The sequence below is a fragment of the Gemmobacter lutimaris genome (assembly GCF_003570715.1).
Lineage (GTDB): Bacteria > Pseudomonadota > Alphaproteobacteria > Rhodobacterales > Rhodobacteraceae > Gemmobacter > Gemmobacter lutimaris.
Window position 1 is genome coordinate 395,566 of record NZ_QXXQ01000001.1, and the last position, 224,297, is coordinate 619,862.

At 64.9% G+C, this 224,297-nt stretch carries 225 protein-coding genes, 5 tRNA genes and 1 riboswitch (2 of these 231 only partly in view); of the genes, 115 read left to right on the plus strand and 115 right to left on the minus strand.

The features are described from left to right. On the plus strand, nt 1-4 hold the 3' portion of the coding sequence (arsC, locus tag D2N39_RS01795; RefSeq protein ID WP_119133074.1) for an arsenate reductase (glutaredoxin). Its footprint begins 356 nt before the window's first position; the window shows 4 of its 360 coding nt (coding positions 357-360); the start codon falls outside the window, past its left edge; the stop codon is at nt 2-4. A gap of 3 nt (nt 5-7) precedes the next feature. Here the strand turns inward: arsC and D2N39_RS01800 are convergent, their stop codons facing one another. From D2N39_RS01800 to D2N39_RS22770, 6 genes are all read right to left on the minus strand, one after another. After that, a complete protein-coding gene (locus tag D2N39_RS01800) occupies nt 8-556 on the minus strand; it encodes a prolyl-tRNA synthetase associated domain-containing protein (protein ID WP_119133075.1) in 549 nt (182 codons plus the stop codon). A gap of 60 nt (nt 557-616) precedes the next feature. Continuing rightward, the gene (gene tdh, locus D2N39_RS01805) at nt 617-1,642 is read right to left on the minus strand and encodes an L-threonine 3-dehydrogenase (RefSeq protein ID WP_119133334.1); all 1,026 of its coding nucleotides are present in this window, start codon (nt 1,640-1,642) and stop codon (nt 617-619) included. Nucleotides 1,643-1,650: 8 nt separating this feature from the next. Further along, on the minus strand, nt 1,651-2,850 hold the full coding sequence (locus D2N39_RS01810) for a glycine C-acetyltransferase (protein WP_119133076.1): 1,200 nt from the start codon (nt 2,848-2,850) through the stop codon (nt 1,651-1,653). A 111-nt stretch (nt 2,851-2,961) separates the two neighbouring features. Next, entirely contained in the window at nt 2,962-3,519 is a 558-nt protein-coding gene (locus D2N39_RS01815; RefSeq protein ID WP_119133077.1) for a helix-turn-helix domain-containing protein, read from the minus strand. A 51-nt stretch (nt 3,520-3,570) separates the two neighbouring features. Further along, nucleotides 3,571-5,037: a protein adenylyltransferase SelO gene (locus D2N39_RS01820; RefSeq protein ID WP_119133078.1), complete on the minus strand. Its 1,467-nt coding sequence runs from the start codon at nt 5,035-5,037 to the stop codon at nt 3,571-3,573. Nucleotides 5,038-5,097: 60 nt separating this feature from the next. After that, nucleotides 5,098-5,820, minus strand: coding sequence for a hypothetical protein (locus D2N39_RS22770; protein ID WP_158589758.1), 723 nt, complete (start codon nt 5,818-5,820; stop codon nt 5,098-5,100). Between the two features lie 48 nt (nt 5,821-5,868). Here D2N39_RS22770 and D2N39_RS01835 point away from each other — a divergent pair, with 48 nt between their 5' ends. The 8 genes from D2N39_RS01835 to D2N39_RS01870 all read left to right on the plus strand — a co-directional run bounded on the left by D2N39_RS01835 (nt 5,869) and on the right by D2N39_RS01870 (nt 13,777). Beyond that, nucleotides 5,869-7,215, plus strand: coding sequence for a calcium-binding protein (locus tag D2N39_RS01835; RefSeq protein ID WP_158589759.1), 1,347 nt, complete (start codon nt 5,869-5,871; stop codon nt 7,213-7,215). Between the two features lie 190 nt (nt 7,216-7,405). Continuing rightward, nucleotides 7,406-8,290, plus strand: a complete 885-nt coding sequence (locus tag D2N39_RS01840; protein WP_119133081.1) for an SPOR domain-containing protein — start codon at nt 7,406-7,408, stop codon at nt 8,288-8,290. 59 nt (nt 8,291-8,349) lie between these two features. After that, nucleotides 8,350-9,501, plus strand: a complete 1,152-nt coding sequence (locus tag D2N39_RS01845; RefSeq protein WP_119133082.1) for a D-alanyl-D-alanine carboxypeptidase family protein — start codon at nt 8,350-8,352, stop codon at nt 9,499-9,501. Continuing rightward, complete coding sequence (tmk, locus tag D2N39_RS01850; RefSeq protein WP_119133083.1) at nt 9,501-10,115, plus strand: dTMP kinase; 615 nt, start codon at nt 9,501-9,503, stop codon at nt 10,113-10,115. Before D2N39_RS01845 ends, tmk begins: the two co-directional genes overlap by 1 nt. A gap of 1 nt (nt 10,116) precedes the next feature. Continuing rightward, a complete protein-coding gene (locus tag D2N39_RS01855; protein WP_119133084.1) occupies nt 10,117-11,247 on the plus strand; it encodes a DNA polymerase III subunit delta' in 1,131 nt (376 codons plus the stop codon). A 3-nt stretch (nt 11,248-11,250) separates the two neighbouring features. Continuing rightward, entirely contained in the window at nt 11,251-12,051 is an 801-nt protein-coding gene (locus D2N39_RS01860; protein WP_119133085.1) for a TatD family hydrolase, read from the plus strand. After that, nucleotides 12,051-12,845, plus strand: a complete 795-nt coding sequence (locus D2N39_RS01865; RefSeq protein ID WP_119133086.1) for an MBL fold metallo-hydrolase — start codon at nt 12,051-12,053, stop codon at nt 12,843-12,845. The genes D2N39_RS01860 and D2N39_RS01865 overlap by 1 nt, the downstream gene beginning before the upstream one ends. Then, a complete protein-coding gene (locus D2N39_RS01870) occupies nt 12,842-13,777 on the plus strand; it encodes an AEC family transporter (protein ID WP_119133087.1) in 936 nt (311 codons plus the stop codon). Before D2N39_RS01865 ends, D2N39_RS01870 begins: the two co-directional genes overlap by 4 nt. 65 nt (nt 13,778-13,842) lie before the next feature. Here the strand turns inward: D2N39_RS01870 and D2N39_RS01875 are convergent, their stop codons facing one another. The 6 genes from D2N39_RS01875 to D2N39_RS01900 all read right to left on the minus strand — a co-directional run bounded on the left by D2N39_RS01875 (nt 13,843) and on the right by D2N39_RS01900 (nt 20,733). Then, the gene (locus D2N39_RS01875; RefSeq protein ID WP_119133088.1) at nt 13,843-14,781 is read right to left on the minus strand and encodes an ABC transporter permease; all 939 of its coding nucleotides are present in this window, start codon (nt 14,779-14,781) and stop codon (nt 13,843-13,845) included. 88 nt (nt 14,782-14,869) lie between these two features. Next, complete coding sequence (locus D2N39_RS01880; RefSeq protein WP_119133089.1) at nt 14,870-16,117, minus strand: ABC transporter permease; 1,248 nt, start codon at nt 16,115-16,117, stop codon at nt 14,870-14,872. 86 nt (nt 16,118-16,203) lie between these two features. After that, nucleotides 16,204-17,274, minus strand: coding sequence for an ABC transporter substrate-binding protein (locus D2N39_RS01885; RefSeq protein ID WP_119133090.1), 1,071 nt, complete (start codon nt 17,272-17,274; stop codon nt 16,204-16,206). 221 nt (nt 17,275-17,495) lie between these two features. Next, the gene (locus D2N39_RS01890) at nt 17,496-18,599 is read right to left on the minus strand and encodes an ABC transporter ATP-binding protein (protein WP_119133335.1); all 1,104 of its coding nucleotides are present in this window, start codon (nt 18,597-18,599) and stop codon (nt 17,496-17,498) included. A gap of 416 nt (nt 18,600-19,015) precedes the next feature. Beyond that, nucleotides 19,016-19,102: transfer RNA gene (locus D2N39_RS01895), tRNA-Leu, on the minus strand. Nucleotides 19,103-19,224: 122 nt separating this feature from the next. Continuing rightward, nucleotides 19,225-20,733, minus strand: a complete 1,509-nt coding sequence (locus D2N39_RS01900) for a peptidoglycan-binding domain-containing protein (RefSeq protein ID WP_119133091.1) — start codon at nt 20,731-20,733, stop codon at nt 19,225-19,227. A 51-nt stretch (nt 20,734-20,784) separates the two neighbouring features. On the opposite strand from D2N39_RS01900, the gene lipB reads away from it, so the two are divergent. The 4 genes from lipB to D2N39_RS01920 all read left to right on the plus strand — a co-directional run bounded on the left by lipB (nt 20,785) and on the right by D2N39_RS01920 (nt 24,511). Beyond that, a complete protein-coding gene (gene lipB / locus D2N39_RS01905) occupies nt 20,785-21,492 on the plus strand; it encodes a lipoyl(octanoyl) transferase LipB (RefSeq protein WP_267899564.1) in 708 nt (235 codons plus the stop codon). A 138-nt stretch (nt 21,493-21,630) separates the two neighbouring features. After that, on the plus strand, nt 21,631-22,062 hold the full coding sequence (locus D2N39_RS01910) for a c-type cytochrome (RefSeq protein WP_119133093.1): 432 nt from the start codon (nt 21,631-21,633) through the stop codon (nt 22,060-22,062). Nucleotides 22,063-22,204: 142 nt separating this feature from the next. After that, the gene (locus D2N39_RS01915) at nt 22,205-23,875 is read left to right on the plus strand and encodes a cytochrome c oxidase subunit I (protein ID WP_119133094.1); all 1,671 of its coding nucleotides are present in this window, start codon (nt 22,205-22,207) and stop codon (nt 23,873-23,875) included. A gap of 150 nt (nt 23,876-24,025) precedes the next feature. Beyond that, nucleotides 24,026-24,511, plus strand: coding sequence for a DUF2244 domain-containing protein (locus D2N39_RS01920; RefSeq protein ID WP_119133095.1), 486 nt, complete (start codon nt 24,026-24,028; stop codon nt 24,509-24,511). A gap of 56 nt (nt 24,512-24,567) precedes the next feature. Here D2N39_RS01920 and D2N39_RS01925 read toward each other — a convergent pair whose 3' ends face one another. Then, complete coding sequence (locus D2N39_RS01925) at nt 24,568-25,026, minus strand: GatB/YqeY domain-containing protein (protein WP_119133096.1); 459 nt, start codon at nt 25,024-25,026, stop codon at nt 24,568-24,570. Between the two features lie 187 nt (nt 25,027-25,213). On the opposite strand from D2N39_RS01925, the gene carA reads away from it, so the two are divergent. Both carA and D2N39_RS01935 read left to right on the plus strand, forming a co-directional pair. Continuing rightward, nucleotides 25,214-26,368, plus strand: a complete 1,155-nt coding sequence (gene carA, locus D2N39_RS01930) for a glutamine-hydrolyzing carbamoyl-phosphate synthase small subunit (RefSeq protein WP_119133097.1) — start codon at nt 25,214-25,216, stop codon at nt 26,366-26,368. 73 nt (nt 26,369-26,441) lie between these two features. Next, complete coding sequence (locus D2N39_RS01935) at nt 26,442-28,295, plus strand: glycosyltransferase (protein WP_119133098.1); 1,854 nt, start codon at nt 26,442-26,444, stop codon at nt 28,293-28,295. Nucleotides 28,296-28,298: 3 nt separating this feature from the next. Here D2N39_RS01935 and D2N39_RS01940 read toward each other — a convergent pair whose 3' ends face one another. Then, nucleotides 28,299-28,934: a GntR family transcriptional regulator gene (locus tag D2N39_RS01940; protein ID WP_119133099.1), complete on the minus strand. Its 636-nt coding sequence runs from the start codon at nt 28,932-28,934 to the stop codon at nt 28,299-28,301. Between the two features lie 95 nt (nt 28,935-29,029). Between D2N39_RS01940 and D2N39_RS01945 the strand changes: the two genes are divergently transcribed. From D2N39_RS01945 to D2N39_RS01955, 3 genes are all read left to right on the plus strand, one after another. Next, a complete protein-coding gene (locus D2N39_RS01945) occupies nt 29,030-29,677 on the plus strand; it encodes a pyrimidine 5'-nucleotidase (protein ID WP_119133100.1) in 648 nt (215 codons plus the stop codon). Between the two features lie 91 nt (nt 29,678-29,768). After that, a complete protein-coding gene (locus tag D2N39_RS01950; protein ID WP_119133101.1) occupies nt 29,769-29,990 on the plus strand; it encodes a hypothetical protein in 222 nt (73 codons plus the stop codon). A 63-nt stretch (nt 29,991-30,053) separates the two neighbouring features. Then, a complete protein-coding gene (locus tag D2N39_RS01955; RefSeq protein WP_119133102.1) occupies nt 30,054-31,250 on the plus strand; it encodes a UbiH/UbiF family hydroxylase in 1,197 nt (398 codons plus the stop codon). A gap of 67 nt (nt 31,251-31,317) precedes the next feature. Here D2N39_RS01955 and D2N39_RS01960 read toward each other — a convergent pair whose 3' ends face one another. Then, entirely contained in the window at nt 31,318-32,442 is a 1,125-nt protein-coding gene (locus tag D2N39_RS01960; RefSeq protein WP_119133336.1) for an aminotransferase class V-fold PLP-dependent enzyme, read from the minus strand. Between the two features lie 143 nt (nt 32,443-32,585). Here D2N39_RS01960 and D2N39_RS01965 point away from each other — a divergent pair, with 143 nt between their 5' ends. Further along, a complete protein-coding gene (locus D2N39_RS01965; protein WP_119133103.1) occupies nt 32,586-33,689 on the plus strand; it encodes a hypothetical protein in 1,104 nt (367 codons plus the stop codon). On the opposite strand, the gene D2N39_RS01970 is transcribed toward D2N39_RS01965, so the two are convergent. Both D2N39_RS01970 and D2N39_RS01975 read right to left on the minus strand, forming a co-directional pair. After that, entirely contained in the window at nt 33,686-34,144 is a 459-nt protein-coding gene (locus D2N39_RS01970; protein ID WP_119133104.1) for an Lrp/AsnC family transcriptional regulator, read from the minus strand. The two genes, D2N39_RS01965 and D2N39_RS01970, sit on opposite strands and share 4 nt — an antisense overlap. Continuing rightward, the gene (locus D2N39_RS01975; protein ID WP_119133105.1) at nt 34,141-34,596 is read right to left on the minus strand and encodes an Lrp/AsnC family transcriptional regulator; all 456 of its coding nucleotides are present in this window, start codon (nt 34,594-34,596) and stop codon (nt 34,141-34,143) included. Before D2N39_RS01975 ends, D2N39_RS01970 begins: the two co-directional genes overlap by 4 nt. A gap of 218 nt (nt 34,597-34,814) precedes the next feature. On the opposite strand from D2N39_RS01975, the gene D2N39_RS01980 reads away from it, so the two are divergent. Both D2N39_RS01980 and ilvC read left to right on the plus strand, forming a co-directional pair. Then, on the plus strand, nt 34,815-35,978 hold the full coding sequence (locus D2N39_RS01980) for a Hint domain-containing protein (protein ID WP_158589760.1): 1,164 nt from the start codon (nt 34,815-34,817) through the stop codon (nt 35,976-35,978). A 135-nt stretch (nt 35,979-36,113) separates the two neighbouring features. Further along, a complete protein-coding gene (gene ilvC, locus D2N39_RS01985; protein ID WP_119133107.1) occupies nt 36,114-37,136 on the plus strand; it encodes a ketol-acid reductoisomerase in 1,023 nt (340 codons plus the stop codon). Nucleotides 37,137-37,204: 68 nt separating this feature from the next. Here the strand turns inward: ilvC and D2N39_RS23235 are convergent, their stop codons facing one another. The 9 genes from D2N39_RS23235 to D2N39_RS02030 all read right to left on the minus strand — a co-directional run bounded on the left by D2N39_RS23235 (nt 37,205) and on the right by D2N39_RS02030 (nt 48,633). Then, nucleotides 37,205-37,813: an HNH endonuclease gene (locus tag D2N39_RS23235; protein ID WP_119133108.1), complete on the minus strand. Its 609-nt coding sequence runs from the start codon at nt 37,811-37,813 to the stop codon at nt 37,205-37,207. A gap of 3 nt (nt 37,814-37,816) precedes the next feature. Then, nucleotides 37,817-39,160 (minus strand): phosphoglucosamine mutase, encoded by a 1,344-nt coding sequence (gene glmM / locus D2N39_RS01995; protein ID WP_119133109.1) that lies wholly within the window; start codon nt 39,158-39,160, stop codon nt 37,817-37,819. Continuing rightward, complete coding sequence (gene folP, locus D2N39_RS02000) at nt 39,157-40,170, minus strand: dihydropteroate synthase (protein ID WP_119133110.1); 1,014 nt, start codon at nt 40,168-40,170, stop codon at nt 39,157-39,159. The genes glmM and folP overlap by 4 nt, the downstream gene beginning before the upstream one ends. A gap of 42 nt (nt 40,171-40,212) precedes the next feature. Beyond that, entirely contained in the window at nt 40,213-41,121 is a 909-nt protein-coding gene (locus D2N39_RS02005) for a dihydroneopterin aldolase (protein ID WP_119133111.1), read from the minus strand. A gap of 106 nt (nt 41,122-41,227) precedes the next feature. Beyond that, nucleotides 41,228-41,917 (minus strand): cell wall hydrolase, encoded by a 690-nt coding sequence (locus D2N39_RS02010; protein WP_119133112.1) that lies wholly within the window; start codon nt 41,915-41,917, stop codon nt 41,228-41,230. Between the two features lie 227 nt (nt 41,918-42,144). Continuing rightward, complete coding sequence (locus D2N39_RS02015; RefSeq protein WP_119133113.1) at nt 42,145-44,685, minus strand: putative PEP-binding protein; 2,541 nt, start codon at nt 44,683-44,685, stop codon at nt 42,145-42,147. Nucleotides 44,686-44,824: 139 nt separating this feature from the next. Beyond that, a complete protein-coding gene (gene glyS / locus D2N39_RS02020) occupies nt 44,825-47,056 on the minus strand; it encodes a glycine--tRNA ligase subunit beta (protein ID WP_119133114.1) in 2,232 nt (743 codons plus the stop codon). 147 nt (nt 47,057-47,203) lie between these two features. Then, complete coding sequence (locus tag D2N39_RS02025; RefSeq protein ID WP_119133115.1) at nt 47,204-47,701, minus strand: DUF6446 family protein; 498 nt, start codon at nt 47,699-47,701, stop codon at nt 47,204-47,206. After that, nucleotides 47,698-48,633 (minus strand): glycine--tRNA ligase subunit alpha, encoded by a 936-nt coding sequence (locus D2N39_RS02030; RefSeq protein WP_119133116.1) that lies wholly within the window; start codon nt 48,631-48,633, stop codon nt 47,698-47,700. Before D2N39_RS02030 ends, D2N39_RS02025 begins: the two co-directional genes overlap by 4 nt. A 201-nt stretch (nt 48,634-48,834) precedes the next feature. Here D2N39_RS02030 and D2N39_RS02035 point away from each other — a divergent pair, with 201 nt between their 5' ends. Next, complete coding sequence (locus D2N39_RS02035) at nt 48,835-50,643, plus strand: trypsin-like peptidase domain-containing protein (protein ID WP_119133117.1); 1,809 nt, start codon at nt 48,835-48,837, stop codon at nt 50,641-50,643. Nucleotides 50,644-50,694: 51 nt separating this feature from the next. On the opposite strand, the gene D2N39_RS02040 is transcribed toward D2N39_RS02035, so the two are convergent. The 4 genes from D2N39_RS02040 to metZ all read right to left on the minus strand — a co-directional run bounded on the left by D2N39_RS02040 (nt 50,695) and on the right by metZ (nt 56,179). After that, the gene (locus D2N39_RS02040; protein ID WP_119133118.1) at nt 50,695-52,167 is read right to left on the minus strand and encodes a TrkH family potassium uptake protein; all 1,473 of its coding nucleotides are present in this window, start codon (nt 52,165-52,167) and stop codon (nt 50,695-50,697) included. 31 nt (nt 52,168-52,198) lie between these two features. Beyond that, nucleotides 52,199-53,647 (minus strand): TrkH family potassium uptake protein, encoded by a 1,449-nt coding sequence (locus D2N39_RS02045; protein WP_119133119.1) that lies wholly within the window; start codon nt 53,645-53,647, stop codon nt 52,199-52,201. Between the two features lie 52 nt (nt 53,648-53,699). After that, nucleotides 53,700-54,788 carry a GTP cyclohydrolase FolE2 gene (gene folE2 / locus D2N39_RS02050; RefSeq protein WP_119133120.1) on the minus strand — a complete coding sequence of 363 codons (1,089 nt, stop codon included), beginning with the start codon at nt 54,786-54,788 and terminating at the stop codon, nt 53,700-53,702. 206 nt (nt 54,789-54,994) lie between these two features. Beyond that, nucleotides 54,995-56,179 carry an O-succinylhomoserine sulfhydrylase gene (gene metZ / locus D2N39_RS02055; RefSeq protein WP_119133121.1) on the minus strand — a complete coding sequence of 395 codons (1,185 nt, stop codon included), beginning with the start codon at nt 56,177-56,179 and terminating at the stop codon, nt 54,995-54,997. A gap of 44 nt (nt 56,180-56,223) precedes the next feature. Beyond that, nucleotides 56,224-56,300, minus strand: a riboswitch (SAM riboswitch). Between the two features lie 89 nt (nt 56,301-56,389). Here metZ and D2N39_RS02060 point away from each other — a divergent pair. Beyond that, on the plus strand, nt 56,390-57,082 hold the full coding sequence (locus D2N39_RS02060; protein WP_119133122.1) for a glutathione S-transferase N-terminal domain-containing protein: 693 nt from the start codon (nt 56,390-56,392) through the stop codon (nt 57,080-57,082). Here D2N39_RS02060 and D2N39_RS02065 read toward each other — a convergent pair. Genes D2N39_RS02065 through D2N39_RS02080 form a run of 4 tightly spaced genes read right to left on the minus strand, consistent with a single transcriptional unit; the run spans nt 57,072 to nt 60,110 of the window. Next, nucleotides 57,072-57,491 carry a secondary thiamine-phosphate synthase enzyme YjbQ gene (locus D2N39_RS02065; RefSeq protein WP_119133123.1) on the minus strand — a complete coding sequence of 140 codons (420 nt, stop codon included), beginning with the start codon at nt 57,489-57,491 and terminating at the stop codon, nt 57,072-57,074. The two genes, D2N39_RS02060 and D2N39_RS02065, sit on opposite strands and share 11 nt — an antisense overlap. Next, complete coding sequence (locus tag D2N39_RS02070) at nt 57,488-58,012, minus strand: DUF4166 domain-containing protein (RefSeq protein ID WP_119133124.1); 525 nt, start codon at nt 58,010-58,012, stop codon at nt 57,488-57,490. Before D2N39_RS02070 ends, D2N39_RS02065 begins: the two co-directional genes overlap by 4 nt. Next, nucleotides 58,009-58,476: a thiol-disulfide oxidoreductase DCC family protein gene (locus D2N39_RS02075; RefSeq protein WP_119133125.1), complete on the minus strand. Its 468-nt coding sequence runs from the start codon at nt 58,474-58,476 to the stop codon at nt 58,009-58,011. Before D2N39_RS02075 ends, D2N39_RS02070 begins: the two co-directional genes overlap by 4 nt. Nucleotides 58,477-58,517: 41 nt before the next feature. Further along, nucleotides 58,518-60,110, minus strand: coding sequence for an NAD(P)H-hydrate dehydratase (locus D2N39_RS02080; protein WP_119133337.1), 1,593 nt, complete (start codon nt 60,108-60,110; stop codon nt 58,518-58,520). A 176-nt stretch (nt 60,111-60,286) separates the two neighbouring features. Here D2N39_RS02080 and D2N39_RS02085 point away from each other — a divergent pair, with 176 nt between their 5' ends. The 4 genes from D2N39_RS02085 (at nt 60,287) to D2N39_RS02100 (ending at nt 63,750) form a co-directional block, all read left to right on the plus strand. Further along, the gene (locus D2N39_RS02085; RefSeq protein ID WP_119133126.1) at nt 60,287-60,625 is read left to right on the plus strand and encodes a P-II family nitrogen regulator; all 339 of its coding nucleotides are present in this window, start codon (nt 60,287-60,289) and stop codon (nt 60,623-60,625) included. Nucleotides 60,626-60,712: 87 nt separating this feature from the next. After that, a complete protein-coding gene (glnA, locus tag D2N39_RS02090; RefSeq protein ID WP_119133127.1) occupies nt 60,713-62,122 on the plus strand; it encodes a type I glutamate--ammonia ligase in 1,410 nt (469 codons plus the stop codon). Nucleotides 62,123-62,307: 185 nt separating this feature from the next. Beyond that, a complete protein-coding gene (locus D2N39_RS02095) occupies nt 62,308-63,132 on the plus strand; it encodes a hypothetical protein (RefSeq protein WP_119133128.1) in 825 nt (274 codons plus the stop codon). 183 nt (nt 63,133-63,315) lie between these two features. Next, a complete protein-coding gene (locus D2N39_RS02100) occupies nt 63,316-63,750 on the plus strand; it encodes a glyoxalase superfamily protein (protein WP_119133338.1) in 435 nt (144 codons plus the stop codon). On the opposite strand, the gene D2N39_RS02105 is transcribed toward D2N39_RS02100, so the two are convergent. Further along, entirely contained in the window at nt 63,732-64,346 is a 615-nt protein-coding gene (locus tag D2N39_RS02105) for an NAD(P)H-dependent oxidoreductase (protein WP_233557028.1), read from the minus strand. The two genes, D2N39_RS02100 and D2N39_RS02105, sit on opposite strands and share 19 nt — an antisense overlap. Continuing rightward, a complete protein-coding gene (locus tag D2N39_RS02110) occupies nt 64,343-65,125 on the minus strand; it encodes a heme-dependent oxidative N-demethylase family protein (protein ID WP_119133129.1) in 783 nt (260 codons plus the stop codon). Before D2N39_RS02110 ends, D2N39_RS02105 begins: the two co-directional genes overlap by 4 nt. A gap of 181 nt (nt 65,126-65,306) precedes the next feature. On the opposite strand from D2N39_RS02110, the gene D2N39_RS02115 reads away from it, so the two are divergent. The 3 genes from D2N39_RS02115 to D2N39_RS23240 all read left to right on the plus strand — a co-directional run bounded on the left by D2N39_RS02115 (nt 65,307) and on the right by D2N39_RS23240 (nt 68,618). Further along, nucleotides 65,307-66,917 carry a phosphoethanolamine transferase gene (locus D2N39_RS02115; RefSeq protein ID WP_119133130.1) on the plus strand — a complete coding sequence of 537 codons (1,611 nt, stop codon included), beginning with the start codon at nt 65,307-65,309 and terminating at the stop codon, nt 66,915-66,917. Between the two features lie 86 nt (nt 66,918-67,003). After that, nucleotides 67,004-68,347, plus strand: coding sequence for a dimethylsulfonioproprionate lyase DddP (dddP, locus tag D2N39_RS02120; protein WP_119133131.1), 1,344 nt, complete (start codon nt 67,004-67,006; stop codon nt 68,345-68,347). Between the two features lie 121 nt (nt 68,348-68,468). Next, nucleotides 68,469-68,618 (plus strand): putative hemolysin, encoded by a 150-nt coding sequence (locus tag D2N39_RS23240; RefSeq protein WP_152968327.1) that lies wholly within the window; start codon nt 68,469-68,471, stop codon nt 68,616-68,618. Between the two features lie 4 nt (nt 68,619-68,622). Here the strand turns inward: D2N39_RS23240 and D2N39_RS02130 are convergent, their stop codons facing one another. Beyond that, nucleotides 68,623-69,195 carry a TetR/AcrR family transcriptional regulator gene (locus D2N39_RS02130; protein ID WP_119133133.1) on the minus strand — a complete coding sequence of 191 codons (573 nt, stop codon included), beginning with the start codon at nt 69,193-69,195 and terminating at the stop codon, nt 68,623-68,625. 78 nt (nt 69,196-69,273) lie between these two features. On the opposite strand from D2N39_RS02130, the gene D2N39_RS02135 reads away from it, so the two are divergent. The 7 genes from D2N39_RS02135 to D2N39_RS02160 all read left to right on the plus strand — a co-directional run bounded on the left by D2N39_RS02135 (nt 69,274) and on the right by D2N39_RS02160 (nt 75,062). Then, entirely contained in the window at nt 69,274-69,858 is a 585-nt protein-coding gene (locus tag D2N39_RS02135; protein ID WP_147373428.1) for a hypothetical protein, read from the plus strand. Between the two features lie 81 nt (nt 69,859-69,939). After that, on the plus strand, nt 69,940-71,244 hold the full coding sequence (gene purB, locus D2N39_RS02140; RefSeq protein WP_119133135.1) for an adenylosuccinate lyase: 1,305 nt from the start codon (nt 69,940-69,942) through the stop codon (nt 71,242-71,244). Nucleotides 71,245-71,428: 184 nt separating this feature from the next. Continuing rightward, nucleotides 71,429-71,953: a tetratricopeptide repeat protein gene (locus tag D2N39_RS02145; RefSeq protein WP_119133136.1), complete on the plus strand. Its 525-nt coding sequence runs from the start codon at nt 71,429-71,431 to the stop codon at nt 71,951-71,953. A 10-nt stretch (nt 71,954-71,963) separates the two neighbouring features. Then, the gene (locus D2N39_RS22775; protein WP_158589761.1) at nt 71,964-72,110 is read left to right on the plus strand and encodes a hypothetical protein; all 147 of its coding nucleotides are present in this window, start codon (nt 71,964-71,966) and stop codon (nt 72,108-72,110) included. A gap of 55 nt (nt 72,111-72,165) precedes the next feature. Beyond that, nucleotides 72,166-73,236: a flagellar motor switch protein FliG gene (locus tag D2N39_RS02150; RefSeq protein WP_119133137.1), complete on the plus strand. Its 1,071-nt coding sequence runs from the start codon at nt 72,166-72,168 to the stop codon at nt 73,234-73,236. A gap of 72 nt (nt 73,237-73,308) precedes the next feature. Then, entirely contained in the window at nt 73,309-74,187 is an 879-nt protein-coding gene (locus D2N39_RS02155; protein ID WP_119133138.1) for a DMT family transporter, read from the plus strand. Further along, entirely contained in the window at nt 74,184-75,062 is an 879-nt protein-coding gene (locus tag D2N39_RS02160; RefSeq protein ID WP_119133139.1) for a lysophospholipid acyltransferase family protein, read from the plus strand. The genes D2N39_RS02155 and D2N39_RS02160 overlap by 4 nt, the downstream gene beginning before the upstream one ends. On the opposite strand, the gene D2N39_RS02165 is transcribed toward D2N39_RS02160, so the two are convergent. Continuing rightward, the gene (locus D2N39_RS02165; RefSeq protein WP_119133340.1) at nt 75,059-75,766 is read right to left on the minus strand and encodes a DUF1223 domain-containing protein; all 708 of its coding nucleotides are present in this window, start codon (nt 75,764-75,766) and stop codon (nt 75,059-75,061) included. The genes D2N39_RS02160 and D2N39_RS02165 overlap by 4 nt on opposite strands. Before the next feature lie 278 nt (nt 75,767-76,044). Here D2N39_RS02165 and acnA point away from each other — a divergent pair, with 278 nt between their 5' ends. Both acnA and D2N39_RS02175 read left to right on the plus strand, forming a co-directional pair. Beyond that, on the plus strand, nt 76,045-78,798 hold the full coding sequence (gene acnA / locus D2N39_RS02170) for an aconitate hydratase AcnA (RefSeq protein ID WP_119133140.1): 2,754 nt from the start codon (nt 76,045-76,047) through the stop codon (nt 78,796-78,798). A gap of 210 nt (nt 78,799-79,008) precedes the next feature. After that, nucleotides 79,009-80,376 (plus strand): divergent polysaccharide deacetylase family protein, encoded by a 1,368-nt coding sequence (locus D2N39_RS02175; RefSeq protein WP_233557029.1) that lies wholly within the window; start codon nt 79,009-79,011, stop codon nt 80,374-80,376. Here the strand turns inward: D2N39_RS02175 and D2N39_RS02180 are convergent. After that, the gene (locus D2N39_RS02180; RefSeq protein WP_119133141.1) at nt 80,262-80,966 is read right to left on the minus strand and encodes a class I SAM-dependent methyltransferase; all 705 of its coding nucleotides are present in this window, start codon (nt 80,964-80,966) and stop codon (nt 80,262-80,264) included. The genes D2N39_RS02175 and D2N39_RS02180 overlap by 115 nt on opposite strands. A gap of 9 nt (nt 80,967-80,975) precedes the next feature. Beyond that, on the minus strand, nt 80,976-81,848 hold the full coding sequence (locus tag D2N39_RS02185) for a hypothetical protein (protein ID WP_119133142.1): 873 nt from the start codon (nt 81,846-81,848) through the stop codon (nt 80,976-80,978). Between the two features lie 91 nt (nt 81,849-81,939). On the opposite strand from D2N39_RS02185, the gene D2N39_RS02190 reads away from it, so the two are divergent. The 8 genes from D2N39_RS02190 (at nt 81,940) to D2N39_RS02225 (ending at nt 89,007) form a co-directional block, all read left to right on the plus strand. Next, complete coding sequence (locus D2N39_RS02190) at nt 81,940-83,595, plus strand: ABC transporter permease (RefSeq protein WP_199725180.1); 1,656 nt, start codon at nt 81,940-81,942, stop codon at nt 83,593-83,595. An 82-nt stretch (nt 83,596-83,677) separates the two neighbouring features. Further along, nucleotides 83,678-84,313, plus strand: a complete 636-nt coding sequence (gene ccmA / locus D2N39_RS02195; RefSeq protein ID WP_119133144.1) for a heme ABC exporter ATP-binding protein CcmA — start codon at nt 83,678-83,680, stop codon at nt 84,311-84,313. Further along, entirely contained in the window at nt 84,310-84,966 is a 657-nt protein-coding gene (gene ccmB / locus D2N39_RS02200; protein ID WP_119133145.1) for a heme exporter protein CcmB, read from the plus strand. Before ccmA ends, ccmB begins: the two co-directional genes overlap by 4 nt. A 51-nt stretch (nt 84,967-85,017) precedes the next feature. Then, nucleotides 85,018-85,749 (plus strand): heme ABC transporter permease, encoded by a 732-nt coding sequence (locus tag D2N39_RS02205; RefSeq protein WP_119133146.1) that lies wholly within the window; start codon nt 85,018-85,020, stop codon nt 85,747-85,749. Further along, nucleotides 85,749-85,901, plus strand: a complete 153-nt coding sequence (ccmD, locus tag D2N39_RS02210; protein ID WP_407645510.1) for a heme exporter protein CcmD — start codon at nt 85,749-85,751, stop codon at nt 85,899-85,901. The genes D2N39_RS02205 and ccmD overlap by 1 nt, the downstream gene beginning before the upstream one ends. 1 nt (nt 85,902) lies before the next feature. Then, nucleotides 85,903-86,430: a DsbE family thiol:disulfide interchange protein gene (locus D2N39_RS02215; protein WP_119133147.1), complete on the plus strand. Its 528-nt coding sequence runs from the start codon at nt 85,903-85,905 to the stop codon at nt 86,428-86,430. Nucleotides 86,431-86,451: 21 nt separating this feature from the next. Next, nucleotides 86,452-88,416: a calcium-binding protein gene (locus tag D2N39_RS02220; RefSeq protein ID WP_119133148.1), complete on the plus strand. Its 1,965-nt coding sequence runs from the start codon at nt 86,452-86,454 to the stop codon at nt 88,414-88,416. A 174-nt stretch (nt 88,417-88,590) separates the two neighbouring features. Continuing rightward, entirely contained in the window at nt 88,591-89,007 is a 417-nt protein-coding gene (locus D2N39_RS02225) for a VOC family protein (RefSeq protein WP_119133149.1), read from the plus strand. Nucleotides 89,008-89,136: 129 nt separating this feature from the next. Here the strand turns inward: D2N39_RS02225 and D2N39_RS02230 are convergent. Continuing rightward, nucleotides 89,137-89,213: transfer RNA gene (locus D2N39_RS02230), tRNA-His, on the minus strand. A 211-nt stretch (nt 89,214-89,424) separates the two neighbouring features. Between D2N39_RS02230 and D2N39_RS02235 the strand changes: the two genes are divergently transcribed. Next, complete coding sequence (locus tag D2N39_RS02235; protein ID WP_119133150.1) at nt 89,425-89,640, plus strand: DUF6324 family protein; 216 nt, start codon at nt 89,425-89,427, stop codon at nt 89,638-89,640. Here D2N39_RS02235 and D2N39_RS02240 read toward each other — a convergent pair. Further along, nucleotides 89,621-90,094 (minus strand): MmcB family DNA repair protein, encoded by a 474-nt coding sequence (locus D2N39_RS02240; protein WP_119133151.1) that lies wholly within the window; start codon nt 90,092-90,094, stop codon nt 89,621-89,623. The genes D2N39_RS02235 and D2N39_RS02240 overlap by 20 nt on opposite strands. A 464-nt stretch (nt 90,095-90,558) precedes the next feature. Here D2N39_RS02240 and D2N39_RS02245 point away from each other — a divergent pair, with 464 nt between their 5' ends. Next, a complete protein-coding gene (locus D2N39_RS02245) occupies nt 90,559-91,509 on the plus strand; it encodes a DMT family transporter (protein ID WP_119133152.1) in 951 nt (316 codons plus the stop codon). A gap of 57 nt (nt 91,510-91,566) precedes the next feature. Here D2N39_RS02245 and tig read toward each other — a convergent pair whose 3' ends face one another. After that, nucleotides 91,567-92,901 (minus strand): trigger factor, encoded by a 1,335-nt coding sequence (gene tig, locus D2N39_RS02250; protein WP_119133153.1) that lies wholly within the window; start codon nt 92,899-92,901, stop codon nt 91,567-91,569. 26 nt (nt 92,902-92,927) lie between these two features. Further along, a tRNA-Leu gene (locus D2N39_RS02255) sits at nt 92,928-93,012 on the minus strand. Between the two features lie 233 nt (nt 93,013-93,245). On the opposite strand from D2N39_RS02255, the gene D2N39_RS02260 reads away from it, so the two are divergent. After that, entirely contained in the window at nt 93,246-93,728 is a 483-nt protein-coding gene (locus tag D2N39_RS02260; RefSeq protein WP_119133154.1) for a Hint domain-containing protein, read from the plus strand. 63 nt (nt 93,729-93,791) lie between these two features. Here D2N39_RS02260 and rpoD read toward each other — a convergent pair whose 3' ends face one another. From rpoD to D2N39_RS02300, 8 genes are all read right to left on the minus strand, one after another. Further along, a complete protein-coding gene (gene rpoD / locus D2N39_RS02265) occupies nt 93,792-95,786 on the minus strand; it encodes an RNA polymerase sigma factor RpoD (protein WP_119133155.1) in 1,995 nt (664 codons plus the stop codon). A 126-nt stretch (nt 95,787-95,912) separates the two neighbouring features. Next, complete coding sequence (dnaG, locus tag D2N39_RS02270; protein ID WP_119133156.1) at nt 95,913-97,904, minus strand: DNA primase; 1,992 nt, start codon at nt 97,902-97,904, stop codon at nt 95,913-95,915. A 51-nt stretch (nt 97,905-97,955) separates the two neighbouring features. Then, complete coding sequence (locus tag D2N39_RS02275; protein WP_119133157.1) at nt 97,956-99,098, minus strand: amidohydrolase; 1,143 nt, start codon at nt 99,096-99,098, stop codon at nt 97,956-97,958. Continuing rightward, entirely contained in the window at nt 99,095-99,571 is a 477-nt protein-coding gene (locus D2N39_RS02280; protein WP_233557043.1) for a sarcosine oxidase subunit gamma, read from the minus strand. Before D2N39_RS02280 ends, D2N39_RS02275 begins: the two co-directional genes overlap by 4 nt. A 52-nt stretch (nt 99,572-99,623) precedes the next feature. Beyond that, nucleotides 99,624-102,557, minus strand: a complete 2,934-nt coding sequence (locus D2N39_RS02285; protein WP_119133159.1) for a sarcosine oxidase subunit alpha family protein — start codon at nt 102,555-102,557, stop codon at nt 99,624-99,626. After that, the gene (locus D2N39_RS02290) at nt 102,554-102,832 is read right to left on the minus strand and encodes a sarcosine oxidase subunit delta (RefSeq protein WP_054301086.1); all 279 of its coding nucleotides are present in this window, start codon (nt 102,830-102,832) and stop codon (nt 102,554-102,556) included. Before D2N39_RS02290 ends, D2N39_RS02285 begins: the two co-directional genes overlap by 4 nt. A gap of 175 nt (nt 102,833-103,007) precedes the next feature. Then, nucleotides 103,008-104,258: a sarcosine oxidase subunit beta family protein gene (locus D2N39_RS02295; RefSeq protein WP_119133160.1), complete on the minus strand. Its 1,251-nt coding sequence runs from the start codon at nt 104,256-104,258 to the stop codon at nt 103,008-103,010. Nucleotides 104,259-104,374: 116 nt separating this feature from the next. After that, the gene (locus D2N39_RS02300; RefSeq protein ID WP_119133161.1) at nt 104,375-104,797 is read right to left on the minus strand and encodes a MerR family transcriptional regulator; all 423 of its coding nucleotides are present in this window, start codon (nt 104,795-104,797) and stop codon (nt 104,375-104,377) included. Nucleotides 104,798-104,859: 62 nt separating this feature from the next. Between D2N39_RS02300 and D2N39_RS02305 the strand changes: the two genes are divergently transcribed. After that, nucleotides 104,860-105,492 (plus strand): cation transporter, encoded by a 633-nt coding sequence (locus D2N39_RS02305; protein WP_119133162.1) that lies wholly within the window; start codon nt 104,860-104,862, stop codon nt 105,490-105,492. Here D2N39_RS02305 and D2N39_RS02310 read toward each other — a convergent pair. Next, on the minus strand, nt 105,489-105,899 hold the full coding sequence (locus tag D2N39_RS02310) for a hypothetical protein (RefSeq protein ID WP_119133163.1): 411 nt from the start codon (nt 105,897-105,899) through the stop codon (nt 105,489-105,491). The two genes, D2N39_RS02305 and D2N39_RS02310, sit on opposite strands and share 4 nt — an antisense overlap. Nucleotides 105,900-105,995: 96 nt before the next feature. After that, nucleotides 105,996-107,426 (minus strand): Glu/Leu/Phe/Val family dehydrogenase, encoded by a 1,431-nt coding sequence (locus D2N39_RS02315; RefSeq protein ID WP_119133164.1) that lies wholly within the window; start codon nt 107,424-107,426, stop codon nt 105,996-105,998. A gap of 385 nt (nt 107,427-107,811) precedes the next feature. On the opposite strand from D2N39_RS02315, the gene D2N39_RS02320 reads away from it, so the two are divergent. The 3 genes from D2N39_RS02320 to D2N39_RS02330 are packed head-to-tail and all read left to right on the plus strand — an operon-like array spanning nt 107,812 to nt 110,530. Beyond that, on the plus strand, nt 107,812-109,365 hold the full coding sequence (locus tag D2N39_RS02320; protein ID WP_119133165.1) for a pilus assembly protein TadG-related protein: 1,554 nt from the start codon (nt 107,812-107,814) through the stop codon (nt 109,363-109,365). Then, nucleotides 109,362-109,910, plus strand: coding sequence for a TadE/TadG family type IV pilus assembly protein (locus tag D2N39_RS02325; protein WP_119133166.1), 549 nt, complete (start codon nt 109,362-109,364; stop codon nt 109,908-109,910). Before D2N39_RS02320 ends, D2N39_RS02325 begins: the two co-directional genes overlap by 4 nt. 29 nt (nt 109,911-109,939) lie before the next feature. Next, a complete protein-coding gene (locus D2N39_RS02330) occupies nt 109,940-110,530 on the plus strand; it encodes a TadE/TadG family type IV pilus assembly protein (protein WP_147373430.1) in 591 nt (196 codons plus the stop codon). A 5-nt stretch (nt 110,531-110,535) separates the two neighbouring features. Here the strand turns inward: D2N39_RS02330 and D2N39_RS02335 are convergent, their stop codons facing one another. Both D2N39_RS02335 and D2N39_RS02340 read right to left on the minus strand, forming a co-directional pair. Beyond that, nucleotides 110,536-110,799: a DUF167 domain-containing protein gene (locus D2N39_RS02335; protein WP_119133168.1), complete on the minus strand. Its 264-nt coding sequence runs from the start codon at nt 110,797-110,799 to the stop codon at nt 110,536-110,538. Next, nucleotides 110,799-111,263, minus strand: a complete 465-nt coding sequence (locus D2N39_RS02340; RefSeq protein ID WP_119133169.1) for a lytic transglycosylase domain-containing protein — start codon at nt 111,261-111,263, stop codon at nt 110,799-110,801. The genes D2N39_RS02335 and D2N39_RS02340 overlap by 1 nt, the downstream gene beginning before the upstream one ends. 143 nt (nt 111,264-111,406) lie before the next feature. Here D2N39_RS02340 and D2N39_RS02345 point away from each other — a divergent pair, with 143 nt between their 5' ends. Together D2N39_RS02345 and D2N39_RS02350 are read left to right on the plus strand one after the other, a co-directional pair. Continuing rightward, the gene (locus D2N39_RS02345; RefSeq protein ID WP_119133170.1) at nt 111,407-111,982 is read left to right on the plus strand and encodes a nitroreductase family protein; all 576 of its coding nucleotides are present in this window, start codon (nt 111,407-111,409) and stop codon (nt 111,980-111,982) included. After that, nucleotides 111,982-112,671, plus strand: coding sequence for an EI24 domain-containing protein (locus tag D2N39_RS02350; protein WP_119133343.1), 690 nt, complete (start codon nt 111,982-111,984; stop codon nt 112,669-112,671). Before D2N39_RS02345 ends, D2N39_RS02350 begins: the two co-directional genes overlap by 1 nt. A gap of 92 nt (nt 112,672-112,763) precedes the next feature. On the opposite strand, the gene D2N39_RS02355 is transcribed toward D2N39_RS02350, so the two are convergent. The 3 genes from D2N39_RS02355 to D2N39_RS02365 all read right to left on the minus strand — a co-directional run bounded on the left by D2N39_RS02355 (nt 112,764) and on the right by D2N39_RS02365 (nt 114,177). Continuing rightward, nucleotides 112,764-113,066, minus strand: coding sequence for a DUF1467 family protein (locus D2N39_RS02355; protein WP_119133171.1), 303 nt, complete (start codon nt 113,064-113,066; stop codon nt 112,764-112,766). 3 nt (nt 113,067-113,069) lie between these two features. Beyond that, complete coding sequence (gene mce, locus D2N39_RS02360; RefSeq protein ID WP_119133172.1) at nt 113,070-113,474, minus strand: methylmalonyl-CoA epimerase; 405 nt, start codon at nt 113,472-113,474, stop codon at nt 113,070-113,072. Between the two features lie 121 nt (nt 113,475-113,595). Next, nucleotides 113,596-114,177 (minus strand): YdeI/OmpD-associated family protein, encoded by a 582-nt coding sequence (locus D2N39_RS02365; RefSeq protein ID WP_119133173.1) that lies wholly within the window; start codon nt 114,175-114,177, stop codon nt 113,596-113,598. Nucleotides 114,178-114,274: 97 nt separating this feature from the next. On the opposite strand from D2N39_RS02365, the gene D2N39_RS02370 reads away from it, so the two are divergent. Further along, entirely contained in the window at nt 114,275-115,018 is a 744-nt protein-coding gene (locus D2N39_RS02370) for a response regulator (RefSeq protein ID WP_119133174.1), read from the plus strand. Here D2N39_RS02370 and D2N39_RS02375 read toward each other — a convergent pair. The 8 genes from D2N39_RS02375 to D2N39_RS02410 all read right to left on the minus strand — a co-directional run bounded on the left by D2N39_RS02375 (nt 114,994) and on the right by D2N39_RS02410 (nt 123,044). Beyond that, nucleotides 114,994-115,320 carry an MliC family protein gene (locus tag D2N39_RS02375; RefSeq protein ID WP_119133175.1) on the minus strand — a complete coding sequence of 109 codons (327 nt, stop codon included), beginning with the start codon at nt 115,318-115,320 and terminating at the stop codon, nt 114,994-114,996. The two genes, D2N39_RS02370 and D2N39_RS02375, sit on opposite strands and share 25 nt — an antisense overlap. Before the next feature lie 25 nt (nt 115,321-115,345). Then, nucleotides 115,346-116,050: a GNAT family N-acetyltransferase gene (locus D2N39_RS02380; protein ID WP_119133176.1), complete on the minus strand. Its 705-nt coding sequence runs from the start codon at nt 116,048-116,050 to the stop codon at nt 115,346-115,348. A gap of 59 nt (nt 116,051-116,109) precedes the next feature. Continuing rightward, nucleotides 116,110-117,309 (minus strand): DUF1501 domain-containing protein, encoded by a 1,200-nt coding sequence (locus D2N39_RS02385; RefSeq protein WP_119133177.1) that lies wholly within the window; start codon nt 117,307-117,309, stop codon nt 116,110-116,112. Nucleotides 117,310-117,319: 10 nt separating this feature from the next. Next, nucleotides 117,320-118,678, minus strand: coding sequence for a DUF1800 domain-containing protein (locus D2N39_RS02390; RefSeq protein ID WP_119133178.1), 1,359 nt, complete (start codon nt 118,676-118,678; stop codon nt 117,320-117,322). A 101-nt stretch (nt 118,679-118,779) separates the two neighbouring features. Beyond that, nucleotides 118,780-119,283, minus strand: a complete 504-nt coding sequence (locus tag D2N39_RS02395) for a DUF1993 family protein (protein WP_147373432.1) — start codon at nt 119,281-119,283, stop codon at nt 118,780-118,782. 93 nt (nt 119,284-119,376) lie between these two features. Beyond that, entirely contained in the window at nt 119,377-121,158 is a 1,782-nt protein-coding gene (gene aspS / locus D2N39_RS02400) for an aspartate--tRNA ligase (protein ID WP_119133344.1), read from the minus strand. Between the two features lie 171 nt (nt 121,159-121,329). Continuing rightward, nucleotides 121,330-121,917, minus strand: coding sequence for an aminotransferase class IV family protein (locus D2N39_RS02405; RefSeq protein WP_233557030.1), 588 nt, complete (start codon nt 121,915-121,917; stop codon nt 121,330-121,332). Continuing rightward, nucleotides 121,914-123,044 carry an aminodeoxychorismate synthase component I gene (locus D2N39_RS02410; protein ID WP_119133180.1) on the minus strand — a complete coding sequence of 377 codons (1,131 nt, stop codon included), beginning with the start codon at nt 123,042-123,044 and terminating at the stop codon, nt 121,914-121,916. The genes D2N39_RS02405 and D2N39_RS02410 overlap by 4 nt, the downstream gene beginning before the upstream one ends. 204 nt (nt 123,045-123,248) lie before the next feature. On the opposite strand from D2N39_RS02410, the gene carB reads away from it, so the two are divergent. Then, nucleotides 123,249-126,575 (plus strand): carbamoyl-phosphate synthase large subunit, encoded by a 3,327-nt coding sequence (gene carB, locus D2N39_RS02415; protein ID WP_119133181.1) that lies wholly within the window; start codon nt 123,249-123,251, stop codon nt 126,573-126,575. 45 nt (nt 126,576-126,620) lie between these two features. Here the strand turns inward: carB and D2N39_RS02420 are convergent, their stop codons facing one another. Then, nucleotides 126,621-127,043: a c-type cytochrome gene (locus tag D2N39_RS02420; protein WP_119133182.1), complete on the minus strand. Its 423-nt coding sequence runs from the start codon at nt 127,041-127,043 to the stop codon at nt 126,621-126,623. A gap of 138 nt (nt 127,044-127,181) precedes the next feature. Here D2N39_RS02420 and D2N39_RS02425 point away from each other — a divergent pair, with 138 nt between their 5' ends. Then, on the plus strand, nt 127,182-127,916 hold the full coding sequence (locus D2N39_RS02425; protein ID WP_119133183.1) for a hypothetical protein: 735 nt from the start codon (nt 127,182-127,184) through the stop codon (nt 127,914-127,916). A gap of 4 nt (nt 127,917-127,920) precedes the next feature. Here D2N39_RS02425 and D2N39_RS02430 read toward each other — a convergent pair whose 3' ends face one another. The 5 genes from D2N39_RS02430 to proS form a co-directional block, all read right to left on the minus strand. After that, nucleotides 127,921-128,595 carry an ABC transporter ATP-binding protein gene (locus D2N39_RS02430; RefSeq protein ID WP_119133184.1) on the minus strand — a complete coding sequence of 225 codons (675 nt, stop codon included), beginning with the start codon at nt 128,593-128,595 and terminating at the stop codon, nt 127,921-127,923. Beyond that, nucleotides 128,588-129,874 (minus strand): lipoprotein-releasing ABC transporter permease subunit, encoded by a 1,287-nt coding sequence (locus D2N39_RS02435; protein ID WP_119133185.1) that lies wholly within the window; start codon nt 129,872-129,874, stop codon nt 128,588-128,590. The genes D2N39_RS02430 and D2N39_RS02435 overlap by 8 nt, the downstream gene beginning before the upstream one ends. A gap of 128 nt (nt 129,875-130,002) precedes the next feature. Continuing rightward, complete coding sequence (locus tag D2N39_RS02440; RefSeq protein WP_119133186.1) at nt 130,003-130,926, minus strand: class I SAM-dependent methyltransferase; 924 nt, start codon at nt 130,924-130,926, stop codon at nt 130,003-130,005. Between the two features lie 62 nt (nt 130,927-130,988). After that, entirely contained in the window at nt 130,989-131,918 is a 930-nt protein-coding gene (locus D2N39_RS02445) for a hypothetical protein (RefSeq protein WP_119133187.1), read from the minus strand. 177 nt (nt 131,919-132,095) lie between these two features. After that, the gene (gene proS / locus D2N39_RS02450; protein WP_119133188.1) at nt 132,096-133,433 is read right to left on the minus strand and encodes a proline--tRNA ligase; all 1,338 of its coding nucleotides are present in this window, start codon (nt 133,431-133,433) and stop codon (nt 132,096-132,098) included. A gap of 124 nt (nt 133,434-133,557) precedes the next feature. Here proS and D2N39_RS02455 point away from each other — a divergent pair, with 124 nt between their 5' ends. Together D2N39_RS02455 and D2N39_RS02460 are read left to right on the plus strand one after the other, a co-directional pair. Further along, a complete protein-coding gene (locus tag D2N39_RS02455; protein ID WP_119133189.1) occupies nt 133,558-134,046 on the plus strand; it encodes a hypothetical protein in 489 nt (162 codons plus the stop codon). Beyond that, nucleotides 134,046-134,411 carry a hypothetical protein gene (locus tag D2N39_RS02460; protein ID WP_158589762.1) on the plus strand — a complete coding sequence of 122 codons (366 nt, stop codon included), beginning with the start codon at nt 134,046-134,048 and terminating at the stop codon, nt 134,409-134,411. The genes D2N39_RS02455 and D2N39_RS02460 overlap by 1 nt, the downstream gene beginning before the upstream one ends. Nucleotides 134,412-134,414: 3 nt before the next feature. Here the strand turns inward: D2N39_RS02460 and D2N39_RS02465 are convergent, their stop codons facing one another. Further along, nucleotides 134,415-134,711 (minus strand): zinc ribbon domain-containing protein YjdM, encoded by a 297-nt coding sequence (locus tag D2N39_RS02465; protein WP_119133346.1) that lies wholly within the window; start codon nt 134,709-134,711, stop codon nt 134,415-134,417. A gap of 140 nt (nt 134,712-134,851) precedes the next feature. On the opposite strand from D2N39_RS02465, the gene D2N39_RS02470 reads away from it, so the two are divergent. The 9 genes from D2N39_RS02470 (at nt 134,852) to D2N39_RS02510 (ending at nt 143,654) form a co-directional block, all read left to right on the plus strand. Further along, nucleotides 134,852-135,934 (plus strand): AI-2E family transporter, encoded by a 1,083-nt coding sequence (locus D2N39_RS02470; RefSeq protein ID WP_119133347.1) that lies wholly within the window; start codon nt 134,852-134,854, stop codon nt 135,932-135,934. Beyond that, the gene (locus D2N39_RS02475) at nt 135,931-136,596 is read left to right on the plus strand and encodes an AAA family ATPase (RefSeq protein ID WP_119133191.1); all 666 of its coding nucleotides are present in this window, start codon (nt 135,931-135,933) and stop codon (nt 136,594-136,596) included. The genes D2N39_RS02470 and D2N39_RS02475 overlap by 4 nt, the downstream gene beginning before the upstream one ends. A 54-nt stretch (nt 136,597-136,650) precedes the next feature. Beyond that, nucleotides 136,651-138,837, plus strand: a complete 2,187-nt coding sequence (locus D2N39_RS02480) for an RNA degradosome polyphosphate kinase (protein WP_119133192.1) — start codon at nt 136,651-136,653, stop codon at nt 138,835-138,837. A 72-nt stretch (nt 138,838-138,909) separates the two neighbouring features. Continuing rightward, nucleotides 138,910-140,457, plus strand: a complete 1,548-nt coding sequence (locus tag D2N39_RS02485) for a Ppx/GppA family phosphatase (RefSeq protein WP_233557031.1) — start codon at nt 138,910-138,912, stop codon at nt 140,455-140,457. Nucleotides 140,458-140,460: 3 nt separating this feature from the next. Further along, the gene (locus D2N39_RS02490) at nt 140,461-141,072 is read left to right on the plus strand and encodes a VOC family protein (RefSeq protein WP_119133193.1); all 612 of its coding nucleotides are present in this window, start codon (nt 140,461-140,463) and stop codon (nt 141,070-141,072) included. After that, nucleotides 141,069-141,557: a GNAT family N-acetyltransferase gene (locus D2N39_RS02495; protein WP_119133194.1), complete on the plus strand. Its 489-nt coding sequence runs from the start codon at nt 141,069-141,071 to the stop codon at nt 141,555-141,557. The genes D2N39_RS02490 and D2N39_RS02495 overlap by 4 nt, the downstream gene beginning before the upstream one ends. A 31-nt stretch (nt 141,558-141,588) precedes the next feature. Continuing rightward, a complete protein-coding gene (locus tag D2N39_RS02500) occupies nt 141,589-142,284 on the plus strand; it encodes a molecular chaperone DjiA (protein ID WP_119133349.1) in 696 nt (231 codons plus the stop codon). After that, nucleotides 142,281-143,294 carry an endonuclease/exonuclease/phosphatase family protein gene (locus D2N39_RS02505; protein ID WP_119133195.1) on the plus strand — a complete coding sequence of 338 codons (1,014 nt, stop codon included), beginning with the start codon at nt 142,281-142,283 and terminating at the stop codon, nt 143,292-143,294. Before D2N39_RS02500 ends, D2N39_RS02505 begins: the two co-directional genes overlap by 4 nt. 30 nt (nt 143,295-143,324) lie before the next feature. Then, complete coding sequence (locus D2N39_RS02510) at nt 143,325-143,654, plus strand: AAA+ family ATPase (RefSeq protein ID WP_119133196.1); 330 nt, start codon at nt 143,325-143,327, stop codon at nt 143,652-143,654. An 83-nt stretch (nt 143,655-143,737) separates the two neighbouring features. Here D2N39_RS02510 and scpA read toward each other — a convergent pair whose 3' ends face one another. From scpA to D2N39_RS02555, 9 genes are all read right to left on the minus strand, one after another. Further along, nucleotides 143,738-145,867, minus strand: coding sequence for a methylmalonyl-CoA mutase (gene scpA, locus D2N39_RS02515; protein WP_119133197.1), 2,130 nt, complete (start codon nt 145,865-145,867; stop codon nt 143,738-143,740). A gap of 99 nt (nt 145,868-145,966) precedes the next feature. Beyond that, nucleotides 145,967-147,190, minus strand: coding sequence for a Y-family DNA polymerase (locus D2N39_RS02520; protein ID WP_119133198.1), 1,224 nt, complete (start codon nt 147,188-147,190; stop codon nt 145,967-145,969). Between the two features lie 98 nt (nt 147,191-147,288). Beyond that, nucleotides 147,289-149,292 (minus strand): acetyl-CoA carboxylase biotin carboxylase subunit, encoded by a 2,004-nt coding sequence (locus D2N39_RS02525; RefSeq protein ID WP_119133199.1) that lies wholly within the window; start codon nt 149,290-149,292, stop codon nt 147,289-147,291. Nucleotides 149,293-149,418: 126 nt separating this feature from the next. Beyond that, complete coding sequence (locus D2N39_RS02530) at nt 149,419-149,676, minus strand: hypothetical protein (protein WP_119133200.1); 258 nt, start codon at nt 149,674-149,676, stop codon at nt 149,419-149,421. 337 nt (nt 149,677-150,013) lie between these two features. Continuing rightward, nucleotides 150,014-150,409, minus strand: a complete 396-nt coding sequence (locus tag D2N39_RS02535) for a hypothetical protein (protein WP_119133201.1) — start codon at nt 150,407-150,409, stop codon at nt 150,014-150,016. A gap of 63 nt (nt 150,410-150,472) precedes the next feature. Next, a complete protein-coding gene (locus D2N39_RS02540; protein ID WP_119133350.1) occupies nt 150,473-150,613 on the minus strand; it encodes a hypothetical protein in 141 nt (46 codons plus the stop codon). A gap of 211 nt (nt 150,614-150,824) precedes the next feature. Further along, on the minus strand, nt 150,825-151,232 hold the full coding sequence (locus D2N39_RS02545; protein ID WP_233557032.1) for a DUF6497 family protein: 408 nt from the start codon (nt 151,230-151,232) through the stop codon (nt 150,825-150,827). Continuing rightward, nucleotides 151,229-151,990, minus strand: a complete 762-nt coding sequence (locus D2N39_RS02550; protein ID WP_199725181.1) for a class I SAM-dependent methyltransferase — start codon at nt 151,988-151,990, stop codon at nt 151,229-151,231. Before D2N39_RS02550 ends, D2N39_RS02545 begins: the two co-directional genes overlap by 4 nt. 19 nt (nt 151,991-152,009) lie before the next feature. Next, entirely contained in the window at nt 152,010-153,542 is a 1,533-nt protein-coding gene (locus D2N39_RS02555) for an acyl-CoA carboxylase subunit beta (protein ID WP_119133202.1), read from the minus strand. Between the two features lie 179 nt (nt 153,543-153,721). Here D2N39_RS02555 and D2N39_RS02560 point away from each other — a divergent pair, with 179 nt between their 5' ends. The 3 genes from D2N39_RS02560 (at nt 153,722) to D2N39_RS02570 (ending at nt 156,829) form a co-directional block, all read left to right on the plus strand. Then, nucleotides 153,722-154,072: a DMT family protein gene (locus D2N39_RS02560; RefSeq protein WP_119133203.1), complete on the plus strand. Its 351-nt coding sequence runs from the start codon at nt 153,722-153,724 to the stop codon at nt 154,070-154,072. A 71-nt stretch (nt 154,073-154,143) separates the two neighbouring features. Continuing rightward, nucleotides 154,144-155,361, plus strand: a complete 1,218-nt coding sequence (locus D2N39_RS02565) for a multidrug effflux MFS transporter (RefSeq protein ID WP_119133204.1) — start codon at nt 154,144-154,146, stop codon at nt 155,359-155,361. 70 nt (nt 155,362-155,431) lie between these two features. After that, on the plus strand, nt 155,432-156,829 hold the full coding sequence (locus D2N39_RS02570) for a helix-turn-helix domain-containing protein (protein WP_119133205.1): 1,398 nt from the start codon (nt 155,432-155,434) through the stop codon (nt 156,827-156,829). A 60-nt stretch (nt 156,830-156,889) separates the two neighbouring features. Here the strand turns inward: D2N39_RS02570 and D2N39_RS02575 are convergent, their stop codons facing one another. The 4 genes from D2N39_RS02575 to betI form a co-directional block, all read right to left on the minus strand. Then, nucleotides 156,890-157,126 (minus strand): YdcH family protein, encoded by a 237-nt coding sequence (locus tag D2N39_RS02575; protein WP_119133206.1) that lies wholly within the window; start codon nt 157,124-157,126, stop codon nt 156,890-156,892. A gap of 96 nt (nt 157,127-157,222) precedes the next feature. Further along, a complete protein-coding gene (gene betA, locus D2N39_RS02580) occupies nt 157,223-158,875 on the minus strand; it encodes a choline dehydrogenase (RefSeq protein WP_119133207.1) in 1,653 nt (550 codons plus the stop codon). A gap of 7 nt (nt 158,876-158,882) precedes the next feature. Further along, nucleotides 158,883-160,337 (minus strand): betaine-aldehyde dehydrogenase, encoded by a 1,455-nt coding sequence (betB, locus tag D2N39_RS02585; protein ID WP_119133352.1) that lies wholly within the window; start codon nt 160,335-160,337, stop codon nt 158,883-158,885. A 15-nt stretch (nt 160,338-160,352) separates the two neighbouring features. Continuing rightward, nucleotides 160,353-160,919 (minus strand): choline-binding transcriptional repressor BetI, encoded by a 567-nt coding sequence (gene betI, locus D2N39_RS02590; RefSeq protein WP_199725182.1) that lies wholly within the window; start codon nt 160,917-160,919, stop codon nt 160,353-160,355. Between the two features lie 115 nt (nt 160,920-161,034). Here betI and D2N39_RS02595 point away from each other — a divergent pair, with 115 nt between their 5' ends. The 3 genes from D2N39_RS02595 to choV all read left to right on the plus strand — a co-directional run bounded on the left by D2N39_RS02595 (nt 161,035) and on the right by choV (nt 163,944). After that, a complete protein-coding gene (locus D2N39_RS02595) occupies nt 161,035-161,970 on the plus strand; it encodes a choline ABC transporter substrate-binding protein (RefSeq protein ID WP_119133208.1) in 936 nt (311 codons plus the stop codon). A 79-nt stretch (nt 161,971-162,049) separates the two neighbouring features. Continuing rightward, nucleotides 162,050-162,886, plus strand: coding sequence for a choline ABC transporter permease subunit (gene choW, locus D2N39_RS02600; protein WP_456071328.1), 837 nt, complete (start codon nt 162,050-162,052; stop codon nt 162,884-162,886). After that, nucleotides 162,883-163,944, plus strand: a complete 1,062-nt coding sequence (gene choV, locus D2N39_RS02605) for a choline ABC transporter ATP-binding protein (protein WP_119133209.1) — start codon at nt 162,883-162,885, stop codon at nt 163,942-163,944. The genes choW and choV overlap by 4 nt, the downstream gene beginning before the upstream one ends. On the opposite strand, the gene D2N39_RS02610 is transcribed toward choV, so the two are convergent. Together D2N39_RS02610 and topA are read right to left on the minus strand one after the other, a co-directional pair. Further along, nucleotides 163,941-164,588 carry a hypothetical protein gene (locus tag D2N39_RS02610; protein WP_119133210.1) on the minus strand — a complete coding sequence of 216 codons (648 nt, stop codon included), beginning with the start codon at nt 164,586-164,588 and terminating at the stop codon, nt 163,941-163,943. The genes choV and D2N39_RS02610 overlap by 4 nt on opposite strands. A gap of 70 nt (nt 164,589-164,658) precedes the next feature. Further along, nucleotides 164,659-167,385 (minus strand): type I DNA topoisomerase, encoded by a 2,727-nt coding sequence (topA, locus tag D2N39_RS02615; RefSeq protein ID WP_119133211.1) that lies wholly within the window; start codon nt 167,383-167,385, stop codon nt 164,659-164,661. A gap of 161 nt (nt 167,386-167,546) precedes the next feature. Between topA and D2N39_RS02620 the strand changes: the two genes are divergently transcribed. After that, complete coding sequence (locus D2N39_RS02620) at nt 167,547-167,975, plus strand: hypothetical protein (RefSeq protein WP_147373434.1); 429 nt, start codon at nt 167,547-167,549, stop codon at nt 167,973-167,975. 7 nt (nt 167,976-167,982) lie between these two features. Here D2N39_RS02620 and dprA read toward each other — a convergent pair whose 3' ends face one another. Next, nucleotides 167,983-169,134 carry a DNA-processing protein DprA gene (gene dprA, locus D2N39_RS02625; RefSeq protein WP_119133213.1) on the minus strand — a complete coding sequence of 384 codons (1,152 nt, stop codon included), beginning with the start codon at nt 169,132-169,134 and terminating at the stop codon, nt 167,983-167,985. A gap of 107 nt (nt 169,135-169,241) precedes the next feature. Here dprA and D2N39_RS02630 point away from each other — a divergent pair, with 107 nt between their 5' ends. Further along, nucleotides 169,242-170,264: a GlxA family transcriptional regulator gene (locus D2N39_RS02630; protein ID WP_119133214.1), complete on the plus strand. Its 1,023-nt coding sequence runs from the start codon at nt 169,242-169,244 to the stop codon at nt 170,262-170,264. A gap of 6 nt (nt 170,265-170,270) precedes the next feature. On the opposite strand, the gene D2N39_RS02635 is transcribed toward D2N39_RS02630, so the two are convergent. Continuing rightward, on the minus strand, nt 170,271-171,248 hold the full coding sequence (locus D2N39_RS02635) for a formylglycine-generating enzyme family protein (protein ID WP_119133215.1): 978 nt from the start codon (nt 171,246-171,248) through the stop codon (nt 170,271-170,273). A 147-nt stretch (nt 171,249-171,395) separates the two neighbouring features. Here D2N39_RS02635 and D2N39_RS02640 point away from each other — a divergent pair, with 147 nt between their 5' ends. The 4 genes from D2N39_RS02640 to D2N39_RS02655 all read left to right on the plus strand — a co-directional run bounded on the left by D2N39_RS02640 (nt 171,396) and on the right by D2N39_RS02655 (nt 174,665). Then, entirely contained in the window at nt 171,396-172,673 is a 1,278-nt protein-coding gene (locus tag D2N39_RS02640; protein WP_119133216.1) for a 4-aminobutyrate--2-oxoglutarate transaminase, read from the plus strand. 145 nt (nt 172,674-172,818) lie between these two features. After that, entirely contained in the window at nt 172,819-173,538 is a 720-nt protein-coding gene (locus D2N39_RS02645; RefSeq protein ID WP_119133355.1) for an energy-coupling factor ABC transporter ATP-binding protein, read from the plus strand. Next, nucleotides 173,513-174,109, plus strand: a complete 597-nt coding sequence (locus D2N39_RS02650) for an energy-coupling factor transporter transmembrane component T (RefSeq protein ID WP_119133217.1) — start codon at nt 173,513-173,515, stop codon at nt 174,107-174,109. The genes D2N39_RS02645 and D2N39_RS02650 overlap by 26 nt, the downstream gene beginning before the upstream one ends. 13 nt (nt 174,110-174,122) lie before the next feature. Further along, nucleotides 174,123-174,665: a biotin transporter BioY gene (locus tag D2N39_RS02655; RefSeq protein ID WP_119133218.1), complete on the plus strand. Its 543-nt coding sequence runs from the start codon at nt 174,123-174,125 to the stop codon at nt 174,663-174,665. Between the two features lie 138 nt (nt 174,666-174,803). Here the strand turns inward: D2N39_RS02655 and D2N39_RS02660 are convergent, their stop codons facing one another. Genes D2N39_RS02660 through aroQ form a run of 3 tightly spaced genes read right to left on the minus strand, consistent with a single transcriptional unit; the run spans nt 174,804 to nt 177,482 of the window. After that, a complete protein-coding gene (locus D2N39_RS02660) occupies nt 174,804-175,889 on the minus strand; it encodes a thiolase family protein (RefSeq protein WP_119133219.1) in 1,086 nt (361 codons plus the stop codon). Next, complete coding sequence (locus D2N39_RS02665) at nt 175,882-177,036, minus strand: AMP-binding protein (RefSeq protein ID WP_119133220.1); 1,155 nt, start codon at nt 177,034-177,036, stop codon at nt 175,882-175,884. The genes D2N39_RS02660 and D2N39_RS02665 overlap by 8 nt, the downstream gene beginning before the upstream one ends. A gap of 5 nt (nt 177,037-177,041) precedes the next feature. Then, a complete protein-coding gene (gene aroQ, locus D2N39_RS02670; protein WP_119133221.1) occupies nt 177,042-177,482 on the minus strand; it encodes a type II 3-dehydroquinate dehydratase in 441 nt (146 codons plus the stop codon). Nucleotides 177,483-177,592: 110 nt separating this feature from the next. On the opposite strand from aroQ, the gene D2N39_RS02675 reads away from it, so the two are divergent. The 3 genes from D2N39_RS02675 to msrQ are packed head-to-tail and all read left to right on the plus strand — an operon-like array spanning nt 177,593 to nt 180,060. After that, on the plus strand, nt 177,593-178,477 hold the full coding sequence (locus D2N39_RS02675) for an asparaginase domain-containing protein (RefSeq protein ID WP_119133222.1): 885 nt from the start codon (nt 177,593-177,595) through the stop codon (nt 178,475-178,477). A 60-nt stretch (nt 178,478-178,537) separates the two neighbouring features. Next, nucleotides 178,538-179,446, plus strand: a complete 909-nt coding sequence (gene msrP, locus D2N39_RS02680; protein WP_119133223.1) for a protein-methionine-sulfoxide reductase catalytic subunit MsrP — start codon at nt 178,538-178,540, stop codon at nt 179,444-179,446. Continuing rightward, the gene (gene msrQ / locus D2N39_RS02685) at nt 179,446-180,060 is read left to right on the plus strand and encodes a protein-methionine-sulfoxide reductase heme-binding subunit MsrQ (protein WP_119133224.1); all 615 of its coding nucleotides are present in this window, start codon (nt 179,446-179,448) and stop codon (nt 180,058-180,060) included. Before msrP ends, msrQ begins: the two co-directional genes overlap by 1 nt. A gap of 52 nt (nt 180,061-180,112) precedes the next feature. On the opposite strand, the gene metF is transcribed toward msrQ, so the two are convergent. Further along, on the minus strand, nt 180,113-180,979 hold the full coding sequence (gene metF / locus D2N39_RS02690) for a methylenetetrahydrofolate reductase [NAD(P)H] (protein ID WP_119133356.1): 867 nt from the start codon (nt 180,977-180,979) through the stop codon (nt 180,113-180,115). Nucleotides 180,980-181,070: 91 nt separating this feature from the next. Between metF and D2N39_RS02695 the strand changes: the two genes are divergently transcribed. Together D2N39_RS02695 and D2N39_RS02700 are read left to right on the plus strand one after the other, a co-directional pair. Further along, on the plus strand, nt 181,071-181,973 hold the full coding sequence (locus D2N39_RS02695; RefSeq protein WP_119133225.1) for a LysR family transcriptional regulator: 903 nt from the start codon (nt 181,071-181,073) through the stop codon (nt 181,971-181,973). Nucleotides 181,974-182,046: 73 nt separating this feature from the next. Next, nucleotides 182,047-182,988 (plus strand): calcium-binding protein, encoded by a 942-nt coding sequence (locus tag D2N39_RS02700; protein WP_158589763.1) that lies wholly within the window; start codon nt 182,047-182,049, stop codon nt 182,986-182,988. A 3-nt stretch (nt 182,989-182,991) separates the two neighbouring features. Here D2N39_RS02700 and ppk2 read toward each other — a convergent pair whose 3' ends face one another. Further along, a complete protein-coding gene (gene ppk2, locus D2N39_RS02705) occupies nt 182,992-183,909 on the minus strand; it encodes a polyphosphate kinase 2 (protein WP_119133227.1) in 918 nt (305 codons plus the stop codon). A gap of 200 nt (nt 183,910-184,109) precedes the next feature. Here ppk2 and D2N39_RS02710 point away from each other — a divergent pair, with 200 nt between their 5' ends. After that, the gene (locus D2N39_RS02710; protein ID WP_119133228.1) at nt 184,110-184,898 is read left to right on the plus strand and encodes an inositol monophosphatase family protein; all 789 of its coding nucleotides are present in this window, start codon (nt 184,110-184,112) and stop codon (nt 184,896-184,898) included. Here the strand turns inward: D2N39_RS02710 and D2N39_RS02715 are convergent, their stop codons facing one another. Continuing rightward, on the minus strand, nt 184,899-185,648 hold the full coding sequence (locus D2N39_RS02715) for a rhomboid family intramembrane serine protease (RefSeq protein WP_119133357.1): 750 nt from the start codon (nt 185,646-185,648) through the stop codon (nt 184,899-184,901). Nucleotides 185,649-185,936: 288 nt separating this feature from the next. Here D2N39_RS02715 and D2N39_RS02720 point away from each other — a divergent pair, with 288 nt between their 5' ends. The 3 genes from D2N39_RS02720 (at nt 185,937) to D2N39_RS23085 (ending at nt 186,747) form a co-directional block, all read left to right on the plus strand. Then, nucleotides 185,937-186,143, plus strand: coding sequence for a cold-shock protein (locus D2N39_RS02720; protein ID WP_119133229.1), 207 nt, complete (start codon nt 185,937-185,939; stop codon nt 186,141-186,143). Further along, nucleotides 186,143-186,382: a hypothetical protein gene (locus tag D2N39_RS02725; protein WP_119133230.1), complete on the plus strand. Its 240-nt coding sequence runs from the start codon at nt 186,143-186,145 to the stop codon at nt 186,380-186,382. Before D2N39_RS02720 ends, D2N39_RS02725 begins: the two co-directional genes overlap by 1 nt. Nucleotides 186,383-186,576: 194 nt before the next feature. Continuing rightward, nucleotides 186,577-186,747: a hypothetical protein gene (locus D2N39_RS23085; protein WP_233557033.1), complete on the plus strand. Its 171-nt coding sequence runs from the start codon at nt 186,577-186,579 to the stop codon at nt 186,745-186,747. 166 nt (nt 186,748-186,913) lie between these two features. Here D2N39_RS23085 and D2N39_RS02730 read toward each other — a convergent pair. The 4 genes from D2N39_RS02730 to pdxH form a co-directional block, all read right to left on the minus strand. Continuing rightward, a tRNA-Pro gene (locus D2N39_RS02730) sits at nt 186,914-186,990 on the minus strand. A gap of 41 nt (nt 186,991-187,031) precedes the next feature. Beyond that, nucleotides 187,032-187,526: a DUF192 domain-containing protein gene (locus D2N39_RS02735; protein WP_119133231.1), complete on the minus strand. Its 495-nt coding sequence runs from the start codon at nt 187,524-187,526 to the stop codon at nt 187,032-187,034. Next, nucleotides 187,493-188,032, minus strand: coding sequence for a cold-shock protein (locus tag D2N39_RS02740; RefSeq protein WP_119133232.1), 540 nt, complete (start codon nt 188,030-188,032; stop codon nt 187,493-187,495). The genes D2N39_RS02735 and D2N39_RS02740 overlap by 34 nt, the downstream gene beginning before the upstream one ends. 113 nt (nt 188,033-188,145) lie before the next feature. Continuing rightward, nucleotides 188,146-188,760, minus strand: a complete 615-nt coding sequence (gene pdxH, locus D2N39_RS02745; RefSeq protein ID WP_119133358.1) for a pyridoxamine 5'-phosphate oxidase — start codon at nt 188,758-188,760, stop codon at nt 188,146-188,148. Nucleotides 188,761-188,921: 161 nt separating this feature from the next. On the opposite strand from pdxH, the gene fabI reads away from it, so the two are divergent. The 5 genes from fabI to trpE all read left to right on the plus strand — a co-directional run bounded on the left by fabI (nt 188,922) and on the right by trpE (nt 195,108). Continuing rightward, a complete protein-coding gene (gene fabI / locus D2N39_RS02750; RefSeq protein ID WP_119133233.1) occupies nt 188,922-189,743 on the plus strand; it encodes an enoyl-ACP reductase FabI in 822 nt (273 codons plus the stop codon). 34 nt (nt 189,744-189,777) lie between these two features. Continuing rightward, nucleotides 189,778-190,284 (plus strand): xanthine phosphoribosyltransferase, encoded by a 507-nt coding sequence (gene gpt / locus D2N39_RS02755; RefSeq protein ID WP_119133234.1) that lies wholly within the window; start codon nt 189,778-189,780, stop codon nt 190,282-190,284. 173 nt (nt 190,285-190,457) lie between these two features. Further along, nucleotides 190,458-191,651 carry an aminotransferase gene (locus tag D2N39_RS02760; RefSeq protein WP_119133235.1) on the plus strand — a complete coding sequence of 398 codons (1,194 nt, stop codon included), beginning with the start codon at nt 190,458-190,460 and terminating at the stop codon, nt 191,649-191,651. 75 nt (nt 191,652-191,726) lie between these two features. Continuing rightward, complete coding sequence (locus D2N39_RS02765; RefSeq protein ID WP_119133236.1) at nt 191,727-193,592, plus strand: peptidyl-prolyl cis-trans isomerase; 1,866 nt, start codon at nt 191,727-191,729, stop codon at nt 193,590-193,592. Between the two features lie 7 nt (nt 193,593-193,599). Further along, nucleotides 193,600-195,108 (plus strand): anthranilate synthase component I, encoded by a 1,509-nt coding sequence (gene trpE / locus D2N39_RS02770; protein ID WP_119133237.1) that lies wholly within the window; start codon nt 193,600-193,602, stop codon nt 195,106-195,108. Nucleotides 195,109-195,159: 51 nt separating this feature from the next. On the opposite strand, the gene D2N39_RS02775 is transcribed toward trpE, so the two are convergent. Continuing rightward, nucleotides 195,160-195,235 (minus strand) — tRNA-Thr (locus D2N39_RS02775). 239 nt (nt 195,236-195,474) lie between these two features. Between D2N39_RS02775 and D2N39_RS02780 the strand changes: the two genes are divergently transcribed. The 11 genes from D2N39_RS02780 to D2N39_RS02830 all read left to right on the plus strand — a co-directional run bounded on the left by D2N39_RS02780 (nt 195,475) and on the right by D2N39_RS02830 (nt 203,923). Then, a complete protein-coding gene (locus D2N39_RS02780) occupies nt 195,475-196,317 on the plus strand; it encodes an urease accessory protein UreD (RefSeq protein ID WP_119133238.1) in 843 nt (280 codons plus the stop codon). Further along, nucleotides 196,314-196,616 (plus strand): urease subunit gamma, encoded by a 303-nt coding sequence (locus tag D2N39_RS02785; protein WP_119133239.1) that lies wholly within the window; start codon nt 196,314-196,316, stop codon nt 196,614-196,616. The genes D2N39_RS02780 and D2N39_RS02785 overlap by 4 nt, the downstream gene beginning before the upstream one ends. 23 nt (nt 196,617-196,639) lie before the next feature. Continuing rightward, nucleotides 196,640-197,212, plus strand: a complete 573-nt coding sequence (locus D2N39_RS02790) for a HupE/UreJ family protein (protein ID WP_119133240.1) — start codon at nt 196,640-196,642, stop codon at nt 197,210-197,212. Between the two features lie 4 nt (nt 197,213-197,216). After that, the gene (locus tag D2N39_RS02795; protein ID WP_119133241.1) at nt 197,217-197,522 is read left to right on the plus strand and encodes an urease subunit beta; all 306 of its coding nucleotides are present in this window, start codon (nt 197,217-197,219) and stop codon (nt 197,520-197,522) included. After that, on the plus strand, nt 197,523-199,229 hold the full coding sequence (gene ureC, locus D2N39_RS02800) for an urease subunit alpha (protein ID WP_119133242.1): 1,707 nt from the start codon (nt 197,523-197,525) through the stop codon (nt 199,227-199,229). 60 nt (nt 199,230-199,289) lie between these two features. Continuing rightward, nucleotides 199,290-199,799: an urease accessory protein UreE gene (locus D2N39_RS02805; RefSeq protein ID WP_119133243.1), complete on the plus strand. Its 510-nt coding sequence runs from the start codon at nt 199,290-199,292 to the stop codon at nt 199,797-199,799. Continuing rightward, nucleotides 199,792-200,433: an urease accessory protein UreF gene (locus D2N39_RS02810; protein ID WP_119133244.1), complete on the plus strand. Its 642-nt coding sequence runs from the start codon at nt 199,792-199,794 to the stop codon at nt 200,431-200,433. The genes D2N39_RS02805 and D2N39_RS02810 overlap by 8 nt, the downstream gene beginning before the upstream one ends. Beyond that, nucleotides 200,430-201,050, plus strand: a complete 621-nt coding sequence (ureG, locus tag D2N39_RS02815; RefSeq protein WP_119133245.1) for an urease accessory protein UreG — start codon at nt 200,430-200,432, stop codon at nt 201,048-201,050. The genes D2N39_RS02810 and ureG overlap by 4 nt, the downstream gene beginning before the upstream one ends. 105 nt (nt 201,051-201,155) lie before the next feature. Continuing rightward, on the plus strand, nt 201,156-201,944 hold the full coding sequence (gene surE, locus D2N39_RS02820) for a 5'/3'-nucleotidase SurE (protein WP_119133246.1): 789 nt from the start codon (nt 201,156-201,158) through the stop codon (nt 201,942-201,944). Then, nucleotides 201,941-202,606, plus strand: a complete 666-nt coding sequence (locus D2N39_RS02825) for a protein-L-isoaspartate(D-aspartate) O-methyltransferase (RefSeq protein WP_119133247.1) — start codon at nt 201,941-201,943, stop codon at nt 202,604-202,606. The genes surE and D2N39_RS02825 overlap by 4 nt, the downstream gene beginning before the upstream one ends. A 69-nt stretch (nt 202,607-202,675) precedes the next feature. Beyond that, the gene (locus tag D2N39_RS02830; RefSeq protein ID WP_119133248.1) at nt 202,676-203,923 is read left to right on the plus strand and encodes a M23 family metallopeptidase; all 1,248 of its coding nucleotides are present in this window, start codon (nt 202,676-202,678) and stop codon (nt 203,921-203,923) included. A 189-nt stretch (nt 203,924-204,112) separates the two neighbouring features. On the opposite strand, the gene D2N39_RS02835 is transcribed toward D2N39_RS02830, so the two are convergent. Genes D2N39_RS02835 through tatA form a run of 4 tightly spaced genes read right to left on the minus strand, consistent with a single transcriptional unit; the run spans nt 204,113 to nt 206,558 of the window. Further along, on the minus strand, nt 204,113-204,952 hold the full coding sequence (locus D2N39_RS02835; RefSeq protein ID WP_119133249.1) for an ATP-binding protein: 840 nt from the start codon (nt 204,950-204,952) through the stop codon (nt 204,113-204,115). Then, the gene (gene tatC, locus D2N39_RS02840) at nt 204,949-205,815 is read right to left on the minus strand and encodes a twin-arginine translocase subunit TatC (protein ID WP_119133250.1); all 867 of its coding nucleotides are present in this window, start codon (nt 205,813-205,815) and stop codon (nt 204,949-204,951) included. Before tatC ends, D2N39_RS02835 begins: the two co-directional genes overlap by 4 nt. After that, entirely contained in the window at nt 205,812-206,297 is a 486-nt protein-coding gene (tatB, locus tag D2N39_RS02845; RefSeq protein ID WP_119133251.1) for a Sec-independent protein translocase protein TatB, read from the minus strand. The genes tatC and tatB overlap by 4 nt, the downstream gene beginning before the upstream one ends. A gap of 39 nt (nt 206,298-206,336) precedes the next feature. After that, nucleotides 206,337-206,558 carry a twin-arginine translocase TatA/TatE family subunit gene (gene tatA / locus D2N39_RS02850; protein ID WP_119133252.1) on the minus strand — a complete coding sequence of 74 codons (222 nt, stop codon included), beginning with the start codon at nt 206,556-206,558 and terminating at the stop codon, nt 206,337-206,339. A 156-nt stretch (nt 206,559-206,714) separates the two neighbouring features. Here tatA and D2N39_RS02855 point away from each other — a divergent pair, with 156 nt between their 5' ends. Next, nucleotides 206,715-207,041 (plus strand): hypothetical protein, encoded by a 327-nt coding sequence (locus tag D2N39_RS02855; protein ID WP_119133253.1) that lies wholly within the window; start codon nt 206,715-206,717, stop codon nt 207,039-207,041. A gap of 33 nt (nt 207,042-207,074) precedes the next feature. Then, entirely contained in the window at nt 207,075-207,800 is a 726-nt protein-coding gene (locus D2N39_RS02860) for a helix-turn-helix transcriptional regulator (RefSeq protein WP_119133254.1), read from the plus strand. On the opposite strand, the gene D2N39_RS02865 is transcribed toward D2N39_RS02860, so the two are convergent. Then, complete coding sequence (locus D2N39_RS02865; protein WP_199725184.1) at nt 207,748-208,839, minus strand: ABC transporter ATP-binding protein; 1,092 nt, start codon at nt 208,837-208,839, stop codon at nt 207,748-207,750. The genes D2N39_RS02860 and D2N39_RS02865 overlap by 53 nt on opposite strands. A gap of 117 nt (nt 208,840-208,956) precedes the next feature. Next, complete coding sequence (locus tag D2N39_RS02870) at nt 208,957-209,736, minus strand: SDR family oxidoreductase (RefSeq protein ID WP_119133255.1); 780 nt, start codon at nt 209,734-209,736, stop codon at nt 208,957-208,959. Between the two features lie 183 nt (nt 209,737-209,919). Between D2N39_RS02870 and D2N39_RS02875 the strand changes: the two genes are divergently transcribed. After that, complete coding sequence (locus tag D2N39_RS02875; RefSeq protein WP_233557035.1) at nt 209,920-210,924, plus strand: Hint domain-containing protein; 1,005 nt, start codon at nt 209,920-209,922, stop codon at nt 210,922-210,924. A 77-nt stretch (nt 210,925-211,001) separates the two neighbouring features. Next, complete coding sequence (locus D2N39_RS02880; protein ID WP_119133256.1) at nt 211,002-211,424, plus strand: hypothetical protein; 423 nt, start codon at nt 211,002-211,004, stop codon at nt 211,422-211,424. Between the two features lie 15 nt (nt 211,425-211,439). Here the strand turns inward: D2N39_RS02880 and D2N39_RS02885 are convergent, their stop codons facing one another. Next, nucleotides 211,440-212,798 carry an esterase-like activity of phytase family protein gene (locus D2N39_RS02885; RefSeq protein ID WP_119133257.1) on the minus strand — a complete coding sequence of 453 codons (1,359 nt, stop codon included), beginning with the start codon at nt 212,796-212,798 and terminating at the stop codon, nt 211,440-211,442. A 146-nt stretch (nt 212,799-212,944) separates the two neighbouring features. Between D2N39_RS02885 and D2N39_RS02890 the strand changes: the two genes are divergently transcribed. The 4 genes from D2N39_RS02890 (at nt 212,945) to D2N39_RS02905 (ending at nt 217,895) form a co-directional block, all read left to right on the plus strand. Next, a complete protein-coding gene (locus D2N39_RS02890) occupies nt 212,945-214,543 on the plus strand; it encodes a peptide chain release factor 3 (RefSeq protein WP_119133258.1) in 1,599 nt (532 codons plus the stop codon). Beyond that, entirely contained in the window at nt 214,540-215,157 is a 618-nt protein-coding gene (locus D2N39_RS02895; RefSeq protein ID WP_119133259.1) for a hypothetical protein, read from the plus strand. Before D2N39_RS02890 ends, D2N39_RS02895 begins: the two co-directional genes overlap by 4 nt. Before the next feature lie 64 nt (nt 215,158-215,221). Next, the gene (locus D2N39_RS02900) at nt 215,222-216,250 is read left to right on the plus strand and encodes a glycosyltransferase family 2 protein (protein ID WP_119133260.1); all 1,029 of its coding nucleotides are present in this window, start codon (nt 215,222-215,224) and stop codon (nt 216,248-216,250) included. 118 nt (nt 216,251-216,368) lie between these two features. Next, nucleotides 216,369-217,895, plus strand: coding sequence for a DEAD/DEAH box helicase (locus D2N39_RS02905; RefSeq protein WP_119133261.1), 1,527 nt, complete (start codon nt 216,369-216,371; stop codon nt 217,893-217,895). Between the two features lie 99 nt (nt 217,896-217,994). On the opposite strand, the gene D2N39_RS02910 is transcribed toward D2N39_RS02905, so the two are convergent. The 6 genes in view from D2N39_RS02910 to nuoL are tightly spaced (at most 25 nt apart) and all read right to left on the minus strand, a layout consistent with a single transcriptional unit that may run on beyond the window. Continuing rightward, nucleotides 217,995-219,674 carry a ribonuclease J gene (locus tag D2N39_RS02910; RefSeq protein ID WP_119133262.1) on the minus strand — a complete coding sequence of 560 codons (1,680 nt, stop codon included), beginning with the start codon at nt 219,672-219,674 and terminating at the stop codon, nt 217,995-217,997. Further along, on the minus strand, nt 219,671-220,450 hold the full coding sequence (locus tag D2N39_RS02915) for a type III pantothenate kinase (protein ID WP_119133263.1): 780 nt from the start codon (nt 220,448-220,450) through the stop codon (nt 219,671-219,673). The genes D2N39_RS02910 and D2N39_RS02915 overlap by 4 nt, the downstream gene beginning before the upstream one ends. Nucleotides 220,451-220,462: 12 nt before the next feature. Continuing rightward, nucleotides 220,463-221,191 carry a biotin--[acetyl-CoA-carboxylase] ligase gene (locus D2N39_RS02920; RefSeq protein WP_407645518.1) on the minus strand — a complete coding sequence of 243 codons (729 nt, stop codon included), beginning with the start codon at nt 221,189-221,191 and terminating at the stop codon, nt 220,463-220,465. A gap of 25 nt (nt 221,192-221,216) precedes the next feature. Further along, on the minus strand, nt 221,217-222,653 hold the full coding sequence (gene nuoN / locus D2N39_RS02925; protein ID WP_119133265.1) for an NADH-quinone oxidoreductase subunit NuoN: 1,437 nt from the start codon (nt 222,651-222,653) through the stop codon (nt 221,217-221,219). A gap of 10 nt (nt 222,654-222,663) precedes the next feature. Continuing rightward, nucleotides 222,664-224,205, minus strand: a complete 1,542-nt coding sequence (locus D2N39_RS02930) for an NADH-quinone oxidoreductase subunit M (RefSeq protein WP_119133266.1) — start codon at nt 224,203-224,205, stop codon at nt 222,664-222,666. Then, nucleotides 224,205-224,297, minus strand: partial view of an NADH-quinone oxidoreductase subunit L gene (gene nuoL, locus D2N39_RS02935; RefSeq protein WP_119133267.1) — the final stretch only. Its footprint extends 2,037 nt past the window's final position; the window shows 93 of its 2,130 coding nt (coding positions 2,038-2,130); its start codon lies off the right edge, out of view; the stop codon is at nt 224,205-224,207. Before nuoL ends, D2N39_RS02930 begins: the two co-directional genes overlap by 1 nt.

Below are 224,297 nucleotides of genomic sequence, written 5' to 3' on the forward strand. Positions count from 1 at the left end.
CTGAGGCTCAGTCGATCCAGACCGGCGTGACGCCAAGGCTTTCCAGCCAGCGCAGCAGATCGGCCGGGGCCATCGCTACTGTGCGGTCATTCACCAGCGGATGCATATGCACCTGCCGCGCCTGCATCAGCGCGCGTTCCAGCACCAACACCACCCCGGTTTCCGCCCCCGTCACCATGGCCAGCGGGCTGACCGCGCCGGGGCGGATGCCCAGATGCTCCATCAGCCGGTCGGCCGAACCGAAAGACGGGTTCTGCGCCCCGATCGCCGCGCCCAGCGCCTTCAGATCCACTGCGCGATCCTGCTCGACCGTCACCAGATAGTTCCGCTTCTTGCGGTCGCGCAGATAGAGGTTCTTGATGTGATAGCCACCCGCATCGCTGCTCAGCATGGCGTGCTGCACCTGCTTGGCATCCTCGACCGTGCGCAGCGGCGCGTGGACATAGCTTTCAAAGGCAATTCCCGCCGCACGCAGCGCCGCGATCAGCGCGTCCGAACTGACCGGCAGCTCGTGCTGCGCGGCGGAACTGGCATCGGGGGCAAGCGTCTGGTCCATGGGGGCACTCCTTTGCACCCATGAACCGCAGGACGCCCGGCGCCGCAAGGCAGGATGCGGCTATTCCCAGTCCAGAACGACCTTGCCCGACAGGCCGGAGCGCATGACCTCGAACCCTTCGGCGAAATCCGCCACCTTGAAGCGGTGGGTGATGACGCGGCGGATGTCGAGCCCGTTTTCCAGCATGGCGATCATCTTGTACCAGGTCTCGAATATCTCGCGGCCATAGACGCCCTTGATCGTGATGGCCTTGAAGACGATGCGCGACCAGTCCACCGGGCTTTTGCCCGGCGGAATGCCCAGCATGGCGATGCGCCCGCCCATCACCAGTTGTTCGACCATCTGGTCCAGCGCGGCCTGATTGCCGCTCATCTCCATCCCCACGTCAAAGCCTTGCGTCATCTTCAGCCGCGCCTGCACGGCTTTCAGATCCTCGGTCGCCACATTGACCGGCACCACATCGGCCACCTGCCCCGCCAGCTCCAGCCGCGCGGGGTTTACATCGGTAATCACAACATGCCGCGCGCCGACATGCCGCGCCACCGCCGCCGCCATGATGCCGATGGGTCCGGCGCCGGTGATCAGCACATCCTCGCCCACCAGATCGAAGCTGAGCGCTGTATGCACGGCATTGCCCAGCGGGTCCAGAATGGCGCCGATCTCGTCATCAATCGAGTCGGGCAGCGGCACCACGTTGAAGGCGGGCAGTTTCAGATAGGTGGCGAAGGCGCCGTTTTCATTCACCCCGATGCCGCGCGTGGCAGGGTCCAGATGGAACTTGCCCGCACGCGACTGGCGCGAGTGGCGGCCGATCAGATGCCCCTCGCCCGAGCAGCGCTGGCCGATGGCCAGATCGGTGACATTGCGGCCCAGTTCGACAATCTCGCCCGCGAATTCATGCCCGGTGATCAGACCCACCGGCACGGTGCGCGCAGCCCATTCATCCCAGTTCCAGATATGGATGTCGGTGCCGCAGATCCCGGTCTTGCGGATGCGGATCAAAACGTCATCCGGCCCGATTTCCGGCACAGGGCGCGTTTCCGCCCAAAGCCCGACTTCGGGTTTCGCCTTCACCAGCGCTTTCATCTGATTGGTCATGCCAGTGCCCCCACCGCCTTGCCCGCTGCCCGGAAGGCATCAAGCGCGAAATCCAGATCATCCCGCGTCAGCCGCGCATTCATCTGCGTGCGGATGCGCGCCTGCCCCTTCGGCACCACCGGGAAGAAGAAACCGGCCACATAAACCCCGCGATCATACAAGGCCGAGGCCATGTTCTGCGCCAACACCGCATCGCCCAGCATCACCGGCACGATAGGGTGTTCGCCAGGCAGCAGGCGAAAGCCCGCATCCTCCAGCCCCGCGCGCCAGTAGCGGGCGTTTTCGAACAGTTGCGCCCGCAGGTCGTCGGCGGTTTCCACGATGTCCAGCGCCGCGAGACCGGCCGCCACCACGGCCGGCGGCAGGGCGTTGGAGAACAGATAGGGCCGCGCCCGTTGCCGCAGCAGGTCGATCACTGGCTGCGGCCCGGCGATATAGCCGCCCAGCGCGCCGCCCAACGCCTTGCCCAGCGTGCCGGTCAGAATATCGACCGAAACCCCGGCATGGGCAGGCGTGCCGCGCCCCTGCGGCCCCATGAAGCCGGTGGCGTGGCAGTCATCCACCATCACCATCGCCCCGTAACGGTCTGCCAGCGCCCGGATTTCCCCCAGCTTCGCCAGATAACCATCCATCGAGAACACGCCATCCGTCGCCACCAGAATGAACCGCGCGCCATCGGCGCGGGCGGCCTGCAACTGCGCCTCCAGATCCGCCATATCGGAATTGGCGTAGCGATAGCGCTTCGCCTTGCACAGGCGGATGCCGTCAATGATGCTGGCATGGTTCAGGCTGTCGGAAATCACCGCATCCTCCGGCCCCAGCAGCGGCTCGAACAGCCCGCCATTGGCATCGAAACAGGCGGCGAAGAGGATGGAATCCTCCATCCCCAGAAAGCCCGCGATCCGCGCCTCCAGCGCCCGGTGCATGTTCTGCGTGCCGCAGATGAAGCGGACCGAGGCCATGCCATAGCCCTGCCCCGCCATGGCCGCGCTGGCCGCGGTGATCAGACGCGGGTCATCCGCCAGCCCGAGGTAATTGTTGGCACAAAGGTTCAAAAGCCTGCGCCCCGCCACCTCGACATGCGCGCCCTGCGGGCCATGGATCAGCCGCTCGCGCTTCATCAGCCCCTCGGCCTCGATCCCCGCCAGCACCTCGCCCAGATGCGCCAGAAACGCCGCCTTTCCCGAATCCGTCATCGCAGAACATCCTCCGTTATGGCGGACAAATTGCCGCAAAACCGGAAATCCGTCAAGATAGCGGAATCATATCCGCCAAAACGGATTCCCCTTCCTGCCCGTGCCGCCGCCCTAGCTGTCCTGCACGATCAGGATGGCCCGCGCCCCGGCTTCGGCCCGGATGGCATGGGCGCGATCCGCCGCATAGCGCGCGGTATCGCCAACGGCCAAAGCCTGTTCCTCCTCACCGCTTTGCACCGAAAGCGCGCCTTCGATCACCGTCAGATGTTCGCGGCAGCCGGGGCTGTGCGGGTCAGAGACCAGCGCGCCGCCGGGCTGGAAGATCAGTTCGTAAACCTCGTGTTCCCCCACCGCCTCGGCAGGGGAAAGGATGCGGATGCGCACACCACTGCCCCGACCGGCTATGACTGGGGCGGCACCAGCGCGGATCACTTCGATCCCGCCGGAGGGGCGACCTTCCAGAAGCCCCGCGAAATCGACCTGAAGCGCCTGTGTCAGGTTCCACAGCGTCGCCACGGTGGGCGAGCTTTCGCCACGTTCGATCTGGCTGACCATCGACCGGCTGACGCCCGACAGCTTGGCCACCGCATCAAGGCTCAGCCCGCGCGCCTTGCGGGCCTCGCGCAGTGACGCGGCCAGCCGGTCATGGATGTCGGATCTTGCGTTCATGGCCCATAGTCCCCGGCGGCACTGCGCAGCGCAACTGGAATTTTTGCGGCATCAGGTGCCGCAGAAGGTGCGGAAGCCGCGCGCGAATTCCTGTGGCGCGGGCAGCGCGTAGCCTTCCAGTCCCGGCCTTTCGCCGAAGGGCTGCGTCACCACCGCCAGCAGCGCGTGGAACGGCGCCATATCACCGACCTCCGCCGCCGCCAGCGCCTCTTCCACCCGCAAATTGCGCGGGATGTAGACCGGATTGGCCGCCGCCATCCGCACCGCGAAATCCGGCGCGCGCCGTGCCTGCCAGCGCGGCCACCATGCCGCCAGCGCAGCGGGATCGGCAAACAGACCGGCCAAGGCCGCCGCATCCGCTGCCCCGGCCAGCCGGTGAAAGCCCAGCGTCCAGTCGGTGCCTTCCAGCGCTTTCAGGAAATCGCCGATCAGCGCACCATCGCCGTCCTCCTCCTTGCCCGCCAGCCCCAGCTTCGCCCGCATGACCGCCAGCCATTCGGCGCGGAACTGCCCGGCAATCGTCTCCAGCCGCGCATTGGCCAAATCCACGGCGCGATCTTCGTCGGCATCGAACAGCGGCAGCAGCGTCTCGGCCAGCCGCGCGAGGTTCCAGCCAAGGATCTGCGGCTGGTTGCCATAGGCATAGCGCCCCTGCCGGTCGATCGAGGAATAGACCGTGCCCGGCGCATAGCCTTCCATGAAGGCGCAGGGGCCATAGTCGATGGTTTCGCCCGAAATGGTCATGTTGTCGGTGTTCATCACGCCATGAATGAAGCCAAGCCCCATCCAGCGCGCCACAAGCCGAGCCTGCGCCGCCGTCACCGCCTCGAACAGCCCGAGATAGGGGTTTTCGGCGTTCAACGCCTGCGGATGGTGCCGAGCGATGGCGTAATCGGCCAGCCGTTTCACCATGTCGCCCTGCCCGCGCGCGGCGAAGAACTGGAAGGTGCCGATACGCAGATGGCTTGCGGCAACGCGGGTCAGCACCGCGCCGGGCAGCGGACGTTCGCGCAGCACCTGCGCACCGGTCGCCACGGCCGCGAGCGCCCGGCTGGTCGGCACGCCCAAAGCCGCCATCGCCTCGCCCATCAGATATTCGCGCAGGACCGGCCCCACCGCCGCGAAGCCGTCGCCGCCGCGCGAAAAGGCGGTGGGGCCAGAGCCTTTCAGCGCGATGTCGCGGCGATTGCCCTTTCGGTCGATCACCTCGCCCAGCAAGAGCGCCCGCCCGTCGCCCAGTTGCGGGGAAAAGCCACCGAACTGGTGGCCGGCATAGGCCTGCGCGACGGGTTCAGCGCCGTCGGGCAGCAGATTGCCGGAAAACACCTCGGCGGCGCGGGCCTCCAGCGCTTCAGGTTCCGCACCAAGCTCCTCTGCCAAAGCCTTGTTGAACATCAGAAGTTTCGGCATTGGCACCCGGCGCGGCGCCTGTTCCAGCCAGGCCCCTGGCAGATCGCGCACATAGCTGTTGTCGAAGCGCAGCCCGAAGCTACCCGCCGCCTGTTCCGCCTGTGCCATGATCCGCCCTTTCCTGTCGCGCCCTTTCGATATGGACCTCGCGCGCCGGGGCGGCAAGGTTCAGCGTGGCAGTGTCAGCCGCATCTCGGCCCCGATCTCGGCCGAACGCCCCTCGTAAACCCGCGCCTCCCCGGACAGCGTGACAGGACCGCGCGAAAGCTCTGCCCCCAGCCGCGCATAGGGGCGCCGCGTCACCACGGTTTCCGAAACGTCCAGCAGAGCCGAGCGCACGGTGACATGGCTGCGTGCCGCCTGCACCCCCAGCCCCAGCACGGCCTTCCCCTCCAGCGGACCCAGACCCACCGGCCGCGTCAGCGCCAGTTCCGGCGTGACAGAAAGGCTGCGAAAACCAATCTCCACCGGATCGGTCAGGATGCCCATCCCCTGCGGCAGCCGGTAGCGGCTTTCGCCGATGCCGGTCAGCAGCGAAGCCTCCAGCCCGAAGCCCGCACCCAGATCGGTCTCGCGCGACAGCCGCACCCCGATCATGCGGTCGCGCACCAGATCATGCGGCGTGTCGCTGTCGGGCCCAAGAACCTCGGGGTCGATCATCAGCCGCAAGGCGGGCGGGCCTGACTTCGCTGGCGCTGCGACGAAACGGTCGGCCGTCACATGCAGCGCCGGTTCAACATGCCCCCGCCGATCCTGACCCAGCACAATCTCGCTGCGGCAGTCCATGCACGCCGCGCCGCAACCCGAGACAAGCGTGCCGACCGCAAGGCCCGCGACAAGGCAGCGCAGCCGCCGCGCGCGCGCCCGCCCCGGCAACGATTGCACTTGCATCGACAACATCCCCCGCCCAAAATCACCGCAATTTCAGAGGAGGTATCCGTGTCCACGCTTCGCATCAACACATCGCTTGTCGATGTCATTCAGAAAACCTTCCTTCAGATCAGCGCGAAGCCAGGTCTTTACCTGCCCAGCCTCAAATATGCGGACCGGCTGGAGATGTTCGGCGATGTCGTCGATTCCGTTGACCCGCGCGTGACCGAACTGTCGTCGAGCAAGATCACGCTGGCCTTCAGTGCCGGGTCGAACTGGACGCTCAGCCTCGCGGGCAAGGGGATCAGCCCGGTTGGCAGCATTCAGGATCTGGTAACCGCCGTGCAGGAAGGCGTTGCCAAGGGCGAATTCGACAGCCTGACCCTGAAACAGGGCAAGACCACGCTGCTGACCGTCGATTTCTCGCCCACCGGCTATACGCTGAAGACCGGCACCGACACTCTGACCGTGACCGGCAGCCTGCCGGATTCGATGGATGACATCTATGCCGTGGTCGGCCTGCTGGACCAGATCGACAGCCTTGACGAGATGACGGCAAGCCAGCGCGAGCAACTGGCCGAGGCGCTGTCGGATTACGGCATCACCGGCATCACCCTGTCGAATGCAACACGCGACGTGTTCTCGTTCAGTCTGAGCGATGACAGCCTGTCGCTGAAGCTCATGGGTTATACACTGGAAATCGATGGCGTCTTCCCTACCAATTTCGGCCAGATGCTGAATGTGGGATGGGAGTTGCTGGCGCAAAGCGGTGAAGACCCGGATCTTTCGGTCATCGACGGGCTTGAACTTGAGGGGCTGAAGCTGACCGCGCCGACGGGCAAGACGCTGCTGAGCGTGACCGGCCCGATCGACAATTCCGATCTGGGCCATATCGACCGCGTTCTGGTGGACGGCAAACGCTCGCCGGTCGAGACCATGATCATGTTCGACCCGATGGCACAGGGCGATGGCGAGAACGAGTTGATCATGGGCACATGGGGCCGCGATGTCATGTCCGGCAACGGCGGACGCGACCATCTGATGGGTTACAAGGGCAACGACATCCTGTCGGGCGGTGTTGGCAGCGATACGGTGGTTGGCGGTCTGGGCAACGACCGGCTGAACGGCGGCACACAGGGCGACACGCTGGAAGGCGGCGCAGGGCGCGACACCCTGACTGGCGGCGGTGGATCGGATCGCTTCGTCTTCAAGAACGGGTCTGGGCGCGACACGGTCACCGATTACCGCGACGGCTCTGACAAGATCGTGATCGGCTGGAGCCGTGCCGACAGTTTCGATGATCTTTCGATCTCCGACACCACGGCGGGCGCGCGCATCTCTGACGGCAAAAATATCGTCATTCTGCACGATGTTGAGGCGTCAGCGCTGGATTTCCGCGATTTCATCTTCGTCTGAGGCGGCGACAGGATATGGCCCCTTGCGCGGGGCCATATCACCTCTTGGCGATTTCCGCCAATTCCGGCCTCGGGCCTTTTCTCGCCTCCATCCTGCGTCTATGCTATTGCCATCCCGGCGGCAGGGCAGTCGCCGCCACGAGCGAACGAAGCGCAGCCCGGCAGAAGGCGCGCCACCATGAGGGTTAGGAATGGCACGAGCAGCGGTCGGACATCTGGTCATGGCGGTGGTTTCCGCCGGTCTTCTGACAGCCTGTGAAGCAGGCAAGAATCCCTTCGCCCCGAAACCGAAACCCGAGATCGCGGCCGCCGGCACCGGCGAAAGCCCGGCAGCCACTTCGGTCAAGCTTGTTGACCGTGACGTCGAGGCGCCCGAGATCTTCCAGACCACCGATATGGCCCTGTGGGACGGCCGCCCCTCGCTGGGCGGCGTCTGGGTCGCCTCGCCCGATGCGAAAGACCCGGAGCGGGTGATCCTGCGCAACCCTGCGAACGGCAAGTTCGTCATCGGGGCCTTGTTCCGCCGCGAACGCGACAATCCGGGCCCGAAGCTGCAAATCTCGTCCGATGCCGCCGCCGCGCTGGGGTTGCTGGCAGGCCAGCCCGGCAAGGTCAATGTGACCGCCCTGCGCCGTGACGAGGCCCCAACCCAGACGGATGCGACAAAGCCCATCCTCGACGCGGCCGAGACGGTGGCCAATGAACATCCGGCTGCCCCGGCCCCGGTGGCCGGTGCGAAGCCCATCGCAGGCGCACCCATTGCCGCGCAGACGCTGGACAAACCGGCCGCCGCCAAACCCGCAGCGCCTGCCCCTGCAAAACCGGCAGCCCCCGCGAAACCCGCCGTTACAGGCAAGACCACGACACTCCAGATCGGGATCTTCTCGGTCGAGGCCAATGCCAAACGCGCCGCCGATGCGTTGGGCAAGGCCGGGATTTCCGCTGCCATCAAACCGGGCCAGACGCAGGGCAAGGCGCATTGGTCGGTCACCGCCTCGGGCAGTGGCGACCGCGCCGTCCTTCTGAACAAGGTCAAGGGACTGGGCTTCGCCGATGCCTATGTCCTGTCGAAATGACCGCCTGACACCATAGCGGCGCCCCTTGCCGGGCGCCCCCAGACCACGGGATCACCGCCATGATCAAACCGCTTCGCCTCGCCCTTGCGCTTCTTCTGCTTTCGGCACCCGCGCAGGCGTTCGAAACCCAGGCCCGCGCGGCATGGGTCTATGACATGACGACCCAGACCGTTCTGATGGACAAGGACGCGGACGAGCCGCTTCCCCCGGCCTCGATGTCGAAGCTCATGACCATCAACATGCTGTTCGAGGCGCTGCGCGATGGCCGCGTGCAGCTTTCGACACCCTTCGCCGTCTCGTCACGCGCCAAGGCGATGCAGGGCTCGACCATGTTCCTCAACGAACGCGACCGCCCCACGGTCGAGGAACTGATCCATGGCATGATCATCAATTCGGGCAATGATGCCTGCGTGGTGGTGGCTGAAGGACTGGCGGGCACCGAAGAAGCCTTCGCCCGCCAGATGACCGAACGCGCCGCCGCGCTGGGGATGGAAAATTCGCATTTCGCAAATTCAAGCGGCTGGCCCGATCCGAACCAGCGCATGAGCATGGAGGATCTGGGCATCCTCGCCGTGCGGCTGATCAGTGAATTCCCGGAATATTACCCGATCTTCGCCCAGACCGAATTCGACTATCAGGACCGTTCGCCCGCCAACCGCTTCAACCGCAACCCGCTGCTGAAACTGAACATCGGCGCGGACGGGCTGAAGACCGGACATACATCTGAAGCGGGTTTCGGCCTTGTCGGTTCAGCCAGGCAGGGCGACCGCCGCATTGTCTTCACCATCACCGGGCTGCCCAGCGACAAGGCCCGCGCCGAAGAGGCGGAGCGGATCGTGAACTGGGCCTTCCGGCAGTTTTCCATGAAAACCGTGGTGAAATCTGGCGTGCATATCGCGGATGCCGAGGTCTGGATGGGTGAACAGGATCGCGTCGGTCTGGTTGCCGCCGAGGATGTCACCCGTCTGGTGCCCGCGCTGGCACAGGACACCATGACGGCCGAGGTGGTCTATTCCGGCCCGGTCAAGGCGCCGGTCAAGGCCGGGCAGAAGGTGGCCGATCTGGTGATCCACATCCCTGACCTCCCGGATGCCCGCATCCCGCTGGTGGCCGAAACCGATGTGGCAAACGCAGGCTTTACCCGCCGCATGCTGGGCGCCGCGCGGGCGCTGATCTCGCGCGCACTGCCCGCCGACAGCCCTGCGAGCTGATGCAAGGCCGCTTCATCAGCTTCGAGGGCATCGACGGCTCGGGTAAAAGCACGCAGGCGCGTCTGCTGGCAGAGGCGCTGCGCGGGCGCGGGCAGACGGTGGTGCTGACGCGAGAGCCGGGCGGCAGCCCCGGCGCCGAGGAAATCCGCCGTCTGGTGCTGGAAGGTGACCCCGACCGCTGGTCGGCGGAAACCGAACTTCTGCTGTTCACCGCCGCCCGGCGCGACCATCTGGAAAAGACCATCCGCCCGGCGCTGGCGCGCGGCGAGACCGTCATCACCGACCGTTTCGCCGACAGCACCCGGATGTATCAGGGCATTTCGCGCGGCGATCTGGCAGCGGCGGTGGATCAGCTTCACCGGCTGATGATCGGGGTCGAACCCGATCTGACGCTGCTGATCGACATTGACCCAGAGGTCGGCCTGTCCCGCGCCGTGGCACGTCAGGGCGCCGAACAACGGTTCGAGGATATGGGGCTGGATCTGCAACGCCGGATGCGCGCCGGGTTCCTTGCGCTGGCGGCGGCCCATCCGGGCCGCTTCCGCGTGATCGACGGCGCCCGCGACCCGCAGGCAGTGGCCGCCGATGTGCTGGCCGCCGTGACGGGGCACTGACATGCCCTCGGTCTTTCTGGACGACTTCCCCGAACCCGACCGGATCGAGGGCGCCCCCCACCCGCGCGAGACCGCGCATCTTTACGGCCATGCGGCGGCACAGGCAGAATTCCTGGCCTCTTACAACGCCGGGCGGCTGCATCATGCCTGGCTGATCACCGGACCGCGCGGGTTGGGGAAAGCCACGCTGGCGTGGAAGCTCGCGCGGTTTCTGCTGGCCACGCCCGCCGATGACGGCGGCATGTTCGCCCCGCCCCCGCCCGAAACGCTGGACATACCCGCCGACCACCCGGTCGCCCGGCGCATGGCGGCGCTGTCGGAGCCCCGGCTTTACCTGCTGCGGCGGGGCCTGAACGAAAGCGAAAAGGCGGTGGCGCAGGATATTCTGGTGAAGGAAGTCCGGCTGCTGAAGGAATATTTCGCGCTTTCCGCCGCCGATGGCGGCCGCCGCGTCGCCATCGTGGACAGCGCCGACGAGATGAACGTCTCTGCCGCCAATGCGCTGCTGAAGCTCTTGGAAGAGCCGCCGGGCAATGTGACCTTCTTCCTGATCTCGCATCAGCCCTCGCGGCTCTTGCCCACCATCCGCTCGCGCTGCCGCGAATTGCGGCTGTCCCCACTGGATGCCGGCGACATGGCCGCCGCGCTGGATCAGGCGGGCACCGCCATCGAGGATGCGCAGGCGATGGCGGAACTCGCTGGCGGCTCGGTCGGCGAGGCGCTGCGGATGATCCATCTCGACGGGCTGGAGCTTTACGGCAAGCTCGTCGCCCTGCTGGGCGCCCTGCCCCGGATGGACCGGCCGCGCCTTCTGGCGCTGGCTGAAACCGGCACAGGCAAGGGCAACGAGGCGAAGTTTGACCTGATGGTGACGCTGATCGACCTCATGCTCGCGCGGCTGGCGCGGGCGGGCACGCTGGGCATGGCCCCGCCCGAGGCCGCACAAGGCGAGGCCGCGCTGCTGGCCCGCCTGTCGCCCGACCCTTGGGCCGCGCGGGCATGGGCCGACCTTGCGCAAAGCCTGTCGACGCGGGCGCGGCGTGGCAAGGCGGTCAACCTTGACCCTGCCGCGCTTCTCATGGATATGTTCCTTCAGATCGAACAGACGGCGGCCATGCTCGCCGCAAGGTGACGCATGACCCTGCCCGAAATCGTAGACAGCCATTGTCACCTCGACTTCCCGGACTTCGAGGGTGAATTGCCGCGCATCATCGACGCGGCCCGCGCCGCCGGTGTGCGCCGCATGGTGACAATCTGCACCCGGCTGAAGAACGAGCCCCGCGTCCGCGCCATTGCCGAGGCGCATGACGGCGTGTTCTATGCCGCAGGCACCCATCCGATGAGCGCGGCGGAAGAACCGATGGCAACGCTGGACGGGTTGATCGCGCTGGCCGCGCATCCGAAATTCGTGGGCATCGGCGAGACGGGCCTTGATTACCATTACACCGCCGACAGCGCCGAGGTGCAGAAGACGTCGCTGCGCATCCATATCCGAGCGGCGCAGGAAAGCGGGCTGCCGCTCATCATCCATTCCCGCGCGGCGGATGACGACATGGCGCAGATCCTGACCGAAGGCTTCCGCGAAAAGCCCTATGCCTGCGTCATGCATTGCTTTTCCTCCAGTGCGGAACTGGCGCGGGCGACGCTGGATCTGGGCTTCTACCTGTCGATGTCGGGCATCGCCACCTTCCCCAAGAGCCAGGAGCTGCGCGACATCTTCGCCGCCGCCCCGCTGGACCGCATCTTGCTGGAAACCGACAGCCCCTATCTGGCGCCGGTGCCCTATCGCGGCAAGCGCAACGAGCCGGCCTATACCGCCTTCACCGCAAAGACCGGCGCGCAACTGTTTGGCCTGACCGAAGCCGAGTTTGCCGCCGCCACGACCGCCAATTTCGACCGGCTGTTCCGCAAGGCCCGTGTGAGCGAGGCTGCCTGATGCACCGCTTCACCATCCTTGGCTGCGGATCGTCGGGCGGCGTGCCGCGCATCGGGGGCGACTGGGGCGACTGTGATCCGATGAACCCGAAGAACCGCCGCCGCCGCTGTTCCATGCTGGTGGAACGGATCGGGCCGGAGGGCACGACACGGGTGCTGATCGACACCTCGCCCGACATGCGCGAACAACTGCTGGATGCGGGCGTCGGCACGCTGGATGCGGTGGTCTTTACCCATTCGCATGCCGACCATGTGCATGGCATCGACGACCTGCGCCAGATCGTGTTCAACCTGCGCCGCCGCCTGCCGGTCTGGGCCGACGGTCCAACGCAGGGCGCACTGATCGACCGTTTCGGCTATGCCTTCGTGCAGCCCGCAGGCTCACCCTATCCGCCGATCCTTGACCTGAACACCATCGACGGCGATTTCACCATTGACGGCGCGGGCGGGCCGATTGTGCTGACCCCCTTCCTCGCCGATCACGGTTCCATCGACGCGCTGGGGTTCCGCATTGTGGGACTGGCCTATCTGCCCGACGCGGTGGCGATCCCCGAGACAAGCTGGCCCGCGCTGGAAGGGCTGGAGGTCTGGGTGCTGGACGCGCTGCGCCGCAAGCCGCACCCCACCCATGCCCATCTGGCGCTGGCGCTGGAATGGATGACCCGTGCCGCGCCCCGGCGCGGCGTGCTGACCAACATGCATCTCGACCTTGATTACGAAACGCTGGCGGCCGAGTTACCGCCCCATATCGAGCCGGCCTTCGACGGCATGGTTCTGGAGCTTCCTGACATATGAGCGCCCTTCTCGACGTCATCATGCCGGTCTTTCTGGTCATCGGGGGGGGCTGGCTGGCGGCGCGGGCGAAGCTGTTCAGCGATGCGGCCGTTGACGGGCTGATGCGGTTTGCGCAGACTTTCGCGGTGCCGGTGCTGCTGTTCCTGTCAATCTCGCGGCTGGACCTGTCGGCGGCCTATGACATCGGCCTGTTCGTCAGCTTCTATGCCGGGGCCTTTGCGGCCTTCGGACTTGGCATTCTTGGCGCGCGGCTGCTGGGGCGCCCCGGCACCGATGCGGTGGCCATCGGCTTTGCCTGTCTGTTCTCCAACTCGCTGCTGCTGGGCCTGCCGATCACAGAACGCGCCTATGGCGCCGATGCCCTGTCGGCGAATTATGCCATCATCTCGATCCACTCGCCGTTGCTTTACGCAACCGGCATCACGGTGATGGAACTGACGCGGAGCCACGGGCAGGGCCTGCCCGCCGGGCGGCTGGCGCGGCAGGTGCTGCGCGCGATCTTTACGCAACCCATGGTGCTGGGCATCTGCGCCGGGTTTTTCGTCAATCTGACCGGACTGCCGCTGCCCGATTTCGCGTGGTCGGCGCTGAAGATGATCGGCGGCGCGGCGATCCCGACGGCGCTGTTCGGGCTGGGCGGCGTTCTTTATCGCTATCGCCCCGAGGGCGACGGTCGCGCCATCGCACTGGTCATGGGGCTGTCGCTGCTGCTGCATCCGGCGATCACCTGGCTTCTGGGCAGCAAGGTCTTTGGCCTTTCGGTGGATCAACTGCGCTCGGCCGTCGTGACCAGTTCAATGGCGCCGGGGGTGAATGCCTATCTGTTCGCCCATCTCTACGGCGTGGCGAAACGGGTAAATGCCTCTGCCGTGCTGCTGGCCACCGCAGCCTCTATCGGCACAATCTGGATGTGGCTGCATATCCTGCCGTAAACCTGACAAACCGGAATGAAAAAGGGGGCCGCGCGGCCCCCTTTTTTGCATTGCTGACACCCGATTTACTGCGGGGTCACGCCCCGGATCCGTTCCGACCGCCGGCGCAGCAGTTCCACCGTGGCCAGCAGGGCAATCGAGATCAGCACGAGGATCGTGGCGACCGACAGGATCGCCGGGCTGATCGCCTCGCGGATACCGTTCCACATCTGGCGCGGAATGGTCTGCTGGTCGGGACCGGCGATGAACAGCACCGCAACGACTTCGTCGAAAGAGGTAACAAAGGCAAACAGCGCACCCGAGATCACACCCGGAAGGATCAGCGGCAGCACGATCTTGAAGAAGGTCCGCGAGGGCGATGCACCCAGCGAGGCGGCGGCGCGGCTCAGCGACTGGTCGAAGCCGATCAGCGTCGCGGTCACGGTGATGATGACGAAGGGAATGCCCAGCGTGGCATGGGCCAGCACGACGCCGGTATAGGTGGAGGTCAGGCGTCCGCATTCGAAGCCGAACATCGCACAGGGGTTCGAGTAGAAGAAGAACAGCCCGGTGGCGATGATGATGATTGGCACGATCATCGGCGAGATCAGGATCGCCATGATCAACCGGCGATAGGGCATTTCCGCCCGTGACAGGCCAAGGGCGGCCAGCGTGCCCAGCACAGTGGCGACAATGGTGGACCAAAAGCCGATGATGACCGAGTTCTTGGCGGCCTTTACCCATGCGGCATTGGCCCACACGTCCTCCCACCAGCTTGCGTCACGCGGCGCATCCGGCGTCACCATGCCATGCGTCAGAAGCAGATCATACCAGCGCAGGCTGTAACCCTCGGGATCGAAGGTCACCATTTTCTGCGTAAAGGTGAAATAGGGCTCGGCGTTGAAGCTGAGCGGCATGATGATCAGGATGGGCGAGATCAGGAAGACGAAGATCGCCACGCAGATGACGTGGTAGGTGTAATACCACAGGCGTTCCAGCGGATCGGCATAGACGGGAAGAGCCATGGGGTTCTCCTTGGCCGGATCGCCGGGGGCTCTGCCCCCGGACCCCCGGGATATTTGGACCAAAGTAAAAGGGGGGCGCGGGGGCGCCTCAGCCCAGTTTCAGCTTGTCGATGCCGACGAGGCGGTCATAGAGCCAGTAGAGCACCAGAACCCCGGCCAGCAGCATCGCCGAAAGTGCGGCAGCCAGCGACCAGTTGGATTTGCTCATGTGGAACTGGATCAGGTTCGAGATCAGCTGGCCATCGGCACCGCCGACCAGCGCGGGGGTGATGTAGTAGCCGACCGCGAGGATGAAGACGAGCAGGGCACCGGCGCCGATCCCTGGCAGGGTCTGCGGCAGATAGATGCGGCGGAAGGTCGTCCAGCTTGTCGCGCCAAGGCTGCGGGCGGCACGGGCATAGGAGGGCTTGATCGTCCGCATCACCGAATAAAGCGGCAGCACCATGAAAGGCAGCAGGATATGCGTCATCACGATGATGGTGCCGGTCTGGTTGTAGATCATGGTGATCCGGCCATCGTCACCGATCACGCCCAGCGAGACGAGGATGTTGTTCACCACCCCCTGCCCCTGCAACAGCACGATCCAGCTTGTCGTCCGCACCAGAAGCGAGGTCCAGAACGGCAGCAGAACGAGGATCATCAAGAGGTTCGATTTTGCCATAGGCAGCGTTGCCAGAAGATGCGCGATCGGAAATGCGAGGATCAGGCAAAGGAAGGTGATCACCGCCGACAGCACGAAAGTCTTGCCGAAAAGCCAGAGGTAGATGCGTTCGTTTTCCGGCACCTGCTCGACCCCGCCATCCGCCGTGCGCTGGCGGTCGGTGGCGATCAGGTAGAAATCCGATGTCCAGGGGCTGGACGCCTGACGCATCGCCTGCCAGACCAGCGGCTCGCCCCATTTGGCATCGAGCGCCAGCAGCGCTTCCTTGTAGGGCGGCTCCAGCTTGTCGGCGCCGCGGGCCGAGGAGGTGAACAGAGAGCGCGTGCCGGGGATCGTGTAGTTGATCCTTGTGCCAGCCTCGCCCGCCGTCTTGTCTTTTTTCATCTGCGCCAGATCGGTTGCCAGCGCCGCATAGGCGCTTTCATCCAGTTCGCTGCCATCGGGGTTGTTGGCAAACCATTCGCCCAGCGCCGGGGCGGAATTGGAAAATCCGTCGTGATAGACCGAGCGTTGCAGCATCTGGCCGATCGGCAGAATGAAGGTCACCACCACGAAAAGCAGGAGTGGCGCCACCAGAAGGAAGGCACGGCGGCGCGCACGCGATTGGGCGGCAGCCAGCGCGGCCTTGAGCGGGCGGCCGTCGGCGGTAGTCAGTTGCGAGGATGCATCGGTCATCGTCAGTCCTTGAACAAGGCTGAAGCAGGTCAGTCCGGGGAACGGGAAGCCGGGCCGGGGTCATCTGCCCCGGCCCGGATCTGCCATCAGTTGGCGGCGAGCCAGGCGTTGAAACGCTCATTCAGCTCGGAATCGCGATCGACCCAGAACTCGTAGGACGACGGCAGCGCATTGGTCAGGTTTTCGGCGGCGGTGGGCATATGCGGGCCCATCTCGGTCTTGCCGTCCTGATAAAGGCCAACCAGTGCGCCCGAGGATTTGCGGGCCGGGCCATAGCTGATCCACTTGGCCTGATCGGCAAGGCGCTGGGTGTCGGTGGCATAGGCCACGAACTTCTTCGCCTCTTCCAGGTTCGGGGCACCTTTCGGAATGACGAAGAGGTCGTATTCATAGACCTGACCGTCCCAGACCACCTGGAAGGGTTTGCCTTCCGACACGGCGGCGGCGAAGATCCGGCCGTTATAGGCGGTGGTCATCGCCACTTCGCCATCGGCGAGCAGTTGCGGCGGCTGGGCGCCGGCTTCCCACCAGATCGTGTCCTTCTTGATCTTGTCGAGCATCGCAAAGGCGCGATCCACCCCTTCCGGGGTTTCCAGCGTGGCATAAACGTCCGCCGCCGGAACGCCATCAGCCATCAGCGCCATTTCAAGGTTGGCCTTGGCGCCCTTGCGCATCGCGCGCTTGCCGGGGAATTTCTCCAGATCGAAGAAGTCGTGGATCGAGGTCGGGCCTTCGGGGAATTTCGACGAGTCGTACGCGAAGACGGTCGAGAACACGATGGTCGAGACGGCGCAATCGGTCAGCGCACCCGGCAGGAAATCCTCGGTTGCCGGGGTTCCATCAGGGGCCGGCGGCAGCATGGCCGGGTCGATCTCTTCCAGCATGCCTTCGTCGCACAGCCGGATCGCGTCGGCATATTCCACGTCGGCCACATCGACGGTCACGTTATTGGCTTCGACCATCGCCTTCACCGGGGTCGCCGGGTTGTCAGCATCCACCATGGTGACCTTCACGCCGGTTTCGGCGGTGTAAGGCTTGATATAGGCTTCGACCTGGCTGGTGCCGTAGGCGCCACCCCAGGACATGACCGTCACATCGGCCACGGCCGGAAGGGCCATGCCGGTCAGGGCGGTCGAAAGGACGAGAAGTTTCTTCATGTTTTGTTGCTCCCGGTTGGATTTTGGTTTTGTTATCCGCCGCTCGCGCGCCGGCGTGGTGTTTTCATGATCGCGGCGAGGAAAACGGCTGTCAATCCAATGACCCCTATTCCTTCCGCCCTGACATTTGGACCCAGTTCAATGACTCCGGTCCGAATGATCTCGTGCAGAACCTGCATCATGTCTCCTTCATCCACCCCTCCGGGGGTGGAGGGGACAAATCACATCGGATCAAGCGCGCGGGCATCCGCCGGGTGCCAGCCGACCTTGATCTGCTGGCCGGGGGACAGCTTGGTCTGACCCAGCGTATTGCGCATCTTCATCACGAAATCGTCGCTGCCGGCCACGCGCAGGCGGGCGCGCAGGATGTCACCCATATAGATGACCTCCAGCACGGTCGCCTCGATCATATGGGCGCCGGGCGGCATCATTTCGGGCTTGAACTCCACCCGTTCCGGGCGGATCGACACCAGCGTCTTCTGCCCCTTCGCCGTCACGTTGACCGGCGTCGCGTCGATCACCTCGCCGGTTTCCAGACGCACCAACGCCTTGTCGCCCGAAAGCTCCTCGATGGTGCCCGGCAGCTTGTTGTTCTCGCCGATGAACTGCGCGACAAAGCTGTTGTCGGGGCGTTCATACAGATCGGCGGGGGGCGCAAGCTGCTGGATCTTGCCATCGTTGAACACGGCAACGCGGTCTGACATGGTCAGCGCCTCGCCCTGGTCATGGGTCACATAGACCACGGTGATCCCGAGGCTTTCATGCAGATGCTTGATTTCAAACTGCATGTGTTCACGCAGCTGCTTGTCCAGCGCGCCCAGCGGTTCATCCATCAGCACCAGCGCCGGGTCGAATACCAGCGCACGAGCCAGCGCGATCCGCTGCTGCTGGCCACCTGAAAGCTGAGCCGGGCGGCGGTTGATGAAGCTGCCCATCTGCACCATGTCGAGGGCGCGCTTCACCTTGGCCTCGCGTTCGTCCTTGCCCATGCCGCGCACTTCAAGCGGGAAGGACAGGTTTTCGCCCACTGTCATGTGCGGGAACAGCGCATAGTTCTGAAACACCATGCCAATGCCACGCTTGTGCGGCGGCACAAGGTTGATGTTGCGCCCGTCCAGCCGGATCTCACCATTGGTGGCGGTCTCGAACCCCGCGAGCATCATCAGGCAGGTGGTCTTGCCCGACCCCGACGGCCCGAGCATCGTCAGAAACTCGCCCTTGCCAATGTTCAGGTTGAGGTCTTTGACCACCAGAGAAACGCCATCATAGCTTTTCTGCACATGATCGAAGACGACGAAATCGTCGTTGCGGGCTTCTGTCGTCACCCTGATCTCCCCGTATATCGGCAGGTCGTCCTGCACTTTCTCTTGATCCGACTAAAGCGGATGCGTCGCTGCATTGCAACGCTGTTCTGGTGCCGGGCAGTGTCGTTGCGTCACCTTGCGGATACCGGCAATAAAACGACACTTGCCCGCACCGCAGCGGCGAGAATGGAAAAGGTCAGCCCCGACGAAGCTGATTTGGGGGCATTTCAGGTTCACAACCGGCAAGACAGAGTCGATTCGCGGCATAAGTGGCAGAATCACCCGGATCGCTGACGCGGGCCGATGTATGCAACGGCACACAAAAACGACATGGCACCGGCGGCACCCGGTGTCGTTTTCCTTCATGCTGCAACTGCAAGATGATCTGCGGGAATGACAAAAGCGCCGCGGCTTTCGCCCGGCGCTTCAGTCAGTCATGGTGCGGTTGAAAGGACTCGAACCTTCACGGGAGTTACCCCACAGCGACCTCAACGCTGCGCGTCTACCAATTCCGCCACAACCGCGTGTTCTGGCTTGGTGACGCGCTGTTTAGCGAAGCACCTTCCCGAAGGAAAGGGGGATTTCGCCGCCCGCCGGAAAAATTTTATGCGGCGAGCAGCGCCCCATAATTCCTTCCCTTGATGGCTTACTGCCCCAGCATCAGGCGCGGCAGCGCGGTCATCACCGAAACCGCACGCGCCGCCGCCGGGGTGGCGACGGTCGCGGGCTGCGGCGCCGCCTGCGCCACGGATTCGGCCGGGGCGAGCGGGATCATGGCTGGCGCGGCCTGAACCACCACTTCCGGCGCAGACGGGGCCGGAGCCAGGACCGGCAGCGCCGTCGCGGGCTGGGTCGGCGCATCGCTGCGGCCGTTCAGCATGAACACCGCCTTGCGCACCAGATCGCCCTGCCCCGCCGGGGTTCCGGGCAGGCCGGGGGCGCCCGCGGGTGTCAGTTCGAACCAGCCCATCGCCAGATCGGGCCGCCGCGTCGCACCGATGCCATCGGCCAAGTGATAGCCCGGCAGAGCGGCGTAGCCACTTTCCCCCAGCGCCGTCAGAACCAGCGCGGACCCCAGCGCCACGTCAACGTCATCCATGGCATAGCCGACGCCAAGGCAGATCTTCGACGTGCCGGAAAGCTGCGCGGGCGACATGCCCGACCCGGTGATGAACTGCGTCACCCCGGCCAGCACCTCGGGCGCGGGCTTCAGCGACACGGCGGTCACCTGATCCTTCAGCACCGGGCCAAAGGCCTTGCACTGATCGGCCACCTGCTGCGGCGTCACCCCCGGCACGGCGCGCGACAGCGCCTCGCCCTGCTGGATCGCGGCGGCACGGCTGAGGCAGAACTGTTCCGACAGCGCCTGCGTCGGGTCGATCAGGTTGGCAACCGTCATGTAGCCGCCATTGGCATTGGTCTTCAGCGCGACCGTATTGCAATGCGAACTGAGAGAGACCAGCGTGCCCCCGAAGGACGGCAAGGCGGGCGCCGCCGGGGCGGGCGTGGGTTCGGCGACCAGCGCGGGAAGCGCAGGTGCCGCCGGCTGCACCGGCTGGGCGGCCATCATCGCCCCCGCACCAGCCATCGCCCCGGCAACCGCCATGCCCTGTCCCGGCAACTGGCCCGGCATCTGCGCAGGCAGGCCCGCCATCTCGTCCCGTTGCAGCAGCAACATACCCTTGATGCCCATGGGATGCGTGCCCATCACCTGCATGACCTGCGGGCCACCGGCGATGGCGCGGTGATAGGCGGTCACCAGCAGCGTGCGCTCGTAGTCGGTCAATTGCCCGGTGGGCGGATAGCCCAGTGTTGCCTGATAGGACGAGATCGCGGCCCGGCTTTTCGGCCCAAGCGCACCATCAGGCGTGCCGACCGGATAGCCGAAGTGATTGAGCGCGGTCTGCACCTCGCGGTTCTGGTCGCGCTGCGCAGCCGAGATGCCGCTGGATTTCGTCGATTTCGTGCTGGTCGAACGCTTGGTGGTCGTCGTCTGCTTGCGGCGCTGCTGATCCTTGGCAATGGCATGGCCGATGATGCCGCCGATCAGCGCCCCGGCAATCGCATCGCCTGCATCGGCCCGGACGGGGCTGGCGGGCGACAGCGCCATGGCAGCCGCCACGGCACAGGTGGTTGCAACTGTCCTGACTTTCATCGAAAGACTCCTGAAGAAAGGCGAAAGCTATCCATTCAGCCTAGCACGCCGATGTTACAATGCGAGAGAAAACCGCGTCGAAGGAGGATGCCGATGGTCGAATGGCGCCATATGCCGGGCCTCAGCCCCTATGCCGAAACCCTGACCGCGATGGAGGCCCGCGCGGCGGCCATCGCCGCAGGCGAGGCGGAGGAGGCGATCTGGCTGCTGGAACATCCGCCGCTTTACACCGCCGGAACTTCGGCCCGGCCTGAGGATCTGGTGGAGCCGGACCGCTTTCCGGTTCATGCCGTCGGGCGCGGCGGGCAGTATACCTATCACGGCCCCGGCCAGCGCATCGTCTATGTCATGCTGGATGTGAAGAAGCGCGGCGGTGACGTGCGCTGCTTCGTGCGCCATCTGGAAAACTGGGTCATCGCCGCGCTGGCCGAATTCAACGTGAAAGGTGAAATCCGCCCCGGCCGTGTCGGCGTCTGGGTCGAACGCCCCGACAGGCCGCGCAATTCCGATGGCTCGGTCGCCGAGGACAAGATCGCCGCCCTTGGCATCAAGATCCGCAAATGGGTCAGCTTCCACGGCATCTCGATCAACGTGGAACCGGACCTGAGCCACTTCGACGGCATCGTCCCCTGCGGCATCCGCGACCATGGCGTGACCAGCCTCGTCGATCTGGGGTTGCCCGTCACCATGGCGGATCTGGATGCCGCGCTGATGGCCACCTTCGATGCAGCGATGCAGGCGCCCTCCTGCCAAGCCTAGACATTTTGACAATTGTCAAAGCGCGACAAGCCGCCTCATGGTAAAGCCTCGTGGCACGGCATTATCCATCCGCCGAAGCCCTAGCCACCGGACGCGCCCGCCGCGCGCCGGGCCTGACGCCAGACAAGGACGATCACGATGAAACTGACACTCACCGCCGCCCTCGCCACCCTTGCGCTCGCCGCTCCGGCCTTTGCCGGAGACGCCGCCAAGGGCGAGGCAGATTTCAAGAAATGCAAGGCCTGCCACATGATCGTCGCCCCCGACGGGACCGAAATCCAGAAAGGTGGCAAGACTGGCCCGAACCTCTATGGCGTCGTGGGCCGTCCGGCAGCCTCTGCCGAAGGGTTCAAATACTCCAACGCGCTGATCAAACTGGGCGAGGCGGGCGAGGTCTGGACGGAAGAAGACATCGCGCACTATGTGGCCGACCCGAACAAATACGTCGATGAAAAGACCGGCGACAAGACGCTGAAGACCAAGATGACCTTCAAGCTGACCAAGGGCGGCGAGGACATGGCAGCCTATCTCGCCTCGGTCGCCCCGGCGCCCGAAGGTGCGTCGAACTGACGCAGCATCTTGCGGAGTTTGCGCGGCTTTTCTTGATCTGCGTCAAAGTCTGCGATTGCCCGTCGGGCAGTGCCGCTCTAGTAATGTCTCATAATGCGGCCGGGATTCCCTTCCCGGCCGCTGGGACATAAGGGAGCAACGTATGGCAGACGCAGCCATCCATGGTCATGACCATGATACCCGCGGGTTCTTCACCCGCTGGTTCATGTCGACCAACCACAAGGACATCGGGATCCTCTACCTGTTCACCGCCGGCCTCGCCGGGCTGATCTCGGTGGGTTTCACCGTTTTCATGCGGCTCGAACTGATGGAGCCGGGCGTTCAGTACATGTGCCTCGAAGGCACCCGGCTTTTCGCGGATGCCACCCGCGAATGCACCCCGAACGGCCACCTCTGGAACGTGTCGATCACCGCGCACGGCATCCTGATGATGTTCTTCGTGGTCATTCCGGCGCTGTTCGGCGGCTTCGGCAACTACTTCATGCCGCTTCAGATCGGTGCGCCGGACATGGCGTTCCCGCGCATGAACAACCTGTCCTACTGGCTCTATGTCGCGGGCACCTCGCTCGCCGTGGCCTCGGTCTTCTCGCCGGGCGGCAATGACCAGCTGGGTTCCGGCATCGGCTGGGTGCTGTATCCGCCGCTCTCGACCTCGGAAGGCGGTTATTCGACCGACCTCGCCATTTTCGCCGTGCACCTCTCGGGCGCCTCGTCGATCCTCGGCGCGATCAACATCATCACCACCTTCCTGAACATGCGTGCCCCCGGCATGACCATGCACAAGGTGCCGCTGTTCGCCTGGTCGGTCTTCGTCACCGCCTGGCTGATCCTGCTGTCGCTGCCCGTGCTGGCCGGCGCCATCACCATGCTGCTGACCGACCGGAATTTCGGCACCACCTTCTTCCAGCCCTCGGGCGGCGGTGACCCGATCCTGTATCAGCACATCCTGTGGTTCTTCGGCCACCCGGAAGTGTATATCGTGATCGTGCCGGGCTTCGGCATCGCGTCGCAGGTGATCGCCACCTTCTCGCGCAAGCCGATCTTCGGCTATCTGCCGATGGTCTATGCGATGGTCGCCATCGGCGTGCTGGGCTTCGTCGTCTGGGCGCACCACATGTACACCGTCGGCATGTCGCTGACCCAGCAATCCTACTTCATGATGGCGACCATGGTGATCGCGGTGCCGACCGGCATCAAGATCTTCTCGTGGATCGCGACGATGTGGGGCGGCTCGATCGAGTTCAAGACGCCGATGCTGTTTGCGCTCGGCTTCCTGTTCCTGTTCACCATCGGCGGCGTGACCGGCATCGTTCTGAGCCAGGCCGGTGTGGACCGCGCCTATCATGACACCTACTACGTCGTGGCGCACTTCCACTACACCATGTCGCTGGGCGCCGCCTTCTGCATCTTCGCCGGGATCTACTTCTGGTTCGGCAAGATGTCGGGCCGGCAATACCCGGAATGGGCAGGCAAGCTGCACTTCTTCATGTTCTTTGTCGGTGCGAACCTGACCTTCTTCCCGCAGCACTTCCTCGGCCGTCAGGGGATGCCGCGCCGCTACATCGACTATCCCGTGGAATTCGCCTACTGGAACCACGTCTCGTCGATCGGCGCCTTCATCTCCTTCGCCTCGTTCCTGTTCTTCATCGGCATCGTGTTCTACACGCTCTTCGCGGGCAAGCGCGTGACCGAGAACAACTACTGGAACGAATACGCCGACACGCTGGAATGGACGCTGCCCTCGCCGCCGCCGGAACACACCTTCGAGCAACTGCCGAAGCGTGAGGACTGGGACAAAGGCCACGCCCACTAAGCGCAGAAACCACAGGAGGCCCCGGCACCGCGCCGGGGCCTTTTGCATTGCCGCCCGGCATTTTCATCTTGGCCGAAATATCCTCGGGGGTGAATTGCCGCAGGCAAGAGGGGGCAGACAGCCCCCTTCCCTCAACCAGGCCGAACCTCCATGCCCTATGAATGGCTCCCCCCCTCACCCGAAGGCGAAAGGCTGCATCTCTGGCCCTATCGCTCGTTGCCGCGCCGCGGTTTCGTGTGGTTTGTCGGCGCCACCGCCGCGCTGATCGCCGTGCCGCTGATCGGGGTCATCGGCTCGCCGGTGCTCTGGGCGCTGCTGCCCTTCCTGATCGCCGCCATCGCCGCGATCTGGTGGGCGCTGGAACGCTCGTATCGTGACGCCGAGATCGTCGAGGATCTGATGCTCGCCGCCGACCGCATGACGCTGACACGCCATGGCCCACGGGGCCGTCACCAAAGCTGGGAGGCGAATCCGCATTGGGTGCGCGTGGAACGTCACGAAACCGGCGGGCCGGTGCCGCAATATCTTACGCTCCGGGGCGGCCCGCGCCCGGTCGAGATCGGCGCCTTCCTGACACCCGAGGAACGCCTGACGCTGGAGCATGAGCTGCGCCAGCACCTGCGCGCCCTGCGGTAAAGACAAGGGCCGCCGGTGATCCCGACGGCCCCTGTGCAATCCTCTCTGGCCCGTTATCAGGCCAGCTTGTCCTTCACCATCGGGCCGACCGCGCCAAAATCCATCTGGCCGGTGTATTTGCCCTTCAGCACGGCCATGACCTTGCCCATGTCGCGGATGCTGGTGGCGCCCGCCTCGGCAATGGCGGCCCCGATGGCGGCTGCAACTTCCGCTTCGGTCAGCTGCTTGGGCAGGAATTCGGAAATCACCGTGATTTCCGCCAGTTCCTTCTCGGCCAATTCCAGCCGCCCGCCCTCTTCATAGGCGCGGGCGCTTTCCTGGCGCTGCTTCACCATGCGGCCCAGAATGGCCAGAATGGCGCCATCATCGACCACGGCGCCGTCGCTTTCGCCCCGCACCGCAATCTCGCGGTCCTTGATCGCGGCGTTGATCAACCGCAGCGTGGACAGCCGGTCGGCCTCCTTCGCCTTCATCGCGTCTTTCAGCGCGGCTTGAAGCCGGTCACGCAAGCTCATGAAACACCCATCCCCAGGTTGCTCGAAGCCGCAAGTCTAACCGTTCACGGCCTGTAACACAACACGCCCAGAAATAAGCAAGGCATTGAAAATAATACATAAAAATTTTCACGCTTCGTAAGGATCATCGGCCTTGACCCCGCCGCCCATGGCCCTTAGGTTCCCCCCGTTTATCCGGAGAGTCGCCATGCCCCAGACGCAAGTCCCCACCGCCTGCCTCGCACTTGCAGACGGAACGATCTTCTACGGCAAAGGTTTCGGCACGCCCGGCGAAACGGTGGCCGAACTGGTGTTCAACACCGCGATGACCGGCTATCAGGAAATCATGACCGATCCCTCCTATGCCGGGCAGATCGTCACCTTCACCTTCCCGCATATCGGCAATACCGGCGTCACCGTCGAGGATGACGAGACGGCCGAGCCTGTGGCAGCGGGCATGGTGGTGAAATGGGACCCGACGGAGCCGTCGAACTGGCGTGCCACCTCCGATCTGCAAGCGTGGATGGCGGCGAAGGGCCGTATCGGGATCGGCGGCATCGACACCCGCCGCCTGACCCGCGCAATCCGGCAGCAAGGCGCGCCGCATGTGGCGCTGGCCTTTGATCCCGAAGGCAAATTCGACCTTGAGGCGCTGGTCGCCAAGGCCCGCGCTTGGCAAGGGCTGGTGGGCCTCGACCTCGCGAAAGATGTGACCTGCGCGCAAAGCTACCGCTGGGACGAGATGCGTTGGGCCTGGCCGGAGGGCTACAGCCGCCGCGAAGGCCCCGGCCTGCGCGTGGTCGCCGTGGATTACGGCGCCAAGCGCAACATCCTGCGCTGCCTCGCCTCTGCGGGTTGCGAAGTGACCGTGCTGCCTGCCACCGCCACTGCGGAAGAGGTGCTGGCGCATGACCCGGAAGGTGTGTTCCTGTCGAACGGCCCCGGCGACCCGGCCGCGACCGGCGCCTATGCGGTGCCGATGATCCAGGAGGTGCTGAAGCACGACCTGCCGGTGTTCGGGATCTGCCTTGGCCATCAGATGCTGGCGCTGGCGCTTGGGGCGCAGACGGTCAAGATGGGCCACGGCCATCACGGCGCCAACCATCCGGTGAAAGAAGTGGGCACCGGCAAGGTGGAAATCACTTCGATGAACCACGGCTTCACCGTGGATGCGCAGACGCTGCCGGCGGGTGTGGTGGAAACCCATGTCTCGCTGTTTGACGGCACCAATTGCGGTATCGCGGTTGAAGGCAAGCCGGTCTTCTCGGTCCAGCATCACCCCGAAGCCAGCCCCGGCCCGCAGGACAGCTTCTATCTGTTCGACCGTTTTGCCGAGGCGATGCGCGCGCGCCGCGCCGGGTAAACCAGCTTCACGGCCGTTAACCGGCCGTTAACGCCTTCGCGCCGATCCTGCCGCAAGCTTGCACAGGATCGGCATGACAGCGCCCAGACAAGAGATCCGGCCGATATCGACCGCCCCAGCCCCGACGGGCGACCCTCTCGGCGTCGCCATGCTGCGCGAGGGGCTTGTGCCGCCGCACCGCCTTGTCACCGCCCTTGCCGGCGGCTGGGTTGCCGGGAATGACATTGCTGCGGCGTTGCGCTGTGACCAGCGCGGGCCATCTGCGCTTTATGACCGCATCGCCCGGCATTACCGGGCCGAGCGTGCCGATCTGCGTCACCTGCCGCCCGATCCGCGGCTGATCGACCGGATGGGCACAGCCGCCTGCCTGCGGGACAACATCCTGCCCTGGCGCAAGACAGGGGCGCTGACCGTCATCGTCGTTCCGCATCCCGACGTGTTTCAGCGCCTGTGCAAGCGGCTTGAGGCGATTTTCGGCCCGGTCGGCATGGCCATCGCCCCGCCCGAAGAAATTGAGGCCGCGCTGATTGCCCTGCGCGGACCACAGATGGACCGGGCGGCCCGGTTTCGGGTGACGGCGCGGGAAAGTTGCCGCGACTGGGGCGGCCAGCGTCATGCCTCCGTCGCCCGGCTTGCATTCGTGATCGTCGTTTTGTCACTGGCGCTTGCCCCGGTCGGTTTTGCCGGGGTTCTGGCGTTCTGGGCGCTGCTGACACTGCTGTTTGCCACGCTGATGAAGGCCGCCGCCATCCTTGCCGCGCTGCGCAAGCCCCCGCCCGAACCACCCCTGCCGCATATCGCGCGGCTGCCCGTCATCTCGATCATGGTGGCCCTATACCGTGAAGCCGACATTGCCCCGCGACTGGTGCGGCGGCTGGGGCGGCTGGATTACCCGCGTGACGCGCTGGAAATCCTGCTGGTGGTGGAGGAAGAAGACAGCCTGACCCGCGCCGCGCTGGCCCGCGCCCGTCTGCCTGACTGGATGCGCATTGTCGTGGTGCCCGACGGGCCGCTGAAGACCAAGCCGCGCGCGCTCAACCATGGGCTGAATGCTTGCCGCGGCAGCATCATCGGGGTCTATGATGCCGAGGATGCGCCAGATCCTGACCAGCTGCGCCGCGTGGTCGATCGTTTCCATCGCCGCGGCCCCGAGGTCGCCTGCCTGCAAGGTGTGCTGGATTTCTACAATCCGCAGACAAACTGGCTCAGCCGCTGTTTCACCATGGAATATGCCACATGGTTCCGCATTATCCTGCCGGGGCTGGAGCGGTTGCGTCTGGCCATCCCGCTGGGTGGCACCACGCTGTTTTTCCGCCGCGACGCGCTGGAGCGGCTGGGCGGCTGGGACGCCTATAACGTGACCGAGGATGCCGATCTGGGCATCCGTCTTGCCCGACACGGCTTTCGCACCGAACTGCTGCCCACGACCACCTTTGAAGAAGCAAACTGCCGTGCCCTCCCGTGGATCAGGCAGCGTTCGCGCTGGCTGAAGGGCTATATGATGACTTACGCGGTGCATATGCGGTCCCCCCGCCTGCTGCTGCGGCAGTTGGGATGGTGGAAATTCGCGGGCTTTCAAGTGTTCTTCCTGACCACATTGTCGCAATTCCTGCTGGCGCCGGTGATGTGGTCATTCTGGCTTGTGCCGCTGGGCGTGCCGCACCCGCTGGTGACCGCGATGCCCGGCTGGCTTTACGCACTGACCGCCGGCATCTTCCTGTTTACCGAGGTGATGCTTCTGGTGCTGACACTGGTGTCGCTTCGGCTGACGCCGAACCGGATCAACCCGCTCTGGGCGCCGGTGCTGCATTTCTATTTTCCACTGGGGGCGCTGGCCTCTTACAAAGCCGCTTGGGAACTGGTGACGCGCCCGTTCTGGTGGGACAAGACGCATCACGGCCTGTTTGACCCGCTGACCGACGGCTGACGTTCAGCGCAGCCGCAATTCCCCGGCATCGACCCGCAGCCGGGTTTCAAACGCCTTGGAAATATGCGCCTTCAGTGCCGTATAGGCGGCATCACCATCGCGCGCGGCAATCGCCTGCACGATCTGGTCATGCTCGCTGATCGCAACCTCGTCGCGCCCTTCGGCCGCGAAGGAGGTATTGGCCATCAGCGCCATCGACCGATGCACGAGGTCAAGCTGCTGCACAAGAAAACGGTTGTGCGAAGCAAGGTGGATCTGCTTGTGGAACCGCTTGTTCGCCCGGCTCAGCGCGCGGGGATCGCCGCCAAGAAGCGCGCGATCCTCGGTCACCATGGATTTCAGGACACGGATTTCCTCGTCCGTCGCATGGCGGGCGGCCAGCCGCGCGGCCAGCCCCTCCAGTTCCGTCCGCACGGTATAAAGCTCGGCCAACTGGTTGTGATCCAGTGTCGCCACGATCAGGCTGCGGCCATCGCGCGTCAGCATCGACTGGGTTTCCAGACGCTGCAACGCCTCGCGCACCGGGGTGCGGGATACGCCCAACCGCTCGGCCAGTTCGGATTCGACCAGCCGCGAACCGGGCTTGTAATCCCCCGCCTCGATCGCTTCGAGGATCAGCGTATAGGCGTCTTTCTGCAAGGGGCACTCCTTTCGCATCCGGCGACACTAAGCCGGGCGTGGCGCCGGGTGCAAGCGACATTGCCGCAGCGGCCCGGTTGCGCTAGCTGTGGCACATGGTAGCGCAATCCTTCTCGCATGTCCGGCACTGGGTCTTTGACCTCGACAATACGCTTTACCCGCCCGAGGCGCGGCTGTTCGACCAGATCGAGCGCCGCATGACCGCCTGGGTGATGCAGGAATTGCAGGTGGACCAGCCCGAGGCCGACCGGCTGCGCCGCCACTACTGGCAGCTTTACGGGACCACCCTTGCCGGGCTGATGGCGGAACACGGCATCGACCCGCATGGCTACATGCACGAGGTCCATGACATCGACTTCACGGTGCTGACGCCGGATTCCGGTCTGGCCGCACGCATCCGCGACCTGCCGGGGCGGCGCATCGTCTATACCAACGGCAGCGCGCCTTATGCGGAAAAAGTGCTGGCAGCACGGGGGCTTGCCGGGGTGTTTGACGCGATCTACGGGGTGGAGCATGCCGATTTCCGCCCCAAGCCCGAACGCGCGGCCTTCGAGACGGTCTTTGGCCGCGACGGCATCGTGCCGGAAACCGGCGCCATGTTCGAGGATGATCCCCGCAACCTCGCCGCCCCGCATGACATGGGGATGCGCACGGTGCATGTGGCCCCCACCCCTGCCCCGGCGCCGCATATCCACCACCATACCAACGATCTGAGCGGTTTCCTCGCACGCCTGTTGCCCTGAGCACCTGCGACAGCCTGCCGCGCGTCAAGTTGTATTCTGGAATCACCTTTTCGGTGGCGCCATAACAGCGCCACGCAAACAGGAGTGTTCCATGACCGCGCTTCCCGCCACCGGCCTTGGCCGTCTGCCGCTGATCGGCTTCATTGCCCGCGACATTGCCCGCGATATCAACGTCATCTTCTACATGCTGACCATTGTGGTGACCCTTGTCACGCTGGCAGTGATGCAATGGGGCGTGGTCGCGCTGGCCATGGTGGCGCTGGCCATGGTGCCGGTGATGTTCTGCATCCTCATCGCCATCACGCGGGGCTGACGCTTCGTCGCGTGGACGGCCCGTGCCTTCTGGTCTATCTGACAGGGAAATGGAGGGCTGCCCATGCGTGAGACGACCGACATCCTGATTTCCGGCGGTGGTGTGGCGGGGCTGGCGGCGGCCTGCGCCTTCGGCAGTGCGGGTTTTTCGGTGATCTGCGTGGAGCCGAACCCGCCGGTGACCGAGGCGGAGGCAGAAGGCGCGGACCTGCGCACCACCGCTTTCCTGCATCCGTCGATCCCGGTGCTGGAGGCGGCGGGGCTGTGGCAGCGGCTGGAACCCCATGCCGCCGCGCTTCAGATCATGCGCATCGTCGATGCGGGCGGCGAAAAACCCGAGCCGCGCGTCATCAAGGATTTCGACGCCGCCGACCTGTCGGACAAGCCCTTTGGCTGGAACCTGCCCAACTGGCTTTTGCGACGCGAAATGCTGGCACGGATCGGGGAATTGCCCAATGTGCGCTTCCTGCCCGGCGTCGGCACCGCCAGCGTGCTGACCCGCGAAACCGAGGCGCTTGTCGGCCTCAGCGATGGACGGCGCATCGCGGCGCGGTTGCTGATCGGCGCCGACGGGCGCAACAGCACGGTCCGGCAGGCGCTGGACATCCCGGTGAAAACCCTGCGCTACGGCCAGAAGGCGCTGGCCTTCGCCGTCAGCCACCCGATCCCGCATGGCAATATCTCGACCGAGATCCACCGTTCGGGCGGTCCCTTCACCTTCGTCCCCCTGCCCGACCGCGGGGGCCAGCCGCGTTCCGCCGTGGTCTGGATGGACCGCGCCGCCGAAATCGACCGCCGTATGGCGCTGCCGGTGGCAGATTTCGAGGCCGAGATGATGGAGCGGTCCTGCGGGCTGCTGGGGCCGCTGACGCTGGTCAGCCGCCTGACAAGCTGGCCGATCATCGCCCAGATCGCCGCCCGCATGTCGGGCGAGCGCGTGGCGCTGATGGCCGAGGCCGCGCATGTGATGCCACCCATCGGTGCGCAGGGCCTGAACATGAGCCTCGCCGACCTGACCGCGCTACTGGAACTGGCGGAGGCCGATCCCGCACATCTGGGCGATGCCGCGATGCTGGACGCCTATCACCGCAAGCGGCATCTGGATGTGGAAGCACGGGTGCGCGGCATCGACCTGTTGAACCGCGCCTCGCAGATCGGGGCGCAGCCACTGCGTGATCTGCGGGCGGCAACGCTGGATGCGCTTTACTCCGTGGCGCCCGTGCGGCGCGGGCTGATGCGGGCGGGCATCGGGGTGCGGTGAGGCACGGCAGAACCGGGGGTTACCCCCGGTTCTTCTCCCGATTTTCAGCAGGCAAGTGCTCTGCCAGTCAAAGCAATTTGTCGAGCACCGCTTTCAAGCGGGCCACGGTGCCCTCGACATCCTTCAGCTTGTCGAGGCCGAACAGGCCAAGGCGGAAGGTGCGGAACTCCGGCCCTTCCCCCACCTGCAAGGGCACGCCCGCCGCGATTTGCATGCCTTCGGCAAGGAACTTCTTGCCATTCTGGATGTCGGGGTCATCGGTATAGCTGACCACCACACCCGGCGCACCAAAGCCTTCGGCCGCCACCGACTGCACGCCCTTTTCCGCCAGCAGCGCACGAACGGCGCGGCCCAGTTGCCACTGCGCGGCCTTCGCCGCCTCGAACCCCAGCGCGCGGGTTTCGGCCATGGCATCCCGGAAGCCGATCAGCGCGTCAGTCGGCATGGTGGCGTGGTAGGCATGGCCGCCGCCCTCATAGGCCGCCATGATCGCGCGCCATTTCTTCAGGTCCAGCGCGAAGCTGCTGGAAGTGGTCGCCTCCAGCCGTTCCACCGCGCGCGGCGACAACATCACCAGACCGGCCGAGGGCGAGGCCGACCAGCCCTTTTGCGGCGCCGAGATCAGCACATCGACGCCGGTTGCCGCCATATCGACCCAGATGGTGCCCGAGGCGATACAGTCGAGCACCATCAGCGCGCCAACCTCATGCGCGGCCTCTGCCATGGCACGGATGTAATCGTCGGGCAGGATCAGCCCGGCCGCGGTTTCCACATGCGGCGCAAAGACCACATCGGGGCGGGTATCACGGATCTTGGCCACCACCGCGTCAATCGGCGGCGGCGCAAAGGGCGCACGGGCGCCATTGCCGGATTGCCGCGCCATGACGACCGTCGTATCCCCGGCAAAGCCGCCCGCCTCGAAAATCTGGCTCCAGCGGTAGGAGAACCAGCCGTTGCGCACGATCAGCGCATGGGCGCCGCTGGCGAACTGGCGCGCGACGGCCTCCATCGCATAGGTGCCGCCACCCGGTACCAGCGCCACGGCCTCGGCGCCATAAACCTCGCGCAGCAGCCCGGATATGTCGCGCATCGCCTGTTGAAAGCGCTGCGACATATGGTTCAGCGAGCGGTCGGTGAAGACGACCGAAAATTCCTGCAAACCGCCCGGATCCACCGAAGATGTTGATGTCATGTCGCGCCTCCCGAAGTCGATGTTCTGCCCTACCAGCCACAGAGCGGTGGCCAAGTAAACCCGCATCCCCGCCGGAATGTTGATCATCCCCGCCGGATTGGCCTAGGGTCGGCAGACCATCCCAGACCGCGCCGGAGAGAATATTGCAGAAAATCTATGCCCTTGGCCTGCACAAGACCGGCTCGACCAGTTTGCAGATGTTCCTGCTTCGCAACCAGCGCGCATTGATGGAGACGGGGATTCTGTATCCGCCGGTCACGCCGCAGGGCATCACGCGGCTGATGGCCGAGATGGCCGGGCGTGTGCCCGCGACCCGGCCATCTCGGCTGAACGAATATATGGGGCATAATGCGCTGGCCTACCGGATGATCGCCGAGGCGGTGCCGGGCTATCAGTTTCCCAAGGGGCATAACCCGATGTTCGCGGGCGCCATGGCACTGGGGCTGGTGAAGGACATGGCGCAGCAGATGGCGGCGCGCGCACTGGTCTTCTGTTCCGAGGATCTGGCCCGCGCAGCGCTGCTGGCGCCTGCCGTTCCGGGCCGCTTTGCTGCGGCTTTCGGAACAGAGGAGACCACGCTGATGGCGGTGATCCGTCGCCCGGACGAGGCCATCGCCTCATGGCAGACGCAGCTACTGCGCTTTCGCATGCCGGTTCCGGCGCTGACGCCCAAGGTGCTGCGCGGCTATTTCGACAGTGTGCATGTGGCTTACCGACGTGCGCTGTCGCCGTGGTGCGAGGCTTTTCCCGCCGCCCGGCTTGCCATCGCGGATTATGCGACCGTGCGGCGGCAGGGTGGTTCGGTCGGTTTTTTCAGGGCGTATTGCGGGCTGGATCTGCCGGATACCCTTTCCGATGCCGAAGATCGCAACCCCGGCCTGCACCCGGCCCTGTTCGAAATCGCGCGGCAGGCAACGCATGGGCTGGAGGCGGCGGAATTCGCCGCGCTGAGGGACCTGCTGTTCGCCCTGCCCCCCGAGGGCCTGCCCGACGCGCGCGAGGTCGATTTTCTGGATGCCGGGACACGCCGCGCACTTCTGGCGCATTTCACCCCGATCCACGACTGGCTGGCGGGGCTGACCGGCAGCACTGCATTCTTCGACGATCTGGATGACATCGCCCGCCCGCGGCGCCTGTCGCATCTGGAGGCGGCGCGCATCGCCCTGCCCCTTGTGCGCGCAGCGGCAGAGCGTGCGGGAAATGACGGGCTTTGCAGCTTCCTGCGCGGGCTGGAAATCGCCGCCTAACCCAGCGGGCCGGGCCGCGCCTCTTCCGAAAGCACCACATTCGCCTCCACCTGCCCCACGCCGGGCAGCGTCATGATCCGCCGCCGCAGCACACGCTCGAAATCCGAGATGTCGCGGGCGACCACGCGCAGGCGGTAATCGAACAGGCCAAGCACATGCTGCACCACCTGCACCTCGGGAATGGCGGTCACGGCGCGTTCAAAGTCTTCAAGACTGACACGACCCTTGGTGGCCAGCTTCACCCCCAGAAACACTGTGACACCGAACCCCAGTGCCGCCCGGTCCACCAGCACACGCTGGCCCTTCAGCACACCGGCATCGGTCAGCCGCTTCACCCGGCGCCATGCGGCGGGCTGGCTGAGCCCATGACGGCGCCCCAGCTCGCCCGCCGACAACGTGCCGTCGCGGGCTAGGTCACGCAGAAGCGCACGGTCCGTATCGTCAAGGTCGATCACAGCGGCAACCCCGCGCTGTCCTTGATGGTGGCAATCAACATCAGCGCCTCGATGTCATTGATATGCGGCAGGGTCAGGATACGCTCGCGGTAGATCTGCTGATAATGCGGCAAGTCCCGGGCAATGACGTTCAGCCGCACATCGACCCGGCCCAGAAAGGTTTCCACCCCGATCACCTCGGGCACCTCGCGCGCGGCGGCCAGAAATTCGTCGAAGGCGCGCGGGTGGGTTTTATCCAGCGTGAAGCGCAGCGAAACCTCGACCTCATACCCCAGGGCCCGCCAGTTCACCACCGCCTGCCGCGCCTGAATGACACCGCTGTCTGCCAGACGCTCCAGCCTGCGCCAACAGGTTGCGGTGGTCAGGCCGGCGCGTTCAGCCAAAGCAGCGGTCGGCAGCCCCGGTTCGGCCAGCAGATGCCGCAAAAGCCGCCTGTCGCTGTCGTCCAGCATGACATTTCCATATTTTGACTATTTTTCGCATGTTCTTTTCGCAGATGTCGCATACTGCGTCAAACACCTTCACCACGCTTTATTTGCCACACAGCGCTGCGATCTGCGCGCCACAGGCAATTTTGCACCACATTTTCGCCGCAGCGCGGCTAGACTTGGGCAAAGCAGTCACGGCCCCGCAACGACGGGTGCCAGAGAACAACCGGCAGGCAACAGGCATGACCGAGCGGACAATCTATGTCCTCCCCAAAAGCGGGGTGTCGATCACGCGCATCAATGGCGCACCAACCAACCAGAATGACATCGTCGGCAACGCGCTAAACGGCGACGCCTTCAGTTGGGAGGTGCCCTATGACCTTGCACTGACATTCTCCGGGCCGACGACGGCGATCCATTTCGACGACAGCGACGGCAACCTGACCGACGATCCGTTCTATGGCGCGACCGTGATGGACCAGAGGCTCACACAGTCACTGAGCATCAACGGCACCACCTACACCCCGACGGACGAGACAATCCGCTGGAAATTCCCGCCGCCGGTGGGGGTGGAAAACGAATATGAAGTCACGCTTTACGATGCGGCGGGGCACAGCTATCGCATGGTCGGCGTGTCGATCACACAGGGCTACACCACGCAGGTCGTGGGCGTCATGTTCGAAGGCACCCCGCCCCCGCCCGGCACAACGCTTTACTATCTTCAGCGCATCTCCAGCTATTCGGGCTATGGCCAGTCAACCCCGATCGTCGATCCGGTGGTCTGCTTTCTCGCCGGCACCGAAATCGAGACCAACCATGGCCCCTGCCCCGTGGAACGCCTGCGCGCGGGCGATACGCTGCGCACATTGCATCACGGGTTGCAACCGCTGCGCTGGATCGGTCGCAGCACGGTGCGCGGCGTCGGGCTGAATGCGCCTGTGCGCTTCGAGCCGGGCGCGCTTGGCAATGCGCGGGCGCTCAGCTTGTCGCCCAATCATCGCATCCTGCTGCGCTGTCCCGAGGCGGAGTTGTTCTTCGGCTGTCCCGAGGTGCTGGTGCCCGCGAAATTCCTGATCGACGGGCTGCGTATCCACAGCGCCCCGGCACATCGGGCGGATTACCTGCATCTGCTGCTGGACCGGCACGAGACGATCTTCTCGGGCGCCGTCGCCACGGAAAGCCTGTTCGCGGGCCACGTGGCGCTGGACGTTCTGGATACGGCGGCAGTGGAGGATCTGCGCCGCGTGTTGCCGCAACTGGACGTGACCCATAAGCGGCTGAGCCATCGCAGCCTGAACCGGGCCGAGGCGGCCCTGCTGCTGGGACGATTGAAAGCGCAGGGGGCGGGGCGGTCACTGCCCGGTGTGGCGCTGACCGCCGCACCGCTGGTGCAGAATGCCGCCTGACGCATGAATAATCTCCTACCATCAAAAATGGCGCATGAAATTCACATCGACCGAAAACATTAAGAGAATTTTGCACAGAACCGCGCGGGGATATCCCTATCCTGCCCATCATCAAGGCAAGGAAAGGACCGCCTCATGCGCGTGTATTACGACCGGGATTGCGACATCAATCTGATCAAGGACAAGAAAGTGGCCATCCTGGGCTATGGCTCGCAAGGCCATGCCCACGCGCTGAACCTGCGCGACTCGGGCGCCAAGAACGTGGTCGTCGCGCTGCGCGCCGGTTCGGCCTCGGCCAAGAAAGCCGAAGGCGAGGGCCTGAAGGTCATGGAGATCGCGGAAGCCGCCGCATGGTGCGACGTGATCATGTTCACCATGCCCGACGAACTGCAAGCCGAGACCTACAAGAAATACGTCCGTGACAATCTCAAGCCCGGCTCGGCCATCGCCTTCGCCCACGGCCTGAACGTGCATTTCGGCCTGATCGAAGCGCCGGAAGGCGTGGACGTCATCATGATGGCGCCGAAAGGCCCGGGCCACACCGTGCGCGGTGAATATGTCAAGGGCGGCGGTGTGCCCTGCCTCGTGGCCGTCCATCAGGACGCAACTGGCAAGGCGCTGGAAATCGGCCTGAGCTATTGCTCGGCCATCGGTGGCGGCCGCTCGGGCATCATCGAGACCAACTTCCGCGAAGAATGCGAAACCGACCTGTTCGGTGAACAGGCCGTGCTGTGCGGCGGTCTGGTCGAGCTGATCCGCATGGGCTTTGAAACTCTGGTCGAAGCCGGCTACGCCCCGGAAATGGCCTATTTCGAGTGCCTGCACGAAGTGAAGCTGATCGTGGACCTGATCTACGAAGGCGGCATCGCCAACATGAACTACTCGATCTCGAACACCGCCGAATATGGCGAATATGTCTCGGGCCCGCGCATCCTGCCGTATGAGCAGACCAAGAAAGCCATGAAGGAAGTCCTGACCGACATCCAGACCGGCAAGTTCGTGCGCGACTTCATGCAGGAAAACGCCGTGGGTCAGCCGTTCTTCAAGGGCACCCGCCGTCTGAACGACGAACACCAGATCGAGCAGGTCGGCGCCAAGCTGCGCGCGATGATGCCCTGGATCTCCAAAGGCAAGATGGTCGACCGTTCGCGCAACTGAGCCGCGACCATTCGCATCAGAGGGGGCGCCTTGCGGGGCGCCCCTTTTTTATTCAGGCATCCAGCGCCTCAGTTATAACAATCCCGCCAGTCGTAAATCAGGTTTTCCAGCGCCGGGTATTTTTCGGGCAAAGCTACAGGATCAAAAGGCAATCCCCTCCTGATGGCCTCATCGACCTCGACATCCATCAAGTCCATCGACGTTGCATATTTGAAGCAGATCTTCAGATACTGACGCATCAGCACGAGGCAAGGGAAACTCTGGTTCTTGCGATACCAGTGCATCAGGTCGGTATTCCCGCGAGAACTGTTACACTTTGCGCAGCATGTGATAATATTCTCGGCGTCCCCGTCGCCGCCGCGCGAACGAGGGATAAGATGGTCCTTGGTCAATCGTTCGATAGACCCACAGTGTAGGCAACACGGTCCCGACAGCATTGATTGAAACAAGTCCCGTTCGAGTGAACGGATCGTCTTTTCTCCCCTGCAGAGCCGATAGAAATCAGGAACGGCGATGTGGTTCCGTTTTCTGGCGCCCGGCGGAAGCTGTTTTTCTTGCACAATCCGGGTCGCAATCAACCACGCGTAAGACCAGAAAATCCGGTCCGAGACTGTCCGTTTCCTGCGCTTCCAGTTGCTATCCGGCCAGTCCCAATCTGAACCTGCGGGAATGGTCATACTTCACACCGCCGCCTCCACCGCGGCAACGATGCCTTCGACCTCGGCGCGCAACAGCGCCTCATCCTCGCATTCGGCCATGACGCGGATCAGCGGTTCGGTGCCTGACTTGCGGATCAGAACACGCCCCCGGCCGGTCATGCGCGCCTCTGCCTCGGCGATGCGGGCTTTCACGGATGCATCAGAAAGCGGTTGTTTTCCAGCCTCATAGCGCACGTTCTGCAAAAGCTGCGGCACGGTTTCAAACGTGTGCAGCAGCTCGGACGCCGGGCGTTCGGTGCGCGCCATTTCGGCAAGGAATTGAAGGCCCGCCACCAGCCCGTCGCCAGTGGTCGCATAATCGGTCATCACGATATGGCCGGATTGCTCGCCGCCAAGGTTGAAGCCGCCGCGCCGCATCGCCTCCACCACATAGCGGTCGCCCACGGCGGTCCGTTCCAGCCGCAGCCCGCGCCCATGCAGGAAGCGTTCAAGCCCGAGGTTCGACATCACGGTTGCGACCAGTGTGCCGCCACGCAGCCGCCCCTCCTCGGCCCAGCGGGCAGCGAGAAGCGCCATGATCTGATCGCCGTCGGCCGTGCGGCCGTGCTGATCAAGGATCATCACCCGGTCCGCATCGCCGTCCAGCGCGATACCGACATGGGCACCATGCGCCACAACGGCCTCGGCCGCGGTCTGGGTATGGGTCGAGCCGCAATTTTCATTGATATTGGTGCCGTTCGGGGCCACGCCCACCGGAATGACCTCAGCCCCCAGTTCCCACAGCACCTCGGGCGCGGCTTTGTAGGCGGCGCCATTGGCACAGTCGATCACCACTTTCAGCCCGTCGAGCCGCAGCCCCGCCGGGAAAGTGGTCTTGACGAATTCCTGATAGCGCCCGCGCCCGTCCTCGATCCGCTTCGCCCGGCCGATGTTCTGCGGCTGGGCGGGCGCAATATCATCCGCAAGGATCGCCTCGATCTCGGCCTCGGCCTCGTCGGACAGCTTGAAACCGTCAGGGCCAAAGAACTTGATGCCATTGTCCTGATGTGGGTTATGGCTGGCCGAGATCATCACGCCCAGATCGGCGCGCATGCTGCGGGTCAGGAACCCCACGGCAGGCGTGGGCACCGGCCCCAGAAGCAGCACATTCATGCCGGTCGAGGTCAGCCCCGCCGTCAGCGCGTTTTCCAGCATGTAGCCCGAAAGCCGGGTATCCTTGCCGATCACCACGCGATGCGCCGAACCGCCATCGCGGCGAAAGAAACGACCGGCGGCGGCGCCAAGGCGCAGCGCCATCTCGGCGGTCATCGGATAGGTATTGGCGCGGCCCCGAACCCCGTCGGTGCCGAAAAGCTTGCGGCTCATGCCACATCTCCTGTCGTGACGGAGCGCCACAGGGTCAGGGCCTGCCGCGTCTCCCATACATCATGGACACGCAGGACCTGAGCGCCCTGCGCCACCCCGGCCAGCGCCACGGCAACCGAACCGGGCGCGCGGCGCGCGGCTTCGGCCTCGCCACCCAGCGTGCCGATGAATTTCTTGCGGCTGACGCCCAAGAGGATCGGGCAGCCAAGGCCGTGAAACAGGCTCAGGCCCCTGATCAGGGTCAGGTTATGGTCCAGCGTCTTGCCAAAACCGATGCCGGGATCGACCATGATCCGGTCGCGCGGGATGCCCGCGGCCTCCGCCTCGGCCACCTTGTCAGTCAGGAAGTCATAGACATCCAGCAACACGTCATCATAACGCGGGTCCAGTTGCATGGTCTGCGGTGTGCCCTGCGCATGCATCAGGCAGATCGGCACGGCGGCGTCCGCGGTGATCTGCTTCAGCGTCGCGTCATAGGTGAAAGCGGAAACATCGTTGACGAAGCTTGCCCCCGCCGCCAGTGCCGCCGCCGCGACAGCGCCCTTGCGGGTGTCGATGGAAATGGCAGCCTCGATCCCGCCCGCGCGCAAGGCGGCAATCACCGGGGCGGTGCGGGCGGTTTCCTCAGCCACCGGCACCTCGGGCGCACCTGGGCGCGTGCTTTCGCCGCCGATGTCGATGATATCCGCCCCCGCCCCGGCCATCATCTGGCCCTGGCTCAGCGCCGCTTCCGGGGCAAGGAACTGCCCGCCATCGGAAAAGCTGTCAGGCGTCACGTTCAGGATGCCCATGAGGCGCGGACGATCCATCGACAGCCCCGCGAAATCGGCGCGCGCTGCGGTCAGACGCCCGCGCACCTCCTCGGGAAGGTCGGTTGCCGCAATCAGGCGCGGGGCACAGCCACGCTCCAGCACTTCTACCCGGTCGAACCAGAGCCAGCCTCCGGCCAGCGTCAGGGCGCCGTCGGTGCGGCAGGGATCAGAGGACGGAACAGGTCTGTAATAGCGCATGATTTCGGATAGGCCCTTGCCGCAGCGCAGGCAAGCCCGTCGTCAGGCGTATTCCAAACGCACGCGGCTTCCCGCCGGGACTGTTACATCGCCGTGAACGACCAGCGCCTCTGCCGCCGTCAGTTCGGCAAGCCACAGCGCAAGCGCCTCGGGCGCGCGGGAATGCGGGCCGTCCACGGCATCCAGCACCAGTTTCGACGGCGCCCAGACAATCGTTTGTCCGTGTTTCATCGCCCAGTCGATTTCGGTGCGGGTGGCGACGACGACGCAACGGTCGTCCCGCGCGGCCAACGTCCATGCATTTTGCTCGATGGCCAACAGGTCGATTCGTCGCTGGGTCGGCTTGTGGCCAGTCACCGGACGCGGGAAATCGGGCAGCCCGACAGTCAGGATCAGCGGAAGGCCCCGCGCCTGCCAGGCATCAAGCCGCTGCGGCAGATCGGGCGCCGCAATGGCGGCATTGTCGAGATGGATCACCAGCGGATGCAGCGCCTGCATCGCACCTTCACTGTCCACCGCCTGCACCGGCGCCTCGGCCCGGCTGCGCACGATTTCCACCCCCAGCGCGCCGGGGCCACGATCCAGCTTTTCGACCCGCACGAAAACCCGCATCGCCTGCGGCTCGGCCAGCACCCGTTCCGCCACCTTTTCGGCCAGCGTTTCAAGCAGGTTCAGCCGCTCTTCCGCAAGCTCGGCTGCGATTGCCTCGGTGATCCGGTCATAGGAAAGGATGCGATCGACATCATCTTCCAGCGGCGCGGGATGCGGGCGCACCTCTACGACCACATTGAAGCGCAGGCGCTGCTTGTGGCCACGTTCCTGCTGGAACGCACCTATATCGGCCTCGACCACATGGTCGCGCAGGGAAATGCGGTCGCGGGGCGCCGCCCCGGCGGAGGCAAGGCTGCGTTCCTCCGGGTGGGCGAAGGCGAGACGGGTATCGCTGGTCATGTCGCCCTCCGGCGTTCGGGTCGTTCTGCGGGCAGTCTATCCGCCCGCGATGGCTATGCCCTGCCCGCCTGCGGCAGGCAAGGCCCAAGACCCGACATCGCGGCGGTTACTGGCGGTAGAACAGATGGGCGCCAATCGCGGCCGTGCGCTCGAACCGGCGCGACCAGGAGGGACGGATGTTGACGGTATGGAAATGCGTGGCGCCTGCGGTCAGGGCGCGCGGTGCGCCATCCAGCATCAGACGCGCGATCTTGCCAGCGCGGATCCAAGCACCCTTTTCCTTGGCCCGGTCGGATTTGCCATCGCAGGTATAGGAAAACTGGCACCCCTGGTTGACCACGCCGCAGATAGAGCGCGGATAGGCCGGGCTGTCGGCGCGGTTCAGGATCACTTCGGCTACGGCAAACTGCCCCCGGACAGACTCGCCCCGCGCTTCGTGATACAGCGCCGTCGTCAGGCACTGCCATTGTTCGTCGCCCGAAGTCGCCGGCAGCGCGTCAAGGAAGCTGTTATCATAACGAATGAGGTTCGGCGTGGAAATCTCTGGCAAGCCAGCTTTTTTCGCCTCACGCTTCGCAGACGGGCGTTTGATCTGCACCCCGTCGGCCAAGGCTGCGAGCCGTGCGGGTGCCACCTGGCCCATCGCTGTCCGTTCCATCCCCAGCAGCGACGTCATCTGGCCCCCCAGCGTGATCGCGGGGTCATTCGACTGGCTCACCGTCACATCGGCGAAGGCCGCTCCACTGAGGGCGACGGTAGCCGCGAGGGCCGTCGTCCAACCTTGTAGCAAGCGCATTAACTCTGTTCCCGGTCTTGTTCCAGCGCCGCGCGAAGGTGAAAAATCCAGTTTCGACGTGCGACAAGGGGCGCCCTTACCCCAGGACCGGACTGCGAGTCTACCCTAGTGGCAAAAAAACCACAGAGAATCGGCCATTTTTGCGCGATTTGTTGCCGAAGCCCTTTTGAAAAGCGCAAGCGAAATTACGGTAACACGACCGGGTTCCGCTTGTTTTTCCACAGTTTTCAGGGCTTCGGATCGGTCAGCGCCAGATGTGCTGCCGCAAGCCGCGCCAAAGGCACGCGATAAGGCGAACAGCTGACATAATCGAAGCCCGCACGGCGGCAGAAGGCGATTGATTCGGGGTTTCCGCCATGTTCGCCGCAGATCGACAACGTCAGATTCGACCGTGTCTGACGCCCACGCTCCGCACCGATCAGCAGCAGTTCCCCAACTCCGTCCACATCAAGGATATGGAACGGATCTTCAGGAAACACCCCTTCCTGCACATAGGTATTCATGAAGCGCCCGGCGTCGTCGCGGCTAAGCCCGTAGGTCATCTGCGTCAGGTCATTGGTGCCGAAGGACAGGAAAGCCGCGTGCTGGGCGATCTCGCCCGCCCGCAATGCCGCGCGCGGGGTTTCCACCATGACGCCCAGCCGGTAGTCGAAGCTGACCCCGGTTTTCGTGCGCACCAGTGCCGCCACCGCGTCGATCCGGGTTTTCACCAGCTCGACCTCACGCCGCGCCGAAACCAGCGGGATCATGATTTCCGGCACCACCGGCTCTCCCGCCCGGACAGTTTCCACCGTCGCCTCGAAAATGGCACGCGCCTGCATGTCATAGATCTCGGGCAGCACCACACCCAGCCGCACGCCCCGCATGCCCAGCATCGGGTTGAATTCTGCCAGTGCCTCGGCGCGGCGCGTGACCTCCGACAAGGGACGGTCCAGTGCCTCTGCCAGCTCACGCATCCCCTCGCGCGAATGCGGCAGGAATTCATGCAAGGGCGGGTCGAACAGGCGAATGCAGACCGGAAGACCCTTCATGATTTCAAAGAGTTGCACAAAGTCCGCCCGCTGCATCGGCAAAAGCCGCGCCAGCGCCGCCGCCCGGTCGGGGGCGGTATCAGCAAAGATCATTTCGCGCATGGCGACCAGCCGCGCCTCTTCGAAGAACATGTGTTCGGTGCGGCACAGCCCGATGCCCTGCGCCATGAAATCGCGGGCAGTCTGCGCATCCGACGGCGTATCGGCATTGGCCCGGATGCCGATGTCGCGCAGTTCGTCCGCCCAAGAAAGCAATTGCCGGAAAGACTCGCCTTGCGCCGAGGGCAGCATGTCCGCCGCCCCCACCAACGCCTCGCCCGAGGTGCCGTCGATGGTGATGATGTCGCCTTCACGGAACACGCGACCATCCCGCGCGGTCAGCTTGCGGTCACGGGTATCCAGCCGGATGTCGGAGGCGCCGACGATACAAGGCAGACCAAGGCCGCGCCCGATCACCGCTGCGTGGCTGGTCATGCCGCCGCGTTCCGTCAGCACGGCCGCCGCCGAATGCATGCCGCGAATGTCTTCCGGCGCGGTTTCCCGGCGCACGAGGATACAGGCCTCGCCTCGCGCCGCACTGGCCTGCGCCGCCTGCGAGGAAAACACGATGCGGCCGGTTGCGGCACCGGGGCTGGCGGCGATGCCACGGGCGAAAACGTCGCGCGGCCCGCGCGGATCAACCTGCGGATGCAGCAATTCCGACAGCGCGCGGGGCTCCACCCGCAGCACCGCCTCGGCGGGTGTGATCACCCCGTCGCGCGCCAGCGCCACCGCGACCTTCAGCCCTGCACGGGCCGACCGCTGCACCTTCACCGCATCCAGCACCGCCAGCTTGCCATCCTCGATGGTGAATTCGATCTGCATTTCCTCGCGCAGACGCTGACGGCAGATCGCCCCCTCTCGGATCAGTTCGGCGAAGATTTCAGGCGCCAGTTCTTCCAGCGAGGGGCCGCGCGGGTCGCGGGTCAGATACAGCGCCTCGCCTTTGGTCAGCGCGTCGCGGCCCTGACTTTGCCCCAGATAACGGCCGATCACCTTGGGATTTCCGGTCACCGGATCGACGAACTGGATCACACCGGAGCCCGAGACCCCCTGTCCGATCCCCTGCGCCATCTGCTGCACCACCAACCCCAGCGCCGCCTCGGCGGGCGCGCCCTTGGCCTGACGCAACAGCCGGGCGGTCGTTCCCTCCCATGCGCGGGCCATGGACCGCAACACATCGGCCAGTTGCCGGGCCGGGTCTTCGGGGAAGGGTTCGTCCATCTCCATCTCATAGGCGCGCAGCGCGTCGCTCAGCCCGCGTGCGCCGGGTTCCAGCCCCTCGAACATATCGGGGTCAAGGCGTGCAACATGCACCGCAAACCCCTGCACGAAGCGCAGATACAGCGCATCGGCCGCCGCCTGCCCGTGGCTTTCCACCAGAAGATCGTGGCGCGCCGCATTGAACCCAATATTGAGGATGGTGGCAGGCCCGCCCCAATCGGGGTTTTCCGGGCTGGGGCGCACAGAAATCAGCGGGCTGTCGCCGAAATGGCCCAGCACCGCCGGGCAATCCAGCATCTGCCCGGCGGCAATGGCGCGCACGGTCGAGGCGGGCAATGTGACCGTCTTGGGGACCGGTAGTTCCAGCCGTATCAGCCGTTGCAGGCATTTCGCCCGCCAGCCATGGCGCGGGGTCGAGACCTCGGCCGAGGGGGTGATAACGGTGAAATCGGTAAGAAGTTCGGTTTTCTGCACTGCGGCGCCCTTTCGGTTCGCGGGCAGAATACGCCGTTCGGGCCGTGGCGCAAGCGGCGCTGGCAAAAGGGGGGCTTTCCGCCCCCCTCGCCCGTTCCGGGCTCACCCCCCGGAGGATATTTTTACCAAGATGAAGGCGTCAGCCTTCGACCTTGGTGAAGTCGGCGACCTGCGCCACCAGTGCGCGAATGCGGTGGAGGAGGTTCAGACGGTTGCGCCGCACAATGGCGTTTTCGGTATTGATCTGAACCGCGGTGAAGAAGGCGTCGATAGGCGCGCGCAGTTTGGCCATGGCGGCCATGGCGGCGGCGAAATCTTCCTGCGCCATGGCGGGTTTAATCGCCGCTTCGCCCGCGTCGAGCGCGGCGAACAGGGCGCGTTCCTCGTCGGTTTCGGCGAATTTGGGATCGGCGCCGAAGCTGTATTCCACCCCGTCCTTCTGTTCAGCCTGGGTCAGGATGTTGTTCGCCCGCTTGAAGCCTTGCAGCAGGTTGGTGCCATCGTCAGAGCCGAGGAAAGCTTGCAGGGCTTCCGCGCGTTTCACCAAGAGTGTGAGGTCGTCGTTCCCCGGCATGGCGAGGCAGGCGTCGATCACATCGTGGCGGATGCCCTGATCGCGGAGGAAGACCTTGAGGCGGTCGTGGAAGAAGGAGAGGAGGTCGGCAACTTTTGGCAGTGTAGCGGGCGGTTCATCTGCAATACCTGCAGCGTTCTGACGGAAGACTTTTTCCCGAATAGGGCCCAAAAGCTCTGCAATATTTCCGCCATTTTCAGCGCCATCTGCAGCTTCGCCAATTGTTATGCTCTCAAGAGATTTGGCAATAATCTTCCCAGTTTCCACGAAGCAGCGGTTCATCCCAGTTCTTGCGACCGAAGATAGCGTAACCCGCACCCCATTCCCCAGCACCAGCCGGATCACGCCCAAAGCCGCCCGGCGGAGGGCGAAGGGGTCTTTGCTGCCCGTGGGTTTCTCGTCAATCGCCCAGAAGCCGGTCAGCGTGTCGATCTTGTCGGCCAGCGCCACGGCGACAGACACCGGCTCGCTCGGCACTGCGTCAGACGGGCCAAGGGGCGAGTAATGGTCGCGCGCCGCATTGGCGATGGCTTCGGGTTCCCCCGCCTCCAGCGCGTAATAGCGGCCCATGGTGCCTTGCAGTTCGGGGAATTCGCCGACCATGGCAGAGCGCAGGTCGAGTTTCGCCAGCCCGGCGGCACGTTCGGCCTGATCCGGGTCGGCCCCCACCAGCGGCGCGATCTCGCGCGCCAGTGCGGCGATACGGGCGATGCGGTCGGCCTGACTGCCCAGCTTGTTGTGGAAGGTCACGGCCTTCAGTCCTTCGGCCCAGTCGCCCATACCGGCCTTGGCGACGCGCAGGTCGTTTTCCCAGAAGAAGCGGGCGTCGGACAGGCGGGCGGACAGCACCTTCAGATTGCCCTTCAGGATGGTCGCGCCATTGTCGGCGGTTTCGCGGTTGGCGACGGTGACGAAGCCCTCGATCCGGCCCGATTTCGGGTTTCTGACCGAGAAGAATTTCTGATGCTCGCGCATCGAGGTTTGCAGCACTTCGGGCGGCAGGTGCAGGAATTCGGCGCCGATGGCGCCCATCAGCACCACGGGCCATTCCACCAGCCCCGCCACCTCGGTCAGCAGCCCCGCATCCGGGACAAGTTCAAGACCGCGCGCAAAGGCCTGATTTTGCGCATCATTCCAGATATGCGCCTCACGCTCGGCGCTGTCGAGCATCACGAAGGCGCGGCGCAGTTTGGCGGTATAATCGTCAAAGGACGAAACCGCGAACCGCGCGGGTGCCATGAAACGGTGGCCGCCGGTCGTATTGCCCGCGACGATCCCGTCAACCGACATCGGCACAACCTCGGCCCCGCCCTCGTCGCCCAGAAGGCAGAGGATGGAATGCAGCGGTCGCACCCAGCGCAGGCTGCCCGAGCCCCAGCGCATCGACTTCGGCCAGGGGAAAGTGCGGATGGTGCGTTCCAGCACCTCGGCGATGATTTCGGCGGCCTTGCGGCCGGGTTTCTCGATGACGGCGAAAAAGACCTCGGCCTTCTTGTCGGCGCGCTTTTCCAGCTGCTCCAGCGTCAACCCGGTGGAGCGCAGGAATCCGTCAAGCGCGGCCTGCGGCGCGTCGGTGCGCGGGCCCTTGCGTTCCTCGCGCACGGGTTTGCTTTCGGGCGTCAGCCCCTGCACCGTCAGCACCAGACGGCGCGGCGTGGAAAAGGCCCCGGCGCTTTCATAGGTCAGACCCACCTCGACCAGACCGTCAGTCACCAGCTTCTTCAGGTTCTCGCGCGCGGCGGCTTGCATCCGCGCCGGGATTTCCTCGGAAAACAGTTCGATCAGCAGGTCGGACATGGAGATCTTCTTTCAGCTTCGCGGATCATCCGGGCGCGGCCGCGCCCTGCCTGCGGCATACAGGCCCGCCCGTCGCCACGCAAGCGGACCGGGGCGATTTTGCGGCACATCCCGAGGGCGAAACGGCGCCGCCCCCTGCCCTGCCGCTTACTTCAGGATGCCCTTGGTCGGGTCTTCCTTCAGCTTGTCGTTCAGCTGGTGCCAGGCATAGGCATTGCCGTTCGGAAAGACCGCGACAACCCGATCCACCCCCGGCACGATGTCATGGACCGACAGGAAGGCGATGGCCTCGCCGGTTTCCAGCGCCTCGCCGATCTTTTCGGCGTTGAAGCAATCGAACCACGGCGGGCCGACCAGCGGTTCGGCCTGATCATAGACCCGGTAGGTCTCGGTCAGCATGGCTTGGCTCATCGGGGTGTGGAAACAGGCCCGGAAGCGCAGCGGCGAGGAGGTGGCGTCGATACCCTCTACATTCTCGGCCAGAATCGCCTCGGGCGCTTCACCGAGAATCGGGGTCAACTGGATTTCCGCCCCCGGCTGGAAGGTGGCGGGTTCGTAGAAAGCGTAGATCTGCAACCAGTAGATTGCGATTCCTGCGATTGCGGCGATCAAGACGATTCCCCCCGCGATGAGCTTGCCACTCACGCCGCCGCCCCCACCGAGGCGCCCGCCTCGGTCTGGACGAAGGCATCGGCGCATTTCTTCGCCAGCGCGCGCACCCGGCCGATATAGGCCTGCCGTTCGGTGACCGAGATCACGCCGCGCGCGTCGAGCAGGTTGAACAGGTGGCTGGCCTTGATGCACTGGTCATAGGCGGGATGCGCCATGATGATGCGCTTGCCGCTGTTCGGGTCTTCAGGGTCAAAGGCCAGCAGGCGTTCGCACTCTGCCTCGGCATCCTCGAAATGGCGCAGCAGCATCTCGGTCGTGGCGCCGTCGAAATTGTGGCGGCTGTATTCCTCTTCCGTCTGGCGGAAGATGTCGCCGTATTTCAGCGGGATCGGGCTGTCTGGATCGTTGAAGGGCATGTCCATGACATGATCAATGCCCAGCACATACATCGCCAGACGTTCCAGACCATAGGTCAGCTCGCCCGAGACCGGCTTGCAGTCATGCCCGCCGACCTGCTGGAAATAGGTGAACTGGCTGACTTCCATGCCGTCGCACCAGACTTCCCAGCCCAGCCCCCAGGCGCCCAGTGTCGGGCTTTCCCAGTCATCTTCCACAAAGCGGATGTCATGCAGGCTGGTGTCGATGCCGATGGCGTTCAGGCTGCCCAGATACAGGTCTTGCAGATCGGGCGGCGAGGGTTTGATCAGCACCTGATATTGATAGTAGTGCTGAAGCCGGTTCGGATTCTCGCCATAGCGGCCGTCGGTCGGGCGGCGCGAGGGCTGCACATAGGCCGCGGCCCAGGGTTTGTTGCCAAGGCTGCGCAGCGTGGTCGCCGGGTGGAAGGTGCCCGCACCCACCTCCATGTCATAGGGTTGCAGAACGGCACAGCCCTTTGCGCCCCAATAGGTCATCAGGCGCAGGATGATTTCCTGAAAGCTGCGGGGCGTGGTGCTGACGGGCATGGCGGACCTCATGGACGGACGGGCCGGGATTTCCCGTCTGCATAGGCAGAAGGCGCGCGAGGGTCAATGGCAGGACAGGGGCGCACGCGGCGGGCCGCCTGCTCGCGCAACTGTCAGTTTCCAAAGGCGCACAGCGTTTGCATGCAGGCGCGGGCGCGTGTAACGCTCGGGCGACTTGGACGTGACGGGATTTCTGTAGGAATGAAACATATTCTTCATCTGCTTGGCCTTGTGATCCTGCTGGCTCTGCCGCAGGGCGCGCGGGCGCAGGCGCAATACTGGCTTCAGATCGAGGCGCAGCCGACGCTGCGCGAAGCCGAGGACCGCGCGCGCGCCTGGTCGGCACTGTTTCCCGATGTGGCGGGCTTCGGCCTTGGCGCGGGCTGGTATGCGCTGACGCTTGGCCCGCATCTCGACCGCGACGCCGCGCAAGAACGGCTTGTGCAACTGAAACGCGAAGGGCTGATCCCGCGCGACAGCTATGTCACCGACAATCGCGCGCTGCGGGATCCGTTCTGGCCGGTTGGGCTTGGCCTGACGCAGCCCGAAACGGCAGCGCCCGAAGCACAACCCGTCACGGTGCCCGAAGTGCAGACCGAGGTTCTGCCGGATGCACAGCCCGAACCGGAAGCCGAAGCGGCGGCGCAACCCGCGCCGGATGTGGTTCCCGAACCCGCTGTCATAGAGGAAACGCTCGCAGAAGCCCGTGCCGCCGAGGCGCGTCTGGACCGCGATCAGCGGATGGAACTGCAAACTGCGTTGCAGTGGTTCGGCTTCTACAATGCCCGGATCGACGGCGCCTTCGGCGCTGGCACCCGCAAGAGCATGGCCGACTGGCAGACCGCCAACGGGCTGGAACCGACGGGCGTGCTGACCACGATGCAGCGCGAAACGCTGGTGGCCGCGCATCAGCAGGCGCAGGCCGAACTGGGCCTGCAAACCGTTACCGAAGAAGAGGCGGGGATCGAGATCACCCTGCCGACCGCATTGGTCGAATTCGACCATTACGAACCGCCCTTCGCGCATTTCCGTGAAAAGAATGGCTCGGGCGTGCGGGTCATCCTGATTTCGGAACCGGGCGACCAGTCCACGCTCTACGGGCTTTACGACGTTCTGCAAACGCTTGAGGTCGTGCCGCTGTCGGGCGAACGCAGCCGGGCTGAACGCAGCTTCACCATCGACGGACGCAACGGCAAGGTAGCAAGCCACACCTATGCCGAACTGTCGAAGGGGCTGATCAAGGGCTACATGCTGATCTGGGATCCGGCGAAGGATCAACAGATGGGCCGCGTGCTGGCGGCGATGCAGGCGAGCTTCCGTTCGGTCGGGGACAAGGCGCTTGACCCCGGCCTTGTGCCACTGTCCGACGACAGCCGTCGCAGCCTGATGGCGGGGCTGGAAGTGCGCCGTCCGGAACTGTCGCGCACCGGCTTCTATGTCGATGGCAGCGGCGCCGTGCTGACCACGCGCGAGGCGGTGGAGGGCTGCAACCGCATCACGCTGGACCTGCGCAGCGATGCAACCGTGGTCTTCTCGGATGCCGCAACCGGGCTTGCACTGTTGAAACCGGCAAAGCCGCTGTCGCCGCCGGCGGTGGCGGAACTGCTGACCGGACCGGCCCGGCCGGGTCAGGAAGTCGCGGTTTCCGGCTACAGCTATGAAGACACCCTGCCCGCCCCGACGCTGACCTTCGGCTCTCTGGAGGATATGAAGGGGCTGGACGGCGAGGCGGGCATCGCGCGCCTCTCGCTTCCGGCCCTGCCCGGCGATGCGGGCGGCCCGGTGCTGGATGGTGCGGGCACCGTCATCGGCATGTTGCTGCCGCGCGATACCGCAGGCAGCCGCAGGCTGCCTGACAGCGTGACCTATGCCGCGCAGGCCGCCACGATTGCCGCACGCCTGACCGAGGCGGGGGTCACGCCGCATGCCTCGGCCCGCAGCGGCGCGCTGGCGCCGGAAGATCTGAACCGGATGGCGCGGGGCATGACGGTTCTGGTATCCTGCTGGTAAGGACAAACCATGCAGACAAAGGGGGCCGTCACGCGCGGCCCCCTTTGCATGTCAGTCACGCCAGAACCGCGCCATGAACAGCACATAGACCGACAGAAGCTCCAGCCGGCCAAGGATCATCCCGGCGATCAGCAGCCATTTGGAGGCGACAGGAAAGCTGTCCACCGCGCCGGTGCGCCCGACCTCCGGCCCCCAGACCGGCCCGATATTGGCGAGAGACGTCCATGCCCCGGTCAGCGCCGCGCTGTCCGACAGGCCGCTGAGCGACAGCGCCACAACCAGAAGGCCGAAGGTCAGAACGAACAGCGTGAAGAACATGATGACCGAATCCAGCACGTCATCGCTGACCGGATGCCCGCCATAGCGCATCTGAACCGCCGCACTGGGATGACGCAGGCGGCGCAACTGCACCTTCACCGCCTCGATCAGGATCAGATAGCGGAACACCTTCACCGAACAGACGGTCGAGGAGGTGCAGCCGCCGATCAGCCCGACAGTCAGCAGCACGGTAAAGGCGAACGCCCCCCAGAGCGTCACATCGGCCGAACCATAGCCGGTGCCGGTGAACACGGTCACCACGTTGAAAAGCACATCGGTGGCGATGCGGTCCGGCGCAATCTCGTGCTGCCACCAGGCGAAGAACAGGATCAGCCCGACCGCAACCGCATTCCAGCGCAGGAAGGCGCGCACCTGAATATCGCGGAACAAGGGCGCCACATCGCCGCGCATCACCTGCACATAGCGGATGAAGGGCAGCGAGGCCATCAGCATGAACAACACCGCCACCAGTTGCGGCGCGCCTGAGAAGGCGCCGAAGCTGGCGTCGCGGGTCGAAAAGCCGCCGGTGGACACACAGGTCAGCGCGTGCATCACCGCCTCGAACCCCGACATGCCCATGGCCTTGAAGGCCAGTGCACAGGCCACGGTAATCAGCGCGTAGATCTGGATCAGCCCGACCGAGATCTCAAACGCCCGCGGCAGGATCTTGCCCAGCGTGTCAAACCCTTCCGAGCGGAAGAACTGCATCCCGCCCACCTTCATCACCGGCAGGAAGATCAGCGCCACGATGACGATGCCAAGGCCACCCAGCCATTGCAGCATGCCGCGCCAGAGGTTCGTGCCCATCGGCAGCAGATCCAGCCCCGGCGCGCCGGTATGCGTATCCGGCCCGATAATGGTGGTGCCCGTGGTCGTCATGCCGGAAACTGCCTCGAAATAGGCATCCGTCACGCCAAGGCCCGGCTCACCCAGCATGAAAGGGACCGCCCCGAAAGCGGGCAGGATCGTCCAGACCGCCGTGGTCAGCACGAAAGCCTGTTTCACCGTCAGGCCCTGCCGGTTCGCATTGGCGCAGGTCAGCGCCATCACCGCGCCCGTCACGGTGGTAATGGTCGCCGCCGACAGGAAGGCAAGCCAGTTGCCATGCCCGGTGATCCGGTCCAGCGCCAGCGGCAGCAGCATCAGCCCGCCGAGAACGACCAGCAGCAGGCCAAGGATATAGGCGATCGGTCGCAGATCAATCATGCACAGAACCTCGCCCCGCAGCCACCGGCTGTCAATCGCGCCAGAAGCGCGGCATCAGCACCACAAGGAAAGCCAGAAGCGACAGCCGCCCCAGCAACATCGCGGCAATCAGGATCCATTTCGCCGCTGTCGGGAATTCGATGAAGGTGCCGGTACCCGCGACCAGCGGGCCGATGCCGTAGCCAATATTGCCGATCGACGTCCAGACCGCGAAAAGCGCGCTTTCCATATCGACGCCGGTGAAAGTCAGCGCCGCACTCAGCACACCGATGATCAGGATGTAGGAGGTGACGAACATCATCACGCCGTTCATCGTTTCGGTATCCACGGGGCGCCCGTCATAGCGCACATGTTCCACCCGGTTCGGCATGTCGATCTGACGCAACTGGGCGCGCACGGCGCGGACCGAAAGCTGAACCCGGAACACGGTTAGAGCACCGGAGCTTGACCCCGAACAGCCGCCGATCATGCCCAGCGTGAAGGCCGACACCAGAACGAAGCCGCCCCAGCCCGTGAAAGTGCCGGACCCGAAGCCCGTGCCCGTCATGATCGAAGTGGCATTGAACAGCACTTCGCGGAAGATCGGTTCGATGGCGCCGCCTTCGGTCAGCGCCCGCCACAGCGTCAGGATCAGCACCGCGACCGCCAGCCAGACCACAAAGCTGCGGGCCTGTGCATCGCGCCACAGGGCCGTGTGTCGGCCGGTCACCATCTGGACGTACCGGATGTAGGGCAGTGCCGCCAATATCATGAACAGCGCCCCCGCATACTCCGGCAGGCCGCGATAGGCCCCGAAAGAGGCGTCCTGCGGCGAAAATCCCCCCGTGGCGATGGTGGCGAAGGCATGGACAACCGCATCCAGCGGCGCCATGCCCACGCCCAGATAGACCACCAGACAGGCCAGCGTCAGCCCGGCATAAACCCCCAGCAGCGACAGCGCGATGTCGCTGGCGCGCGGCAGCACCTTGCCCAGCGTATCGAACCCCTCGGTCTTGAAGAACTGCATGCCACCCACCCGCATCACCGGCAGGAAGATCATGGCGATGAAGGCGATCCCGAGCCCCCCCAGCCAGTTCAACATGCCGCGCCAAAGGTGCATCCCCTGCGGTTTGTCCGCCAATCCGGTGATCACCGTCGATCCTGTGGTGGTGATGCCCGACACGGCCTCGAAATACCCGTCTGTAAAGCTCAGCCCCGGCGCCCCGATGATGAAGGGCAGCGATGCGAACAGCGGCAGGAACAACCAGATGCCAAGGGTCAGCAGAAAGGCGGTGCGGCTGTCGAAGCCGCGCTCCAGCCCGGCGCGTGTCGCCATAGCCACCAGAAGCCCGGTGCCTGCCGTCACAATCGACGCTTCGACGAAGGCCCCGCCGTTGCCATTGGCCAGCGCCGCATCCAGCAGGGCCGGAATCAGCATCAGGCTGCCAAGGATGAACAGCAGGCGGCCCAGAATACTGGCGGCGGGGGTGAGGTCGATCATGATGCGCAAGACCTCAACCGCCCGCTTGCGTTTGTCAAGCGCGGGTCTGACGTCACCCGACGTGGAACAGCGTCCCGAACAGCCGCGGATCAAGGCTCGGCTGCGCGAAGGTCGGCCCTTCGGTCAGCACGCTGACGGCATCATGGCTGTGCAGGCTTTCCTGATGGCTGGCCACGATGCGGAAATCGCCCACCCGCGGATCGGCCTGCAACTGCGCGCAGAACAGCCGCGCCGCATCTTCCACGAAAATCGGATTGGCCGCATTCAGTTCCGCAAAAGCCTGTTCATCCTCGCGCTTCACCATCACCTGCGTTTCGGTCGGCACGGCGCGGCGGCACAGTTCGATCAGATCCTCGAACCACAGCGCGGGACCCGGATTGGCCACGACCGAGATGCGCGCCACCGACCGCTGCGAATGCGGCGTCGCCAGTTGCCCGCGCGTGCGGCGGGCATGTTCGCTGAGTTCCAGCGAGCACGGGCAGGTCGAGGAGTAAACATAGTCGAGGTGCATGATCTTCAGCCGCTCGCCCGCGCGGTCCACCAGTTCCAGCGCGATGTCATAATATTGCCAGCCCGACAGACCGGACCGCAGCGACGGCACCTTCAAGGGGAAGGAAAACCGCATCTGGATACGCGCATCGAAGCTTTCCAGATCGCGTTTGTAGTCGCTCAGCGCGTGTTCGATGACATCGAAGCTGAAATCCCGCTCGGCATGGGTATAGAAGGACCGCATGATGCGGCTCATGTTGATGCCCTTCTTTTCCGCCTCAAGGCTTACCGTTCCGGTGACGCTGGTTTCCAGCAGCACCTCGCCCGCATCGCGGGTGCGGTAACGGATGGGCAGGCGGAAATTGGAAATCCCGACATGCTGGATCTGCGTCTTCGCCCCACGGATCAGGCTGGCCGGGCCGTTCTGCAAATCGGGCAGCGTCGCCTTGTAGGCGGCATCGGCACGAAATTCGGCCGGATAGCTGGTGGACAGCTCGGGATAGCCGTCGCCGATCAGCGCCCGCGCGGCGGGATCCAGCGCCAGCATTTCCGCGTCTGACGCCTTGGAGGCCCATTGACGCAACAGTGCCAGCGCCGCCTCCACCTCTTCATGGCCGGGCTTGCGATCCAGTTCGGGGGTGCGAATGTTCATCGGCGGTCCTTTCGGTTCCGGCGGGGTCAGGCAGGTTTTCTTGCCCGCGCCTTCAATGTCAGCAGGATATACGAAGGGCCGTGCCCCCCGGATCACTCACGCCCCGGTCTCCCGGAGCGCAGGGTCAAGATAGGCATGACCGGAGGTGATTGTAAGGCCGGAGGCGACGCGAAAACGGGCATTTGCGCCGCCTGCCGGTGCCGGGATCAGACTGCCGCCAGCGCGTTCTTCAGGTCGGCCACCAGATCACCCGCATCTTCCAGACCGACCGAGAACCGGATCAGGCCGGGCGTGATGCCCAGCAGGTCTTTCTGATCCTGCGGCAGCCGCTGGTGCGTCGTGGTCGCCGGATGGGTGGCGATGGATTTCGCATCGCCCAGATTGTTGGAAATCTTGATGATCTCCAGCGCATTCATGAAGCGGAACGCCGCCTCTTTCCCGCCCTTGATGTCGAAGGCGACCATGGTGCCGCCCGACCCCATCTGCTCCATCGCCAGCGCATGTTGCGGATGGCTGGCAAGGCCGGGGAAGATCACTCGCGACAGCCGCGCATCACCCTCCAGCGCCTGCGCCACCGTCAGCGCGCTGTCCGCCATGGCGCGACAGCGCAGGTCCAGCGTCGCCATGCCGTTCAGCATGATCCAGGCGGTGAAGGGGCTCATCGAGCCGCCGGTATGCTTCATGTAGGGTTCAACCGTCTTGCGGATGAACTCGGTCGTGCCGCAGATCACCCCGCCCAGCGCGCGGCCCTGCCCGTCGATGTGCTTGGTGGTCGAATAGATCACCGCATCGGCGCCCAGATCCACCGCCCGGCTGAAGATCGGGGTCGAGAACACATTGTCCACGATGACCAGCGCGCCCGCCGCATGGGCGATATCCGCCACGCCCCTGATGTCCACCAGTTCCAGCGTCGGGTTCGACATGCTTTCGAAGAACACGGCCTTCGTCACACCCGGACGCACCGCCGCGCGCCATTGGTCCAGATCCGCGCCATCGACGAAGGTCACCTCCACCCCGTAGCGGCCCAGCACCTCTTCAAGGATGTAAAGGCACGAGCCGAACAGCGCCCGCGCCGACACCACATGATCGCCCGCGCGCAGCGCCGACACCAGTGCCCCGTTCACGGCCGCCATGCCACTGGCGGTGGCAAAGGCATCTTCCGTGCCTTCCAGCGCCGCGATGCGTTCCTCGAACATCCGCGTCGTCGGATTCCCGTAGCGGGCATAGATGAACTCGTCGCCCTCGATTTTCAGGAACCGCGCCTCGGCGGCCTCGGCCGTCGGATAGGCAAAGCCCTGTGTGAGGAAGATCGCCTCGGCCATCTCGCCATATTGGCTGCGGCGGCTACCTTCATGCACCAGCGTGGTGCGGGTTTTCCAGTCTTTGCTCATCTCTGCCTCCGGCAAAACAAAACCCCGAAGACCGTCCGGCTTCGGGGTCAGAGCCCTTCACCTTTTAGCGGTTTGTTTAACGTGGCCCGCAATCCGGTCACAAAGCGCCACAAGGCCCGCCATACGCCCCGTGCACGAAAAGGTCAACGCCACGCGGCTTGCGCGCCCCGCCGCTTTGCGTTTTTGTGAGCGCAAACAGGAGATGCCGCCATGACCATCGCGCTTTACTACTGGCCCACGCCGAACGGCCACAAGATCACCATCGCGCTTGAAGAACTGGGCCTGCCCTATGAGGTGAAGCTGGTGAACATCGGCAAGGGTGACCAGTTCGCCCCCGATTTCCTGAAGATCGCGCCGAACAACCGGATGCCCGCCATCGTCGATCCCGACGGGCCGGATGGTGCGCCGATCTCGATCTTCGAAAGCGGCGCGATCCTGCAATACCTCGCCCGCAAGTCTGGCAAGCTCTACGGCCGGACCGAGCGGGAGCGCGTGGCCGTGGATCAGTGGCTGATGTGGCAGATGGGCGGTGTCGGGCCGATGGCGGGTCAGGCGCATCACTTCCTGAAATACGCCCCGCAGATGGACCCGCCGCAGGTGCTGCCCTATGCGCAGGAGCGCTACAGGAAAGAGGTTGGTCGGCTTTACGGCGTGCTGGACCGGCAGTTGCAGGGGCGCGAATTCGTGGCCGGCGACAGCCTGAGCATCGCCGATATTGCCATCTGGCCCTGGGCGATGGGCTGGGAGGGACAGCAGCAAAGCCTCGACGACAAGCCCGATTTCGCCCGCTGGCTGAAGGCGCTTGGCGCGCGCCCCGCCTTTCAGAAAGGCCGCGCCATCGCCGCCGAGGCGCGCCAGCCCTCGATGGACAAGCAGGCGATGGAGACGCTTTTCAAACGCTGAGCAGCGCCGCGACCTCGCGCCGGTGCGGGCGCTGGCGGTGTTCCATCACATAGACCCCCTGCCAGCGCCCCAGCGCCAGCCGCCCGCCGATCAGCGGGATGGTCAGGCTGACAGGCAGCAGCGCCGCCTTGATATGGGCAGGCATGTCATCCGGCCCCTCATAGGTATGGGTCAGCCAGCGCATTGAGGGATGATCGGCCGACGGCACCAGCCGGTCCATCCAGCCGGTCAGATCGCCCTGCACCTCCGGGTCGGCATTTTCCTGAATCAGCAGACTGGCCGAGGTATGGCGGATGAACAGCGTCACCACCCCTTCGGTACGCCCTGCGCCTTCGGCCCAGTTGCGCAACTCCCGCGTGAATTCATAAAGGCCGGGGCCATGGGTAGAGATGGTGAAGAGCGTGTTCATGGGGCCTCCGGGGTCAGGGTGCCATGATAGCGGATCAGAAGCGCGCCCCATGGCAACCGGGCGGTCACGTCGAAGGCCACACCTTCGGATGTTCCGGTCTCGGCCACCTCGGCCCGTGGCAAACAGAAGCGCGGCACCGGAAGGCCCAGAACGCGCCCGCCGATGACATGCAGGCAAAATCCGCCGGGAATAGGCTCGGGGCGCATGATCAGCGCGAAGGGGCCGAAGTGCTCCACCACCCTGCCCGCCCGGAAGCTGAGCACGGAAGGCGTGCACCTGCCACCAAAGTCGCGGAGCCAATGCACCATTGCGCCTTCGCGCTGTGTGGTCAGGTGCAGGTCAACCGTGCCCGCTGCGGGAAACCGGCCCAGCCACAGCAACAGCCCGACAACGACGCCGCTGCCGCGTGCTACCCGGCACGGGCCGGACCAGCGCCGGGGTTCCACGGTCGGGCTGTGCAAGGCGCGCAGGCCAACCGGCAGATCAACGGCCCCCAGCGCTTGCAGGAACGGGTCGCTCATCCCCCGAAACCGCCGGGCAGAAAGCGGCCGCGCACCTCCGGCCCCGGCATCAGACAGGTCCCGCTCCGCCCGAACAGGCGATAGCGGTTGCGCGCGATCAGGTGATAGGCCGGGTCCTTGATCACGCCCGGCAGAAAGCGCAACAGTCCCAAAGGCGCCCAGATGCCCCCCAGACGCTGCATCGCCGCCGAAAAGGCATCGAGCCGCTGGTGAATCTGACCATCCACAACCACCAGATTGGTCTCGAACCCTGTCAAAGGCAGGTTCAGCGCGGCATAGAGCGCCTGCCCCAGCGGGCTTTGCGCGGTGGCAAAGCTGAAATGACCCTGCCGATCCCTGCGCAGCATGAAGCGGAAAAACCCCGAACACAGCACACAGACCCCGTCAAACACGATCAGGTTGCGGCCCGACAGACGGGCTTGCAGATCAGGGGGCAGGCTGGAAACCGGAACAGAAACGGGCATGGTCCGGGTGTAGGCCGCTGGCCCGCACGGGTCAATGCAGGCTAAAGACGCAGCCCGCGAAACACTTTGGGCAGTTCCTCGGGCAGATCCTCGGCGATCAGGCCGGGGCCGAAACTGCGCGCGGCCTCCACATGCAGCCAGGCGCCTGTGCAGGCGGCCTCAAATGCCCCGAAATCGCGCGCCAGCAGGCCGGTGATCATCCCCGCCAGCACATCGCCCGACCCGGCGGTGGCAAGCCAGGGCACGGCACGGTCATAGACCGCAGCATTGATCCGACAGGCGCCGGAGGGTGCCGCGATCACCGTATCCGGCCCCTTGAAAAGCACCACACAGCCCGCCCGCGCCGCCGCCGCGCGCGCGGCATCGACCTTGGAAAAGGCCGGGCCACCAAGCGCTGGCTTCGCCAGTCGCGCGGTGATGTCGGGGAACAGACGGGTGAACTCGCCCGCATGCGGCGTCAGCACGCAATCCGCGTGCAGCATCGCAAACAGCCCCGCATCCCGCGCAAGCAGTGTCAGCGCGTCGGCATCCAGCACCAGCGCGCGGCCGCTGTCCAGCGCCTCCGCCACATGCCGCGCCTGCAAGGCCCCCAGACCGAACCCCGGCCCAAGGCACAGCGCATTGATCCGCCGGTCCGCCAATACCTGCGCCAGTCCCTCGCCACCGACCTGCCGCAGCATGATGGCATCCAGCCGCGCCGCATTTTCGGCCATTGCATCAGGCGGACAGCCCAGTGTCACCAGCCCAGCGCCCACCCTCAGCGCCGCACGGGCCGACAGCCGCGCCGCCCCGCCGCGCCCCGGCCCGCCCGACAGGATCAGTGCATGGCCATGGTCGAACTTGTGCGCATGCGGGTCCTTGAACAACTGACCCGTCCCTTCTTCCAGCCTGACAATCGCGTGCGCGTTTCTATCGGCTCGGTCCTGCGGTCCCAGCCCAATATCGACCAGCCGCAGCACGCCGCACCGAAACGGCCCCTCTGCCAGCACATGACCCAGCTTCGGCGCATGGAAGGTCACGGTCAGCGTGGCACAAACCGCCGCCGCCCCCAGCACACGGCCGCTGTCCATGCACAGACCCGAAGGCGCATCGACGGCGACCCGCCGCCCGGCAGGAAGCGCCGTCATCACCGCCGCAACCTCGGGCGGCAGCGGCCGGGTCAAGCCGGTCCCGAAAACTGCGTCCACAATCACATCCGGCGCCATCGTTTCCGCCTGCCCGAGGATGGACGCAGCCGCCCACCGCGAAACGTCTCCCATCCCGCGCCAGCGGTCATGGTTCGCCCGCGCATTCGGCGGCAGCTTTGCTGCATCCCCGTAAAGGTGAACCCGCACCTCCCAGCCACGCGCGCGCAACAGACGCGCCACCACGAACCCGTCACCACCGTTATTGCCCGGCCCGCACAGCACCAGCGCCCGGCGCCCTGCATTTTCTGTCCGAAAATATCCCGGGGTCCGGGGCAGAGCCCCGGTCGACGCCTGCCGCCCCTCGGCCAGTTCCGGCCATTCCGCGAGGATTGCCTTCACCACCCCCGCCCCCGCACGCTCCATCAGCGCCAGGCCCGTCACGGTGCCAGAGGCGATTGCCGCCTGTTCGATGGCGCGCATTTGGGCAGCAGTCAGCAATTCGGTCATCTTTGAGGCTCTGATCGATTCAAATCCGCTGGCAAACGGGGCAATATGCATAAATTTTGTGCACTACCTTCAATTTTGCCAGTTCATATCCGACACCCGAAGCCTAGCCGATTGTTCCCTTCGCCGGGAAGTGGTCACTGACCGTCAAGACGCAATTGCCAGCGGGGAGTCGGCCCATGAAGAAGATCGAGGCGATCATCAAGCCCTTCAAGCTCGACGAGGTGAAAGAAGCGCTTCAGGAAGCGGGGATTCAGGGCCTGTCGGTCACCGAGGTCAAGGGCTTCGGCCGCCAGAAGGGCCATACCGAACTCTATCGGGGCGCCGAATATGTGGTCGATTTCCTGCCCAAGGTGAAAATCGAGGTCATCCTCTCTGATGACATGGTGGATACCGCGGTCGAGGCCATCGTGTCCGCCGCCCGCACGGACAAGATCGGCGACGGCAAGATCTTTATCTCGCCGGTGGAACAGGCCATCCGCATCCGCACAGGCGAAACCGGCGACGACGCCGTGTAACGCCCTTCCGGCCCCTGTCCGGGGCCCGGTCCCGCCCATTCGCGGCCGCAAGGCCCGATCCCGCAAACCCAACCGAAAGGCAGACTCATGAGCGCAGTCGCTAAGGCTCTGAAACTGATCAAGGATGAAGAGGTCGAATATGTTGACGTCCGCTTCACCGATCCGAAAGGCAAACTCCAGCACGTCACGCTGATCGTTGACCTGATCGACGAAGACTTCTTCGAAGAAGGCTTCATGTTCGACGGCTCGTCCATCGCGGGCTGGAAGTCGATCGACCAGTCGGACATGAAGCTGATCCCCGATGCGACCTCTGTCTACATCGACCCCTTCTATGCCGAAAAGACGCTCTGCGTGCATTGCGACGTGGTCGAGCCGGACACCGGCGAAGCCTATGACCGCTGTCCGCGCCAGATCGCCAAGAAGGCCGAGGCCTACATGAAGTCCTCGGGCATCGGCGACACCGCCTATTTCGGCCCGGAAGCCGAATTCTTCATCTTCGACGACGTGCGCTATTCGGTCACGCCCCAGAAGGTTGCTTTCCAGATCGACGCGGAAGCCGCTGCCTGGAACACCGATGCAGCCATCGAAGGCGGCAACCTTGCCCACCGCGCCGGCCACAAGGGCGGCTACTTCCCGGTCAACCCGATCGACGAAGCGCAGGATCTGCGCGGCGAGATGCTTTCGACCATGAAGCGCATGGGCATGAAAGTTGACAAGCACCACCACGAGGTCGCCACCTGCCAGCACGAGCTGGGCATGATCTTCGGTGGTCTGGTCGAACAAGCCGACAACATCCAGAAATACAAATACGTCATCCACAACGTCGCGGCCGCCTATGGCAAGACCGTGACCTTCATGCCGAAGCCCATGAAGGGCGACAACGGCTCGGGGATGCACGTCAACATGTCGATCTGGAAAGACGGCAAGCCGCTGTTCGCCGGTGACAAATATGCCGACCTGTCGCAGGAAGCACTGTATTTCATTGGTGGCATCCTGAAGCATGCCAAGGCGCTGAACGCGCTGACCAATCCTTCGACCAACAGCTACAAGCGCCTGATCCCGGGCTTCGAGGCCCCGGTTCTGCGCGCCTATTCGGCCCGCAACCGCTCGGGTTGCGTCCGTATTCCGTGGACCGAATCGCCGAAAGCCAAGCGCGTGGAAGCCCGCTTCCCCGATCCGGCCGCCAACCCCTATCTGGCCTTCGCAGCGCTGCTGATGGCGGGTCTGGACGGCATCAAGAACAAGATCGATCCGGGCCCGGCTTCGGACAAGGATCTCTACGATCTGCCGCCGGAAGAACTGGCCGAAATCCCGACCGTCTGCGGCTCGCTGCGCGAGGCGCTGGAGGAGCTGGAGAAGGACATGGACTTCCTGCTGGCTGGCGACGTGTTCACCAAGCCGCAGCTTGAAGCCTATATCGGCCTGAAATGGGAAGAGGTCTATGCCTACGAGCATACCCCCCACCCGGTTGAATATCAGATGTACTACTCCTGCTGATCCCCGCCGGATCACAGAGAAAGGGCGCCTTCGGGCGCCCTTTTGCTTTGGCCTGGATGTAAACAATTGTGGCAGCGATGTGGTTTTGTTGCGCAACAATTCCCTGATTTGACCATTCTTCGTCCGCGCAAGCGGCACAATCCAGAGTTTATCTTGGCACAGAACGAACCTGTTGGAGGTATGCCATGTGGTCGCGTCCCGACAGTATGATTGCCCAGATTCTGTACATCGGCAGCGCCGTGCCGAACTTTGCCGCCCTCGTCAGCATGATCGATCGGCACCTGACACGCCACTTCCCGGCCGGGCACAGCCTGACCTGGGATCACGACGACATTGCCAGTTTCGATGCGGGCGGCCTGCGTCTGCTGCTGGCGAAAACCGAACCCTCGCCGCGCGGCTACAGCGCCAGCCTGCTGCTGGCGGCAGGTCCCTGCCCCGATCTGGACGACCGCACGGTCGCCCTGCTGAGCGAGGACAGCCTGTCGCGCATCCTCAACCAGCTTGTCGAGGGCACGCTGCGGCAGAACCCTGCGGAAACCGTGCTGTGGCAACGACGGAGCGAACCGCTGGATTCCGAACTGGCCGATGCGCTGGCAATGAACCTGCCGGGCCGGGCTGAGGTGGATTATCTGTCCGACAACCAGCCCGTGCCGGTATCGGTGGTGCCGGTTGCGCCGGTCGCAGCCCCCGCCCCGCCGCCCGTCAGCGACCTGCGGGTCGAGGATGGCCCGGACCGCGCCGCCATGGCACGGGTGCGCGATGCGCTTTATGGCGAGGTGCTGCCCGGCCAGGTGCCAGAGGCTGAACGCCCTGCTTCGCCACAGATGCGGCTGGCAATCCATGCGATGAACTGCACGCTGATCGCCGTGGCCCTGCCCGTCGGCGCGGCGATGATGGCGCACAGCTTCCGCAAGGGCGAAAGCCTTGTGGCCAGCGCCCGTGCCCTTGCGCTGACCGGCATGGGCTTTGCGCTTTGGGATCATGTGGCAATCCTGCCACTCCCGGTCTGACGCCTCTTGCGCCAGGCCGTCACGGGTTCCATATCACCGGCACGGGGCGTCAGGCCCCCGCCGTCCGCAGGGTGTGTGCCCATGGTGAAGCCTGACCCGTGACCCTTTCCCGAAGGTCATCCGGCAAGGCCAATGCGGACAGCTTTGAACGCCCGCTGCATGACCATGCGAAAGGGTTACACCATGACTACGACGATCCCCGCGACCGCCGCGCTGAAAGCGCAGGCCCGCAGGCTGCGCAACGCCCTTGGCGCTCGCGGCCAGACCCTCAGCCATTCCGCCGCGCTGGAGCTTGTGGCCCAGACGCATGGCATGGCCGACTGGAACACCGCTGCCGCGCTGTCGCCTGCCGGGCAGGCCCTGCAACCGCATACGGTGGGAGAGCCCGTGCGCGGCCATTACCTTGGCCAGCCCTTCACCGGCCGGGTGCATGCCCTGCGCCGCAAGGGCGCCGTGCATATGGAAATCGAGATCCAGCTTGACCAGCCGGTGAACGTGTCCCGCTCGGCCCTGTTCGAGGCGCCCCGGAGGCGCATCCGCGCCACCATCGGCCCCGAGGGCCGGTCGATCGGTGCCACCTCGGACGGGGTGCCGCATCTTCAGATCGCGGCGGCCTGATCCATAAGCCGGTCCAGCGCGCGGATCGCCCGCGCCTCGAACACCGCAAGCCGCGCCGGGGTCACATCCTCGGCGCGGTAAAGCGCGGCAAAGCCGAAACGGGCTTTTGGCGCACAGACCTTCAGAACGCCCCAGCGCAGCACCCGCCGCACCGGACGGCGCATCACCAGCCAGTCCACCCAGCCCGGCGCGCCCAAAGTGGTGACGGCCAGCAGACCCCGCAGCCCGGTCAGCCGCCCCTTGATCGGGCCAAGATCGCTGGCATGGTCATAGGCGTGCCCCGGCGCCCAGACCCGGTCGATCCAGCCTTTCAGGATCGCGGGCAGACCGAACCACCATGTCGGGAATACCAGCACAACCAGTTCGGCGCGCTTCAACTGCGCGATTTCTTTCGTAACCGCGCTGGCATCATAGGGTTCGACATAGGTGGACCGCCGTTCCTCTGCCGTCAGTGCGGGGGCAAAACCCGCGGCGTAAAGATCCAGCCGCTCCACCACCGCACCACGCGCCTCGAGTCGCTGCACAAGCTTGGTGGAAAGCTGCCCGGTCAGGCTGTCAGACAAAGGATGTGCACTGACCAGCAGAACCCGCATCATAGCCCCGCTGCCACCATGCCTGCGCGTGCTTCCGGCTCCAGATCTTCCAGTCGCACCAGATAGGTGTGGATGGTGAAGACCACAGCCCGCGTGTCCGGCAGACGCAGCAGGCATTGCCGCTCGCACCGCATATAAAGCCTTTCGACCGGCGGCGGGCGGCGGGCACCTTCGGGACGCGGCTGGAACAGCGCGGGATCGTCATAGACCAGCGCATTCATCCGCCACAAAGCCTGTTCCGGCCGGATCGCATCGAACAGCCGCTGCACCCGGCGGGCCACATCCTCGGTGTAATGCTCGACCGGCACATGGATACGGGTCATCGCGCGACCGATCTTTTCGGCCAGCATCCAGCTTGCCGGAAAGCACAGCACCGCCCCGGTCAGCACATGTTCGGTGCCGTCATGCTGAAGGAGACACAGATCTTCCTGCACCAGACGCCCGGCCGTCATCAGGGGGCGGCTGTAGTCCAGAGCCACGGTGATGCCATCCGGGCGCTGGACCGTATCGGTGCCGATCCGGTAGCCCGGCACCTTTCCCACCTTCGCAAGCACCGCCGACAGAAGTTCCTGCGCCGCCTCCTCGGCTTCGGGCAGAAGGGCATGAACGGCCCCCGGATTTGTGGCCAGACGTGCGTCTCGCTCGGCCATCTGGCCCGCGAAAGCGTCATCGACGCGCAGCCAGTCGTCCCCCTCGACGGGCAGGATGCCGGGCAGGCGCGCGGTGCGCGGGTCCATCCACGGGGCGAACGGCAGGCGGGATTGCAGGATCGGCTGTGTCATGGCGACGAGGCTAGCCCGCCGCGTGCGGCTTCGGAAGGGGGGAAACCCTTGAAAAATCGTCTGCAACTTTGGTTGCAGATGACTGTAAAGACCGACAGGCACGATTGACCCCTGCCCTTGTCGCCCCCAGATCTCGCCCCAGCCCTGCGTGCCAGCCGGCCGCCAAGCCACGGACTCCTGAATGACCCTCCCCAAATCGAAGCCGCTCAGCGCCGCTATGCTTGTTGCGTTGACTTGCCTGTTCATCATGGCCACGGCCAATGCCACGCATTTCCGCACCGGCGCCCGCATCTTCGACGGCGCCCCCCTGGCCTTCGTGACGCTGGAGGCGGCGCTGTTCTTCCTGTTCTATGCGCTGATCCTGCCGTTCAGCCAGCGCTGGATCGTGAAGCCGGTGCTGGTGTTTCTGCTGCTCGTTTCTGCCTCGGCTTCGCATTTTCTGGAAACCTACGGCACGATCATCGACCGCGAGATGATCCAGAACGTAATGAACACCACGACGACGGAAGCCGGACATCTGATCAACCTCGGGTTCGTGCGTGACATGCTGATCTTTGGCATCCTGCCCTCGGCCGTAGTGATCTGGGTGCCGCTGAAGGATGAACGCTTTCTGCCCAAGCTGATCCGCAACAGCGTGCTGGCCGTGGTCAGCTTCGCGCTGTGCCTCGGCCTGCTGCTGAGCGATTACAGCCGCTTCGCTGCGGTCTTCCGCGAACAGAAAGAGCTGATGGCGACCTGGAACCCCGGTGCGCCGATCACCGGGACCATCCGCTATGCCAAGCTGATGATGCGCAGCCAGAACATCGTGGTTGCGCCGCTGGGCACCGATGCGACGGCGGGCCGCTTCCTGTCACAGCCCGGCAAGCCTGTGCTGGCGGTGATCGTGGTGGGCGAGACGGGCCGCGCCGCCAATTGGTCGCTGAACGGCTACAGCCGCGACACCAACCCGGAACTGGCCAAGCGTGACATCACCTATTTCACCGATGTCACCTCCTGCGGCACCTCGACCGCCGTTTCGGTGCCCTGCATGTTCTCGGCCCTGCCACGCGAAGATTACACCTACACCAAGGGGCTGTCGCAGGAAAATCTGGTCGATGTGCTGGTGCGCGCCGGGTTCGACGTGAAATGGTGGGACAACAATACCGGCTCGCAGCATGTGGCCAAGCGCATCGGCGAGCAGGAATTCGACAAGGAGAAAGACCCGGTCGCCTGCGCGCTGGGGGAATGCGATGACCGCATCCTGCTGAAGCAACTTGCCGCCGAACTGCCGAAGATCACGAAGAACACCGCCATCGTGCTGCATACGGTGGGCAGCCACGGGCCGTCCTATTACCTGCGCTACGATCCGGCCACGGCGCCCTTTGCCCCGACCTGCCAGACCGGCGAGCTGGGCAAGTGCAGCAGCGAGGAAATCATCAACACCTACGACAACACCATCGCCTTCACCGACCGGATTCTGGCCGAAACGGTGGATATGCTGGCGGGGGCCACGAATGTGGTGCCGGTGATGTATTACGTCTCGGACCATGGCGAGAGCCTTGGCGAAAATGGTCTCTACCTGCATGCCGCGCCGTGGTTCATGGCGCCCTCGGAACAGACCCATGTGCCGATGGTCACCTGGGTCTCGCCCGAGGCGGAAACGCGGCTTGGGGTGACGAAAGCCTGCCTTGACGCGCGAAAGGGTGAAAAGCTGTCGCAGGACAACATGTTCGCCACCATTCTGGGCATGCTCGACATCCAGACCGAGGCGCGCGACCCGGCGCTGGACCTGACGGCGGACTGCCGCGGCTGAGACCAAGAACGACAGGCGCGCGTCGCATCCCGACGCGCGCCGCCCCCCTTTCGCGGCCCAGTCTGACCCAGACACGGAGGCCCGCCATGCATAGCTACGCCGATACCCGCCGCAAGATCGACCCGAGCCGGGGCGACCGCCTTGGCGATGGCACCCCCAACGACAACGACCGGGTCGAGATCGGGCCGACCCAGCTTGCCTTCGCCGAATGGGCGGCGGCGGGGCTGCAACTGCCGGATCTCGACCGCATGCGTCACTTCCGCTGGGACCGGCTGGTCAAGGCGCTGGTCACGCGTGATGTTGGTGGCCTTCTGATGTTCGATCCGCTGAACATCCGCTACGCCACCGACACCACGAACATGCAGCTCTGGAACAGCCACAACCCGTTCCGCGCCTGCCTGATCTGCGCCGACGGGCATATGGTGGTCTGGGAATACAAGAATTCGCCCTTCCTCGTGACCTTCAACCCGCTGGTGAAGGAACTGCGCTCCGGCGCGAGCTTCTTCTACAACGTCTGCGGCGACCGCACCGCGCAGGATGCCGGGTCTTTCGCCGCGCAGGTGGACGAGGTGATGCGCGCCCATGCCGGGGCAAACCGGCGGCTGGCGGTGGACAAGATTATGGTCCATGGCTTGCGCGCGCTGGAAGCGGCGGGGTTCGAGGTGCTGGAGGGCGAGGTGATCACCGAGCGCACCCGCGCCATCAAAGGCCCGGACGAGATCCTGGCCATGCGCTGCGCCCATCACGCCTGCGAATCCGCGATTGCGGAGATGGAAGCCTTCACGCGGGAAAACGTGCCGAAAGGCGGCGTGTCAGAGGATGACATCTGGGCAGAACTGCACAAGGGCAATATCCGGCGCGGTGGCGAATGGATCGAGACGCGGCTTCTCGCCTCCGGCCCCCGCACGAACCCATGGTTTCAGGAATGCGGCCCCCGCATCGTGCAGAACAATGAAATCGTCGCCTTCGATACCGATCTGATCGGCAGTTACGGCATCTGCATCGACATCAGCCGTAGCTGGTGGGTGGGGGAAGCGCGGCCCTCTAACGCGATGATTTCCGCAATGAACCACGGGCTTGACCATATCCGCGACCATCAGGCCCGGCTGAAGCCCGGTGTCACCATCCGCGAACTGACCTTCGGCGGGCATCAGCTGGACGATCAATACTGGAAGCAGAAATATTCGTGCAAGATGCATGGCGTGGGGCTGTGCGACGAATGGCCCTTCGTGCCCTATCCCGACGGCTGGGTGGAGGGCGCCTTCGAGGTCGCGCTGGAACCGGGCATGGTGCTGTGCACCGAGGCATTGATCAGCCCGGAAGGCGGCGACTTCTCGATCAAGCTTGAAGATCAGGTGCTGATTACCGAAAATGGCTGCGAGAACCTGACCCGCTATCCCTTCGACCCGCGTCTGACGGGCGAAGCCTGACCGACGGAGCCCGCCGATGCCCTTCCGCCCCGCCCTTGCCCTCGCCGCTCTGGCCCTATGCGGCGGATGCGGCGGGGGTGGCCGACAAGCGGCCCAACCAGTGAACAGCCACTGGGCCAGCATGTCCAATCCCGCCTCGCAATATTGCGCGGAACTGGGCGGACGGCTGGAGATGCGGCAGGAACAGGCAGGCGAGGCGGGTTATTGCCACATGCCTGACGGCACGGTGGTCGAGGAATGGCAACTTTATCGCGGCAAGAACGCGCTCTGACCCGTCAGGGCAGCAGCGCATCCAGCTGCGCCTCCAGCCCCGCGCGCATATCCGCGCCGGTCGTCAGGCGCAGCTCCATCAGCCCCAGAGTCGCGGCATAGAACAGCCGCGCCGCCTGCGCAGGGTCAGCGTGGCCGGCTTGCGCGAAGAACCCTTCCAGCACCGCAAGACGCCGCGCATCCATCGCCGCCACCGCCTGCGCGACATGCGGTTCGGTCCGCGCCCAGCCACGCAGCGCGGGTTCGACGCCGGCACCACCGTAAGCCGCAGGCGGGGCAACGGAAATCCGCCCGATCAGCGCCTGTAGCGCCCCCCGCCCTTCTGCCTCGCTGGCCAGCACCGAGGCGGTGATCTCTTCCTCCGCCAGCCGCTGCCACAGCGCGACCATCTGCGCCTTCAGCGCCGCCAGATCGGCGAAATGCCAGTAGAACGAGCCCTTGCTGGTGCCGAGGCCACGCGCCAGCGGCTCCACCCGCAGCGCGGGCGCCCCGCCTTCCGCCAAGGCCCGGAACCCCGCCGCGATCCAGTCGCGCGGGGTCAGGCGGGTGCGGTCGGTCTGCAGGGCGGGCGAGGTCATGCGCAGACCATACGTTAGCGTATGGACTCGGGGCAAGGCCCCATGCCACAAACCATACGCAATCGTATGGAATCAGTCATGACCTTGCATCGCCTGACAGCCCTGCCGCTGTCCGCCTTCCTGATCAGCCACCTGGCGCATCACCTGATCGGGCTGATCACCGGGCCGGAGGCGCATCTGGCGCTCTCTGCCCCCTTCCGCGCGTTCTGGCGGCAGCCGGGGGTAGAGGCGCTGCTGCTGGCCGCCTTCGCGGTGCAGATCACCACCGGCCTGCGTCTCTTGTGGCGCGGCAGGGCCTGGCGCTGGCGCGGATTGCGCCGCTGGCAGGCGCTGTCCGGCGTCACCTTCGCGGGGTTCCTGTGTATCCATGTCGGCGCGGTGCTGGCCGCCCGCGCCATGGGCACCGACACCAACCTGCATTTCGCCGCTGCCGGGATGCAATCCGGCCTCTGGGCGCTGTTCTTCGCGCCCTATTACACCGCCGCCGTGACCGCGCTTGGCCTGCATACCGGCCTCGCGCTGAGGCGCCGCACCGGGCAGCACTGGCCCTTCCCCCTGCTGACCGCCGCCGGGCTGGCGCTGGGGATCGGCCTTGTTCTGCTGATGGCGGGCCTGATCCATGATTACACCGTGCCGCAGGAATGGCGCGCCGCTTTCGGATAATGCACCGGCGCCACCTTGCCAGCCCGGCCCTTGCGGATTAAGGGGGCGCAACCCCGCATCCCCGTCAGGAAAGGCCCGCCGATGATCCCGCGCTACTCCCGCCCCGAGATGGTCGCCATCTGGTCGCCCGAGACCAAGTTCCGCATCTGGTATGAGATCGAGGCGCATGCCTGCGACGCGCAGGCCCAGCTTGGCGTGATCCCCAAGGCCAATGCCGAGGCCGTCTGGCGCGCGAAGGATGTGGAATTCGACGTGGCCCGCATCGACGAAATCGAGGCGGTGACCAAGCATGACGTCATCGCCTTCCTGACGCATCTGGCCGAACATATCGGCTCGGAAGACGCGCGTTTTGTCCATCAGGGCATGACCTCGTCTGACGTGCTGGACACCACGCTGAACATCCAGCTTGTCCGCGCTGCCGACATCCTGCTGGCCGATATGGACCGCGTTCTGGCCGCGCTGAAGACCCGCGCGTTCGAGCACAAGGATACCGTCCGCATCGGCCGCAGCCACGGCATCCATGCGGAACCCACCACGATGGGCCTGACCTTCGCCCGTTTCTATGCCGAAATGGATCGCGGCCGCGCCCGTCTTGTCGCCGCGCGCGAGGAAATCCGCACCGGCGCGATTTCCGGCGCCGTCGGCACCTTCGCCAATATCGACCCCTTCGTGGAGGAATACGTCTGCGAGAAGCTGGGGCTGGTGCCCGAGCCCGTCTCGACCCAGGTCATCCCGCGCGACCGCCACGCCATGTTCTTTGCCACGCTGGGCGTCATTGCCTCGTCGATCGAGAATATTGCCATAGAGATTCGCCACATGCAGCGGACCGAGGTGCTGGAGGCGGAAGAATTCTTCAGCCCCGGCCAGAAGGGTTCGTCGGCCATGCCGCACAAGCGCAACCCGGTGCTGACCGAAAACCTGACCGGCCTCGCGCGGCTGGTGCGCATGTCGGTGGTGCCGGCGATGGAGAATGTGGCGCTCTGGCATGAACGCGACATCAGCCATTCCAGCGTCGAACGCGCCATCGGCCCGGATACGACCGTGACGCTCGACTTCGCGCTGAACCGTCTGGCGGGGGTGATCGAGAAGCTGGTGATCTACCCCGAGAACATGCTGAAGAACATGAACAAGTTCAAAGGGCTGGTCATGTCGCAGCGTGTGCTTCTGGCGTTGACACAAGCGGGGGTGAGCCGTGAGGATTCTTACCGTCTGGTGCAGCGCAACGCGATGAAGGTCTGGGAAAAGGGCGCCGATTTCAAGACAGAACTGCTGGCTGACCCGGAAGTGACCGCCGCGCTGTCGCCCGCCGAGATCGAGGAGAAATTCGATCTGGGCTATCACACCAAACATGTGGATACGATCTTCGCCCGGGTGTTCCGCGCGTAACAGCGCCGGGCGCAAGAGGGTGGCATTTCAGGGGGGCGGGCCGTTGGGCCTGCCCCTTTTTTCATCGAAAGGCCCCGTTTCCCTTGAAAGACCCGGCGGGTATCGGACCAAGGTCCGGCCCATGCAGGTTCCACACCCTGAAAGGCCGGAAACGTGGTATCCTTTCCCAAACCGGAGAACCGCCATGCGCCTGATCCCTGCCCTGCTGATTGCCGTCACGCCCTTCGCCGCCTTCGCCGCCGGGTCTGATGATACCGAGCCGCCCAAACCCACTGAAACCTCGCAGACCTGCAAGAACGGTCAGGTCTGGGACGACAAGACCAAGGCCTGTGTGAACCCCGAGGAATCGCGGCTGGACGACGACACCCGCTTCCGTGCCGTGCGCGAACTGGCCTGGGCCGGGCGCCCCGCAGACGCACGCCGCGTTCTGGCCGCCATGCACGAAGGCGACAGCGACCGCGTGATGACCTATGACGCCTTCACCCTGCGGATCTCTGGCCGGATCGAGGAAGGTCTCGTCCGTTACGAACAGGCGATTTCGGCCAATCCCGCAAATATCCTCGCCCGCAGCTATTACGGGCAGGCCCTTGTCCTGCAAGGTGAATACGGCATGGCCCGCGAACAGCTCGCCGCCATCGACAATCGTGAAAGCTGGGCCTGGCGCGCCCTGAACCATGCCATCGAGACCGGAGAAACCGCCAACTATTAAGGAGGGAACCATGCGCCTGAAGATCGCCGTTCTTGCCTGCCTCGCCCTGCCTGCCCCCGTGCTGGCCGAGGGCTGCCACCAGCAGACCGCCATGAGCTGCGCCGAAGGGATGCAGTGGAACGCGGGCACGAAATCCTGCGAACCCGTCTCCAGCTAAGCGCCCGTTAACCGGCGCCTGTCAGCCTGAACCCGGAAGAATCACCGGAGGTGACATGGCGCAGGCGCTTGCTCGGATCACACCTGTCCAGATTGCCGTGCCCCGGCCACCGGGCACGGCACGGCATTTGTCGCGGCGGCAGAAGGCGGCAATCATCGTGCGGCTGATGCTGGCCGAAGGTTCACCCTTGCCGGTATCGGCACTGCCCGAGGCGATGCAGGCCGAACTTGCGCAGCAGATCGGCGAGATGCGGCTGGTGGATCGCGGCACCGTGCAGGCCGTGGTGGCGGAATTTCTGGAGGAACTGGAACAGGTCGGGCTCAGCTTCCCCGGCGGGCTGGAGGGGGCGCTGTCCCTGATGGACGGGCATATCTCCGGCGCGGCGGCGGCGCGGCTGCGCCGGATGGTGGGGCTGCGCCCCGATGCCGACCCATGGGACCGCATCACCGCCCTGCCGCCCGACCTGCTGCGCCCGGTGCTGGAGGTTGAAAGCACCGAAATCGCCGCCATCATGCTGTCGAAGCTGCCGGCAACCAAGGCGGCGGCGCTCTTGGGCAAGCTGCCGGGTGACAAGGCCCGGCGCGTCGCCTATGCCATGTCGCGCACCGCCAATGTCGATCCTGGAACGGTGCGGCGGATTGGTCTGTCGCTGCTGACGCAGCTCGATAACCAGCCCGCCAAGGCCTTCGATGCCGGGCCGGTGGAACGGGTGGGAGCGATCCTGAACGTCTCGCCCGCCGTGACGCGGGACGAGGTTTTGCAGGGGCTGGATGAGACCGATCAGGGTTTTGCCGAACAGGTGCGCAAGGCAATCTTCACCTTCGTCCATCTGCCACAACGGCTTGCGCCACGCGACGTGCCGCGTGTGACCCGTGCGGTGGACCAGCCGACCTTGGTGACCGCTCTGGCGGGTGCGCGCAGCCCCGACCAGCAAGCGGCGGCGGAGTTTCTGCTGGCCAACCTGTCGCAGCGTATGGCGCAGGCGCTGCGCGAGGAAATCGCCGAACGTGGCAAGGTGAAAGAAAAAGAGGCCGAGGCCGCCATGACCAGCGTGATCGAGGCGGTTCGCGCGCTGGAACGTGACGGTGAACTGACGCTGATCCGCGAGGAGGAGGACGAGGATTGATCCGGCGCACCGCGTCTTGCCCTTCCCGCGCCCCACCCCTAGGGTCTGCCCGATCCAGCAAGGCGAAGGCAGATGCACCAGACCGAAACCACCCGTGGCATCCTGCTGATGCTGATCGCCATTGCGACCTTCACCAGCATGGACGCACTGGCCAAGACCATGGTGGCCGATTACCCGGCGCTTCAGGTGGTCTGGGCGCGTTATACCGGGCAGACCGTCATCGTCACGCTGGTCTTCCTGCCGCGCCTGCACCAGCTGCTGCGCACCCGGCATCCCGGCCTTCAGGCCCTGCGTTCGCTGTTCCAATTCGGTGCGACCGCTTTCTTCTTCCTCAGCCTCGGGCATATTGGTCTGGCCGAGGCGACCGCGATCACCGATCTGAACCCGGTTCTGATCACCCTGGGCGCGGCCCTGTTTCTGGGCGAGAAACTGGGCCCGCGCCGGCTGATCGGCATCGGCCTGTCGCTGATCGGCGCCATGATCATCATTCGCCCCGGTCTGGGCGTGTTCCAGCCCGCTGCCCTGCTGCCGCTTGCCTGCGCCTGCTGCTATGCCGCTTTCGCGCTGGCGACCCGCTACGTTGGCCGCAGCGAAGGATCATCGACAGCGCTGCTTTATTCCGCGCTGTTCGGCACGTTTGCCACCAGCGTCATGATGCCGGGTATCTGGCAGCCCATCGCCGGCGGCGACATCTGGAAATTCCTGCTGATCGGGGCACTCGGGTCGGTGGCGCAATTCTTCCTGATCCGCGCCTTCACCATCGCCGAAGCCTCGGCCATCGCGCCCTTCGGCTATATCGGCATCGTGTTCGCGACCGGCTGGGGCATCCTGCTGTTCGACGAATGGCCGGATTTCTGGACGGTCGCGGGTGCCCTTGTGATCGTGGGGGCGGGTGTCTATGTCTGGCACCGCGAAACGCGGGGCCGCCCGCGCCACCCGAGACCGGCATGAAAACACCCGAAAGACCCCGGTTCCGACTGGATCACTGGCTTCAGAACCTTGTCCTGCGTGGCCTGATCGGGCTGCTGCTGGCCCTGCCCTATCATTGGCGGGTGCCGCTTTGCGGCTGGATTTTTGCGCGGATCATCGCCCCGCTGGCGGGCTATGACCGGCGCATCCGCGACAATCTTGCGCGGATCTTCCCCGAGATGCCCGAAGCCGAGGTGCGCCGCATGCTGCGCGCCGTGCCCGACAACGTGGGCCGCACGGTGATCGAGCTTTACTCGGGCGCCCCTTTCATCGAACGGGCGCTGGCCGCGCCGATGCACGGCCCCGGCCTTGCGGCGCTGGAAGAGGCGCGCGCCACCGGACGCCCCGTGGTGCTGGTGACCGGGCATTTCGGCAATTATGACGCCAGTCGCGCCGCGCTGATCGCGCGGGGGTTCCGCGTCGGCGGTCTTTATCGTCCGATGACCAACTGCTATTTCAACGCGCATTATGTGGCCGCGATCTCGCGCATTGGCACACCACTGTTCGCGCGCGGGCGGCAGGGCATGGCCGGGATGATCCGCTTCCTGCGCGAGGGCGGTATTCTGGGCATCGTGCAGGACCAGCATATGAACCTGGGCGTGAAGCTGAAATTCTTCGGCCATGACGCGATGACGGCGCTGTCGGCGGCAGAGCTGGCGCTGAAATATGATGCGCTGGTGGTGCCGACCTATGCGATCCGGCAGGAAAACGGGCTGGATTTCGACATTCTGGTCGATGCGCCCATTCCGCACACTTCGGCAGAGCAGATGACACAGGCGCTGAACGATCATCTGGAAGCGCATGTGCGCGACCATCTGGATCAGTGGTTCTGGATTCACAAGCGCTGGAAGGTCTAGTTCACCCGCTGGGCGGCCAGAATTTCGGCAGGGCCGGCACGTTGGATCAGGACGACCGCCTTGTCTTCGCCGCCCAGCGGCAGCGTCAGGTCAAGCGGCGGCTGGCCCGGCCATTCGGCAACCGGCTGCCAATCGGTGACGATGTTGCGATAGGTGACCGTGCGGCCCGCATTCTCGCCGCGTTCGATATTCACGGTTTCTTCAGGACGGTAGCGCACAAGCTGCACCTTCATCGGCAGGCCCGGCCCGTCGGCCGATTGCGCGCGGACACGGATCTGCCCGCCCTCGCGCGTGACCTCCAGTGTAACGGGCGACCCCGCCCCCTGCGCGCCACGAATGGCCTCCAGCACAGCTTCGGGATCATTGCCCTCGACCCGCGCGCCGCCGTTCACGATCATCTGGGGGGTATAAATGGTGCGGCTGCGCACGGCGCGGGCATAGGCCTTCTGACGCGCGGTAAAGCCCGGCTGGGCCAGATGATCCTCCCATCCGATGTAATCCCAATAATCCACATGCAGGGCCAGAGGGATGACACCCGGATCGGCCGCCAGCTTTGCCAGAAAGTCATCGGCGGGCGGACAGGACGAACAGCCCTGCGAGGTGTAAAGCTCGATCACCACCGGACGATCCGCCGCCGTCTGCGCCTGCCCTGCAACGGCAAAAGCAAGCCAGAGGCCGCATGCGGCTTTAAGTGCATCGCGCATCATGGTCTTCCCGATCCCCTCGTGATGCAACGGTTCTAGCCAACTAGCCCCCCGCTTGCCAATCAAGGTTTTGCGAGAGCGCGCGAGGCATCACGCCTGCTTTCGTGAAAGTGGCGTGCAAAAGTCTGCCGGGCCCGCCAGAAAGCACTGGATTTTCGGCATACAATTGCATACAAATGCCGCAGATTCCCTTGCACGCCGTGCCGCGATGCGGCATGACCTAAGGTGAATACCACGGACCCGAGCCCGAATTTCCGAGCCACAGCCAGGAGGCGACCATGACCGTCACCGTCGGACACGACAGCAGCAAAACGAGAAAGACCCTGACCGCCGGCGGCCAGTCGGTCGCCTATTACTCGATCCCCGCCGCCGAAGCCGCCGGTCTGGGCGAGTTCGCCAAACTTCCGGCCGCGCTGAAGGTCGTTCTGGAAAACATGCTGCGCTTCGAGGATGGCAAGACCGTTTCGGTCGATGACATCCGTGCCTTTTCGGACTGGGGCAAGATGGGCGGCAAAAACCCGCGCGAGATCGCCTATCGCCCGGCCCGCGTGCTGATGCAGGATTTCACCGGCGTTCCGGCCGTGGTGGACCTTGCCGCGATGCGTGACGGCATCATCGGCCTTGGCGGCGATGCACAGAAGATCAACCCGCTGAACCCGGTCGACCTCGTGATCGACCACTCGGTGATGATCGACGAATACGGCCATCCGCGCGCCTTCCAGATGAACGTGGACCGCGAATACGAGCGGAACATGGAGCGCTATGTCTTCCTGAAATGGGGTCAGAAGGCGTTCAACAACTTCCGCGTGGTGCCGCCCGGCACTGGCATCTGCCACCAGGTGAACCTGGAATACCTTTCGCAGACCGTCTGGACCGATACCGACCAGAATGGTGAACTGGTTGCCTATCCCGACACGCTGGTCGGCACCGACAGCCACACCACGATGGTGAACGGTCTGGCCGTGCTGGGCTGGGGCGTGGGCGGCATCGAGGCCGAAGCGGCGATGCTGGGCCAGCCGGTTTCCATGCTGATCCCCGAGGTCGTGGGCTTCAAGCTGACCGGGCAGATGATGGAAGGCACCACCGCCACTGACCTCGTGCTGAAGGTCGTGCAGATGCTGCGCAAGCACGGCGTGGTGAACAAGTTCGTCGAATTCTACGGCGAAGGTCTGGATCACCTGCCGCTGGCCGACCGCGCAACCATCGCCAACATGGCCCCGGAATACGGCGCCACCTGCGGCTTCTTCCCGATCGACAACGAAACCCTGCGTTACCTGCGCAACACCGGCCGCGAGGAAAGCCGCATCGCGCTGGTCGAAGCCTATGCCAAGGAAAACGGCATGTGGCGCGGCCCGGATTATGACCCGGTCTACACCTCGACCCTGCATCTCGACATGTCGGAAATCGTCCCCGCCATCTCGGGTCCGAAGCGTCCGCAGGATTACGTTCCGCTGAACCTTGCCTCGCAGGGCTTCTACAAGGTCGTGTCGGATTACCGTGGCGTCGATCTGTCGAAAGCCGCCGACGAAATGGCCGGTGAAGGCGCCGTGGCAACCGCCCCGGTCACCGATCCGCGCAAGACCGTCAGCGTCGAGGGCAAGGATTTCACCCTGACCGACGGCGATGTGGTCATCGCCGCCATCACCTCCTGCACCAATACCTCGAACCCCTATGTGATGATCGGGGCCGGTCTGGTGGCGCGCAAGGCCCGCGCGCTGGGTCTGAACCGCAAGCCCTGGGTGAAAACCTCGCTGGCGCCGGGATCGCAGGTCGTGGCGGAATATCTGAACGCCGCCGGGCTTCAGGAGGACCTTGACGCCGTGGGCTTCAACCTCGCCGGTTTCGGCTGCACCACCTGCATCGGCAACTCGGGTCCGCTGGGCGATCCGGCGATTTCCAAGGCCATTCAGGAAAACGATCTGGTGGCAACCGCCGTCCTGTCGGGCAACCGCAACTTCGAAGGCCGGATCTCGCCCGACGTGCGCGCCAACTATCTGGCCTCGCCGCCGCTGGTCGTGGCCTATGCCATCGCCGGGTCGCTGAACATCGACCTGACGGTCGATCCGATCGGTCAGGACAAGGACGGCAAGGATGTCTTCCTGAAGGACATCTGGCCGACCAACCGCGAAGTGGCGGAACTGGTGGAAAAGACCGTGACCCGCGAGGCGTTCCAGACCAAATACGCCGACGTGTTCAAGGGCGACGAAAAGTGGCAGGCGGTGGAGATCACCGACAGCGAAACCTACGACTGGCCGCCGACCTCGACCTATATCCAGAACCCGCCCTACTTCCAGGGCATGGGCAAGTCGAAGGGCGTGATCAAGGACATCGAGGGTGCCCGCGTTCTGGCGCTGCTGGGTGACATGATCACCACCGACCACATCTCGCCCGCCGGTTCGTTCAAGGCCACCACCCCGGCTGGCAAGTATCTGTCGGAGCGTCAGGTTCCGGTGTCCGAGTTCAACTCCTACGGGGCCCGTCGTGGCAACCACGAGGTGATGATGCGCGGCACCTTCGCCAATATCCGCATCAAGAACGAGATGCTGGACGGCGTGGAAGGCGGCTACACCAAGGGGCCGGATGGTGCGCAGACCTCGATCTATGACGCGTCGATGGCCTATCAGGCCGAGGGCACGCCGCTGGTCATCTTCGGTGGCGTCGAATACGGCGCCGGTTCGTCGCGTGACTGGGCCGCCAAAGGCACCGCGCTGCTGGGCGTGAAAGCCGTGATCGCGGAATCGTTCGAGCGTATCCACCGGTCCAACCTCGTCGGAATGGGCGTCATTCCGTTCGAGTTCACCGGCGGCGACACCCGCAAGACGCTGGGGCTGAAGGGCGACGAGGTCGTGGCGATCCACGGTCTTGCCGGTGACCTGAAGCCGCTGAGCCTTGTGCCCTGCACCATCAAATATGCCGATGGCACCGAAAAGACGATCCAGATCAAGTGCCGCATCGATACGGCTATCGAGATCGAATATGTCGAGAACGGCGGCGTGCTGCACTATGTGCTGCGCAATCTCGCCTCGGCCTGATCAGGTCTGAAAGCTTGCGGAAGGCCCCGGCGGATGCCGGGGCCTTTCTGCATTCTGCGCAGCGGAAACGCAGGTGCAGAAAGGTGTTGCAAAGGGGGTGAACCCGACGCTGCACCGCGCTATAAGAAGGACAAGGCCGCGCGGCAGGTTTTCGCCGCGCTTGGGGCAAAGCGGATGGGCGGGGCAACCGCCAGAGCGGTGGAGGCAGGTTTGCGCGGGTTTCTGTCGGGCGTGATTTCAGGCGGCATCGTCGGGGTGCTGGGTCTTGGCGTTTTGTCGCAATTGCTGCCGCCGCCGGCCAGCGTGCCACCTGTCGAGGTGGCGAATCTCGACGCTGCACCGGCGGCTGACAGCGAAGCACCCGAAGCGGTGGCCACGCCCGAGCCCGTCGCGGCACCTGAACCGGCGACGCCGGAACTCACAGAGCCGCAGCCCGTGGCGCAGGAAGAGGCCGCGCCGTCCTCCGAACCGCCACAGACCACGACCGAAGCCCCGGAGGCGCCGCAACCTGCCGCCGAACCGGCCCCGGCGCCGGATCTGGCGCTTGCCCCGGCAGCCGAACCCGCCGCCCCGGAACAGCCTGCCCTGCCCGAAGCGGGGGCTGAGGTCGATGCGGCCCCGGAAGCCGCGGAACTGCCCCCCGTGCCTCCGCTGACCCCCGAGGAAGAAGCGATGCTTGCCCCGGTCGAGGAGGATGCGCTGCCCGCAGAGATGCCCGCCCATGCCCCCCCCGCCCCCGATGCCAGCGAGGAGGCCGCCGCCCCGGCCGAGCCGCTGCTGGATCGCCCGCAACCCGGCCTCAGAGGGCAGGTCGAGGGGGTGACAACCAATCGCCTGCCGTCGATCGACGTGGCTCCGCCAAGTGATCCGGCCGATGACGTGCCCGTGCTGAATGACGATCCGCGCCCGATTGCGCGCTATGCGGTGCCCTTCGACAATCCGGCCGCCAAGCCGCTTTATGCAATCGTGCTGGCCGATGACGGCAAGGCCGGGGTGGATCGCAACGCTATCGCGGCGCTGCCGCTGCCGGTGACCATCGCGCTGGACCCCACCGCGCCGGATGCCGAAGAGATTGCCAGCGCCTATCGTGCCGCCGGGAAAGAGGTGGCCATGCTGGCAACCGGCCTGCCGAAAGGTGCCACTGCCGCCGATGTGCAGGTCACTTTCGCGGCCAATGCCGATACGCTGCCGCAGGCGGTGGCGGTGGTGGATCTGCCGCAAGGCGGGTTCCAGAACGACCGCAGGCTGGCCAGCGACGTGGTGCCGGTGATCAAGGATCAGGGGCGCGGGCTCGTCACGTTTGATCGGGGCCTGAATACCGCCGATCAGGTGGCGCGGCGTGAGTCTGTGCCTTCGGCCGTCATGTTCCGCCAGATCGACGGCGAGGGGGAAAGCGTGCCGGTGATGCGCCGCTATCTGGACCGCGCCGCCTTCAAGGCCGCGCAGGATGGCAAGGTGGTGGTCTATGGCACTGTCGCGCCCGACACGATTGCCGCGCTGCTGGAATGGTCGGTCGAGGGCCGCGCCGGTTCAGTCGCGCTGGCGCCGCTGACCGCCGTTCTGTCCGAGGCGCAGTAAGCCCTGCGCCGCAAAATGAGGTGCAGCCAGATTGCGGGCTCGCCGCCAAAGCCACCGCCCTCGCGGAGGCGCAGGCCCAGCAACTCCCAACCAGACCCGCAGGCTTGCAGTAGCCATGCGGGATCTGGCCGGTTGAAATAGCGCCCGTGCGTATCCGGCCCCTCCGGCCCGCCCGTCTTGAAACTGGCGAAGAACAGGCCATTGGGGCGCAAGGCGGTATGGATCAGGGCCAGAATGCCGGAAAGCGCGCGCCGCGGCACATGCAGAAGGCTCGCATTGGCCCAGACGGCGTCATATTCGGCTCGGGCCTCCAACGCCTCGAACCGCAAGACCCGCACCGGGCGGCCCAGCCGTTCAGTGGCGATCTGCGCCAAAGCCGCGCTGCCATCTGTGGGGTCCACCTCAAAGCCCGCCGCCAGCATCGCCGCCGCATCGTTCCCCGCACCACAGCCCAGTTCCAGAATGCGCGCACCGGGGGCAAGCCTCGCCAGAAACCCGGCCAGCGCCGGATGCGGCCGCTGGCTGCCTTCGGCGGCATAGCGCGACGCCTGCGCCTCGTAGAACAGCAGGGTTCCCGGATCGCCGGCCATGCCCCCGGCTCAGGGCGTGATCACGGTCACGCCGGGCAGGCTGGCGATATAGGCCATGTCGCGGTCATAGGTTTCGGTCATGACCGCCACCATATCCTCGGTCCAGTCCGGCAGACTGAAGGACATCTCGACCACATCGGGCCGCGCGAACTTGTCAAGGAAAGCCGAAACCACGCGCCGCCGCTGTGCCACGCCCTGCGGCGGATGCTTTTCCATATAGGCCGCCATGCGGGTCATGCCATCGACCGTCATCACCGTGCCCAGCAATTCGTCCACGCCGTCAAGCTGCATTCCCGCAGGATGGCCGGAGACGGCTTGCAGCACCTCGGGCCAGATCAGCGGCGTATCCTCGTCGGCCCAGACGGTGATCGGCACACCGGGATTGCGGTCGATCAGTTGCAGGATCAGATCGGACCAGCGCAGGCTTAGCGGGTCAGTGCCCTCGATGAATTCGGCGTAGTCGCGGCCGCGCTGGCGTCGGTGCAGTTCCGGCAGATAGGTGGCGGGGTTGCGCAGGCCCAGATGGAATTCTGCCTCGATCTCGGGGAAGATCTGGCAGATGGTGCGCATCCGGTCGCCCCCGGTATGATAAAACCGCCCCTTCACCGCCCAGGCCGGGAAGGCAAGAAAATTCTCCCATGACAGGATCAGCCGGTTGGCCGCATCGGCCTCCATGATCTGATCCAGCAGATTGGCCTGCATTTCCATGCTGGCAGGCTGCCCCTTCAACTGGATCGCCGCATCGCGGATCAGGTTGCGATAGCGCCCCGGTTCGGGCACTTCGATCCCGGCCCCGGCCAGTTGATCGGCATTGCGGTGCAGCGTCCGAACCAGACGGTCGTCATCGGTGCAATGCACCCCAAGGTGATAGGCGATACGCATAAGGGCCTGCTGTGGCAGTTGCTGCTCGTTATCAGTGAATATACGGGGTTTTCTGGACAGATAAACCGCTTTCCTGTAATCGGGCCGAATGATGCCCGAGCAAAAGACTCAGTCACCCTTCTTCTGCGCCCCGCGCCTGCCCGATGGCTGGACGCTGGCGGCGGCGATTATCGGGGTGGTCGTGCTGGCGCCTGTGATCTCGGTCGTCTGGATCGCCTTTCATCCGACCGAGAACATCTGGCCGCATCTGATGGCGACGGTGATGCCGCGCTATCTGGCGACGACCGGGCGGATGATGCTGGGCGTGGGGCTGCTGACCGCAGCGATGGGCACGGGGGCTGCCTGGCTGGTGACGATGTATCGTTTTCCCGGCGCGCGGTTCTTCGACCGGGCGCTGCTGCTGCCGCTGGCAATTCCGGCCTATGTGGGGGCCTACGCGCTGGTGGATTTCTTCGATTACTCCGGTGCACTTCAGGTGGGTCTGCGGTCGCTGATGGGCTGGCAAAGCGCGCGGGACTACTGGTTTCCGCCCGTGCGGTCGGAAGGGGCGGCCATCGTCGTGCTGTCGGCGGCGCTTTATCCTTATGTATTTCTGCTGGCCCGCGCGGCCTTCCGCGAACAATCGGGCGGCTGCTACGAGGTGGCCCGCGCGCTGGGGTCCGGCCCCTGGGGCGTGTTCTTCCGCGTCGGCCTGCCGCTGGCCCGGCCCGCCATTGCCGCAGGCGTGGCCCTGGCGCTGATGGAAACGGTGGCCGATTACGGCACCGCCACCCATTTCGGGGTTCAGACCCTGACCACGGGGCTGTTTTCCACATGGCTGACCACCGGCAACGCCGGGGGGGCGGCGCAGATCGCGGGCGTTTCGCTGACGGTGATCGTGCTGCTGCTGGGGCTGGAACGCTGGAGCCGCCGCAACGCCCGCTTTCACGGCTCAGCCCGGCAGGCCCGCCCGGTCGAGCCGCAGCCGATTCGCGGCGCGCGGCGCTGGCTGGCAACGGTGGCCTGCGCCCTGCCCTTCGCCATGGGGTTCGTGCTGCCGGTCGCGGTGATGACCGGCCACGCCATCCGCAAACCCGAGGCCTGGGTCTCGCCCGGTCTGGGCCGCGCGCTGGTCAATACGCTGGTCACCGGCGGGTTGGCCGCCGCGCTGACCGTGGGGGCAGCGCTGATCATGGTCTATGGCCTGCGGTTGCGCGGACGTGGATTGCCGCGCTGGATCCTGCCGATCACGGCGCTTGGATATGCCGCGCCGGGGGCGGTTCTGGCGCTGGGTCTGCTGATCCCGCTTGCGACCTTCGACCACTGGTTCGCCGATACTCTGGCCGCGACGACCGGATGGGACCCCGGACTGTTGCTGACGGGCACCGCTGCCGCGCTGGTGCTGGCCTATGCGCTGCGCTTCTTCGGCATTGCACAGGGCGCGGTGGATGCCGCCTTTGGCCGCGTTTCGCCCAACCTGCCCTTGGCAGCACGGGCGCTGGGGCGCAGCCCTGCGCGGGTGCTGCGCGACGTTTATCTGCCGTTGATGCGCGGATCGGTCGCCACCGCGCTGCTGGTGGTCTTTGTCGATTGCGTGAAGGAACTACCCGCGACGCTGCTGCTGCGCCCCTTCAACTACAACACCCTTGCCACCCGGGTGTTTGAACTGGCCAGCCTTGAACGGCTGGGCGAGGCCGCACCCGCCGCGTTGCTGGTCATGGGCGTCGGGCTGATCGCTGTGCTTCTGGTTGCCCGGAACGAGGGCTGAGGCACCTTTGTCGCATGCCGCCGCTTTCGCTTTGCGCGGGCAGCGCAATCGGCTAGGCAGGGCAGGAAACCGGGAAAGGCGCATGACCGCGAAAGATTATCGGGTATCTGACCTTGCCGTGGCACGCGGCGGTCTGGTGGTGCTGGAGGGCGTGGGCTTCACCCTGCGCGCAGGGCATGCACTGGTTCTGCGCGGGCCGAATGGCGTGGGCAAGACCACCCTGTTGCGCACACTGGCCGGATTGCAGCCGCCCGCTGCGGGCGACATCGGCCTGCCGCCCGAGGCCATCGCCTATGCCGCCCATGCCGACGGGCTGAAAGCCACGCTGAGCGTGGCGGAAAACCTTGCCTTCTGGGCAGCGATCTACGGCACCGACCGGGTTGAAACCGCGCTGGACCGCATGAACCTGCGCGATCTGCGCGACCGCAGTGCGGCAAACCTGTCCGCTGGACAGAAACGGCGGCTGGGGCTGGCGCGGCTGCTGGTCTCGGGGCGTCCGGTGTGGATGCTGGATGAACCGACCGTCAGCCTCGACGCTGCCTCGGTCGCGCTGTTCGCCGATGTGGTGCGCGGCCATCTGGCGGAAGGCGGTGCCGCGCTGATGGCGACCCATATCGACCTTGGCCTGACCGAGGCCGAGGTGCTGGATCTGACCCCCTTCAAGGCGCGCGGGCAGGCGGCGGGCACGGCCTCCGACTTTGACGAGGCTTTCGCATGATCGCCCTTCTGCTGCGTGACCTGAGGCTGGCCGTGCGTGCCGGGGGCGGCTTTGGCCTTGGGCTTGCCTTCTTCCTGCTGGTGGCGGTGCTGGTGCCGCTAGGCGTCGGGCCGGAAGGCGGGACGCTGGCGAAGATCGCGCCGGGCATCCTGTGGGTCGGCGCCCTGCTGGCGTGCCTTCTGAGCCTCGACCGCATCTTCGCGCTGGATTTCGAGGATGGCTCGCTGGACCTGCTGGCCACCGCCCCGATCCCGCTGGAAGGCGCGGTGGCGATCAAATCCGCCGCGCACTGGCTGGTGACCGGGCTGCCGCTGACGCTGGCCGCGCCGGTGCTGGGGGTGCTGCTGCATCTGCCCGGCAACGGCTACCTCTGGCTCGTCGCCTCATTGGCTCTGGGCACCCCTGCCCTGTCGGTCATCGGCACCTTCGGCGCGGCGCTGACCGTGGGGCTGAAACGTGGCGGGTTGTTGCTGAGCCTGCTGGTCCTGCCGCTTTACGTTCCAACGCTGATCTTCGGCGCCGAGGTCGTCAAACGTGGCGCCGCCGGAATGGCGGTGGAGGTGCCTCTGCTGCTGCTGGCGGGCATCACGCTGGGGGCGGCGGCCGTGCTGCCCTTCGCTTCGGCCCTTGCCCTGCGCATCAATCTGCGGTGATCCTGCCCGATGCCGCTTGCCGCACAACGAAACTGGATTTAGCGAGGCCCCATGTCGCTCTGGGAATATGCCAATCCGAAGAAGTTCATGCAGACCGCCGCACGGGTTCTGCCCGTGGTCAGCCTGCTGGCCGCGATCTGCATGGTCGGCGGGCTGGTCTGGGGGTTCTTCTTCACGCCCGATGATTACAAACAGGGCGCGACGGTGAAGATCATCTTCCTCCATGTGCCCGCCGCCATGATGGCGATCAATGTCTGGGGCATGATGCTGGTCACCTCGCTGGTCTGGATCGTGCGGCGCCACCATGTCAGCGCGCTGGCCGCTCGTGCCGCCGCACCGCTGGGCATGACCTTCACCCTGATTGCGCTGGTGACCGGCGCGCTGTGGGGGCAACCGATGTGGGGGACGTGGTGGGAATGGGACCCGCGTCTGACCTCGTTCCTTATCCTGTTCCTGTTCTACCTTGGCTATGTCGCGCTGTGGCAGGCGGTGGAGAACCCCGATACCGCCGCCGACCTGACCAGCGTGCTGTGCATCGTGGGGTCGGTCTTCGCCGCACTCAGCCGTTATGCGGTGAAGTTCTGGAATCAGGGGCTGCATCAGGATTCGACCATCATGAAGGTGGGCGAGAAAGACCCGCTGGACCCGGCCTATTACTGGCCGCTGATCATCTGCATCGCGGGCTTCATCCTGACCTTCGTCGCACTGGTGCTCTTGCGCACCGTCACCGAAATCCGCGCTCGCCGTCTGGCGGTGCTGACGGCACGGGAAAGGCTGGCCTGATGCCCGATCTTGGCAAATATGCGGGGCCGGTGCTTGGCTCTTACGCGGTGACGATCGGGCTGATCGTCCTTGTGGTCGCGCTGTCGGTCTGGCGGTCGCGGCGAATGAAACGCGCGCTTGAAGCCGTCGAGGCGCGCGCGGGGAGGAAATGACATGTCGCGTATCCTGATGATCCTGCCGCCGCTGGTTTTCGCGGCGCTGGCGGCGATGTTCTGGCTGGGCATGCAGCGCGATGACCCCGATGCCCTGCCCTCGACCCTCGTCGGACGGGCCGCGCCAGTGTTGCAGGTGGGTGCGCTTGGTAATCACGCGGCACTGACCCACGACGCGCTGACAGCGCCGGGGGTGAAGCTCCTGAACTTCTGGGCGAGCTGGTGCGCGCCCTGCCGGGCCGAACATCCGATGCTGAAACAGTTGCAGGCCGAAGGCGTGACCATCCTTGGCGTGAACTACAAGGACAAGCCCGATCAGGCCGAGGCGTTTCTGGCCGAACTGGGCAATCCCTATGCCGCCATCGGCACCGACAGCGGCCGCATGGCGCTGGAATGGGGTGTCTATGGCGTGCCGGAAACCTTTGTCATCGACGGCGAGGGCAAGATCGTCCTGCGCTATGCTGGGCCGATTACCGCGCAGGAGCTTGAGCGGGTGATCCGCCCCGCGCTGACCAAGGCGGCGGAATAAACCGCAGACTTGATACCGATCATGGCGCGCGAGACCGTTTCGCGCTTGCCTGTCCCTGAAACCGGCGGCTGGAGGGCCGCCGCAGAGGTGGAGGGCACCATGAGCTATCAGCCGAAACGTATCCTGACCGATCTGGTCATCAACCAGCCAAGCGAGACATCGGAAAGCGATCCGCGCCTGACGGTGCTGGCCGATGGTCGCATGGTCGCGGTCTGGGCATCGTCGCATGAGGCGGCCTATCTGGGGCTGGAAGGCTGGGACATCGCGGACAGTTATTTCCGCATCCTTGGCGCCGATGGCCGCCCCGAGGGCGAGGTGACGCGGATCAACACCGCGCGCGTCGGCTCGCAGGTCAGCGCCGAGGTGGCCGCCCTGCCCGATGGCGGGTTCATCGTCACCTATGCGGGGGTGCCCCTGAAAAGCGGGCTGGCCCAGATCGGCTTTCAGCGTTTCGATGCGACGGGCGCGGCGGTTGGCGGCGAAACGATTGTCAGCGGGGATATGTCCACCTTTTCCGCCATGAACCCTTCGGTTGCGGTTCTGGAAGACGGTGGCTTCCTCGTCACCTGGCAGTCAGGCAAGAATCTGGCGGGCGGCTATGCCGACGGTGACCGCGAGGGCGTCTATGCCCGGTTGTTCGATGCCGACGGGCTGGCAGTCGGTGGCAGCTTCGCCGTGACGCAGGAAGTGACGGACTGGCAACAGAACCCCGTCGCGCTGCGTCTGTCGGATGGGGCCGTGCTGATCGCGTGGCATGGCAAGGCGCTGGATGGCGAAAGCCCCGCCTTGGGCGTGCGGGCCCGTGTGTTCGAGGAAGACGGCACGCCGCGCGGCGGGGAATTCCTGCTGAACGCGGAAAGCGGCAGCACACTCACCTCCGGCTCGCCACAGCTCAACCCCTCGCTGGCCGCGCTGCCGGATGGCGGTTTCGTCGCGGTCTGGGAAGGCAGCGCGCAGGCGCCCGACAATTCGAGCTGGGGCATCTTTGCCCGGATCTTCGATGCGGACGGAACGGCAAGCGACCCGGAATTCGGCGTCAACACGGCGCGCACGCAAAACCAGACCCGGCCCGAGGTCGCCGTTCTGGCCGATGGCGGTTTCGTGGTGGTATGGCAAAGCGACTTCCTGACCGACGGCTGGACAACAGCAGTGCGCGGCCAGCGTTATGCTGCGGATGGCACAGCCGTCGGCAGCGAATTCGGCGTGAACCAGACCCCGATGTCCTCGTGGAAATACAGCCAGATCGACGTGGCTGCGCAGAAGGATGGCGGCTTTACCGTCACCTACATGCTCGCCGACCCGGAGGTGACGAGCAATCCCTATGACATTGTGGTCAGCCGCTTCGCCCCGGAATGGTTCGGCACATTGGCAGCCGAGCGTCTGCTGGGCACAGGCAAGGGGGATCGGCTTTATGGGCTTGCGGGCAACGATTCGATTTTCGGCCAAACCGGCAACGACACGATTGACGGCGGCACAGGCCACGACCAGATCAGCGGCGGCGCCGGGAATGACCGGCTGACCGGCGCAGGCGGAAATGATCGCCTTGGCGGCGCTACCGGCAATGACCTGCTGCTGGGTGGCACCGGGCACGACACACTGAACGGCGACAAGGGGGATGACCGGCTGGAAGGCGGCGCCGACCGTGACCGGCTCAACGGTGGCGCCGGGGCAGATGTGCTGAAGGGGGGCGGTGGGGCCGACGTGCTGGATGGCGGCACCGGCCGCGACGTGATGACCGGCGGCACCGGCAACGACGTCTTCGTTTTCGCCAAGGGCGATGGCGGGGACCGGATCACCGATTTCGGCACCGGCGCCGACCGGATCGACCTTGGCGATCTGGCCAGTGTCACCAGCTGGCGCGACCTGCGGCTGCACCACCTTCAGGAGGGTGCGGAGGGCGTGACCATCCTTGGCGGCAACGGCGACCGGCTGCTTATCGCAGGCGCCACGCTTGCCAGTCTGGAAGCTGCGGATTTCATCTTCTGAAACGCGAATACCCGGCTCAGGGGCGGGATGCGTCCCTGAGCCGCCCCCACCGGAACAGCGTGGAAGTCGGCGCCACGCCATCGGGGTAGCCTGCATTGCGGCGCAACCCGCCTTGCCATAGCTGCGGCGAGACATTCTATTGAACCATCAACCTGTCGGAAAGGCACACACAGCATGATCGCCTATGTCACAGTCGGTGCGGACGATATGGCGCGCGCGAAACGATTTTACTCGGCCTTCCTGTCGGCCCTTGGCTACGGGCTTGAGGAAGGCCCCGAGGGCCTGACCTACACCCTGCCCACAGAACCGGGACAGGCTGCGGCCTTTCCTGATTTCTATGTCAAAACGCCCTTCGATGGCGGCCCGGCCTCCGTCGGGAATGGATCAATGGTGGCCTTCGAAGCGCGCGATCAAACACAGGTGCGCGACCTTCACGCCGCCGCACTTCTTGCCGGGGGATCGGACGAAGGCCAGCCGGGCTTTCGCGCCGCCTATGGACCTCGGTTCTATGTCGGCTATCTGCGTGACCCACAGGGCAACAAGATCGCCCTTTTCTCCAGCAACAGGGATGAGCCGGGACGGGACGGCTAAAGCTGCCGCGTTACGGCTCGCAACACGCCGCTCGGCCGGTTCTCCATCACTGGCTGCGCGGGGGCAGGAAAAACGGGTGCGCAATATACGCACACGCCCTGGCAAAGATAGCAACAATTTTGCTGAAGATGGTACCGACTCCCCGGCTCGAACGGGGGACCCCCAGATCCACAATCTGGTGCTCTAACCTACTGAGCTAAGTCGGCACTTGCGGGCGATTTAGCCCCCCCGGCGGGGGAATGCAACCCCCTCGCGTGCTTGCCATGACGGTTTTTCGACGCTAAAGCGTTTCGGGAATTACCTGAGCCATGAAACATCGCCCAAAGCCCCCCAAGCATTGAAGATGCGGCAGGATTTCGGCGATTCAGGGTTTCCCCGAAACGCTCTGGGTCACGAGAACGGAAAACGGAGAATGCCATGAGCATCAATGACCAGAGTGAAATCGCCGCGAACCTGCAAATCGGCCCGACCGATGAAGGCATGGTGCGAATCTATGTCGAGGCGGAAGGCGGGATCGAACTGCCGCTGGATTTCGACCCGGACGAGGCCGAAGAAATCGCCGAAGAACTGCGTGCCGCCGCAGAAGCCGCCCGCGCCATGGGCGCCCCCGCCCCTAAGGGGAAAAAGCGCTGACCTTGCCCATTGCCGCCGGATCGCGCAGCGTCTGAAGCCGCAATGCGGCGTGGCGCGCGAATTTCTGCACCATGACCTTGCGGCGGGCCGCCGCCAGAGGCGCCTGCGGCCCCATGCGCAAAATCTCGGCATCGTAGTCATCCGCAACAATCAACCCGCTGTCGGGCGGCAGCAGGCCGGTCGGGAAATCGGCATCCACCGCCCAGAAGAAACGGTCGCACCACTCCAGATAGTTGTGCCATTTGCGATCTGCCGCGAAATCGGCGCGCGAGGATTTGCACTCGACCACCCAGACCTCGCCCTTCGGCCCCAGCCCCATCACATCGACCCGCAGACCGGGCGCGGGCACCAGTTCCTCGACCGTGGCGAACCCATGGCTCAGCAGGTGGCGGCAGACCCCGCGCGCAAGGCGCTGGCCGGGCATCAGAAGCGGATCGGCGGGTTCGGCTGTCATCCCCGCAAGATGAACGAAGTGAGAACACCTTGCAAGCCCGCCCTTGCGGAATTGACTTTGGTTCGCCCGGCGCAGTGCTGTCAAACCGTCGAAAATGTCAGGCCGCTCGCCTCAGTCCAGTCACGGGGTGCATTCCATATGACGCGGCAAGTGGGCTGGCTTTTCGGCTGAGCCCTTGTCGTCCCCTGCCGCACATCCTATCTGTAGGAACGGCGGGTGCTGCTCTTCGCGTGTGGGACACTTTTCCAGTGGCCGATAAGCAAGCGAACGGGGGCTGGCTCTGGCAGGATCCTGGTCCTGTTACCTGGCACCCACCTGAGACCTCTGGCTCTCGGGAAAACACCGTCGCCCACGGTCGCTGCGGGCCCGCCACTTTACGACCTTCCTCCTGTCGCCACCAAGGCAGCAATTGCCGGGCACGGGCCTAGGCTTGCGGGCATTCCAACGCGCCCGAGGCTGTGCCCATGTTCCGCATTCCCCGCCCCACCCTTCTGGGTATCCTCTGCCTGTGCAGCGGTATCGCGGTCTTTTCGGTGCAGGATCTGATCCTGAAACTGCTGTCGGGCAGCTATCCGCTGCATCAGGCCATGGTGATCCGCAGCCTGACCGCCATGCCGCTCTTGTTCCTGCTGGTGCTGCGCGATGGCGGTGTGGCGACGCTGGTGCCGCCGGGATGGTGGCGGATGGCGGCACGCGGCTGGCTGAACTTTGCCGCCTATACCGCCTATTACCTCGCGCTGGCAGCACTGCCCATCGCCTCGACCGTCACGCTGTTCTTCTCGGCCCCGCTGATGATCACGGCGCTGTCGGTGGTGATGCTGGGGGCGCGTGTCGGCCCGCTGAGGTGGAGCGCAGTGGCGCTGGGCTTCGGCGGCGTGGTGCTGATGCTGCGGCCGGGCAGCGCGCTGTTCGACTGGGCCGCGCTCTTGCCCGTGGTGGCTGGGCTTGCCTATGCGATGACGATGATCCTGACCCGTATTCAGGGCACGCGCTTCACCGCCCCCGCCATGGCCTTCCACGGCAATGTGGTCTTCCTGTTCTGCGCGCTGGCACTGTCGGCCGTGTTCGGATCGGGCGAAATGGCACAATCCGGCCATGCCAGCCTCGATTTCCTGACACGCGGCTGGGTCATGCCGCCGCTGCACGATCTGGGGCTGATGGCACTGTGCGGCGTCATTGCCGCCGCCGGGCTGACGCTGCTGACCCAAGCCTATCGCATCGCCCCCTCGTCGGTGCTGGCGCCGTTTGAATATACCGCGCTGATCTGGGGTGTAATCTATGGTTGGCTGGTCTGGGGCGACTGGCCCGATGCGATCGGCTGGCTGGGCGTCGCGGTGATCTGCGGCGCCGGGCTGATCGTACTGTGGAGCGAGGCGCAGGACCAGCGCAGCGCCGCCGCCCCCACCGCCGCCTGAAACGCAAAAGGGCCGCATCCTGCGATGCGGCCCCCGTGATCCGGTCTGACGCCGGGATCAAATCTCGTCCAGCGCCTCAACGGCTTTCTGGAGATCTTCTTTCGACACTTCTTTGTCGCTGACCTTGGCACCGGCGACGATGAAATCGACAACCTTGTCCTCGAAGATCGGCGCGCGCAGTTGCTGTTGCATCTGGGCATTCTTCTGCACGAATTCGAAGAAGGCCCGTTCCTGACCCGGATACTGACGCGCGGCGTTCAGCACGGCTTGCGTCATCTCGGCGTCGGTCACCTGTACATCGGCCTTGCGGCCCACTTCGGCCAGCAGCAGACCCAGGCGCACGCGACGTTCGGCCAGCGACTTGTGCTCGTCAGTGGGTTCCACATTGCCGTGGTTGTGGTCATGCACATCCGGGTTTTCTTCGTGCCAGAGCTGATGCGCGATCTGCGCGGCTTCGGCATCGACCAGCGCGCCCGGCAGGTCGAATTTGACCAGACCATCCAGTTGATCCAGCAGCGAGCGCTTCAGCACGGCGCGGGCAGCGCCCTTGTATTCGGCTTCCAGACGCTCTGCGATCTGGCCTTTCAGCGCCTCCAGCGACTCGGCGCCGAATTTCTTGGCCAGCTCGTCATCCAGATCGGCAGCTTTCGGCGCCTTCACCGCATGGACCTTGCACTTGAACAGGGCTTCCTTGCCCGCCAGATGCTTGGCACCATAGTTTTCCGGGAAGCTCACCTTGACCTCGACCTCGTCATCGACCTTGGTGCCGACGAGTTGGTCTTCGAAGCCCGGAATGAACGAGCCCGAGCCCAGAACCAGCGGGTAGCCTTCGCCCTTGCCGCCCTCGAACGCCTCGCCATCCACGAAGCCCTCGAAGTCGATGGTCACCTGATCGCCGTCCTTGGCCTTGGAGCCCTTCTTGCGGTCATCGAAGGATTTCGCGGTCTCGGCGAGGTTTTGCAGCGCCTCGTCAACGGCGGCATCCTCGGCCTTCACGACCAGACGTTCCAGCGTCACGGCCGAGGCGTCCAGCTCCGGGATCGGCGGCAGGGCTTCGTAGGTCATCTCGACCACGACATCCTGACCTTCCTTCCACTCTTCACCGCCCACCATCTTCACTTCGGGCTGAAGCGCCGGACGGTCGCCCGAGGCTTCGAAATGCGACTGCATCGCGCCGTCGATGGCATCCTGCATGGCCTCGCCCAGCAGGCGCGGGCCGAACTGCTTGCGCAGCATGGCCAGCGGCACCTTGCCCTTGCGGAAGCCCTTCATCTCGATCTCGGGCTGTGCCTCGACCAGTTTCTCCTGGACTTTGGCGTCCAGCTCGGCTGCGGTCACCGTGATGGTGTAGCCGCGCTTCAGACCTTCGTTCAGGGTCTCGGTGACCTGCATGAGTGTTCCGTCCTTGTTCACGTCTCTGGTGCGGGTGGAGGGACTTGAACCCCCACGCCTTGCGGCGCCGGAACCTAAATCCGGTGCGTCTGCCAATTCCGCCACACCCGCTTTCCCAAAACGCGGACGGCCCCCTGCGAGGCCGCCCGCGCCCTGAAATTCCGCGCCCTTCTAACAAAGGCCCGCAACGGATGCGAGGGAAAAATATCAGGGGCAAGGCTGCGACAAATGGGGAACGTCCGCCGCGGATCGGGCAAGGGTGGCCCGGAAAAACCTCGCGCCGGGCGCATTCCTGCCATATTCTGCCACGAAAAGAGCAGAACAGATAAAAACAGGTGTCACCCATGTCCATTATGGCAGAGGGGCGCGTCGCGGAAGCGGCCGCCGAGACCGATTTCATGCCCGCCGATTGCGGCATTGCCGCAGGTACGCCGGTGTTGACGCTGGCGGGAACGCTGGCAGTCGAGGATCTGGTGCCCGGAACCCGCATCATCACCCGTGACGGCGCACGCCTGCTGACGGGCCTGCGTCGCGTCGCACCGTCGCGCATGGTGCGGGTTTCGGCTTCGGCCATTGGAGTTGAACAGCCGGAAGAGGATATGGTGATTGGTGCCGCAACGCCCATCCTGATCCGCGACTGGCGTGCCAAGGCCTTGAAAGGCTGCGATCAGGCGATCATCCGCGCCGACCGGCTGATCGACGGCGAATATATCCGTCACGAAACCGCCACCTCCCCCACGCTGTATGCGCTGGAATTCGACACCCCCGTGGTGATCTATGCGGGCGGTCTGGAACTGGCGCTCGCACCCGCGCGGCAGCCGGCCTGACACCCGCCGCCCCGAAACGAAAAAGGCGCCCCGCAGGGCGCCTTTTTCGTTTGATCTGACCGCTTACTGATCGAGGAAACTGCGCAGCTTGCGCGAGCGCGACGGATGCTTGAGCTTGCGCAGCGCCTTGGCCTCGATCTGGCGGATCCGTTCACGCGTCACGCTGAACTGCTGGCCCACTTCCTCCAGCGTGTGATCGGTGTTCATGCCGATGCCAAAGCGCATCCGCAGCACACGCTCCTCGCGCGGGGTCAGGCTGGCCAGAACGCGCGTCGTCGTCTCCTTCAGGTTTTCCTGAATCGCCGAATCGAGCGGCAGAATCGCGTTCTTGTCCTCGATGAAATCGCCAAGCTGGCTGTCCTCCTCGTCCCCGATCGGGGTTTCGAGCGAAATCGGCTCCTTGGCGATCTTCATCACCTTGCGAACCTTTTCGAGCGGCATTTGCAGCTTCTCGGCCAGCTCTTCCGGCGTCGGTTCGCGGCCGATCTCGTGCAGCATCTGCCGGCCGGTGCGGACCAGCTTGTTGATCGTCTCGATCATGTGCACCGGGATACGGATGGTGCGCGCCTGATCGGCGATCGACCGGGTGATGGCCTGACGGATCCACCAGGTCGCATAGGTCGAGAACTTGTAGCCGCGGCGGTATTCGAACTTGTCCACCGCCTTCATCAGACCGATGTTGCCTTCCTGGATCAGGTCAAGGAATTGCAGCCCGCGGTTGGTGTATTTCTTGGCAATCGAGATCACGAGCCGAAGGTTGGCTTCCACCATTTCCTTCTTGGCCTGACGAGCCTCTTTTTCGCCCTTCTGCACCTGTTGCACGATGCGGCGGAATTCACTGATGTCCACGCCGACATACTGGCCGACCTGCGCCATTTCGGTGCGCAGATCCTCCAGCTTGTCGCGGCTTTTCTCGATCAGGGTCTGCCAGCCGCGACCTGCCTTCTCGGCCATGCGGTCGATCCAGGTCGGGTCAAGCTCGTAGCCCTGATATTCGTCGATAAACTCGCGCCGGTTGATCCGAGCCGCATCGGCCAGCTTCACCATGCCCGAGTTGATCGACATGATCTTGCGGTTGATGCCGTAAAGCTGGTCGATCAGCGCCTCGATCCGGTTGTTGTGCAGGTGAAGCTCGTTCACCAGTTGCACCACTTCGGACCGAAGTTTCTGATAGGTGGCTTCCTCGTTCACGGTGAACCGGGCGCCGCTGCTGGTCATCGTCGCGTGCATCCGCTTGTCCTGCATTTCGGACAGCGTCTCGTAATCCAGCGCGATGCGCTCCAGCATTTCCAGCACGCGAGGGCGCAGCGCGTTTTCCATCGCGGCCAGCGACATGTTCGACGAATCGTCGTCGTCATCGTCGTCATCGGCGCGGGAGATCGGATTGCCATCAGCATCCAGTTCCGGTTCGGAACTGGTGGCGCGGCGCGGCGCGGCCGGCGCGGCGCCGGACATGTCCACCTCGTCCAGCCCGCCCATTTCGTCATCGCCGTCCAGATTGCGCCCGAAGGTCGCCTCAAGGTCGATGACGTCGCGCAGCAGGATGTCTTCGTTCAGAAGTTCCTCGCGCCAGATGGTGATGGCCTGAAAGGTCAGCGGGCTTTCGCAAAGCCCGGCGATCATGGTGTTGCGGCCTGCCTCGATACGCTTCGCAATGGCGATCTCGCCCTCGCGGCTCAGCAGTTCGACGCTGCCCATCTCGCGCAGATACATGCGCACCGGGTCGTCGGTGCGGTCCAGCGTTTCCGAAGGGCCACCGGCAACCGCCACCTCGCGCGAGGTCGATCCGGTCTCGACCAGCTCGCTGCCGGTCTCGCCCTCTTCCACCTCGTCATTCTCCACGACATTGATGCCCATTTCGGACAGCATTGCCATGACGTCCTCGATCTGCTCGGACGACGCCTGTTCCGGCGGCAGCACGGCATTGAGCTGATCGTAGGTGATGTAGCCGCGTTCACGCGCGTCTGCGATCATCCGTTTGACCGCCGCCTGGCTCATGTCGAGGGAAACCTCGGTCTCCTGATCCTCGGGCTTGGCGTCGTCGGTGTCTTTGACCATGAGTTCTCCTCGGGTCCGAATCGGTCTCGTCTCGTTACGAATCAATAGCGCGAATCACGCCGGGGGAAAGGGGGCAGCGTTCGCTTCGTCCTGTTCCCGTGCAACAGGGCCGCGATTCCACCCGGATCAGGGGCGCGATTTGCCCCCTTTGGTAAAGTCGATGCTGGCCCAGATCTTTTTGGCATGGTCCAGCTCCTCCCTGTCCATTTCCACCCCGTTCGGTGCCACCACGCCTTCGGCGCGCGCGGCCTCAGGCCCGCGGTCGGCCTCGGCACGCGCCCGCGCCGCCTGCCCGAGCCGCCATGTCAGCCCCTCATCCGCCAGCGCCTCGATATCCTCGGACGCCTCGCGCATTTCCTGCGCATGGCCCCAATAGGCTTCAAGCTTGGCAAATTCCATCTCCAGGCATTTCGCGGCGCAGTCGGTATCGTCCAGACGGCGAATGTGCGGCTGGATACGGATCTGGGGATGGGCCAGCAGCGTTTCAAGGTCATCCCCTGCGGCCCGTCGCAACCTTGCAGCCCGGCTTTCCGGATCAGCGTCATGGGCATGGGTCAGAACAACCTGCCGCAAATGCGCATGCCGGGGATCGTGGAGCTGCATCCGTTCGATCCGCGATTCATGCGGGTCAATCAGGTGGGGATGCAGACACAGGGTCGCCAGCACGACCGAGATACGCAGATCGACAACAGCCGCATCCCCATCGGCAGAGCCCAGAAGAGAGGCACGGGTCTGCGGCACCGGCTCTACCGGCTGAAACCGGGCATTGCGTGCAAAGCCCGCGCGCGCCACGCCCCCGACTGGCCGGCCATCGGGCCGCGACGGCCGACGGCCCTGACGGAACAACTGCCAGCGCAGTTCCTTGATGTCTTCACCGTAGTGACTGCGGATCGAGGGGTCCGTGATCTTCATCAGCGCGGCGCGCAGCGACTTGTCCAGCGCCGCCTTGCGTTCGGGGCTGTCGAAAACGCGGCCTTCCGTCTCGCGCTTCCACAGAAGGCTTACCATCGGCTGCGCCTGATCCAGCACCTCTTGCAGTGCGGGCGCCCCTTTGGCCTTCAGCAGGTCATCCGGGTCCATCCCCTGCGGCAGCACGGCAAAGCGCAGGCCCCGCCCCGCCTCCAGCAGCGGCAGCGCAAGGTCGATCACCCGCATCGCGGCGCGCTGGCCTGCGGTGTCACCGTCCAGCGTGATCACCGGCTCGGGCGCGATGCGCCACATCAGGCGCAACTGGTCTTCGGTGATGGCAGTGCCCAAGGGTGCCACGGCAGCGGGAAAACCTGCCTCCACCATGGCGATGACATCCATATAGCCCTCGGCCACCACCAGCGCGGCACCCTTGCCCGCAGCTTCACGCGCGGGGCCGTGGTTGAACAGGTTGCGCCCCTTGTCGAACAGCTCCGTCTCCGGGCCGTTCAGATATTTCGCCCGTGCATTGGGGTCGAGCGAGCGCCCGCCGAGCGAGATCGCCCGCCCGCGTGCATCGCGGATCGGAAAGATCACGCGGCCCCGGAAACGGTCGTAAAGACTGCCATCATCGCCCTTGGCGATCAGGCCCGAGGCCACCATCAGATCTGGCGGCACCCCCTTGGCCTTCAGCGCGTCCAGCAGCGCATGGCGGTTGTCGGGCGCCCACCCGATTTCCCACCGCTCCTGCGCCTGCGGGCTGAGCCGACGTTTGCCGCCGATATAGTCGCGCGCCATCTGCCCGGCGCCGGTGCGCAGTTGAAGGCGGAAGAAGCGCACCGCCTCCTCCATCACCTCGGCCAACTGACTGCGGCGGTCGGCCTTCTGCGCTGCCTGCGGATCGCGGGCGGGCATCGGCATCCCGGCCTCGCGCGCAAGAATCTCCACCGCCTCCATGAAGCCCACGTTTTCGCTTTCCTTCACGAAGGTCAGCGCATCGCCCTTCGCGTGGCAACCGAAGCAGTAGTAGAACCCCTTGCGGTCATCGACGTGGAAGCTTGCGGATTTTTCCTGATGGAACGGGCAAGGCGCCCAGAAATCGCCCTTCGCCTGGTTCGACTTGCGCATATCCCATGTCACCTTCCGGCCGATGACGGCGGAAAGCGAGACGCGGTTGCGCAGCTCGTCAAGGAATCCGGGCGGCAGGGACATGAGCTCTATATCGGCCCTCGCGGCGGCACTGTCCAGTGCCGGGGTTTGAGGTCAGCCGCAGAGATCGCGGATCACCCGCAGGAAAGCCGTGACACCGGGGGCGATGAGGCTGTCAGGAAAATCGTAATCCGGCGCATGCAGCGGCGGGTGGGTTTCACCCGCGCCGAGGAAGGCCATAGCGCCGCCCAGCCGCGCGGCAGCGGACAGGCGGCCGAAATCCTCGGACGCGCGCATCGGGCCGAAGCCATTGGCCAAAGGGATGCCTGCCGCAGCGATGGCGCTGCGGAACCGCGTGACGGCCTCGGGCGCATTGGTCGAGGCGGCGAAATCGTCGTGCCAGTCGTGGGTCAGCGCCAGCCCGCCCGCGCGCGCCTCGGCCCCCGCCAGATGAAGCGCCGCCTCTTTCAGCGCCTGCATGCCATCGTCGGTCAGCGTGCGCAGCGTGGCCCAGATCTCGGCCCGGCCCGGCGTGATGCCGAAGGCGGGCTCGCCCATCGTGGCATGGGTCACCGTCACCAGCCGGAAGTCGGGGGTCAGCGCGCCGCCCTGCCCCAGCGCGGCAAGGCCGGGGATCAGCCGCGACAGCGCCAGCGCCGGGCTGACGGCCTTGTCCGGCTCCGCCGCATGCGAGGTGCGACCGTTCAGCACCAGCCGCAACCCGACCGAGGCGCAATTGGCGGGCCCCGGTTCAACCACGAAGGCGCCCAGCGGCAGGCCCGGCAGGTTATGCAGTGCAAAGGCCCAGTCCGGCGCGATTTCGGCAAAGCGCGGATCGGCCAGCACGGCAGCGGCGCCCGAGCCGTCTTCCTCGGCCGGCTGGAACAGCAGCACGACCCGGCCGCGCGCCGGGCGGTCACGGCCCAGCGCGAAGGCCAGCCCCGCGACGATCGCCATATGGCCGTCATGGCCGCACAGATGCCCCTTGCCCGGCACAGCCGATACCCAGTCGGGGCGCCCCGTCTCCTCAATCGGCAGGGCATCGAGTTCACACCGGATCAACACGGTCGGCCCGTCTGCGGCACCCTGAAATTCCAGCGCGACACCATGACCACCCAGACCCGTCAGCACCCGGTCAGGCGCGCTGTCTGCCGTGAAGGCCAGCACGGCACGGGCGGTTTTCGCCTCGTGCCGCGACACCTCGGGCGCGCGGTGCAGCGCGTGGCGAAAGGCCGTCAGCGCGGCAAGGTCGCTCATGCCCCCGCCCGCGCCGCCAGATGCTGCATCGCATGTTCAAGCTCGGTCCAGGCACTGCGCGCCATCGACCGGAACACAAGGATCTCGAACCCGCCCTCGACCCGCATCAGAACCGAGGACATATGCCCCAGCGCCGCCCGCGCCGCATGGCCCGGCGGGAAGGCCGCCGCGCGCAGGTCCAGCGGGTAAAGCCGCGCCAGAACATCTGCCGCAGCCGCCCCTTCCAGCCGCAGACAGGCCCAGCCATCCGACTGATCGGTCAGCGCCGCGCCCTCGCAGGCCAGCGCTCCGTTCAGAAGGAACGCCTGATCCCGCCCCGTCCAGACCAGCCGCAACTCGGCCTTTTCGGTAAACCGCCCCGGCGCGGGGAAAGCCACGCCCAGCGGCTTCAGCGCCTTGTCGACCGCATTCTGCCCGCCGGGCAGCACGGCGACCGACGTGATGCCCTCCAGCACGAGCTCGGACAAGGACACCCCACCATGGGTAACCGGCCACGACCCCGCCAGCGGGGATTTCGCAATCAACCTAGGCACGGAGCTTCACCCCTTCCCTGTCATGGAACACCGGATCGCAGACCTCGCACAGCACATCCAGACCGCGCAGATGATCGACCAGCCGCACCGTCTCGCCCAGTCGGGCCGGGCCGTTTTTCAGGAAGGCGAGCGCCAGCCACGACCCCAGCGTCGGCGACCAGCAGACCGAGGTGACATAGCCCTGATCGCGGGCACGTTCGACCGTATCGCCCGGCACGAACAGATGCGCCCCGGCGACCAGCGTATCCTGTGGCTGGCGCGGACGCAGGCCGACCAACTGTTCGCGCTCTGGTCCGGTCAGCCCCGGACGCTGGCTTGCAGCCTTCCCGATGCAGTCTTTCTTCGCGCTGACCATCTTGCCCATGCCGATGTCAAAGGCGGTGGTCCGGCCGTGGATCTCGGCATGGGTGATGAAGCCCTTCTCGATCCGCAATACGTTCAGTGCCTCCATCCCATAGGCGCCGCCGCCCATGGTTTCGGCCCGCGCCAGCAGGTCGCGGAACAAAGCCTCGCCATAGCGGGCGGGCACCGCGATCTCATACCCCTCCTCGCCAGAGAAAGAGATGCGGAACAGCCGCCCCGCCACCCCCAATACCGAAACCGGCGCGCAGCCCATGAAGGGCAGATCGACGGGTGCATCCAGCATCGAGGCCAGCAGCGCCCGCGCCTTCGGCCCGGCGACGGCGAATTGCGCCCATGTCTCGGTGACCGAGATGAAGCGCAGATCCCAACCGGCGCAAAACGCCTGATGCACGAAATCCAGATGCCGCATCACCAGCCCGGCGGCGGCGGTGGTCGTGGTCATCAGATAATGGTTTTCAGCCAGCCGCGCGGTGGTGCCGTCGTCCAGCACCATGCCATCCTCGCGCAACATCAGCCCATAGCGCACCCGCCCGACCGGCAGGGTCGAGAAGGTGTTGCAATAGACCAGATCGAGGAAGCGGCCCGCATCCTTGCCCTGAATGTCGATCTTGCCGAGGGTGGAGACATCGGCCACCCCCACGGCCTCGCGCACCATGCGGACCTCGCGGTCGCAGGCCTCGCGCCAGGTGGTTTCGCCCGGCCGGGGGAAATAGCTCGGCCGATACCACAGCCCCGCCTCGATCATCGGCGCGCCACGCTCGACGCTGGCCTGATGCGAGGTCAGGAAGCGCTGCGGCGCAAAGCCGGTGCCGCGCCCGCCCGCGCCCATCGCCGCGATGGACACCGGGCTGAACGGCGGGCGGAAGGTTGTGGTGCCGGTTTCCGGAATGCCGCGCCCGGTGGCATCGGCCAGCACCGCCAGCGCCGCCACGTTGGAGCTTTTGCCCTGATCCGGCGCCATGCCCTGCGTGGTGTAACGTTTCATATGCTCGACCGAGGCGAAGTTCTCCTGCGCCGCCAGCTTCACGTCCTTGGTCGTCACGTCATTGGCGAAATCGAGCCAGGCCCGCGCCCAGCGCCCGCCCGAGGTCGGCACCGACCAGACGGGTTCGATCGTATAGGGCGCATCCTCGGCCACCGGCAGGGCGGCACCGGGGGCCTTCAGGCCCAGCGCCTCCAGAGCCTCGCGCGCGGCGCGCTGCCCCGAGGCCAGACCGGCGGCGGTGGACATGATCCCCGCCGCAGCCCCCACCGGCGCCAGACCCGGCACCGCGCCCGGTGCGGGCACAAAGGCCGCCAGCGCCTCGTTCCAGATCGGGCGGCCATTCAGGTGGCAGGTCAGATGCAGCGTCGGGTTCCAGCCGCCGGAGACGGCCAGACAATCCGTCTCGATCATCGCCTCGCCACCGCCATGGCGAATGGTGATCTGTCGCAAGCCCTTGCGGCCGCGCGTGCCGGTGACCACGGCGCCGGTATAGACCGGACAATCCTCCACGGCGCTGGCATGCGGGCGCGGGTCGATGATCGCCGCCACCTGCACCCCCGCCGCCATCAGGTCGCGCGCGGTGCGGCGCGCGTCATCGGTATTGCCGAAGACCGTGACCCGCCGCCCCGGCGCCACGCCATACCGGTTGAGGTAGCTACGCACCGCCGAGGCCAGCATGATGCCGGGCCGGTCATTGTTTTCAAACGCGATGGGCCGCTCCAAAGCGCCAGCCGCAAGGATCGCCCGCTTCGCCACGATCCGCCAGAAACATTCGCGCGGCAGATGCGGACGCGCGGGCAGATGCAGGCCCACCCGCTCCAGCGCGCCATAGGTGCCGTGGTCATAGGCGCCGGTCACCGTGGTGCGCGGCATCAGCCGGACATTCGGCAGCGCCCGCAACTCGGCCAGAACCCTGTCAGCCCAGGTCACACCCGCGTGGCCATCCAGCACCAGCGTTTCCGACAGCAGCCGCCCGCCCATCCGGGCATCCTCGTCGGCAAGGATCACATCGGCCCCGGCCCGCCCGGCCTCCAGCGCCGCCATCAGCCCCGCAGGCCCGGCCCCGATCACCAGCAGATCGCAGAAAGCAAAGGCCTTTTCGTAATCGGCCTCGTCATGGTGCCCCGACAGCCGCCCGAGCCCGGCGGCACGGCGGATCAGCGGCTCGTAAAGCCCTTCCCAGAAGCGGCGCGGCCACATGAAGGTCTTGTAATAGAACCCGGCGCCGAAGAAGGGCGCCGCCAGATCGTTCACCGCCAGCAGATCGAACTGCGCCGTGGGGAAACGGTTCTGGCTGCGCGCCTCCAGCCCCGGAAAGATCTCCTGCACCGTGGCACGGACATTGGGCGTCTGCTGCCCGGCCTCCAGCACCTCGACCATGGCATTGGGCTCTTCCGGCCCGGCGGTCAGCACGCCGCGCGGGCGGTGATACTTGAAGCTGCGCCCGACCACCCGCACATCATTGGCCAGAAGCGCCGAAGCCAGTGTATCCCCCGCGAAGCCCACATAATCGCGCCCGTCGAAGCGAAAGCTGATCTGGCTGGTGGGATCGACCTGCCCCTTGCCCGCGATCCTCATTTGCGCCCCCTCTTCTGCGCGACCGGCGCCACCAGATCGACCGCAAGCACCGCATGGGTCACGGTATTGCGCGTCACCGCCAGCCATTGCCCGCAGCCCGCCTCGTGATACCAGAGGTCACGCGTCTCGCCTGCCGGGTTGTCGCGGTTGTGCAGGTAATCATCCCATGCGGCGGCAGGCGCCCCTTCCGCCGGGCGGCGCAGATAATCGTCAGAGCCGTAGTAATAGAACTCGCGGCGGTCCCTTTCGCCGCACAGCGGGCAGGTCAGGCGCATGGCCGGGGCTCCTTTGGGTTCGATGCGAAAGAAAGGGGCGCTGCCCCTCGGCCTGCGGCCTCACCCCGGGATATTTGGACCAAGGCGAAAAGCCCTTTCATCTTGGCAAAAATATCCCCGCCGGAGGCATCCGACAGCCGGGCAAGGTGCGGCGATGTGAGTGTCAGAGCCATGGTCAATGCAGGTTATGCTGGCTGCCGGTGCCTTCCTCGTCGAGAAGGTCGCCGGTGGCAAAACGGTTGAGCGTGAAGCGGCGGGCAACCTCATGCGGCTGGTCGGTGGCCATCAGATGCGCCATGCACCAGCCCGAGGCTGGCACCGCCTTGAAGCCGCCGTAGTTCCAGCCGCAGTCGATATAAAGCCCGTCGATCCCCGTGCGGTCGATGACGGGGGAGCCGTCAGGCGACATGTCCATGATCCCGCCCCAGCTGCGCAGCACCTTGGCCCTGCCGATCATCGGCATCAGCGTCATGCCCGCCTCCATCACATGTTCAACCATCGGCAGGTTACCGCGCGCGGCGTAGGAGGCGTAGAAATCCAGATCGCCGCCAAAGACGAGGCCCCCCTTGTCGGACTGGCTGATATAGAAATGCCCCATGCCGAAGCTGATCACATGGTCGATCACGGGCTTCAGCCCCTCGGTCACGAAGGCTTGCAGGATGTGGCTTTCGATGGGCAGGCGCAGCCCGGCCATGGCGGCGACCTGGCTCGACCGGCCCGCGACGACGATACCTACCTTCTTCGCCCGGATTGCGCCGCGCGTGGTCTGCACGCCGGTCACGCGGCCGTTTTCCACGTCGATGCCGGTGACCTCGCAATTCTGGATCAGATCGACCCCGCGCTGGTCGGCGCCACGGGCATAGCCCCAGGCCACCGCATCATGCCGCGCCGTGCCGCCGCGCCGGTGCAAAAGGCCGCCGTAGATCGGAAAGCGGGTCTGTTCGAAATCCAGATACGGCAGCAGCGCCCGCACGCCGTCGCGGTCCAGCAGCTCTGCATCGTCGCCCTGATTGACCATCGCATTGCCGCGCCGGGCAAAGGCATCGCGCTGCCCGTCGGAATGAAACAGGTTGATCAGCCCACGCTGCGAATGCATGACGTTGTAGTTGAGGTCAGCCTCCAGCCCCTCCCACAGCTTCAGGGAATGGCTGTAGAATTCCGAATTCCCCGGCAGGAAATAGTTGGCCCGCACGATGGTGGTGTTGCGCCCCACATTGCCGCCGCCAAGGTAGCCCTTTTCCAGCACCGCGATATTGGTCAGCCCGTGGTTCTTCGCCAGATAATAGGCCGTGGAAAGCCCGTGCCCGCCGCCGCCGATGATGATGGCATCGTATTCGGCCTTGGGCGCGGGGTCGCGCCATGCGGGTTTCCAGCCCTTGTTGCCGAAGAGCCCCTCGGTAAAGACCTTGAAGCCGGAATAGCGCATTCTGACCGTCCTTCCCTGCCCGGTTTCGGGCCTCGGCCCATCTGAGCCGGGCTTGCGCTGAATATCAACCCCCGGAGCAAAAAGCCTTATCCGCCAGCGACAGGATCATGTCGCCTTCAGCTTTCATGTGGGCCTGCGCACAAGGAATGATCGCCAAGGCTTTCCAGCACACGGCAATCCGCCGCGCTGTGCGCACCGCAGTCGGCCATGCGCTGCAATTCGGCCCGCAGCGCCGAAAGGCTGCGGATGCGCGCCTCCACCTCGGCCAGTTGCGTCCGTGCGATCGCATCAGCGGCGGCGCAGGGCGCTTCGGGGTGACCGGCGAGGCGCAAGAGATCGGCAATGGCGGGCAAGCCGAAGCCCAGTTCGCGCGCATGACGGATGAAGCGTAGCCGCGCCACCGCCGCCGGGTCGTAAAGCCTGCGGTTCCCGGCACTGCGCGGCGGCGCGGGCAGAAGGCCGCGATCCTCGTAGAACCGGATGGTGTTGATCTTTATGCCGCTTTCGCGCGCCACATCGCCAATCGTCAGATCCGACATATCGCTTGCTCCTCGAGTGACTGGAGATGTTACCCGTGATTCGCTGCAAGAAGGAGAGTGAAATGTCGGCATCCTGTCACAACCATGCGATCACCTTCGACGGCACCAGCCCGGCCTATCGCCGGGCGCTGGTGGCGGTGATCGTGCTGAACGCGGGCCTGTTCGGGGTCGAGATCACCGCCGGGGCGCTGGCGGGCAGCCGGGCGCTTCAGGCCGATGCGCTGGATTTTCTGGCCGATGCGCTGACCTATGGCGCCAGCCTCGCGGTCATTGGCCGGTCGGTCGTGCTGCGGGCACGGGTGGCACAGATCAAAGGGATTTCACTGGCACTGATGGGGCTTTGGGTCTTTGGCCGGACGCTGGCCGATTTTCTGGCGCCGGGTGTGCCGAAGGCCGAGGTGATGGGCGCGGTGGGGCTTGCGGCACTGGCGGCGAACCTTGCCTCTGTCCTGATCCTGATGCGCTGGCGGGACGGCGATGCCAATGTGCGGTCGGTCTGGCTGTGTTCGCGCAACGATGCGGTGGGCAATGTGGCGGTCATGGGGGCAGCCGGGATGGTGGCGCTGACCGGCAGCGGCTGGCCTGACCTGATCGTCGCCGCCCTCATGGCCGGGCTGTTCCTGTCGTCAGCAGTGCAGATCCTGCGCCGGGCGGCGGCCGAACGCACGGATCACGGCTGCGGACACAGCCATTAAGACCCGGCACGACGCAGGGTCATCACCGGCTCCACCCTGCCCGAGGGCTGGACGGTGACCGGACGGGCGGCCGCTTCGGGCGCACGCGTCGCGGTCAAAGTGGCAGCAGGCTGGGATGCGGCGGGCTGAACTGGCCCCGGTTGGGGCGCGGTGATGTCCCGCTGCCGCGCCTGCCGTTCGGTCGCATCGGCAATGCGGTGCAGCAGGCGGTTGTTTTCGATCTGAAGCGCCAGCATCCCGAACAGCGTGATGACCAGCGCCAGACCGCCCGCTGCCAGCAGCGCCGCCGAGACGCCGTTGCCTGTGGCAAGGTAGTAAAGCCCTGCCCCGCCCAGAGTGCCAAAGACAAAGGCCAGCGCAATGACGCTGAACAAGGTGCGAAGGGCTTGGGCAAAGCTGCGCGACATGGGCGGTTCCGGTGCGGTTTTATTGTTGACGGCTCGTCCGGGGGCTAATCCGCCCCGGACGGTCCTGTCAACAAAACTGCCCGTGAGGCCTGACCGTCAAAGCCCCTTCGACCTGTAGGTCTTGGCCACCCGGTCAATGGCCACGATATAGGCGGCGACGCGCAGATCCTCGACATCGTTGCGGCTGTGCCAGACTTCGCGCATCGACTGATAGGCGGTGCGCATCGTGTCATCGAGGCCCGAGCGCACCAGCGCCAGTTCGTCCGAGCCGGTGAGGAAGCGTTCCTTGAAGTCGTCGGCCAGCGTCCAGCCCAGCCCCTTGTCAGAAGACAACCGTTCCAGTTCCTCGACCAGCAGCCGTGAACGCGCCTCCTCGGCCCGGCGCTGCATCCGGCCGAAACGGATGTGGCTGAGATTCTTCACCCATTCGAAGTAGCTGACCGTCACGCCGCCGGCATTGGCATACATGTCGGGAATGATGACGGTGCCCTTCCGGCGCAGGATTTCATCGGCGCCGTAGGTGATGGGGCCATTCGCCGCCTCGACGATCAGCGGCGCGCGGATGCGGTCGGCATTGCCGAGATTGATCACGCCTTCCATGGCCGCCGGGATCAGGATGTCGCAGGCGGCTTCCAGAACGGTAGAGCCTTCGGGGATATAATCGGCGCCGGGGAAGCCCTTCACCCCGCCATGGGCGGCGATCCATTGCTTGACCTCTTCGACAGGCAGACCCGCCTCGGAAACCAGTGCCCCGTCGCGTTCGATGATGCCGATGATCTTCGCGCCATCCTCTTCCGACAGGAATTTCGCGGCGTGGTAACCCACATTGCCAAGGCCCTGCACGATGATCCGCTTGCCATCCAGATCGCCGCTCAGCCCGGCCTGCGCCTTGTCTTCCTTGTGGCGGAAAAACTCGCGCAGCGCATATTGCACGCCCCGCCCAGTCGCCTCCACCCGGCCCTGGATACCGCCGGCATGCGGCGGTTTGCCGGTCACGCAGGCCTTGGCATTGATGTCGGTCGTGTTCATCCGCGCATACTGGTCCGCGATCCAGGCCATTTCCCGCTCGCCGGTGCCCATGTCGGGCGCGGGCACGTTTTGCGCCGGATGGATCAGGTCGCGCTTGATCAGTTCATAGGCGAAACGGCGGGTGATCAGTTCCAGTTCGTGCTCATCCCAGGCGCGAGGGTCGATGCAAAGCCCGCCTTTCGAGCCGCCGAACGGTGTTTCCACCAGCGCGCATTTGTAGGTCATCAGCGCAGCCAGCGCCTCAACCTCGTCCTGATTGACGTTCGTGGCGTAGCGGATGCCGCCCTTGACCGGCTCCATATGTTCGGAATGGACCGAGCGATAGCCCGTGAAGGTTTCGATCTTGCCCCGCAACCGAACCCCGAACCGCACCGTATAGGTGGAGTTGCACACCCGGATCTTCTGTTCCAGCCCCGGACTGAGATCCATCAACCGGACTGCCCGTTCGAACATCAGGTCTACGGATGCCCGGAAGCTCGGTTCGTTCTGCACTGCCATGTAACGTCCTCCACGTTATGACCGCCGCCACCCATGGCCCGGCTGGCGGGGGCCTTGGTTCACGCTAGGCTGCAATGCTGAAAAATTCATCACCAAATTAACAACATTTCCGTGTGAACCGGCCGTAGCGGTGATGATTCGCGGCCATTTCGGCAGGTCCGGCCAATTGTGGCAAGAAGTTGACCGGCAGGCTACAATCCGCCGACGGCGGCATTCTCCGTTTCCGGCCCTGTCGGATTCTTCGGGGGTAATGAAGCAAGTGACCGTAATCACGCCATAATTCCGCCCGAAGTCTGAAGCTAGATAACGGCTTGAGCAAGGCCTGCCCCGCCTGTGGTGGCAGGCCGTGATACGAGTGAGCACAGTCCATCGAGAGGTCGGCGACATGGGCAAGGACAGAACACTGATTTCGGCGCGGCTTGAATCGGCCATTCGCGGGTTCCGGCGGAATGAAGATGGCAGCCTGCTGCCCTTCGGCCTGATGCTGCTTCTGCTGATGCTGATGGTCGGCGGCCTTGCCATCGATGTGATGCGCCACGAACAGAAGCGCGTGACCCTGCAACAGACGCTGGACCGCAGCGTTCTGGCGGCCGCCGGGCTGAACCAGACGCTCGACCCCGAAGAAGTGGTGAATGACTACTTCGACAAGGTGTCCATGTCCCAATACCTGAAATCGGTGACGGTGGAACAGGGGTTCAACTTTCGCAGCGTGACCGCCGAGGCCGAGGCCGACACTCAGCCGATGTTCATGCAGATGATGGGGGTGGACCAGTTCAACGTCGCCGCCGACAGCGGCGCGGAACAGCGGATCAACAATGTCGAGGTCTCGCTGGTGCTCGACATCTCCGGCTCGATGAGCGGATCGCGGATCAATGCGCTGCGTCCGGCTGCGCGCAACTTCATCGACACGGTCTTCGCCAATTCCGAGGAAGGTCGCACGACTGTCTCGATCGTGCCCTATAACGCGCAGGTGAACCTTGGCCCCGATCTGATGGCACAGTTCAACGTGTCAAAGATCCACGACTATTCCTATTGCGTGGAACTGCCCGACGACGTGTTCGGCACGACCACCCTGTCGCTGTCCAGAAGCTTCATCCAGAACGGCCATTTCGACCCCTGGGGCGGAACCAGCTCTACCGCGCAGGACTTCAACTGCGCGCCGGAAACCGGAAACCGGGTGATCACGCTCAGCGACAATACGACCACGCTGAAGAACGCGATCACCAACCTTGTCGTCGGGGGCAATACCTCGATCGACCTGGGCGTGAAATGGGGCGCGCTGCTGCTGGATGCGAATTCACGGCCGATTACGGCGGGCCTGATCCAGCGTGGCGCGGTGGACGCCCAATATTCCAACCGCCCGCTGGACATTGTCAGCGGCAATACGATCAAGGTTCTGGTCGTGATGACCGATGGTGAAAACACCACGGAATACAAGCTGACCAGCAACTACCGTTCCGGCCTGTCGAACATCTATCGCCGCAACAGCAATGGCCGGGCGTCGATGTATTACAACCGCAGCGGCTCCTACGACTATTACTGGGTCAGCGACGGTTCGTGGCATTCCAGCCCGGAAGGCGGCACCAGCGGTTCGGCCCGGCTGACCTGGCCCGAGGTATTCAACTACTGGTCGGTGCAGTATGTCGCCTATCAGCTGATGTCACGGCCCTTGGGTGGAAGCTATTCGAACTACTACTATGACATGGTCGATTATGTAAGTTCGACCAAGAACAGCCGGTTGCAACAGGTCTGCACCGCCGCCAAGAATTCGGGCATCATCATCTATGGTATCGCCTTCGAGGCCCCGTCCAACGGCCGTGCCCAGATTCAGGCCTGCGCCACCTCGGATGCGCATTACTATGCCGCGACGAACCTTGACATCGCCTCGGTCTTCCATTCGATCGCCTCGCAGCTCAGCTATCTGAGGCTGACTCAATGACAGGCCGGTTCTCACATCGGTTGCGGCGGCTCTGGCCCCGCTTCCGGCGGGAGGATGGCACTGCGACAGTCGAATTCGTGCTGATCTTCCCGCTGTTCATCTCGGTCTTTCTGGCCTCGTTCGAAACCGGGCTGCTGATGGTGCGTCAGACCATGCTGGAACGCGCGCTGGATATCGTGGTGCGGGAATTGCGGCTGGGTCAGTTTCCGAACCCGTCGCATGACACGATCCGCGACGCGATCTGCGATGCCGCCGTGGTGCTGCCGGATTGCAAGCAATCGCTGAAGGTCAGCCTTGACCGGGTGGATATGGCAACCTGGACCCTGCCGACCGATCAGGTCGTCTGCCGTGACCGGGCCTCCAATGTCGATCCGGTAACCCGGCTCGACCCTGCCGCGCTGGCACCGCGTGAATTCATGCTGGTGCGGATATGTGTGCGGGCCGATGCGATTTTCCCATCCACCGGCATCGCGGCCAATCTCGAGAAAGACGGCCAGGGCGGCTATCGTCTGGTTGCGGCCTCGGGCTTTGTGAACGAACCGTAAGGGATACGAGTGATGTGGGGGTGCGGGAAATGACAGGAAGGTCAGGATTGCTGGGGCGGTTGCGCGCGCGCCTGCGCCGCTTCGGCCACGAGGAAGACGGAACCGCCCTTCTGGTCGAGGGCATGCTTCTGATGCCGCTGCTGATCTGGGCCGCCTTCGGGCTTTATGTCTACTGGGATGCCTTCCGCACCATCAATCAGGTGCAGAAAGCGACCTATACCGCCTCGGATGCGCTGAGCCGGCTGGAGCGCAATGCCTCGTTCACCTATGTGAACGGACTGAGCAATGCGATGACCTATCTCACGAATACCGAATTCGCGCCCATCATGCGTTACACATCTGTCGTCTGGGTCGCGGCGCGCAACCGTTACGAGGTGCAGTGGTCCTGTTCGATGAACCGTTCGAAACTGCCGCCATGGACCACCGCGACGCTGCAAACCGTGGCGACGAAACTGCCGATCAGCGACAATGCACAGACGCTGATCCTTGTCGAAAGCGACACCCAGTTCCGGCCGGCGCTGAACATCGGGCTGAATGATTTCGTCATCAAGCAATTCGTGGCGACGAAGCCGCGCTTTGTCACGCAGGTCGGGTTCAACGACATCGGCAATTGCAACTGACGGGTTCAGTCGAGCCGGAACAGCTTGTCGCGCGCGGTCACGCCGCGCACCAGCGTCAGGCGCGATTTCGCAACGCCCAGCGCCGTGGCCAGAAGTTCGGTCACCGCCGCATTGGCCCGCCCGTCCTCGGGCACGGCTGTCACCTGACAACGCAACTGACCATCATCCTCGCTCAGCGCATTGCGGCTGGCCCGAGGCGTGACGCGCAGGGCGAATTCTGCGCCGGGCAGCGCGCGGGCGCTGAGGTCAGGCACCCGATGCCGCGCCATCAGCTGCGCAGCCCGGTCTCTTTCAGCAAGCCCATACGCTTGGCTTCATAGTAATAGCCACGCGCATACCAGCCGACCGCCCGGTCATGGTTGCCCCGCGCCACCAGCCAGGCGCCACGCAGATATTTCACCCCGTATTTCAGGTTGGTATCCGCATCCAGCAAATCCTGCGCCGAGCCGCGATGGCCCATGGTCCTGGCCGTCTGCGGAAGGATCTGCATCAGACCGTAATAGGGCCCGTTGCGCGCGGCGGGATTGTAGTTGCTTTCCCGCTTCACAACCCGATGCACGAGGTTTTCAGGCACGTCATAGACACGGGCATAATGCGCGATCAGGCGATTGATCTCGGCCGGTCCCTTTGCGGTTTCTGGGCGGTGCTCCTCGCGCCGACGTCGCCCGCCGCAGGCCGCCAATGTCGCGGCCAGAGACAGGGCAAACAGGGAACGGCGGGTCAACTGGCTCATGGCAACACTCTTGGCGGCGGGGTCTGCCCCCCGTTTAGCGGTTCCCATGGCGCCGATAAAGGGGCTTCACGGCGTCACCCGCCCTTCCGCCTGCCCTGTCCGCCCCCTATGTTGGCCGCGATGACCTGCTCAAGGACCGACCGATGACCCCGAACCCCGCCGCGCTGGATTTCCTGTTGACCCGCCGCTCGCGCCCGGCCAAGACGCTGACGCTGCCGGTTCCCACGCCCGAGGAACTGGCGCCGCTGCTGACTGCCGCGCTGCGCGTGCCCGATCACGGCAAGCTGGAGCCGTGGCGCCTGCTGGTCCTGACCAAAGCCGCGATGGCGCGGCTGGCAGACATGGCCGAGGCGCGTGCGCGCGAAACCGGCGGCAATGCCGAGCGCATTGCCAAGGGCCGCGGCCAGTTCGATCAGGGCAATCTGGCCGTCGTGGTGATCTCCAGCCCCAAGGTGCAGGACAAGGTGCCAGAGGCGGAACAGATCCTGTCGGCCGGTTGCGTCTGTCTGGGGCTGGTCAACGCGGCACTGGCGGCGGGCTGGGGGGCAAGCTGGCTGACGGGCTGGGTCAGCCATGATCGCGGCTTTGCCGAACCGGCCTTCGGCCTCGCCCCGCAGGAAAGCGTGGCGGGGATCGTGCATATCGGCACTGAAACTTCGGCACCGCCCGAACGCCCGCGCCCGGATGTGGCCGCCCTGACCCGCTGGATCGTGGAATGATCTTCTCGGATTTCACCCGCGCTCTGGGCCAGATCGGCGATCCGCGCTTTCGTCGCGTCCTGCTGCTGGGCGTTGGCCTCGCGCTGGCGCTGCTGGTCGGGGTCTATGCCGGGATGCTGGGGCTGATCGAATGGCTGGCGCCCGCCTCGGTCAATATTCCCCTGGTCGGGCCGGTGGGCGGGTTGGATACCCTGCTGTCCATCGGCTCGGCGCTCCTGATGCTGGGGTTGTCGATCTTCCTCATGGTGCCGGTGGCTGCGCTGTTTTCCGGCCTGTTTCTGGAGGACGTGGTGCAGGCAGTCGAGGATCGCCATTATCCCGCCCTGCCCCCTGTGCCCCGGCTGAAGCTTTCGGACAGCCTGATCGACGCGGTGAACTTCTTTGGCCTTCTGGTGCTGGCCAATGCGCTTGCCCTGCTGCTTTATCCCTTCGCCGGGCCGCTGGTGCCGGTCGTCTTCTGGGCGGTGAACGGGTTTCTGCTGGGGCGCGAGTATTTCACGCTGGTCGCCATGCGTCGTCTGGGGCGCAAGGGGGCCAAGGCGCTGCGGGCGCGTCACAACGGGGCGATCTGGCTTGCGGGCACGCTGATGGCCGCGCCGCTGTCTGTGCCCTTCGTGAACCTTGTGATCCCCGTGCTGGGCGTCGCGACTTTCACCCATATGTTTCACCGGCTGAACGGCGCGCGCTGACGCCATGGGCGGCAGACGGCACGCGGGGGCTCGATGCCCCCGTGGGCCGTCCCCCGAAAGAAAAAGGCGGGCCTCGCATGGCCCACCTTATCTTATTTCTGCTGCTCTTCCAGTTCCAGCGCCGAAGGCGGCGGCATATGCCCCATCACGTCGATGTCGCGGATGCTGACCAGCCCGCTGGTGATGAACCAGACCAGTCCGCCCCAGATCACCACCGTAATCATTGTGGTGATCCTCGCCTTGCGCCCTACCATGTGATCGGCCGGGGCCGATTTCGGCGTGCCGGGCACCACCTCCCCCGCCTCGGCCTGCGAGCGGAAGCGCACCGGCAGCACGATGAAGAACACCATGAACCAGGTGACGGCGAACAGGATGAGGGCAGCGGTGATCGTCATGGCTCAGACCTGTTCCAGTTCCACGAGGCAGCCGTTGAAATCCTTCGGATGCAGGAACAGCACGGGCTTGCCATGCGCACCGATTTTCGGCTCCCCCGAGCCCAGCACCCGCGCGCCCGCAGCCTTCAACTGGTCGCGCGCGGCAAGGATGTCTTCCACTTCATAGCAGATATGGTGGATGCCTCCGGCCGGGTTCTTTTCCAGAAAGCCCGCGATGGGAGAGTTTTCGCCCAGCGGATACAGCAGTTCGATCTTGGTATTCGGCAGGTCAATGAATACCACGGTCACGCCATGATCGGGCTCATCCTGTGGCGCGCGGACATTGGCGCCCAAAGTGTCGCGGTATTGCGCGACGGCGGCTTCCAGATCCGGCACCGCGATCGCCACATGGTTCAGTCGTCCGATCATCCTCGCGCTCTCCTCTGCCTGATGCCGGTAGGGTCCGGGCGGCGGGCCTTGCCACCCCGTTACCCGGCCCGCTTATCCCGTGACCGGCGCCCGCGCGCAAGGGCGGCTTTGCCGCAGTGTGTCAACGGTCGTGCATTCCCTTGCCCGCGAGGATGCGCGGCGCCCATTTCGCCAGCCGCGCCAGTCGCGTCGCAGGTTGCTTTGCCTGTGTGAAATGCAGCAGATAGCCACGCCGCCGCCCCGGTGTCAGCGCATCGAAGGCCGCCGCCAGATCCGGGTTATCGGCCAGCGCCTCCTGCACCTCGGGCGGCAGGTCAATCTCGCCTGGCTCCGGCACCACCTGTTGCCCCGTCTGTTCCAGATGCAGAGCCTGCGCCAGAAACCCGCGCAGCACCGGCATGGCGGGGGCCACCGTCGCACAATCAGTGAAACGCATCATCCGCACGAAGCGCGAATTCGGCCCCGGTGCCTCCAGAAGCGCGTCGGGATCGTCCAGCAGCACCCCCTTGAAGAACGACAGGCCAAAGCTTTCCTTCATCCGCCAGGGCATCGCCACATTGCCGCCCTGCCAGTCATAGCAGGGGCCGCGCCATTTGAAGCTTTCGGCCAGCGGCGTTTCGCGCAACAGCGCGCGCAAATCCAGAAGCCCCGCCTGCCAGCGGCCCGGCGTTTCATACCATGTTTCGATGCGCGGATCTGTCATGGCCCGATCTTGCCCCGCTGCGACGGGACTGTCCACGATTCACCGCCCGTTAGGGAATTTCTGCTTGGCTGGACCTGGCAGTATCCGGGAGGCCCGCATGCCAGATCCGTCAGAACCGCTTCACCTGCCTGCGCCCCCGGAAGGGGCCAATGCCCCGTTACACGGGTTGACCCTGCTGCTGGTCGAAGACAGCCGCTTTGCCTGCGATGCGCTGCGGCTGATCTGTCAGCGCGCCGGGGCACGGATGCGGCGGGCCGAAACGCTGTCTGCCGCGCGGGCGCATCTGCGCCTCTATCGGCCCGATGTGGTGGTGGTGGATCTGGGCCTGCCGGACGGGCGGGGCGAAGGGCTGATCCGTGATCTTTGCCTTGGCGCCGCAGGGCGGCCCCGTCCTGCGATCCTTGGATTTAGCGGCGATCCGGCTGGGCGCGGCGCGGCACTGGCCGCCGGGGCCGACGGGTTTGTGGAAAAGCCTGTCGTGGGGGTGGCCGGTTTCGTCGCGGCGATCCGGCGCAGCCTTGGTGCCCCGCCGGTGCAGATGCCTCTTGCAGAGGCACCCGACCCCGCCGATCCGCTGGCCCTGCACGACGATCTGGCCCGCGCAGCCGAAATGCTGCGGGTGCGTCCCGGCGCACGTGTCTATGTCGCGGGCTTTGTCGAAGGTGTGGCCCGCAGTGCAGCCGACATGCCGTTGGCCCGTGTCGCAAGTGCCGCGCGCCGCCCCGGCGCCGACGGGCAGCGCCTTGCGGCCTTGCTGGCCACGCGGCTGGCCAAACCCGTCGCACCGCTGATCGCACCCCGCGCTGGCTCTCCACCCTATCCGGCGGCGCAGTCGGAATAGATCGGGGTATCCTCCGCCCCGAACAGCAACATTGCGCTGTCCCCTTTCGTCCACCAGACAAAGGGCTGGGCCGGATCGGCGCTTTCATAGCGCGCGCCAGAGCCGGAGCGCGCGATGGTGAACCCGATCTGCCGCGCCTCGAAGGCCACGACAGCAAAACTGCTCTCTGCCGTATTGATGTAGGTGGCCTGAACCAGCGCGCCGCGATCGCAGCGATAGGCAACCGTCGTCAGGCTGTCTTCCGCATGGGCGGGCAACGCCAGCAGACCAAGGGCCAAAGACAAGACAGGTTTCAAACGCATGGCAATATCCTTCTTCGCAAGCGCCTTACAGCGCGGGATCGCGCGCAGGCCGGGTCAGCCGCGTCAGATCTGACAGTTTTTCGCGCTGCTGCCCGTCGGCGCCGAAATTCGCGGGTGCCAGCCAGGCGTTGAACGCCTCGCGCAGCGCTGGCCATTCCTTGTCGATGACAGAAAACCACGCCGTATCGCGGTTATGGCCCTTCACGATCATATGTTGGCGGAATACGCCTTCATAGCTGAAGCCAAACCGCTGCGCCGCCCGGCGCGACGGCATGTTCAGCGCGTTGCACTTCCATTCATAGCGGCGATACCCGGCCGCAAAGGCCCATTGCATCATCAGAAACATCGCTTCGGTCGCGGCGCGGGTCTTCTGCATTTCCGGTGCGATGCAGATATGACCGACCTCGATCACGCCATTCGGCCGGTCGATCCGCAGGAATGACGCCACGCCGCCGCAATGTCCGGTCGCCCGGTTGCGCAGGGCAAGGAACACCGGGTCCTGACTGGCCTCGTGATCCTTCACCCAGCGGTGATAGGTCGCCGCGCCGGGAAACGGGCCGTAGCCCAGATAGTCCCACAGCCGGTCATCCACCGCGAAGGCGCGATACAGGTCACCCGCATGCGCTTCGGCCTCCAGCGGCTCCAGCCGCACATAGCGGCCCTCCAGAACGGTGCCCGCCGGATGCGCGGGTGCTGTAAACCCCTGAATTTTCTGACCGAGATCAACCATGCCCACCTCCACCTCAGGCCAGAGCCTAGGCGGAGGCCGCGCCAAAGGCAACGGCCGCCTTAGCGCAGGAAACCGGGATCGTCGCCCATGTCGAGACCGGGGAAAACCGCCTGTTCCAGCACGCGCCGGTCCAGCCCGTAAAGCCCGCGCATCGCCCAGGCCGCCCAGCCGCGCACATCGCTTGTGGGCATCAGGTCGCGCCGTTCATAAAGCGCCTCTTCGGCAAGACCAGGCCACCGGCCATAGATCCGCCCGCCCTTCAGCGCGCCGCCCGCCATCAACATCGCGCCGCCAGTGCCGTGATCGGTGCCGTCGCTGCCGTTCTCGGCCACGGTGCGGCCGAATTCCGTCATGGCCAGCAGCATGGTGCGATCCCATGTGCTGCCCATCTGGGCGCGCAGCGTCAGGATCAGCCGTTCCAGCCCCTGCAACTGCTGCGGCAAGGCCGTACCCTGACGGCGATGCGTGTCCCAGCCCGACAGGGAAAACGCCGCGATCCGCGTCTCGCCGCGCAGCCGGTCGGCGGCGAACCGGGCGAGCATTTCGGTATCGGCATAGCGCCCTGGCGTCTGCATATCCGCGCCCATGCCCCCGCCGCCCAGTTCGGCAGCCAGATCCATCGCCGCCCCCCCGGCATCGCGGAACAGTGCATCGTCATGATAAACCTGTTCCAGCAGGAGGCGGCTTTGCGCGCTGAGGGTCAGCGTCACCTCGGGCGTCCAGCGCCGCACCTCTGCGGCGCCCGCCAGCAGGGGCAAGGCCTCGCGCCCCACCGCATAGGCAGTTTCCGCACTCAGCCCCGGCACCGCCTGCAACATGCGGTTGAGCCAGCCATCGCGCACCTCGGGCACCGGCACATCCAGCCCGGTTCCGGCTTCAAGAATATCCTGGCCGTCGAAATGGCTGCGCTTGTCGCGGTAGGGGGTGGAGGTCGCATGCACAAAGGCCAGCTCCCCCGCGCTCCACAATGGCAGCAGCCCTGCCATTGCCGGATGCAGCCCGAACAACCCGTCCAAAGGCAAGACGCCCGCCCCGCTGCCCAGCTTCGGCCGCAGCCGTGCGAACAGCGGGTCACCCACCGGCTGCACCGCATCCAGCCCGTCCATCGCCCCGCGCAGAATCACTACGATGAGACGGTTTTCCCCAAGCTGCGCCGCGCCTTGCGCGAAAGTCATCGTGGTCAGCAAGGGATGTGCCGCCGCCGAACAGGCCGCGGCCAGACCGCCGCGCAGGAAAAGCCTCCGGGTCACATCACGCATCGCCACCTCCTCAGCGCCGGTTGAATTCGGGCGAGGCCAGCACAAGCCCCAGCCCGTCACGCGTGGACTCGGACCGCGCGACCGCAATCCGCAACATCTCGGGCGCGAGGCTCCCCAATGCGCGAAGGACAAAGCCCCGCGGATCGGCGCCCTCTGCCCGGCCCAGCCGGTCCGGCGTATCCATGGCCCAGGCGATGCGGGCGCCAAGCCCCTGCGGCGTGATCCAGACCGCCGCCTCCTCGGCCCAGCCATCCGGCCCGATCGGCCGCCCCCATTCCTGCCCCATCAGCCGCATCGGCGCGATCAGCAGATCAGCGAAGCGTTTGGCCGGCATCGTCATCACCTGTTCCGGCGTGACCTCCAGCGCGCGCAACGACCCGATGATGAATTCGACCGGCTGTCGTGCCTTCTGTCGTGGCGCTGCAAAGGCCGAAGGATCGGACAGCATGACCTCATACACCGGCAGCAGCGCGGTATCATGCGCCAGATAGGCCGCCGCCATCCGCTCGATCAGATCAGGATCCGGCGTATCGGTCAGGAAATGCGTGGCGAGTTTACGCGACAGGTGACGCGCGGTTTCGGGATGGTGGGCCAGATCCTCCAGCACCCTGCGGACCGGCGCCATGCCTTCGCCATCATAGCTTTGCCCCAGAACCTCTTCCGCGCCCGGCTCGGCCCGGCGGGGATAGAACACCAGCCCGGCGCCGGGCTTGAAGCCCAGCCCGGTCAGCAGTTCCGCCAATTGCCGCACATCGTCCTGCGCATAGCCCGCCCCCACGCCCAGCGTATGCAGCTCGATCGCCTCGCGCGCCAGATTTTCATTGAGTCCGCGCCCCTTGCGCTGCCCGAAAGCCGAGCCGGGACCGATGGAACTGCTTTGATCAAGATAAAGCAGCATCGCGGGATGCAGGTCCGCCGCCAACAGCATATCGGTAAAGCGGCCCGCCAGATGCGGTCGCACCGCCCGTTCCGCCAGATCGCCGGTCAAAACGACATGTTCGCGCAGCCTTGCAACCGTGGTGAAATGATCAGCCCAGAACCAGGCGAGCCGCTCCCGAAACCCATCGGGCGAGGCAAGGGCACGGGCGAATGTCCGGCGCGAAAACGCCTCGGCCTCACGCTCCACCCGTTTGAGATGTTTGCGAAACTCCTTGCGCGTGGCCGTTCCCTTGCGCACATCCGCACGGGCCTTCACCGCCGTTTCATGCAAGGCAAGCAATTCAGGTGTCGCGGGGGCGGGAAACAGGGCCTGCCCGGTATCCGGCCCGGCCAATGCATTCAGTAATTCAGCCGCGCCACGCGGCGCACCCTCTGGCAAGGGCAGACCATAGCCATAACGGAAAGCGGCAATATCGTCGGCCTCGGACATGGAACTCTCCGGTCTGGCACAGGCACCTCACCGAAAGATAGAAGCCGCGCAGCCTTTTGAAAGCCTTCGCCCAGCGCACCGGCACAATTCCGCGCGAGCGGTCAGAACCGGAAGCCGTGCGGATAGTCATGCAGCCCGTCAAAATCGGCCTTGCCGATCTCCAGCCCCTCCTGGCGCAGCACGGCAAAAGCCATGGCGGCGTGGAACATGAAATTCGGCATGCCGAACAAATGCAGGAATTCGGCGCCGGACTGGTCAAGTTCGGCAAAGCCCGCGCGATGACGGATGCGCCGGGTTTCCGCCCCGTCAAAGGCCGCAGGCTCCAGCCCGCGCAACGCATGGCTTGCCGCTGCGAGACGGCGGCCAAGGCCGATCCGGTCCATCCCGTGATCCTCGATCCCCGGCACTGCGGCCCCGGCCAGAGGAAAGGCAACCCGAAGGGCAAAGCCCGCCGCCGTCGCCACCTGCTGCGCGGCGGTGAACATGTCGGGGGCGAGACGGGCTTGCAGCACCTGCTCCTGCCGGGCGGTGCGCTCTACCATGGCCGCCAGACGGTCGAGGTAATGCAGGAACACTGGAACGGAGGCGTCGAACATCGCAGTCATGGCAGCCCCTTGTTGAAAGACCCCGCCGGGGCGGGGCCAAATCTTTTGCAGAAAGATTTGCAAATTCCTTCACAAGGAATTTGCAATGCCCGCTCAGGCGTCTTTCGGCACCACGCGCAGACGCAGTTCGCGCAGTTGTTCGTTGGTGGGTTCCGAAGGCGCGTTCATCAGCAGATCCTCGGCGCGCTGGTTCATCGGGAACATGATGACCTCGCGGATGTTCATTTCATCCGCCAGCAGCATCACCGCCCGGTCGATCCCCATCGCGCAGCCGCCATGGGGCGGAGCGCCATATTTGAACGCCTTGACCATACCGCCAAACCGCTTGTCCACTTCACTGTTCGGATAGCCCGCCAGTTCGAAGGCGCGATACATGATTTCCGGCTTGTGGTTGCGGATGCCGCCCGAGATCAGTTCATAGCCGTTGCAGGCAAGGTCATACTGATAGGCATGCACCTTCAGCGGATCGCCATTCAGCGCCTCCATCCCGCCCTGCGGCATCGAGAACGGGTTGTGGCTGAAGTCGATCTTGCCGTCGTCGGTTTTCTCATACATCGGGAAATCGACGATCCAGGCGAAACGGAAGGTATCGGTTTCGGCAAGGTTCAGCTCGCGCCCGATCTCGTTGCGGGCGCGGCCGGCGAAGCCCTCGAACTGCTCGGGCTTGCCGCCAAGGAAGAAGGCCGCATCGCCGAGGCCGAGGCCGAGTTGCTGACGGATCGCCTCGGTCCGCTCCGGCCCGATGTTCTTGGCCAAGGGGCCCGCGGCTTCCATCGCGCCATTTTCACCCTCGCGCCAGAAGATATAGCCCATGCCCGGCAGGCCCTCTTTCTGCGCATAGGCATTCATGCGGTCGCAGAACTTGCGGCTGCCACCGGTCGGGGCCGGAATGGCGCGGATCTCGGTGCCCTCATTCTCCAGCAGCTTGGCGAAAACGGCAAAGCCCGAGCCTTTGAAGTGATCGGAAACCACCTGCATCCGGATCGGGTTGCGCAGATCGGGCTTGTCGCTGCCATACCACAGCATGCTGTCGCGGTAGGCGATGCGCGGCCAGTCGGAGGGCACTTTGCAATCGGGGCGGAATTCCTCGAACAGGCCCTGAATGACCGGCTGCACCGCGGCGAAGATGTCTTCCTGCTCGACAAAAGACATCTCAATATCAAGCTGATAGAAGTCGGTCGGGCTGCGGTCGGCGCGCGGGTCTTCGTCGCGGAAGCAGGGCGCAATCTGGAAGTAACGATCAAAGCCCGCCACCATGATCAGCTGCTTGAACTGCTGCGGCGCCTGCGGCAGGGCGTAGAACTTGCCGGGATGCAGCCGCGACGGCACGAGGAAGTCGCGCGCGCCTTCGGGGCTGGAGGCGGTGATGATCGGGGTCTGGAATTCGTTGAAACCCTGATCCCACATCCGGTTGCGGATCGAGCGCACGACGTTGGAACGCAGCATCATGTTGCCATGCAGCTTTTCGCGGCGCAGGTCGAGGAAGCGGTAGGTGAGGCGGGTTTCCTCGGGGTAATCGGTTTCGCCAAACACCGGCAGCGGCAGATCACCCTCCACCGCGCCCAAGACGCGGACGGATTTGATGTAGACCTCGATCTCGCCGGTGGCGAGCTTCGGGTTCACGAGGCTGGCGTCCCGCGCCTTCACCACGCCGTCGAGCGAGATCACCCATTCGGCACGCAGCTTCTCGATGTCCGCGAAGGCCGGGCTGTCGCTGTCGGCCAGCACCTGCGTCACGCCGTAATGGTCGCGCAGGTCGATGAACAGCACGCCGCCGTGATCCCGCACCCGATGCACCCATCCGGCCAGACGGACATTCTGCCCGACATGATCCTTGTTGAGTTGCGCACAAGTATGGCTGCGATAGGCGTGCATCACGCTCCCCTTTTCCGAGGCTTCATCCGATGCGCCGATACACACCGCGCCAAGGGGCAAGTCAACCCCGGACATCCGGCGCAAGATCCGGGCAGAGCGGCAAATCTTTTGCAAAAAGATTTGCAAATCCTTTCGCAAAGGATTTGCAAAAATCCTCCTCAGGATTTTTGCTCACCCGACCCAGACCGCCGGTATCAACCCGCGCAGCGCATTCCCGGCCCAGAGCCTGACATGCGGCAGGTCTTCGGCATGCAACACTTCTTCCGGGCAACCGAGTTCAGCGCGCAGCACGCCGGGCAGAAGGCCACAGGACAGCGGGGGCGTCCGCATCCCCTGCCCCCGGTCGAAGAACAGCGTGCTGATCGTGCCCTCGCAGACCTCGCCGCGTTCATTGAGGAAGATCATTTCCTCGATGCCTTCAGGCAGCGCGGCGCGGGTGGCGTCGTAAAGCGCGCGGCGCGTGGTCTTGTGGCGCAGCCAGGGGTCGGTGCTGTCGAGGCGTGTGGCTGAAAGCCCCAGTCGCCAATGCGACGCGGCTGGCGGCAGCGGTGCCGCTGTGATCTCGATGTCTCCGGCCAGCCCAAGGGTCAGACGCACGCGGGCCGCGCCCTCGGGTGCGGGCAGAGCTTCCTGCACCGCTGTCGGGTCGCAGGTGTACCCCAGCACCGCGGCAGAGCCGATCAACCGCACCAGATGCAGCGGCAGGCGCGGATAGGTCGTGCCGTCCCACAGCATCGTTTCGATCAGGCGCGGCGTCATAGGACCAGCGCCGCAGCATAGCGCGCCTTCCAGTGGGCTTCGTCCCATTCACCCTGCGCGGTGGAATCGTGGACCACACCGCCGCCCACGTTCAGCATCACGCGATTGTCAGGCCAGACCGACAGCGTGCGGATCGCCACATTGAAGACCGAGGCGCCATCCGGCGCCATCCAGCCGATCGCACCGCAATAGACGCCGCGCGGGAAAGGCTCGATCTCGCGGATGATCTCCATCGCGCGGATCTTCGGCGCCCCGGTGATCGACCCGCAGGGAAAAAGTGCGGGCATCAGCCGCGCCATGGCAGGCGGTTCGACCAGTTGCCCGACGACGCGCGAGGACATCTGGTGGACGGTAGCGAAAGCCTCCACCGCGAAAAGTTCGGGCACCTTGACCGAGCCGACCTCGGCAAGGCGCGAGATGTCATTGCGCAGCAGATCGACGATCATCAGATTTTCGGCCCGGCCCTTTTCGGAGCGGTAAAGCTCTTCTGCCAGGGCCGCGTCTTCCTCGGGGTCGGTGCCGCGCGGGGCCGTGCCTTTCATCGGGCGGCTTTCGATGCGCCCGGCGGCCGTGGTGGAAAAGAACAGTTCTGGGCTACGCGACACGATGACCGGGCCAGCGCCAAGCTCCAGATATGCCCCATAGCCCACCGCCTGCCGCGCCCTGAGCGCGCCATAAAGCGCCAGCGGTGTGCCGGTCAGGCGGCTTTCCATCGGGAAGGTCTCATTGATCTGATAGCAATCGCCCGCGCCGATATAGGCCGCCACCATGTCGAAAGCGGCACCATAGTCGGCGCGGCTGATCATCGGCTTCAGCGGCGCAAGTGTGGCACCGCCCGCAGACCGTGCAGCCTCCAGCATCGACGTACCCGACGCGGGCGCGTCGAAAACGCCGAAGGCCAGCAGCGGATGGTCACGGGTTTCCGGCATCAGGGTTGCCAGCTTCGGCTCCAGCGCATAACCCGCCTCATAGGACAGATAGCCCGCGATCCAGCCGCCCGCCGCCCGCGCCGCATCCAGCCGCGCCAGTGCAGGCGCCAGCGCGTCCGCTTCCCACGCCACAACCGTTTCGCGCGGAGCTTCGAACAGCGCCGGACGGCCCTGCGGCCCGTGTTCCAGAAGGATCATGCCTCGCCCTCCGTTGCCTGCTTTCCGGCGATGTAGCAGCCATGCCGCGCCACGGCCAGCCCGATGCCGACATGCCGTCCCTTCCCTGCGCCAGATAGACCCTTGCGCCCCGAACTGACGCGACTATAACCCCGCCAATTTGCGCGATGCTCAGAATCCCTCCCCCGCCCCCTTGGGTGCGGCGGAGCACACACGGGGGCCCCCATGCCGAAAAGAACCGATATCTCCTCGATCATGATCATCGGTGCGGGGCCCATCGTCATCGGGCAGGCCTGCGAGTTCGACTATTCCGGCGCACAGGCCTGCAAGGCGCTGCGCGAGGAAGGCTACCGCGTCATCCTCGTGAATTCCAACCCCGCGACGATCATGACCGATCCGGGGCTGGCGGATGCGACCTATATCGAGCCGATCACCCCCGAAGTGGTGGCCAAGATCATCGAAAAGGAACGCCCCGACGCGATCCTGCCGACCATGGGCGGGCAGACCGGCCTGAACACCACGCTGGCGCTGGATGATCTGGGCGTGCTGGAAAAGTTCAACGTCAAGCTGATCGGCGCCAACCGGCAGGCCATCGAAATGGCCGAAGACCGCAAGCTGTTCCGCGAGGCAATGGACCGGCTGGGCCTTGAAAACCCGAAGGCAACCATCATCGCCGCCCCCAAGGTCGGAACCAAGTTCGACATTGCGGCCGGTGTGGCGGAGGCGATGAAGGCGCTGGATTATGTGGGCCTTCCGGCCATCATCCGCCCTGCCTTCACGCTGGGTGGCACCGGCGGCGGCGTCGCCTACAACCGCGACGATTACGAGGCCATCGTGAAATCGGGTCTGGAGGCCAGCCCTGTCGCGCAGGTTCTGGTCGATGAATCGCTTCTCGGCTGGAAAGAATACGAGATGGAGGTGGTGCGCGACCGCAAGGACAACGCCATCATCGTCTGCTCCATCGAAAATATTGATCCGATGGGCGTGCATACCGGCGATTCCATCACCGTTGCCCCGGCACTGACGCTGACCGACAAGGAATATCAGATCATGCGCAACGGCTCTATCGCCGTGCTGCGCGAGATCGGGGTGGAAACCGGCGGATCGAACGTGCAATGGGCGATCAACCCGAAGGACGGCCGCATGGTCGTCATCGAGATGAACCCTCGGGTATCGCGGTCATCGGCGTTGGCGTCCAAGGCCACCGGCTTCCCCATCGCCAAGATCGCGGCGAAACTGGCGGTCGGCTATACGCTGGACGAGTTGGACAACGACATCACCAAGGTCACGCCCGCCTCGTTCGAACCGTCGATCGACTATGTCGTCACCAAGATCCCGCGTTTCGCCTTTGAAAAATTCCCCGGCAGCGAACCCTATCTGACCACCGCGATGAAATCGGTGGGCGAGGTCATGGCCATCGGCCGGACCATCCACGAAAGCCTGCAAAAGGCGCTGGCGAGCCTTGAGACCGGCCTCAGTGGCTTTGACGAGATCGCCATTCCCGGCGCGCCCGACAAGGCCTCGATCTTCAAGGCGCTGGGTCAGCAGACGCCCGACCGGCTGCGCGTGATCGCCCAGGCCATGCGCCACGGCCTCAGCGATGACGAGATCCAGCAGGCGACCAGCTTCGACCCGTGGTTCCTCGCCCGTATCCGCGAAATCATCGCGACCGAGGCACAGATCCGCGCCGACGGCCTGCCGGTCACCGAAGAGGGCCTGCGCGGGCTGAAGATGATGGGCTTTACCGATGCCCGTCTGGCGCAGCTCACCGGCCGCGATGAGGGTCAGGTTCGCCGCGCCCGCCGCAATCTGGGCGTGAAGGCGGTGTTCAAGCGCATCGACACCTGCGCCGCCGAATTCGAGGCGCAGACGCCCTACATGTATTCCACCTATGAAGCGCCCGCGATGGGCGATGTGGAATGTGAAAGCCGGCCGTCGAACGCGAAGAAGGTGGTCATCCTTGGCGGTGGCCCGAACCGGATCGGGCAAGGGATCGAGTTCGATTACTGCTGCTGCCACGCCTGTTTCGCGCTGACCGCGCAGGGCTATGAAACCATCATGGTCAACTGCAACCCCGAGACGGTTTCGACCGACTACGACACCTCGGACCGGCTGTATTTCGAGCCGCTGACGCTGGAACATGTGCTGGAAATCCTGCGGGTGGAACAGGAAAACGGCACGCTGCATGGCGTGATCGTGCAGTTCGGCGGGCAGACGCCGCTGAAGCTCGCCAATGCGCTGCATGAGGAAGGCATCCCGATCCTCGGCACTACGCCCGATGCGATCGACCTTGCCGAAGACCGCGAGCGGTTCCAGAAGCTGCTGAACGATCTGGGCCTGAAACAGCCGGTGAACGGCACCGCCCGCTCGCGCGACGAGGCTTTCGCCGTGGCGGCGGGTGTGGGTTACCCACTGGTCATCCGCCCCTCCTTCGTGCTGGGCGGCCGCGCGATGGAGATCATCCGCGACGACGCACAACTGGAACGCTACATCCGCGACGCGGTGCAGGTCTCGGGCAACAACCCGGTGCTGCTGGACAGCTATCTGGCCGGCGCCATCGAGGTGGATGTCGATGCGCTGTGCGATGGCGAGAATGTCCATGTCGCGGGCATCATGGAACATATCGAGGAAGCGGGCGTCCATTCGGGCGACTCGGCTTGCTGCCTGCCGCCGCACAGCCTGTCCGACGACACCGTGGCCGAGCTGAAGCGCCAGACCGTGCTCATGGCCCGCGCGCTGCATGTCGTCGGCCTGATGAACGTGCAATTCGCCATCAAGGACGGCGTGATCTATGTGCTGGAGGTGAACCCCCGTGCCAGCCGCACCGTGCCCTTCGTCGCCAAGGCCACCGACAGCGCCATTGCCTCCATCGCTGCGCGGCTGATGGCGGGTGAGCCGCTGTCGAACTTCCCCGAACGTGCCCCTTATGACGCGGGCGTCGGCCCCGATTCGGTGCTGCCGCTGGCCGATCCGAACACGCTCGCCAACCCGATCACACCATGGTTCAGCGTCAAGGAAGCCGTGCTGCCCTTCGCCCGCTTCCCCGGTGTCGATCCGCTGCTGGGGCCGGAAATGCGCTCCACCGGCGAGGTCATGGGCTGGGACCGCACCTTCGCGCTGGCCTTCCTCAAGGCGCAGATGGGCGCGGGGATGAACCTGCCGGAAAGCGGCCGGGTCTTCCTCAGCGTCAAGGACGCCGACAAGTCCGAGGCGCTGGCCGAGGCCGCCCGCGACCTGATCGCCATGGGGTTCGAGATCGTGGCCACCCGCGGCACCGCAAGCTGGCTGTCGGCGCAGGGCGTGGCGGCAACACTTGTGAACAAGGTCTATGAAGGCCGTCCGAACATCGTGGACAGCCTGAAGAACACCGAAATCGCGGTTGTGATGAACACGACCGAGGGCGCGCAAGCCATCGCCGACAGCCGCGACATTCGCCGCGTCGCGCTGATGGACAAGATCCCGTATTTCACCACCGCCGCCGCCTCCATCGCCGCCGTCGCCGCGATGAAGGCCCGCGCCGAGGGTTACGGGGTGCGCACGCTTCAGGGCTGATCCCCTGCCCCGGAAATGCAACGGCGCCCCGCGGGGCGCCGTTTTTCATTTGGCCTGCATGTCGCGGACATACTCGCCCAGTTGCACCAGCCGCAGGGGCGTAGGCGTCTGAATGCCGTCACCGCTGTCGAACAGCACCATCTTCTCGCCTTCCAGCAGCGGTGCGAATTGCGGCATGACCACACCATCGGGCGTGCGGGCATAGCCCCAGATCTTGCTCATCACCCGCGCCATCGGGAAGGTGCCGTGGTTCTTCGCGGAAATGCGCGTCAGATCGGCCGGGCGTTTGTCCAGCGTATCGGCCATCGGCCCGTCGCCCTTGCCGGCATCACCATGGCAAGCCGCGCAATAGGTGGCAAAATCCTCTGCCCCGGTCGGCACTTTCTTCGCCAGCGGCAGACAGGCGGCCAGCACAACGGGCAGCAGGGCGGCCCCAAAGGCAAGGCGTAACGGCAGCGATCGTGTCATGGTCGTCTCCGGCTATTTTCCATGCACGAAACCATGCACTGCCCCGCTGCGCAAGCGCCGCCTGATAGGTCAGGAATTCAGACCATTGCCACAGCGCCGGAATCCTGCAAGATCGAGTCGTATTTTACGGAGTCCGCCTTGCAGTCTGCATATCGCCCTGTCGCCGCTTTCGGCTCAAGCTCGACCGAAGTCTTTGATTATATCTTTGGCAACTCTGCCTGTTACCACCCGATGTGGGCAAGCGGCTGGGCTGGCCGCAGCCTGCGCCGCGAGGAACCGGGCGGCTTTCTGGCAACGATTGCCCATCCGCTGCCGCGCGATACGATTCTGCTGCTGAATTTCGGTGCGACCGATCTGAACTTCAACCTGCCCTACAAGGTGCGGGAATCGGGCTTCTATGATTTCGCCGGTTTCCTTGACCAGCTTGCCGCCAGCATCGGGACGGCCCATGATCTGTATAAATCGCTCGGTTTCACCGAGGTTCATGCCGTTTTCGTCTCGCCAGTCGTTGCCTTGCATCGCAACTACTGGGCCAAGCGCGAATTGCCCTTCCTGCCGCCCGCGCTGCTTGGGCAGATGTATCTCGACCTCGCCGACAAGGTTGCAGCGGCGGGTGTTCCGGTCATCAACCCTGCGCCACGCATGGTGGCCGGGCCGAAGCGCCCCGTGCTGGCCCCGCGTCTGGCGCGTGACACACCGAACCACCACGCCAGCTATATCGCCACGCAGGATATGATCTGGCAAAGCATGCAGCATCTTCCGGGCCTGCCGCCACGCCGTGATCCGGCCCATACCGGGCATTATGCCCATCAACCCTATTCCATCACCACATGGAAGATGACGGGCGAGGCCCGCCCCCGCACGACGCAGTAACGGCTCAGGCGACGCTGCCCTGATCCAGCCGGACCACACGGTCCATCCGCGCCGCCAGTTCCATGTTGTGCGTGGCGATCAGGGCTGACAGCCCGGTTGCCCGCACCACTGCCATCAGTGCGCCAAACACCTGATCCGAGGTGCCGGGGTCAAGGTTTCCGGTCGGCTCGTCCGCCAGCAAGAGTTTTGGCGCATTCGCCAGCGCCCGGCAGAAGGCGACGCGCTGCTGCTCGCCCCCCGAAAGCTCGGCCGGGCGATGGTCCGCGCGGTGATCGACGCCAACGCTGGCCAGCAGATCCATCGCCCGCGCCTGCGCGGCGCGCGCTGCAACACCATTGGCAAGCTGCGGCAGCACCACGTTTTCCAGCGCGGTGAATTCGGGCAGCAGGTGGTGAAACTGATAGATGAAGCCCACATCCGCCCGCCGTGCCGCCGTGCGCGCACGGTCCGGCAGGCCACCCATTTCGCGCCCGTCCAGCAGCACACGGCCCGCATCCGGTGTATCCAGCAGCCCCGCGATATGCAGCAGCGTCGATTTCCCTGCCCCCGAGGGCGCCACCAGCGCCACGACCTCACCCCGTCCGACGCTGAGGCTCGCCCCGTTCAGCACCGTCACCGCCGAGGGCTTGCCCCGGTTGTAGGTCTTTGAAATGGCGTCCAGCCGCAGCAAATCACTCATAGCGCAGCGCCTCCACCGGGTTCATCCGCGCCGCCCGTCGCGCCGGAAAGATGGTCACGATGAAGGACAGCCCGAGGCTCAGCGCCACGGCCGAAGCCACATCGCCCGCCTGCAACCGCGCCGGCAGGTAATAGATGCCGCGCACCGCCGGATCCCAGACCCCGCCGCCCGAGACATAGTTCACAAAGGAAAAGATCGGGTCGATGTAGATGGCGAACAGACAGCCCAGAACCACCCCGGCCAGCGTCCCCACCAGCCCCGTCGAGGCGCCGCAGATGAAGAACACCCGCAGGATCGCGCCCTCCGTCAACCCCATGGTGCGCAGGATACCGATGTCGCGGCCCTTGTTCTTCACCAGCATGATCAGCCCGGAAATGATGTTCATCGCCGCGATCAGCACGAGGATCGACAGGATGATGAACATCACATTGTCCTCGATATCCAGCGCGCGCAGGAAGGATCCGGCACTGTCGCGCCATGTCCACAACAGCGTGCGCTCGCCCCCCGCATGCAACAGCGGCAGTTCATATTTCTCGATATGATCAGGGTCGGCCACCATGACCTCGATCTCGTCCGCCCGCCCCTCGCGGTTGAAATATTCCTGCGCTTCGGTGAAGGGCAGGTAAACGCGGGTGCGGTCGATGTCATAGCGCCCGGCAGTGAAGATATAGACCACCTCATAGGCATTGACCCGCGGCGAGGTGCCAAAGGCGGTCTTCACCCCGTCGGGCGAGATCAGCCGCAGCCGGTCACCGATCCCCACACCCAGCTCGCGCGCAAGGCCCGATCCGATGGCAATCCCCTGATCGAAGCGCGAAATGTCGCCCTCATGTTCGGCCCCGTCACCGACACGCGGAATGCTGCGCAGGTCGTCCAGCCGGATGCCAAAGACCTCGGCGCCCATGTTCACGCCATTGGCCGTGGCCATGACCTGCCCCTTGACCAGTGGCGCGGCCCGCACCACCCCCGGCACGGCCGCCAGCCGTTCGGCCCGCGCGTCGTAATCGCTGAACCCGCGCAGGGAACGCCCGTATTCATCGACCTCGGCACTGGCATAGACTGTCACATGCGCATTCGCGCCGAGAATCGTGTCAACAAATTCCGCCCGGAACCCGGCCCGCACCGCCAGTGTGGCGATCAGCGCGAAGACCGCCAGCGCAATGCCGATCAGGCTGATCCAGGTCATCACGCTGACGCCGCCTTCGCTGCGTCTTGCACGCAGATAGCGCCAGGCGATCATCCATTCGAACGGGGCAAAAGGCGGGGTGCGTGTGCTCATGATGCCGGGTTGTTCCGCCCTTTGCCGCAAAGGTCAAGCAGAGCCTGCATCACTTCGCCGTTGCCCCTGCTTCTTGCGCAAATACTCGCGGGGGTCCGGGGGCGGCAGCCCCCGGCACCGAGACCCGCTCAGCCCAGCCGCATCAGCTTGAACACCGAAAGCTGATTGCGCAGCACCCCGGCATGAACGCAAGCCCAGCCGTCGGTCGAATAGTTGCGCATGTCCCGCTGGAAGGCATAAACCGCTTCCATGTAATCCTGCCGCTTCGCATCATGCGGTGCGACGGCATTCGGAACCAGCAGCACCGAGCGCCGCGCGATCCGGGTGAACTCCGCCACCACTTTCATCCAGTCGCGTGGGTGGCAGTAATGCTCGATGGCATCGAAGCAGATCACGGTGTCGAGGCTCTTGTCCCCGAACGGATAGGGGCCACTTCCGGCATCGAACAGCCGCACATCCAGCCCAAGGCTTTCGGTGATCGGGCGATAGGGCCAGTCGCGCACCTCCCCCGAACCGTCATGCAAGCCATGATCGTCTGTGCCTTGCGTCAGATCGCTGCCGTTGAATGCCCGATACCGGCTGTCCACGCCCGCGCCACCCACGAAATTGGCGAAATCGTTGCCAATGACACGGTGCCCTTTCAGCCGCAGGATTTCCAGTGTCGCGCCATGCGCGGTGGACATTTCCAGCACCTCACGCGGCGCGGCGCCTTCGGCCATCAGCTCTGGCATATGCTGCAAAAGAAGCGCCCAGCACCGACGCACATTCTTGAAATGGATCACATATTTCCGCTGGATGCAGCGGCTGACGTGATCGAGCCCCTCGGGCGTCAGGTCATAGGGCGCAGTCAGTGCCTCGGGCGGCAAATCGCCAAAAGCCGCGATGATTTCGTCATTGGTGGGATAGCGTCGCGCCTCGCGGGTCAGGAACTGTGCGAAAAAGCTGTCACGCAGTGCCGCCATCTTGCGCCGATACCCGGCATGGCCGTTGCGATGATCTGCGGGGCGCTTGCGCTCTTCCTCGATCAACTCGGCATGATTCAGTTTCAGCATGCGCCCCGCCCATACTTCCGCCCCTTTCCGGGGCGGGTGTTACTCATACGTCCCTTCTGCCCTCAGCCCTGCGTCCGCACAAGCTTGAACACGGTCAGCTGGTGCCGGTGCAGCCCGGCATAAAGGCATTCGAAGCCGCCCTTGCGATAATTGCGCATCCCCTTCTGGAAGGCATAGAAGGCATCCATATAGGGGCCGTCCTGCAATTTGTGTTCCTGCACGGCATTGGTGACGATCAGGATCGACCGGCGCGCGATGCGGGTGAATTCATCCACCAGCGACATCCAGTCCTCGGGTCGGCAGTAATGTTCCAGCGCATCAAAGGTGATCAGCGTGTCGAAGCTGCGATCCTCCAGCGGATAGGGAACCTGCCCGCAGTCGAACAGCCGCACATCCAGACCAAGACTTTCGATGATCCGCTGATAGGGCCAGCCCATGATCTCGCCTTCTTCATCAATGAAGCCGTGATCGTCGCGGTGAATGTCGCGGTCGAACGTGTTCACCCGCCGCTCGCCACTGTGCAGGGTATTGCGGCGGCTCAGGAAATTCGGAAAGTCATTGCCGACGACCCGGTGCCCCTTGTGGCGCAGGATTTCCAGTGTCGCACCATGGGCAGACGACAGTTCCAGCACGTCACGGGGGGCCGCATTTTCGGCCATCAACTCGGGCAGATATTGCAGCAGAAGCGACCAGCTGCGCCGGATATTCTTGAACCGCATCACATATTTGCGCTGCACCAGTCCCGAAAGCTCTTCAATGGCTTCAGGGGTCAGGTCGTAGGGCGCGGCAAATTCCTCGGGCGGGGCGTCGTCGAAGGCGGCAATGACCTCGTTCACCTCGGCAAAATGCCGTGCGCGGCTGCGCAGAAAGCTGTCGTAGTGATCCTCGCGCAACTCCTTGAGATAGCGCAGATAACCTTCATAGCCTTCACGGTGGCCTGCGGGAAAACGCGCCTCGCGCTCGATCAGCGCGGCGTGGTCATTTCTTCTCACTGGTCTGCCTCAATTTTATATATTTTTATTTAAATCCATGGTGTTTCGCCATGGCGCGCAGGTCAAGCACGGTGGACGCCATGCAGGACGAGCGGCACAGACCTGTGACTCGGACGCTACATGAAAAAACCGGCGGAGCAGCCCCGCCGGTCGCTTGCAAGGGTTCAGAACGTCCGGTCAGATGCCTGCATAGATCTGCGCGATACGGTCCACCGCAGCCTCTGCGCCCATCTCCTCGCTTTCGCCGGTGCGGCGCGAGGTCAGTTCGACCACGCCATTTGCCAGACCGCGCGGGCCGACGGTGATGCGCCACGGCAGGCCGATCAGATCCATCGTGGCGAATTTGGCACCCGCGCGTTCGTCGCGGTCATCATACAGCGGATCAAGACCCTTGGCTTTCAATGCCTTGTAAAGCCCTTCGCAGGCTGCATCGGTGGCGTTGTCGCCCTGTTTCAGGTTCACGATACCGCAGTGGAACGGGGTCACGCCTTCCGGCCAGATGATGCCCTTGTCGTCATGGCTGGCCTCGATGATGGCGCCCAGCAGACGCGAGACACCGATGCCGTGGCTGCCCATCTCGACCGGCACGCGATTGCCCTCGGCGGTGACCACGGTGGCGCCCATCGGTTCGGAATATTTTGTGCCGAAATAGAAGATCTGCCCGACCTCGATGCCGCGGCCGACCTTGCGATGCGCCTCGGGGATCTGGTTGAAGGCCGCCTCGTCATGGGTTTCGTCGGTACGGGCGTAAAGCGAGGTGAATTCCTCGCAGATGCCCAGAACCTCGGCCCGGTTGTCGAAATCGACCTCGCGGTCGCCCAGTTTCAGCGCGGTCACGCGGTCGTCATAGAACACTTCCGACTCGCCGGTGGAGGCCAGCACGAGGAATTCATGGGTATTGTCGCCGCCGATCGGGCCGGAGGCCGCACGCATCGGAATGGCGGTCAGGCCCATGCGTTCATAGGTGCGCAGGTAGCTGACCATGTGGCGGTTGTAGGCGTGCAGCGCGTCCTCTTTGGTGAGGTCGAAGTTGTAGCCGTCCTTCATCAGGAATTCGCGCCCCCGCATCACACCAAAGCGCGGGCGCACCTCGTCGCGGAACTTCCACTGGATGTGGTACAGCGTCAGCGGCAAGTCCTTGTAGCTGTTCACATGGCTGCGGAAGATGTCGGTGATCATCTCCTCGTTGGTCGGACCATAGAGCATGTCGCGTTCGTGGCGGTCCTTGATGCGCAGCATCTCGGCACCGTAATCGTCATAGCGGCCGCTTTCGCGCCACAGATCTGCCGGTTGCAGGGTCGGCATCAGCAGCGGGATGTGCCCGGCGCGGATCTGTTCCTCATGCACGATCTGCTCGATGCGTTTCAGCACCTTGAAGCCCATCGGCAGCCAGGAATAGATGCCTGCCGCCTGCTGCTTGATCATGCCGGCGCGCAGCATGTAGCGGTGCGAGACGATCTGCGCCTCGGCAGGGTTTTCCTTCAGGACAGGCAGGAAGTAACGCGACAGACGCATGGGATGGCCTCTTGGCAAAAGCTTTCGGCGGTTTTCCTAGCGGGTTCGCGCCCTGCGGGCAAGTTCCGCGCCAAAGATCGGCTGCCGTGGCGCCCCTTGCCCGTGCTGGCTTCCCGTGCGATCCATGCGCATTGCAACCCTGAATTGCCGCGACCCGTTCCAGATGACCTTTCTCGATATTGCGCTGGCAGCCCTGCTGCTGCTGACCCTGCTGGGGATCGGCGCGGCGTTCTGGCCCCGCCGCCCTGCCGCGCCGAAGCTTGACACCAAGGCGCGAGATACCTTGCGCAAGAAGGCTGAAACGCTGGCCCTGCGGGGCCGTATCCTTGCCATCACGGCCGAACATGACCTGCCGGACCTGACACTGACCCGGCTGGGCGATGTCTGGGTGACCCGCGACAAGGGCGCATCGGCGGAAGGCGCGCTGGCGGTGAAAGCGGCCGCCCGCTATCCGCGGGCCCGCGTGCTGACCGGGATGCGCAGCCGTGCCAAGGGCGGACGTGTCGAATGGCGGGCCACCGCCTGCACCGCCAGCCCGCGCCATGGCGCCGAACAGAGCCACGCCCACCCCGCGCCCATGCAACGGTGCTGGTGGACGGATCGAATGTGGTAATGTGGGAAAAGAACTCCGGCCTCACCGACAAGGCGCAGCTTGCCACGCTGCAATCGGTGATCGACCTGCTGCTGGCGGAAGGGCGCGCGGTCAAGGTGATCTTCGACGCCAATATCGCCTACAAGCTGTTTGGACGCGGCATGTCGGTGGAAGAACTGACCCGCCGCATCGCCCGCCCCGCCGCCGACGTCGAGATGACCGCCAAGGGCCAGATCGCCGACGCATGGCTGATCGACAGCGCCTTCACCACCGGCGCCACCATCGTCAGCAACGATCTTTACCGCGACCATCCCCGCGCGCGGTTTCTGTCCATGCGGCGCGGGTTTTCGCACGGCGGCGTGGCAGAGCTGTTGCCGCCGCGCTGATCCTCAGCCGCGCTTGCGCACGAATTCGGTGCGCAGCACCAGCCCCTTGATCGTGTCGTGGCGACAATCGATTTCCTCGGCGTTGTCGGTCAGCCGGATCGAACGGATGACGGTGCCCTGTTTCAGCGTGGTGCCGGTGCCCTTGACCTTCAGGTCCTTCACCAGAACCACCTGATCGCCGTCGGCCAGCACATTGCCCGCGGCATCCTTCACCACGATCGCCGCTTCGGCCCGCACCTCGGAAGCCGGACGCCATTCGCCGCTGGCCTCGTCATAGATATATTCGTCGTCGTCACTCATCCCGGTCTCCCGCAGCATTCCGTGCAGCCCTCGCACGAAATCGCTCGACTGTTCAAGGCCAGGACAGCGATTGCACAACCGCCCCTTGAAACCGGCGTCCCGATGGGCAATCTGGAAAGCGACAGGTCTTGCGGGGTATGATGTCGCTTCCGGTGCGCGATCAACTGAAATACTGGGGCATTGCCGCGCTGGTCTTCGTGGCGGTGCTGTGGTTTCTGGGCGCGGTGATCCTGCCCTTCCTTGTCGGTGGGGCAATCGCCTATTTCATGGACCCGCTGGCCGACCGCCTGGAACGCGCGGGGCTCAGCCGCGCCGCCGCGACCGGGCTCATCTCCATCGCGGCCCTGCTGTTGACCGTGCTGATGTTCCTTGCGGTCCTGCCCGTGCTGTTCAACCAGTTGACCGCCCTTGTGAACGAGGCACCGGTGATGTTCCGCCGGCTGCAAGCCTTCATGCTGGAGCGCTTTCCCGATCTTCAGGACCAGACCTCGACCATGCGTCAGACGCTGGAGAATATCGGCAAGCTGATCCAGTCGAAGGGAGGCGAGCTTGCGCAATCGCTGATCGGTTCGGCCATGAGCGTGATCAATGCGGTGGTCTTCATCGTCGTCGTTCCGGTGGTCGCGTTCTACATGCTGCTGGACTGGGATCGCATGGTGGCCCGCGTCGATGACATCCTGCCGCGCGACCATGCCCCCACCGTGCGGTATCTGGCGCGCGAGATCGACCGGGTGCTGGCCGCCTTTGTGCGCGGGCAGATTTCGGTCTGTCTGATCCTCGGCACGTTCTATGCCGTGGCGCTGATGGCTGCGGGGCTGAATTACGGGATCGTCGTGGGCGCCATTGCCGGGGCTGTGACCTTCATTCCTTATGTCGGGGCGCTGATTGGCGGGGCGCTGGCCATCGGGCTCGCGCTATTCCAGTTCTGGGGCGACTGGTTGCAGATCGGCCTTGTCGCCGGGATCTTCGCACTGGGGCAATTCCTTGAAGGCAATGTCATCACGCCAAAGCTTGTGGGCAATTCGGTCGGGCTGCATCCGGTCTGGCTTCTGTTCGCGCTGTCGGCCTTCGGATCGGTCTTCGGCTTTGTCGGCATGCTGGTCGCGGTGCCGGTTGCGGCGGCGCTGGGGGTGCTGGCGCGCTTCGCCATAGACCAATACAAGCAGAGTCGGCTTTACCTTGGCCTTGGCCCCACAGCACGACCTGACGACGACACCCCGTGACCGCCCAGCTTGCCTTCGACCTGCCCGCGCGCGCGTCTTTGCGGCGTGAGGATTTTTTTGCCTCGCCCGCCAATGCCATGGCGTTGGCGACGCTGGAGGCCGGGGGCTGGCCGCTGGACAAGCTGCTGCTGATCGGCCCGCCCGGATCGGGCAAGACCCATCTGGCGCATATCTGGGCGGCGCGGGCAGGCGCGACGCTGCTGGAGGCGGCTGCACTGGGGCAAACCGATGTGGATGCCCGCGCCACCGGCCCGGTGGTGCTGGAGGACGCCGACAATGTGGCAGGCGACACCCGTGCGGAAACCGCACTGTTCCATCTGCACAACCGGCTGGCCGAACGCCGCCTGCCCTTCCTGATGACCGCCACCCTGCCGCCACGCGACTGGGGTATCCGGCTGCCCGACCTGCTGAGCCGGATGCAGGGCACCGCCCTGACCCGGATCGAACCGCCCGATGATGCATTGCTGTCCGCCGTGCTGGTCAAGCAGTTCAGCGACCGCCAGATCGCCGTGCCGCCCGCACTGATCCCCTGGCTGGTGACGCGCATGGGTCGCAGCCTTGCCGAAGCGCGCCGCCTTGTCGCGGACCTGGATGCCCAGTCGCTTGCGCGGGGTGTGCCCATCAGCCGCGCGCTGGCCGCCGAGGTGCTGGACAGCGCCTGAACCACCGCCGATATTGGGCGGAACCCCATGCCCGCGCAGACATAAAGCAAAAAGATGACACAGGCAGATTTCCTCAAAGCCCCGTTCGTCGCCCCGGTCGAACTTTCCGACGCCGAAACCAGCGGCCCGCGCCGGTTCTTCAACCGCGAGCTCAGTTGGCTGGCGTTCAACTGGCGCGTGCTGGAGGAGGCGGCAAATCCGCTGGTGCCGTTGCTGGAACGGCTGCGCTTCCTGTCGATCTCGGCCACCAATCTTGACGAATTCTACACCGTCCGTGTGGCGGGGCTGCGCGCTATGGTGCGTAACAACACCCCCACCCTGTCGGAAGATGGCCGCACCCCGACCGAACAGCTTCGGTTGATCAATGACGATGCGCGGCGTCTGATGAAGATGCAGCAGATCACCTACAAGAAGCTGAAGCGCGAGATGGAGGCGGCGGGAATAGAAATCCTGACCCGGTCCAAGCTGACATCGCGCGATCACAAGCTGCTGGAAGATCATTTCCTCCACAAGGTGTTTCCGGTGCTGTCGCCGCTCGCCATCGACCCGGCGCACCCCTTCCCTTTCATTCCGAACACCGGCTTCTGCCTTGCGCTGCAACTGGAACGCGCGACCGACCGGCGGGCGTTGCAGGCGCTGCTGCCGATCCCGCAACAGGTGGCGCGCTTCGTCTCCTTGCCGGGGCGCGAGGGCGAAAGCCGCTTCCTGCCGCTGGAGGAACTGCTGCTCTTGCACCTCGACATGCTGTTCCCCGGCTATGTCGACCGCGGCCATTGCGCCTTCCGCGTGCTGCGCGACAGTGATCTGGAGGTGGAGGACGAGGCAGAGGATCTGGTGCGCAGCTTCGAGACCGCGCTGAAGCGCCGCCGCCGGGGCGAGGTGATCCGCATGAAGATCAGCGCCGGTGCCCCCCCGGAACTGAAATCGCTGATCATGGACGAACTCCACGTCATCCCCGACGAGGTGGTGGAGGTGCGCGGCCTGCTGGGCGTCGCCGATCTGAAGGAACTGGTGCTGTCCTCCCGCCCCGATCTGCTGTGGCCCTCTTTCACGCCGCGCGTGCCGGAGCGGGTGCAGGATCACGAGGGCGACATGTTCGCGGCGATCCGGCAGAAGGACATGCTGCTGCATCACCCTTACGAAACCTTCGACATGGTGATCCGTTTTCTGGAACAGGCGGCGCGCGATCCCAATGTCCTGGCGATCAAGCAGACGCTTTACCGCACCAGTTGGGACAGCCCGATCGTATCGGCGCTGTGCGAGGCGGCGGAGGCCGGGAAATCGGTCACCGCGCTGGTCGAGCTGAAAGCCCGGTTCGACGAGGCAGCAAACATCCGGCAGTCGCGCCGTCTGGAACGCGCGGGCGCGCATGTGGTTTACGGCTTCATGCATCTGAAAACCCACGCGAAAATCAGCACCGTCGTGCGGCGCGAGGGTGAAAATCTGGTGACCTATACCCATTACGGCACCGGAAATTATCACCCCATCACCGCGCGTATCTACACCGACCTGTCGTTCTTCACCTGCGATGCGGCGCTGGGGCGCGATGCGACGAAAGTGTTCAATTACCTGTCGGGCTATGTGCAGCCGCAGGGGCTGGAAAACATCGCCATCGCGCCGATGACTCTGAAACCCCGCCTGCTGGAGATGATCCGCGCCGAGGCGGATCATGCCCGCGCGGGCCGTCCGGCTGAAATCTGGATCAAGCTCAACAGCCTGATCGAACCCGAGGTGATCGACGCGCTTTATGCCGCAAGTCAGGCCGGGGTGCGGATCAGCCTTGTGGTGCGTGGCATCTGCGGGTTGCGCCCCGGCGTGAAGGGCCTGTCGGAAAACATCCGCGTCAAATCGGTGGTGGGGCGGTTTCTTGAACACAGCCGCATCGTCTGTTTCGGCAATGGCGGCAGCCTGCCCTCGAAACAGGCACGGGTCTTCCTGTCCTCGGCCGACTGGATGGGCCGCAACCTCAATCGCCGGGTTGAAACGCTGGTCGAGACCACGAACCCCACGGTGAAAAATCAGATCATGGGGCAGATCATGGCCGCCAATCTGGCGGACGAGGCGCAAAGCTGGGTGCTGCATGGCGACGGCCATTACAGCCGGCAACTGACAACGGCCGATGATAACCTGTTCAGTTGTCACAAATTCTTCATGGAAAACCCGTCTCTGTCCGGTCGGGGCACTGCCGGGGCCAAGGATGTGCCCCGGCTGGCCCGGCCCCGCGACGAAACGCCCGCCTGAGAGGCGCGGCAAGCCTTGACCTGACCGCCGCCTTGGCGGCAAGGTCTGGCGGCAGACGGAGGAAGGATGCCCATGGCCGCAGACGCCAAGACCCCGGACATGGCCGAGGATGGCCGCCTGTTCGACCGCCCGCTGTTCCACGATCCTTCCGCCCGCGCGCTCAGCCGTGTCGGCGTGGTGGATGTGGGCTCCAACTCGGTCCGCATGGTGGTGTTCGATGGTGCCGCGCGCAGCCCCGCCTATTTCTACAACGAAAAGGTCATGGCCGGTCTGGGAAAGGCGCTTGCTGAAACCGGCAAGCTGAACCCCGAAGGCGCGAAACGCGCGCTGGCCGCGCTGAAGCGCTTCGCCCTGCTGGCAGAGGGCATGAAGATCGCCCCCCTGACAGTGGTGGCCACCGCCGCCATGCGCGAAGCAGAAGATGGCCCCGCCTTCCGCGAGTTGGTGGAGCGCGAGACCGGCCTGCATATCCACGTCATCGACGGATCGGAGGAGGCGCGGCTGTCGGCGCAGGGCGTGCTGCTGGGCTGGCCCGATGCGAAAGGCATCGTCTGCGACATCGGCGGCAACTCGATGGAACTGGCCCGCATCGGCAATGGCGCGGTGGGCAAACGCATGACCTCGCCCCTTGGCCCGTTCCGCCTGCAACAGGTTGAGGGCGGGCCGAAGAAGCGTCGCGAGCATATCGTGAAAGTCCTGCGCCGCATGCAGGGCGAGTTGGACAGCAAGAATGAACGCATCTATCTGGTCGGCGGATCATGGCGGGTGATCGCACGGCTGGATATGGAACGCCGCAACTATCCCCTGACCGTGCTGCACGAATATCGCATGACCCCCGCCTCGGTCATCGACACGCTGGACTGGATCGCGGCGTCCGATCTCAACCTGTTGCGTGCCCATACCGGCACCAGTGCCGAACGGATGGAACTGTTGCCGCTGGCCTGCGAGGTGCTGCGCGAACTGGTGGCAGTGTTCAAGCCCTCGGAAATCGACATTTCGTCTTACGGAATCCGCGAGGGATTGCTGTATGAACAGATGCCCGAACGTCTGCGCGCCCGCGACCCGCTGATCGAGGCCGCCCGCGCCGCCGAAGCGACGCAGGCCCGAATTCCCGGCTTCGGCAAAAAGCTTTACAATTTCATCCTGCCGATCTTCCGCGAGGCCAGCGAAGACCGGCAGCGCCTGATCAAGGCCGCCTGCCTGCTGCATGATACCACATGGCGCGCGCATCCCGATTACCGGGCGGAAGCCTGTTTCGACAATGCGACCCGCGCCAACCTCGGCGGGCTGGATCATCCGGGCCGGGTGTTTCTGGGCCTCGCACTGCTGCACCGCTACAAGAACAGCCGCACTGGCAGCCGGATGGAACCGCTGTTCCGCCTGCTGACCGACGAGGAAATCACCGAGGCCGAGGTTCTGGGCAAGGCCATGCGGTTCGGCGCCATGTTCTCGACCGACCACCCGGAAGAGGCAGGCAGCCTGCATTGGGCGCCGCGCAAGAAAGTGCTGGAACTGAAGCTGACAGAGCGCGGCGTCGGCCTGATGGGCGAGGTTGCGCAATCGCGCTTCAACGCGCTGGTCGTGGCGATGAAAGCGAAACCCAAGATCACGCTGGCCTGAGACATGCTGACATTCGATCACATCGCCCTTGCGGCTGAAACGCTGGAAGCGGGCGTGGCCCATGTCGAGGCCGCGCTGGGGGTGTCGCTCGCCGGTGGCGGCCAGCATCCTTTGATGGCGACGCATAACCGGCTGCTCGGTCTGGGGGATCTGTATTTCGAGGTCATCGCCATCGCCCCCGCCGCACCGGCACCCACCTTCCCGCGCTGGTTCGACCTTGATCGTTTCGCGGGCCGCCCGCGTCTGACCAACTGGATCTGTCGCACCGATGATCTGGAGGCAGCTCTGCCTGCCTGCCCGCCCGACACCGGCACGCCCGTCGCACTGACGCGCGGCGACCTGCGCTGGCGTATGGCGGTGCCCGAAACCGGCATCCTGCCCTTCGCCAATGCCTTTCCCGCGCTGATCGAATGGCAAGGCAACCTGCATCCGGTGCAACGCCTGCCCGACAGCGGGCTTCGCCTGCACCGTCTGGAAATCGCCAGCCCCGAGGCCGCCGCCCTGAGTGCGGCATTGGCACCGCTGATCGCCGATCCGCGCGTGGTCATCGTGCAAGGTGAACCGGCAATGCGCGCCAGCTTCGACACTCCCTCTGGCCTGCGCGTGCTGGAATGATCCGCCCGACCTGCGCTGCCGATCTGGAGCCGATCCGCGCCTTCTGGAACCCGCTGATCCGCGACACAGCGGTCACCTTCTCGTCCGAGGAGAAGACCGAGACCGCGATGCGCGAGTATCACGCCACCCGCATCGCCGCCGGTCACGGCTTTTTCACCGCGCTCACCGAGGGGCGACCTGTGGGCTTTGCCACCTACGGCCAGTTCCGGGGCGGCAACGGTTATGCCCGCAGCATGGAACATACTGTGATCCTGTCTGACACCGCTCGCGGCCTTGGCCTTGGCCGCGCCCTGATGCAGGCGGTAGAGGATCACGCCCGCGCCGCCGGGCATCACATCATGGTGGCGGGCGTTTCCAGCGGCAATCCGGCGGGGCGCGATTTCCATGCGGCACTCGGCTATCGCCTTGTTGGCACTGTGCCCGAGGCAGGCTGGAAATTCGGCCGCTACTGGGATCTGTGGCTCATGCAAAAAATCTTGACCTGACAGCTTGGGTTTTCACCGCTATCCTGCTGCCATGTCGATCTGGACCCGGATATACGAGGCAATAGCCGCATTGGCGCAGGGCGAGGGCCTTGGCACAGTCTTCGACCGCCTGCGCCACCCGCCCGAAGCCTGCCCCGAACGCACGGTGGCCTTCACCATCGCGGTGATCGCGCTTGGCGCCAAGATGGCGAAGGCCGATGGCGAGGTGACGCGCAACGAAGTCGCGGCCTTCCGTCAGGTTTTTCACGTCCCCCCGGGGGAAGAGCCACATGCCGCGCGGGTGTTCAACCTCGCCCGGCAGGATGTCGCCGGGTATGACATCTACGCCCGCAAGATCGCCGCCATGTTCGAGGGTGATCGCAAGGTGCTGATCGACCTGATGGAGGGGTTGTTCCACATCTCGGTCGCCGATGGCCATTATCACCCGCGCGAAGATGAATTTCTTGCCGATGTCGCCCGCATCTTCGGGCTGGGCGAGGCCTGTTTCCGCGCCATCCGCGCCCGCTATGTGCCCGAGGCGCCACGCGATCCCTATGACGTGCTGGGCCTGCCCGCCAATGCCACGCTGGACGAGGCGCGCAGTGCCTGGAAGACCGCCGTGCGCGACAGCCACCCCGACCGGCTGATCGCCCGTGGCGTGCCGGAAGAGGCCGTGAAAATGGCCGAACGCCGCCTGATCGCCGTCAATGCCGCATGGGAGGAAATCGCGGCGCGCGAGGCGGCATGAGCCATCCGCGCCGTCCCTTCCGCCTGGCGACCTACAATGTCGAATGGTTCAACGCGCTGTTCGACGATTCCGGCCGCCCGCTGGAGGATACCGAACCCGCGCACCGCTATGGCGTGACGCGCGGCGACCAGTTGGCCGCGCTGGGGATCGTGTTCACCGCGCTGGATGCCGATGGCGTCATGGTGATCGAGGCGCCCGATACCAACGGCCACCGCAGTTCCACCCGCGCGCTGGAACGCTTCGCGGCGCTTTACGGGCTGCGCGCCCGACGCGCCGTCACCGGCTTCAAATCCGAGACGGAACAGGAAATCAGCTTCCTCTACGATCCCGACCGCCTGACCGCGCGCCATGATCCGCAAGGCGACCCGACTTTTGACGGCACCTTCCGCCGCGATCTGGATGGCGATGGCGTGGCCGAGCCGATCCGCCCCTCGAAACCACCGCTGGAGCTTGCCGTCACGATCAGTCGCCAGAAGCTGCGGCTGATCGGTGTGCATGTGAAATCCAAGGCCCCGCATGGCGCCCGCCATCTGGACGAGGCCCGCCGCATCGCCATTGAAAACCGCCGCAAACAACTGGCCGAATGCGTCTGGCTGCGCGAAAGGGTCGAGGAACATCTGGATCGCCATGACGATCTGATCGTGCTGGGCGATTTCAACGATGGCCCCGGCCTTGACGAATACGAAAAGCTGTTCGGCACTTCCGGCGTCGAGGTGGTGATGGGCGTCGGCTGCCCGCGCGACCGGCAATTGCGCGACCTGCATGCCCAGATGGCGGTGGAAAGCCGGCTGCACCCTACGACGGCACGATTCTACAGCACCGAACACGAACGCTATTTCGAGGCACTGCTGGATTTCATCATGGTCTCGCCCGGCCTCGCCGCACGCCAGCCCCACTGGCGGATCTGGCATCCGCTGAACGATCCGAAATGCTGGGCGGTGCCGGAATTGCGCGACGCACTGCTGACCGCATCCGATCATTTTCCGGTCACGCTTGACCTGCCTCTTTGAGCCTTGGCCGGACTGCCCTATATTCAGGGCATGACCCGTTGGCTCGCCCCCCTTTTCCTCGTCCTCGCGCTTGGCCCCGCCCAGGCGCAGGAGACGGAAGAAACCGACCCCGGCCTGATGAAGCGCGGGGCCGAACTGTTTCTGCGCGGCCTGATGAACGAGATCGGACCCGAACTGAACCAGATGCAGGACAGCCTGCGCGACCTGCAACCCGAATTGCAGAAGCTGGTCGAGCTGGTGGGCGATTTCCGCAATTACGAAATGCCGGAAAAGCTGCCGAACGGCGACATCCTCATCCGCCGCAAACCTGACCTGCCCAAGCCCCCGATCTTGCCCGAAGGCCCGGAAATCGAACTCTGAGCCTTTATCTTGGCCCAAATATCCTCGGGGGGTGAATTGGCCGCAAGGCCAAGAGGGGGGCAGACAGCCCCCCTCCTCTCGTATCAGCTGCGCGCTTCGCCGATCAGCTTCAGGATATCGCGCGCCGCGTTGGGGATGTTGGTGCCAGGGCCAAAGATCGCCTTCACGCCGCTCTTGTACAGGAAATCATAGTCCTGCTGCGGAATGACGCCACCGCAGATCACGATGATGTCGCCTGCCCCCTTGGCCTTCAGCGCCTCGACCAGCTTCGGTGCCAGCGTCTTGTGCCCCGCCGCCTGGCTCGAGATGCCGACGATATGCACGTCATTGTCCACGGCATCCTGCGCCGCCTCTTCCGGGGTCTGGAACAGCGGGCCCACATCGACGTCGAAGCCGATGTCGGCAAAGGCGGTGGCGATGACCTTGGCGCCCCGGTCGTGACCGTCCTGCCCCATCTTCACCACCAGCATGCGCGGGCGGCGCCCCTCGGCCTCGGCGAAGGCGTCAACATCCTTCTGGATCTGGGCAAAGCCGTCGTCGCCCTCATAGGCGGCGCCGTAAACCCCGGCGAGGGTCTTCACTTCCGCGCGGTGGCGGCCGAACACTTTTTCCATAGCGTCGCTGATCTCCCCTACCGATGCACGGGCGCGGGCGGCCTCGACCGCAGCTTCCAGAAGATTGCCGCCCTCGGCGGCGCGGCGGCCAAGCTCGGCCAGCGCGGCCTGCGCCTTCGCCTCGTCCCGCGCAGCGCGGGTGGCTTTCAGCCGTGCGATCTGCGCCTCGCGCACCGCGATATTGTCGATGTCGAGGATGTCGATCGGCTCTTCCTTGTCCTTGCGGTATTTGTTGACGCCGACGATCACCTCTTCGCCGCGGTCGATCATCGCCTGCCGCCGCGCCGCCGATTCCTCGATGCGCAGCTTCGGCATGCCCGAGGCCACGGCCTTGGTCATGCCACCCATCGCCTCGACTTCCTCGATCAGCGCCCAGGCCTTCTCGGCCAGTTCCGCCGTCAGACTTTCGACATAGTAAGATCCCGCCAGTGGATCGACGACATGGGTGATGCCGGTTTCCTCCTGCAGGATCAGCTGGGTATTCCGCGCGATCCGGGCAGAAAATTCGGTCGGCAGGGCAATCGCCTCGTCCAGCGCATTGGTATGGAGCGACTGCGTCCCCCCCAGCGCCGCCGCCATCGCCTCGTATGCGGTGCGGATGACGTTGTTGTAGGGGTCCTGCTCCTGCAAGGACACGCCCGAGGTCTGGCAATGGGTGCGCAGCATCAGGCTGCCCGATTTCTTCGGCTCGAATTCCGTCATGATGCGGTGCCACAGCAGACGCGCGGCGCGCAGCTTCGCCGCCTCCATGAAGAAATTCATGCCGATGGCAAAGAAGAACGACAGTCGCCCGGCGAAATCATCGACATTCATGCCGCGTGCCAGCGCCGCACGCACATATTCGCGCCCGTCGGCCAAGGTATAGGCCAGTTCCTGCACGAGGTTCGCGCCAGCCTCCTGCATGTGATAGCCGGAGATCGAGATGGAGTTGAACTTCGGCATCTCTTTCGAGGTATATTCAATGATGTCGGCGATGATCCGCATCGAGGGTTCGGGCGGGTAGACATAGGTGTTCCGCACCATGAACTCTTTCAGGATGTCGTTCTGGATCGTGCCCGACAGCAGGCTGCGGTCGACGCCCTGTTCTTCGCCCGTCACGATGAAATTGGCGAGGATCGGGATCACCGCGCCGTTCATCGTCATGGAAACGCTGATCTTTTCCAGCGGGATACCATCGAACAGGATTTTCATATCCTCGACCGAGTCGATAGCCACGCCCGCCTTGCCCACATCGCCCACCACGCGCGGGTGATCGCTGTCATAGCCGCGATGAGTGGCGAGGTCGAAGGCGACCGAGACACCCTGCTGCCCGGCGGCCAGCGCCTTGCGGTAGAAGGCATTCGATTCCTCGGCGGTGGAGAATCCGGCATATTGCCGGATCGTCCAGGGGCGCCCGGCATACATCGTGGCCCGCACGCCGCGCGTGAAAGGGCCGATGCCGGGCAGCGTGCCCATATGCGGCAGGCTGGCCGTATCTTCCGCCGTATACAGCGGCTTGACGGTAATACCTTCCAGCGTCTGCCAGTTCAGGCTGTCCGGGCTTTTGCCCTTGAGTTCCTTCTCGGCGACCTTGCGCCAGGTTTCGATCGGGTCAGTCATGGCTCTCGTCCTTGGCTTCTGCCGGATGGGCACCGGCACAGGGAGTTGCGGCGCGCGCGAACGCACCGATGCAAAATGGCTGCCGGTCAGGACCAGCGCCTATTCCAGAAAATCCTCGGCAGTTGGGATGCGCCCGAAGGCGATCTTGGCGCCGGTATAGGGCACATGATGCGGCGGTAGCTGGCCATAGCGCACGGTATCCTGCCCGAAGCGCTGGTTCAGACGATCCACCACCGCGCAAAGCGCGCGCCGGTCCTGCGCCGGGGCGAACAGATCCGCCGAAACCCCGGCATCCGGCACCAGCCCGCCCAGCGTGACCGAAACCGACAGCGGCCGGTGTGGTGGCAGCGCCGTCCAGTAGCGACCCAGCACCTCCAGCAGAAAGAAAGTATCCTGTGTGGCGCGGATGTCGCCGCCATGGCCGATATAGCCCGCCGAGGCACATTTGACGCTGAGGTGCAGGCTGCGGGCATGGAAACCCTCGCGCCGCAGCCGCGCCGCAGCCTTCACCAGCAGGCGCCGCGCCACCAGTCGCGCGCCCTCGGGCGTCTTGTTGCCCGCGGTCAGCACCTGACCGTGACCGATCATGCCGCGATGGGTTTCCGGCCAGACCACGGTTTCGCCGCGCAATTCGCGCAGGAACCGTTCGCCCGCCACATTGCCCCAGATCGCGCGTGCGCGCTTGGGGTCCAGATGGTAAAGCGTGGGCACATCCGCGACCCCCGCCGCCTCCAGCCGCGCCTTCATCCGCCATGACACGCCAGGCAGATCGTCCAGCGCCAGATGCGCCAGCCGGTCGGGCAGCACATGCGGCAACAGCCAGTGCAGTCCGCCCGGCTTTTCCAGCCCGGCCGCGATTTTTGCCAACAACCGCGTCGGCGCCAGCCCGACAGAGCAGCGCAAGGCCGGGCTGACCCGGTCCAGCACCGCCTGTTGCAGGTCGCGCCCGATCTGCATGGCCCGCGACAATTCCTGCTGCGAGCCGGTCAGAAGGCACGAGCATTCGTCGATCGACCAGACCCGATGGATCGGCAGCACAGTTTCCACGGCTTGCAGGATGGCATGATGATAGCGCACGCAGACATCGTGCTTCACCGGGCGAAAGACGATGCCGGGGCAAAGCCTGCGCGCCTCGTCCTGCCGTGTGCCCATGCCGACGCCCCGGCGCTTGGCGTCGATGCTGGCCGCGATACAGGCCGCGCCCGGTGCATCCGTCGTCAGCACGCCCACCGGGCGCCCCATCAGCGCCGGTTCCTCGGCCTGCGCGACCGAGGCGTAGAAGCTGTTCATGTCGAAGAACAGGGTGGAAACGCGCAGCGTCATGGCAGGACGACCCGGACAGGAGTTGACGCCCCATTGTAGAACAAAATGGGAACTCAATTCCAGCCCGAAGCCGGTATGCCGTGACGCCGCGCGCCACCTTATTCGAACTCCATGATCACATCATCGACCTTGAGGCTGGCCCCGGCGGCGGCGTTGATCTTCTTCACCACGCCCCGGCGTTCAGCCTTGAGGATGTTTTCCATCTTCATCGCCTCGACCGTGGCGAGCGCCTGCCCTTCCTGAACTTCCTGCCCTTCCTCGACGCTGATCTTCACCACCAGACCCGGCATCGGGCACAGCAGGAATTTCGAGGTATCCGGCGGCAGTTTTTCCGGCATCAGCAGCGCCAGATCGTGCTGGCGCGGGCTGCGGACATTGACCTTGAGATCGGCGCCACGCACCCGGATGCGGAAGCCGAGCGGGATCTTGCCGACCTTCAGCACCAGCGGCTCGCCATCGACCGTCAGTCGGGCCAGCGGCTGCCCCGGCGTCCAGTCGCTTTCGACGCGCATGGCATGGCCGTCCTCGAAAGTCACGGTCGAACCAGCCTTGTCCGCCGCGATCTGCACCGGGAAAGCCGTGCCTTGCAGGCTGACCACCCAATCGTCACCGACGCGGCGTTCATGGTTGTCCATCGTGCCGGAAATCTTGGTCCGGCGGATCTCGGCCACGCGGTTCATCGCCGCCGTCGCCGCCACGACACGGCGCAGCATGGCCTCATCCAGCGTCACCCCGTTGAAACCTTCGGGATATTCCTCGGCGATGAAAGCGGTGGTGATATTGCCGCTGGTGAAGCGCGGGTGATCCATCACAGCCGAGCAGAACGGCAGGTTATGGCCGATGCCTTCCACCTCGAACGTGTCCAGCGCCAGCCGCATTTCCTCGATGGCGGCCTCGCGCGTCGGCCCCCAGGAACAGAGCTTGGCGATCATCGGGTCGTAATACATGCTGATCTCGCCGCCTTCAAAGACGCCGGTATCATTGCGCACGATGCCACCGCGCGCGGTTTCGCCCTCGACCGGCGGACGGTAACGGGTCAACCGCCCGATGGAGGGCAGGAAGTTGCGATAGGGATCTTCGGCATAGAGGCGGCTTTCCATCGCCCAGCCGTTGATCTTCAGGTCTTCCTGCTTGAACGGCAGCGGCTCGCCATTCGCCACGCGGATCATCTGCTCCACCAGATCGACCCCGGTGATCAGCTCCGTCACCGGATGTTCCACCTGCAAACGGGTGTTCATTTCGAGGAAATAGAAATTGCGGCTGCCATCCACGATGAACTCGACGGTGCCCGCGCTGGTATAGCCCACGGCCTTCGCCAGCGCGACCGCCTGTTCGCCCATGGCCTTGCGCGTCGCCTCGTCCAGGAAAGGCGACGGCGCCTCCTCGATCACCTTCTGGTTCCGCCGCTGGATCGAGCATTCGCGCTCGTGCAGGTACACCGCATTGCCATGCTTGTCGGCCAGCACCTGAATTTCGATGTGGCGCGGCTGGGTCACGAATTTCTCGATGAAGATACGGTCATCGCCAAAGCTGTTGGCGGCCTCGTTCTTCGAGGATTCAAAGCCCTCGCGCGCCTCCTGATCATTCCACGCGATGCGCATGCCCTTGCCTCCGCCCCCGGCGCTGGCCTTGATCATGACCGGATAGCCGATCTGGGCGGAGATCTTCACCGCCTCGTCGGCATCGGCGATCAGGCCCATGTAACCGGGAACAGTATTTACCCCCGCTTCCATGGCGATCTTCTTCGAGGTGATCTTGTCGCCCATCGCCTCGATCGCCGGGCTGGGGGGGCCGACGAAGACCACGCCTTCCTTTTCCAGCGCGGCGGCGAAATTCATGTTTTCCGACAGAAAGCCATAGCCCGGATGCACTGCCTCGGCGCCGGTCTGGCGAATGGCATCCATGATCTTGTCGATCACGATATAAGACTGATTGGCGGGAGGCGGGCCGATATGCACGGCTTCGTCAGCCATCTTCACATGCAGTGCGTTGCGGTCGGCATCCGAATAGACGGCAACCGTCTTGATACCCATCAGCTTGGCGGTCTTGATCACGCGGCAGGCGATCTCGCCCCGGTTGGCGATCAGGATCTTCTTGAACATTCGGCTTCCTTCCCTCAACGGCACGCGGGCCAGCGTGCGCGACAGCCCAAAAACGAAGGGCCAGCCGGGGGATACCCCGACTGGCCCATGGTGACAGGTTCAGACGCCGCGAAAGCGGCGGTCAGATCAATAGCAGGGCGGCAACCCGGCAAGGCCGCAGGACGCACCCCCGGCCAGCGCGCCAAGCGCGGCCCCGGCGACCATGTTCTCGTCGGTCGCATCGGCAACGGCTGCACCAAGAACGGCGCCGGCGACGGCGCGGCCACCCTGGGTTTGCAGCGGGTTGGACGGCTGACCGTAATAGCCATTCGACGGCTGCGATTGCACGCAGCCTGCAACGGCCAGAACCAGCGCGCCGCTGGCGAGAAGGGAAGTGATACGCATGTTGCTCGGCCTCCTTGAGCCCTCTTGTTATGGCTCAAGTCTAGCGCAACGGCATGCCGCCACCAGCAGGGAAATGCAGGGGGAAAGGCACCACCGGCAAGGCCTTGCCGATGTCCGGCGACATAAAAAGACCGTCCGTCCCGCTTGGGGACGGACGGCCGAGATAGGGAAGGGTCGCAATCCTGGCAAGACGCCCGGTTACCGGCATGGCAGGGGATGGCCACGCCGACGGACCGAAGATGCGGCAGCCCATGGCGCGAGGCAAAGGCAAATGCGGACGCCGCCGCAGGTTGCGCGGAGATTTGCCGGAAAACCATGGGGTTGCGCGGAAACATGCTCAGTCGTCCTCTTCGTCCCAGTCATCGGGGTCGAAGGCGGGCGCATCTTCGGCAAAGATCTCGGGGAAGGAGGCCTGCGCGCGCTGCACGTCGATCCGCAAAAGCGCCTCGTAAGAAGCCGGATCGAACGGATCTTCCGCCGCGACGACCTCGCGCCCGAACAGCCAGCTCAGCCGCCCGGCGTCCAGATTGCCGCGTTCAAAGGGTTCCTCGCCGAAATAGCCCCAGAGGGCCGCCATGAAGGCGCTGTCCGCCGCCCGGTCAAGGTTCTTGCGGTCCTTGAACCGCTCGCGCCGGATGATCTTGGTCGCGCCTTCCTTCATATTGGCGCGGCGGATGGTGAACTGAAAGTCCGTTCCGGTCATGCGACCGGGAAAACCACGATGTTTCAGCATGTTGCGCCTCCCAGACCGGGGGCGCGGAAGGGGGCGGGCCGCTGCCCGCCCCGCGCCGGGGTCTTACTTGTATTTCCCGGTATAGACCGGCTCAGTCGTAAGCTGGGGCTCGTCCACATAGACGACTTCTTCCTGCTTGCCAGCGCAGGCCGCGACGAAGGCGACAGTGCACAGGGCAAAAACGATACGGACAGTGCTCGACATCCTCTTCTCCATTCTTGCGGGGCGACCATCTGGGAGGATTCCGCAGCGGCCCCCCGGTACGGGGTTGGAAACGCAGCTTCGCGTTTCCCCGCAATCATAGCCTGTTCAGAAGGCGCAAGACATCCGCGCGCCGCGAAAGCGGGCTGCTGTGACCGGGCTACATCATTCCGGGCAACGAATGAAGAACGCATCGCAAGATGTTGTATATACATCAATACATCTCCCAGATGCAGGCCCCGTCACGGATCGTGAAGGCTTCGAAGAACTGCGTCGCCTCCGGCGCGGTTTCGCCGAAGGGCACATTCATGTCGGAAAGCGAGATGATGACCTGCTGCGGCACCGGCCCGAAATCAGAAATGCGGGGCAGTGCAAAACTCTCGCACAGCGCCTGCATGTCGGTGGTGGCAGTATCGACATCCACACTGCCCCCCGCGCGCGCGATCTGCGGCGCCAGAAAGCGGAATCGCAGGGTCAGCCCATCGGGGCCCATCTCGTTCCAGATCACATCAAGCAGCGTCACCGGCTGCCCCGAGGGCACGGCGATAGGGCTGGCATCGCCCACCAGAACCACGGCGGGCGATACCTGCAATCCCGGCGTGCGGCTGTCAGGCAACGTCATTCCGCCTTCCCCTTCCGCAACAGGACGCGATGGTATTTCTGCGTTTCCGCAAGGGTTTCCACCTCACCAAATGCGGCAAGCTGAGCGCGCTGCACCTCGGCGCGCCCGGTGCGCAGATCAAACAACGCCGCACCGCCGGGGGCCAGGGCCTTGTCCAGAAACGGCAAATAGGGGTCCAGCGGATAGTGGAACCCGCAGGACAGGAAAGAGGCGGCACAATCGACGGGCCCGGCATCTTCCGGCGCCGTTTCGCGCGGGTTCAGCAAGGCAATCCGGCCGCCGTCGATACCGTTCGCTTCCAGCACCGCGCGGGCCGTGGCAAGGCTGGAATAGGCCGCGCCCTCTTTCGCAAAGCCAAACTGACGGCGTTCATTGCTTTCCAGATCAATCAGCAGCAGGTCGCAGCCGGTGTCCCGCGCCAGAAACAGATCGAACAGCGCATAGCCGCAGCCGATGTCGGCAAAGCGCTTCGGCGCGAGTTTTTGCAAAACCGGCGCAAGCAAACTGTATTCTGCAAATATCACCCCCGCCGCGCGATAGGCGATCTCTGCCCCCAGCGTATCAGCCGCCTCGGTGATCGGCCCCTCGTCACCGGCATTCCAAGCCTTGATCACCCGGCCACTGCGGGGCCAGTCAAACAGCACCTCGGAACGTTGCAGGATCAGATTGACAAGATCCTGCTGCCCGAAAGCAGACAGATCCAGCGCCCGGACTTCCGGTCGCTGTGCCTCTGCCTCTATGTCGATCTCACGCTGCATGACACCCCCTTACTTGTGGTTACAGGGGGATGTTATCGTGCTTCTTCCACGGGTTTGCCAGTTTCTTGCCGCGCAGAGAGGCAAAGGCCCGCGCCACACGCCGGCGTGTCGAATGCGGCATGATCACCTCGTCGATGAAACCACGCTCGGCCGCGACGAAGGGATTGGCGAAACGATCCTCGTAATCCTTGGTCCGCGCCGCGATCTTGTCCTTGTCGCCCAGCTCGCTGCGATAGAGAATCTCGGTCGCGCCCTTGGCGCCCATCACCGCGATTTCCGCCGTGGGCCAGGCATAGTTGAAATCGCCGCGCAGGTGTTTCGAGGCCATCACATCATAGGCCCCGCCATAGGCCTTGCGCGTGATCACCGTGACCTTCGGCACCGTCGCCTCGCCATAGGCGAACAGCAGCTTCGCGCCATGCTTGATGACGCCGCCATATTCCTGGCCGGTGCCCGGCAGGAAGCCGGGCACATCCACCAGCGTCAGGATCGGGATCTCGAACGCATCGCAGAAGCGCACGAAACGCGCCGCCTTGCGGCTGGAGTCGATGTCCAGACAGCCTGCCAGAACCATCGGCTGATTGGCAACCACACCCACAGTCTGCCCCTCGATACGGACAAAGCCGGTGATGATATTTGCCGCGTAATCCTTTTGAATCTCGTAGAAATCGCCTTCATCCGCGATTTTCTGGATCAGCTCTTTCATGTCGTAGGGCTGGTTCGGATTGTCGGGGATCAGCGTATCAAGGCTGTTTTCCACCCGCGACGGATCATCGAAGAACGGGCGCACCGGCGCCTTTTCGCGGTTGTTGAGCGGCAGGAAATCGACCAGACGCCGCACTTCGGCCAGCGCCTCGACATCGTTTTCAAACGCGCCATCAACCACACCGGATTTCTTGGCATGGGTCGAGGCACCACCCAGTTCCTCGGCGGTCACCACCTCGTTGGTCACCGTTTTCACCACATCCGGGCCGGTCACGAACATGTAGGAGGTGTCTTTCACCATGAAGATGAAGTCGGTCATCGCAGGGCTGTAGACCGCGCCGCCGGCGCAAGGACCCATGATGACGCTGATCTGCGGCACTACGCCCGAGGCCATGATATTGCGCTGGAATACTTCTGCATAACCGGCCAGAGAGGCCACGCCTTCCTGAATGCGGGCCCCGCCCGAATCGTTCAGCCCGATCACCGGGGCGCCATTCTGCACCGCCATATCCATGATCTTGCAGATCTTTTGCGCATGGGTTTCCGAAAGCGAGCCGCCGAAGACCGTGAAATCCTGCGAAAACACATAGACCTGACGACCGTTGACCGTGCCCCAGCCGGTGACCACGCCATCCCCTGCGGGACGGTCGGCTTCCATACCGAAATCGGTGCAGCGGTGACGGACAAACATGTCGAATTCCTCGAACGAGCCTTCGTCCAGCAGAAGTTCGATCCGTTCGCGCGCGGTCAGCTTGCCCTTGGCATGCTGCGCCTCGACCCGGCGGGCCCCACCCCCGGCACGCGCAGCATCACGGCGGGTTTCAAGCTCTTGCAGGATGTCTTTCATGGCGGTCCTCTCCCCGGGAATCGGCTGCAACATAAGCTTGCGTGACAGTTGCGTGAAACGAAATTGCGAAAATTTGCAAAATATTGGCAAGCATAGAACTGCAAATTGCAAACTCGCATCATCTTCCCGCCCGAGACCAAATCGCGTATGACCGGCCATCCCCTTTTCGGAGCCCGCCCATGCCCGCCCTGCCCGTCCCGCTTGTGACCATCGGCCTGCTTGTCGCCTCGAATGTCTTCATGACCTTCGCATGGTATGGCCATCTGAAGTTCAAGGATGCGGCAATGCCAACGGTCATCCTTGTCTCATGGGGAATCGCGCTCTTTGAATACATGCTGATGGTGCCTGCCAACCGCATTGGATACGGCCACTTTTCCGCGGCAGAGCTGAAGACGATTCAAGAGGTGGTCACGCTGGTCATCTTCGGCATCTTCTCGACCCTGTTCCTGAAGGAACCCTTGAGCTGGAACCACTTCGTAGGATTTTCCCTGATCGCAGGCGGGGCCTTCTTCATCTTCCACCGCTGGTAACAGGCCCGTCGCACAGCGGCCTGTGCATTCTTGCGATGGACAGCGCCGTCCCGCGCGCGTAGCCCTTGCATATGCAACTACCGCCCTCACGCTTTCTCGATCCGACGACACCGCCGAAGATCGTCACGCTGACCCTGCTTGCCGGGGTCTCGGCGCTGACCATGAACATTTTCCTGCCTTCGCTTCCGGGTATGGCGGAGTGGTTCGGCACCTCTTACGCGCTGATGCAATTGTCCGTGGCGCTGTATCTGGCGCTGTCGGCCGTGCTGCAAATCGCCATCGGCCCGATTTCCGACCGCTACGGCCGTCGCCGCGTCGTTCTGGCGGCGCTGGTCCTGTTTCTTCTGGCCACGGTCGGCACGCTGCTTGCCCCGGATGCCACGACATTCCTGATCTTCCGCATGGCGCAGGCGGTGGTCGCGGCCGGCATGGTGCTTTCACGCGCGATTGTGCGCGATATGGTCAGCGATGCCGAGGCGGCATCAATGATCGGCTATGTCACCATGGGGATGAGCCTTGTTCCGATGATCGGCCCGGTCATAGGCGGGGTTCTGGACGAATATTTCGGCTGGCACGCCAATTTCGGGCTGCTGCTGGTAGCGGGTATCGCCGTCACGGTGCTGTGCTGGCGCGATCTGGGCGAGACATCCACCCCGTCGGGGATGAGCTTTGCCGAACAGGCGCAACAATATCCGCGCCTGCTGCGCTCGCAACGGTTTTGGGGTTACTGCCTGTCGGCAGCCTTCGCCTCGGGCTGTTTCTTCGCCTATCTCGGCGGCGCCCCCTTTGTCGGGACCGAAGTTTTCGGCCTCTCCTCGTCCCGCATCGGCATCCTGTTCGCCCTTACAGCACTCGGATATGCAGGAGGCAATTTTTTTGCCGGACGCTATTCGGTGCGTGTCGGCATGAACCGCATGGTCTTGCTGGGCACGGTGATCACCACGCTGTCAACCGCCGTTCTTGCGGCGCTGTCGCTGATGGGATTGACGACCGCCTTCATCTTCTTCGGCCTGACACTGTTCATGGGGCTGGGTAACGGAATCTGCCTGCCGAACGCCAATGCCGGCATCCTCTCGGTCCGGCCCGAGCTTGCAGGCACGGCCTCGGGGCTGGGCGGTGCCTTCATCATCGGCGGGGGTGCGGCGCTGGCAGCGCTGGCCGGGATCTTGCTGCAGCCAGGATCGACCGAGCTGCCGCTTGTATTGCTGATCCTCGCATCCTCCGTTGCCTCGGTCCTTTCGATCCTCTGGGTGATGCGGCGGGCACGCGCGCTGGGCCTCTCCGGCTAGATTGCTTGACGACAGGCTTTGCAAAGCGCAAGTTTGCAAATATGCGAACCAGCGCAGCAGAGGAGAGCACATGTCCACGCAAAAGCTTTATGCCGGGGTAAAGCTGCGCGAATTGCGCGGCCGTCTGGGTGTGACCCAGAAGGTGTTTGCCGACAAGCTGGGTGTCTCGCTTCCCTATCTGAACCAGATGGAAAACAACCACCGTCCGGTTTCGGCAGCCGTGGTCCTGTCCCTTGTGCAGGAATTCGGTTTTGACGTGACCGAGCTGACAACCGGCGATGCCGAGCGTATCGTTTCGGACATGCGAGAGGCCCTGGCCGACCCGGTGTTCCAGAATGGCGGCCCGCCTCTGGCCGATCTGCGGCTGGCTGCCTCCAATGCGCCTGCGCTGGCGCGGGCGTTTCTCGACCTGCATCGCGCCTATCGCCAGACCCATGAGCGCCTGGCCTCTCTGGATGAGGCACTGGGACGCGAGGACGCGGCCCTGCGTCCTTCCCCGTGGGAGGAGGTGCGGGATTTCTTTCACTATTGCGACAATTACCTGGATGCGATCGACCGCGCTGCTGAACATTACGCTATGCCCGCAGGCATAAGAAAAGACCCGCTTTTCGTCGCGACGGATACGCTTTCCAAGGCGGGCGTCGAGTTGCATTTCTCCGACAGTTCGACACTTCGCCACTATGATGCGAAAGGTCATCGGCTGGAAATCTCGGGCCGTGCCTCAGGCCCGACGCAGCGGTTCCAGTTGCTGTATCAGGTCGCCCTGACCACACAGAACGACCTTCTAGAGGCCACGCTGGATCTGGCTCGCTTTGCCACACCTGAGGCGCGCGACATTGCCAAGATCGGCCTTGCAAATTATTTCGCCGGGGCGGCTTTGCTGCCCTACCGCGCGTTTCAGGCCGCCGCGATGGAAGAACGGCATGATCTGGAACGCCTTTCCGACCTGTTCGGCGCGTCGGTCGAACAGGTGTCACATCGTCTGTCCACGCTGCAAAGGCCGGGCGCGAAGGGCATTCCCTTCTTCTTTGTGCGCGTCGATCAGGCTGGAACCATCACGAAGCGGCATTCGGCCACGCGCCTGCAATTTGCCCGTTTCGGCGGTGCCTGCCCGCTTTGGAACGTGCATCGCGCCTTCGAGACACCGGGCCGTTTCCTAAGGCAACTGGCGGAAACGCCGGACGGTGTGCGCTATTTCTGCCTGTCCCGTGATGTCAGCAAACCGGGCGGCAGTTTCCATGCGCCGGTGCGGCGCTATGCCATCGGGCTGGGTTGCGAAGTGCAGCACGCCGATGCGCTGGTCTATGCCGACGGGCTGGACCTGCGCGGCAGATTCGAGCCGATCGGGATCTCCTGCCGGATTTGCGAACGCCGCGATTGCCACCAAAGATCGGTTCCACCGCTGGAACGCCGTCTGCGTGTCGATCCCGACCGCCGCGGAATCTTGCCCTATCAGATTGCGGAGTAGCAGGTTGCAAAGCAAAGGCCCAAGGTTTGCAAACCTTGGGCCCCGCCATTTCCTGTGAGATCAGGCGCTCAACCGCTGCCAGATCTCATCCTTCAGTGCCGCGCGTTTGCGGCGCAGTTCGGTTTCATGCGCCTCCGACAGCACCTCGACCCGGGTTTCAGCCCGGTGCACGGCGCGGTTGACCTCGTGATATTCATCCACCATGCGGGCGAAATGCGCATCGGTCTCTTTCAGAGCCGAAATCTTGCCCGCTTCTGCCGGAAATTCTTCGGCGAGTTCATGGGGGGTATTCGACATAGCCTGCGTCTCCTTCGTCGTTACCCAAGAACCCTAGCCGCCTGCCATGCGCGCGACCTTGACCCGGATCAAATCGCGCAAATGGCAGGCATGTTTTCAACGCTGGGCCCGCTGCCAGTCCGGGTTGATCCAGGGTTCAAGGTTCGACGGCGGCAACATCGCTCGGCCCAGAATATGATCCGCCGCCTTCTCGCCAGTCATGATTGACGGGCCGTTGAGATTGCCATTGGTCACCCGCGGGAAGATCGAACTGTCGGCCACGCGCAAGCCCTCAACCCCGATCACCCGGCATTCCGGGTCCACCACCGCACCCGGATCGCTGGCCGCCCCCATCCGCGCGGTGCCGCAAGGATGATAAGCACTTTCAACATGTTCACGGATGAAAGCGTTCAATTCATCATCAGATTGCACACCGGCGCCGGGCTGGATTTCGGATTTCAGATAGGGGGCGAAGGCCGACTGCCCGATGATCTCGCGTGTGAGGCGGATGCAGCGGCGGAAATCATCCCAGTCCGTTTCGTGGCTCATGTAGTTGAAGCGGATGCGCGGTGCCGCGCGCGGGTCAGAGGACCGCAGCGTGACATCCCCGCGCGAGGCGGAGCGCATCGGGCCAACATGTGTCTGAAAGCCATGCCCCTCGGCCGCCGCCTTGCCATCATAGCGAACGGCGATGGGCAGGAAGTGATACTGGATATCCGGATAGTCAACCCCGGCCTTCGAGCGGATGAAAGCGCAGCTTTCAAACTGGTTCGACGCGCCAAGCCCCCGCCCCGTCAACAGCCATTGCGCCCCGATCAGCGCCTTGCCCCAGATATTCCAGTATTTATACAGGGTCACCGGCTGGCTGGCTGCAAATTGCAAATATAGCTCAAGGTGATCTTGCAAATTCGCGCCGACACCCGGCCGGTCTGCCCAGACATGGATGCCATGCTCGCGCAAATGCGTCGCAGGGCCGACACCGGACAGCAGCAGCAGTTTCGGCGTATTGATCGACGAGGCCGCGAGAATGACTTCGCGCGCTGCGGGAATCACCACGATCCCGCCCTTCTGTTCAACCTCTACCCCGGTAGCACGGCCATTCTCGATCACCACGCGGCGGGCAAAGCCCTTTTCGACCTTTACCCGCCCGGTTTTCAGCGCAGGTTTCAGATAGGCATTGGCGGCCGACCAGCGCCGCCCGCGCCAGATCGTCGCCTCCATGGCGCCGAAACCTTCCTGCTGGCGGCCATTGTAGTCCTCGGTCACCGGATAACCCGCCTGCCGACCGGCCTCGATGAAGGCGTTGAACAATGGGTTGGCCCGCGGCCCTCGGGTAATGTGCAGCGGCCCATCGCTGCCGCGATAATCCGCCTCGCCGGTATCGCCGTGCCAGCTTTCCATCCGTTTGAAATAGGGCAGAACATCGGCATAGGACCAACCCGCCGCGCCCTGTTCCGCCCAGTGATCGAAGTCGCGCGCATGGCCGCGCACATAGACCATACCGTTGATCGAGGACGAGCCGCCGATGACCTTGCCGCGCGGCGTGGCCAGCACACGCCCCCCCAGATGTGGCTCCGGCTCGGTCTGGAAACCCCAGTCGTAGAGGCCCATGTTCATCGGATAGCTGAGCGCGGCGGGCATCTGGATGAAAGGCCCGGCGTCGGTGCCGCCGAATTCGATCAGGGTGACGCTGCGCCCGGCCTCGGCCAGTCGATAGGCCATGGCGCACCCGGCGGAGCCCGCCCCGACGATGACGTAATCGCTGCTCATCTTCGCCTCAATACGGAGCGTCGACGGGGCCCATGCCCACATAGACGGATTTCACTTGCGTGTAATGCTCGACTGCGGCGCGCGAATTTTCGCGCCCCACACCCGAAGATTTCACGCCACCGAAGGGGCCTTCCACCGGGGTCAGGTTATAGGCGTTGATCCAGCAGGTTCCCGCCTGAAGCTGAGCCACCACGCGGTGACCGCGCGCCAGATCGACGGTGAACACTCCGGCAGCGAGGCCGAATTCCGTGTCATTGGCACGGGTTATGACCTCATCTTCATCTTCGAAGTCGAGGATCGCCATCACCGGGCCAAACACCTCTTCCCGTGCCAGCGTCATGTCGTCAGTCACGTCGGCGAAGGCGGTTGGTTGGACATAGAAGCCGGTATTCAGGGTGGCGCGATCACCGCCACAGATCAGGCGGGCACCTTCAGCCTTTGCAATTTGCATATAGCCCAGCACTTTTTGCAACTGCACCTCCGATACCAGCGGACCGAGCTGGGTTTCCGGGTCCAGCGGATCACCCAGCCGGATGGCGGCGGTCCGCTCGGCCAGGCGCTGCAAGAAACGATCCTTGATGCCCTTCTGCACGAAGACACGGGTGCCGTTGGAACAGATCTGCCCGGTGGAATAGAAGTTCCCCAGCATGGCGGCGCCGATAGCGCTTTCGACATCGGCATCGTCAAAGACGATCAGCGGCGACTTGCCGCCAAGCTCCATCGTCACATGGCGGATGCCTTCAGCCGCCGCGGCGTAAACCTTGCGCCCCGTCGGCACAGAGCCGGTGAGCGAGACTTTCGCCACGCGCGGGTCGGTGACCAGCGCGCCGCCCACGGCGCCCCGCCCCTGCACCACGTTGAACAGCCCGGCGGGCAGACCGGCCTCCACCAGAATCTCGGCCAGTTTCAGCGCACCGAGCGGCGTCACCTCGGATGGCTTGAAGATCATCGCATTGCCAAGGCTCAGCGCCGGAGCGGCCTTCCAGCAGGCGATCTGGCTGGGGTAATTCCATGCACCGATGCCGACGCAGACGCCCAGCGGTTCGCGGATCGTGTAGACGAAATCACCGCCCAGCGGCACGGTCTCGCCGGTCACCGTCGGCGCCAGTCCGGCGAAATATTCCAGCGCATCGGCACCCGAAGGCCAGTCGGCCACGGTAGTTTCCTGCACCGGCTTGCCGGTATCCAGCGTTTCCAGCACCGAGAGTTCTTCATTACGGGCGCGGATCAGATCCACCGCGCGGCGCAGGATGCGGGCCCGTTCGACCGGGCGCGTGGCCCCCCAGGCTTTCTGTGCCTCCGCTGCCCCGGATAGCGCCGCCTCGATCACCGCAGGCGTCGCCTCATGCAGCACGGCGATCACCTCGCCCGTGGCCGGATAGACAACCTCGATCGCCGCACCCGCGGTATCCTCGACATAGTCACCATTGACGAAATGGCTGGCCTTCGGCTGTGCCCGCATGGTCATCCCCTTCATTTATTTGCGTTTCCCAAGTTCCGAGGCCACGAATTCCATCACCGTGGCCACGGCCGCGGCCGAATCCGGCGGCCCCTCCTTCAAAGCTTCGCGCAGATAGACCCCGTCGATCAGCGCTCCCAGCGCATCGGCCGCGCGATCTGCCCGCACGCCGACCAGCGGGCGCAGACAGCTCAGCAGATTCGACCGCAGCCGCCGCTGATAGACCGACAGCAGGCGCCGCGCCTCGGGCACGGTCTGCGCCAGAACATAGAAGTTCAGCCATGCCCCGACCGCCTCGCGGCGGAAGTTGCCGGGGCTGAAGCTCGCGCGCAGAATCGCCTGCAACCGCGCCTCTGGCCCGTCCACCGCCGCCAGCGCGCCGCGCACCTCGGCCCCGTAAAGCGACAGGATATGTCGCATCGCGGCAAGGAAGATGTCTTCCTTCGACCCGAAGTAATGATGCGCCAGCGCCGAGGACATCCCCGCCCGCTTGGCGATCTGGCTGACCGTCACATCCAGCGACCCGGCACGGCCCAGCTCCACGATGGTCGCTTTGACCAGCGCGGCCTTTCGGATAGGTTCCATCCCAAGCTTCGGCACGGCATTTCCCCAAAAAACACTTGCCAAACCGAGCTAGCGCGTTTTTTATTGATCCGTCAATCAACAAAAAACGCAACCACGCCAGACACAGGGAATCGACATGACCAAAATGAAATCCGCCCTTCTGGCCACCACGGTGGCCTTCGCCTTCGCCGGCACCGCCCATGCCGAAGGCTGCGACAAGGTGATCTTCTCGGATGTCGGCTGGACCGACATCACCGCCACCACCGCCGCCACCAGCGTCGTGCTGGAGGCTCTGGGCTATGAAACCGAAACCAAGCTGCTGTCGGTGCCGGTCACCTATACCGGCCTTGCGGGTGGCGATGTGGATGTGTTCCTCGGCAACTGGATGCCGACGATGGAAGCCGACATCGCCCCCTACCGCGAGGCGGGCACCGTCGAGACCGTGCGCACCAACCTTGAAGGCGCGAAATACACGCTGGCCACCAACGAGGCCGGCGCCGCGCTGGGGATCAAGGATTTCGCCGACATCGCCGCGCAGAAGGACGCGCTGGACGGCAAGATCTACGGCATCGAGCCGGGCAACGATGGCAACCGCCTGATCCTCGACATGATCGACAAGGATGCCTTCGGCCTGAAGGGGTTCGAGGTCATCGAAAGCTCGGAACAGGGGATGCTGGCCGAAGTGGCGCGCACCACGGGCGACCAGAAGCCGATCATCTTCCTCGGCTGGGAGCCCCATCCGATGAACGCCAATTTCAAGATGACCTATCTGACCGGCGGCGACGATTTCTTCGGCCCGAACCTCGGCGGCGCGACCGTGGCGACCAATGTCCGCAAGGGCTATGTCGCGGAATGCCCGAATACCGGCAAGCTGCTGCAAAACCTCGTCTTCTCGCTGCCGATGGAAAACGAGATCATGGGCGCGATCCTCGATGACGGCACCGACCCGAAAGAAGCGGCCTCGGCATGGCTGAAGGCCAACCCCGATACGCTGGGCCCCTGGCTTGACGGTGTGACCACCAAGGATGGTGGCGACGCCATGGCGGCGGTGAAATCGGCGCTGGGTCTCTAAAGACCGGCTGAGCCCCCTCCCCCGTCCACCCGGGCGGGGGAGGGTTTTCGCATGCGCCCGCAGGAAGGAAACGCGCCGGATGCTGGACTGGCTGACCGACAACAAGCTGCCGCTGGGCAAGCTGTCGAAGATTGCCTTCGAATGGATGAAAGTGAACCTCAAGCCCCTGTTCGACGTGATGGGGACGGTGATGGAGCGCCTGATCGACGCGATCCTCTGGGTTCTGCAAAGCCCGCCGCCGCTGGTGGTGATCGCCGCGTTCCTTGCACTGACATGGTATCTGCAAAGGTCGTGGAAAGTCGTGCTTTTCGTGGCGCTCGGCTTCGCCTTCATCCTCAATCAGGGCTACTGGAAGCCCACGACCGAAAGCCTGACGCTGGTGCTGTCGTCCTGTGTGGTCTGCATGGGGCTGGGTGTGCCGGTGGGCATCTGGGCGGCGCACCGTCCCAAGATCTACGCCGCGCTGACCCCGGTGCTGGACCTGATGCAGACGCTGCCGACCTTCGTTTACCTGATCCCGGCAATCGTGTTCTTTGGCATCGGCATGGTGCCCGGCCTGATTGCCACGGTGATCTTCGTGCTGCCCGCGCCAATCCGCATGACGCAACTGGGCATCTCCTCCACCCCGCAACCGCTGCTGGAAGCGGCCACCGCCTTTGGCGCCACCAAACGGCAGGTGCTGTGGAAAGTGGAACTGCCCTATGCTCTGCCGCAGATCATGGTCGGGCTGAACCAGACCATCATGCTGTCGCTGTCGATGGTGGTGATCGCGGCGCTGGTGGGCGCCAACGGGCTGGGTGTGCCGGTGGTGCGGGCGCTGAACTCGGTCAATACCGCGCTCGGGTTTGAAAGCGGCCTCGTCATCGTCGTCGTGGCCATCATGCTGGACCGCATGCTGAGGGTGACGCGCAAATGACCCGGACAACCGAACCTTCCAAAACTGCGGGTATCGCGGTCAAGTTCGACAATGTTTCCATTGTCTTTGGCGATCACCCCGATCAGGCGCTGCCGCTGATGGATCAGGGCCGTCACCGGGGCGAGATCCAGCAGGCCACCGGGCAGGTGCTGGGCGTGCACAATTGCAGCCTCGAGGTGGCCGAGGGCGAGATCCTCGTGTTGATGGGGCTGTCGGGGTCGGGCAAATCCACGCTGCTGCGCGCGGTCAATGCGCTGAACCCGGTCTGTCGCGGCGCGGTGCATGTCTGCGATGGCAACGGGCTGGTGGATGTGACCCATGCCGACCCGGCGACCCTGCGCCGCATCCGTCTCAGCCGTGTGGCCATGGTCTTCCAGCAATTCGGCCTGCTGCCCTGGCGCACGGTGCGCGAAAATGTCGGGCTGGGGCTGGAACTCGGCGGCATGTCCAAGGCGGACCGCGCCTCCCGCGTGGATCAGCAGCTTGAACTGGTCAACCTCACGCAATGGGCCGACCGCAAGGTGGGCGAGCTGTCGGGCGGCATGCAGCAGCGTGTGGGTCTGGCGCGCGCCTTTGCAACCGAAGCGCCGATCCTTCTGATGGACGAGCCGTTCTCGGCGCTGGACCCGTTGATCCGCGCCAAGTTGCAAGACGAACTGCTGGACCTGCAAGCGACGCTGAAACGCACCATCGTTTTCGTCAGTCACGATCTGGACGAGGCGTTCAAGCTGGGCAACCGCATCGCGCTGATGGAGGGTGGCCGCATCGTGCAATGCGGCACCGCACGCGAGATCATCGCCAATCCCGTCAGCGATTATGTCGCCGATTTCGTGGCGCATATGAACCCGCTCGGGGTATTGACGGCGCGTGACGTGATGGTCGCGGGCCCTGGCGGATCGGGCCTGTCGGTCGAGGCGGAAACCCCTGTCAAGGCCGTGATGGAAATGCTGCAAGGCGGGGCGACAGACATCACGGTCACCGATGGCGGGCAGCCCATCGGCAGGCTTCAGGCGACTGACGTGCTGTCCCGGCTGCTCAATCCGCGCGGGGCGGCCTAACCTTCCGACGGGGGCAGGCGGGTGAACGCGACCTGCCCCTGAGCGCCCATGACGTCGCGCAGGTTCATGGTCGTATCGTCAATATATTCCAGCTGCCAGCAGGCATCCGCCGCCGGATCGTCGCCATAACGGTAAAGGCTGATCGCCATGCCACCCGGTTCAACCCCGTCGGCGCAGGCTGGCCCGACCGCGATCATGAAGGCACCTTCCATCTCGCCGTTGACCATCTCCAGCCAGTCCATCCCTACGATCAGGATGGAAAACGGCGCCTCCTCGCCATTCGGCTGCCATTCGCCCTGCATCGCGCGCAGATTGCCGATGTTGATGTCTTCCTCCTCCGGCAGCGACAGCCCGGTCAGTGCCAGATCGGCCGAGGAATCCGCCAGTTCCGCATAGTCACCGGCAATTGTCACCGGCTCCAGCATCGGCAGCGATGTCAGCAAGTCGAACAAATCCGCCGGGGCATTGACCTGCGAGACCGCCCAGTTGAGCCCGGCTGCGTTGAAATAACAGATGGCAGGGATCGCCTCGGCATCACAACCGATGAAATAGCCCGGTGTCGGTTCCAGCGTTTCCGCTTCGGCCGCAGGGGCTGCCAAGGTCACGGCGAGGCAAGATCGGGCAAGGGCAGGCAACAGGCGCATGGACAGTCTCCCAACTCCTGCGCCATTGGCCCCTAAAGCCGGTGCCAGGTCAAGCCGTCACCGGCGGCCGTCATTCCGCTTTTGTGGCGGCCTTGCGGGCAGAGGTGCTGGACGCGGTTTTGGCCGCCGCAGCCTTGGTTGTGGTCGGCTTTTTCCGGGCGGCCGGTTTCTTCTCGGCAGGGGCTTTCTTTGGGGCCGCCTTCTTCGCCCCGCCCTTCTTGCCCGCCTTTTCCGCGATCAGCGCCAGAGCTTCGTCAAAGGTGATTGCCTCCGGCTCCATGCCCTTGGGCAGGGTCGCATTGACCTTTTCCCATTTCACATAAGGCCCATAGCGGCCCGGCATCACCGCGATGACGCCGCCGTCCGGGTGGTCGCCCAGTTCCTTGAGCGGTTGAGCGGGTGCACTGCCCCCCCGCCCGCGCGAGGCTTTCAGCGCCAACACCTCGACTGCACGGTTCATGCCAATGGTAAAGACCTCATCGACCTCGGGCAGATTGGCATAGGTGGTGTTGTGCTTCACATAGGGGCCGAAACGGCCGATTCCGGCCTCGACCAACGCCCCGTCCTCGGGGTGCGGGCCAATGGGGCGCGGCAGGTTCAAAAGCATCAGCGCGCGTTCCAGATCAATGCTTTCCGGCGACCAGCCCTTCGGCAGGCTGGCGCGCGGCGGCTTCGGGTTGGCCTCGTCCGCCTCGCCCTTCTGCACATAGGGGCCGAAGCGCCCGGCGCGCAGGGTGATCGGCTGGCCGTCCTCATCCTGCCCCAGAACCTTGCCATCCGGGGTGATCGCCCCGGAATCGTCGCCCACCGAAATCGGCCGCGTATAGCGGCATTCAGGGTAATTGCCACAACCGATGAAGGCGCCACCGGAGCGCGCGGTTTTCAGATGCAGCCGCCCAGAACCGCAGACCGGGCAGGATCGCGGATCGCCGCCATCGGCCCGCGCCGGGTAAAGATGCGGCGCAAGGAAGTCATCCAGCCGGTCCAGCACCTCACCGATGCGCAGATCAGCGGTTTCCGCAACGGCGGCCGAGAAATCGCGCCAGAACCGCGCCAGCACTTCCTTGTAATCGCGCTCGCCCGCCGACACATCGTCCAGCTCGCCCTCAAGCTCGGCGGTGAAATCATATTCCACATAGCGGCGGAAGAAATTGGTCAGGAAGGCCGTCACCAGCCGCCCCTTGTCTTCGGGGATCAGGCGGTTCTTGTCTTTCCGCACATATTCGCGGTCTTGGATGGTCGAGATGATCGAGGCATAGGTGGAGGGCCGGCCGATGCCCAGCTCTTCCATGCGCTTGACCAGCGTCGCCTCGGTATAGCGTGCCGAGGGCTGGGTGAAATGCTGCATCCCTTTCACCGCATCCGCCTTGCCCAGCATCATGTTCTGCGCACGGCGGATGTCGCCGCTGACAGGCGCCGGTTCGCCATCCGCAAAGACCGCCTTGGCAAAATCGGCACGATAGGCACCGGCAGCGGGTTTCACCGTCTCACCCTGCATGATCTGCGGCAGGCGGCCCTCGTCGTCGCCATCCTCGTCACGGCCCTCGTCATAGACCTTGAGGAAACCATCGAACATCACCACCTGCCCGTTGGCGCGCAGCGTAACCTGGCCGTCGGGGCTGGTCACGTCCACCGCTGTCCGTTCCAGCCGCGCCGCAGCCATCTGGCTGGCAATGGTGCGCTTCCAGATCAGATCGTAAAGCTTGCGTTGATCAGCCTCGGTCAGGCGCAGTTGTTCAGGCGCCGCAGACATGTCGGTCGGGCGGATACATTCGTGGGCTTCCTGCGCGTTCTTGGCCTTGTTTTTATACATGCGCGGGCTGTCCGGCACATATTCGGCACCAAAGCGATCCTTGATCTCGGCCCGCGCTGCCATTACCGCCTCGGGCGCCATGTCGATCCCGTCGGTCCGCATATAGGTGATATGCCCGGCCTCATAGAGCCGCTGCGCCGCCGACATCGTGGCCTTGGCGCCCATGCCGAACTTGCGGCTGGCCTCCTGTTGCAGGGTCGAGGTCATGAAGGGCGGAAAGGGGTTGCGGCTGGCGGGTTTCGATTCCACCGCCGCCACGCGCAACTCGCGCGATTGCACCGCCTGCACCGCTAGTTCGGCCGCTTCGGCGGTCGGGATGTCGAACTTGTCGAGCTTCCTGCCGCCCAGCACGGTCAGCTTCGCCTCGAAGCTCTGGCCGCGTGGCGTGTCGAGCATGGCAACCACGCTCCAGTATTCGCGGGCGCGGAAGGCCTCGATCTCCATCTCCCGCTCGACAATCAGCCGCAGGCAGACCGATTGCACCCGCCCCGCCGATTTCGCACCGGGCAGCTTGCGCCACAGCACCGGCGAGAGCGTGAAGCCCACCAGATAATCAAGCGCGCGTCGGGCCAGATAGGCATCGACCAGCGCGGCATCCACCTCGCGCGGGTTTTTCATCGCTTCGGTCACGGCGGCCTTGGTGATGGCGTTGAAGGTGACGCGGCTGACCTTCTTGCCCTTCTTCAGGCTGGAGGCCAGCGCCTCTTTCAGGTGCCACGAAATCGCCTCGCCCTCCCGGTCAGGGTCGGTGGCGAGGATCAGTTCGTCATCGGTTTTCAGCGCCTCGGCGATGGCCCGGACATGCTTCTTGCTGTCCGATGCGACCTCCCATTTCATGTCGAAATCATGCTCGGGATCGACCGAACCATCCTTTGGCGGCAGGTCACGGACATGACCATAGGAGGCCAGCACCGTATAGTCGGGGCCAAGATATTTGTTGATTGTCTTGGCCTTGGCCGGTGACTCGACGACGACGACTGCCATGAAAACCTCTTGCGCCCTGCACATTGGGGGCGCCGAAACATGTGTATGACCGGGCACCCATGTCAAGGCAGGGCCGTGTCGTCAAGCCCGCAATCAGGTTTGACGGAACCGTGAAGAGCGCGCAATCTGCGCCGGATTTCCCTCTGATCCGGCTGATTTCCATGCGCCTCGCCCTGATTCTGATGCTCTGCCTTGGCCTGCCGTCTCCCGCCGCTGCCTGGACCGAACCCGCGCGCGGCACCGCCGAACGCCGCGCCATGATGGACGCGATGCGCCCGCTGGCCGAAATGAACCTCGGCGCGCCGGTGGAATTCGTGGTGCACGGCTTGCGTGTCGATGGCCGCGCGGGTTTCGCCATGGTCAGCGCACAGCGGCCGGGCGGCGGCGAGATCGACCTCGCGCAGACCCCGCTGGTGCGGCAGCAGGGGCTGGACCCCGAATTCATGGATGGCGCGAGCATGCAGGCGCTTTTGTGGAAATCCGGCCAAAGCTGGGCGGTGGCGCATTGGGCCATCGGGGCCACCGATGTGTGGTGGGCCGATCCGGCGTTGTGTCCGCAATGGGGCGCTGTCACACCCGAAGTGTGCTGATCCCGCCTCACGCCCGACAGATCAGCCCGCCGGGCTGACGCAACACCTGCCCCTCCAGTTCCAGCGTCAGAAGCTGCGGCGCCACTTCATGCGCGGGCACCGCAAGATCGCGGATCAGCTGATCTTCTGCCACCGGGCTGGGCGACAGCCGTTCGAGAATCTTTCGATGCAGCGCCGCGATCTCGGCCAGCGGGCGCGGGGCGGGCGCAGGGCCCGGCAGCACACCGTCGGGTAGTGCGGCATGGCGGCGCGCGGCAGGCGTGGGCACCCGACCCAGCGCCTCGATCACATCTTCGGCCGAACGGACCAGCGTCGCCCCCTCGCGAATCAGCTGATTGCAGCCCGCCGCGCGGGCGTCGAAGGGATGGCCCGGCACCGCCAGCACCTCGCGCCCCTGATCCGCCGCCTCTTTCGCGGTGATCAGCGAGCCGGAGCGCGCCGCCGCCTCCACCACCACCACCGCGCGGGCAAGGCCCGAAACGATGCGATTCCGCAGCGGGAAATGCCGGGCCTGCGGTTCCGTGCCCATTGGTTGTTCCGACAGCAGCACCCCTTCTGCCGCGATCCGTGCCGCCAGACCGCCATTTTCCACCGGGTAGATCACGTCAACCCCGCCCGCCATCACCGCCACGGTGCCAGTGCCCAGCGCGGCGGAATGCGCCTCGCCATCAATGCCACGCGCTAGGCCGGAGACGACGATGAACCCCGCCTCGCCCAGCGCCCCCGCCAACCGCCGCGCCATGCGGATACCAAGGCTGGAGGCGTTGCGCGCGCCTACCAGCGCCACCATGGGCCGGGCCAGCAGCGCCGCATCCCCGCGCAGCCACAGGACCGGCGGTGCATCCGAAAGCCCCGCCAGATGCGCGGGGTAAGCAGCCTCGCCCAGACAGACCATGCGCGCGCCGGCGGCCCGCGCCGCCCGCATCTCGTGCAAAGCCACCTCCACCGGGCAGGCCGCGTAATCATTCACCCCCGCCGCGCGCGCCACATCGGGCAGCGCCGCGAGCGCGGCCTGCGCATCGCCATGTTCGGCCAGCAGCCGGTGAAAGGTCACCGGCCCGACCCTGCGGGAGCGAATGAGGCGCAGCCAGGACAGCCGATCCTGTTCCGTGAAGGGGTGTGTGGGGTGTGGGGTGTCACAGTCCGGTCCGGGCGCCATGATTCCGCTCCTCATTCGCAGCATCAGACTGGCCCGGAAAGGGTTAACCGGCGGTAAACATCAACCCGCCGCTTGCGACAAATCCCGCCTCGCGCTACGGCAATCTGATGAGCACCGATCAGACCGAGGATTCGCAGCGATACGTGGCGCGCGGCGTGGCACATGTCACGCTGCCGAAGGTGGTCGAGCCGGTGCATGTCACCTTCGTTCTGGCCCCGCGTTTCACCATGCTGGCCTTCACCTCGGCCATCGAGCCGCTGCGGGTGGCGAATCAGCTGACCGGGCAGATCCTGTTTCGCTGGCAGACCTTTTCCGAGGACGGCCAGCCGGTGCGCTGTTCAAACGGGGTGCCGGTGATGCCCGACGGGCCGCTGAGCGCCGCGCAGCCGCAGGGCCATGTGCTGATCTGCGGCGGTGTGCAGCCCGAAATCACCATGGGCGCAGCCCTGGGCGACTGGGTGCGTAATCAGTGGCGACGCGGCCGCACGGTGGGCGGGCTGTGCACCGGGGCCTATGCACTGGCGCGGGCGGGCATCCTGAAGGGGCGTCGCTTCACGTTGCATTGGGAAAACCTCAGCGGCTTTTCCGAAACCTTCCCCGATCTGACCCCGGCACGGCAGGTGTTCTGCCTTGACGACCGGATCGTGACCTGCGCGGGCGGCGTCGCGGCGGCCGACCTGATGCTGAAGCTGATCCACGACCGCTTTGGCGCCGGGCTGAGCCAGGAGGTCATGAACATGTGCCTGCTGACCCAGCGGCGCGACGAGGCGGACGAGCAGGTCACCTCGCTGGCGGCGCGGCTGGGCACGCGGAACGAAAAGCTGATCAAGGCGGTGGCCTTTCTGGAAGCGCGGATCGAGGAGGAATTCGATCTGGACGCCTGCGCCGACCACCTTGGCGTATCGCGGCGCCAGATCGAACGGCTGTTCAACCGCTATCTCGGTGTCACGCCGGTGCGCTACATGAATGACCTGCGGCTGCAACACGGTCGCGCCCTGCTGGCCGAAACCGACCTTAGCGTAACCGAAGTGGCCGTCGCCTGCGGCTATGCCTCCAGCAGCCATTTCTCGAAAAGTTTCCGCAAGAAATACGGCGTCTCGCCCTATCGCTTCTCGCATTTCCGGGCCTGACGCCGGTCAGAACTGCCGGACGAGACGGAAGCCAACCATATACCTGCGATATGTTTCGATGGCACCGCCACGCGCCGCGGGGCGGGCGTAATCCATGCCATGCGTGAAGGCGCCGCCGCGTCCGACCCGCTTGCATTCTTTCTGTGACAGCGCATTGGCCAAATAGGCACTGTCGCTGGCAAGGCCGAGGTGCCCGCCCTCAGTCCAGCAGGAGAGTGTCTTTTCGCTGACATTGCCTGACATGTGGCGCAGGCCCCAGCCGTTTGCAGCATCCAGTGCATCCACTTCGACCGGCGTGTCCCGCCAGGCGAACGTCGGAACAGTATTGCCGCGCATCCTGTCCTCGCCCTCGCCATTGAAATTGGCCTGATCCGTGGTCAGCTCGTCCCCCTTGGCAAAGCGGGTTTCGGTGCCCGCACGGGCGGCATATTCCCATTCCGCTTCAGTCGGCAGACGATAAACCTTCGCCCCGACCAGCCTATTCAGCCACAGCACATATTCTTGCATGTCGAGGTAAGAGATATTGATGACCGGATGCTTCGGGCCAAGCGGGATGTCGCGGCTGAGTGTCGGGGTCACATGTTTCGGCACGCGGGTGCAGGCACCGGCGTCCACGCATGCCATCCATTCGGCATGAGTGACCTCGTTACGGCCCATGGCGAAGGGAATGTCCATCTCGACCCGATGGCGCGGATGTTCGCCGGGGATGAAGGGTTCCTTGCCGGGGGGAAGCAGGCGGAGGGTCGCATTCGGGCGGAACATGTCAATCGGGTTACGCGAATCGCCGGGCTTTGCCCCCATCATGAAACTGCCGGGCGGCATCACGATCATCTCGGGGCAGGCATCGCATTCCCTGAAGGTTTCCAGCGGCGCGAGGCTGCGACCATCGGTCAGAAGATAGCCTTGTTGCCCCTGCCCCGCAGCCGGCAGGCAAGACGCCCAAAGACCCGGCGTGATGCACCACAATCCAGACCTGAAACCCATCGCCCCAACCCGTCATTCTGAAATCCGTTCGGGGCAGTATCCCCGTGCATCCCCGGATCACAAGACCTGCCGAATCCCATTGCCTGCGGTTGGGATATTTGATCAAATACGCCGCAACTCCCCTTAGGGCAGATGAGGACCAGAAAGATGAAGAATACCGAAGTGGCCAGCCGCCGGGACGAGGCGATTTCGCGCGGTGTGGGGATGCAGACCCAGATCTATGCCGACCGGGCGCTGAATGCCGAGGTCTGGGATGTCGAGGGCAACCGCTATATCGACTTTGCCGCTGGCATCGCGGTGGTCAATACCGGCCATTGCCATCCCAAGGTCATGGCGGCGGTGGCCGAACAGATGGGCCGCTTCACCCATACCTGTCATCAGGTCATGCCCTACGAGAACTACATCCGTCTTGCCGAGCGCCTGAACGAAAAGGTGCCGGGCGATTTCCGCAAGAAGACCATCTTCGTCACCACCGGCGCCGAAGCCTGCGAGAATGCGGTGAAAATCGCCCGTATCGCCACCGGCCGCGATGCGGTCATCGCCTTCGGCGGCGGCTTCCATGGCCGCACCTTCATGGGCATGGCGCTGACCGGCAAGGTGGAGCCCTACAAGAAGGGATTCGGCTCGATGATGCCGGGCGTATTCCATGTGCCCTTCCCGATGGATGTGCACGGGATTTCGGCCAAGGATGCGATGGCGGGGATCGAGAAGCTGTTCAAGGCCGATCTGGACCCGGCCCGCGTCGCCGCGATCATCTTCGAACCCGTGCAGGGCGAAGGCGGTTTCTACCCGGCGCCGACCGAACTGGTGAAGGCGATCCGCGCGCTTTGCGACAAGCATGGCATCGTGATGATCGCCGACGAGGTGCAGACCGGCTTTGCGCGCACCGGCCATCTGTTCGCCATGGAGGCGCATGGCGTCGCCGCCGACCTGACCACCATGGCCAAGGGTCTGGCGGGTGGCCTGCCGCTGGCGGCCGTGACCGGCAAGGCAGAGCTGATGGATGCCGCCAATCCCGGCGGTCTGGGCGGCACCTATGCGGGCAACCCGCTGGGCATCGCCGCCTCGCATGCCGTGCTGGACGTGATCGAGGAGGAAGACCTTTGCGCCCGCGCCAACGAACTGGGGTCGCGGCTGAAACAGAAGCTCGAATCGCTGCGCGCCACCACGCCCGAGATCGTGGACATCCGCGGCCCCGGCTTTATGGTGGCGGTGGAGTTTGCCAATCCCTCGACCAAGGAACCCGACGCAGGCTTCACCGGCCGGGTGCGGGCCGAGGCACAGAAGCGCGGGCTGATCCTGCTGACCTGTGGTGTTTACGGCAATGTGGTGCGGTTCCTTGCGCCGATCACCATTCCCGACGCGCATTTCGCCGAGGCGATGGAGATTCTGGAAGCCTCGGTCGCGGCGGCGCAACAGGGCTGAGCGGGGCTGGGGGCTCTGCCCCCGCGCCTTCGGCGCTCCCCCGGGATATTTATGGACAGAAAATGAAGGGGGGCCCCGTGCCCTCCTTTTTGCTCTGCCCTCCTTTTTCGTTGTGCGCGGCCGGGGTGGCGGCTATGCGGGCGGCATGGACGGGATAGAGTTTTCCGGGGTGGAATATGCGGTGCAGGGCAAGCCGGTCCTGCAAGGCATCACGCTTTCGCTGCATGAGCGGCGCATCGGCATCGTCGGACGCAACGGATCGGGCAAGACCACGCTGCTGCGGCTGATGGCGGGGCTGGTGGCGCCCACGGGTGGCACGATCCGGGTGGCGGGGGTGGACCCGGCGGTGGATCGCAAGGCCATGCTGCGGGCCATCGGCATCCTGTTCCAGAACCCTGATCACCAGATCATCTTCCCCACGGTGGAGGAAGAACTGGCCTTTGGCCTGCGCCAGCTGGGGTTGCGCGCCGACGAGGCGACAGCGCGGGTGCGGGCCTGTCTGGCAGCCGAGGCGCGCGCGCATTGGGCAGCGGCGCCCGTCACGGCGCTGAGCCAGGGGCAGAAGCAATGGCTGTGTCTGATGGCGGTTTTGCTGATGGAACCGGCGACATTGTTGCTGGACGAACCCTTCGCGGCGCTGGACCTGCCGACGCAGGCGCGGCTGTCGCGGCGGCTGGCGGCGCTGCCGCAGCGGCTGATCACGATCAGCCATGATCCGCAGGCGGTGGCGGAGTGCGACCGGGTGATCTGGCTGGAGACCGGACGTGTCGTCGGCGACGGCGCCGCTGCCGGGGTGCTGGCAGCATTCCGGGCAGAGATGGCGCGACGGGGGGACAGCGATGCTGACACTGACCTCGGCGCATGAGACAGCGGCGCATCGCTGGCCCGCCGGACCAAAGCTGGCCGCTGCCGCGCTGGGATCGGCGCTGATCTTTCCGGTGCAGGCGCTGCCGGTGATCGGCGGCGCGCTGCTGGCGCTGGCGGCGCTGCATCTGGTGCTGGGGTGGGGCTTCACCCGCGAGGCGGCGGGACGACTGTGGATGCTCTGGCCGTTTCTGCTGGTGCTGGCGCTCTGGCATCTCTGGACGGGTGAGCTCCGCGCGGGCGCGGTCATTGCGGGCCGCATGGTGTTTGCCGTGGCGCTTGCCAATCTGGTGACAATGACCACGCGGCTGGATGCCATGCTGGCCGTGGTGGAGCGGTTGCTGACCCCCTTCGCGCGCTTCGGGCTGAACCCCCGCGTGCTGGCGCTGGCGGTGGCGCTGGTCATCCGCTTCACGCCGGTTCTGCTGGACAAGGCCGGGCAATTGCGGCAGGCATGGCGCGCGCGCAGTCCGAAACGCGCCGGGGTGGCCATCGTGCTGCCGCTGGTGCTGACCGCGCTGGATGACGCTGATCATGTGGCCGAGGCCCTGCGCGCGCGGGGCGGGCTTTGAGGAGATCCCCCCGATGGAACGCAACCTGACCCATATCGCGCTTTTCGCCGCTCTTATCGCTGTTCTGGGCCTCGTGCCCAAGATCGACCTCGCCTCGGGCGTGCCGATCACCGCGCAATCGCTGGGCATCATGCTCTGCGGCACGGTGCTGGGCGCAAAGCGCGGCACACTGGCGGTGCTGCTGTTCCTTGGCCTCACCGCGCTGGGTCTGCCGCTTCTGGCGGGCGGGCGTGGCGGGCTTGGCGTCTTCGTCTCGCCGACAGCCGGGTATCTGGTGGGCTTCCCGCTGGCGGCTTTCGTTGCCGGCCTCGTGATGGAGAAATGGCGCGCGCCGGTGGGTATGGCAGCCTTCGGCGGCGCCTTCCTTGGCGGTCTGGTTGTGCTGCATGCCTGTGGTATTGCCGGTATGGCCGTGGTTCTGGGCAAGACCCTGCCCGAGGCCGCCGGTCTGGCCCTGCCCTTCTTTGCCGGTGACCTGCTGAAGGCGGTCATCGCCGGAGCGATCACCCAAGGCCTCGCACGGGTGCGCCCGCAGGCCCTGCTGTCGCGCGGCTGAACCACCTGCCAAGGGGGCGGCCTGCCCCCTCTTTCCTGCGGCAATTCACCCCCGGGGATATTTCCGCAAGGTAAAAGCCCATCCGGATCTTTATCTTGGTCCAAATATCCCGGGGGAGGCCGCAGCCCCCAAGCGCGCTCAGGCTTGCAGAACCAGCGCCGAGCCGATGCCCCCCGCCGCCGCGATGGCGGCAAGGCCGGGGCCGTGTTGCAGGCCGTGAAACAGCCTTGCGGCCAGAATGGTGCCCGAAGCACCGATAGGGTGGCCCCACGCCAATGCGCCCCCGCCGGGGTTGACGCGCTCTTCCGGCAGGTCGCAGGTGTCCATGCAGGCAAGGGCTTGCACGGCATAGGCTTCCATCAGCTCAATCCGTTCCAGCCCATCGGATGCGAGGCCGGTCCGGGCCAGCACCCGGCGGATGGCGGCGACCGGGGCAAGGCCCGGCTCTTCCGGTGCGGCACCCAGCGTCGCACAGGCGCGGATGCGCAGGCTGCGACGTGCCCTTGCCGCGATGTCCGGCGCTACGACCAGCGCGAAAGCTGCGCCGTCGGCCTCCACCGCCGTGGTCGCGGCATTGACGCTGCCCGCCAGACGTGGTGCGCGGGCCGCCAGCGCCGGGGTCAGCGCGCGGGTGAAACCATCCCTGTCCTGCCCCGAGACGAGCACGATTTCCGGCTGCGCGCTGGCGCGGGCAAGGGTGTGGCTGCGCACGGCCCATGCCTGCTGGCGCGTGGCGGAAATCCCCAGCCGGTCGGCCAGTGCGGCGGCGGCATCGGTCATGTCCGGATCACGGTCGGGCCATGGGGTGAAGGGTGGGCGGTCATAAGGTTGCGGCGCCTGACCGGGCGCCTGTGCCAGCCGCAGGGGGCGGCGCGAATAGCTTTCACCCCCCCCCGCCAGCACCACCCTTGCCTGCCCGGACGCCACCAGCGCCGCCGCAAGGCCGATGGCATCCAGCCCGCCCGCGCACTGGCGGTCGATGCTCAGCCCCGCAACGCGCTCTGGCAAACCCGCCGCCAGCGCCGCCAGCCGCGCCGGATTGCCGCCCGCCCCCAGCGCGTTCGACAGGATCAACTCGTCCACCTGATCCGGCGCGATGCCCGCATCATCCAGAACGGCGGCAATTACCGGCGCGACCAGTTCATGCAGGGCAAGACCGGCGAAGGCACCGCCACGCGGCATCACCGGGCTGCGGCGGGCAGCGATCAGGCAGGGTTCAGTCATCGGGCAGATCCCGCGCCAGCGCTGAGAGGTCAGTCTTGCCCGAGGGCAGCTCGGGCCAGTCGTCACGCCAGATCAGCCGGCGCGGTGCGGCCAGCGGGCCGAAACCGGCACGCAAGGCGGGAAGGATTGCAGGCTCTGCTGCCCGGTCTCCGACCAAAACCGCCACCAGAACCTGCCCGCGCAATCCATCGGCCACCGGCAGAACAGCGGCGCGCGTCACACCGGGCAGGCCCAGCAGCGCCAGTTCGATTTCCTCGGGGAACACGCTCTGATCGGCAATCTTCACCCGCCGCCCGGCCCGTCCACGCAGGAACAGCGCGCCGTCGCGCAACTCGGCAAATTCATCCAGATGCAACCAGCCGTCGCGCCATTCACCCCCGGCCCCGCCCCCGGCATAGCCTTCGGCCAGATAGGGCGAGCGAACGGATAAGCCTTCGGAATCGCAGCGCAATTCAACACCGGGATAGGGCCACCCCACGCTGTCGGGCGGGGTCGTTTCATCCGCCATGGCGATGAAACTCGCCTCCGCCGCGCCGTAAAACTCGGTTACCCGCGCCGGACCCAGAGCGGCCAACGCCGCCCGCAGCCCCGGATCGAGCTTCGATCCGCCGACGACGACATGGCGCAGATCGGGCAGCGCGCCGCCTGCCTCCGTCAGCAGACGCAGTTGCGCAGGTGTGGCGTAAAGCACATCGACATTGCGCGCTGCCAGCGCCGCACGCTGCCGGTCGGGGCGCAGACCGTCCAGCAGATGCAGCTCCGCGCCCAGATGCAGCGCCTCCACCGCGCCATAAAGCGCCAGCGAATGCACCAGGCGCCCCAGAACCGCAACCCGCGTGCCCGGTCCGATGCCGAACAGCCGGGCATTCACCGCGAAACTGGCAATCCAGGATTCCTGCGTGCGGCGGATACGCTTTGGCGCGCCCGAGGTGCCGCCGGTCAGGGTTTCAAACACCGGCACCCTGCCAGGTTCGGGCGTCGGGGCCTCCGTCGCCCCGATACGGAACGCCGGATGCCCGATGGCAGACTGCAGGGCGGCCAGCGCCGGGCGGTCCGCCAGAACCGCTGCCCCCGGCAGCGCCCGGTCGCACACCGCGCCGCGCGCATCCGCCGCCCGCGCTGCCGGATGCCAGCGAAAGCTTTCCACCCCGCCTAGCCCGCCCGCAGCAGCGACACCACACGCCGCAGCGCCAGCAAATAGCCCTCGGTTCCGCAGCCCGCGATCACCCCGTCCGCGCGCAGCGAGACGTAGGAGTGATGGCGAAAGCTTTCCCGCTTGTGGACGTTCGAGATATGCACCTCGATCACCGGCCCGTCGAAGGCGTTCAGCGCATCCAGAATGGCGACCGAAGTATGGGTATAGGCGGCCGGGTTGATGACGATGGCCGAGGCGGCGTCACGCGCGGCATGGATCATCTCGACAATCGCGCCCTCGTGGTTCGACTGCGCGAAATGCAGCGCCACCCCCAGATCGGCGGCCAGCGCGGCGCAGCGCGCCTCGACATCAGTCAGCGTTTCATGGCCGTAAACCTCGGGCTGGCGCTTGCCCAGCAGGTTGAGGTTCGGCCCGTTGAGGATATGGATCGGTTTCATGTCTGCCCGTTGCACTGGATCGTGGGCAGGATAGCAATGCCCGCCCCCACTGGCCAGATGGCTTGCCCCGCGCAGGCAGGCATGGCAAGCGATGGAAAACGGGAGGGCGGATGAAGCTGCTACTGATCCATACCGGCGGCACCATCGGCATGGCGCCGGGGCCGGACGGGCTGCACCCCGCGCCGGGGCTGGTCGAGACGGCGCTGGCCGCGCGGCTGCCGAAGGGCACCGATCTGGTGGCCGAGGTCTTTGCCCCCCTGCGCGACAGCGCCGATGTCGGCCCGGCGGAATGGAACCGCATCCTGACGCTGATGGCGGATCATCCGGGCCGGGCGGTCCTGCTGACCCATGGCACCGATACGCTGGCCTATACCGGCGCGGCGCTGGATCAGGCACTGGCCGGGTCGGGGCGGCGGCTGGTGATCTGCGGCGCCATGGTGCCGCTGGGCATGGGTGGCGATGCCGAGGCCAATCTGGACCTTGCGGTGACCGCGCTGGCCGAACCGGGCGCCGGGGTGTTTCTGGCGCTTGGTGGCGCGCTGCTGCCTGCGGGCAGTCTTGCCAAGACCGACAGCCATGCGCCGGATGCCTTCACCGCCCTGCCCCAGCCCGCGCCCGTGCCGCGTGTGCCGCATCCGGCGCCGTTTGACGAAAACAAGCGCCTTGCCATCCTCAGCCTGTCGCCCGGCATACCCGCCGCGATGCTGGAGGCGGCGCTGGAGGTACTGGATGCCGCCGTGCTGCGGGTCTTTGGTGCCGGAACCATGATGTCCGACCCCGCAATTGTGGCGTCAGTGGCCCGCGCCACGGCGCGCGGCTGCCGTATCCGCGCGGTCAGCCAGTGCCTGCGCGGCGGGCTGGAGCCGGGAGCCTATGCCGCCGGAGCCGCGCTCTGGTCCGCCGGGGTGGAAAACGGCGGGCTGGAAACGGCCGAGGCCGCCTTGGCGCGGCTGTGGCTGGATCTTTCGGACCGTGCCCCGCGCACGATCGCGTGAAGGGTGTAACTTTCACCTCCTCCTGACCGTAGAATAGGAAAAGCGACAGGAGGCACCGCAATGGCGCAACGCTACAATTCCGGGCTCGGCTGGGCCGATGTCACCCCGAAGGCCGGCTGGCTGAACCGCAGGCATCTGATGATGACCATGGGCGCGGCGCTGGCGGCCAGCCCCGCACTGGCCGCGACCGGCCCCTATTCCACCGACGAGGCGCCAAACAGCCTTGAGGACATCACCAGCTACAACAATTTCTACGAATTCGGTTTCGACAAGACCGACCCCGCGGCCCACGCGGGCAAGCTGACCACCTCCCCTTGGGCGGTGGAGGTTGACGGGCTGGTGGATCGCCCCGGCAGCTACGACCTTGTCGATCTGCTGAAGGGTCTGCCGGTCGAGGAACGCATCTACCGCTTCCGCTGTGTCGAGGCGTGGTCGATGGTGATCCCGTGGAACGGGGTGCAGCTTTCGCATGTGCTGGATCGCGTCGGCGTGCAACCCGGCGCGAAATTCGTGCAGTTCACCTCGCTGGCCCGGCCCGAGGAAATGCCGGGCGTCAAGGCCGGTCTGCTGGACTGGCCCTACCGCGAGGGGCTGCGTATGGACGAGGCGATGCACCCGCTGACCCTTCTGGCGACCGGGATCTATGGCGAGCCGATGCCCAACCAGAACGGCGCGCCGATCCGACTGGTGGTGCCGTGGAAATACGGGTTCAAATCCGCGAAATCGCTGGTGAAGATCACACTGACCGACCGCATGCCCTACACAACCTGGAACGCGCTTCAGCCCAAGGAATACGGCTTTTATGCCAATGTGAACCCGGAGGTGGATCACCCGCGCTGGTCGCAGGCGTCCGAGCGCCGCATCGGTGCGGGCCTGTTCGCATCAAGGGTCGATACGCAAAAGTTCAATGGTTACGGGGATCTGGTGGCCGATCTTTACAAGGAGCAGGATCTGGCGAGGGATTACTGATGCTGCGCGATACGATCCACCGGGGCCTGCGCCCGGTGCGCCCCTGGATGGTCTACACCTTGGGGGTGCTGCCCGCGCTGCTGCTGGTCATTGATGTCTTCACCGGAAATCTGGGCGTCGATCCGGTCAAGACCATCGAGCACCGCGTCGGCGAGGTTGCGCTGCAACTGATCGTGGCGGGGCTTTGCATCACACCGCTGCGCCGCTTTGCCGGGCTGAACCTCATCCGCTTCCGGCGCCAGATCGGCGTGCTGGCCTTCGTCTATGCCACGCTGCATCTGCTGGTCTGGATCACGCTGGACCTGCAATTCCGCTGGTCGGAAATCGGCGCCGATCTGGTGAAGCGGCCCTATATCATTGTGGGCTTTGCGGCTTTCCTGATGCTGCTGCCGCTGGCCGTCACCTCGAACAATGCCGCGATCCGCCGGATGGGCGCCGCCGCATGGCAGCGGCTGCACTGGCTGACCTACCCCGCCGCCGCACTGGCGGGGCTGCATTTCATCCTGCTGGTCAAGGCCTGGCCCGCCGAGCCACTGATCTACATGGGCGCCATCCTCGCCTTGCTGGGTTTGCGCCTGATCCCGCGCGCCGCCCCGCGCCGGATGCCTGCATAAAAAAACGCCCGGACCGCAAGGGACCGGGCGCAGGTTTGCCGGAAAGGGCCTGTCAGGCCACCTTTTCCAGCGCCACCTCGGGAGAGATGCCCAGCGCGTGACAGACATCGCGCGTCAGATGCGGACGGTTCAGGGTGTAGAAGTGCAGGTCTTCCACCCCTTCCGAAATCAGTTCGTCACAAAGTTCTGTGCACAGCGCGACCGACAGCAGTTCCTCGCGGCCGTCGCGTTTTGCGGTGGCATAGGCATCATCGAGCCATTGCGGCACCTGTGCGCCGCAGCGCGCGGCGAATTTCTTGACGCCCGCGAAATTCTCGATCGGCAGGATACCGGGGATGATCGGGGCGGTGATGCCTTCCTTGGCGCAAAGATCGCGGAAGCGCAGGAAGGTTTCGGCCTCGAAAAAGAACTGGGTGATGGCCGAGGTTGCACCGGCATCCAGCTTGCGCTTCAGCCAGCGCACATCGGCCAGCGTATCGGCGGCATCGGGGTGCGGCTCGGGATAGGCGCCGACGCGCAGGGTGAACTTGCCGGTGGCAGCCAGCGCCTCGATCAGTTCCACGCTGTTGGCAAAGCCTTCGGGATGCGGGGTGAAGCGGGTCGCGCCCTTCGGCGCATCGCCGCGCAGCGCCACGATTTCGCGCACACCGGCGTCAGCATAGGCCGCCGCGATTTCCAGCGTCTCGGCCTTCGTCGCCTCCACACAGGTCAGATGCGCCGCGACGTTCAGGCCGTAGTTGCGCCCGATGGTGGTGACGGCCTCATGCGTCAGCTTGCGGGTGGTGCCGCCCGCGCCGTAGGTGACCGAGGCAAATGTCGGACGCAGCGGCGCCAGCATCTGCACGGTTTCCCACAGCTTGAACGACGCATCCAGCGTCTGGGGCGGGAAGAACTCGAACGAGATGCGCGGGGTCGTCATGATCTGCTCCGTGTTTGCGGTGTGTCTCTTGTGCCGGAAAGCGACCCGTGAGACAAATTCATAATTCTCAAGATCAACATGAGGCAGATTCATGTATTTCGAGCTGCGCCACCTGCGCACCATCCGCGCCATCCATGACTGCGGCGGCCTCGCCCGCGCCGCCGACATGCTGAACATGACGCAATCGGCGCTGAGCCATCAGGTAAAGGGGCTGGAGGAACAGGCGGGCGTTGAACTGTTCGTGCGCCGGTCAAAACCGCTGAAGCTTTCCGCTGCTGGGCAGCGGATGCTGCGGCTGGCCGACAAGGTGTTGCCCGAGGTCGAGGCGCTGGAGGACGAGTTTCGCGCGCTGCGGGCGGGCAAGACCGGGCGGCTGCATATCACGCTGGAATGTCACGCCTGTTTCGACTGGCTGTTCCCGGTGCTGGAGAAGTTCCGCCACGCCTGGCCGGATGTGGATGTGGACATCCGCGCAGGCCTGGCCTTCGATGCTTTCCCTGCGCTGGACCGCGAAGAGGTCGATCTGGTCATCACCTCGAACCCGACCGACCTGCCAGGCGTGGTGTTCAACCCGCTGTTCGACTACCATCCGACGCTGGTCGCCTCTTCCGCCAATCCGCTGGCGGGCAAATCCGCGATCACGGCGGAAGACCTGCGCGATCAGGTGCTGATCACTTACCCTGTCAGCCGCGACAAGCTGGACGTGTTCACCGAACTGCTGACCCCAGCGAAGGTAGAGCCCCGCGGGCATCGGCAGGCGGAACTGACTGCGGTGATCCTGATGCTGGTCGGCTCGAACCGCGGGGTTTCGGTTTTGCCCGACTGGGTGTTGCGCGGGGTGCGTGACAATCCCGATTATGCGTTGCGGCCATTGGCGGGGAATCCGTCGAAACGGCTTTATGCCGCGACCCGCAGCGAAGATGCGACCCAGCCCTATATGGCGCATTTCCTGCGTCTGGGCCGCACCGAGGCGGTGAAACTGCAACGCGGCTGAGCCTGTTTCCTCGGGAACAGCACCGATGCCCGCCACGCGGCATTCTGGCTCCAACGCAAGAGGAGACAGACCCATGGCCCGCACGATCCGTTTCACCAATGGCGACGACAGCTTCCGTCAGGGCTTTGCCCCCGAAAACACACGGCTGACGCTGATGATGGGCGGCGGCAAGGATAGCGTGCTGCTGGACCGCGACGACGATCTGGGCGGGTTGAACCGTGTGATCGCGGGCGCGGGCGATGACACTGTGGTCAGCCGGATCGAACAGGGCAATGTCATCACGCTGGGCGGCGGCAATGACCTTTATGTCGGCACCGGCTTTGGCAGTTTCGCCACCGACCGTGGCGACCGCGTTTCAGGCGGGGCGGGCAATGACACTTTCGCCGTCTCGACCTTCCAGAGCAGCTATCTGGGCGGCACCGGCAATGACATCTTCCATTCCGTGGGCTGGCAGAACAGCTTCATCGGCGGCAAGGGCCGCGATACCATCAGCTATGAAGCCCGCGATGACGATTTCACCCAAGGCGGCAGCGGCGTCACTGTCGATCTCGGCGCAGGCCGCACGCAGACTGGCGCCAATCGCTTTGAAACCCTGCGTGGCATCGAAAACGCCATCGGCTCGGGGGCCGACGATGCGCTGTTTGGCACCAATGGCCGGAACGTGCTGACCGGCGGCGCAGGGTTCGACCAGATGACCGGACGCGGCGGCGCTGATACCTTCGTCTGGCGCAGCGCAGCCGAAGCCGCGATGGCCTCGGATGCCATCGACCTCGTGACCGATTTCAATGCGGCGCAGGGCGACCGAATCGACCTGCGCGCCATTGATGCCGATGCCACCACCGGCGCCGAGGATGCGTTCGACTTCATCGGCGCGCAGGATTTCAGTGGCACAGCGGGCGAGTTGCGCTTTGCCGGTCAGATTCTCGAAGGTGATACCAATGGCGACGGTTTCGCCGATTTCCGCATCGGCCTGCTGGATGTCAGCAGCCTGACGGCCGCAGACATCCTGCTGTAAGGCTCAGTATTTCGACGGCACATACAGTTCGGGCGGCAGCACCGCCCGTTCATAGGACGGGTTGAACACGCGATCCGGCAGATGGATTTCCTCGTGCGGGACCGGACCATAGGGCACCATGCTCAGGAAATGGTCGATGCAGTTCAGCCGCGCGCGCTTCTTGTCATTGCCTTCCACAATATACCACGGGGCCTCCGCGATATTAGTTCGGGCGAACATCTGTTCCTTGGCCTTGGTATATTGTTCCCACCGCACCCGCGATTGCAGGTCCATCGGGCTGAGCTTCCATTGTTTCATCGGGTCGTGGATGCGCATGAGAAAGCGGAACTGCTGTTCCTCGTCGGTGATGGAAAACCAATACTTCACCAGCCGGATGCCCGAGCGCACCAGCATCCGTTCAAATTCCGGCACGTCGCGGAAGAATTCTTCCACCTGATCCTCGGTGGCGAAGCCCATCACCCGCTCGACCCCGGCGCGGTTGTACCAGCTTCGGTCGAACAGCACGATTTCCCCCGCCGCCGGCAGATGCGGCACATAACGCTGGAAATACCACTGGCTGCGCTCGCGTTCTGTCGGGGCGGGCAGCGCCACGGTGCGGACAACCCGGGGATTCAGCCGCTGACTGATACGCTTGATCACCCCGCCCTTCCCGGCCGAGTCGCGCCCCTCGAACAGAACCACGACCTTTTCACCGGAATGCACCACCCAGTCCTGCAACTTGATCAGTTCCGACTGAAGCCGGATCAGCGCATGCATGTAAGTGACACGGTCCAGCGCGTTCGGATGCTTTTCCTTGTAGATTCGGGCGATTTCCGCAGAAATTGCCACATCTTCCAGTTCCAGCTCGTATTCCTCGTCCAGCGTATCGGCCAGCTCTGCCGCCAGCCAGTCACGCCCCGGAAGATCCTCGTCACCGTTCATCACCGCCCCCTGTCCTGCGCACGGTCGTTCAAGGCCGAGACAAACCATGCCGACATGACGGTTTCGTGACAGATTGATAACATCTGCCCCGCGCAAGGCCGGATGCAAGACAATGCCCCGCCCTCTTCACAAAGCGCGTATTCCGGTCTAGAAGCCCCGGCTTGAACATCCGACATGACCGAACGAACCGAGGAAAGCCGATGCAAGGCAGCGCCAACCTGAACGTGATGATCAAGGCGGCCCGCAAGGCCGGCCGCAGCCTTGTGAAAGACTTCCGCGAGGTGGAAAACCTTCAGGTCTCGGCCAAGGGTCCGGGCGACTTCGTGTCGAAGGCCGACCGCGAGGCGGAACGCATCATCAAGGAAGAACTGATGGGCGCCCGCCCGACCTATGGCTGGCTGGGCGAGGAAACCGGCGAGGAAGCCGGGCAAGACCCGACCCGCCGCTGGATCGTCGATCCGCTGGACGGCACCACCAACTTCCTGCACGGCATCCCGCATTGGGCCGTGTCGATCGCTTTGGAACACAAGGGCGAGATCACCTCGGCCGTCGTGTTCGATGCCGCGAAGGATGAGCTTTACTGGGCCGAACGGGGGGCCGGGGCCTGGATGAACGACAAGCGCCTGCGCGTCTCGGGCCGTCGCCACTTGCATGAGGCGCTGTTTTCCACCGGCGTGCCTTTCGGTGCAAAGCTCGGCCTGCCGGCCGTGTTTCAGGATCTCGCCCGGCTGATGCCCGCCACTGCCGGGGTGCGGCGGCTCGGCTCGGCCTCGCTGGATCTCGCCTGGGTCGCGGCGGGGCGTTATGACGGCTTCTGGGAACGTGGCAACAAGATCTGGGACATCGCGGCCGGTATCCTGCTGGTGAAAGAGGCCGGTGGTCTGATGTCGGGCATCCGGGAGGGGCAGGACATCCTCGAAAGCGGCTCGGTCATCTGCGCCAACGAAGCCCTGTTCGAGCCCTTCCGCAAGATCATCCGCGCCGAGTGATCAGCGCCCGCGCCGCGTGACAACCGGCACCCGGCTGCGCGACAGCCGGTAATTGGCAGGCGGATGGGCCGGGTGTCCCTCGGTCCGCCGCCAGAAGCCGGGGCCGCCGCGCCTGAGCCACAGCGTCAACGTCAGCACGAACCCGGCAACAAAGCCGCCTGCATGCGCCCAATAAGCAACGCCACCCATATCCGTCGGCGTGCTGATGCCCGATACCAGTTGCAGCGCGAACCAGATGCCCAGCACCGCCCAGGCCGGAATGGCGAAGATGCGGAAGAAGATCACGAAGATCACCAGCACATCGACCCGCGCGCGCGGAAACAGCAGCAGATAGCCCCCCATCACGCCCGCAATCGCCCCCGAGGCACCAACCATCGGAATGGGCGAGGCCGGTTCGGCCGCCACCTGCGCGAAAGCCGCTGCCAGCCCACAGGCCAGATAGAAGCCCAGAAAACCCACATGGCCGAACTGGTCTTCCAGATTGTCACCGAAGATCCACAGAAACAGCATGTTCCCAAGCAGATGCGCCCAGCCGCCATGCAGGAACATCGCGGTCAGCAACCCGCCGTAATGGCCTCCCCCTGTCAGATCGGCAGGCACCAGCCCGTAGCGGTAGAAAAACCCATCCAGCGCCGCGCCATCGGGCAGCACCAGCCAGTAGCTGATGAAGATCGCCACATTGGCCGCGATCAGCGTCCAGGTGATGTAGGGGGTGCGCCCCGAAGGGTTATGGTCACGGATCGGAAACATGCGCTTCACGGTTTCCGATCCCGCGCGGCGCGTCAAGCCGCCGCGAAAGCCCGTGCCCCTTCAGCCCCCAGCAATCCGCATATTTGCAAGGCAAGAATGGCCGGGCCGAGGGCGGAACCTCGTAAAAGAATCCTTGTAATCTGGCGGTGCGACGCCCATCTAAATAGTGCTTATGTTTTTTCTCTTCGAAATGCTGCTGCCGCTGACCCGGTTTCGGTTGATCGACCTGGATCGACTTTTGCCGGGCTGCCGCGATCTTGCGGGCGGCATTTACAGGAGAACACGGATATGGCCAACGGCACCGTGAAATGGTTCAACACCACCAAAGGTTTCGGCTTCATCGAGACTGAACAGGGCAGCAAGGATGTGTTTCTGCATATCTCGGCTGTCGAGCGCGCAGGCATCCGCCAGTTGGCAGACGGTCAAAAGGTAACTTTCGACATCGAATCCGGGCGTGACGGCCGCCAATCGGCCTGCAATCTGGCGCTCGCCTGATGACTTCTTCGCCGGAGAACCTCGGCTCCGGCGTTCCCAAGCAGACAGGACATGGTGACAAGCTTCTGAAGCCCACCATTCCGGGAATCAAGGCTGTTGCCTCGGGTCCGAATCCCTTGATGGGTAAGGCGACACTGAACGCCAAGGACGCGCTGGAAGAAGAGGCCAGGGCGCGCGCAGAGAAAACCGCGCGCCTCAGGGCCGCGCGTCAGGAACGCGATACCGACAAGACACGATAGGCCGATCTATGTGCTCCCAGAAATGGGCGACATGGGTCAGGCCATGAACAAAGCTTTAGTTATCAGGCGAGCGCATCCAGCCATGCGGTTCCCTTCCGGGGATTGCCCCTCCCGCAGGATGCTTGCCCAGATGGGCTGTTCCACGTTCCGCTGGTGACAGGCCAGTTCCATGACATATTTCGAGGAGAGAAATGATGGGATACTCGTCCCCCAAAAAACCGCTGGATCTCAAGGAGTTCCTGAGCACGCCAGCAACCAAACGCCCGAGCGCCAAAGGCTTCGGCTTCCGCAAATATCCGTTTCCCAAGGGTGCCGCGTCGGAGAACGCGCCCGATACCCCGGACACTGACGACAAGGACAGTTGACCCGCGCGACTGCAAGGCACTTTGCGCGCTCCGGCCAGGAACTGCGAGGTGATCGAGCGCTCTGTCGCGCTGTCGCCAAAGATGCCTGACGAACGCGCCGCGAAACCGGGCAGGCCGAATCCGGAACAAAAGTGCAAACCGGATAGGCCCGGAACCTGCTTGATAATGGTCGGGGCGAGAAGATTCGAACTTCCGACCTACGGTACCCAAAACCGTCGCGCTACCAGGCTGCGCTACGCCCCGACTTGGCGCTTCCTAACCGGGTCGCGCGGGCTTGGAAAGAGCTATTCCGCCCCGCAAGGCCAGACAGCCGTATTCTGCGCGATGGCGGGATGACGCAATTCGGCGCCCGGCGCGATTCCGATCGCGGCCGCCATACCCGCGTTTACTTCCAGCACGAAGCGCACACCGCTCCCGCCATCAATGGGCGTCTCGTCCTGAGGCACCGCATTTGCATGCACCTGCGTCACCCGCCCGGTCGCATCGGCAAAGATCATGTCCAGCGGCAGAAGGGTGTTTTTCATCCAGAACACCGCATGCTGCGGGCTGTCATAAACGAACAGCATCCCGGCAGATCGGCCGAGCTGTTCACGGAACATCAGCCCGCGCGCACGTTCAGACGTGTCATCGGCCACTTCTACAGTGAAGTGTGCCTTGCCAAACGGCCCGCGCAAATCCACCGCCTGCGGATCGCAGGCGCCAGCCAGCGCACTGCCAGCCATCAGGCCTGACAGCGCCACCGCCGTCAGGATTTCTCGCCACGCACGGCTGCTTCCCATGACACCACCTGCACCGCCATCCGGCCGCGCTTGCCCTCGATGATACGCAAGCAGACCGCCTCACCCGCCGCCAGATCGGCAAAGCCGGACTGACGCAGCACCTCGATGTGGATGAACACATCCTCGGACCGGCCAAAGACATTGGCAAAGCCGAAGCCCTTGCCCTTGTCGAACCATTTTACCCGCGCAGGCTCCAGCGGACGTGCGGCAATTTCTTCGGCCGTGGCCGAAGCCTGCCCTTCCACCACCGGGAAGGACGTGCTGCCCGGCGGCTCGATCTTCACCACTTCCACCGCCTGCACTCCGCGCTGCGTGTTCTGCACAAGAACCGAAATCCCCGTGCCGTCCGCGACCGTGCTTTGCCCATAGTTGCGCAGGACATTGGCGTGAAGCAGAATATCTGCCCCGCCTTCTTCGCCGACAATGAAGCCGAAGCCCTTTGCCGGATCGAACCACTTTACCTTGCCGTGCACGAGCTGCGCATCGGCATCCTTGTCTTCAGTCATATGAGAGCCGTTTCCCCAGTTGTCCCTCGCCTCTGTCAATCGGCCAATCGCGCGACGTGATCAAGCGAAAAACCGTTCTGGTTTACGCCCTGCATTTCACGAAGCGTAAAATGTCAGGGGTTGAGACGCTCCACAACCCATTCGGAAGCAGGGGTTGCACGGGTCCAGCGGAAACGGTCATGCAGGCGGAATGCCCCGTCGGCCCAGAATTCGATTTCCAGCGGCAGGATACGGAGTCCGCCCCAGAACGGCGGGCGGGCGGGATTTGGCCCTTTCAGGGCGCTGACCTTAGCCACCTCGGCCATCAGGGTCGCCCGCGAGGCCAGCGGCTGCGACTGACGGCTTGCCCACGCCCCCAGCCGGGATTTCAGGCTGCGGCTGGCGTAATAGGCATCGGCCTGCGGCCCCTCCTCGCGTTCGGTCAGACCGCGCACCCGGATCTGCCGGCGCAGACTTTTCCAGTGCATCACGAAAGCCGCCTTGCCCGACGCCGCAATTTCCTGCCCCTTGGCGCTGTCATAATTGGTATAGAACACGAAACCGCCCGTGCCGGCCGTCTCGATTTCCTTCAGCAGCACCATGCGTGCATTCGGCAATCCGGCCGGATCGACCGTGGCCAGCGCAATCGCATTGGGATCGTTCGGCTCCTGCCGTTCCGCCTCGGCCAGCCACGCCTGCGCCAGCTCGAAAGGGTTGTCGCCCGCGAAAATACCTGTCCTGTCCATCACAGTCTCCTGCCGTCCGGCGCCCCGCGCGCCGGGGCCATGGTTGCCATTCGCTGCGGCGGGCATCAAGCGCGATGCGCACCAAGCCCGCACAGGCCGCCTTGATGCGGCCCTGCGTATGCCCTAAACCTCGGGGCTAGCCTGAATACTGAGACGAGGGAACAATGGCGAACGGACTGCTGGCCGGGAAGCGCGGGCTCATCATGGGCCTCGCCAATGACAAGTCAATCGCCTGGGGCATTGCCAAGGCGGCGGCGGAACAGGGCGCGGAGCTTGCCTTTTCCTATCAGGGCGAGGCACTGAAGAAACGGGTGGAGCCGCTGGCGGCTTCGGTCGGGTCGGATTTTCTGGCCGAATGCGATGTGGGCGACGAAACCTCGCTCGATGGCCTGTTCACCACGCTGAAGACGCGCTGGGACAGCCTCGATTTCGTGGTCCATGCCATCGGCTTTTCCGACAAGAATGAACTGCGCGGGCGTTACGTCGATACCACGCGCGGCAATTTCACCATGACGATGGATATTTCGGTCTACAGCTTCACCGCCGTCTGCCAGCGCGCGACCGCGATGATGGGCCCCGGCGGCAGCCTGCTGACGCTGACCTATTACGGCGCCGAAAAGGTCATGCCGCATTACAATGTCATGGGCGTGGCCAAGGCGGCGCTGGAGGCTTCTGTCAAGTATCTGGCCGAGGATCTGGGCAAGGACGGCATCCGCGTCAACGCGATCTCCGCCGGGCCGATCAAGACGCTGGCCGCCAGCGGCATCGGCGATTTCCGCTATATCATGAAGTGGAACGAGCTGAACTCGCCGCTGCGTCGCAATGTGACGCAGGAAGAGGTCGGTAAGGCCGCCCTTTACCTGCTGTCTGATCTGGGCAGCGGCACCACGGGCGAAAACCTGCATGTGGATGCGGGCTATCACGTCGTCGGGATGAAGGCGGTAGACGCCCCCGACATCGACGTGGTGACCGGCCGCAAGGACTGATCCCTCAGCATCAACGCAGCGAAAGAGGCCACGCATGATCGACCGCCTGCCGCATGAAAAAGGCTTCCACGTCAGCTGGGACCAGATCCACCGCGACGCCAGGGCGCTTGCCTGGCGTCTGGATGGCAAGGGCCCCGGCGAAGGCGGCGCATGGAAAGCCGTCGTCGGCATCACCCGCGGCGGCCTTGTCCCCGCGATGATCGTCTCACGCGAGCTGGACATTCGTGTCGTCGATACGATTTCAGTGAAAAGCTACAACCATCAGGCCCAGATGGAGGCCGTGGTGACCAAGAGCCCGCAGACCGATCTGATGGGCGACGGCACCGGCATCCTGATCGTTGATGACCTTGTGGACAGCGGCAAGACGCTGGAAATGGTGCGAAAGCTTTACCCGAAGGCGCATTTCGCCACCGTCTACGCCAAGCCCTCGGGGCGGCCGCAGGTCGATACCTATATCACCGAGGTCAGCCAGGACACTTGGATCTTCTTCCCTTGGGACATGGCGCTGCAATATGTGCAACCGTTCCGCGGCACCGACTGACGCATCAGGGGGCTGCCTGCCCCCTCTTGCCTGTGGCAATTCACCCCCGGGGATATTTCTGCCAGGATAAAGGCACTTCAGTCTTTTATTTTGGTCCCAGTATCCCGGGGGAAGGCCAAATATCTTGGGCAGAGCCCCCTTCCCCATCGACACCCGCAGCTGAAGAGGCCCCGATGTCCCTGCCGCTCAATCCCGCCATGGCTGCCACCTTCCCGCCCCCGGTGATGGAGGCGCGACGCTGGCTGGAGGGGATCGCGTTCGGCCTCGACCGCCCGCTGATCAACGTGAGCCAGGCCGCGCCGGTGGACAGCCCGCCACTTGGGCTGCGGCAGGCGCTGGCGGATGCGGCGCTGAACGATCCGCAGGCGCATCTTTACGGCCCGGTGCTGGGACTGCCCGCCCTGCGCGAGGAAATCGCAGCGCAGTGGTCGGCGGCCTATGGCGGCACGATCCTTCCCGCACAGGTCGCAGTGACCCAAGGCTGCAATCAGGCCTTTACCGCGGTGATGTCCACGCTCGCCGGCGCCGGGGACGAGGTGATTCTGCCGACGCCGTGGTATTTCAACCACAAGATGTGGCTGGACATGCAGGGCGTCACCACGGTGCCGCTGCCGACCGGCCAAGGGCTTCTGCCCGATCCCGAGAGGGCCGCCGCGCTGATCGGGCCGCGCACACGGGCCATTGCGCTGGTCAGCCCGAACAACCCCGGCGGGGTGGAATATCCCGCAGCATTGGTCACCGCCTTCCGCGATCTGTGCCGCGCACACGGCATCGCGCTGATCCTTGACGAGACCTACCGCGATTTCGACAGCCGCCACAGCCCCGCCACCGGCGGGCGACCGCATGATCTGTTCACCGATCCCGACTGGGATGACGTGCTGATTCACCTTTATTCCTTCTCCAAGGCTTACCGGCTGACCGGGCATCGCGTGGGCGCCATCGTGGCGGCCAGCGCCCGGTTGGCGGAAGTGGAGAAATTCCTTGATACCGTCGCCATCTGCCCCAGCCAGCTTGGCCAGATCGGCGCACTTTGGGGCATGCGCAACCTGCGCGACTGGGTCGAGGGCGAGCGGCGCGAGATCCTCGCCCGCCGCGCCGCGATGGAGGGCGGCTTCGGCGCGCTGGAGGGCTGGCGGCTTCTGGGCTGCGGTGCCTATTTCGCCTATGTCGAACATCCCTTTGCCGCCGCATCGCCCGATATCGCCCGCCGTCTGGTGCGCGAAGAGGCGGTGCTGATGCTGCCCGGCACCATGTTCCAGCCCGATACCCACCCCGAAGGGGCACGCCAGTTCCGCATCGCCTTTGCCAATGTCGATGCCACCGGAATCGCAGAAATGTTCCGCCGCCTTGCCCGTTTCCACGGCTGAGCCGCGCGTGCGGGCCTTGCCCGGCAGGGGGCGAGCGCATAGAACCGTGCCAAACCCCTGAACGACAGGCGAGCCATGACGAAACACGACGAGACCGAAAGCCCGAAACGCAAACGCAAGGGCGCCTCTGTCATGGTCTGGCTGCTCATGGCAATGCTGGTGACCGGCCTCGGCGGCTATGGGGTTACCAGCTACGGCGGCCGGGTGATGGCCATCGGATCGGTCGGCGGACGTGACATCGACGTGAAGGACTACGGCCGCGCGCTTCAGGCAGAAATGAATGCCCTTGGCGCCCAGGCAGGCACGCAACTGACGATGCAGCAGGCCCGCGACATGGGGCTCGACGCCCGCGTGCGGCAGCAAATGGTAACACAGACTGCTGTGGACGATGCCGCCGACCGCATCGGTGTTTCGGTCGGGGACGCCCGTGTGGCGCAGGAAATCACCGCCATGCCCACGTTCCACGGTGCGGCAGGCGGCTTCGACCGTCAGACCTACAAGATGACGCTGGACCGCAACAACCTGACGGAAGCCGAGTTCGAGGCGAAGATCCGCGATGATCTGGCCCGCGCGCTGGTGCAGGGTGCAGTGGCGAGCGGCTTTGTCGCCCCTGCCACGATGACCGGCACACTTTACGATTTCATCGGCGAACGGCGCGGCTTTTCGATGCTGGTGCTGACCGAGGCTGATCTTTCCACGCCTTTGGCCGCACCGACCGAGGATGAGCTGAAAGCCTATTACGACGCCAATATCGCGGCTTTCACCAAGCCCGAGGCCAAGCGCATCACCTATGTCTCGCTGCTGCCGGAAACGCTGGCGGCAACCATGCCGGTCGATGATGCCGAACTGAAAAAGCTGTATGATCAGCGCCATGAGGAATTCGTCAAGCCCGAGCGGCGTCTGGTCGAACGGCTGGTTTTCGGCACCGAGGACGAGGCGAAAGCCGCCAAGGCAAAGCTGGATGCGGGCGAAACCTTCGACGCGCTGGTCGCGGAACGCGGGCTAAAGCTGATCGACATCGACATGGGCGATGTGACCGAGGCCGAATTGGGCGCTGCGGGGGCCGACATCTTTGCCATGGCCGAACCCGGCGTCCTTGGTCCGTTGCCCTCGGACCTTGGCCCGGCGCTTTACCGCATGAATGCCGTGCTGGCGGCGCAGGAAACCACATTTGAAGAAGCGCGTGACATCCTCACGCTGGAATACCAGACCGACGCTGCGCGCCGGGCAATCACTGATCGCAGCGAGACGATCAACGACGCGCTGGCTGGTGGCGCCACGCTGGAGGATCTGGCGAAGGAACAGGCGATGGAGCTTGGCACCATCGACTATGCCCCCGGCGCGGATGAGGGCATCGCGGCCTATCCGGCCTTCCGCGAGGCCGCCGATGCCGTGAAAGAAGGCGATTTCCCCGAGGCCGTCGCACTGGAAGATGGTGGTCTGGTGGCAATCCGGCTGGATCAGATCGTCTCCGCCGCCCCCATTCCCTTTGATGAAGCGCGCGAGGCGGTGACGGCAGGCTGGCATGCCGAGGCGCTGCACACGGCCCTGATGGCCGAGGCGGAGACGATGCGCGGCAAGGTTGCCGCCGGAACCTCCATCGGCACGCTGGGCGTGGTCAGCGTCACCTCGGAAATCGCGCGCAATGGTTTTGTCGAAGGCGCCCCGCCCAGCCTGTTGCCCGCCGTGTTCACGATGACCGAGGGCGAGGCGAAGGTGATCGAGGCCAAGGATTTCGTCGCACTGGTGCAACTGGACCGCATCGCCCCCGCCGCGCAGGAAGGCGACGGCCCCGCCGCGCTGAAATCTGCGATTGCCGCGCAGGCCGAACAGGCGCTGGCGCAGGATGCCTTTGCCCTGTTTGCGCGGGCAGAGGCCGATATTGGCGGCATCACGCTCAATCAGGCGGCCATTGACGCCGTGCACGCCCAGATGCGCTGAGGCCGAAATGACCCTGATCCCATCTTTCGAAGCCTTTGAACGCGGCTGGAACGCGGGCAAGAACCAGTTGGTCTATGCCCGTCTCGCCGCCGATCTGGATACGCCTGTCAGCCTGATGCTGAAACTGGCCGAGGCGCGCGCCGATACCTTCATGCTGGAAAGTGTGACGGGCGGCGAGGTGCGCGGGCGCTATTCGGTGGTCGGCATGAAGCCCGACCTGATCTGGCGCTGCCGGGGCGAGGCGTCCGAGATCAACCGCGAAGCGCGGTTCGATCCGGCGGCCTTCCGTCTGCTGGAAGGCCACCCGCTGCAAACACTCCGCGACCTGCTGGCCGAATGCCGGGTGGATATGCCCGAGGATCTGCCCGCCATCGCCTCGGGGCTGTTCGGCTATCTGGGCTATGACATGATCCGTCTGGTGGAACATCTGCCCGACGTGAACCCCGATCCGCTGGGCCTGCCCGATGCGGTGCTGATGCGCCCCTCGGTCATTGCCGTGCTGGACGGTGTGAAGGGCGAAGTGACCATCGTTTCCCCTGCCTGGACCGGCTCGGGCCTCTCGGCCCGCGCGGCCTATGCGCAGGCAGCCGAGCGCGTGATGGATGCGCTGCGCGATCTGGACCGCGCGCCCGCCGCACAGCGCGATCTGGGCGAGGCCGCGCCGGTGGGCGAGGCGCAATCGAACTTCACGCATGACGGCTACAAGGCCGCTGTCGAGAAGGCGAAGGATTATATCCGCGCGGGCGACATCTTTCAGGTCGTGCCCTCACAGCGCTGGAAACAGCGGTTCGAACTGCCGCCCTTCGCGCTTTACCGTTCGCTGCGCCGGACCAACCCGTCGCCCTTCATGTTTTTCTTCAACTTCGGCGGCTTTCAGGTGGTGGGCGCCAGCCCCGAAATCCTTGTGCGGCTGCGCGAACGCGAGGTGACGATTCGCCCGATCGCCGGAACCCGCCCACGCGGCGCCACGCCGGAAGAGGACAAGGCGCTTGAGGCTGATCTGCTGGCCGACCAGAAGGAACTGGCCGAACATCTGATGCTGCTGGATCTTGGCCGCAACGATGTTGGCCGGGTGGCAAAGGTGGGCAGCGTGCGTCCGACCGAGAAGTTCATCATCGAACGCTACAGTCACGTCATGCACATCGTGTCCAACGTGGTGGGCCAGATCGCGGAAGGCGAGGACGCCCTGTCGGCCCTGCTGGCCGGTCTGCCCGCTGGCACGGTTTCCGGCGCGCCCAAAGTCCGCGCGATGGAGATCATCGACGAGCTGGAGCCTGAAAAGCGCGGCGTCTACGGCGGCGGCGTCGGCTATTTCGCCGCCAATGGCGAGATGGATTTCTGCATCGCGCTGCGCACGGCCGTCCTGAAGGACGAAGCGCTGTATATCCAGGCCGGCGGCGGCGTGGTCTATGACAGCGACCCCGAGGCGGAATATCAGGAAACCGTCAACAAATCCCGCGCCCTGCGCCGGGCGGCCGAGGACGCGGGCCTGTTCGCCCGCCGTGGCAACAGCTGATCTCGCGCAGGGGCTGACACCCCTGCCGCAACCGACGCAAAGCTGGAAAACTGGTGCCCCCAGACGGACTTGAACCGCCGACCGTCAGTTTACAAAACTGCTGCTCTACCAGCTGAGCTATAGGGGCCTTGGGATGGCATTTAGCAACTCGGCGGTGCCAGCGCAATCCCGGATGCGCCGTTCCTTTATGGCCCTTATTTTCATCTTCCCGCACAACATTTCATCGCAACCCCCTGCCGCCTTCTGAACCGCTGTGTTCGTCAACTCAGGCAAGATTGCCCCCGCCGTCATGGCGGCAGACCATAGGCAGACCGCTGCGGGCCTTCGTTCAGACCGCCGGCAGGCAGTTTGGGGGCGCCAAATAGTATGGCCGACGGGGATTTTCAGCGTATCAGCCTGCAGCGCAGTCATGGTGAGGCGGCGCTGGTGCTGGATTTGCAGGCAGGTCAACCGCGCTTGCGAAAGCTGCGTCAGCAGGGATCGGCCAAGATCATGTTGCCTCGCGTAACCGGCGATCTGCCAGAAGCTGTGCTTCTGAACACCTCGGGCGGATTGACGGGGGGCGACCGTCTGGACTTTGCGCTGCACCTTGGTGCCGGGTTGCGCCTTTGCGCTACAACCCAGACCGCCGAACGCGCCTATGCCAGCGACGGGCGCGCGGCCCATGTGAAGATTGCCGCCCATCTCGCCCCACAGGCAGACCTCGCATGGTTGCCACAAGAGACGATCCTGTTTGAAAACAGCGTTCTGGCACGCGACACGACAGTGCATCTGGCGCATGACGCCCGGCTGTTGATGGCGGAAACGGTGGTGCTGGGGCGGCATGCCATGGGCGAAACCCCACGCCATGCCCGGCTGACGGATCGCCGCCGCATCCTGCGGGACGGGCGCCCGGTCTGGGCCGAAACCACGCGGATCGACGCGGGCTACCTTTCGGAGGCAGAAACGCCGGCTCTGCTGGGCGGCGCACGGGCCTTCGCCGTGCTGGCATTGATCGCGCCCGGGGCCGAGGACGCCCTGCCCCGCCTGCGCGCCGTGCTGGACGAACCCGGCGTTGTGGCTGCGGCCTCAAGCTGGAACGGCAGGTGCCTTGCACGTTTCACCGCGCGCGATGGCTGGCCCCTGAAACGACAACTCGCGCGCGCGATCCACGCGCTTCGCCCCGGCCCGCTGCCGCGCGTCTGGCAGATGAATGGAGACATCGTATGAACCTGACCCCCCGCGAGCGCGAAAAGCTGATGGTCAGCCTCGCCGCCATGGTCGCCCGCAACCGGCTGGCGCGTGGCGTGAAGCTCAACCACCCCGAAGCGATCGCCTTGATCACCGATTTCGTGGTCGAGGGCGCCCGTGACGGACGCAGCGTTGCCGATCTGATGGAGACCGGCGCCCATGTCATCACCGTGGAACAATGCATGGAGGGTGTGCCCGAAATGATCCATTCCGTTCAGGTCGAGGCCACCTTTCCCGACGGCACCAAGCTCGTCACCGTCCATCACCCGATCCGCTGATCCGCCACGCCAGGAGGCCATACATGAAACGCATTCTCCTTTCCGCAAGCCTGCTGCTGCTGCCCGGCGCGGCTCTGGCCCATTCTGGCCATATCGGTGGCAATGCACTTGCCGCCGGGATCGGGCATCCCCTGGGTGGGGCCGATCATGTGCTGGCCATGGTTGCCGTCGGCCTCTGGGCGGCACTTCTGGGTGGGCGGGCATTGCCAGCGCTGCCCTTGGCCTTCGTCGTGGCCATGTTGGCCGGGGGCGCCGCCGGTGCGGCGGGCATGCCCCTGCCAGGAGTAGAGCCGATGATCCTGGCCTCCATCGTTGCACTGGGTGCGGCTGCCGCACTGGCGCTGCGTCCGGCCCTGCCACATGCGTTGGCGGCGGTGGCGCTGTTCGGCCTGTTCCACGGTCATGCCCATGGCGCGGAAGGCCCGGAAGCCGGGCTCGCGCTTTATGCGGCGGGCTTCGCGCTGGCAACCATGGCGCTGCATCTGGCCGGTGTCGGGCTTGGCATCGGGCTGGTGCGGCTGTCACGGGCCGCGCTGGTGCGCGGCCTTGGCGGCGCGACGGCCGTGGCGGGCCTCGCACTCGCCATTGCGGGGTAAGTCCATGGTCCCCGGAGAGATTTTTCCAGCCGACGGCAACATCATCCTGAACGAGGGCGCCGAATGTCTGACCCTGATGGTGGCCAATACCGGCGACCGGCCCGTGCAGGTCGGCAGCCATTACCATTTCGCCGAAACCAACCCCGGCCTTAGCTTCGACCGGGTGGCGGCGCACGGCATGCGGCTGGACATCGCGGCAGGCACGGCCGTCCGCTTTGAACCGGGGCAAAGTCGCGAGGTGCGGCTGGTGCCCTTCGGCGGCGCACGTCGCGTGTTCGGCTTCAACCAGAAAGTCATGGGGGATCTGTGAATGGCCGTGAGAATCTCGCGCCCCGCCTATGCGGCGATGTATGGTCCGACCACGGGCGACCGGCTGCGCCTTGGCGATACCGATCTGGTGATCGAGGTCGAACGCGACCTGACGATCTATGGCGAGGAGGTGAAGTTTGGCGGCGGCAAAGTGATCCGTGACGGCATGGGTCAGGGCCAGATGACACGGGCCGAAGGCGCGCCAGATACGGTGATCACTAACGCGCTGATCGTCGATCATACTGGCATTTACAAGGCCGACATCGGCCTGCGGGGCGGGTTGATCGCGGCCATCGGCAAGGCGGGTAACTCCGACACGCAACCCGGCGTCACCATTCCCATCGGCCCTTCGACCGACGTCATCGCGGGCGAGGGCCGCATCGTCACCGCGGGCGGGATGGATGCGCATATCCATTTCATCTGCCCGCAGCAGGCCGAGGATGCGCTGCATTCCGGCGTGACCACCATGCTGGGGGGCGGCACCGGCCCGTCGCATGGCACGCTCGCCACTACCTGCACCCCCGGACCGTGGCACATCGGACGGATGTTGCAGGCGCTGGATGCCATCCCGATGAACTTCGGGATCGCGGCCAAGGGCAACGCCTCGCTTCCCGCTGCCCTGGTCGAGATGGTCGAGGCCGGGGCCTGCGCCATGAAACTGCATGAAGATTGGGGCACCACCCCCGCCGCGATCGACTGCTGCCTGTCGGTAGCCGACGACATGGACGTCCAGGTGATGATCCACACCGACACGCTGAACGAAAGCGGGTTCGTGGAAAACACGCTTGCCGCCATCAAGGGCCGCACCATCCACGCCTTCCATACCGAAGGCGCGGGCGGCGGCCATGCGCCCGACATCATGAAAGTGGTCAGCAGCCAGAACGTGCTGCCCTCGTCGACGAACCCGACGATGCCCTATACGGTGAACACGGTGGAAGAGCATCTCGACATGCTGATGGTCTGCCACCACCTCGACCGTTCGATCCCCGAGGATGTGGCCTTCGCCGAAAGCCGCATCCGCAAGGAAACCATCGCCGCCGAGGACATCCTGCACGACATGGGGGCGTTTTCCATCCTGTCCTCGGACAGTCAGGCCATGGGACGGGTGGGCGAGGTCATCACCCGCACCTGGCAGACCGCGCACAAGATGAAGCTGCAACGGGGGCGGCTGGCCGAGGAGACCGGCGCGAATGACAACTTCCGTGTGCGCCGCTATATCGCCAAATACACCATCAACCCGGCGCTGGCGCATGGCCTGTCGCGCCATATCGGCAGCGTCGAGGTTGGCAAGCGCGCCGATCTGGTGCTGTGGTCGCCCGCCTTTTTCGGCGCCAAGCCCGACATGGTGCTGATGGGAGGCATGATCGTTCTGGCACAGATGGGCGACCCCAACGGCTCGATCCCCGTGCAGCCGATGTATTCGCGGCCCATGTTCGGCGCCCTTGGCCGCGCCCGGCATGAAAGCTGTGCCACCTTCCTGTCGCAGGCGGCCATCGCCAACGGGGTCGGTGCGCAGCTTGGCCTTCAGAAACAGCTTCACGGCGTGGAGGGCACGCGCAAGGTGGCGAAATCCGATCTGGTGCTGAATGCGGCGACACCCCTGATCGAGGTGAACCCGGAAACCTACGAGGTGCGGGCCGATGGCGAATTGCTGACCTGCCAACCGGCGGAAAGCCTGCCCTTGGCGCAGCGTTACTTCCTGTTCTGACCCATGATCCGGCATCGGCGCCCCCTCCCCTTCACTCAGACAGCAAAAGGTTGAAAGACCATGAATATCCCCATGGCTCAGGGCATTCTTCGCAGCGGCCAGTGGCTTAAGGCAGACGGGCGTGTCGTGCTGGGCTATGATGCGCGGTTCCTGCGGCGCAAGCGGCTGGTGGCGGAGGATGACAGCGCCTTCCTCGTCGATCTGGCCGAGACCACGAGCCTCGATCAGGGCGATGCGTTCCAGCTTTCCGACGGGCGGCTGATCGTGGTCATCGCGGCTGCGGAGGAGATCATCGAAGTGCGGGGCGATCTGCCACGTCTGGCCTGGCATATCGGCAACCGTCACACGCCCTGTCAGATCGGCGCCACCCATCTGGCGATCCGCCGCGATCATGTGCTGGAAAAGATGCTGGCCGGGCTGGGGGCGGAGCTGACGCCCTCGACCGCGCCGTTCCGGCCCGAGGGCGGTGCCTATGGCCACGGCCGCACGATGGGACATGACCATGGGGGGCACGACCACGGCCCCTTCGGCCATCACCATGGCGACGGCAAGTTCCATGTCCATGGCTGAGGCGACCGACCGGCTGCATCTGGTGCAATGGCTGTCGCCCGCCTTTCCGATCGGCGCTTTCGCCTATTCGCAGGGGCTGGAATGGGCGATTGCCGAGGGCGGGCTGACCAGCGCCGGGGCGCTGCGCCCCTGGGTGCGGGCGGTGCTGCATCATGGCAACGGGCGGGTCGATGGTATCCTGCTGGCGCGGGCTCGCGCGGGCGATACCCCCCAGATGCTGGCCGATCTGGCGCTGGCCTTCGCTACATCCGCCGAACGCGAGACCGAGATGCTGGAACAGGGCGCCGCTTTCGCCCGTGCGCATCTGGCGATGACCGGCATCGTCTTGCCCGAGGGCCTGCCCTATGCGGTGGCGGTGGGGCTGGCGACCCGCCCGCTGCGTGTGACAACAGAGGAGGTTCTGACGCTCTGGCTGCATGGCCTTGCCGCGCAGCTTGTGTCGGCCGCTGTGCGGTTTGTGCCGCTTGGACAAGGCGCGGGGCAGCGGCTGTTGCATGATCTCGCACCCGGTCTGACCGCACTGGCAACCGAACTTGCCACGACCCCGCTGGACGACATTTCCGGCTTCACCCCCGGCGCCGATCTGGCGGCGATGCGGCACGAAACCATGGACATCAGGATTTTCAGGACATGACCAGCATGAATGGCCCGCTGCGGGTGGGCATCGGCGGCCCGGTGGGTGCGGGCAAGACGACGCTGACGGAAAAGCTCTGCGCCGCGCTGGCGGATCGCTGTTCGATGGCGGTCATCACCAATGATATCTACACGCGCGAGGATGCCGAATACCTGATGCGCGCGCAGGTGTTGCCGGCCGATCGCATCCGGGGCGTCGAAACCGGCGGCTGCCCGCATACCGCGATCCGCGAAGATGCCTCGATCAACCTCGCCGCCGTGGCCGACCTGCGCCGTAACTTCCCCGACCTCGATCTGATCCTCATCGAATCCGGCGGCGACAATCTGGCCGCGACCTTCAGCCCGGAACTGGCGGATCTGACGATCTATGTCATCGACACCGCCGCCGGGCAGGACATTCCGCGCAAACGCGGGCCGGGGGTCACGCGTTCAGACCTGCTGGTGGTGAACAAGACCGATCTGGCGCCGCATGTCGGGGTGGATCGCGCGCTGCTGGAGGAAGATACTGCCCGCGCCCGTGGCCCCCGCCCCTATGTGATGGCCGAGTTGCGCCATGGTCGCGGCGTCGCCGATGTGGTGCGCTTCCTGCAAGAGGATGGCGGCCTCGCGCTGGCCTGAGGGGCAGGCGTGGCCCGCATGCGGCACCCACTGTGAAATCCCGCCCCGGCGCTTGCCGCATGCCGCGGGCTCGTCTAATCAGGATGCCAACGAAAGGCTTTCCGAATGCGCATCCTGATTACGAACGACGACGGTATCAACGCCCCCGGACTTGAGGTGCTTGCCGCCATCGCCGCCGAAATCGCGGGCCCAGAGGGCGAGGTCTGGACCGTGGCACCCGCCTTCGAACAATCCGGCGTCGGCCATTGCATCAGCTATACCCACCCCATGCTGATCGCCAAGCTTGGCACGCGCCGCTACGCGACCGAGGGCAGCCCGGCCGACTGCGTGCTGGCGGCACTTTACGACGTGTTGCAGGGCGCGGCGCCCGATCTGGTGCTGTCGGGCGTGAACCGGGGCAACAATGCCGCCGAGAACACGCTTTATTCCGGCACCATCGGCGGCGCGATGGAGGCGGCGCTACAAGGTATTCCCGCCATTGCGCTGTCGCAGTTCATGGGGCCGCAAACCGCCGAACTGGATGATCCGTTTCAGGCCGCGCGCCAGCATGGCGCGGCGGTGGTGCGCCGTATCCTCGATACCGGGCTCTGGCAGCCCGAGGCTGATTACCGGCTGTTCTACAACGTGAATTTCCCGCCTGTCGCGGGCGCGGCAGTCAAGGGCATCCGCGCCGCCGCCCAAGGGTTCCGCCGCGATACCAGCTTTTCCGCCGATCCGCATATCTCGCCCTCGGGCAAGCGCTTCCTCTGGATCAAGGGCGGCCCGCAACATCGCCCCACCGCGCCGGGCACCGATGCCGCCGTCAATCTGGACGGCTATATCTCGGTTACGCCCATGCGGGCTGATCTGACCGCCCATGATGTTCTGGCCGATCTGGCGGCAGGTCTCGCATGACCACAGGGACGCCGGATCACGAAGACGACCCGGCCGAACGCAAGATGCGCTTTCTCTTTGCCCTGCGCTCGCGCGGCGTCACCGATAGCCGCGTTCTGACCGCCATGGAACGGATCGACCGGGGCCTTTTCGTCAAGGGTCTGTTCGCCGAACGTGCCTATGAGGACATGCCACTGCCCATTTCCTGCGGGCAGACCATCTCGCAACCCTCGGTCGTCGGTCTGATGACACAGGCGTTGGGGGTGCAGCCGCGGGATGTGGTGCTGGAAATCGGCACCGGCTCCGGCTATCAGGCCGCCATCCTCAGCCAGCTCTCCCGTCGCGTCTACACGATTGACCGCCACCGCCGCCTTGTGCGCGAGGCCTCCGATCTGTTCCGTGCCATGGGCCTGACCAATATCACCGCTGTCGCGCGGGATGGCAGTTTTGGCTGGCCCGAACAGGCCCCTTTCGACCGTATCCTCGTCACCGCAGCCGCCGAAGACCCGCCCGGCCCCCTGCTGGCGCAACTGAAACCCGGCGGCATCATGGTTCTGCCGGTCGGGCAATCCGATGCGGTGCAGAGCCTGATCAAGGTCACGCGCCAGCCCAACGGCTTCGATTACGAAGAGTTGCGCCCCGTTCGCTTCGTTCCGCTGGTCGAAGGGCTTGCGTCCGAATAGTCTGGCGCGCACTATATGAAGCGTAACGCAACGCGACCCGGATCAACCGGGCAGGAACGAGGCAGAGCCATGCGATCGACCTTTCTTGCCATTCCCCCGCTCCGCGCCCTCGGCCTTGGCGGCAGCCTTCTGCTCGTCGCGGCCTGCGGCAATGGCGGCGGAAAACCTTTCGACTGGGATTTTCGGCCCGGTGGTGTCTCTACCGCCGATGCCGCCCGCGCCGCCACCGCCGCAAGACCCAGCCCCGACGGGCGCGGCGTGATCTCCTACCCCGGCTATCAGGTGGTCGTCGCCCGGCGCGGCGATACCGTAGCCAGCGTCGCGGCCCGCATCGGCATCGACCCCGGTGAACTGGCCCGCTACAACGCGGTCAACCCGAACGACCCGGTGCGCGAGGGCGAGATCCTCGCCTTGCCCCGCCGCGTCGCGGAAGGGGCCGCGCCAATCGCTCCGGCCACCGGCGCAATCGTCGGTGCCCCGATCAGATCGGGTTCGATCGACGTGGCCCCGCTGGCCAGTGCCGCCATCGACCGCGCGGCCCCGAAACCCGCCACTGCGCCACAGGGCTGGCAGAAGGGCGCCGATGCTGCCGGAGCCGCACCCGGCGTCGAACCCGCCCGCCATCAGGTGAAACGCGGCGAAACCGCCTTCACCATCGCCCGCGCCTATAACGTCTCGGCCAAGTCGCTGGCCGACTGGAACGGTCTCGACGCCAATATGACGGTGCGCGAGGGACAGTATCTGCTGATCCCCACAGCGGCTACGCCCGTGCCGGTCGCCGCCGCACCTGAACCCGTCACCCAACCGGGTGCCGGCTCGCCTACGCCCGTGCCGCCCTCTGCCGCCAAACCGCTGCCGCCGAAGGACGAACCGCCTGTCGCAACCAAGAAACCCGACGGCACCAAGGCCGCCGCACCGGCCGCAAAACCTGTGGCCGATCTCGGGACCAACCGCAGCGGTGCCTCCGCCTCCAAGCTTGCCATGCCGGTCAGTGGTCAGGTGATCCGTCCCTATGCCAAGGGCAAGAACGAAGGCATCGACATCGGAGCCAGCGCTGGCGCAGGTGTGGTTTCCGCCGCCGATGGCACAGTGGCCGCCATCACCAAGAACACCGATGGCGTGCCGATCCTTGTGATCCGTCATGCCAACAACCTGCTGACAGTCTATGGCGGTATCGACGCGGTGGCGGTGGCCAAGGGTGCCTCGGTCAAACGCGGCCAGCAGATCGCCAAGGTCCGGGCCGGCAGCCCGTCCTTCCTGCATTTCGAGGTGCGCAAGGGCTTCGACTCCGTCGATCCCATGTCCTACCTCCAATAAGCATCCTACCTGCAATAAACGCAAAGGGCGGGTGCCGCACAGCATCCGCCCTTTATCTTGGCCCAAATATCCCCGCCGGAGGCTCCGCCGCCCGCCGTCCCGCATCACGCCGGGCCACCTTCCGCGCCAGCCGGGGTGACGGGGGCTCGATGCCCCCGGCGCGCCGCCCCCTGTTTCAAGATGTCGGTTTCAGGATACGCGCACGCCGTGACGCGCTGCCAGATCGGTGAAGAACTGCCAGGCCACCCGGCCCGAGCGCGCGCCGCGCGTGGCTTGCCATTCGATGGCCTCGGCCCGCAGCACCTCGGGCGCCACCTCCACCCCGTAAGCCGCGCAATAGCCGTCGATCATCGCCAGATAATCGTCCTGCGAACAGGGGTGGAAGCCCAGCCACAGCCCGAAACGGTCGGACAGCGACACCTTCTCCTCCACCGCCTCGCTCGGGTTGATCGCGGTCGAACGCTCGTTCTCGATCATGTCGCGCGGCATCAGGTGGCGGCGGTTCGAGGTGGCGTAAAGGATCACATTCTCCGGCCGCCCTTCGATCCCGCCATCCAGCACGGCTTTCAGGCTCTTGTAATGCTGGTCGTCATGGCTGAACGACAGATCGTCGCAGAACAGCACGAACCGCGCGTCGGAGGCCCGCAGAAGGTTCAGAAGCCGCCCGACCGAAGGCAAATCCTCGCGCGCCAGTTCCACCAGCTTCAAGTCCAACCCCTCGGCCCGCACGGCGGCATGGATCGCCTTCACGAGGCTCGATTTCCCCATCCCCCGCGCGCCCCACAAAAGCGCGTTATTCGCGGGCAGGCCCTGCGCGAAATGCCGGGTATTCACCAGCAGCGTGTCACGCGCCCGGTTCACACCGATCAGCAGATCCAGATCCACCCGCGCCACCTTCGTCACAGGCTCCAGCCGGTCAGGGCCGGTATGCCAGACGAAAGCCGGGGCCGCGCCGATGTCCGGCGCGGGCGGCAGCGGCGGGGCAAGACGCTCCAGCGCCTCGGCGATACGCAGCAAAGGGTCGGTCACTTGTAGTCCTCGCCCTCGGGGTCGTCGTCCTCGTCCTCGACCCAGGTGCCATCGGCACGGGCCTGCGCCTCACGGTCGCGTTCAAACCGCGCGATGAGAAGGATCGAGATTTCATAAAGCGGGTAGATCGCCCCGAAGAGCATGATCTGGCTGAACATATCGGGCGGCGTCACCACGGCGGCCACGGCGAGGATGCCGACCACCGCGTATTTCCGCATGGCTTTCAGTCCCTTGGACGAGATCAGCCCCGCCCGCCCCATCAGGGTCAGCAAAACTGGAAGCTGGAAGCACAGGCCGAAGGCCATGACGAAGGTCATGGTCAACGACAGATAGCTTTCCATCGAACCCTGGAAGACCACGCCCGCCGGTGGCGCGCTCAGATCCCCCCCACCCGCCAGATCGCTGGCAAACTGATCCTGAAAGCCCAGGAAGAAGCCAAAGGCGAAGGGCAGGATGATGAAATAGGCGAAGGCCGCGCCGATCAGGAACATCACGGGAGAGGCCACAAGGAACGGCAGGAAAGCGTTCTTCTCGGACCGATAAAGCCCTGGCGCCACGAACCGCCACAACTGATAGGCGATGATCGGGAAGGCCAGCGCGAAGCCGCCCCACATGGCGATGCGGATGGCGACGAAGAAGCCCTCCTGCATCTTCACGAGGATCAGTTGGCATTCCTGCCCGCGCTCGGCCAGCACGACGCACATCGGCCGCGCCAGAAAGGCAAAGATCGGCTTCCACAGGATATAGCCGATGATGAAACAGGCCACGAAAGCCGAGATCGCATAAAGGATCCGGGTCCGCAGTTCCTTTAGATGTTCGATCAGCGGCGCCGCGCTGTCGTCGATATGGTCGTTCGCACTCATGCGTCAGGGGCCTTTTCGGCGGGGGCCTCGCCGTCTTTCAACGCGCGCAGCCTGTCGCCGGTCTCGTTCAGGATGGCACGGCGCGCGGCCTGCTTTTCGGCCAAGGCCTGCGTCTCGCTGCCAATCGCGGGCGCGGCGGCATTGTCAGCGGGCGGCGGGGCATCAGGATCAGGCTGCGGCTTGGCAGGGCCGGTGGCGGGTTTCAGCGGGTCCCATTTCTCGAACCTGTCAGCCGCCTGTTTCACCGCATCAAGGCCAAGTGCCTTGGCGCTGGTGGCCTTCTTCAGATCGTCAGCCGCCTCTTTCACGCCCGCCTCGCGCGCGGCATCTTCCATCGCGCCCTGAAATTCACGCGCCATGCGCCGCAGCTTGCCGGTAAACCGGCCAAGCTGCTGAAACATCATGGGCAGATCCTTCGGCCCGATGACGATCAGCGCCACGACGCCGATGACCAGAAGTTCGGTCCATCCGATATCGAACATCGCTTTCCCCCGTCAGAACCCGCCTGTCCGTTCCGCGGCTCAGACCTTGTCCTTGTCTGCCGGGGTCACGTCTTTCGCGCTGTCGGCCTTCACGGTGTCATCGGCGGCGCTTTCGATCTCGCTCGCGCCATCCTTCACGCCCTTCTTGAAGGCGGTGATGCCCTTGCCGACCTCGCCCATCAGCGAGCTGACCTTGCCGCGGCCGAACAGAACCAGCACCACGACGGCGATAAGCAGCAGTTGCCAGGGTCCCATCTGCATGTCGAATTCCTCCAATGGGAAGTGTCTTTGGCCACAGGCTTACCCAAGCCATCGCCCGGCGTAAGCCCCGAATCCGCTGCGATGCGGCGGATTGCTGACAGCTATATGTCAGTTGCCCCCTGCGAGAAAGCACCATCGCAACAACAGGAGATTCCCATGCGACAGCCCCTACAGACCCCGACCACCATCGCCGAAATCGTGCAATTTCATCTGATTGAAGGCACCCAGCCCGTGCAATTCCTTGCCGCCGCAGAGGGAACCGAGGCGCTGGTGAAAACCCAACCCGGATTCCTCGCCCGGTATCTGATGCAGGGCGAAGATGGCAGTTGGACGGACCTTGTGTTCTGGTCCGACATCATGGCGGCACAGGCGGCAGCCGCGACCGTGGTGAAAGACCCGGCTTTCGCCCCGTTCATGGCCCTGATCGACGGCGCCACCGTCAAGATGCGCCATGACCGGGTGATCTGGTCGCTGGCGGATTGACGCCGGGGCGCCAAGCCGTCAGCCTGTGCCATCATGCGCCGCACCGACCGCCTTTTCGAGCTTATCCAGATCCTGCGCGACGGGCGGTTGCACCGCGCCTCGGAAATGGCAGAGCGGCTTGAGGTCTCGGTGCGCACCATCTGGCGCGACATGGCGACGCTGATGGCTTCGGGCCTGCCGGTGGAGGGCGAGCGCGGGGTGGGCTACATCCTGCGCGCGCCGATCACCCTGCCACCGATGATCCTGACCCCGCCCGAGATGGAGGCGCTGCGGCTGGGGGTGCGGCTGGTGGCGGAAGGTGCCGATCCGGGGCTGGCGCGCGCGGCGCGCGGGCTGGCGGCCAAGATCGCCGCCGTGGTCCCTGCCCCGGCGACGCCCGAACCCGACGATCTGTTCGTCTATTCCGCCGATGAAACCCAGCGCGCCGCGCCGCATCTACCGGTCCTGCGACAGGCTATCCGCGCGCGGCAGCGGCTGGCGATCACCTATATCGACCCGCAGGGCGCCGAGACGCACCGTGACATTCGCCCCCTGCAACTGGAATTCTGGGGCCGGGTCTGGACGCTGGCCGCCTTCTGCGAGGCGCGCGGCGATTTCCGCAGCTTCCGCGTGGACCGCATCGTCGCCATCACCGAAACGGGCGAGACCTACCCCGATGAACCGGGTCGGCGGCTGGAGGATTACCGCGCCCGCATCGCCGCCGAACTCACGCCCGCCGATGCGCCGGAAACACGAAACAGCGATCCCGCCGGATCATAAGCCACAGCGCCGTGCCCGGTTTCGGCAGAAACACCCCCGGCACGGCAGCAGTCAGGGTCGAGCCGTCGTAATCCATCACGAATTCCACAAGGCTCTCGCGCCCCATGAACCGCGCGCGCTGCACCGTGCCGCGTGCGGGCGTGCCGTCCATCGGCGTCGGGTGCGGGCCGCGCCCGGCGCGGTCGAAGTCGATCTTCAGGTGCTGCGGCCGGATGACGATTTCCACCTCGCCGCCATCAGCATGGCCGGGGGTCAGGAACTCACCGAACGGGGTCAGGGTCAACGCGCCACGCGATACGCCCCGGATCACGTTGACATCACTGAAGAAAGCCGCCGCCGCCCGATCCGCCGGGCGGGTATAGACGTTGTAGGGCGATCCCTGCTGCACGATCCGACCGTCGCGCATCAGCGCGATTTCATCGGCCATGCGCATCGCCTCGTCGGGTTCATGCGTCACCAGAAGGACAGCCGCGCCCTCTTCCTTCAGCACCGCCAGCGTGGTGTCACGGATGCCGTCACGCAGGCGGTTGTCGAGGCCGGAAAACGGCTCGTCCATCAGCATCAGCCGCGGGCGCGGCGCCAGCGCACGGGCCAGCGCGACACGCTGCTGTTCCCCGCCCGACAACTGGTGCGGATGCTTGTCGCCATAGCCTGAGAGGTTCACCTTCTCCAGCAACTCATCCACCCGGCGCGCACGGGCAGCCCGGTCGCCGGTCAGCCCGAAGGCCACGTTGCGCGCCACGGTCAGATGCGGGAAGAGCGCGAAATCCTGAAACATCAACCCGATGCCACGCCCTTCCGGTGGCACGCGGGTCACCGTGTCGCAAACCAGACGGCCATCCAGATGGATTGTGCCGCTGTCCTGCATCTCCACCCCGGCGATGATGCGCAGCGTGGTGGACTTGCCGCAGCCCGAAGGGCCAAGCAGGCAGGTCACCTGCCCCGGCATCACCGACAGCGACACGTCATCCACCACCCGGCGGGCACCGAAACTCTTCACGATGTCCCGGATCTCGAGACGGGGAGGCAGGCTTGTCACGATGGCGTCTTTCAGTCCGGCAGATTTCTCGACTGAAACGATTGGGTTTCCCCCGTCCCTTAGCAAGCCCCCCCCGCCAAGGCAAGCCCGCCGGGGATTGTCCCGGCGGGGCGCGGCTTACAGCGTCGCGTTTGTCGCCCCGCCGTCCAGCAGGATGTTCTGCCCGACGATGAAACCTGCATGCTGCGAGGCAAGGAAGGCGCACATCGCGCCGAATTCCGCGCGCGTGCCATAGCGGCGGGCCGGAATCGTCGCCATGCGTTCGGCCCGCGCTTCGTCCCGGCTGATACCACGCGCCTGCATCACGCCACCATCCAGCGCGGTCGCGCGGTCCGTGTCATGGATGCCCGGCAGCATGTTGTTGATGGTCACACCGAAGGGCGCAACCTGCCGCGAGGTGCCCGCGACATAGCCGGTCAGCCCGGCGCGGGCCGAATTCGACAGGCCAAGCTGCGGAATGGGCGCCTTCACCGATTGCGAGGTGATGTTGATGACCCGCCCCCAGCGCCGCTCGATCATCCCCGGCAGCAAAGCCTTCATCAACGCGATGGGCGCCAGCATGTTGGCATCCAGCGCACGGATGAAATCGTCGCGGCTCCAGTCCGACCACAGGCCGGGCGGCGGTCCGCCGGCATTGGTGACAAGGATGTCCACATCCCCCGCCGCAGCCAGAACCTCGGCCTGCCCGGCCTCGGTCGTCACATCGGCCGCGACCGTGGTCACGGGAACGCCATAGCTTTCGCGGATCTCGGCCGCCGCAGCCACCAGCGCCTCGGCGCCACGGGCGTTCATCACCAGTTCCACCCCGGCCGCCGCCAGCGCCTCGGCGCAGCCGCGCCCCAGCCCCTTGGACGAGGCGCAGACCAGTGCCCTTTTTCCCCGAATGCCCAGATCCATCGCGCGCCCTCCGTTATGATGCGGGCAGACCGTAGCAAGCAGTCGGGGCGTTGCCAAGGCGGCACCAATCCACCCCTCTTCTGCCCGAATGCTGGCACATTTTGATGGCTTGATGCAGAAAAGCATTTCGCGGCAGGCGCTTGCCCGCTGCGTCTTTTGCGCAGACCAAGGACAGCACATACCATGACCGACACACCGACCCGCCTTCTGCCCGGACAGGCCTGCATGGTCTTCCCCGCCGATGCGGTCTATGTCGCGCATGGCGTGAACATGGGCGACGGGCTTGCCCCGCCCGAAGACATCTGCCCCGGCGACGTCTATGAACTGGAACCGGGGACTGCGGCGTTGCGATTGGTCGTCGCGCGGTCTGCCGATGCGCAGCAGGTCGCGCAAGGTTCTGACCTCGGGAGCCCCGGCGATCCGGTGCGGATCGTGGCGCGCTATACATTGATGGGCGACGATGCCAACCGGGTGGAACTGCTGTTGCTGGCGCTTGGCGGCACGGCGGACGGCCTGTTCGCGCTGCCGCTGTCGCCGATGGCCGCCGGGCTGGGCTATACGTTGGTCAAGATCGAAGATGCGCCCGAGGATACGCCGCTGGCAGATCTGCTTTGTGTCAGCTTCGCGCGCGGCACCATGATCACCATGGCCGACGGATCGCAGCGCGCCATCGAGACACTGGCGACAGGCGACCGGGTGCTGACGCGCGATCACGGGCCACAGCCGGTGCGCTGGGTCGGCCATGCCACCCTGCGCGCGGTGGGGGCCTTTGCGCCGGTCGTCATCACTGCCGGGGCAATGGGCAATGCGGGCGATCTGATCGTCAGCCAGCATCACCGGATGTTCCTTTACCAGCGCCAGCGCCTGCCCGGACTGCCGACCTCGGAACTGCTAGTGCAGGCCAAGCATCTGGTGAACGACGAAACCATCTTCCTGCGCGAAGGCGCTTTCGTCGATTTCTTCAGCCTTGTGTTCGAACGGCACGAGATCATCTATGCCGAGGGCGTGCCCGCCGAAAGCCTGATGGTGACCGAGGCTGTGGTGAACCGCCTGCCGGTCGAACTTTCCGCCGAGGTCAGGGCGCGCTTCCCCGGCCTGAGCCAGAACCAGCATTTCGGGACCGAGGCAGGTCGGCAGGAACTGGAGGAGATCGGTCTGGGCCGCCGCGAATCCGCGGGCGGGAAATAGGGAACCCGGCACGGCCCCAAGGGCTTGACCCTGACGCGCCACAGACGATGCTGGCCCCAGAACCGGAGACCCCGCCGATGCGCCTGCTGCTGCCCGCCGCCCTGCTGATCGCCGCGACGCCGCTGGCCGCGCAGGATCTGCAACCACTAGATCCACTGCCCGAGGCGGTGCTGGCGATCCTGTCACAGGCAGAGGCGCCGGAATTCGTGCTGGGCTGGCAGAGCGATCTGGATGGCGACGGCGATGCCGATCTTCTGACACAGGCCGCCTATGCCGAAGGCGGCGGCAATACCGCCGTGCTGCGCCAGATGGTGCTGCGACGAGAGGGCGAAAGCTGGACCGTCTGGCAGGAGTTCGTGGCGCCAGACGGCATCAAATCCGCCCGGCTGGACACTACCGCCGCAGGCCGCGAACTGGTGCTGACTGTATTCAGCTACCAGCCCGACGATCCGCATTGCTGCCCCTCGGGCACGTCCGAAATGCGCCTGCCCCTGAAGTGAGGCAGGCGCGACGGCTCACTTCGCCGAAAGCATCTCGGCCACGTCCAGCAGGATCACTTCGTTGTCCGCCGCCGCATCCAGCTTGCGCCCCGACGAGAACGGCAGGTTGTTGTCATTCGCCACCATGATCTGCGTATCGTTCACCCGCATCACATCCTCGATGGTGAAGAAGGGGAAGGTGTGCTTGCCGGTCAGATCGCGCGTGGCCTGGGTTTCCTGACGGTTCACGCCCTCAGGGTCGGCAATGTCCATCAGGTCGATATGGCCGATGCGACGCACGAAGCCCTCGGCATCGACGCTGGCGGTGTCGATCAGCACGATGTTCTTCACCAGCGCGGGCAGCGGGAAGCAATCGGGCGCCGGATCGCCCGCGCATTTCAGCGAGGGATCACCCTCACCGTTGTCGCGCTCGATCACCAGCGCACGGGTCGCGTCGATGAAGTTGAAATCGCCAATCGCGGTTGCACCTTCGGCCAGACGGAACTTGAAGCCCTGCCCCGTCCACTTTTCCGCTGCCGTGTCAAAGGCCATAGCGCGCAGGAAAGCGCCTTCGGGCTGACCTTCCGCCGTCATCACCGGCTTTTCCAGCATGGCCCACAGAAGGGAAGTGCCCGGCTGATGCGCCATCCCCTCATACCCGCCCGAACGCGGCACGATCCAGTCCTTGCCGACCACCGAGGTGCCCGAATTGGCCGGGTTGTCCACCGATTTGATGACCTCTTCACCCTGCATGGTCGGATAGACCGCCAGCACCTTGCCATCAAGCGTGGCGCGGATCAGGAACGGGCCGAATTCCTCACCGATCCAGACCTCGCCATTGATGATCTGGATGCTTTCGGGGTCGAAATCCGCGCCCGTCAGATAGCGGCTGTCCGAGCCTTCATAGGCAATGCGGAACGGCACCTTGCGGTCAGGATCGTGCAGGAACAGGGTTTCCTTCACCTCGACCTTGCCGCTGGCGAAATCGGGCAGGATCCGGCTGAAGAACAGCAGCGCGTCGGGGCTGTTCAGCTTCGAGCCGAAGCCGTTATCGGTCAGCACATAGGTGGTGCCATCCTCGGCCTGCTGCATGGCGAAACCGGAAAAGCCCTGAAGCGGCTGGCCATTGAACGGCAGGTTCAGCCCGGTCGGGCGCTTGCCATGCATCGCGCCGGTATCGCCCGCCACGCTTTCGGCCATATCATTGCGGGCAGCGCCGGTGAACTTGCCCGACACGCGCGCATCCGCAGGGGCATCCGCCGGCGGGTCGATCAGCGTCAGGGCGGGCAGCACGGCCTGCCCTTTCAGCACCGCCGGGAAGGTGGTTTCCGACAGGGCCGGGGCGGCGATCAGCGTGGCGCAAAGCGCGGTGGCGGACAGAAGGCGCGACAGCATGGGAATCTCCTGCTTGGGTGTTGCTGCGCCGCTTCTGGCCGTGCCGCATTGCAGGAAGATGGCGCACAGACAAAGCTTCGGTGACGGCTGCGTGACGGGCCTTCGCGCCAGTGGACGACCGGCCCGCTTTGAGCTAAAGCGCGGCCATGCTGGACAATCGCCCCACCCTCCCGCCCGAAATCGCCCGCCGCCGGACCTTCGCGATCATCGCGCACCCGGATGCGGGGAAAACCACGCTGACCGAAAAGTTCCTGCTGTTCGGCGGCGCGATCCAGATGGCGGGTCAGGTGCGGGCCAAGGGCGAGGCGCGGCGCACACGGTCGGACTTCATCAAGATGGAACAGGACCGCGGCATCTCGGTCTCGGCCTCGGCGATGAGCTTTGACTACCGCGAGTTCCGCTTCAATCTGGTCGATACGCCCGGCCATAGCGATTTTTCGGAAGACACCTATCGCACACTGACGGCGGTGGATGCGGCGATCATGGTGATCGACGGCGCCAAGGGTGTGGAAAGCCAGACCCGCAAGCTGTTCGAGGTCTGCCGGTTGCGCGACCTGCCGATCCTGACCTTCTGCAACAAGATGGACCGCGAGGCGCGCGATACGTTCGAGATCATCGACGAGATTCAGGAAAACCTTGCCATCGACGTGGCACCGGCAAGCTGGCCCATCGGCTCGGGGCGCGAGTTTCTGGGCTGCTACGACATCCTGAACGACCGACTGGAACTGATGGACCGCGCCGACCGCAACCGCGTGGCCGAAACCATCGAGATCAAGGGGCTGGACGACCCCAAGCTGGCGCAGCACGTTCCGGCGGGAATGCTGGCGCAATTGCGCGAAGAGCTGGAAATGGCGCGCGAACTCTTGCCCGCCTTCGACCGCAAGGCGTTTCTTGAAGGCCATATGACGCCGATCTGGTTCGGCTCTGCCATCAACTCCTTCGGGGTGAAGGAATTGATGGACGGCATCGGGAACTACGGCCCCGAACCGCAGCCGCAGCCCACCGCCAGCCGCAAGGTCGCCCCCGAGGAAAAGCCGGTGACCGGCGTGGTGTTCAAGGTGCAGGCCAATATGGACCCCAAGCACCGCGACCGCGTGGCCTTCATCCGCCTGGCCTCCGGCCATTTCGAACGGGGCATGAAGCTGCTGCATGTGCGGTCGAAAAAGCCGATGGCAGTGTCGAACCCGGTGTTGTTCCTCGCTGCCGACCGCGAGTTGGCGGAAGAGGCCTGGGCGGGCGACATCATCGGCATCCCGAACCATGGACAGCTTCGCATCGGCGACGCGCTGACCGAGGGCGAGGATCTGCGCTTTACCGGCATCCCGTCGTTCGCGCCGGAACTGCTGCGCGGAGTGCGGGCCGCCGATCCGATGAAGGCCAAGCATCTGGAAAAGGCGCTGATGCAATTCGCCGAGGAAGGGGCCGCCAAGGTGTTCAAGCCGATGATCGGCTCGGGCTTCATCGTTGGTGTGGTGGGCGCGCTGCAATTCGACGTGCTGGCCAGCCGGATCGAGCAGGAATATGCGCTGCCCGTGCGGTTTGAAGCGTCGCAATTCACCTCTGCCCGGTGGGTGGCAGGGCCGAAGGCTGAAATGGACAAGTTCCTGAATGTGAACAAGGGCCATATCGCCCATGACCACGACGGCGACGTGGTTTACCTGACCCGCCTTCAATGGGACATTGATCGCATCCAGCGCGACTATCCCGAGCTGAAGCTGACCGCGACGAAAGAAATGCTGGCGTGACGCGGCCGAACCGCGTCTTGCCAACGGGCGAGATTGCGGCGGTGCCGTTTCGCGGCGCATGGATGGGCAATCGCGGGATATTGCATGATGCGGCGGGCCAGCTTGGCCCGGCGCGCTGGCGGCACAAGAACTGGATCTGCTGCAAGCTGGCATTCAAAGGCCGGAAGCGCCCGCTGATGGCCCCGCGCAGCTATACCGAACTGTTCTTTTACGACGAGCCGCAGGCGCTGGCCGCCGGGCACCGGCCCTGCGCCGAATGCCGGCGCGAGGATTACAACCGCTTTCGCGGAATCTGGGAACGGCTGTTCGGCCCTGCGGATGCGAAGGCCATCGACGAGGTTCTGCACAAGGCGCGGCTGGCCGGACGCCCGGCGCGGCAATGCCGCCATCTTGCTGCCGCGCAAAGCATGCCTGACGGCGCCATGATCCTGATCGAAGGCCAGCCCGCGCTGATCTGGCAAGGCGCCTTGCATCCGTGGACGCCCGACCTTGGTTATGGACCTGCCTTGCCCCTGCCCGATGGCCCCGCCACCGTGCTGACCCCTGCCCCGCTGGTTGCCGTGCTGACGGCCGGATACCGCCCCATCCCGCATCACAGCCTGACCGGAGCGTGACCGGCGCCGCCCTTGCGGCCCCGACCCAATCGCGCCAGACTATCGGCAACCGACAGGAGGTTCCATGTCCGCCCCCCGCGCCTTTCTGGTTGCAACCGCCAAGAACGAAGGCCCCTTCATCCTTGAATGGGTGGCGCATCACATGGAAGTCGGCTTCACCGACATCGTGATCTACCAGAACGATTCCGATGACCTGACGCATGAAATCCTGACGACTCTGCAAAAGCTTGGCGCCATTCGCTATTTCGACAACAGTGCGGCGGCGCGGGGCACCCATCAGGTGAGGGCCTATATCCGGGCCTCGCGCCTGAAATCCTATGCCGAGGCCGATTTCGCCATGGCGCTGGATCTTGACGAGTTTCTGGTGATCAAGACCGGCGACGGGCGGCTGGAGGATTTCGTGGCAGCCAGCCCGCCCTTCGACGTGGCGCAGATCAACTGGCGGCTGTTCGGCAATTCCGGCAAGCGACAGCAAAGCTTCCGCATGCAGACCGAACGCTTCACCATGGCCGATTATGCGATGGCCGACGATGAACGGTTCAACGCCTATAAATGCCTGTTCCGTCCGAAGTATTTTGAACGCCCCGGCATCCACCGCCCCAGCCCGCTGGAGGGGGTGGATGAAGACGCGCTGCGCGTAGTCAATGGTTCCGGCCTTGTGCCGGGGCAGTATCAGATCAAGAATTACAACTCCACCGATCCGGGTGGGCAAAGCCTTGCGCAGATCAACCATTACATCGTGCGCGATCTGGATACCTTCATGGTCAAGACCCGACGTGGCTCGGCCCATCAGGACGACCGGGAGGTGGGCCTGAAATACTGGGCGCTGCGCAACAAGAATTTCGTGGTGGATGACAGCATGGCGCCATGGCGCGAACGACTGGTCGCGCGGGTCGGCGCGCTGGACGATGCGACCTATGGCAAACTGAAACGCCTGCGGCGCCAGTCCATCGCCATCCAGAAGCGCAAGTTCGAGGAAGTGATGGAAGATCCCGAAGCGCGCAAGCTGCGGCGGGAGTGCATGAAGTTCGAAGGCAATATTCCCTTGCTGGGCAGTTACAAGGATGTGCTGGAACATGGCGGCCCAACTTGACGCGGCAGGAATTTTCCGTTAGGTGGCGGAAGGCAGCCTATGCCATGACGCCGGGGCGCCCGGACAAGCAGCGTCCCTCCACCTCCCCGCGGGCCGATCCCGCCGTGACAGGACGTTGATGACCAAGTTCTCCGATCTCGCGCTCGATCCGCGCGTTTTGCAAGCCGTCGCCGAAGCCGGCTATGAAACTCCCACCCCGATTCAGGCGCAGGCAATTCCGCCCGCCCTTGAGGGCCGCGACGTGCTGGGCATTGCCCAGACAGGCACCGGCAAGACCGCCAGCTTCTCGCTGCCGATGATCACATTGCTGGGTCAGGGCCGTGCCCGCGCCCGCATGCCGCGCAGCCTCGTGCTCTGCCCGACGCGCGAACTGGCGGCGCAGGTGGCCGAAAACTTCGACACCTATGCCAAGCATACCAAGCTGACCAAGGCGCTACTGATTGGCGGCGTGGCCTTCGGCGAACAGGACAAGCTGATTGACCGTGGCGTTGACGTGCTGATCGCCACGCCGGGCCGTCTGCTGGACCATTTCGAACGCGGCAAGCTTCTGTTGACCGGCGTGCAGATCATGGTGGTGGACGAGGCCGACCGGATGCTGGACATGGGGTTCATCCCTGACATCGAACGCATCTTCAATCTGACGCCCTTCACCCGGCAGACCTTCTTCTTCTCGGCCACCATGGCGCCCGAGATCGAGCGGATCACCAAGACCTTCCTGTCAAACCCGGTGAAGATCGAGGTGGCCCGCCAATCCACCACCTCGGAAACCATCGAACAGGCGCTGGTGCAGTTCACGCCCAGCCGCAAGGACCGCAGCTTTGCCGAAAAGCGCGCCGTCCTGCGCGCCCTGATCCGGGCCGAGGGCGAGACCTGCACCAATGCCATCATCTTCTGCAACCGCAAGATGGATGTGGATGTTGTCGCCAAGTCGCTGAAATCGCATGGCTTCAATGCGGCCCCGATCCATGGTGACCTGGATCAGTCGCAGCGGATGAAGACGCTGGATGGCTTCCGTGATGGCTCGTTGCAACTGCTGGTCGCCTCCGATGTGGCCGCGCGCGGGCTGGATATTCCCTCGGTCAGCCATGTGTTCAACTTCGACCTGCCTTCGCACCCCGAGGATTACGTCCACCGCATCGGCCGCACCGGCCGCGCCGGGCGCAAGGGCAAGGCATTCTCGATTGCCACCCCGCATGACGAGAAATACCTCACCAATATCGAATCGCTGGTGAAACAGGAAATCCCGCGTGGCAGCCTGCCCGAGGGCTTTACCCTGCCCGAAGCGCGCGAGCGGGACGACCGCCGCAAGGATGACCGGCGCCGCGAGGATCGTGCGCCGAAGGGCAAGGGTCCGAAGCCGCCGCGCGATACTGCCCCGCGCGAGGTGCAGCCCGAGGTGCAGGTCGTTGCTCCGGCCCCCGCCCCGGCACCGGCACCGCAGCATGTTCACACCCATGGCACCGGCCACCATCAGCACCACCACCGCGAGGACCGGCGCGACGACCGCCGCCGCAATGACCGGGATGACCGCGTTGTCGGCATGGGCGACCATGTGCCGGACTTCCTGCTGCGCAGCTTCAAGCTGAAGGAACAACCGGCAGACGAGACGCCAGAACCGCAGGTCGAAGAGGCCACTGCAGAATGACAAAGGGGCGCCGCGCGGCGCCCCTTTTCATTTCCGGGTCTTGTGCGGCGCCACAAGGCGCCCATTTTCAGGGCGCCCATTTTCTGGCGGCGGGCCGAGTTATTCCTCGGCCAGACGGCTGACGACCACTGTCACCTCGGGCTTCTTGCCGATCTCCTCGACCGCGACCTGACGAACGATGCGACGGATCGCCTCTTCCGTCTTTTCGTCGTCGCGCATCACCTTGGGCGGCGCAGTTTCGAGGAACTGGGTCAGTTCCTCTTCCATCGCCTCGGCCAGCGGCTGCCCGCGCTTGCCGGTTTCCGGCAGGCCCATCAACTCCACCCAGGCCTCGCCCAGCGGCTCGTTCTGTTCGTCCAGAATGACGTTGACCATGGCATGACCGTTCAGCGCCATGCGGATACGATCACGCACCACGCCTGACAGCGCCCCGATCAGGACAGAGCCGTCCAGATACAGCCGCCCGGTCTCGATATACTCGGCCACTTCCGGGGTATCGCCCGTCAAGTCCAGCATCATGCCATTGGTGGCAATCTCGCCCGCAATACCGCGCGCCTCGGCCAGTTTCACATGCTCGCGCAGATGACGGTGTTCACCGTGCATCGGCACCAGCATCTTCGGATGCAGCACCTCGTGCAGCTTTTCCAGATCGGGGCGGTTGGCATGGCCCGAAACGTGATAGCGCCCGCCGGTGTCATCCACCACATCGACGCCCATTTCAGAGAAGCTGTTCATGATGCGCAGCACATCACGTTCGTTCCCCGGAATGGTTTTCGATGAGAACAGGAACATGTCGCCGTCTTTCAGTTCCAGCCCCAGATACTTGCCACGCGACAGTTGCGCAGTTGCCGCCCGCCGCTCGCCCTGACTGCCAGTGACGATCAGCATGAGGTTCTGGCGCGAGACTTCCGTGGCCTGTTCCGACGGGATGATGGTCGGGAAATCGGTCAGAACGCCGGTTTCCTGCGCCACCTTCACCATGCGCTGCATGGCGCGGCCCAGCAGACAGACAGACCGGCCCGCTGCCCGGCCTGCCTCGGCGAGCGTTTTCAACCGCGCGACGTTCGATGCGAAGGTCGTCGCAACCACCATGCCGCCCGCATTGGCGATGAGGCCATGAATCGGATCGGCCAGCGTCGCCTCCGACCGGCCCGGCGCGGGCGAGAAGATGTTGGTGGAATCGCACATCAGCGCCTTGACCGGCGCCTCCTCGGCAATCGCGCGGAAAGCAGCCTCGTCCCAGCCCTCCCCCACGATGGGGGTCGGGTCCAGTTTGAAGTCGCCCGAATGCACCAGCCGCCCTGCGGGCGTGTCAATGATCAGCGCGGAGCTTTCGGGGATCGAATGGGCGATCGGCACGAATTGCACGCGGAACGGCCCGGCCTCGACCACCGCGGGGCGCGGCTCGACCGTGTGGATCACATCCAGCGGATGCCCCTGTTCCTCGAACTTCAGGCGGCCAATGGCGGCGGTGAAGCGCCGGGCATAGACCCGCTTCTTCAGCTTGGGCCAAAGATGCCCCAGCGCGCCGATGTGATCCTCATGCGCATGGGTAATGAAGATCGCTTCGATCCGGTCGGCGCGCGCTTCCAGCCAGGCGATATCGGGCATGATCAGATCGACGCCCGGTGTGGTGTCCATGTCCGGGAAGGTCACGCCCAGATCGACGACGATCAGCCGCTCACGCCCCTCCGGCCCGTAGCCGTAGACATAGCAGTTCATCCCGATTTCGCCGGCCCCGCCGAGTGGCAGATAGATCAGGCGGTTCTTCACGCTCATACGGTTTCCAGTTCCTTGTTATGGCGATGGATCAGAACGAGCCCGTGCATTGTCAGATCGTCCTCCACCGAATCGAACAGGTCGGTGCCCTGCTGAAAGAGAGGCGCAAGCCCCCCTGTGGCAATCACTTTCATCGGGCGGTCACGCTCCGCCCGGATCTGGCGCACGATGCCTTCGGCCAGACCGATATATCCCCAATACACCCCAGACTGCATGCAGGCCACCGTATTCGTGCCGATGGCTGTTGCCGGCTTGGTGACATCCACATGCGGCAGGGCCGCGGCGGCCATATGCAGGGCCTCAAGGCTCAGGTTCACGCCCGGCGCGATGACCCCGCCGATATAGGCGCCATCGGTATCCACCACATCGAAGGTGGTGGCAGTGCCGAAATCGACCACGATCAGGTTGCCGCCATGCCGGTCAAAGCCCGCCACGGTATTCACCAGCCGGTCCGGCCCGACCGTGGTGCCCTGATCCACACGCGGTGCCACCGGCAGCGCGCATTCCGGCTTGCCCACCACCAAGGGGCGGCAATCGAAATAGCGGTTGCACAGCACGCGCAGGTTGAACACCACGCGCGGCACGGTCGATGAGATGATTGCCTCGTCGATCTGCGCCTCGGTCTTGGTCAGCATCATCAGCGAGGACAGCCAGACGAAATATTCATCCGCTGTGCGCTTGTGGTCGGTGGCGATGCGCCATGTGGCGATGAAATCGCGCCCGTTCCAGATGGAAAAGACCGTGTTGGTATTGCCGCAGTCGATGGCCAGAAGCATGGTTGGCGCCTTTCAGAAAAAGACCTCGGCGGCGGGGATCGCCTCCCGCCGTCCGTCGATGTTCAGGACCAGCGCACCGCTGTCGTCGATTGTCTCGAAAATCCCGTGCCGTTCGGCCGTGCCGGTGCGCGCCCGGATGCGCTCGCCGCGCCGGGCTGCCCGGTCCAGCCAGGCGGCGCGGATGGGCGCGAAACCTTCGGCCTGAAAGCGGGCTTCCCACACCGCGAAGGCGGCGGCGAGATGGGTCAGAAACCGTTCGGGGGTGATGCGCAGACCGGTTTCGGCCAGCAGGCTGACCGGCGTCACGGCACCGGGTTCCACCGCCTCGACCGGCGGGGCGCCGATCAGGTTGACGCCGATGCCGATGATCAGATGGCTGACACGCCCACCTGCCCCGCCGCTTTCCAGCAGGATGCCAGCAAGCTTGCCGCCATTCAGCAGCACGTCATTGGGCCATTTCAGCGCGAAGGCGCCGGGCAGATCGGTCAGTCCCACACAGGCATCATACAAAGCCAGCGCCGCAATGAAGCTGCGCAGCGCCGCCATCTCGGGAGGTCCCTCGGGGCGCATCACCAGACTGCCGTAGAAATTGCCGCGCGGGCTGGACCACGGCCGCCCGCGCCGCCCCCGCCCTGCTGTCTGCTCGCCCGCAATGACCCATGCCGGACCTGTCAGGCCCGGCATGAGGGAAAGCGCATAAGCATTTGTGCTGTCAACCGTATCGAGGGCATGGCGCGCCACGCCCTCGGGCCAGACCGGGTCCGCGTTACCGGACAAGGGCTTCGGCCGCCACGGCCGCCGCAGGGTCGATCCCGAACAGGTTGACCGCCCCGACCAGCATGATCAGCGCCGCCGCCACGAAGGCAATCCACTGCGGCGCGCTCATCCGGCTTTCAACGGTTTCGCCGTCCTTGCCGAAGAACATGAAGTAGACGATGCGCAGGTAGTAGAAGGCCCCGATGGCCGAAGCCACGGCGCTGGCCACCACAAGCCAGGTCAGCCCGGCCGAAAGCGCCGCCTGCCACACCGCGAATTTCGCGAAGAAGCCGACGAAGGGCGGCACGCCCGCAAGGCTGAACATCAGCGCAAGCACGGCATAGGCTTTCATGGGTTCACGCTTCACGAACATGTTCAGCGCCGCGATATCGGTCACCGGCTTGCCGTCACGTTCCAGCGACAGGATGAAGGCAAAGGTGCCGATGTTCATGGTGACGTAGATCGCCATGTAGATCAGCATCGCCTGCACCCCGGCCGCCGTGCCCGCCGCGAGTCCGAGCAGCGCATAGCCCATATGTGCGATCGAGGAATAGGCCATCAGGCGCTTCAGGTCGCGCTGGCCGATAGCCGCGATGGCACCGACGAACATCGACAAGAGCGACATCACCGCAATGACCTGCTGCCAGTCGCCCGGAATGGCGCCGAAGGCGTCATAGGCCAGACGGGCCAGCAGCGCCATGGCGGCAACCTTCGGCGCGGTGGCGAAGAAAGCGGTCACCGGGGTCGGGGCGCCTTCATAAACGTCGGGCGTCCACATGTGGAAGGGCGCGGCGGAAACCTTGAAGGCCAGACCCGACAGCATGAAGACCAGACCGAACAGCAGGCCCAGCGGGATCTCGCCGCCCAGCGTGGACAGGATGCCCGAGAACAGCGTGGTGCCAGCATAACCATAGGTCAGCGACGCCCCGTACAGCAGCAAACCCGAGCTCAGCGCGCCGAGGACGAAGTATTTCAGACCCGCCTCTGTCGATTTCGCGCTGTCACGACGCAGGGCCGCGATGACGTAAAGCGCCAGCGACTGAAGCTCCAGCCCCAGATACAGCGCCATCAGGTCACCCGCCGAAACCATCATCATCATGCCGACCACCGAAAGGGCGACGAGGATCGGATATTCGAACCGCGCCAGATCGCGGCGGCTCATGTAATCGAAGCTCATCACCAGAACGGCCGCGGCCGACAGCAGGATGGTGATCTTGGCATACCGCGCGAAGGGGTCGTCGTTGAACATACCGCCGAAGGCGGTGCGCGCGCCCTCGCCGTTCGCCCCGATCCAGAACGCAAGGACGAGGAAGACCCCCGCCGTCACCCATGTGATGAGGCCCGCCGCCTTGTCCTTGGTGGTGTAGACCCCGAACAGAAGCGCCGCCATGGCGTAGATCGAAAGTGCGACCTCGGGCAGGAGGATGTTGAAATCGGTGCCGGTCATGGGCGGGCCCTCAGTGCGAAGCCGCTTCCGCCACGTCGGCAGACGCAGGCAGGGCGGCATGGTAGTCGGAAACCAGCGTCTCGACCGAGGGACCGATGATGTCGGTCACCAGCGACGGATAGACGCCGAGGAGAAGGGTCATCACCACCAGCGGCGCGAAGATCGCGCGCTCGCGGCCATTCATGTCGGTGATCGACTTCAGCGCTTCCTTGATAAGGTCGCCGAACACGACCCGACGGTAAAGGTAAAGCGCATAGGCCGCCGAGAAGATCACGCCCGAGGTAGCCACTGCGGCAACCCAGGTATTGACCTGGAAGATGCCCATCAGCGTCAGGAACTCGCCGATGAACCCGCTGGTGCCGGGAAGGCCCACGTTGGCCATGGTGAAGAACATGAAGATCAGCGCATAGGCCGGCATACGGATCACAAGGCCGCCATAGGCGTCGATCTCGCGGGTATGCATGCGGTCATAGATCACGCCGACACACAGGAACAGCGCGCCCGAGATGAAGCCGTGCGACAGCATCTGGAAGATGGCGCCGTCGATCCCCTGCTGGTTGGCCGCGAAGATGCCCATGGTGACGTAACCCATGTGCGCGACCGAGGAATAGGCGATCAGCTTCTTCATGTCGTTCTGCGCCAGCGCCACCAGCGAGGTATAGACGATGGCGATGGCCGACATCCACAGCACCATGTCCGACATCACGTCAGCGCCCACCGGGAACATCGGCAGCGAGAAGCGCAGGAAACCATAACCGCCCATCTTCAGCAGGATCGCCGCCAGAACCACCGACCCGGCGGTCGGCGCCTGAACGTGGGCATCGGGCAGCCAAGTATGCACCGGCCACATCGGCATCTTCACCGCGAAGCTGGCGAAGAAGGCAAGGAACAGCAGCGTCTGCATACCGCCCACGACGTGAATGCCCGCGATGTTCAGCGTGTCCGAGGCGAAAGTGTGGTTCAGCAGTTGCACGATGTCGGTGGTGCCCGCATCGACATACATCGCTACCATCGCCACCAGCATCAGCACCGAGCCGAGGAAGGTATAGAGGAAGAACTTGAACGCCGCATAAATACGGTCCTTTCCGCCCCAGATACCGATGATCAGGAACATCGGGATCAGGCCCGCCTCGAAGAACAGGTAGAACAGCACCAGATCCAGCGCGCAGAACACGCCGAGCATCAGCGTCTCCAGCAGCAGGAAGGCGATCATGTATTCCTTCGTGCGGTTCTCCACCGTCCAGCAGGCCGCGATGGTCAGCGGCATGAGGAAGGTGGTCAGCATGACGAACAGCACCGAGATGCCATCGACGCCCATCTTGTATTTCAGGCCGAGGATCCAGTCGTATTCCTCGACGAATTGCATGCCGGTATTCGCCGGATCGAAACCCGACAGGATGGTCAGCGACACGAGGAAGGTTGCGGTCGTCGCCAGCAGTGCCACCCATTTGGCATTGCGCTGCGCGGCGGCATCATTCCCGCGCAGGAACAGCGCCAGGATGGCAGCCGCTACAGCCGGAATGAAGGTGATGATGGAAAGGACGTTTTCCATTAGTGCGCGCCCCCCGAGAGCGACATCCAGGTGATCAGGGCAGCGATGCCCAGCACCATGGCGAATGCGTAGTGGAAGATATAGCCGGATTG

Coding starts and splice junctions, on each gene's coding strand:
- D2N39_RS02465 (WP_119133346.1), bottom strand. CDS start 134,711: ATGAGTGACGACGACGAATATATCTATGACGAGGCCAGCGGCGAATGG.
- dddP (WP_119133131.1), top strand. CDS start 67,004: ATGCATAGCTACGCCGATACCCGCCGCAAGATCGACCCGAGCCGGGGC.
- D2N39_RS01845 (WP_119133082.1), top strand. CDS start 8,350: ATGATCAAACCGCTTCGCCTCGCCCTTGCGCTTCTTCTGCTTTCGGCA.
- D2N39_RS02715 (WP_119133357.1), bottom strand. CDS start 185,648: ATGTTTCCGATCCGTGACCATAACCCTTCGGGGCGCACCCCCTACATC.
- D2N39_RS01955 (WP_119133102.1), top strand. CDS start 30,054: ATGCGTGAGACGACCGACATCCTGATTTCCGGCGGTGGTGTGGCGGGG.
- D2N39_RS02430 (WP_119133184.1), bottom strand. CDS start 128,595: ATGAGTGATTTGCTGCGGCTGGACGCCATTTCAAAGACCTACAACCGG.
- D2N39_RS02635 (WP_119133215.1), bottom strand. CDS start 171,248: ATGGGTTTCAGGTCTGGATTGTGGTGCATCACGCCGGGTCTTTGGGCG.
- D2N39_RS02530 (WP_119133200.1), bottom strand. CDS start 149,676: ATGCGTATCACTTCCCTTCTCGCCAGCGGCGCGCTGGTTCTGGCCGTT.
- D2N39_RS02610 (WP_119133210.1), bottom strand. CDS start 164,588: ATGCGCCTGTTGCCTGCCCTTGCCCGATCTTGCCTCGCCGTGACCTTG.
- D2N39_RS01920 (WP_119133095.1), top strand. CDS start 24,026: ATGCCCTATGAATGGCTCCCCCCCTCACCCGAAGGCGAAAGGCTGCAT.
- D2N39_RS02260 (WP_119133154.1), top strand. CDS start 93,246: ATGTCCATTATGGCAGAGGGGCGCGTCGCGGAAGCGGCCGCCGAGACC.
- dnaG (WP_119133156.1), bottom strand. CDS start 97,904: ATGTCCCTGCCGCCCGGATTCCTTGACGAGCTGCGCAACCGCGTCTCG.
- D2N39_RS02345 (WP_119133170.1), top strand. CDS start 111,407: ATGACCCCGAACCCCGCCGCGCTGGATTTCCTGTTGACCCGCCGCTCG.
- D2N39_RS02720 (WP_119133229.1), top strand. CDS start 185,937: ATGGCCAACGGCACCGTGAAATGGTTCAACACCACCAAAGGTTTCGGC.
- D2N39_RS02080 (WP_119133337.1), bottom strand. CDS start 60,110: ATGACCGAATTGCTGACTGCTGCCCAAATGCGCGCCATCGAACAGGCG.
- D2N39_RS02355 (WP_119133171.1), bottom strand. CDS start 113,066: ATGACGATCACCGCTGCCCTCATCCTGTTCGCCGTCACCTGGTTCATG.
- D2N39_RS02060 (WP_119133122.1), top strand. CDS start 56,390: ATGACCATCGCGCTTTACTACTGGCCCACGCCGAACGGCCACAAGATC.
- D2N39_RS02525 (WP_119133199.1), bottom strand. CDS start 149,292: ATGTTCAAGAAGATCCTGATCGCCAACCGGGGCGAGATCGCCTGCCGC.
- D2N39_RS02285 (WP_119133159.1), bottom strand. CDS start 102,557: ATGAGGATCGCGGGCAAGGGGCAGGTCGATCCCACCAGCCAGATCAGC.
- gpt (WP_119133234.1), top strand. CDS start 189,778: ATGATCGACCGCCTGCCGCATGAAAAAGGCTTCCACGTCAGCTGGGAC.
- D2N39_RS02655 (WP_119133218.1), top strand. CDS start 174,123: ATGGAACGCAACCTGACCCATATCGCGCTTTTCGCCGCTCTTATCGCT.
- D2N39_RS02325 (WP_119133166.1), top strand. CDS start 109,362: ATGACAGGCCGGTTCTCACATCGGTTGCGGCGGCTCTGGCCCCGCTTC.
- nuoN (WP_119133265.1), bottom strand. CDS start 222,653: ATGACCGGCACCGATTTCAACATCCTCCTGCCCGAGGTCGCACTTTCG.
- D2N39_RS02860 (WP_119133254.1), top strand. CDS start 207,075: ATGCGCCGCACCGACCGCCTTTTCGAGCTTATCCAGATCCTGCGCGAC.
- D2N39_RS02245 (WP_119133152.1), top strand. CDS start 90,559: ATGTTCCGCATTCCCCGCCCCACCCTTCTGGGTATCCTCTGCCTGTGC.
- carA (WP_119133097.1), top strand. CDS start 25,214: ATGCCCCAGACGCAAGTCCCCACCGCCTGCCTCGCACTTGCAGACGGA.
- ccmB (WP_119133145.1), top strand. CDS start 84,310: ATGATCGCCCTTCTGCTGCGTGACCTGAGGCTGGCCGTGCGTGCCGGG.
- D2N39_RS02790 (WP_119133240.1), top strand. CDS start 196,640: ATGAAACGCATTCTCCTTTCCGCAAGCCTGCTGCTGCTGCCCGGCGCG.
- D2N39_RS02735 (WP_119133231.1), bottom strand. CDS start 187,526: ATGGGAAGCAGCCGTGCGTGGCGAGAAATCCTGACGGCGGTGGCGCTG.
- ccmA (WP_119133144.1), top strand. CDS start 83,678: ATGACCGCGAAAGATTATCGGGTATCTGACCTTGCCGTGGCACGCGGC.
- D2N39_RS23240 (WP_152968327.1), top strand. CDS start 68,469: ATGTCCAATCCCGCCTCGCAATATTGCGCGGAACTGGGCGGACGGCTG.
- D2N39_RS02040 (WP_119133118.1), bottom strand. CDS start 52,167: ATGATTGATCTGCGACCGATCGCCTATATCCTTGGCCTGCTGCTGGTC.
- D2N39_RS02915 (WP_119133263.1), bottom strand. CDS start 220,450: ATGCTTCTGGCCATCGACTGCGGCAATACCAACACGGTCTTTTCCATC.
- tatB (WP_119133251.1), bottom strand. CDS start 206,297: ATGTTCGATATCGGATGGACCGAACTTCTGGTCATCGGCGTCGTGGCG.
- ppk2 (WP_119133227.1), bottom strand. CDS start 183,909: ATGAACGGTGACGAGGATCTTCCGGGGCGTGACTGGCTGGCGGCAGAG.
- D2N39_RS02460 (WP_158589762.1), top strand. CDS start 134,046: ATGTGGGAAAAGAACTCCGGCCTCACCGACAAGGCGCAGCTTGCCACG.
- D2N39_RS01900 (WP_119133091.1), bottom strand. CDS start 20,733: ATGAAAGTCAGGACAGTTGCAACCACCTGTGCCGTGGCGGCTGCCATG.
- carB (WP_119133181.1), top strand. CDS start 123,249: ATGCCGAAAAGAACCGATATCTCCTCGATCATGATCATCGGTGCGGGG.
- D2N39_RS02375 (WP_119133175.1), bottom strand. CDS start 115,320: ATGCGTTTGAAACCTGTCTTGTCTTTGGCCCTTGGTCTGCTGGCGTTG.
- glmM (WP_119133109.1), bottom strand. CDS start 39,160: ATGAGCCGCAAGCTTTTCGGCACCGACGGGGTTCGGGGCCGCGCCAAT.
- D2N39_RS02810 (WP_119133244.1), top strand. CDS start 199,792: ATGGCTGAGGCGACCGACCGGCTGCATCTGGTGCAATGGCTGTCGCCC.
- D2N39_RS02185 (WP_119133142.1), bottom strand. CDS start 81,848: ATGCGTATCGCCTATCACCTTGGGGTGCATTGCACCGATGACGACCGT.
- D2N39_RS02300 (WP_119133161.1), bottom strand. CDS start 104,797: ATGTCGGATCTGACGATTGGCGATGTGGCGCGCGAAAGCGGCATAAAG.
- D2N39_RS02880 (WP_119133256.1), top strand. CDS start 211,002: ATGCGCCTGCTGCTGCCCGCCGCCCTGCTGATCGCCGCGACGCCGCTG.
- D2N39_RS02240 (WP_119133151.1), bottom strand. CDS start 90,094: ATGACAGCCGAACCCGCCGATCCGCTTCTGATGCCCGGCCAGCGCCTT.
- rpoD (WP_119133155.1), bottom strand. CDS start 95,786: ATGGTCAAAGACACCGACGACGCCAAGCCCGAGGATCAGGAGACCGAG.
- D2N39_RS02100 (WP_119133338.1), top strand. CDS start 63,316: ATGACTACGACGATCCCCGCGACCGCCGCGCTGAAAGCGCAGGCCCGC.
- D2N39_RS02825 (WP_119133247.1), top strand. CDS start 201,941: ATGACCACAGGGACGCCGGATCACGAAGACGACCCGGCCGAACGCAAG.
- D2N39_RS02165 (WP_119133340.1), bottom strand. CDS start 75,766: ATGCGCGATGCACTTAAAGCCGCATGCGGCCTCTGGCTTGCTTTTGCC.
- D2N39_RS02225 (WP_119133149.1), top strand. CDS start 88,591: ATGATCGCCTATGTCACAGTCGGTGCGGACGATATGGCGCGCGCGAAA.
- D2N39_RS02435 (WP_119133185.1), bottom strand. CDS start 129,874: ATGAGCACACGCACCCCGCCTTTTGCCCCGTTCGAATGGATGATCGCC.
- D2N39_RS01815 (WP_119133077.1), bottom strand. CDS start 3,519: ATGAACGCAAGATCCGACATCCATGACCGGCTGGCCGCGTCACTGCGC.
- D2N39_RS02700 (WP_158589763.1), top strand. CDS start 182,047: ATGGCCCGCACGATCCGTTTCACCAATGGCGACGACAGCTTCCGTCAG.
- msrQ (WP_119133224.1), top strand. CDS start 179,446: ATGCTGCGCGATACGATCCACCGGGGCCTGCGCCCGGTGCGCCCCTGG.
- ureC (WP_119133242.1), top strand. CDS start 197,523: ATGGCCGTGAGAATCTCGCGCCCCGCCTATGCGGCGATGTATGGTCCG.
- D2N39_RS02760 (WP_119133235.1), top strand. CDS start 190,458: ATGTCCCTGCCGCTCAATCCCGCCATGGCTGCCACCTTCCCGCCCCCG.
- D2N39_RS02160 (WP_119133139.1), top strand. CDS start 74,184: ATGAAAACACCCGAAAGACCCCGGTTCCGACTGGATCACTGGCTTCAG.
- D2N39_RS02420 (WP_119133182.1), bottom strand. CDS start 127,043: ATGACACGATCGCTGCCGTTACGCCTTGCCTTTGGGGCCGCCCTGCTG.
- D2N39_RS01960 (WP_119133336.1), bottom strand. CDS start 32,442: ATGACATCAACATCTTCGGTGGATCCGGGCGGTTTGCAGGAATTTTCG.
- D2N39_RS02930 (WP_119133266.1), bottom strand. CDS start 224,205: ATGGAAAACGTCCTTTCCATCATCACCTTCATTCCGGCTGTAGCGGCT.
- D2N39_RS02900 (WP_119133260.1), top strand. CDS start 215,222: ATGTCCGCCCCCCGCGCCTTTCTGGTTGCAACCGCCAAGAACGAAGGC.
- D2N39_RS02095 (WP_119133128.1), top strand. CDS start 62,308: ATGTGGTCGCGTCCCGACAGTATGATTGCCCAGATTCTGTACATCGGC.
- D2N39_RS02660 (WP_119133219.1), bottom strand. CDS start 175,889: ATGACTGAACCCTGCCTGATCGCTGCCCGCCGCAGCCCGGTGATGCCG.
- D2N39_RS02390 (WP_119133178.1), bottom strand. CDS start 118,678: ATGTCCGAGGCCGACGATATTGCCGCTTTCCGTTATGGCTATGGTCTG.
- scpA (WP_119133197.1), bottom strand. CDS start 145,867: ATGACTGACCCGATCGAAACCTGGCGCAAGGTCGCCGAGAAGGAACTC.
- folP (WP_119133110.1), bottom strand. CDS start 40,170: ATGCGCTATTACAGACCTGTTCCGTCCTCTGATCCCTGCCGCACCGAC.
- D2N39_RS02575 (WP_119133206.1), bottom strand. CDS start 157,126: ATGTCGAATACCCCCCATGAACTCGCCGAAGAATTTCCGGCAGAAGCG.
- D2N39_RS02235 (WP_119133150.1), top strand. CDS start 89,425: ATGAGCATCAATGACCAGAGTGAAATCGCCGCGAACCTGCAAATCGGC.
- tmk (WP_119133083.1), top strand. CDS start 9,501: ATGCAAGGCCGCTTCATCAGCTTCGAGGGCATCGACGGCTCGGGTAAA.
- D2N39_RS02875 (WP_233557035.1), top strand. CDS start 209,920: ATGACCGACACACCGACCCGCCTTCTGCCCGGACAGGCCTGCATGGTC.
- D2N39_RS01860 (WP_119133085.1), top strand. CDS start 11,251: ATGACCCTGCCCGAAATCGTAGACAGCCATTGTCACCTCGACTTCCCG.
- D2N39_RS02505 (WP_119133195.1), top strand. CDS start 142,281: ATGAGCCATCCGCGCCGTCCCTTCCGCCTGGCGACCTACAATGTCGAA.
- D2N39_RS02030 (WP_119133116.1), bottom strand. CDS start 48,633: ATGCCCGTCAGCACCACGCCCCGCAGCTTTCAGGAAATCATCCTGCGC.
- D2N39_RS02545 (WP_233557032.1), bottom strand. CDS start 151,232: ATGACGTTGCCTGACAGCCGCACGCCGGGATTGCAGGTATCGCCCGCC.
- tatC (WP_119133250.1), bottom strand. CDS start 205,815: ATGAGTGCGAACGACCATATCGACGACAGCGCGGCGCCGCTGATCGAA.
- D2N39_RS02070 (WP_119133124.1), bottom strand. CDS start 58,012: ATGAGCGACCCGTTCCTGCAAGCGCTGGGGGCCGTTGATCTGCCGGTT.
- D2N39_RS02780 (WP_119133238.1), top strand. CDS start 195,475: ATGGCCGACGGGGATTTTCAGCGTATCAGCCTGCAGCGCAGTCATGGT.
- D2N39_RS02785 (WP_119133239.1), top strand. CDS start 196,314: ATGAACCTGACCCCCCGCGAGCGCGAAAAGCTGATGGTCAGCCTCGCC.
- D2N39_RS23235 (WP_119133108.1), bottom strand. CDS start 37,813: ATGACCATTCCCGCAGGTTCAGATTGGGACTGGCCGGATAGCAACTGG.
- D2N39_RS02310 (WP_119133163.1), bottom strand. CDS start 105,899: ATGTCGCGCAGCTTTGCCCAAGCCCTTCGCACCTTGTTCAGCGTCATT.
- D2N39_RS02105 (WP_233557028.1), bottom strand. CDS start 64,346: ATGATGCGGGTTCTGCTGGTCAGTGCACATCCTTTGTCTGACAGCCTG.
- D2N39_RS02510 (WP_119133196.1), top strand. CDS start 143,325: ATGACCCGTTGGCTCGCCCCCCTTTTCCTCGTCCTCGCGCTTGGCCCC.
- D2N39_RS02910 (WP_119133262.1), bottom strand. CDS start 219,674: ATGAGCGTGAAGAACCGCCTGATCTATCTGCCACTCGGCGGGGCCGGC.
- D2N39_RS02630 (WP_119133214.1), top strand. CDS start 169,242: ATGAGCACCGATCAGACCGAGGATTCGCAGCGATACGTGGCGCGCGGC.
- D2N39_RS02130 (WP_119133133.1), bottom strand. CDS start 69,195: ATGACCTCGCCCGCCCTGCAGACCGACCGCACCCGCCTGACCCCGCGC.
- D2N39_RS02440 (WP_119133186.1), bottom strand. CDS start 130,926: ATGCTGAAACTGAATCATGCCGAGTTGATCGAGGAAGAGCGCAAGCGC.
- choW (WP_456071328.1), top strand. CDS start 162,050: ATGCTGGACTGGCTGACCGACAACAAGCTGCCGCTGGGCAAGCTGTCG.
- tdh (WP_119133334.1), bottom strand. CDS start 1,642: ATGAAAGCGCTGGTGAAGGCGAAACCCGAAGTCGGGCTTTGGGCGGAA.
- D2N39_RS01980 (WP_158589760.1), top strand. CDS start 34,815: ATGACCGAGCGGACAATCTATGTCCTCCCCAAAAGCGGGGTGTCGATC.
- D2N39_RS02405 (WP_233557030.1), bottom strand. CDS start 121,917: ATGACGCCGCGCCTGATCGAAACGATGCTGTGGGACGGCACGACCTAT.
- dprA (WP_119133213.1), bottom strand. CDS start 169,134: ATGGCGCCCGGACCGGACTGTGACACCCCACACCCCACACACCCCTTC.
- D2N39_RS01875 (WP_119133088.1), bottom strand. CDS start 14,781: ATGGCTCTTCCCGTCTATGCCGATCCGCTGGAACGCCTGTGGTATTAC.
- betI (WP_199725182.1), bottom strand. CDS start 160,919: ATGGAACCTATCCGAAAGGCCGCGCTGGTCAAAGCGACCATCGTGGAG.
- D2N39_RS02455 (WP_119133189.1), top strand. CDS start 133,558: ATGCGCATTGCAACCCTGAATTGCCGCGACCCGTTCCAGATGACCTTT.
- D2N39_RS02695 (WP_119133225.1), top strand. CDS start 181,071: ATGTATTTCGAGCTGCGCCACCTGCGCACCATCCGCGCCATCCATGAC.
- D2N39_RS02380 (WP_119133176.1), bottom strand. CDS start 116,050: ATGGTTGATCTCGGTCAGAAAATTCAGGGGTTTACAGCACCCGCGCAT.
- D2N39_RS22775 (WP_158589761.1), top strand. CDS start 71,964: ATGCGCCTGAAGATCGCCGTTCTTGCCTGCCTCGCCCTGCCTGCCCCC.
- aspS (WP_119133344.1), bottom strand. CDS start 121,158: ATGCACGCCTATCGCAGCCATACTTGTGCGCAACTCAACAAGGATCAT.
- D2N39_RS01925 (WP_119133096.1), bottom strand. CDS start 25,026: ATGAGCTTGCGTGACCGGCTTCAAGCCGCGCTGAAAGACGCGATGAAG.
- D2N39_RS02150 (WP_119133137.1), top strand. CDS start 72,166: ATGGCGCAGGCGCTTGCTCGGATCACACCTGTCCAGATTGCCGTGCCC.
- D2N39_RS02870 (WP_119133255.1), bottom strand. CDS start 209,736: ATGGATCTGGGCATTCGGGGAAAAAGGGCACTGGTCTGCGCCTCGTCC.
- D2N39_RS02495 (WP_119133194.1), top strand. CDS start 141,069: ATGATCCGCCCGACCTGCGCTGCCGATCTGGAGCCGATCCGCGCCTTC.
- folE2 (WP_119133120.1), bottom strand. CDS start 54,788: ATGAACATTCGCACCCCCGAACTGGATCGCAAGCCCGGCCATGAAGAG.
- betB (WP_119133352.1), bottom strand. CDS start 160,337: ATGCGGGCACAGCCGAAGGCCAGCCATTTCGTCAATGGTGACTATGTC.
- aroQ (WP_119133221.1), bottom strand. CDS start 177,482: ATGAAACCGATCCATATCCTCAACGGGCCGAACCTCAACCTGCTGGGC.
- choV (WP_119133209.1), top strand. CDS start 162,883: ATGACCCGGACAACCGAACCTTCCAAAACTGCGGGTATCGCGGTCAAG.
- surE (WP_119133246.1), top strand. CDS start 201,156: ATGCGCATCCTGATTACGAACGACGACGGTATCAACGCCCCCGGACTT.
- D2N39_RS02725 (WP_119133230.1), top strand. CDS start 186,143: ATGACTTCTTCGCCGGAGAACCTCGGCTCCGGCGTTCCCAAGCAGACA.
- D2N39_RS02010 (WP_119133112.1), bottom strand. CDS start 41,917: ATGCGCTTGCTACAAGGTTGGACGACGGCCCTCGCGGCTACCGTCGCC.
- D2N39_RS02710 (WP_119133228.1), top strand. CDS start 184,110: ATGCAAGGCAGCGCCAACCTGAACGTGATGATCAAGGCGGCCCGCAAG.
- D2N39_RS02795 (WP_119133241.1), top strand. CDS start 197,217: ATGGTCCCCGGAGAGATTTTTCCAGCCGACGGCAACATCATCCTGAAC.
- D2N39_RS01870 (WP_119133087.1), top strand. CDS start 12,842: ATGAGCGCCCTTCTCGACGTCATCATGCCGGTCTTTCTGGTCATCGGG.
- D2N39_RS02295 (WP_119133160.1), bottom strand. CDS start 104,258: ATGCGCTATTCCGGCTTCAAGGTCTTTACCGAGGGGCTCTTCGGCAAC.
- D2N39_RS02215 (WP_119133147.1), top strand. CDS start 85,903: ATGTCGCGTATCCTGATGATCCTGCCGCCGCTGGTTTTCGCGGCGCTG.
- D2N39_RS02565 (WP_119133204.1), top strand. CDS start 154,144: ATGCAACTACCGCCCTCACGCTTTCTCGATCCGACGACACCGCCGAAG.
- D2N39_RS01935 (WP_119133098.1), top strand. CDS start 26,442: ATGACAGCGCCCAGACAAGAGATCCGGCCGATATCGACCGCCCCAGCC.
- D2N39_RS01855 (WP_119133084.1), top strand. CDS start 10,117: ATGCCCTCGGTCTTTCTGGACGACTTCCCCGAACCCGACCGGATCGAG.
- purB (WP_119133135.1), top strand. CDS start 69,940: ATGATCCCGCGCTACTCCCGCCCCGAGATGGTCGCCATCTGGTCGCCC.
- D2N39_RS02470 (WP_119133347.1), top strand. CDS start 134,852: ATGTCGCTTCCGGTGCGCGATCAACTGAAATACTGGGGCATTGCCGCG.
- D2N39_RS02320 (WP_119133165.1), top strand. CDS start 107,812: ATGGGCAAGGACAGAACACTGATTTCGGCGCGGCTTGAATCGGCCATT.
- D2N39_RS02740 (WP_119133232.1), bottom strand. CDS start 188,032: ATGACTGAAGACAAGGATGCCGATGCGCAGCTCGTGCACGGCAAGGTA.
- ilvC (WP_119133107.1), top strand. CDS start 36,114: ATGCGCGTGTATTACGACCGGGATTGCGACATCAATCTGATCAAGGAC.
- D2N39_RS02555 (WP_119133202.1), bottom strand. CDS start 153,542: ATGAAAGACATCCTGCAAGAGCTTGAAACCCGCCGTGATGCTGCGCGT.
- D2N39_RS02145 (WP_119133136.1), top strand. CDS start 71,429: ATGCGCCTGATCCCTGCCCTGCTGATTGCCGTCACGCCCTTCGCCGCC.
- D2N39_RS02855 (WP_119133253.1), top strand. CDS start 206,715: ATGCGACAGCCCCTACAGACCCCGACCACCATCGCCGAAATCGTGCAA.
- D2N39_RS02385 (WP_119133177.1), bottom strand. CDS start 117,309: ATGCGTGATGTGACCCGGAGGCTTTTCCTGCGCGGCGGTCTGGCCGCG.
- D2N39_RS01945 (WP_119133100.1), top strand. CDS start 29,030: ATGGTAGCGCAATCCTTCTCGCATGTCCGGCACTGGGTCTTTGACCTC.
- D2N39_RS02035 (WP_119133117.1), top strand. CDS start 48,835: ATGAAACATATTCTTCATCTGCTTGGCCTTGTGATCCTGCTGGCTCTG.
- D2N39_RS02395 (WP_147373432.1), bottom strand. CDS start 119,283: ATGACTGCGATGTTCGACGCCTCCGTTCCAGTGTTCCTGCATTACCTC.
- D2N39_RS02085 (WP_119133126.1), top strand. CDS start 60,287: ATGAAGAAGATCGAGGCGATCATCAAGCCCTTCAAGCTCGACGAGGTG.
- fabI (WP_119133233.1), top strand. CDS start 188,922: ATGGCGAACGGACTGCTGGCCGGGAAGCGCGGGCTCATCATGGGCCTC.
- ureG (WP_119133245.1), top strand. CDS start 200,430: ATGACCAGCATGAATGGCCCGCTGCGGGTGGGCATCGGCGGCCCGGTG.
- betA (WP_119133207.1), bottom strand. CDS start 158,875: ATGAGCAGCGATTACGTCATCGTCGGGGCGGGCTCCGCCGGGTGCGCC.
- metZ (WP_119133121.1), bottom strand. CDS start 56,179: ATGAGCAAAGACTGGAAAACCCGCACCACGCTGGTGCATGAAGGTAGC.
- D2N39_RS02005 (WP_119133111.1), bottom strand. CDS start 41,121: ATGACCAGCGATACCCGTCTCGCCTTCGCCCACCCGGAGGAACGCAGC.
- D2N39_RS01910 (WP_119133093.1), top strand. CDS start 21,631: ATGAAACTGACACTCACCGCCGCCCTCGCCACCCTTGCGCTCGCCGCT.
- D2N39_RS02155 (WP_119133138.1), top strand. CDS start 73,309: ATGCACCAGACCGAAACCACCCGTGGCATCCTGCTGATGCTGATCGCC.
- D2N39_RS02335 (WP_119133168.1), bottom strand. CDS start 110,799: ATGGCGCGGCATCGGGTGCCTGACCTCAGCGCCCGCGCGCTGCCCGGC.
- D2N39_RS02520 (WP_119133198.1), bottom strand. CDS start 147,190: ATGACGCTGCGCGTTTCCACCCTGTTCTTCGACATGAACAGCTTCTAC.
- D2N39_RS02490 (WP_119133193.1), top strand. CDS start 140,461: ATGCTGACATTCGATCACATCGCCCTTGCGGCTGAAACGCTGGAAGCG.
- D2N39_RS01885 (WP_119133090.1), bottom strand. CDS start 17,274: ATGAAGAAACTTCTCGTCCTTTCGACCGCCCTGACCGGCATGGCCCTT.
- D2N39_RS02485 (WP_233557031.1), top strand. CDS start 138,910: ATGGCCGCAGACGCCAAGACCCCGGACATGGCCGAGGATGGCCGCCTG.
- D2N39_RS01820 (WP_119133078.1), bottom strand. CDS start 5,037: ATGGCACAGGCGGAACAGGCGGCGGGTAGCTTCGGGCTGCGCTTCGAC.
- tatA (WP_119133252.1), bottom strand. CDS start 206,558: ATGCAGATGGGACCCTGGCAACTGCTGCTTATCGCCGTCGTGGTGCTG.
- D2N39_RS01880 (WP_119133089.1), bottom strand. CDS start 16,117: ATGACCGATGCATCCTCGCAACTGACTACCGCCGACGGCCGCCCGCTC.
- D2N39_RS02330 (WP_147373430.1), top strand. CDS start 109,940: ATGACAGGAAGGTCAGGATTGCTGGGGCGGTTGCGCGCGCGCCTGCGC.
- D2N39_RS02650 (WP_119133217.1), top strand. CDS start 173,513: ATGCTGACACTGACCTCGGCGCATGAGACAGCGGCGCATCGCTGGCCC.
- lipB (WP_267899564.1), top strand. CDS start 20,785: ATGTTACAATGCGAGAGAAAACCGCGTCGAAGGAGGATGCCGATGGTC.
- glyS (WP_119133114.1), bottom strand. CDS start 47,056: ATGTCCGACCTGCTGATCGAACTGTTTTCCGAGGAAATCCCGGCGCGG.
- D2N39_RS02275 (WP_119133157.1), bottom strand. CDS start 99,098: ATGAGCGACCTTGCCGCGCTGACGGCCTTTCGCCACGCGCTGCACCGC.
- metF (WP_119133356.1), bottom strand. CDS start 180,979: ATGACGACCCCGCGCATCTCGTTCGAGTTCTTCCCGCCCCAGACGCTG.
- D2N39_RS01915 (WP_119133094.1), top strand. CDS start 22,205: ATGGCAGACGCAGCCATCCATGGTCATGACCATGATACCCGCGGGTTC.
- D2N39_RS02135 (WP_147373428.1), top strand. CDS start 69,274: ATGACCTTGCATCGCCTGACAGCCCTGCCGCTGTCCGCCTTCCTGATC.
- D2N39_RS01865 (WP_119133086.1), top strand. CDS start 12,051: ATGCACCGCTTCACCATCCTTGGCTGCGGATCGTCGGGCGGCGTGCCG.
- D2N39_RS02645 (WP_119133355.1), top strand. CDS start 172,819: ATGGACGGGATAGAGTTTTCCGGGGTGGAATATGCGGTGCAGGGCAAG.
- D2N39_RS02065 (WP_119133123.1), bottom strand. CDS start 57,491: ATGAACACGCTCTTCACCATCTCTACCCATGGCCCCGGCCTTTATGAA.
- trpE (WP_119133237.1), top strand. CDS start 193,600: ATGACCCTGATCCCATCTTTCGAAGCCTTTGAACGCGGCTGGAACGCG.
- D2N39_RS02905 (WP_119133261.1), top strand. CDS start 216,369: ATGACCAAGTTCTCCGATCTCGCGCTCGATCCGCGCGTTTTGCAAGCC.
- topA (WP_119133211.1), bottom strand. CDS start 167,385: ATGGCAGTCGTCGTCGTCGAGTCACCGGCCAAGGCCAAGACAATCAAC.
- D2N39_RS02410 (WP_119133180.1), bottom strand. CDS start 123,044: ATGATCCTTCTGGAACACGGGCCGCAGGGCCGTCCGGCGCTGTTCGAA.
- D2N39_RS02500 (WP_119133349.1), top strand. CDS start 141,589: ATGTCGATCTGGACCCGGATATACGAGGCAATAGCCGCATTGGCGCAG.
- D2N39_RS01840 (WP_119133081.1), top strand. CDS start 7,406: ATGGCACGAGCAGCGGTCGGACATCTGGTCATGGCGGTGGTTTCCGCC.
- D2N39_RS01800 (WP_119133075.1), bottom strand. CDS start 556: ATGGACCAGACGCTTGCCCCCGATGCCAGTTCCGCCGCGCAGCACGAG.
- tig (WP_119133153.1), bottom strand. CDS start 92,901: ATGCAGGTCACCGAGACCCTGAACGAAGGTCTGAAGCGCGGCTACACC.
- D2N39_RS02640 (WP_119133216.1), top strand. CDS start 171,396: ATGAAGAATACCGAAGTGGCCAGCCGCCGGGACGAGGCGATTTCGCGC.
- ccmD (WP_407645510.1), top strand. CDS start 85,749: ATGCCCGATCTTGGCAAATATGCGGGGCCGGTGCTTGGCTCTTACGCG.
- D2N39_RS02180 (WP_119133141.1), bottom strand. CDS start 80,966: ATGGCCGGCGATCCGGGAACCCTGCTGTTCTACGAGGCGCAGGCGTCG.
- D2N39_RS02805 (WP_119133243.1), top strand. CDS start 199,290: ATGAATATCCCCATGGCTCAGGGCATTCTTCGCAGCGGCCAGTGGCTT.
- proS (WP_119133188.1), bottom strand. CDS start 133,433: ATGCGTCTGTCGCGTTACTTCCTGCCTGTCCTGAAGGAAAACCCTGCC.
- D2N39_RS02205 (WP_119133146.1), top strand. CDS start 85,018: ATGTCGCTCTGGGAATATGCCAATCCGAAGAAGTTCATGCAGACCGCC.
- D2N39_RS01975 (WP_119133105.1), bottom strand. CDS start 34,596: ATGCTGGACGACAGCGACAGGCGGCTTTTGCGGCATCTGCTGGCCGAA.
- D2N39_RS01950 (WP_119133101.1), top strand. CDS start 29,769: ATGACCGCGCTTCCCGCCACCGGCCTTGGCCGTCTGCCGCTGATCGGC.
- D2N39_RS01810 (WP_119133076.1), bottom strand. CDS start 2,850: ATGACGGATTCGGGAAAGGCGGCGTTTCTGGCGCATCTGGGCGAGGTG.
- D2N39_RS02290 (WP_054301086.1), bottom strand. CDS start 102,832: ATGCGCCTGACCTGCCCGCTGTGCGGCGAAAGGGACCGCCGCGAGTTC.
- D2N39_RS02890 (WP_119133258.1), top strand. CDS start 212,945: ATGCTGGACAATCGCCCCACCCTCCCGCCCGAAATCGCCCGCCGCCGG.
- D2N39_RS02560 (WP_119133203.1), top strand. CDS start 153,722: ATGCCCGCCCTGCCCGTCCCGCTTGTGACCATCGGCCTGCTTGTCGCC.
- D2N39_RS02115 (WP_119133130.1), top strand. CDS start 65,307: ATGACCCTCCCCAAATCGAAGCCGCTCAGCGCCGCTATGCTTGTTGCG.
- D2N39_RS02315 (WP_119133164.1), bottom strand. CDS start 107,426: ATGGCAGTGCAGAACGAACCGAGCTTCCGGGCATCCGTAGACCTGATG.
- D2N39_RS02550 (WP_199725181.1), bottom strand. CDS start 151,990: ATGCAGCGTGAGATCGACATAGAGGCAGAGGCACAGCGACCGGAAGTC.
- D2N39_RS02370 (WP_119133174.1), top strand. CDS start 114,275: ATGCCAGATCCGTCAGAACCGCTTCACCTGCCTGCGCCCCCGGAAGGG.
- D2N39_RS02045 (WP_119133119.1), bottom strand. CDS start 53,647: ATGATCGACCTCACCCCCGCCGCCAGTATTCTGGGCCGCCTGCTGTTC.
- D2N39_RS02110 (WP_119133129.1), bottom strand. CDS start 65,125: ATGACACAGCCGATCCTGCAATCCCGCCTGCCGTTCGCCCCGTGGATG.
- msrP (WP_119133223.1), top strand. CDS start 178,538: ATGGCGCAACGCTACAATTCCGGGCTCGGCTGGGCCGATGTCACCCCG.
- D2N39_RS02220 (WP_119133148.1), top strand. CDS start 86,452: ATGGCGCGCGAGACCGTTTCGCGCTTGCCTGTCCCTGAAACCGGCGGC.
- D2N39_RS02675 (WP_119133222.1), top strand. CDS start 177,593: ATGAAGCTGCTACTGATCCATACCGGCGGCACCATCGGCATGGCGCCG.
- D2N39_RS02340 (WP_119133169.1), bottom strand. CDS start 111,263: ATGAGCCAGTTGACCCGCCGTTCCCTGTTTGCCCTGTCTCTGGCCGCG.
- mce (WP_119133172.1), bottom strand. CDS start 113,474: ATGATCGGACGACTGAACCATGTGGCGATCGCGGTGCCGGATCTGGAA.
- D2N39_RS02830 (WP_119133248.1), top strand. CDS start 202,676: ATGCGATCGACCTTTCTTGCCATTCCCCCGCTCCGCGCCCTCGGCCTT.
- glnA (WP_119133127.1), top strand. CDS start 60,713: ATGAGCGCAGTCGCTAAGGCTCTGAAACTGATCAAGGATGAAGAGGTC.
- D2N39_RS02480 (WP_119133192.1), top strand. CDS start 136,651: ATGACACAGGCAGATTTCCTCAAAGCCCCGTTCGTCGCCCCGGTCGAA.
- D2N39_RS23085 (WP_233557033.1), top strand. CDS start 186,577: ATGGGATACTCGTCCCCCAAAAAACCGCTGGATCTCAAGGAGTTCCTG.
- D2N39_RS02570 (WP_119133205.1), top strand. CDS start 155,432: ATGTCCACGCAAAAGCTTTATGCCGGGGTAAAGCTGCGCGAATTGCGC.
- D2N39_RS02305 (WP_119133162.1), top strand. CDS start 104,860: ATGTCGGCATCCTGTCACAACCATGCGATCACCTTCGACGGCACCAGC.
- D2N39_RS02595 (WP_119133208.1), top strand. CDS start 161,035: ATGACCAAAATGAAATCCGCCCTTCTGGCCACCACGGTGGCCTTCGCC.
- D2N39_RS02885 (WP_119133257.1), bottom strand. CDS start 212,798: ATGCTGTCGCGCCTTCTGTCCGCCACCGCGCTTTGCGCCACGCTGATC.
- D2N39_RS02540 (WP_119133350.1), bottom strand. CDS start 150,613: ATGTCGAGCACTGTCCGTATCGTTTTTGCCCTGTGCACTGTCGCCTTC.
- D2N39_RS02535 (WP_119133201.1), bottom strand. CDS start 150,409: ATGCTGAAACATCGTGGTTTTCCCGGTCGCATGACCGGAACGGACTTT.
- D2N39_RS02190 (WP_199725180.1), top strand. CDS start 81,940: ATGCCCGAGCAAAAGACTCAGTCACCCTTCTTCTGCGCCCCGCGCCTG.
- D2N39_RS02620 (WP_147373434.1), top strand. CDS start 167,547: ATGCGCCTCGCCCTGATTCTGATGCTCTGCCTTGGCCTGCCGTCTCCC.
- D2N39_RS02075 (WP_119133125.1), bottom strand. CDS start 58,476: ATGCCCGTTTCTGTTCCGGTTTCCAGCCTGCCCCCTGATCTGCAAGCC.
- D2N39_RS02765 (WP_119133236.1), top strand. CDS start 191,727: ATGACGAAACACGACGAGACCGAAAGCCCGAAACGCAAACGCAAGGGC.
- acnA (WP_119133140.1), top strand. CDS start 76,045: ATGACCGTCACCGTCGGACACGACAGCAGCAAAACGAGAAAGACCCTG.
- D2N39_RS02365 (WP_119133173.1), bottom strand. CDS start 114,177: ATGACAGATCCGCGCATCGAAACATGGTATGAAACGCCGGGCCGCTGG.
- D2N39_RS22770 (WP_158589758.1), bottom strand. CDS start 5,820: ATGCAAGTGCAATCGTTGCCGGGGCGGGCGCGCGCGCGGCGGCTGCGC.